Source organism: Candidatus Nitrosocosmicus sp. FF01, assembly GCF_047711275.1.
Lineage (GTDB): Archaea > Thermoproteota > Nitrososphaeria > Nitrososphaerales > Nitrososphaeraceae > Nitrosocosmicus.
This window is the reverse complement of sequence record NZ_JBLNIG010000003.1, coordinates 173014-384293: the sequence shown is the minus strand read 5'-3', so window position 1 is coordinate 384293 and position 211280 is coordinate 173014. Positions and strand designations below refer to the sequence as shown.

Here is a 211280-nt window from a genome sequence, read left to right as displayed (position 1 = left end):
ATAGGTTTAAGTCATTACCCATTCCAGAAGTGATGACCTATCGCGGTTTATCCTCAGTTTCCCGAGGTTATCCACGTCCCCTGGGCATGTTGACTACGTGTTACTGAGCCGTATGCCACATATTGCTATGTCGACTCGCATGGCTTAGTCCCACTCTGATAGCAGTCGGGTCCGGCAGGATCAACCGGAGTCAATGACAATAATTTAGTGATAAATTATTGCCTTTTATCCGTTGAATCACTACTTTGTTTGTTTGTTATCTATGTAATTGATATAACTACTAAGAAAATATCAATTAATAGATAACAGTCTTTGACTAGCAGCAGAAGACTCGTACATGTGTATATGTGTGTACATATATTTGTCTGTGCCACTAGTCTAGGACATTTATTGAGTTTCTTTCTTGACGACATTGCTCTGTTATTACTTCTAACAGAAACAAAATCAAGAAAGAGTAAAAGAGTACGATCGAAAAACTAGATTAAAGAATCTATATTGTGTTGATTATTCATTCTATTGGATCATCTTTAATGCAATCACAAGAGATAGCATCTCATCAAATGACTAGATTGTTATTCATCGAATCGTTTTATTATTATCATCTATCTGATCATTCCAATGTCAGATTCAATCTATCAGGTCAGCACTGATGTGTTGATTGAATCTCCCTTTATTACGTCTACTGATATTATTATGCTGTCAAGAGCGCACCTGGAGGTCTGTAAATCACATTATGGCATTAGCCAACTTCATTACCGACGCCGCCTTTTGTCTTGGATGCGTTCTATTTACAATCAAAAAATTATTAATATAAATCTTGTTTTTTTTTTAGAAAAATTTCTACTGATTGTAGGAAACCAATTTCACATCAGTAAGTATTGGGTTAACTAAAAATGTACACTGGATAGGATCCTTCACCAGATTGAATTCGACTTAAACCTATTCGAAAACAAATAAAAGATTCTATAAATTGAGAGTTAGTAAGTATGAAATATGATGATTATCTAGAGTTATACAAAACTAAAACATTTGAATCAATGAATTTATATTTTAGAGCTAGGGAAATTTTTCCTGGTGGAGTTAGTCATAATATAAGATTTTTCAAACCTTATCCGTTTTTTACACGAAAAGCTAGAGGAAAATTCCTGTATGACGTAGACGGAAATAAATACTTAGATTTTTGGAACGGTCACTGGGCCCTGATTCTTGGACATTCACCCTCAAAGGTAACACAAAAATTGCGTAAACAATTAAAATCCGGGACACTTTATGGAACAGCAAACGAGGTCAGTTTCAAGCTTGGTTGGGAAATAAATAAGGCGATTCCTTTGGCTGAAAATACTAGATTTTGTAGCACAGGTTCAGAAGCTACGATGTATGCTATCAGACTGGCCAGATCAGCTAGCGGTAAAAGAGTTATTGCCAAAGTTGAAGGTGGATGGCATGGGTTTAATACAAATCTTTTACAGTCTGTAAATTACCCATACGAGGTTGACGAAGGGTTGGGTTTGATTGAGGATGAAGGACATTTTGTAGAGTCCTTACAATTTAATGACTTGGAAAGGTCACTAAAGGTACTTGAATCAATAAAAGATGATTTAGCAGCTATCATTGTCGAACCCGTGCTAGGGGGAGCTGGCTGTATACTACCCAAAAATGGATATTTACATGGTTTACAAGAATTTGCACAGAAAAACGGAAGTTTATTTATTCTAGATGAAATAGTAACTGGATTTAGATTTTCATATGGAGCTGTAATGGATAACCTGAAGCTTGAACCTGACCTTTTTACTTTAGGCAAAATTATTGGTGGAGGATTACCGATTGGTGCAGTATGTGGTAAGAAAGAATTCATGAAGTTGGCAGATGCTACAGTAGAGGGAGATAAATCGACATATTGTTCTATAGGAGGAGGGACGTTTTCAGCTAATCCGCTAACAATGAAAGCAGGTTACCATACTCTAAAAACGTTGAAGAAAGATCCAACTATTTATGAAAATATAAATAATTTAGGTGAATTTACGAGGACTGGTTTAACCAAAATATTAAACGAGATGAAGATAAAGGCAGAGGTAACGGGAATCGGTTCTCTATTTATGATTCATTTCTTAAATGATAAAGTAAGAAGTATAAATAGCGCTTTGGATGCCGCGTTATCAAATAAGGAAATGTTAAACAATTACAATTTGGCATTGATGGCAAATCATGACATTTTCTTTTTGCCCGGCAAAATGGGTGCATTTTCAAATGCACATGACAAAAAGGATTCAATGAAGTTATTGAATGCTACCCGATCCATCTTTGAAAATCCTGGAAATGTAAAACCTAGTTAGCGAAACCAACTCAACTACCTGATTTGCTTAATTCTCTCGCCATAACGCCTTTTTCTTGGCAATTAGCATAAAAAATCCAAAATAAATTCCTTGTACTAATAGTCCTAGATATATAGACCAACCGTCTGGAACTGGAAAACCCATTGAATATTGGAGCATGAGTGAAGCATGAGTTGTGGGTACAAAATATGAAACCAATTGTAAAGGATCTGGCAGGGTGCTTATTGGATAAAATACAGGTGGAATTACGGCAATGATGACGTTCACAAAGGATATAAGCTGCGTTGCGTTTCGCATATGAAGCATATGTGAAGAAAGAAAAAATCCGATTGAAGACATCGTACCCCAAATCAAAATAACATTCAAAAGAAGCAATGGCAAAAAGGCTATCGAGATAGAAAAAAATACGGCCAAGGAAATTAGTACAATTAATGCGGGTAGTCCGTATAAGATTTCTGAAAGCGCTAAACCCAGCATGTAAACTATTGGTGAAACAGGAGAAGCTACGAAAACATCTTGCATTTTATACTCAATTTTGTATAGAGAAATATCCTGACCCAGTGCTAATCCATATCCTACCAAGGCCATCACCAGACTTCCTGCCACAGCAAATTGGACATATTGACCGTTGCTGACTACAAACAAAATAAACAATAAAGAAAATGGAGAAATCGCAGTAAACACTAGAGATAACGGGTTTCTTCGAAGCCACAGGAATCCTGTAACATAAGCGATTAGAAAGATTTGACTTGATACGGAGAAGATACTGCGTTTCAACCTAAATGACAAGTTACTTATCGGGTCACATTCATATATTTTAAACAAAGTTTGACTAAAACGGGCTCAAATAATTTATTTTTGATAGTTGAATCAATATTATATATACCGAGAATAATTGATACAAAGTGTAATTACTCATGCAATATACGAATAGATTATTTTCTTTCAAGCCTTCTCTAATTGAAAAAATTACTCTAATTGATAGTCATAAAACATCTCATCCAGCAAATTCAGGAAATATTGTTGATTCCGTTTCAAATAGATTACTAAAAAAGCATGGTAAGAATTTCAAGTTTTGGATAGAAGCTTATGGCTGTTCTGCAAACTTTTCTGATATGGAAATGATTGCTGGAATTTTGCAGCAAGATGGTTTTGATATGGCAGATCAGCCAGAGCTCGCAGATATTAATTTGATCGTCACATGTTCGGTCAAAAACTCAACTGAGCACAAAATGATTAACCGAATAAAAACATTGTCCAATTCCAATAGGCCACTTATAATTGCGGGTTGTCTGCCTGCAGCAGACGAAAGACTGGTGAAATCTCTTAGTCCGAAAGCTAGTTTGATTGGCCCTGACTCAGTTAAATCGATAACTGCTGTAGCACTTTACGCCTTACAACACAATCCGATAACCTATTTGGATTCTTTGAAGGATGAAAAGATAAATTTACCGAAAGTAAGGATAAACCCGATCATTAGTATCGTGCAGATAGCTACGGGTTGTCTTAGCGAGTGCACATTTTGTCAGACCAAACTAGCAAAAGGAAATTTGAAAAGTTTTCGAACTGGACACATCATTAAACAGATAAAATCCGATATTGAAACAGGGAGTAAGGAAATATGGTTGACCTCAACAGATAACGGCTGTTATGGATTAGATATAGGAACCAACATTGTAAACCTAATAAATGGATGTGAACAGATAGACAAGTATTTTAGAATCCGTTTGGGTATGCTAAACCCGATGTATTTAAAAAATTTTGGTAAAGAATTATCGATTACCTATTCAACTAGTAATAAACTTTTCAAATTTATTCACATACCAATTCAAAGCGGCAGCGAACCCATCCTGAAAAAAATGAAGAGGGGTCTGACCTTATCCTCTTTATTAGAGTTGGTCGATAGACTAAGAACGTCTATTCCAAACATAACAATTGCAACAGACATAATAACTGGCTTTCCATCCGAAACCGATGATGATTTTGATAAAACATTGAAACTGATAAGAGATATTGAACCTGATATAGTTAATTCCTCAAAATTTAGTTCAAGACCTGGAACTTTGGCCTCTAAGATGGTTAAAGTTAATGACGAAATAATCTCCATGAGGTCAGAAAAGCTTCATAAATTAATAAAGAAGATAGCCCTTGAAAAGAATTCCAAATGGCAAGGGTGGAAAGGAGAAATACTGATAGACGATATTGAAAATGGAATATTGAAGGGAAGAAATGACTATTATAAATCAATTTGTTTAGATCAAGATCCTAATCAGCTATTTACTTACTCAAACGATAAAGATCAAAAAAAATACAAGTCACTTGTTGAAAAAACTGAATTTCATAGTTTTTTTGCAAAAAATAGATCTCGATTTCAAAACCCGCATATGGGCAAAAGAGTAATTGTAAAGGTGATCTCAAATTCACATCATACTCTAAACGCAATCCCATTAGAAATAGTAAATTAATGAAAAATTAGAGACAACACTTTTATCTATCAATTGGGATTTGTTAATGACCATTGAGCAATACAAAGAAGTTTAGTAGTTGTATAGTCGGAGTTGGAGATGCAGGGAGTAGGATTACAATGGGCCTGATCAATCGAGTAAATTCCGATTATTTCTTGTTAACAAACAAATCCTTAAAATCAGTAAACTCAGACAAAGTGATACAAATAGATTCCGGAAATATCATCAATCCATCCCCCGAGGTAGTTAGAAAATCCTTTTTAGAAACAAGCGATGATATTTTTGGAAAAGTGTCTGAATTTCAGTCAATTATACTAATAGGCAACCTTGCTTCTAGGTTTGGATCGGCAATTTTACCAATGCTAGCTCAGTTGATTAGAAAAAAAACAGATATACAGATTGTATGCTTCGCAATTCTTCCCTTTGGTTTTGAAAAAGAAAAATTATTTCGATGCGGTGTATCGTTATCATTGTTAAGTAGCTATATAGAGAATATTTTGGTCATAGATAATGATGCAGTGATAAGAAACGATCTAGATTTGTCCTTAGATGAACATTTCAGCCTCACTAATCAAGCTATTTCCGATATAGTAATAGAATCCTTGAACAAAGCCTTTCCAAGTAAATTTAACTTTGTTACTACTAGTAGGCTTAATGCTCCCAAGATAAAAGATGCTTTTATAGACACGATGTCTGCTTTAACAGAGAAAATCAATCTCTCAGAAATTCAAAAGTATTCATTATATCTTTTCCAATCGTCTGAAAATGTATCAGTAATAAAGAACCTAGTTGAATCATCAAACAATTTGCTTCCTTCTGCTCAACAGGATATAAACTTGATATTAAAAGGTAACGGTCAAACTAGGTGTCACCTACTTGCAACAACAGATCATAAAATTGTTTCTCTGTACGACCCTCTGAATTTCTTGATACCAAAAGATAATGTTCTAGATTTTGAACCCGAAATTGCAATGCATGATGGAGTGAATTTGGATTACATAAGAGATTTAGAATCTACTCTATGGGTATAAAAAATTTTTAGGACATTTCAAATAACTAGAAATAATCTGGCTTTAATAATTTAAAAGAAAAATATTTTAAGGTTTTGAACCCGCTTCTTCGACAACATCATCTTTACTCTTGGTTGTTGTTTTGGTATCAGATCCAGATTCTTCTAGTTCAGTCTTGCTGGGTTCCTTCTCATCATCAGACACAGGCTTATCTCGTGATTCAGTATCGAGAATTACATCCTCGTATAATGATACTATGACTTGCTCATCGTCATCTTTGACGATCCTTACCCTTACTTTTCTTGGGGGATTGGTTTTTCCTTTTTCCCAAATATACCTGTTAAGTTCCTGATCTATCTTTACCTGGGAACTTTTCATATGTTTTGTTGCGAATTCTTTAATCATATTGATAACACGGTCGGTTCGCTTATGCTTTGGAGTTAACCATGCTTTGCTAAAATTTATCGTATATATTCTTGCTAATGTATCTTCAACATTTGACATTCTTATTACCTCCTAACCTTATCCGATATTCACATCTGACCTACGCCAAGACCTACGCTTTGGATTAGTTCTAACATGTCGATGTGTCCGAATAATGATCCAGGCTGGCACCGGTCTATTTTGTTTAATCTTCTTTAATAGTCTAATTTTTCTTGTGGTACTTTTGCGGGCAGCCATGCTAGATATCCTACATTGTATCCTATTTTTAAGTGTTAACCCGAAGGAATTGGTCATCCATAAATGATGATCTTATAAAATTGGACAAAACTTGAACGATAAGTCTAATAGACAGTACTGATCAATATCAATCTAATTTGTATGCTTGTGAAACATGTTTTAACTTTCTTCAATCAATACATAACAAGAAACAAATGAAGAGCATCAGTAAAATATCATCTGAAAACGACAGAAATATCCAATGTATGAGCAGTTATCACAAAAAATTGGTCGATAGTTTCAAGACATAACTTATGTTTTATCCATAGAAATAGAGTCGGACAGAATCTGATCGCCGATCTTTACATCGTATTTATTGGTGAAGTTTGAAACAACCTCAAGTACATACAGAGAATCACTTATGGGTGAATATGAAGTACAAGGTAATAGAAAGATACATGGTTGTAAGTTCTTTTCAATATGTACGATTTTACCTGCAGAATCTGCCCAAATTATGTCAATTGGAAACTTCATGTCTTTCATCCAGAAGGAATGCTTCTGAGGATTTTTGAAAACAAAAAGCATACCTTCATTTTCATTCATCGAGTCCTTAACGGCTAGCCCCTTCGATTGATCACTAGGTGTTGTTGCTAAAATTACGTCTACAGTCACGTTATTTACTTTGACAACAGATGTACTTTTGACATCTTCAATTAAATCATCAGGATCAACCAAAGCGAACGAAAATGCAACTTCACCCAGCATAAAGCCTGAAATTACCAGTAAAGTGAAGGAAAAAAACACTTTCAATGTTTCCAATGGGCAATCCCCAACATTTAAACATACAATTTTTATATCTTGTATGGAAAAAATTAGAAGTGGAATGTAACTGCAGATGTATTAGTTGTAAGAGTCAGATGCTGACTAGTAAAGAATTCATCGCTGAAGATGGTTATGAAGATTCACATCACACATGCCAAAACTGCGGAATACACTTCAACCACCTAGATGGAGAACGATTCACTAAATGTATTGTTTGTGATTTCGATTATGACAAGAATTTGACCCTCAAAAAAAACTAGATCAAGAAATTAGTTTTTCTCTTGACATAACCTCATCAAATTGTTCGGCAGTCATAAGTTCACGTTCTAGTACAATTTCACGGATATTTCGGTTGCTTGAAAGAGCTTCTTTATACACTTCAGCAGCCTTAAGATACCCAATAATAGGATTCAAAAGTGTTACAAGTACTGGACTTTTCTGAACATAAGATTGTAATTTGGCTTTGTTAGCTTGTATACCGTCAATCATATTTTTCGAGAAAATAGGCAGGAAATTGGTGAGCATATCTGTAGAGTCTAAAACTGATTTCACCATACCCCCCAACATAACATTTAGTTCAAACTGACCCGCTTGAGCTGCAAGACTGACTGATAGATCATTGCCTATGACTACGAAGCAAATCATATTCAGACTCTCAGATAGAGATGGGTTAACTTTGCCCGGCATTATCGATGATCCAGCATGAACTGCTGGAATTGTAATTTCAGCGAATCCCGCCATAGGTCCAGAGGCCATCAATCTTATATCATTCGATATCTTGGATAATTCTAGAGCCAGATTTTTTATTGCTGATGAACAGTTTGTAACTTCGAGTTTACTTTGCAAGGAAAAAAACAAATTTTTAGAAGGTTTCAAAGGAAATCCAGATATTTTTGCCAAATTAGACACTACCAAATCTTGGTATCCCTTTGGGGTATTTGCTCCCGTTCCAACAGCAGTACCTCCCAAGGCTACATAGTATAGCTCTTCAAGCGATTTATCTATCAAGTTTTTACATTTAGTTATAGCTAAAGCATATGCACTAAACTCATGTCCAAGGGTAACGGGAATTGCATCCATTAAGTGTGTCCTACCAATTTTGATATCTTCATTGAACTCTTTGGATTTTTTTTCAAGCGATTCAATAAGAACGTCTAAGGATTTTGATAACTCCATACAATTCATGATCGTTGCTAGGTGGATCGCAGTCGGAGATGTGTCGTTGCTAGATTGAGACATATTTACATGATCATTAGGACTGACCCGGTCATACTGACCCTTACTAAATCCCATAATTTCAAGCGACCTGTTTGCGATAACTTCGTTACAATTCATATTAAAAGCAGTGCTGGCTCCAGAATTCAGTGTTTCAATTACAAATTCCTGAGATAATTTCCCATCTAATATTTCATCACAACTCTGGATGATGGCATCTGCCACATCAGTAGGTAATACTCTTAGCTCTTTATTGGTGATAGCTGCCGCTTTTTTTATCATGACAAATGATTTAATAAAATTCCTATGGGGTGGCAATTTTGTAATTTGGTATTGCATTTTAGCCCGCATCGTAAATGGGCCATAGTAAGCATCAATTGGGACACGTATCTCTCCCAGAGAATCTTTGTCGATTCTAAAGTCTTGTGACATAAGTTTCAAATTTGGTAAGAGATATTAAAACTTGTTTCAAACAATTATCAAAAGTTTTTCAACCTAATCACATTAAACTAGAACGGAACAATATATTCGATCAAAATCAAAAATAGTTTAATCGAGGATTTTTTAAATGAAATATTTATACACAATTTAAATTATAACAAGAAAAATAGTATATTCTTGTGTTATAGTACAAATAAATTACGATTAATAGCGCGAATCATAAAATAAATTATTAAGTGTTTATGTAGGTTTGTTATTGATCAAATTTGACAATATCACATAAAGATATATTTATATCGAGTATTTATATACCCAAGGAAAAGAAATAATGCCCCAAACAAAGCCAATGGTAAGTATTGAAAACGTTGTTGCATCTGCAACGGTCAATCAAACTGTAAATTTAAATTTGATTACTCAAATATTTCCTGATGTAGAATATCATCCAGACCAATTCCCAGGATTAGTATTTAGGTTAAAAGCTCCCAAAACAGCTACATTAATCTTCAGTTCAGGAAAGATGGTTTGTACCGGAGCAAAGTCTGAAGAACAGGCAATTAAAGCTGTGAGAAACGTAGTCCAAAAATTGAGAAAGGGTGGAATACCTATTGAAAATGACCCAATCATCGAAATTCAAAATATTGTCGCATCTGCTAGCCTCGGCGGTAAAATACACTTAGAATTGGCAGCAAGAATCTTACCTAGGAGTATGTATGAACCCGAACAATTTCCAGGATTGATTCATAGAATGTTAGATCCTAAAACTGTGATTTTGCTGTTTGCAAGTGGGAAACTGGTTTGTACTGGCGCCAAAAAAGAAACTGAAGTCTACCGAGCAGTTACTAATTTGCACACCCTGTTAGAAGAAAAGAATTTAATGATCTATGAAAGCTAAGTTTCAACCATTTCATCTTTAATGGTACGATATTCAAAATCACTTATCCGCTTATTCTTTTTCAAGATTTCTATGGTTTGATTGATAGTAATCGCCCTATCAATTTTGATGTCATACACCCTAAATTTTTCTACTGCACCCTGATCTCTATCCATAATTACCACAACCCGATTGTTCTCAGTTTGATCGAATATTGTTTTTATTGCGTTTAAGAGAGAATTCCCAGTAGTAACTACATCTTCCACAAACAGCACTCTAGATCCAGATCTTAAATCACCTTCTATTTTTTTTTGAGTCCCGTAGCCTTTCATATCTTTTCTCACATAAATATGAGGTTTGAATAATTCGTAAGATAGTGCTGATCCAAAAATAGTTCCGGATGTAGGTATGGAACAAATATAATCAAACCCATCCCACCCGATGCGTTGAAAAACCAGCATTTTCAATAAAGATATGGCTTTCCTAAAATATACCGGATAACTTTGTAATATTCTCAAGTCGATGTAAAATCGACTAATGATCCCACTTGAAAGTGTAAAATTACCTAATTTTATAGCTTTGACGTCATATAAAAAAGTCACCAACTCGTCCCTCAAATCATCCATAGAATTGAATTCGTTCAAATTAGACAATGTAGTAATTGTTTGATTTAATAAGTTACTTGTTTTTCTACATTAACATATGCCAGAAATTTGGTTGGGGTATGGAGATTCGGAGATCATCTTGGACATCAAATATGAAAATATATTAAATATAATAAAACCTGAAATTAATCCATTAGATCAGGTAAAGATAAGTTCAAGCATCCGTAACAACTTGAATTTACAAAATTCTACTCTGATTCTAATTACTACTCCTTTTCCAAGAATGTGGGAGATAATCAAGATCATTCGAGATTTGGCCAATGAATCGAGAATTGAGTCGGTTGATATATTATTACTTTCAAAACCATTTAGCTTCAAACTGCGACAGGATATTTCCAAGGAAACGTTCGATATCGCTAGAATTGAGTCAGAAGAGGTATTGAAGAAGATTTCTCAATATAAGAACATAATACTAATGGATAAGATCGAATATGATCCTGTCTTTGGATTTAGTGGTAGTCCTGCGAAGCTAATTAAAAAATGCTATCCTCAAGTTATGAATCAAATCTATGCTTCAGTAATAGGTGAGCCACCAAAACCAGGTCTATGTGGAGAGGCATTGAAGATTTCTATAGAAGTCCTTTCAAAAATGGATTGTCAGTTAATTCATGTTCTTTCTGACAGGTATAGAATAGCCTCAATGTATTTTGGACATCACATCAGTTCTTTTATGACTGCAATTAGCAGTTTCCAAGAAGAGACTAGTATAACAAGTGATTATTCTAAATCAGCGTTCATTTCCGGAAACTCAACCTACTCATCTCAAATAACTTTAGGTAACAGTTTAAATCTATTGTGGAATAATTGTCATTCGGTGACAGATGGAGGAACAATTGTATTGTTGTCGGAGAACAGAGGCGGTATAAATGAAGGAGCCATATCAAAATATGTTGAAGGAAGACTAGATCTTAATGGATTAGATAAGTACCAATACATTTACGAGCTAGAACACATTAACTTCCTTCAAGTACTAAGGGAAAAATACGAAATAATTTTGATATCAACTTTACCTCAAGTCTACCTGAATAAACTGGGAATAAAGTCGATTTCCAAAATTAAGGACGGATTAGATTGGATTATCAAAAAAAATGGCAAGTTCTCAAAGACTAACATCATCCCAACATCAGAAATAACCAAGGTTACAAATACCGCTACATAGTACAAGGCGTCACCTGTATTGATTAACCATCAGCTTTTCGATACCTTAATAAAAATTATTTATTTGATATTTTATTAAGAATGCCTTGAATTTGTGATACATTAGCTTCGGATTTGAATCCTGTGGAAGAAAAAATAGTAGTGCTAGACTTGAAACCTTCTTCCTGGAGACTTTTGACAATTATGCTTACCGGTAAAGTACGATTGCGCAAGAGCTTGCCGAACTCATCACTTAGATAGTGATATGGCTGATAATCAGATTCAGCTTTAGCAATACTAAAAAATTTTTTGATTATTTTGTTCGGTACGTATGAATGCTTATTGTCACCAGTAAAGGTTTTTTCGGGTTCCACCAAATTTTGAATCAAAGTATCAATCATATTTTTATCAAAAATATTAGAAGACCATATTGGTCCTGCCAAACGTGTCTTCCTTTGACAAATTTGACATTTCAAATTTGGATCGTGAATTTTGATCGATGCTCTGTATCCACATTCAAAGCAGTGCTGAACGTAGCCGATATTTTCGGACACCCTATTAGCTAGTCGGTTACTCTTCGATACTTTACAGAATACTCGAATATAATTTCTATACGAATGAGCAAAAACAGGTATTATGATCATATCAAACCTAGATGCCACCATCGCAATGCAACCCAAAAGGATTCTGGTACCTATTTCTAAAGAATATTTTGTACGTAACGGAATTCCATAATATTTTCTAGAACATACCCTTGGGTAAACTCCTAATAGAACAGCTGTATCCGTTGCAGTAACAGAAAGCATACCATCATTCTCAATTGCCCGCAAGACGCAATCTATGTACTGTACTGGTGAGCCAAAAGGATCAAGATCAATAATTGTTCCTCTTTCTAAATAATCAAAATGATTCTGCAAAAAATGACAGACTTCATTATTGGAAAAGTTACATTTATGATATATATTGTTTAAGACTGAACTAGATTTTGCACTTTGAAGGGCAATGTAATTGTAATCATTAAAAATAACCTTCCGCACATTTGGAATCTCTTTCGCGACTCTCAGACCTCTCGCTCCCACCCCACATAGAGAATCGACAAAAGAAAGATTCTTTCTTGGAAATCGAAGAAAATTCTTGTAAATCAATATTGAAATTTCCCTGTTAAATCTTGCTGCAGGGTTAAAGAAAGCTGGGAATTTTGAAGGTTCTTTTTGAGTTAAAGAAGGAGAAGGGACCAATATTTGAGTAGAACCTTCTTTTGTCAAAGTCCAAGGCTGCGAAAGATACTTTTTTTCCAAAATTTTATGAGAGGCATACCCCTATTTATTTAAATTCATAGTCATATTTTTTAAGAATTGAAAATCTTAGACGATAACGATTTTGTGTATCAAACTTTTGAAATAGAGATTTGCGAAAAAGGCTTAGATATCTATGTGTTTATTCTTTATACGAAAATTCTCAAACCATTCTACAGTGATAGATCTCAGTAATCCTTAGATAAAAGAATGCTTTGATAGTAGCAATTCAACATTATATTATTTGTCTCACATCAAAAAGATTGAATCTAGTGTGTGAAGACAGTTCACTTGTAGAGTAATATGTCGGGTTGATTTTGGTTACTCTCTTTATTAAAACTTCGTTCTTATAATTAAATACATATAAGTTACAAATTCTCTCCTAAATTAGTTGATCTTAGGTGGAATCGATGAAGCTGGCCGTGGATCAGTTATGGGGCCATTGGTAATCGCTGGAATATCGCTTGATAGCGAAGGTATCAAATACTTGCAAAAAGAGGGTGTAATTGATTCAAAAAAAATGAATCCTTCTAAGAGAGAACTCCTTTATCCAAAGATTATTTCGTGTGCTAGATCGGTATACATCTGCAGAATTGACCCTAAAACCATAGATTTGTATGTAAATCAAAAAAAACTAAATATATTAGAATCAAAATTTATGACAATAGTCTCTGATAACCTGGATGCTGACAAGATAATAATTGATGCATGTGACATTAATTTGGTAAGATTTAAACAAAGTATTGTTCAGAATCTGATCAATACCTCCGTAAAGATTTACTGTTTTCATAAGGCAGATTCTGACAACATAGCAGTATCAGCTGCTTCAATCATAGCTAAGGTTACTAGAGACAGGGAAATTGTAAGGATTGAAAGAAAACTAAATAAACACATTGGGTCGGGCTATCCTTCAGATCCCGTTACTAAAATTTTTCTAAGAAACAATATAGAAAATGCTATGATCAAAGAATATGTTAGATTCTCTTGGAATCCAGTAAAGTGTATATTAGATGAGCTTACTCAAACAAGAATTCTTTAATAAAATAGGAGAAAATTTTTGTCAGCCCATATATTTGGCATGGATTAAAGAATGATCTTTATCAAACGGTTCCAAATCTACTATTTGAAGAATCTCAAAATTATTCTTTTCCAATTTTTTCGCCTCGTTTTTTGTTACAACCTTGGGGTCCATTAACACATCAATACTTCGAGTCTTGATAATGATAACAAGATGACCACCTCCTTTTAGATAGCTCTTACAATTATTGATAGCAATTTCAGTTTGGTCGGGCTGTGCAATATCTGAATACACTACATCCACTAATCCATAATAAGAATAATATTGTAAATAATTTCTTGCATCCATCAAGATCGGTATTATATTTTTTCTCCTTGAAGCCACATTTTCAAGAAATTCTCTGGCGACCCTGGCCGAAGGTTCTACTGCAAAAATTACGCCCTTACTACCAACTATGTCAGATACGTGACTGACAGTAGTACCTGTAGAAGCACCCAAATAAAGAACAGATGATGATTCTTTAATAGGATTTTCTTCCAAGTTTCTCAAGATCGCAGCGGCTAGTTTGCTTCTAAATGGTTCCCAAATCCTATATTCTACATCTTCTAATTTTATAATCTTCTCACCATAAACGCTTTTTTGTAAATCCAAGTTTTGTGTAGCCAAATAGCGTTCCTTTGAATTATCAATCAACATGATAAATGACCCATTGTCAAACTTTTTATAAATAGACAGGTGATTCATTCTCTAATTATTCCACCTACACTCTCAACTATCCTATTTTTTATTAGACTTGTGAAATCTTTTTTTGAATTTATTCTTCTTAAACTTAAAGTCACCATCCCTGTCTCTATCACCATCTCTATGTTTATCATGATTCCTTCCTTTATTCTTATTGAATCTATTACGATCTCCCCTTCTAAAGCCTTGAGGTTGTTCGTAATTTCTTTTCTTTTGAGGTTCAGAAGGCTCCTTGTATTTTTGTTGTATTTCCGTTATACGGTCGTTTAATTTGCTAGATAAAGCACTATTTGTAATATTATTTCGACCATAAAAATCAACTCTAGCCGCGATTGCAGCTTTTGCTGCAATAGCCCTGGCTAATTTACCCCTTTGCCATTTTGGAGCAGAATGAATGACTGGATGTTGAAATAATAATCCGTGTTTAGGTGGATTGGCACCAGTTTTTAAAGTTCTAAATAACGCCTTCTCAGCCCCTAGTATCTGAATAGTACCTGGAAGAGAGAGAAGCTAATCTTTTTAAACTCCCTGCCTTTGCTATTAACCTAGCGCCTACAGTTGCAGTAAGTAATTCCTTTAAGTTGGGAGAAATCTCGTCCATCGAAGCTTCAATATGTTCTTCCAAAGCTTTACGTATTAAGCTCATAGAAATCACTTGATTTGCAAGACTTTGTAGAATGGATAGATTTTCAGCTGTAATTTTTCCACCCTTACTTCTTTGCGCAGTTTCAATTATGATTTCGATTTTGTTATCCGGAATTTCTAGCGTTGAGAGAAAATCCTTGGTAATTTCACTTCGATCCCCAAACTTTGAAACTATATTTGCATAAGTTACTATATTTTGTAATAAATTATCGAGTTCAGGAAAATGTAACCCATACCATTCCCTCATTCGTGTTCCAACGGTATTGATGATCTTATCAATCTCATCTAATGCGTTGACAGATTGACTAACGTGTAAGTCGAGTTGTGCTGAAGCTTCTTGTACTATTAAAGAAGACCACTTAAGTGAAAAATCCCTTAAATTATCTTTTATAGTTCTTTCATTTAGTTCACTGGTGTCTTTCTCAATGGTTTCGGCACCAGTATAAATTTTTTTCTTGTAGATCTGAATACGTCTTTCGTCTTCTGACGAAATTCGTTCAACTCTCTCACTACTATTTCGAAGAAAGTCAATCATCGAAGGATAATTTGTTACAAGCACGCTAGGTTTGGATTTGAAAAATTCTAAATTCGCAGTAACTTCATCAAAATCATTCGATCGTAATTTCAGGTGAGATCCTATCGGATCACTAAATTTTTTAAAATGTAACAGGTTGTTCTCATAATCAAGTATGGCAATGCCTAATTCAAGAATCAAAAATCTATATTCATTGTGTGCCATTAATCCAAATTCAAGAGTAACTATAATGATTAAGAATAATAACCTTGTTATTCCTAATGTTTGAATATAAAACTAAAGTCTATATGAATTCCTCCGACTTTTGGTTTGAATGCTTTAGACAAAAAGCCTGAAATGATTCAGCTATCCAAACGGTAAAGGTATGTTAATTCCTTGTTCACTCAGTTGTTTCTGTACATCGTCGAAGATCTTATCTGCTAAATCCGCCTCATTATTGCTATTGGATTCATCATTACTTGTGGATGGCCTTGGTGTTGTTGGCGGAGTTTCAGTATTTATTGGAATTCCTTCAAATGAGGTGCTAGTCTTCTTCAGTTTGTATCCATCTTTAGTTACAGTTACCGATACGTTGATAGTATCGCCTGACTCCAACAAACTCGGGCTTATGTTAGTGCTGTATTTACCATCGATATTTGATGATCCCGAAAACCTTTGCTCATTAATAGTGCCCGTTATAGTCGCACTTTCCAAAGCATCTTTATTAATTGCATCGTTTGTCCCAATGATGATCCGTTGATTAAGACCTTCTCCAGCTTTGTCTATACTTACATCCATGGTCTTCAATTCAGCAGGCTTTGGTAAAATTGCATCTACATTTACATTTGCAAATTTAACAGAAGAAAAGGGAGAGTAACACTGCAATTTGGCTGTCAATGGTTGCGAGCCGTTCTTGAGGTTGGTACTACCCGGCTCCAGTACTATACTCCAACTCCTATAGTCCAAAGAACCATTTACACCTTTTGCCTGTGTTTTCTTAAAGTTGGAATTATTAGAACTGCTAGGTGCAATCGGGCCAGCAGAATTTCCTGCCGATAAAAGAACTTCACAGTCATAGTTTTGTGGATAGTTTGAACTACCATTTACTTCAATGGGGCTGTCAGTATGTACTGATTCGCCATTTGATGGAGAAAGGATTTCGACTGACAATGCCGAGAGATCCGGAGTGGGTAAAATTGCATCTACATTTACATTTGCAAATTTAACAGAAGAAAAGGGAGAGTAACACTGCAATTTGGCTGTCAATGGTTGCGAGCCGTTCTTGAGGTTGGTACTACCCGGCTCCAGTACTATACTCCAACTCCTATAGTCCAAAGAACCATTTACACCTTTTGCCTGTGTTTTCTTAAAGTTGGGATCATTAGAACTAGTGGGTGCTATTACACCATCAGAATTTCCTGCCGATAAAAGAACTTCACAGTCATAGTTTTGTGGATAGTTTGAACTACCATTTACTTCAATGGGGCTGTCAGTATATACTGATTCGCCATTTGATGGAGAAAGGATTTCGACTGACAATGCCGAGAGATCCGTATTTATGGTTTGCGATAATTCAGTGAAAGTTCCATTGGATTTGACACCAGTAACATTTACAGTATAGTAAGCCTTTGCATTACCACCTTCACAGGTCAATTTTGATGTAATCTTATTGGAGCCCTCGTGTAAGTTGGCATATTTAGTACCAAAAGTGTAACTCCACTTTGAAAAATCTTTAATTCCAAGTAATCCAGTACCATTCGCAGGCTGATAAGGAAAAACGTTATTTGTTACGACAGAAACGTCACAACCCGTCAAGTTACCACTATCAGCAACAGAAATTCCAGAAAGAGATAGTTTTTTACCTGAGCTGTAAAAATACTCTGTACCGTTAATATAAATGGTTTCCCCTTTAGAAGGTTCGTTTATTCTTATCCCATAAGGGTTATCGACTGGAGCAGGTGAAGAAGAACCAGTAGTGGTTGGGCTATTATTTTGCGGAAGTATCTGAGCACTTGCGACCATCAAACTCGCTCCTATAAATACAATAGTAGATAAAATTAATATAAGTAAAACCTTGTAAAGCAAACTAAAGCTAAATGCTATCCAAAAATATTAAAAGATTGTTATTTTATTAATAAGATGAAAAGTAAATAATATTAGACCATAGAATTTCTACTTAACAATAATAGGTAATAAAAAAGTTTAGATACAGAAAAATATGGATTTTTTATTAAAGGATGGTATAGATATTATATGGATTTTGGCTTTTTGAAAAGAAATAGGGACAACAGAAATTCAGACTCTAAAAATAATAAAGGAAAAATAGTAACAATTACAAACAATGTAATAAATGGAATAATATCATATTCAAAGATGCATCACCCTTATGAAGGAATATTAATTTTAGAAGGTGAAAGAAGAAGAACTGAAATTATTATAAACAATTTAGTTATCCCCCCTTTCTCCGTGCATGGTCCATTTTATTCAGGATTCCCGATTAACGAGCTTCCCTTCGATTTAAAGTATGTAGGAACTGCACACTCTCATCCCAGTGGATCTAGCCAGCCTTCGCTTGAGGATTTGAACCATTTTTATGGTTTAGTATCAATTATTATTTCACACCCTTACGAGGAACGAGATATTCGTGCATTTGATAGCCAGGGCAGAGAAATAGAGCTAGTCAAAAAAACATGATCCAAATCATCGCCTTTTATCAAATTTTGCTTTCGATTCTAGAGATCTACCTATTAGGATAAAAGCCATACTAGTAATAGATATCATTAGACCAGGTGGGATTATCCACCACCAATATCCGAGGATCTCAGCGGAAGAAAAATGAGCGTCCTGAAGCATTTGACCCCATGTAGGAAATGACGGATCACCAAACCCCAAGAAACTCAAAGCAGCTTCACCCAAGATAGCAGCTGGAACAGACAAGGCAAAATTAGCCAAAGTAAAAGGTATCAATTGTGGAACAATATGCCTTATGACAATCCTAAAATCGGATTCCCCCATCAATTTTGATGCTTCAACATAAGGATAGTTCTTTATTTGTACACTAAAAGTTCTATTAATTAAAGCTAAACCGGGCCATCCAAATAAAATAAAAAGTCCTATCAAGAAGAGAATACTCTTTCCATAGTTCAAAGATAGAATTATGAAAAGAACCATGGTTGGGACCGAAAGGAAGATATCAATAATGATCACCATAAACCCTCCTGTCCTACCCCCCTTATAACCACTAATTAATCCATAAAATAGACCGATGATCGTAGATGTTATTGCAACAGTTACACCAATTAGCAGAGCGACCGGAGTGCCAATCAGAATCCCAAAAGAAATATCCCTTCTAAAATCGTCAGTTCCCAATACCCCAAAAACTTTCCCTTCCACTATCCATTGTATATCCTTTAAGTCAGTGTTGCCATCAAAAGAATATAATGAAAATATAAATTCATATTTACCTTGTAAAGGTACATTACTTTTAGTATCTGAAAAAATTATTTTTTCTGCAGGTAGACCATTAGTCGAAAAATCGAATAAATTAGTATAGTCTGAAAGAGCTTCAGTTATTTCTCTAGACGAGGAAAACAATCTCTGTGAAACAACATTTGTAGAGACATCGTCTTTAACGGTAGGATTCTGACTCTCAATTAAAATTTCCCCATTGGATTGAATTTCGTCCTGTTCATTAGCACCATTTGTATCATCCAAACCATTAGACAACGATTCTAATGAATTATAGTATATAACAAACACTAAACCATCTGGTCTCTTAACAGAAATCTCCACAGCGGGAGGGATGTCACCTACTTGAATAGAATAAGGTATACTGAATGCAGGAGGAAATGTTTCAAAATCATAATCATAGATGAAGGTACTGTTTTCAATTTTATAATCTGTACCCTCAGAATAATTTCTTACAATTGCATCATTCATGGTAAATATTTTATGCTCTGGTAATTTCTGATTAAACAGTTCCATAAAATAATTGGTCCAATACGGGGCAGCATTTTTGGGATAATTGATCCAATATGATGGATTATTCCACTCTGATCGTTCTGAAGCCGGAATATTTATGATAGTATAAAAAGTAATTATGACCAAAAACAAAAGAAGAGATACACCTAGTATCCCTCCTTTGTAACTTTTTAAAATCAAGATTATTCTATTAACCATTTGTATCAATTCCAATTGCCTAATTATCTTCAGTCCTTATCCTAGGATCAAGTACAGAAAGAGCGAGGTCAAGGACGAAACGAGTTGCTAAATACAATAGGGTAAAAAAATATACCAATCCAATTATTAAGGGTGAGTCGTTTTGAAGGATCGCGTTGTAAAACAAATTGCCCATCCCAGGCCAATCAAAAATTTCCTCTATTAGTATAGATCCTCCAAGTGTTGAAATAAGTCCCACACCTAGCATAGTCGTTAGTTGAGGACTTGCATTTTTTAATGCATGTTTCAATAATATTTTTCGGGGCGGTATCCCTATTACCCCCAGTGTTTTTATATAGTCCTCTTCAATCACACGAAGAATTATGTATTTTACATAATAAATTGAAGATGCAAATCCGATTAGCACGATTGTTATAAATGGCAAAGCCATATGATATAAAAGAGAGGCAAAATATCCTGGAGAATCAGGTGGGATTACTGGCGTAGATCTTGCTGGAAATATCTGAAGAAAAAAGGAGAACACTACTATCATTATCATCGAAAACCACCAAGGAGGAACACTAAGGCTGAGTGAAGCAAGCCCCGCAATGAATTTGTCTGTTATTCTACCTTCCCTCCGAGCCAAGTAGGAACCAATCACGATACCCAATCCAACTACTGCCAAAGAAGAGGAAGTAAATAATAAAATTGTATTTGGAAGCTTTTCTTTTATTAATTCGTTAACACTGCTCGAACCATCATGAGTAGTAAAAAATCTTGAATTTCCAAGATTAAGAGTAAGTATTTGAAAAAGCGTATTCATTATTTTTTTTGGCGAATACCAAGGTTCATCCAGTCCTAAGCTCTTGATTTGGAGATCTATCTGTTGATCAATGAATTTTTGCCTTTGTTCCATGTTATCGAATTGATTTAATTTCTGGCTTTCAGACAGAGAATTAGAAAGGGAATTAACTACTTGCATGCGGATGTTATCAACCATAATCTTATCAATTGTAGAACCAAGGAGAAAAATTGTTAGTAACATAGTAATAAGCAAAACTATAATGAGAATGACGATCTTTTTTAGTATGTAAAGGATTATAGTCATAACCTAAGAACCATAGTGATCGCGCTTAAAAAGGTAGAGCAAGCTCATGGTCGAGCTATTAAAGTACTCTCATGAATTTTTGGCTTGGGTGAGTCTTGGGTGGCAATAATGAGTTTCAGTTTTGAAGGTCCGGGAGTGAGTTCAGAGGTTTGGGTGGAATTTAGATGGATATCTATAGTGGTTGTCGAGTTATGACCAACTTCTGAGTTGTTTGATGAGGAACTATGATTTTTGACATTATATATCTTTACGTCGTCGGCAATAACCAGCTTGTTGTTCCTATCTGTCACAAAATAATCAATAGATCCGCTAAAAGGATTAGAATCACTGGAAGAATTCTTGATACTTAACTCAAGGGCGACATCGAATTGCTGACCGATCCTTATAAATTTTGGTACATCAATCTTTTGAACTCTTAGCTCAGGAGGACTTGTAAATTTTGAGTATTGACCCGTCTTTATCGGATAAGTGTCATCCCTGAATGCCTTTAATGTTACTACTCCACCAGATGGATTAAACTCATCTAGGTAATATGGCCCATTACCAATTACAGCATGATGATGTTTATTTATCCATTGGATAGAAGCGTTATATCGATCAAGAACATAATCTAAAGGTACGATTCCTTTTAAGGAATTGGGAATGTATTTTTCATTTATCATCTTGGTTAATTCTGCACTTATTAACTCTGATTGGATTGGCAAGTTCAAAGATAACTGATCTATTCCTTTAATGTTTGCATCACTTTTAGAGTATGATAGTTTATTGTCAGTCACTAACCGTTCTGTAGCAGCAGTTATTTCCCAAGGTTCTGACGGCCAAAGGGTCCCGTAGGGAGGGATTTGTTTTTTGTCATAATGCCACAGGTCAACGTATGTATCGAGTGTACCATTCTCATGAAATTCGATCCCCTTTATCAGCGACAAAGTTGGAAAAACGAGACTAGCATACTCCGCGTCAAATGTCAAATCATCATCTTTTGTATCAGTTGACCATTCGTACGGAAAATAATAAGAATACAACATGTCATACTTATCGATTGGAACTCCGTTATGCCACTTAGAATATAGCGGTGTAATTGTTACTTTTGTAAGAGCGGTATTATTGAGACCCATATTTGTTTCCCAGCTTTGGTTCAAAGGATTCCAGCGAATAGATTTTTCAGAAACTGGGATAGTGTCATTGTAACCATTTGAAATTACGTTATTCCATTTGTTTCTCAACGGTTCAGGGTCACCAGAATATGGATTAGAAAATGTTGGAGAATCAGCTATTAGTGAATATATAATTCGGCAGTAAAAATCTGAACAGCCCTTGACATTATTCCATGCACCCTGGTAAATTTGTATCATACCTATATTCAAGGTCGAGTTATTTTCATTATTCTTCATAGCGTTTAGTAATGACAGCTTATTAGCAATACCAGCTGAATAGTCATTAATTAGACCACTAATATGTGAGGATGAAATATACGGATCATATGATCTTGCAAAGAATAATCTTACTGCTTCTTCAATCCCAACGGCTTCTGCCTCTTGTAAGAGTTCGTTTCTCTCGGACTCAGAAGTGAAATTATTGAATATTAATTTTTGAGTCAAATTGTCTATCGTGGAATTAGTGTATTGCCAAAAAACTGGGTTTTGAGACCCAGGCATGCTGCCAAACCAAGGTGCATACATTTGTGTGACGGTACCGGGGTTGTATCTCAGGAATGAATTTGAAATCAACGACTCTGTATACAAATTCCATTCTAAATTTGCGGGATCAGAGCCATATACAATTCGATTAGCCTTTGTCAAGTCACCATATTCTTTGTTGACGGTAAATCCTATATTGTCAAGTTCTGCAGCCACATAATCCCCAAAGGATTTTCGAAGGAGATCATCATTCCGTATCAAGATTTTAACGGTTACTGGTTTTCCTTCGATTGTATACTTTCCGTTTGAATCTAGAGTAACTCCGACCTTCGACATAGCATCGTTTATTATATTTTGTGCAAACTTAGCATCATATCTTATTTTTAGTGGATCTATGATGGGTAGTACGTTTTGATATTCTGGAGAAGTAGAACCATAGGGTTCTACTATAGGCTCACCGAACCCCTTTAGAATATTGTTGACTATGAAATTTCTATCGATTAGAAAGTTCAATGCAAATCTGACCTCTTTAATAGAAAATGGGTTAAACGAGTTTGAAGAGTTGTAAGGATTAATCAAGAGTCCATAAGAAAGCCCTTCCTTTTCGTAAACTTTGAGATTGGGGTTTTTTTTGGCAATTTCAACTAATTGCAAAGGGATTTGAAAAAAGTATGCATCGAGTTGACCATTACTAACCTGCTGATAGGCAACATTTTCATTTGAGAATTTAATGAACTTGATCTGGTCGGCATATCCGCCCGATTTGTTTTCGACTGAAAAGACACTCTTACTCGGTAATGATAGAAATATTATTCCAATTAACAAAAGAAAAGAAGCAGTAAAAAAAAATTTTTTCATTTATCACGAATAGTTGGATTCAAGTATTATAAATTTATTATTTTCTTTTATATTAATGATTTTCTGACAAATTTTTATCGAGTTCAAAAACCATAGTATATAAATAATAATCAATTACTCTAACCCATGACCAATAAGACAACTAAAAGAACCCATGCGTATAGTTCTCAACGCAGCGAAAGCAAGAAGTATGCTAAAGCTGAAAGGAGAAAAAGAACGAAGGCAAAATATTAAAATTCTATTTTGATAATTTCCGATATATTTATATGTAAGGAAAGGTATAAATACTTGTGGAATTAGTTTATAAGTTTTGTGGTGATATAATTTGGTAAAAGATATTTCTATGTTTGGTGATCGATGTCCACGATGTGGCAAAGGTCCTATGGTTACCGATAATTCTACCGGAGAAATGTTCTGCGGTAATTGCGGTTTTGTTGTGACTGAGAGAATAGAGGAAACGGGACCAGAATGGCGGGCATTCTCAAAGGAAGAACATGAGGATCGAAGCAGAGCAGGAGTTCCAACCTCCTTGGCAATGCACGACATGGGCCTAGCTACAATAATTGGACCAGTAGATAAAGATGCATCAGGTAAACCCCTCTCTGCTTCCATGAAAAGTACCATTGAAAGATTGAGAACATGGGATAGCAGAAGTCAAGTTCATGAACCAGTCGATAGAAACTTTAGACAAGCATTTAGTGAGCTTGATAGGTTAAAAGACAAACTGGCAGTGGGTGATGCAGTCATAGAGAAGGCCGCTTATGTTTATAGAAAAGCACTTGAGAAGGGTTTGGTTAGAGGCAGGTCCATTTCGGCTCTTGTAGCGGCCGCTCTTTATGCTGCTTGCAGAGACACAGAGACACCTAGAACTTTAAAGGACGTTGCGAATGCCAGTAACATAAAGAAGAAAGATGTGGCTAGATGTTATAGGCTATTGATAAGAGAATTGGATCTTAAAATGCCGGTAGTAGACCCAGTAAAATGTGTCGCCAGGATTGCTAGTAAGGCAGGTTTAACAGAAAAAACTAAGAGAAAGGCACTGGAAATATTAAAAAAGGCTGAAGAAGGTAAAATTTCAGCAGGAAAAGATCCTATGGGATTAGCGGCTGCGGCATTGTATGTAGCATGTGTTATGAACGGCGAAAACAAGACACAAAAAGATGTTGCTGAAGCAGCAGGTGTTACAGAAGTTACCATTAGAAATCGATACAAGGGTTTAAAAACTCATTTAAAACTTTAATCTGGGTAAATTCATTAAACCACATATTTCTTTAACATTCTGCAAGACAATTGATATAAAAACAATAACCCTAAAATAATAAAGCCTATTGATACCATTCCAAGTAATACATTATCAGATTCTGTATTCCATGGTGTCTGAAAAAGATAAAACCCAAGAATACTATATGCAAAAAATACATAGTTAGAAATCCAGTGAAAAGTAATAGCAGAGGATAACCCGTATCTGTAGTATACCCAGCCTATGATTAATCCGCCCAATGCAGCTTGTGTTATTTTGCCTATTTCATAACCTCCTCCAAAAATTACATGTGACAATCCAAAGACAAATGAGCTGAGAACTATTACAATAAATATACCGAAAGTTGTATGCTTTTTCTTGTAATGTTGAATACTCAAATATGGATGATTCAAAGTAGACAAAAATTGGCCTTTACCTAGTGGAACAAAGATGAGGAACAGGGGTAATCCCATCAGTATAACTCTAAAAAAAATCTCTTCATTTAGAGGAGCTGTTGACAGGTAAAAGAACGAGAGTAAAGGGTTATCTGTCAATGGATTACCCAACTTTACTCCAAAAATTTGCTGAACTATGTCTATCAATATCGATAATACAAAGTAAGCAGAAAACCAAGATAACGTAATCATAAGATAATTGACAGACGTACCATTACCATCCTTTTGTTTAATTTGGGTATTTACAAAATCTGAGTGAGTTCTAGCTCTTAAAAACGGTAACTCCCTGAGTGAAATAGGTTTGAGAAAGCAATAGACATAACAAGTCAAATAAACAAACCAGAATAGTAGGAACGTTAGTCCAAGATTGAAATAAATAGTTTGGAAACCAAAAATACCAAGTAGTAAAAAATCAAGAGGTACCTCGTCGGTCCAATTTATTTCACCTCCTAGATTTGTAAAGAAAACAAGATAAAGTCCAATTCCAAATGAAATCCCAGTTACAATAACCATGAAGAAAATAAGGGCAACTTTAGTTTTTTCAATAGTTCTATTCAGAGAATTTGTAATAGACAAAAGACCATACTCAATTTTCTACATTACTTCAATCGAAGATTCGTTAAATCCCTTAACAACTAAATAATTTTTTACAATATCACGATGATCTCCTTGCAAAAGGATAAAACCATCCTTAGCTGTTCCGCCGCAGGCCAGTCTGCTTTTTAATTCCTTTACCATTGTGTGAATATCATTAATCTTCGGATCTAATCCCTCGATCATAGTAGTTGTTTTTGAAAATCGTCGAGTTTCCAATCTTACAACAATTCGGGTATCTTCTTTATCTAACTCTCCGCATGCACACAAATCATCAGGTAGGCCACATTTTTTGCATATTACAGCCATCTATTATTCCTGAATATACCTAAATCCTATTATTAAGCCTTCCTTGAATATTCCACATAATCTGTAGTTTTAAATGTGCAAGAAACTATCTTCTAGTCACAAATCAAATATTCTGAAAGAAGAAATTCCAATAATTTCAAATTATTGGAATTTTTCACCAACTTCACATTTTATCCTAGAACTAAGTTAGTCAACAAAGCTGCTGTTGCGCTAAGGTGTCTTACAAAACCAATTGGTTAATTCGATTTATCTTCATAAAAGTGGCTAGAATAAAAGTCACTCTTGGAAATTGGCTGTGGAAAGATTATATAAAAATAACAACTTCAATTTCATATATGTCCTCTGCAATAGGCTCATTAAAATTTCCCTTTCCACTTAAGCCGGATCAATTGTCCGCTGTTGAATCGTGGATAAATAAAGGATGCAGGGGTTCAGTTATCTATTCTACTGGTACAGGAAAAACGGAAATAGCCTTTGAGAGTGCTAGGAGGGCATCCCTGCTTGATACAGTCAATAAGAATAATATTCCAGCCAATACGGAACCCTATAATATTTTATTTTTGGTTCCCAGGATTGTATTGATAGAGCAAAACATTATCAGACTTCAAAAGTATAATATCCCACCTGAATCGATAGGAGCCTTTTACGGGGAGAAGAAGAATCACAGGGAGATTACTATATCCACCTATCAAAGTACTGTAAATAACCATCAACTTATCGAAGATTCTAAGATGGTAATCCTAGATGAAGTTCATCTTTTAAGTAACACTGCATTTTCATTCAAGAACCTATTTAAAGTCATTACTTCAAATCCAAGTAGACGGATTCTAGGTTTGACAGCTACCATAAACGAACTTGATCCCAGATATAAAGAGATAATTGAGATAATCCCCCCTGTCAAGAAATACTTGATCAAGGAAGCCGTTGATGATGGCAGATTAGCGAAACCAGAGATTATTACTCTGGAAGTTACTCTAACTAGTGAAGAACGAGAAATTTATAGAAAAACAAGTGAAACGATTAGAAATATTTCATATAAACTTAATGCGTATGATCCAAGTGTCATATCAAAAATACTCTATCAAGGGGGAATGAGAGCAAAGTATGCCAAGGAATGGTTTAATCAAGTAAAAATCAGGAAGGATCTTCTTAACTCATCTAGGAGAAAATTGGACCGCGCCGTTACAATAATAGAAAAACACAGAGATGAAAAGCTAATGGTTTTTAGCGAAACCATAGAATCGATAACAAAATTAAGGGAAATACTAATAACCAAAAATATCAAGTCCGAAATAATTCATTCAAAAATAAAGACAAAAGAAAGAAAATTGATTTTAGAAAAATGGGGAACGGAATTTTTTCCATTACTTTCTGTACACACCCTAGAGATCGGATTTGATATTCCACAAGTTGGAATCGCAATAATACTGTCAAATACATCTAACATTAATCAGATTGCGCAACGCATAGGTAGAGTCATAAGAAAAACCGCTGAAAAGAAAAGTGCTTCAATTTACTTGGTTTATGCCAAAGAAACCAAAGACAACAACATTTTAAGAATGGTGGACAAGGCAGTGGGTACCAAAACCAATAAGGCTGCAAGAAAGGGTACAAAACAAACCAAGATTACAGATTCATTTAAGTGATGTAATCAGCGCTTTGTCAAAAACAAAAGGTATATTTTGATTCATACGTAACCCAGAGTATGACGATAAAAAATATTACAATATTAGGTTCAGGGATCATGGGACATGGAATAGCGCAAGTATCTGCCATGGCCGGTTACAAGGTTTTTCTTCGCGATATAGAACAAAAATTTTTGGACAAAGCGATGGAAAAGATAAAATGGTCTCTTCAGAAATTGTCTGAAAAGAACAAGATAACTGCCAACGAAGTAGATACCATATATAGTAGCATTACTCCAGTTGTAGACTTACGAGCTGCTACAAGCAATACTGATCTTGTCATTGAAGCAGTACCTGAGGATTTTAAATTAAAGGAAAAAGTGTATAATGAATTAAATGGCATGGTACAAGACGATGTCATATTTGCATCAAATACAAGTACATTGCCCATAACTGAATTAAGCAAGTTGACTACCCGTCCACAGAACTTTATTGGCGTCCACTTCTTCAATCCACCACAATTAATGAAATTAGTAGAAGTAATCCCCGGAACACAAACTAATCCAAAAGTTGTGGAAGAATTAACACATTATGTTCAGAGCCTAAATAAACACCCAGTCATTTGTCAGAAAGATGTCTCAGGATTTATTGTGAACAGAATATTCATACCACTCGTGCATGAGGCATTGTTTTCATTGGATAGAGATAGAGTTTCTATGGACGTAATAGACTCAGCCGTAAAGTTTAAACTAGATTTTCCTATGGGAATTTTTGAATTAGCAGATTATACTGGCTTAGATGTAGTTTACAAGGCATCTTACGAAATGAACTTGAGAGACAAGAATGTATTATTAATGCATCCCAAAATAAAAGAGCTGTATGATAACAATCAATTGGGTCAAAAAACCGGCAAAGGTTTTTACGAATATAAGGACAACAATTATGAAAGAGTAAATTTAACCCAAGAAAAGTCATCTCAGTATGATCCTTTATCAATATTAGGTGTAGCTGCAAATAATGCAGCTTGGCTAATAGAGAATAAAGTTTGTACTTTAGAAGACCTAAATACTGCCTTAAAGTTAGGAATGGGTTTAAAGACTGAAATTTTTGAATTAGTAAAGAACCTCAATACGTCCCAAGTTATAAATAGACTTAGAGAGATAGAAATGCAGCAGGGCAGTTTTTATCGCCCAAATAAATATTTGGAAAATATCAAATGAAAATAATGTGGACTTCTATTAGACCATCTAATGGGTACCTTATTTTTATTTCGCAACCTAAACTAAACAAGTAACTTTACTAAATCAATTAACATATTCCCTGTTATTTTCAAAATGATGACCTAGTGCGAGTCTTTGACAATATATACTCCACCGCACTGACGGGGTCTTTCCTAGTTTCAATCAGTATTCTATTTCGTTCATCCAAAAATTTGCCACCATATATATCGGATACCCCACCGCTATTCTTTATTGCAACCATCGGTTTTTTTGTCATGTATCCTACACATAATTCAATAAGAGTACCTACACCACCTCCAACTGAAATAATACCATCTGAGGAGTTGGCCACAATGAAATCTCTAGACATGCCTATTCCAGTACATATTACAGCATCACAATAATCGTTTGCTTGACTGAAATCCTCGTGAGGAATTATTCCAATTGTAAAACCACCTTGATCTTTAGCTCCTTTGCATGATGACTCCATAACACCCCCTAGTCCCCCGCTAATTAAAATCGCGTTCCTCTTAGCTATATTTTTTCCGACTTCGTAGGCCAAACTAAGAGTAGTCTGCCTTATTTGAATCGAGCTACTCTTATTGTAACCGATCACCCCAATTTGCAATTTTCTCAAGCTAAAATAGGAATCTAAAATTCTTTATTAATGGTTTTGGAATCAAAATGTAAACAGAAATTGTTTTAGGACAGTAATGTATTTATTTCCAATGTAAGGATTTTTAGATATGAGTAAGAAGGCGAAAAAGAACGCACCGCTTCCTGCTTCTAGTGCGGGTTTATTAAGGTTCTTTGAGGACGAGACTAAAGGAATTAAGGTAAAGCCAGAAATTATTTTAGGTATAGCAGGAGCATTAATTGCAATATCCATAGCAATAAAAATTTTGGTGCCAGTCTAATTTTTTTGACTATTAATGAGTAATTTTGAATCCGATAGCGTTTCCAGTCTTCATAAAAGATGGCTTTTTACAAACATTAACCCTTCTTCAGAAAAGTTTTCATATTTAATATCGATTTTAAGCCTAATCACTAATGTTGCTTTAATAAATTTCATTATAACACCCCATACGCTAACCGATTTCTTAGTAAGTTTTCCCATAATAGCGGCGGTATTCTCTGTTACGCTAATTTTTGATTATCTATCTCTCAGAGGCACTCCACTAAATAGATTTTCTAAAGTATTGCATGTGTCGGCATTTGCAAATCTGCTGTGGACATTAACAGTAATTGGCGGATTTATTTCAGAATTCATAATTAATACAAATAGTCTTAACATCAATTTCGTTTTGCAGGGTATGTTTATGGCAATAGGTCTTCGAATCGGTATCTTTGTATCCGTTTTTGGGGCTTCGTTAAAACGGACTATACCTATTTCGTTTATACAGCCATTAATTATCTTTATTTTATTTTCCTTTTTTTATTTTAATCATATTTTTTATACCAATTTTGCGGTTTACTTGTTTGGATCTGTAATCCTGTTTATAGGAGTAATGTGGACTGTTGTAGTTGATAGGATAGGAAGACCTAACTTTACTAGCGCGTTCAAAATCTTGCAAGCCTTCTTAATTGCCTGGACGGAAAACAAGTCTGATGAAATGGAAAAAATTGCTGAAGCCAAGGCAAGTCCGAAAGTGGTTAATACCCTAATAATAAAGTTTAAACCAGAGCATAAAAAGGAAGTTTCTTTAGTTTTACCTGAGTTACATCCAGGTCCGTTTAATCCAATTGGTGGAAGCAATTTACCATTTGATATATTCAAATTTTACTCAAATTCGGCTATGGTAATGCACAGTATTTCAGACCATTCACTTAATATACCCTCTAAAAAAGAGGTAGAAAAGTATCTAAAATCTTTAAACCAAGTCAAGCATCTTGAGACAGGAGCCAAGTGCTCAGTTCCAATTACAATTACTAGAAATGATTGTAATTGCAGTGGATTTGCTTTGGGGAAGAATGTCATAATTCTATTCTCAAAATCTCCATCTGGTATGGAAGACATACCCTTGGAAGTAAAAACAGAACTGGAGAAGTTTGCTCAAGAGATCGGATTTGACCAAATTATGATAATTGATGCTCATAATTCACTTGGAGTAAAAATAGAAGAAAAGGACATTAGGACATTGATTAACATAGGCAAAGAATGCCTCGGAAATTTAAAGGAAAGTGTTCAGTATGAATTTAAGATAGGATATGCCAATAGTTTTCAAATTAATGATCAACAAAGTAAAAATTTGTTTAATGTGCCAGATTTAGGCAAAGGGCAATTTGGAACACTTGTACTTTCTATAAAAAATGAAGACTACTTGCTTTGTTGGATCGATTCAAACAATATGAAAAATGGAATTCGTGAAAAAATCGCAATGTCTTTGGAAAGTCAAGGATTTAAAATTATAGAGATTTGTACATCTGATACTCATGCAACATCTGGAAAAAGAAATACAAAAGGCTACTACACTCTTGGGGATATCACATCTGAATCTCAAATCATTAATGTCTTTAACCAGTTGGCTGCATATGCTAAGAGTCATCTCAGTCAGGCAAAATTTGACATTCTCAAGACAGAAAGCCAAGTCATGGTAATGGGAACTGACCAATTTGATGACTATTCTAATGCTTTGGAGAAGTCATTTCAAGTTACAAAGATATTTCTTGCGATCACTTTTGTAGTATACATCCTAATGTTACTTTTTACTTGACAAAATTTTCTAATTACACCATTGGTTGATGGATGAGGAGAGATTCGAACTCTCGACCACCTGTGTGTGAGACAGGTATCCTAACCAGACTAGACTACCCATCCTTTATAGAATTCTCCTTAAGTGAGAACCTAAAAGATTAATTAACTTTTGGCCGTGAAATCCTATTCAGGAGATAAAACGATACAAAATGACTGAAAAAAAATAAATGTTTTTATTTGAAGTGAATCAGGTACCTTCTCCGTAATCATTAAGATATTTATTTTGACTTTCGGACAATTTGTCGATATCTATTCCCATAGATTCCAGCTTGAGACTGGCAATAAATAGGTCTTGGTCTCTGTCTATCTTGTATATTTTATTTTCAAGGTTTCCCTTGTTCTTTAAAATGTGCAATACTGACAAGAATTGATTTGCAAAACTCATGTCCATTACCTCAGAAGGATGACCTTCTGCAGCAACCAGATTAACCAATCTTCCTTCCCCTATCAAATTTACCTTGGTATTATTTTTCAATAGAAATTGCTCTACATTCTCATTTATCATCTTTGAATCCTGGGCAATTCCTTTAATATCATCAATTGAAATTTCTACATTAAAATGGCCAGCATTTGCAAGCAACACACCATCTTTCATTTTTTCGACATGTATTCCAGTTATAACATCTTTGCATCCAGTCGAAGTAATAAATATGTCGCCCATTGAAGCCGCCGCCTCCATTGGTTTTACAATGAATCCATCCATTCTTGCCTTTAGAGCATTTATGGGATCTATTTCTGTTATTACAACAGATGCACCATGGCCCCTTGCTCTACTTGCTATCCCTCGCCCTACATGACCGTAACCTGCTACTACAACAGTCTTTCCTGAAAGTAACACATTAGTTGCTCTAATTATTCCGTCCAATGCAGATTGGCCGGTACCGTAAACGTTGTCAAAATCATGTTTAGTTTCCGCGTCATTAACAGCGACTATAGGATACCCCAGCTTAGAATTAGTTTCTAGTGCCTTTAACCTTTGCACTCCGGTAGTTGTCTCTTCTGTACCACCGATGATATTTTTTCCGTACTTGTCTAGAGTTTTATGAAATTCGATAGTTAAATCAGCCCCATCATCGATAGTGATATCAGGATTGAACTTTAAAACAGAGTAAATATCATCATAATATTCTTTATTCGATACCCCACGACTTGCAAAAACAGATAAACCTTCGTCCTTCACTAATGATGCTGCAATGTCATCATTTGTGCTCAGAGGGTTGCACCCAGACCATGCCACAGTTGCGCCCGCTGCTGCAAGAGTTTTGGTTAAAACCGCAGTTTCTTTTGTTACGTGCAAGCAACCGCCAACCACGAGCCCTTTTAATGGCTTTGATTCTTCATATTTTTTCTTTAAAGACAATAACACAGGCATGTGTGATTCTGCCCAATCAATCTTTTTTTTACCTTTATCTGATAATGATATATCTTTTATTCTGTGTTCCATAGGTAAAAAAATATAGTAACCTTATATTACTTTAACACAATATTTGAGGCTCGAAAAATCATTTTTTGAGGATGAGACACACAGAGTAGCTCAATCATTGATTGGTAAAATGCTCGTTAGATATGTTTGTTTTTTTGGAAATTATTACAGATTAAGTGGGATAATTACCGAAACTGAAGCATATGGGTATAAAGACGATCCTGCTAGTCATGCATTCAAAGGGAAAACTGCCAGAAATCAAGCTATGTTTGGACAGGTAGGTATAGCTTATGTCTATTTTATTTATGGTAATCATTACTGTTTGAATGTTGTGGCCAAATGTCGAAACGAACCTGCCGGTGCAGTCCTCATCCGATCCGTTGAACCCATAGAAGGGATTGGTTTGATGAAAATTTTCAGAAGGACAAATAATGTTCTAGATTTAACTACAGGTCCTGGAAGACTGACACAAGCTCTGCGGATTACTAAAAAACACAATACTTTGGATCTCGTAGATAACAAGAATAACAAATTTCTTTACATTGAAGAAAATGCTTCGCCAAATAAAAAGTATAAATTCACAGTAAACAGAACCGCCAGAATTGGGATTTCAATAGCTATGGAAAGAGAGTGGAGATACATGATGATGGTCAGAACCTCTTTAAAAAGCCCATTTATTCCCAGTTCTTTTCTTTCACGGCGTAGCTAAAATTTAATTACTAAACAGGTTAAAAGCCTAAACCTGATTCAATATATAGTCAGAGCCACAGAACTTGTTAAATGCCATTAAGAGATTTCTTGGTACCAGAAGAACAAGTCAAATTCATTTGTCGCAGAGATATTGAGTATGCTAACAAGAAATATGATCTTTTTATTACAAATAAGAGAATTGTGTTATACAGGGAACGGGGAATAATTAACAAGTCTGAAGATGTAGTATGCGAAAAAATAGAGAGATTAGAAGGATTGGAGTATAAAGAAAGAGGAGGTTTGATAAACTTAGCAAAAATATCAATCAATGGCGGCATCAAATTAGATATTAAAGGCCCCTCAGAAGAAGTAAGAAATATGTTTAAAATTTTAGAATGTTTAATCAATTCAAAATAAGAATGATGAGCGCGTTGAATTAAGAGAATACATTACTTATCATCAATTGCAATTCTTCTAGTTTAGTATTGCTCTCATCGCTACTGCTCTCATCGCTACTGCTCTCATCGCTACTGCTCTCATCGCTACTGCTCTCATCGCTACTGCTCTCATCGCTACTGCTCTCATCGCTACTGCTCTCATCGCTACTGCTCTCATCGCTACTGCTCTCATCGCTACTGCTCTCATCGCTACTGCTCTCATCGCTACTGCTCTCATCGCTACTGCTCTCATCGCTAGTTGAATCCTTGGGATAGTCTGAATATAATAATTTATCGAGGTTATTTTTGATCATGTCCGAGAGATTTGACTCATTATCATTGTCACCTTCATTCAATTGTGGAGCAGGTCCAATAGGAAAAGAGTCTGATGAATTCTCTTTTCTCTCTCCGTCTAGTCTATTGGAAGGACTTGCTAGAGCAGAGGTTGAGGAATCGGGTGTGGAATCAAGTTCAGAAGAGGTAGCCGTATCAGAAGAGGTAGCCGTATCAGCATTTGCCACATCAATTTGCTTTTGAGGATTCTCTTCTTGAGTGCTGATCTTTTTCAATGGACTTGTTACAGAAGATGATGATGATGGGGCTTGAGGGGAGAAACTGTTTAAAGGAGTAATGATATTATTCTTATTGGTATCTATCTTTTTTGAAGGACTTGCCAGAGCAGAGGTTGAGGAATCGGGTGTGGAATCAAGTTCAGAAGAGGTAGCCGTATCAGCATTTGCCACATCAATTTGCTTTTGAGGATTCTCTTCTTGAGTGCTGATCTTTTTCAATGGACTTGTTACAGAAGATGATGATGATGGGGCTTGAGGGGAGAAACTGTTTAAAGGAGTAATGATATTATTCTTATTGGTATCTATCTTTTTTGAAGGACTTGCCAGAGCAGAGGTTGAGGAATCGGGTGTGGAATCAAGTTCAGAAGAGGTAGCCGTATCAGCATTTGCCACATCAATTTGCTTTTGAGGATTCTCTTCTTGAGTGCTGATCTTTTTCAATGGACTTGTTACAGAAGATGATGATGATGGGGCTTGAGGGGAGAAACTAGTTTCATTTTTGCAACAAATGCTGCTTGAAGGAGTGATTACGCTATCCATCCCCTCTGCTCCGAAAGATGCAGGAGAAGATATTGTTGTTGAAATAACAAGGAGTGGAAGTAATAGAACAAGTATAGTGAAATAATTAAAATAATTCATTAATATTAGAATTATGAAATAAAATATAGGAGTTTAATATAATTGAACAACAAAATCATTTTGTTAACAACTAAAGGAAAATTATAAAGTGATCTTTTAACAGTAAAAGCGAACCATTGATGAAGAATAGTACTTATATTTTTAAGTTTACCTCCAAGAAAAAAGTTTAAAGACAATTTTGCATGTCCAAATAATAAGATAGATTTATCTCCCCAGTGCTCAAGCCCTCATCTTTCATCCTATTGTATATAGTTTATCTGATTTAGGTTTATGATAGGAAAATTGACCTAACTTGCAGCCGTTTGTCATTATTAATGCAACGGCTAATTTGGACTCTATCCATCCCAAAATCAGATCAACACTATCTTCCAAACTAGCCTTGAAGATCATCAAATTGTCTTAATTTGTGGTAATAGATTTCTACTACAACAATTATTTAATAAATCAGGGATTCATTCTTCAAGAACGGTTATTTTACCATATCGGCCAATGTTAAGGCTATTCTCACCTCTAAATGCTTGAGTGTATCCATTATCTATAGAAATCCTATCACCCTCCTTTACCATCTTAATCTGATCATCCCATAAAGATAACTTTATGCTACCAGTCTCATCCGAAATCATGGCATCTGCAACTAGGGCAGAACCACCTGCTCGTAAATTGACTGTTCTTGGTTCACTAATTTTATCAATAGTGCCTTCAACTGTCACGTGTCTCATATCATTTGTTAGTTCACTAATCTTCATAGTCATTTTTTTATATCTTCAGTTCTAATTAATATAAAAATTTGTCATTTATTTGTTTGTTAATTATTTTGCTTTTATTTGTGATAAGATACATTGATCAAAAGATTATAATACAGAGTTTTGTTCAATATTTTGCAAAGGAGGAGTCGCGTAGCCTGGTCAAACGCGCAGGACTCAAGATTTGAGATAAGATATCCCGTCCTTTAGGGGTTCGTGGGTTCGAATCCCACCTCCTCCATCCATTCCTGGGCTTAAATATAATAGTAGTATGATTTCGTCAATAACATGACTATTCCAAGTGTTAGTTTTTAACTGATAAAGGATTACAAACCAGACATTACTTTTCAACTACGTAAAAATCGTAAGATTTAATCTTCTGATGTCGCATCAACTTATGGAAGTAAAATTCTATAACTGAAAAAAAAGCTGGAAATGACTCTAGCAGACCAAGAAACGGCGCAAGAATTAAAGTTTGAATATGCAGTATAATTCGCTTGAACAAACCGATCTTAGTATACTTTAGATTTAAAAATAATCCTACTTGGTATGATAGGAGCCAAACAGTGCTTGAGAATAACAAGATCAATGCTAGAGTACTATCGAATATTTGTATATCAGTTAGAGGTCTAAATATCTCATTATAACTACTATTAATGTGAGTAAGTCGGTCGAGCCATACAAAAAGATCAAAGGCGATGTTATTGTTCCAATCAAAACTTGCGTAAGAAAACACGCTCAATACTTTAGGTATGTTGATATACATCGCAAGACTTAGTGATATAACACCTGAAACAAAACCCAAAAAGAACGAAGTACATTTGTATATTAATCGAAACTTAAAGAATTTGGAAAAGTTTTCAATATTCTGCAAATTGCCTATAACCCATCTTCTTCTCTGCATGAAATGATCCTTTATATTTAAAGGGGGTTGTTCCAAGAGAATTCCACCATGCCAACCCATTGAGTTCCTTCCATATTTCTTGAATAATTCATATCCAAATCTCTGATCTTCTGCCAAAATTGGGCCAAATTCCCACCCTATCTTGTCTTCAACGTCTGATCTTACCAATAGATTGCTTCCATGCATATGGATTGGAGGAGGATTATGCATATGGGTTACGCATTCAAAACAACCAAATGCCCTCATGGATTCTGCTAGAGCAGTAATTCTATTGGCTTTTTCAAATTTCAGTGGATAAAATATAGGACCTTCACTCGCAATACCTTTTTTTTCCCTGATAAACTTTAGTATTGAAAGGACAGTTTGGGGTACCACGTAGCTTTCATCATCCATATGGAATATCCAATGATCCGAATTTTGCTTCTTCAATTTTCTTCTATGTAATATAGCGTACTGCAATGCTCGGGCCTTTTTTATTGCGTTGGGTGAAAAGGACCGATCGACACATAATACTTCACACGGCTTGGATTTCAGCGTCTTTTGATCATTTATGTCTTCGGTGACAATAAGAATTTCATATTTAGAATAATTTGTAGATTTACATGATTCTATGATAGACTGAATACCACGTTTTACTACGCTGGTTTTTGTGGCAGATTTGGTAGTAATTTGAAAGATAATTTTGGGATCGTTTGGGATACGCCTAAGATCTTTTTCTATAAATTGACGATTATTTCTTACAAATCTATAAAAAAGTTTAACCGCATTGGGGATAAAGAATATCCATAAAATAGTAGCTATCATTAAAGCAGGATTATCAATCAACTAAATATCTAATATTATTATTATTTAATAATTTAATCGTTTTTTTATATCAGTAGCTTGTATGAGATTAATAAAGAGTATAAAACATACTTCGATAGGATAGGTATACTTAAATTTTAGAAAAAGAATAAATAATAACTATTATAAGTAATAAGGGATTGATTATAATTTTATGCATCCAGAAGGCAAGGTAGAAAAAACAAAGCCGTTAGTATGTGAATTTTGTAAAAGTGATTCTGTAATTTTTGATAATGTTTCCTTTGAATATGTATGCTCAGCATGTGGGTGTGTTTCAAGCCAAGATCCAAACTCTGATTCCATGGCAAGTTTTAGAACCAACTCAGGGTACAATGATAGAACTAGGACGGGAATGCCAGAATCTTTAGCTATTCATAATAAGGGATTATCAACTTTGATAGGAATAGGGGATACTGATGCTAGGGGCAAAGCCCTAGAACCGTCACAAAAAAACAGTATCCAGCGTCTTAGGACATGGAATAATCGAGCCCAGCTTAACGATTCGGTATCAAGAAATTTAGAAAAAGCCCTTAAATTATTGAATAATTTTGGTGACAAATTATACCTGAGTCAAGCTGTAATTGAAGGAGCTGCTTACATTTATCGGAAAGCCGCGATTAAAAAACTGGCAAAGGGTCGTTCTACCTTAGGTTTGGTCGGAGCAGCATTATATGCCGCCTGTAGAGAAACTGCAACACCCAAAACTATAACTGACATTGCTACTGCTTGTAATATCACTACTAAAGACATTATGTCTCATTACAAGTTGATTTTAAAAGAACTTTCATTACAAATGCCCGTGCTACACGGCCCCGATTACGTTACACTTATCTGTAATCGATTGCAATTAAGTGAAAAGACAAAGAGAGAAGCATTACGAATTTTTTCAATGGTACAACAAAACAGAATCTCTATTGGCAAGAATCCTAGGGCACTGGCTGGATCAATAATCTATTTAGCTTCACAAAACTGTAACGAATTTTTGAGGCAAGTAGAGATTTGCCAAGTAGCCGAAATTTCAACTGTTTCGTTAAGAAAGAGATGTAAAGAAATAAAATCCAAAATAGAACTTTAGCCAGATTGGGGGCACCCAATCGGATTCGATTGTAGGCGGATCTTGCTAAATGATATTTATAAACTCATCGAGTTTTGGATTATCATCATCAGTTTTTTTTAGTATATCATTGCGAGACATTTTTAAAAATGCAGATTCAAATTTGGGATAAGGTTGTTTCGAAGAAAACAATGTAGTTACTTTTCCCTGATGGTTCGTTTTAAATCCCTCACAGGGTTCGTGTCCTCTTATAACACATTTACAACCAGTATGGTTCAACCAGAGATTAGTTATTTTTATGCCAAAGTACTTTCCTAAACCACGATTTGAATAATGCCAGTCAACTTCAACCAGTTCCCGGGGATCATTCCATAAAATTTGTTCCATTATATTCTTTTGAGAGGAAAGATCGGAGAGGTAAAATTTGTAATTTTCAAAAAATTTTAAATCGTCAACTATTGGTAACCCACCATGCAGCAGTATAGCAAATGAATCAATCTCACAGAAGCCAAACATAGAATCAAAAAACGGTATCAAGTTTTCTAGATAAAATTGTTCACTCTCCCCTCCAAATTTAGCTTGAAGTTCGTGGGGAAAACTGAAACTGGAGAAGGGAAAGTGGTGGTATGTTTCATGGTTACCTCTTAATAGAAAGACATTGTTGGGGAACAAACTTTTCAATTTGCAGAGTGACAACAATACTTCAAGAGAATATTGTCCTCTATCTATATAATCACCCAAAAATATTAGAATGTTTTCTTCCGACCCAAGATATGTTTCCCAATTAAATTCATTTAGTATTTTCTGCAAACTAACTAAATCGCCGTGGATATCCCCCACGATCACTAAATTATCTGGAATTTGAAAATGCAAGTAATCGCCAGACGTCATTCCGATATTTGAAAAAAAACCTTGCAATTTTTGGTCATTATGTAGTAGTGTTGTGTCTTGAACTAACTTCCTTGAGTCATCAAGTCTTATGTCATAAATACCAAATAAATCAATCATTCTGTATCATGATGAGAATATGGTTGGGATAAATTCCTATCTTTATCATCATAAAATTGGATGCCAGTTTACAAATGATCTATCCCTGTCTAGGACCATTTGATACCGATTTATGTCATGGTTATATAGTTCAAGGAAAAGATTCTTTCCAATGGTTTTTATTTCGCAACAAGTGACACTTTTACCATATTTTATTTGCAGGGGTGTGAAGGATCCCCTTTGAATTAGAATATTTGATGTAAAGGTTTCATTCAAGAGGTCTATGAAGGATTCTTCAGACAAGAGCGCATCCATCTTATCTGTATTAAGAACATTTAGTATTTTTGTATGAGGTGCATGATTAAAGAGGTGGTCAGAATTTTCGTGTAAATTGTATGGAATTTCTTTGCTTTGTGTAGATTTTTCCCTTGAAATTTTTTTTTCAAATATATTCGTAGAATCTTCGTTTTGTTTTGATAATCTTATTCCGTGTGGGTCTGTAAAATTGATCTCTTGTTCAATCACTTTGTGCTTAAACACCTCTTCAGACAAATGATATGTTAGAAATCTCATAAATGGAATTCGAATGAAATTGTCAAAGTTGTTAATCATTAATCTATGGTCATCCGACTGTTGTAGCCAACTGAGGAGAGGTTTTACCAGTACAGATAGTACAACTTGGTAGCTTATAGTCTCATCAATAGTAATGCTAGTCAACCTGTTTTTTGTAAAAAGACTTACGACATCATAGTAAGAAGATTCTTTCTGAGTGATTTTGGTTGATCTTCTTCTCGTAAAGGGAATGCCTCGTTTGTAATTAGGTTTGACTTCAGTATAAGAATCAAACAAATTTAATTGTGAAATAAGATCCGACGAGTGAAAAATACCCTTGTATAACGAATATGCATAAGTATTACAATGAATCGGTAGTCCTCTTAGTTTATCGATTTTCAATAATCTCCAATTATTCGCCTGCTGAAAGTTATTTTCAAGTGTTATTACCCCGTCAACGATTGAATCTAATATTCCCAGATCAAATGTTTCACTTAAAAAGATTAATTTAGCTCCCGCCCTCTCTCGCCATATTTGTAATACCCTTTCATTGTTTAGTCGGGATTCTCTGTCCATGAACGATGCTATAGTATCCCAAGTATCAATAATAATTACTGGAGATTTTACGTCCATCAATTGATTTGTAATCCTTTCGAACAAAGATTCAGGTTCATCTAGACGCGCATCTTCAAAGCGATACCCAGACTTGTTTTCATCCTTAGAAAAGAATTTTTCAATCCACGGAAAATAAAATGCCAACTGCTTTAGCGATAATCTTGTTGAAATATAGAAATAATTGCTATCATCATTTAAATTGTCTAGTAGTGTAAGGGCGAATGTAGTTTTGCCCGTGCCTGGTCTACCTTTAATTAATAAAGAATATGATTCGTTCTTGACAAATTTTAGAATTTCAGATGGCAGATTACCCATACTCCTGTTCCTTGTAGTTTTTTTTGGCCCATTAATAGCGGTATAGGTTTGATTATGGTCATCTTGATTAAATGATTCTGAGTTGCTATCTGACATTCCTCGATAATACTGGTAGGTTAAGATACACTATTAACAATTCTAAACTTTTAACTATAAAAAATTATTAAAAAACTTACCAAGGATTCATATTCTTCTGAAATCGAATTGAATCTATTAATCCCTCAGCATAACCTATACTTAAAATGGCAAGTTCGATTTTCCCTTGATCATAAAATGTCTGGGCATCGCTAAGGTAATTTTCTGCATTATCCAGCACAAGCCGATAATCCTTAGTTAACTCAGACATTTCGGATTTTATCATCGAATTTAAATTCGACAGTGCAATTTTTGCATTTGGGATATATTTATCCAGCATACGATTGGCGATTCGAGAAAGTTGTTTAGAATTATCATTTGGAGGATCTAGCATTCTTGTCAAAAATTGAATTGAATCTTCCTCTGTAAAGTGCAGTGCGGCAGGGATAATAACAGAATTAGGACCTTTTTGATAATCTAATTTGAGTAACGTTCCTAATGTACCGGAAGTAATCATGGAATTCTTACTTCCGATTTCACTTGCTACAATTGCATAAGTGCTGGACGACAAATTTATCAATTGCATTTCTTTCTCTCTTTCTAGTAAAAGTTCGATAACTCTTTTGGGTGATAAGAAGAATGGATCAGAACTAGAATTAAAGTCAGTTTTTCCGTCATCATTATTGTATTCGGTTAAAACAAGTGTGTGTAATCCATTACACATGTTTTCATAAATGGTATTATATACAGTGATGGAAGACATTGGATCATTCATCATTGTTACCATTTTGCCAAATTTGTATGGTTGTAAACCCGAATCACCAATCAAAGATAAAATTCCCGAGGAAGAATGAATCGTTCTAACGTCGATTTCTTGTCTTTTTGCCCTCACTAACAATTCATTATAGGTCGTGGCTACTAATGGGTCTCCGTATACTAGTATACAAACATCAAGTGAACGGGCCTTTTGAAGGATATCTCTTCCATCTTCAATATACCAGCGTTTTACAAATTTTACTTCATGATCGGTAGAGAAAGAGCGTATACCGGGATTGTTTAAAATCTCCTTTAACTTTTGATAGAACTCATCTGAAATAAAGCCAGTGAATCTTTCAAGGTATATGACATCACAATTCTTTATAATTTCTAGAGAAGATATAGATAGGGAATCGAATTCAGAGATTCCAATTCCTATAACGTAAAGCATTGTTGATAAGGTTTAATCTATTAATTATTTGAGTGTATAGCATGCTTGCAATCAACCCAGGAAGTTGACCTGTTTACGTGACTTTAGATTGGAGATTCTTGTGAAGTCGTACCATGTGAAGTAAGGCATTCTTATATACTTCAATACCTGCCAAATAGTCTGGAATGAACACCCTTTCATCAATCGTATGAGAGGAATGTGGATCTCCCGGTCCATATGTTACCACGGGAATATTAAGTACGTTTCCCAAAATATTCATGTCTCCTGTTCCCGTTTTCTTTAACAATAATGGTCTTTTCTTTCTATGATCTAAAACTGACAATACCAAAGCTCTGACAAGAGGGGAGGAAATATTAGCTTCAAAGGGCTCAGTCTTATCTTCTACACGATATTTGATTCTCACACCATTCAATTTACCCTGAATTTCTGAGATGCGAGTATCGATTACTTCCAATACGTTATCGCATGTTTTTCTATTAGGAATGCGAATGTCTATAGTCATTCTACACTTCTGAGGGGTAACATTGTGGCTAGATCCACCGCTTATTTCAGTGAGGCTATAGCTTACAAGATCAGCTTTGTTGGTCGAATTTTCCATGTCATTTTCTTCAAACACTTTTTTCAGAGCATTCCATACTTTGTAGGCCTCGTCGATCGCATTTAGTGCCAGCCATGGTGCACTTGCATGCGCACTATTGTCTACATCACACAACAGACGGATTTCAAGACGACCTTTATAAGATATAGTAATATTTTCAATACCACTTGGTTCTCCAAAAATGGCATAATGTGGTTTTAATGTAGCATCTTTAACTAGATTTTTGATACCCGTGGCATTTCCCTCCTCGTCTACTACTGCAGCAAAAACTATTGTACCAGCTTGTTTAGGTATGTCTGCTGCAGCCAATAGCATCGAAACTAAGGGGGCTTTAGCATCTGAGGCGCCGCGCCCATACATGTAATCACCCTCGTGTCTCACTGGAACAATCCCGGGAACAGTATCCATATGACCACACAAGAGAATAATTGGATCGCCATTCCCTCTGATTGCTACCATATTTCCAACGCTATCGATGTTCGCCTGTTCAAAACCAAGGTCCATGCAAATATCCTTCAAGTAGTTTGCAAGTTGAGATTCGGATCTTGAAGGCGTATAGATATCCAGAGTGCTTTTTAAAAGTTCAATGGCAAAGTTTGGTGAGACCATCTTTTACAGTTATTTTTTTAGTAAATTTTCCATATGGTTGATTATTAATTTTGGAATGTCTACACCAGTTACCTTTACAGTGTTCTTGAATTCTGTAGTGTTGTTCACCTCATGAACTACGAGGCCGTATTTTTCACTTTCCATAAGATCCACTCCGACTATATCACCCTTAAAAATCTTCGCAGATCTGATACAGATATCTTCGATATCCTTTGTAATTGGACATGGTAAAGCATGTCCACCCAAAGCCATATTGGTTTTCCATTCATTATCCCCAGAATATCTGTAAATTGCAGCGACAACTTCCTCTCCTATGACGATGGCCCGAATATCTCTTGGTGGACGTTTTACAAACTCCTCAAAGTAACTTATATGATATATAGGGAACATATGCTCTCTATCCTCCAAAACTGTCTTTGCCCCCTCCTTATCATTGATCAATCCTATTAATCTACCCCAACTCCCTACCGTTGGTTTAATTACTGCAGGGTAACCTAACTTATCTAATCCCCTCAATGAGGATTCAGGAGTAAACGCACAGATCGCTTTCGGTGTAAGAATTCCATTCTTGTGTAGTTCTATATGAGATATGAGTTTGTTTCCACACATGAATGCGGTGTACAAAGAGTTTATCATCCTCGCTCCCAATCCTTCTAAACCACCAGTAGAATGCAAGCTTCTAAAATAACTTACAGACCTTTGCAAAATAATTTTATCCTCAAATTCGTTTGAACTATCATTAAGAAATAAAACAAGATCCTTGCAATCAATAGCTTTTAATTCTCGTCCAATTTCCTTAGCCTTTTCAATTATAGATTTCTCCTCCCAACGGATATTATCAAAAAGGATATAGAGAGAAGAAGTATCTTTCCCTATATTTACTGTCCCCAATCTTCTCCAACTACTTGGGCTGGTTTAATGCTGAATTCGTCTCCGGATTTAACCAGTTCAAAACTTTCCCCACAATCCGGACAAGTGACGATTTCGCCTTGCATTGAGTCGGCTGGAATGGGAATCTCTGCGTCACATTCCTTACAATTAACTTTTGCCATTTTCTTGATCCTTGTTATTTTTCACATATTCCTCGTTAAGTATTTTTCTCTCTAATTTTTCGTCCAAAAACAATTCCAAAATGTCACCCATACGCAATTCCTTTAGCCCTCTAGCTAGAGATTCCGAATTCTCTTTAGTCGAGTCCAACCCCAATAAAGATAGTAAATATGCAGATCCATTTTTTCCCGACAACTCTCCAAACACTATCTTGCGCCTGTTTCCTACCAGTTTGGGTTCTATAATTTCGTAGGCTGATGGATTTCTCAATATCGCAGCAAGATGAGTACCTGCCTTGTGTTTATATGAACTATCACCTACCAACGGCTTGGATTCATGAATTGGAATATTTGTATAATCAGATATGGTTCGCGATAGGTCTTTTAACATATGTAATCGAAAATTATTGTTTGATTTGTATATCAAATTAAGAGCAACGGCCGTCTCTGCCAACGTTGGAATTCCTGTTCTTTCTCCTAACCCATCAATAGTGGTATGTATCTGGTCTGCACCCGCATCACAACCAGCCAGTGCATTAGAAAGGGCAAGACCAACATCATTATGACAGTGGACATCAAGTGCCGTTTTCGATGTATCAATATGATCGTATACAAGTTTGACTAAATTATACATTCCACGTGGCCTCATGATTCCAACTGTGTCTGGAATACTGATTCTTTCAATACCCTTTTGGTTCATTTCTTTGCACATATCTAATAGAAACTCGGGATCTGTTCTGCTCGCATCCTCCATAGTAAATCGTGATTTGAGGCCATGAGATTTTATATAATCAACAACCTCCAGCGCTCGTATTTTCGCTTCCTCCCTGGAAATTCGAAGTTTGGCTACTAAGTGGATATCAGATATCCCCATATATGTAGCGACCCATTCTGTGTCACAATCTAATGCCCGATCTACGTCAGACCTTATCGCTCTTACATGAGCTACAATATCGGCGGTCAATCCCTGTTTCATGATGACCTTGGTGGCTTCATGATGATCCTCTGAAACAATAGGGCTTATTTCTATCTGATCAACCCCAAACGAATCTAACATCCAAGCGATCTGGATTCGCTGTTTGTTTGAAAATGAAACTCCCGGATGCTGCTCGCCTTCCCTTAGAGTCGAGTCCAATATCCTAATTTTTTTTCTATCCCTATCTGAATCATTGTATTGATGCGCAAAATAGTTAGGGTCATCTGTTTTTAGTGACATTCTCTGTATAATCTTACTATAATCGGATATTTAAGGTATGTTTTCGCTAAAAAAGAAACCTGTCTCAACTTGGCATGAGTTACCACTAACTCAAGTAAACTATCTAAATCATCCAATCTATGAAATACATTACTTGGAATTTCCAAGTGTTCTTAAAATGATTACAGTATTGGTATCAGATACCCCATCAATTTTTCTTATTTCATCAATATAAGAATTTATTTCAAGAATAGTAGGTGCAGATATAACAGTAGCAATATCATATTGACCTGTAATTTCATACACTGTCTCGACACCAGCTAGTTTTAACAGTTGACTAGAGACAGCAGAGGTATCTGCTATCGAACTTACAGAAATCAGCGTGATGGCACTAGTTTTATTGGATGGTCCCATCTCAACAGTAAACTTAGTGATAACTCCAGACTCTTGTAAGTTCTTAACCCTGCGGCGTACGGCTGATTCAGACATTCCTATCAAAGTAGCAATTTCAACAAAAGGCTTTCTAGAATCATTTTTTAGAATACTTATAATCTTTGAGTCAATATTGTTCAAATTAGTTTCAACCAAATCGCCTCTTCTCCTCTTTTTGAATAAGAATCTCGATCAATTGCAATGACTTGTTCACTTCTTCTTCGTTCATAACTAAAGGTGGCAATAATCTTAAAATGTTTCTGCCAGAGTAAAGCAGAAGAATGCCGTGGTTAATACCATCAAGGAGGATATCTTTAACATCAAATCTCATTTCTACTCCTAACATCATTCCCAAGCCACGAACATCACGAATAATCTTATGATTCTCTTTTAATTTAATTAACCCGTCTTTAAAGATTTTGCCAACTTTTTCTGAATTTGTGACCAAACCATCCTCAACTAAAGCATCAATTGCTGCAGATCCAGCGGCACAAGCCAATGGGTTACCAGCAAATGTAGACGAATGTTCCCCAATTTTTAAGGAATTTAGTATCTCTGGCCTCATGGTTGCTAATCCCATTGGGACACCCCCTGCGACTCCTTTGGCTAAACACATTATGTCTGGTTCAACATCCCAGTGTTGCCCTGCCCACATTTTTCCGGTACGCCCTAGACCAGATTGAATTTCGTCGAATATAAGGACAAGACCTTTGGCAGTGCATATTTCTCGAATAGATTTCAAAAAATTCGGAGGAGGCATAATTATCCCAGTTTCTCCTTGAATTGGTTCTACGATAATAGTTCCAATATTACTTTCAGATCGGGTAACAATTTCAGAAATCGATTCAACTTCAGAGTAGGAAATAAATTTTACACCTTCGAGTAAAGGTAAAAATGACTTGCGATATTTTTCATTATAAGTAACAGATAATGATCCAAAAGTTTTCCCATGATAACCACCATTTAGCGCTATGATTCCACTTTTACCTGTAAACTTTCTTGAAAATTTTAGAGCGGCTTCAACCGCCTCGGTTCCACTATTAGTAAAAAAAGTGCTTTGCAAGTTTTTTGGCGCAATGCTATTGAATTTCTTTAGGAAACGCAAACGAACTTCGTTGTAAACAGACATGTGACAAGTAATCAGCTCATGGCATTGTTCTGTTATAGCTTGGACAACGCGGTCATTGCAATGACCCACAAGAGCCACCCCGTAACCACCCATGCAGTCAAGGTACTCGCGTCCATTGGTATCCCAAACTTTGCATCCTTTTCCTTTTATGATACTTACTGGAAATCTTTGATATAGATTACCTACATAAGACTCTTCAGATTCTAAACTCTGCATCATGATATCACTGTACAATTTTTATTTTCCAAAGCCATCTTTATAGGATTCTGTACGGAACCGGAGGCTATTATAGCTTTTTTCACTCCCATGGATAATGCCTCGGTACATGCAAGTACTTTTTTTCCATACCTGGACCAATCTTTGGGAGTAAAGTTTTTGCTTCGTCAATCGTCAGCTTTGTAACCAATCTATCACCCATTAGTAATCCATTTACATTGGTGATGAAAATTACAACCTCTGCATTTAGCGCGCCGGCTACGTTTGCAGCAGCCCTGTCTCCATCAATGTTTAAGAATTCATATTCCTCACTTAGAGCGATAGGGGAGATGATGGGGATGTAACCGTTGTCGAGTAGGGTATTAGCTAAATGGGGATTGACATTTGAAACTTTGCCAGTAAAACCACCTTCTATAATCATTTTTCTTCCCTTCTCATTTAGGATAAGTAGTTTCCTTTTTCTTTCCGCTCGAATCATTTCACCATCAATACCGGTTATGCCAACCGACATAATTCCTCGACTTTCCAGCATTGCTGTAATATTCTTACTAATTTTTCCCGACATTACCATAGTATAAATCATTGCCGTTTCCTTGTCAGTATATCTACTTCGTTTGCCATCTGGAGAAACGATAAACTTTTGTTCCTTACCCATTTTGTTTGCAATCTCTGTTACATCTTTACCTCCACCGTGAACGATAGCTATTCTATTATTCTTTACTAATTCTTGAAAATCATCAAGAATAGAAGGGTTTAAACCCTCTACAATACTACCTCCTATTTTTATTACAATCATACTGGTGTTACAGGAGTAAATCTTAAGCCAGTCATTTCATCAAATCCAGCCATCACATTAAGGTTTTGAATAGCAGACCCAGCCGCCCCTTTCATTAAGTTGTCTGATGCAGACATCGCTACGATTCTGTTATTATCCTCGTCTAAATCAAAACCCACGTCACAAAAGTTAGATGCAATTACAAATTTTGGGTCTGGAAATTTATATATTCCATTCTTGTCCCTGATAAGCCTAACAAATATTTCATTGCCGTAAGCATTTCGATATAACTTCCACAGTTCCAGTTCGTTAAGTTTCTTTTTCAAGAAAGCATGATTGGTTGTGAGAATGCCACGAACCATATTAACTGCGTGCGGGGTCATGCTAACATGTATTTTTTTGTTTCCTAACAAGTTTAATTCTTGTTCAATTTCTCCCGTGTGACGATGTTTAGCAGGCTTATAAGGACGTATAACACCATATCGCATGGCATGATGAGTAGCTGATCCAGCCTGTCCCCCTGCACCTGATGAGCCTATCTTGCTGTCTACGACTATATGATCGGTATCAAGAACATCATTTTCGATTAAAGGTTTCAAAGCTAAGAGGGAAGTAACTGCCATACAACCAGGGCAAGCGACCAGCTGTGCATTCTTAATTTCCTCACGATGAAACTCAGGGACACCGTATACAGATTTTGAAAGCATATCAGGATATGGATGTTCCCAGCCATACCACTTTACGTAATCTTCAGGATTTTTTAACCTAAAATCAGCAGAAAGATCTATTATCTTTATACCTCTTTTATACAAGTCATTGACTATTTTATTAGATTTACCGTGAGGCACGGATACAAAAACTATATCACAACTATCTGTTAACTTGTCTATATCGAGATCTGAGAATGTAAGGTTAATGAAACTCTTTAAACTAGGATGAATTCGGTGGACATATTCGCCGGCCTTTTGTCGCGAAGTAACCATTGATACCTCTACCTTTGGATGAGTAACTAACAATCGCAGCAATTCTCCGCCGACGAAACCAGAAGCCCCTATTACACCAACTTTCATTTAGAATACTCCAACTTGTCTGTATTTATCTTCCCTACAAATAAAAAGTATTTAGCGACAAATAATTTCATTAATAATAAATCGTTTGACAATACTCATTTAAATTTTTTTTTTATTTTAGGAATATTTTAAGTTGTGGTATGGCTTTTTGCATATTCAACAATCATATCAGCAATGTCAATTCCAGTCGCCAAGCTAGCTCCCCTGAATTCCACAGTGTTATTAATCTCGTGTACTAATAACCCTCTTTCTTCATCCTCCATCATATCTATTCCCAAAATTCCCGTTCCTACCACATTAGCAGCTTTTAAAGCCAAGTCTTCTAATTCCTTTGTTATCTCGAGATTCGCTGCCTTTCCCCCTTTAGCAACGTTTGTTCGCCATTCATCCTCAGAAGAATAACGATATACAGCTGCTACTAATTTATCTCCCACAACAATGCAACGAATATCTCTTGGAGGCCTATGAATCAGCTCCTGAAAGTAAAAGATATTTGAAAAGGGACTAGTACTTTCCTGTCTCATTTCGATTATTATTTTTCCAGTTTCCCTATTTCTAACAGGAAACACTCCACGCCCCCATGAACCAATTACTGGTTTGAATACTACAGGATTCTTTTCAAAATTCAAAGATTCTATAAATTTGAATGCAGAATCAGAATTAAATGAAAAATATGATTTAGGTGTCGGAATGTTATTTTTCTTAAGTATCATAGAAGTTAAAAGTTTGTTACCACATACTTCTCCTATTTTCGAATCATTAATTACATTATAACCACATAATTCTAAACAATATGTCAAAAACTGACCCCGAAAGTGGCTAATACTTCTTTGTAACAGAACATCCGCAAACTCTCGATGACGTAATTCTAGATAATCAGTATCCATAATGATATTTCGAGAGTCTATTAGTTGAACGTCAAGTCCTTTTTTGATGGCAGTATTGTATAATGCTTTTTCCTCAAAGCGCAACTTATCAAACAAAATGTCTAATTTGACCATTTTTATGCCTTGTTTTTAGAAATCATTTTGTTAGCTGCGGAAGATTGAAGTCCCCAAAGAGTCACAAAGCCTGATGCCAATCTCTGGTCAAAATTAGAGTTTGACATGTACGTAATGGCGTCATTGTCGTATAGTGAAAACGTTGATTTTCTCCCCACCACACGATAGGAGCCATTATGCATTTTAATCTTTATCTCCCCAGTAACCCGTTCTTGTGTCTTTGCAATAAACGCATTTAAATCAGTCAAGAGTGGGTCCAACCATAATCCAGAATAAGCCAACCAGGCCCATTGATCGTCAACACTGAATTTGAAACGAAGTTCATTGTGGGTCAGGACTAATTTTTCCAGATCTTTGTGAGCTTCTACCAAAACCAAGGCAGCAGGGGCCTCATATACTTCTCGGGATTTTATCCCCACAACTCGGTCCTCTATATGATCAATTATTCCTACTCCAAATGCACCCGCAACATCATTAAGTTTTTTGACAAGTAGACCAAGTTCCATCCTTGTTCCATCAATGGATATGGGCACTCCTCTCTCAAAACCAATAGAAACATACCCGGCAGAAGTATTATTCTGTTTTACAAATTTAAAAGCATCATCTGGTGGTTCGTTCTCCAAATTTTCTAAGCTACCACCTTCTATTGCTCTTCCCCAAAGGTTTTCGTCAATGCTGTACTTTTTTGCAACCGCTGATATCTTGATGTTATTTTCATTTGCATATTCTAATTCTTTATCTCTAGTCAGGTTCATATCCCTTATAGGAGCAATAATATTCAAATTAGGATTGAGGGAACGGATTGCGATATCAAACCTTACCTGATCGTTCCCTTTGCCCGTACAACCATGAGAGATAGCATTTGCATTATGTTCCCTTGCAACTTCAACAGCTTTCTTCGCAATTAGTGGTCTAGCAATCGCGGTTGCTAATGGATATTTTTGTTGATATAATGCATTCGCTTGTATAGCAGGAGTAACATAATCATTAAGAAATTCTTGTTTCGCATCTACATAAACATGCTCAACAGCCCCAAGGTCAGCTGAAACTTTATTAATGTCCTTAAAATCATCATTCTGTCCTACATCAACTGTAAGGGTAATAACATCAAGATTGTGCAAGGATTGAAGATATTTTACACATACGGATGTATCCAGACCACCCGAAAAAGCAAGGACTACCTTATTCATTAATACGCGTCGATAGTGATAATTAATAATTTAATTCTTGTGAATCAAAAATTTGTGATGATAATGAATTTGAAGTTAAAACAGTTAATAATTAGCAAAAAAAAATTTATTTAGGTTGTCTAAACTCCGATTTCCTTTGCCAGTCTTATGATTTTCTTTCCTTCTTTTGTCAACTTATTATAGGTCTTGTTCTTTACGTTACTTCTCTCTACTAGTCCCTTGTCTTCAGCTTTAATAAGCAATTTATGACCATACCCATAAGCGCCCAATTTCTTCAAAAGGTCTCTTGTAGAATATTCTTTCTCACCGATTGTCTTTATCAATTTTACTAATGCTCTTTCTTCAATCATTATTTTGATTAAATTTGCGTCACGCATGATAGTAAAGATGAACTAAGGCTATTTATTAGTTACTTTTTATGGCAACAAATATCGATATTGTTTAAAGAATATTGACACATTGTATGAAAGGGTAACAAAGAATTCTACAAAGATTTACAGAAAATTCCAGTAGACAAGAATTTTTGTGTTTATACAGATGTAAAATCTGTTAAATAGATTATGAAACAAAAATTTTTAAGCCTCTAGGAAGCCAAAAAACATATGAAGATCACTGTTTCAGCAATTAAGGCAGATATAGGAGGAATTGGGGGACACACGCGACCGAGCGATAAACTGGTGCAAACAGTAAGAGATTTTGTGAACCAGAATGGAAAAGGGATTTTGATTGACAGTTACATTGGATACACAGGTGACGACATTCACATCATAATGACCCATACCTTAGGAATAGACAATAAACAGATTCACAAGCTTGCATGGGATGCCTTTACTGAAGGGACCAAGATTGCTAAAGAGCAGGGATTATACGGCGCAGGTCAAGATTTACTTAAAGATTCATTTTCAGGAAACGTGAAGGGAATGGGACCGGGCGTCGCCGAGATAGAGATGGATGAAAGACCTAGTGAGGTTTTTTGTATTTTTGCTGCCGATAAGACTGAGCCAGGAGCCTATAATTTTCCTTTCTGGAGAATGTTCGTAGATGCTAGAAGCAATACAGGTTTAATTATTAATGAAGAATTGGCACGTGGTGTTATTTTTAGGATAATGGATGTGATGACTGGCAAGATAGCTGATTTAAAATTATGGAATGAGAAGGCTGAATTAGAAGCAGCTCTAATGTACCCAGGAAGATATGTAGTACATTCCGTTTTATCTCACCAAGGTGAACAGATTGTATCTTGTTCTACTGATAGACTCCATAATATAGCGGGAACCTATGTAGGTAAAGACGATCCAATTGCAATAGTAAGAACCCAAAAGAATTTTCCAGCAACGGAGGAGGCTGGAAGTGCATTTAACGATCCCCATATAGTTGCAGGAAATACGAGAGGTAGTCATCACATGCCTTTTATGCCAGTCATGTTGAATTCACCGGCCAGTTTGAATTACTCAATCCCAATAGTATCTTGTCTGCTGTTCAGCATGCATAATGGAAAGCTCACTGGTCCTCACGATGGGTTTGGAACTGCTGACTGGGATCATCAAAGAAGATTGGCTTCTGAACGAGCTATGGTTCTCAGGGTCCAAGGATTTATTCACCCAGCCACACTAGTTCCAGATGAATTAGAATACAATAAAGGATATGAGGCACGAATGTCTAAACTAAATGAGAAATTCAAATGATCAGGAACAAATCAGATGTTTGTGAATAAAGGGCCATTCATAATCAATTTAAAAAATTATTTGGAGATTTCGGGTGAAAAAGCCCTTCTTCTTACAAGGGAAGCTGAGAAGGTCAGTCATGATCTGGGAGTTAGAATAATAGTATCACCTCCACAAGTACTTCTTGGTTGGGTATCTAAAAGTACGACGCTTGAAGTTGTAGCTCAACATGTAGATGCTAATCAAATAGGAGCCAGTACAGGTTTTTCGATACCCGAAATGGTAAGAGATGCCGGAGCAATTGGTTCAATAATTAACCATAGCGAACATCCAGTTGAATTAACCATGATCGCAGACATATTAAAACGAATGAGGTCTTTAGACCTTGTTTCTATAGTTTGTGCAAAAAACTTTGTTGAATTAAAAGAAATAAGCAAATTGGAACCAGATTACGTTGCCATTGAACCCCCCGAATTGATCGGTACTAAAAGATCTATATCAACAGAAAAGCCCAAGCTGATAAGCGAATCATTCCAGTATTTACAATCCAGTGCTCTTAGAACAAAGTTGATTTGTGGAGCCGGAATTAATGCACCGGAGGACGTACGGATTGCATTAGATTTAGGATCTTCAGGGATACTTGCAGCTAGTAGCATTGTAAAATCAGATAAATGGTATGAAAAGATATATGAACTAGCAGTACAATTCAAAGATCCTAAATAAGTCCTTAAATCGGTATTAAGAATGAATATTATTCGGAATTGATGTAACCAATGTACAAGAAATACAACCTAGCAGATGTCCAACGCAATGTTATTGATCTACTTCAAAATAATAATCCAATGTCTACTTCCGAAATCGCAAAGTATCTGGGTACAAATCGAATCACCATCTCAAGATATCTTGATATTTTATACTTTCAAAAAATTATCAATAGAAAAAAAATTGGCTCTGTGAATTTTTGGTTTTTGCACCCTGGGATAGCCAACTTGGATTCTCAAGATGAAAATTTCTTAGATGTTCAACAAAAACTAATTGGAGCATTGCTGAACGGTAAAAAGGAAATTGCCGAAAATATTGTTTTAAGTTTAATCAATCGCAACATCAATTTGAGGAAGATAGTTTCCAATGTCTATTTGCCAGTGCTAAACACAATTCTAGAATTATATGACAGGGGAAAAATTGGCAAGACAGAAAAGATCCATCTGTGTAGTAATCTTTCCAATTCGGTAAGGATTCTTGGGAATGTTTTGAAGGTAAATAATACTAGATTCGGGGATTCTCAAATTATAATCATTTCAGGAGATGATGATTCACTTCCAATATGCATAATGTTAGAGATATTGACGAATAAAGAAGGTATCAATTCCATACTAATAGGGAATGTAGAAAACTATATCGATCCCTTTTTTGATATTGATTTACAACGTTATGTAAACAAGCTTTCCAAGAGAACGAGTGGAAAATCAGTTATAGTAGTGATTTCAAACAACGAAACATCCATTAGGTTCCTATATTCAACGCTCATTGAAGTTGAAACTCAAGTTAAGGATCAGATTTTTATCTTTTCTAACAAGTTATTGAAAGATAAACTAGAAAAGAATGTACTTGGAGCAAGGATGTACGCAGATTTTGAAAAGCTACTCAACGACCTAGAACAAAAAATAGCCAGATGAGTTCGAGTGTTGAATTATGCGTACTGAGCCTTTATTTTTTCTATCACTCTCTCATGCTCAGGGCTCTTCTTTCGTGCATATCGTTCCATTGCACTAAGCGGAACTCCTCCCAAAGTCCTGGCAAGAGTTGCAAAAAAGACTTTCTTTATTGGATCATTCTGACCAACCTTATGCATAAACTTGTGAATCGCATATTTGAAGTTGTGTTGCCAAGTTTTATACATGACCCCGAGTTTGGCGGGATCCATTGTGTTACCAATATCGAAAAAGTCAGATTTTTCCAACAAGCCGATCGGAACAAAGGTCAATGGAGTAACAGTAAATTTAGAATCTGGCTGTTCCTTTTCGAGTTGGTGAATGAGCTGGATTGTCTCCCAGCTATCATCTGCATTCTCGTTATTATCCAATCCCATGATAAGTGTAAAGGCCGGGACCCAATAATTCTCATTCAACGTCTTTACACCTTCCTTCACAACCCAATGCCATTCAGAAGGTCTAAATGGAGCAAGTTTTCGGTCCGCATACTTGCCTATCAATCTAATACTACCAGTCTCAAAACCACATTGGACTCCTATATGATTAGAGGGACCGGCTTTTATTATCTTTGAAACATTAGGAATTAGTTTCTCATCAGCAATGGCCCCTGCTAATGTTCCATGGGTAGGATTGGTATGCTCCACACCCGTTTCCATTATACCTTTGAATAATTCTTCAATGGCCTCACGGTTTGGTTGCATATTCTTTGTTGTTCTAGGGTTAAGTCCATATACAAAAATGTCATCGCTATGTATCCATGCGTTCTTCAATCCTCCATATTTCATATTGACTTGAATTTCACGTTGCACTTTTTCCACAGGATAGTAACGTAGCGGTCGAAGAGTTACATCACAAAATTTGCAACCTCTTCCGCATCCCCTCATCACTTCAACCATTCCGTGCATGCTTGGATTGACTATTTCAGGTATTTCGTCAACGCTAGGCTCTTTTGAATAATGAATGAATCGACCATGATATTTTCTACCATTTCTATCAAATTCTTTGATTTCTACTTTAAATTCAGATTTCTTAAAGGGATTCGCTGTTTCCAATTCATTATTAATTAAAGAATCAAAAAATCTACCTCCGGCGCCATCAATTTCGGGCCCAATACCCCCTAAATCTCCTTCTACAATAGCATAAAGGCCATATTCTTCTATTTTTGCCGGATCATAGTTGTACTGCCAAGTACCAGAGGCTCCAACGACAACCTTTGCCTTGCTACCATTTTTTTGTTTGGCTGAATTGATGCGATGATGTAAATCACGATTATAAAATTCTGCATATGACATTTGCTTTCTTCCATAAGTGAAAGTCATAGTAACTGGTCCCATGCCAAGTGGGTCCATTTCGTAAGTTCCTACAAATTCCGTTTGAGGTCCTATGAATTTATCAATGTGGTCAGGATGAGCAACCACAACATCTTCCTTGGCATAGCCATCCCGTAGCAAAGCGGCTTCAACTTTCCTCAATCCATATGGAGCGTAATCGGCCAAACCATTAGAATTGGCAATTGGATTACATATAAAATCAAAGAGTAACTTTGGAGTAACTTGATTACCTAATATTTTATACCATATTGAATCATGACTACGATTTGGATCCAGTGCAGGAGCACATCCAAAAAACGATGCTAGTGAAATTCCTCTGTAGGGAGACATTAATGTTCTATCGGCAGTAAGAACGACCTTTGGATACTTCATATTATATGTTATCTCAAAGTGTAGGAATCAAAAAAGATAATTAAAGTTTTCTTATTTATAACCCAAAAATATTATAAAAAGATTAAATTAGTACGAAATTATTTCTTGGCACCTAATGTCCTATTTTTTAATCTCATGTGACTTCCTCGGCATTTTCTGCATCGAGTACCACCAATAGGATTTTTTGCACCGCAATCGAAACAAATTCTAAAGAATAATCGTCGCTGCTGAGCTATTTGTTTTTTAGTTACATCGGTAATGGGCATTATAAACATTCTTTAGGGCATACCCATTTTTATCTTTCTATTTTATTTTTTTATGCTAAAAAATTTATTAGTAATCAAACTGCTTTAAAATGATGCCAGATTACTTTGAAGTAGATAGACTAGCAGAGGATATAGCAAAGATTTATGCATCCCAACTTGCAGTATCCTTGTTTAAGGTCAGAAACGAGAAGAATCCATCGAAAGAAGAATTTAGGGATACAGTTATAGATTTTATGAAAAATTTCGAGTATTCTATCGGAAAATTTCCAGACACAGAAGAAGGAATCAAATTTAAACAACATTGTAAAGATCTGCTTCAGAAGGAAATTGGTATTGTGAAAGAAGGAAAGAACAAAGAAGTAGAAAAAAGACACAAATATTATACAGAATACAATTGATTATGAGATCAGATATCGAAGGGAAACATTTTATATATAATGTTTCTTAATTATAACACTGAGAGATAGTGATAGGTAATAACAAACAATTCTTGTCTCAACAATTGTTGTGGATTGGTATATCATTAGGTATAAGTCTTGCAATCTCATTCTTGCTTCCGTTTCCGTTATCACTGCCGGTAATTATAGTAGTATTCATATTACTCAGTTATTACATTAGAAATCGAGCTATGAAGAAGATGGGAATGGCTGGTTCAGTCTTTGGTGGAAATGGTAGTTCAGTCAGCTACTATTGTATGAGTTGTGGTACGAAGCACAATCAATCATCATGTCCAAAATGCGGTTCCAAAATGAAGAGAGTAGGCTCCTAAAGCTGATAATCAAGTTTTTTTATAATAATGGATAGAAACGAAAAACTTAAAGTAATTAAAGAAATCAACGAATTCATAGATCAAATCAATAGTGAATCCACTCAAGAATCTCTGATTCTTGTTGAAGGAAAAAGAGATCTAGAGGCACTGTCGTATCTTGGTTGTAACGGAAACATAAAGATATACCATAATTTTAAGAACCACATAGATCTAGTGGATAAATTTCGTGACAATTACAAGAAATTGATCATATTGTTGGATTTGGATCGAACCGGAGAAATAATGACGAAGAAAATATGCAATATGCTCAGACAGAAGTATATTGATCAAAAATATAGAATGAGATTATTACGAATAACACAAGGAAAAGTTAAGAATATCGAAGAATTAAAGTCATTTTATGATAGCATGCTATTAGAATAAGTATATGTTATTAAATTGACTAAAAAACAAGTTAGGGGATAGATTTGTAAGTGGATAAAGGAAAGCGGCTTTTTTTTTAAAACAAAAAACTTAATCAAGGTATGCTATTATAGTTATGATAATCACCAAAATATGATAAACAAAATTAACAATGAGGTAGTAAAGATGCCAAATACTGGTATTGTAAAATACCATGTGAAACTGAAATTTGATGTTGATGGCTTGGTAGAAAAGGCAGATATAATTGGCGCTATTTTTGGTCAGACTGAAGGATTATTGGGACCTGAAATGAACTTAAATGAATTACAAAAAGTATCCAAGGTCGGAAGGATTGAGGTCAATGTAGACACAAAATCCAACTCAGCCCGAGGTGATGCGTTAATTCCAATGAGTACCGATATCTCGACTGCCGCCTTGATAGCCGCAGCCATAGAAAGTATTGATAAAGTGGGTCCTTTTCAAGCCAAATTTTTTCTGGTAGGAATAGATGACATCAGAGCAATTAAGAAAAAAATAATAGTCGATAGAGCAAAAAAAATTGTTCAAGAATGGGCGACTAAAACGATCAGTGAAGGAGAAGAGATGTTAAAGGATGTTTATGATGCAAGTAAGCCGGGAAGGTTAACTACATTTGGAAAGGCCCAGTTAGCATGCGGGGTTGGAGTATTTGACAGTGATTGGATAATACTGGTTGAGGGCCGCGCAGATGTCATAAACCTGCTCAGAGCGGGCTACGATAATTCGATAGCAATAGAGGGAGCAAAAATTGATGAAACCATTTTGAAATTGACCGATGGAAAAAAAACGGTTGCCTTTATCGACGGAGATCGTGCAGGTGATCTTATCTTAAAAGAGTTACAAGGTTTAGTCAACATAGATAAAGTATACCGAGCACCACCTGGTAGAGAGGTAGAAGAGTGTACCCCATTAGAGGTTTCCGAAATACTCAAAGATGTTGAACAATTTATTAAAGACCGATATAGTGAAAGTCACTCTCCAATCCCATCAAATGTTCAACAGATTAGGAATAGTCATCGAAGTGAACATGGGTTGAAACTCGTAAATGGACAGGAGCCAGGATTTGATTATCAAAAAGATAATGGTAATATAAATTCAATCAAGAACAGTCATCAAAGACAGGAATCGTCCAATTTGGAAGGCCTACGAACCACTCCTTCATCCACAGCTTTGTCATCATCGACAGGAAATCCAATCTCAAAGGAAGACGAAGAAGTTATCTCCACGGTAAAGAAAGTCTTTCAAGAGATCAACGAGACTTTAGAAGCAATGGTATTTGACAAATCCATGAAAAAGATTGTGAAAATTCCAATTCCCGAAATACTAAAAAAGATTTCAAATTTGAAAGATGGCAATTTGTTAGTACTGGATGGAATTGTAACTCCAAGGTTGGTTGAGGCTGCAAATAAATCGGGTATCAAATACATTATCGGCCATAGAACAAGTAACCTGAAGAAACCTAATCCCAGTGTTAGAGTTCAGACATTCTCTGACATCGGATTGATAAGTCAATCAATACGCAACAGTTAAATCCATATGCTAGTTAAAGATCGTAAAAACTTTAACTATTTCCATTTTTTAATTCTAACTCATTTATTGTCATTAGGTGGCAAGAACAATTATTTGGAGATTACAAGTGGCCAAATGAGTCGCATTATTAACCGCTCTCAACAGACCGCCTCCAAGGTATTGATAGATTTGGAAAGGGAGAACCTAATAGAAAGGATAAAGAATAACAAAAAATTTGGAATTAAGTTGACTGAAGAAGGATATGAGACTTTACAAGAAATTTACGAAGCGTTAAAGAAATCAATGGATAACTCCAATAATAAAAAGATATTGTTTAAGGGTAAGATAGTTACTGGAATGGGAGAAGGAGCTTATTATATGTCCCTAGAAGGATATAAAAAGCAATTTCGAGAGAAACTTGGCTATGAACCTTTTCCAGGAACCCTAAATGTTAGGTTAGAGGACAAGCATTATTTGATTTCTAGAAAGGATCTAATAAATCAACCATCAATTCATATTGAAGGTTTTAAGAACGCAGATAGGACTTTTGGGTGGGTCAAATGTTATTCTGCAACCATAATACAGGAGTTTGACAGAAGTAGTAATCCAGATTCTAATTTTGAAGAAATAAAGGAAAGGGAGGTTCATGTATTGTTGTTAGAAAGAACACATCACGACAATAGTTTGATTGAAGTAATTGGACCACACAGTATCAAAGAAATTTCGAATTTAAAAAATGGAGACAATGTCATCATAACCATAAAAAATTAGACACCTATATTCACTGTAAATCGTAGAATGAATTGCCCAGTTCACTTTTTATGACAGAGCTTTTCAGTTGGGGAATAGGCGAAGAAAGTCTAATAACATCAAGCTTTAAACCTCTATCTAAACAATTTTTTTTCAATAATTTTTCATCATGAATTTGATCATATCCTAATGCTATGATATCTGGTTTAACGAAATCGACTGTCTCATAAATTGAAGTCTTCCTGCCTATTATGGCCTTATCCACAAACCGAATAGATGAGACCAATTCTAGTCTACTATTTTCATCGTGAAATATCTTGCGATTCTTTTTTAAGCTGTTAACAGTGGTATCGGTTGCCACCACGATAATTAAAACATCACCAAGTGATTTTGCAGATTTTAATGTATGAATATGACCTGCATGAAGGAGATCAAATACCCCACCAACAAGCACTACTTTTATTTCAGCTCTACCCTTTTTGGTCAACGAGCACAATGGTTCCTTTCTGTCAAGAAATTTTCCTTCTTTTCCATCTCTATTAATTACAATTAATCCCGATCTCGAAAGCTTTAATAGATCATCTTCAAATAAAGTTGAGTCTACTTCCAGCTTCTGGGAAAGATAAGAAAAAAGCGGGACACCGTCATCAGCATCTGCCCGACTACTCTCACATAGACTATTACAATAAATTGAAGATAGCAAATACCGTTGTGTGGAATTCATTAATTTTGAATTAACTTAACTATTACGGTATATAATTTTAGAGTTGTAATTTGTACTGATATTGCGAGAACTGAATCTAAAAACCCCAAAGCAGTTAATCTTTAGGTATATTGTCTCTAGAAAAATCATGCATTCAACCAATATAATTTGTAAGCGAAATTATTGGTTTTTTCAAGTAATATTTGATGTCTCAGTACTCATAATCCTCATCACCATAAAAATATCAGACGGCTCTTCGTCGTCATCATCGACATCACGCTGTTTTCTACTGTAATTAATATATTCTTTATATTCACAATTCGCCAAGGTTAGCAAAGATAATTAAACATGTATACCATGAGTTTGATATGAAAGGGGCTCAAATAATTAAAACAAATCAACCACTAGAAATCGATGAGATCAAAATTCCCAAACCTGAAGGAAATCAAGTCTTGGTAAAGGTTATTGCTTCTGGAGTTTGTCATAGCGATCTCCATTTGTGGGAAGGCGGATATGCTGGACCCAAAGGTGTATTTATGAAAGTTGAAGATAGGGGTGTAAAATTTCCTCTTATCCCGGGACACGAAATAGCGGGCAAAATTGAAGAAACAGGGAATGCAGTTAATAACGTACAGGTGGGAGACAGTGTCCTAGTTTACCCATGGTTAGGCGAAGGATCGTGTCCAGCTTGTTTATCAGGAGAGCAAAACCTTTGTGACTCGCCTAAGACTTTGGGGATTTACCAAAATGGGGGATATGCACAATATGTTTTGGTTCCAGATTCGAGATACTTGATAAAACTAAACAATTTGGAATTCGATTCCGCATCATCACTCGCTTGTTCTGGGTTGACCGCATATAATGCTGTGAAGAAGGCTACACCTACAGTCGGATTAGAAAAAGACCACAGTATAGTTATTGTCGGTGCTGGTGGTTTAGGTCTAATGGGTGTACAAATTGCAAAGGCTATTCACAATTCAAGAATAACAGTCGTCGACGTCAACGATCAAAAGCTCGCAGAGGCAAAACGATTAGGTGCGGATAACGTCATTAACAGCAGAGAGAAATCAGATGTAGTAAAAGAAATTAAGGACCTTACTAATGGCTTTGGTACAGATGTAGTAATAGATTTTGTAAATAACAACATCACATCCATAAACTCATTTAACATGTTAAGAAAAAGAGGTAAAATGATTATGGTGGGTTTATTCGGTGGATCTATGGAGCTAAATTTGCCTATGATTCCCTTGAGAGGATACACATTAACTGGTGCATATACTGGTACATTTTCTGACTTAACAGAGCTAGTGAATTTGGCTTCTCAAGGAAAAGTTCAAACTGTTTTAGACAAGAGATATTCGTTGGACCAGGTTAACGAAGCATTAGAAGACCTGAAAAACGGGAAAATTATAGGAAGAGCAATCATAAATCCAAACTAACTATTGTAACAGGAAATGTTTGTATCCCGCGAGCAGGATTTACTCCAAAAAAAGATCTCTCTTTTGTTTGATTGAGCCTGCGACTCTTCGGTTACTGTTGAATGTAAGCCTGATAGGCTGATGTACGATTAGCAATTTGTTGCCAACAACTACAGCCGAAAGCTCTACCAGGCTGAGCTACCGCGGGATACTTAATTTTTAAAAGATTTGATATATAATCTAATCGTAACTTTACAATGAATAATTAAATAGTGTTCTTTTTCAATAGGTAATAATTGGGCAAGCTAGATGCACCGCGAAACAAAGTTATTTTCATTGTCCTGTTATCAATAGGCTTTACTTTAGCGATGTATTTTGTTGTAAATTATTCTTTAAGTCAGCAAAGCACGACGTTTGCAAGATTGATTCCTGAAGAGGCCTATATAATCATACTTCATGATATTTTTAACAAGACATTAAATGATCTTCGTAATATTACATTTGATGATCTACAGGGTAAATTTACCTCACAGTATGTAATGGTTGATGGAGATGGTAATATATATAAAGCAAACAAGGATAGCCACGAAACCTTCCAAGTAATCAATAAGACAAACGAACCAATTACTGGTGGAAGTCATTTTGGTTGGGAAATTGTATCAAATGGATCAAAGTATTACATAGACTCTACTAGCGGTCAAATTATTACAATTGTAAACGCATCAAATAGCCAAATAAATAAATAAATAAATAAATAAAGAACATTTCATATTGTTCTTTTACCCATACTGTTTTCATCTAACATGTCCAGCAGAAAGTAGGTAATTATTTTGTCGGCCCCTGCTCTCTTAAGTAACCTTATGAAGTTTAAAATAGGATCAGGATTGTAAAACCTATTCTCACCACTTGCAGTAGGACTCGACTTGGCATTAATACTAAGTCTAGCGCTAGCATCCAAGAAATCATTGTCCATCATTGGTTTTTTCAGATTGTTTGGTTTTTTTAATTGACTTCTTTCTCTAGATATTGATTCTATTTTTCTTTGGTTTAGTCCAAAAACTCCATTAACCAGATTAAGCTTATTCTCACCAATCCTATTGTCATCAACACGTGGTCCACTGACAGAGTCAGGATTCATTGTAGATCTTAATAGAGCATACTCTCCCGATACATTTTGAACAACAATTGGTACATTGACAAGTTCACGAGCTTGTCGGATAATATCCATGTACCAAAGTGATGGTTTAATCATTACCCAATCAGAACCTTCTTTAATATCAATCAACATTTCTCTCAGCGATTCACGTTTGTTATAGAAGGAACATTGGTAACTTGATTTGTCAATAAATCCAGACTCTAAATAGTTGTTTGCTCTAAATGGAGAATATAGACATGAATTATGCTTAGCCGAATAGCTTAATATCTTTACATGTTCAAATCCATTTGTATTTAATAATTTTCTTAGATAAAGAACTTGACCATCCATCATAGCCGAGGGGGCTATAAAGTCCGTTCCACTATCACACAAGCTCAATGAAATTCGTCCTAACGACTCTAGTGTCCTGTCATTGTCGATTTCAGCATTACGGTATAAATTTCTCTTGAAGGCATATTTATTGACTTTCTTTGTTAATATTCCACAGTGACCAGATGTATTATACTGGCATAAACAAACGTCAGAAAAAATTCTAAAACTGTATCCAAAATTTTCTCTTATTTTTCTTATGGAATTTTGAATCACACCATGTTTAGCAAATGACGAATCACCAGTTTCATTTCTTTTTTTGGGAACTCCGAACAAAAGTATTTGTGAAATACCCAAATTAGTCAAGTGATCTAAGAGAGATTCCAAATTTTTTGGACAAACCTTTGATTTATTCATGTGGCCTGACATCAAGCTCTGTTTGTATACGTTCTCACTTTCATAAACAAATAACGGAAAAATCAGATCATCTAATCTATAAGCAGAGCGATTCAACAGATCACGAACTGCAATATCGCAATAGGCATATTAAATTTAACTAAAATTAGGTACAGATAAAGACTAATCTGATATCACTTTTTGAATTAATATTCTTTTGTTGATTTATCTTTTTAGATAGAATTTTGTAAATCATCAATATAAAAACTTGTAGCATTGCATCAATTTACTGTATGTTTTGAATCAATTTGGTTTGACTCAAAAATTCAGGTAATGGTAATAATCATATTCTTCTCAGTGGGAAGCATGTATAGGAAAAAACAATTTTGTACTACGTCAGTTTTGTATTTTTTTTTCTATTTCATTACCTGAATTAGTGTTGTCATAGCGCTTTAGGATTTTTACAATCATATGCACATCATCTTTATTCTTACATATTCGGCCAATTTTTATGCAATCTCTTATATCTCTTGATTTTAGCTTACTCCATACCAAACTTGCAATCAATGTTGAGATTTCTGAGCTTAGGTTGCATTCTCTGCTTAGAATATGATTTGAAATTTTTTCAAATGTTGAATAATCATATTTCTTAAAATATAGAACAAAAAAACGCGATAGAAGCGGAGTTAATAATTTTTTTTCATTATTACATGAAGCAAATACCCAGGTTCGCATTACAGATTTACGCGTTTTTTCGTATTTGGTCTCACTTAGGATCCCTGTCTCCATAAGACTTAGCAGTGCCGCTTGATCTTTGATAGCCATGTATTCAATCTCGTCAATAATTAAATTTCTGGGTCTATTGTTAAACAGATAATCCAGCATTCCTGCTTTTGTACTATGGCTACCTAAAGTAAAGTACGATCGTGATAACTTCATACATTCCATTAAAAACAAAGTCTTTGCCGAACCTGGAGGCCCCACTAGTAGAATATGAACAGGTAAAGTAGAGTTTAGGGCATAAGTAAAAATTTTTTTAACATCATCGTAACCAACGATGTTTGCAAAGAGTTTTTCAGCAGATTCAAGTGAAGATGATTCAGAAGACTGTTGTTGGTTTGAAATAGAATTTGAATCAAAGTGTTCAAATTTATCCATATTTCTTGACTGTCTACTCTTTTTCTTTATTTCACTATGGCCTATTAAACCTAGGTCCCCGTCTGTATATTCACCATCGGGTGAAGTATGATAAGAAGAAGAAGAAGAAGAATATGATCTCTGCATTACATTTTGTTCTGCGATTATCTATAAAAATATACTTGAAGATTTAGAAATTTAATAAAAAATATAAACCGACATCCACCCTAAATTTTAAACTAACAAGACCAAAACAGTTTTCCAAAAAAATAGAGATAGATTTGACTCTAGGTTTAACTTCCTATGGAATATCTGAACAAATAATATGCACTATGACATTATTTTTTGAATGGCCAAAACAAATTCTTCAAGTTTGAAGGTGTTAATCACGAGACCTATCTCAGATGCTGGTCTATCGATATTAAATAAAGAAAGATATCAACTTATCACCAATTTATCAGAACGTCCGCTTAGACACAAAGAATTAAGCCGCAAGGTAAAAGATGTGGATGCAATTTTGTGTTTCTTAAATGATAACATAGATAAAGAGATTATGGATATAGCTGGACCTAACCTAAAAATAATTAGCACATTTAGCACTGGATATGAACATATCGATATGATAGAAGCAAGAAAAAGAAACATCAGGGTTGGGTATACAGGAAGTATTCTTACTGAAACAACGGCAGATTTAGCTTTTGGTCTGATGTTATGTATTGGTAGACGCATAGTGGAAGGCGACAAACTCGTCAGAGAGGGAGAGTGGAAATATGGATGGAGTCCTGATCTAATGATAGGTACCGATATCCACGGCAAAACATTAGGTATCATAGGAATGGGAAAAATAGGTACCGCTATCGCCACAAGAGCTCAAGGGTTTGGAATGAAGATACTATATACAAATAGGAAACCCGTAACCAAATCCAAAATGAAGAATCGCCGATTAAATTTTGAGAATATAAAATATAGAGATTTGAATGATTTAGCCAAAGAGTCAGATTACGTAATTATATGTTGTTCCCTTAACAGAGAAAGTTATCATTTAATAGACAATAATTTTTTGTCACAGATGAAAAAAAGTGCATTTTTAATAAATATTGCAAGAGGTAAAATAGTAAATCAAAAAGACCTAATTTCAGCCCTAAGAAGTAAGGTAATTGCGGGCGCCGCACTCGATGTTTATGAAGATGAACCTATAGAAAAAAATAACAAATTAGTAGGAATGGAGAATGTGGTCTTATTACCTCACATTGGTAGTGCGAGTCAAGATACAAGGAATAAGATGTCTGAACTAGCAGCATTAAATATTATACATGTTCTGCGAGGGCAATACGAAAATGCACTCTTGATAGAATAATATTGTATCTATTCCTTCATCCTCTTTAGTTTAACTTCATCCTCATCTTCCAATGTTCCCTTGACACAATCAGTATGGATTATCTTGACAGGTGTTAACACAATTTTACCTGCCGGAATAACGTTATTTCCCTGCAGTAAAAGAAATTTTTTTTCCAAAACTTCCTTATGGTCTGGACATGTCAATCCTATCATAAATTTGTTGCCGTTGTTGGATTCATCAAGAATTTCTATAATAAATTGAGGTGGAAGAGGACACTGGGTGCCATTATACGCAAAAGAACAGCTCTCTGGAATCACTAATAAAATATGGGTCTCATCCCATTTAATTACTTTGGTTTTGAACCCTTATTAACTAATTTTCCCAGGTTTTTAGAGATGGATTTATCCAAACTAGTAAACAGTTTTACAACCTACGTTTATCATTCATAAATACATGAGAAAGCGAGCAACCGATTTCAACAAATATTCAACTCGATGAACCAATGAGAGTTATACCTTATAACTTATGATGTATTCAATCAATTATAAGAAACATGAGCGAAATAAACAAAAGTATAGGTAGCATAACCAGCAAGATTACCGAGCACGGAGCACCGGTTATAGAGCAACTATTAGACAAGTTAACTGGAAAAGGCGCCCTTGTTAAGTATAATTTTGAGGATTTGAAAATAGAAATGCCTTCAGCTACTGATCCAAAAGGCAGAACAATAGGAGGAGGTAAAATGATAATTCATGGAACAATCACTGTTTCAGCCAGGGTACAAAAAATAAATAATGAAAGCGAAGGCAGTATCAGCAAATCAGGAAATGTTAATGATAGTTACGGAAGTATGAGAAAAAATAGTGATAATATTACAACAAATAATATAGAGAAAGAATCATTCAAGACTCTCGATGATGAACCTGCGCTAAAAGATTACGACAGTAGTAACGAAATTAATTCAACATAAGTTTCGCACAGTCTGAAGAGATTGAGAAAACTATAAGTGATAACTCGTGCTAGGTCTTTCACTAACAAAATGAAAACAGGGTAGACTAATATGACTACAAAAGAGTATCAGGATGATTTAAGAAAGCAACGACGCTCAGTATTTGATGCGGTAGTTGGATCAATCAAATCTTTAAAGGGTGGAAATATCCTGATTGAAGTTGAAAATAGACCGACCATTGATGTAAGAGCATCAACGTCAAATGAGATAAATAAGATAGACATTGATATCCTAGATCCCGAGGTTTTTGGAATATTTAGAAGCCTCGAGGTTGAAAAAGATAACCAAACGCCTGATTTTGAACAAAAGAAACAGCCTGATGAATCAAAGGACCAATCAGTGGAAAAGATTAAAGACAAATTAGAAATGGCCAAAGAATTTTTTCATCTCCTTACAGACGATGAAGCAAGTATTTTTGATCAATTGAAAATAGTAAAGGATCTGGCTGTAAAGCTCTCAGAAAATAATATCACTATAGTTTTGCTCAGAAAAGGAAAGGAAGCTATTATCATGGGAAAAGATGCTAGTCCAAGTTTATCGAAAATTATTTCTGGTAGCGATGATTTACAAATTAAAAGCATAACTGAATCCTCCAAGCTGATAAGTGAGATTGGTACAACTCTTTCTAGTGATGATGAGGAGTCAGAAAATAAAAAAGATATGGGTAAATAGTAGGCAAAATTCCATAATTCAGGGATATAGTTTCGGTCGTCTAGGCTTTTATAAAAATAAATAGAATACTATACGTAGTTTATTTATATACGTCGTCAGCTCTGGTTAAATTTAGTTATAATCAATGACAGTCAAATCAATTGCAATAGTTAACCCTAATTCCAAAGGTGGACAAACGAAAAAAAACTGGGATTCCATAAAGGATACCTTACAAAAGTATTTTGGCACCAATTTAGAATTTGCTTTCACCGAAAAATCTGGTGACGGTACGATTATGACAAGAAAATACTTGGAAAAAGGTTATGAAAATATCATTCCTATTGGAGGCGATGGCATAATAAATGAAGTTGGTAACGGATTTTTTAAAAAGGTTAGTAACGATAAATTCGATAATATTGATTTGATGACCGTCGAGTATAATAAAATATTGGCATTAACTGAATTAGAGCAAATTGATAGTGAATGCACCTTGACTATCCTTCCTGGTGGAACACGAAACGTACTTGTAAGGTCCTTGGGATTGCCGCAGGATTTTGAACAATGTTGTAAATACGTGAGCGAATCGAGTATTACTCAAAAGGTTGACATCATTAGTTGTGTTGCAAAAATGGGTTCCGAGGATTCTTCAGGAAATCGGTTCAGGGTTTTCTTAAATGCTGCAGAGATAGGATTGGGAGCTGAAATTATTGAAAAAGGAAAAATGGTACGTGATCAAATTAGTAGTCGAATCCTCTCAACTATCACAAGCATTGTTGCTACTCTTCCAGTGTACAAGAGCAATGTTTGTCAAATAATAGAGGGTTCTACTACAACTCACAAGATTGTAAATAGTCTTACCACGAAAATGACTATGGGTATGGTTTCAAATGGAAGTTTTTTGGGTGGAGGTTTTCAAGTTGCCACCAGGGCCGATGTTGCAGATGGATTGTTAGATACCATCCTTATAAAAGATTCCGACAGTTTTAAGATATTGCAAAAGCTTGTAAACATAAAAAGAGGAGAGGAGGCGATTGAAAATGAAGACGATATTTACTATGGACAATCCCAAACAGTTAGCTGGCTGACGGATTTTCAAAATAACATTACCGTGAGTCTTGATGGTGAACCTGTAGGCATTCTCCCTGCTTTTTTTAGAGTCCATCCTAGATGCTTAAAAATAAAGTTGTAGTCATGTTCTTCTTACTGATCTTCTACAAATCTAATTTCTAGAGTTTCAAAATCCATCCAAATGTTGGGCCCCGTGAAAATAAATACTTGGAAATGCAAATGAGGTACAAAAGTAAAACCTGTCAAACCTATACGGCCAATCTGCTGCCCACATTTTACTTTTTGTTTTACACTCACTAGCGAGCTTTCAAAATCAAGATGATCGTATCTAGTATACTCTCCATTAGAATGATTTACCACGATAAAATTTGAAAAATCCCAATATGAATAATCAGGGCCCCCAATATTGGATCTATCTTCAACATAAGTAACAACTCCATCAGCCGATGCAAGGACCGGAGTTCTCATTAGCGCTACGAAATCTACTGCATTTCTGAGTTTACCTACATGCGCAGGCGACGAAGTCCTATCGATTCTTGCAATATAGTGCTTCAAAATTGGTAAAGAGTACTTGTTTTTTGATAGGTGCATTATAAAATATCCAATTAATAAATCTCAATCGAACCGATAAATAGATGGACTCAGGGATTCCACTGAATGTTGATTTTTTTTAAGCCTAAGGGATCTTTGTAATTGATAATCGCAAATATTTCTAATGATAACAAACATTTTCCAATCAACTTTCCTATCCACATCTAATTGTTGAAATACACTATATTATTCGCAATACTAGCACACCCGAATTTAGTCACCTTAAAGCTAACTACCGTAAGGGGGATCTTGTAATTTTCATTTTCAATATGAATAAAGCTTAAAATATGATTTTCCATGAATCTACCGTGATCTCATTGGTTTGCATTATATATATACAAGGATTAAACTATTTATCTTTCAGCACTGGTTATCATCGGTAGTTAGACATGATATTAAATATAATTTGAATCAAGATTATGGTTAATCAAGCCACCAAGTACATCTATTCAACATATATGCCAAAAAGCAATTAAATAATCAATTTTTAAACCACTCGTCACAAATTTGAATGATAGCGGCAACTAAATTAAAAAAGACAAGGAATATTATCATGCTCTAAAAGTCGTTGATTTTTGATTTAGAATACAAAATGGATTATCAAATTATACAAAATATTAATAACTCCTATGTTTACTTTGGTATACGCTTTATTTATTACGTGCAGATTCAAACACAGTTTTTGTCTTCATCAAACTAACTAGAAGTATATTATTAATCCCAAATAGACAACAATGTGAGGTAAAACCTAGAGATATTTTATCGTCCTGTACTAAATCTGCGCCTTCGTGAAGTAAAGATGGATCCATCTTACAAGAATGATTGCAAAAACCATCATTCACTCATTAAATATGTTTAATAGCCTCGAAATTATATAAACAGGTGAGTCTCGTGCCAAGAAAATCTCGCATTGACGAATCAAATGGTACTGGGGGAACCTATGGTAAAGAAGCCTCCAAAAACAGTGAATTGCCTTTCAAGAGCAACAACAAAAGTAAAAGTCAAAGGATTGTAAATAGAAAGCCAAGTAATAGGTTAACTAATAACATAAAGCGCGAAATAAACTCTAGAGATTTTAATTATAAAAACGAAACGGATCAATTTACATTGGATAGAATAAATCTCAAGATAGTCGAAGAGTTGATAACTAACGGAGACATAAAGAGCTCGGAAATCGCAGCAAAGTTAAAGATCCCGTTATCTACAATCCAGAGAAGAAGAACCCGTATCGAAAAATCACTTTTAAGGAAAAAATATCATATGGACTTGACACTATTAGGATACAGGACCGCTCAGATATTTGTGGATGTTCAGGGAGGAAGAGCCAGAGAAACTGGAGAAGAACTTTTAAAAAAATACGATAGGAATGTGGTCAATGCGTCAACAAGAATAAACTCTGGTAATAATTTATGTCTTGAAGTAGTTTACAATGGGTCTGATGAACTGCATTTTTTGCTAGAAGAGATAAAATCCCTACCATTAGCTACGAATGTTGACTGGTCAGAACAGGTCATGGTCATAGGCGATAATTTGTCAGGTATTATTAGGAATAGTTTAACTGATAAACTGAATCATATTCATGCAACCAAAATATCGGTTTGACGCAAGTTTCTTAAAGTCTTCTTTATCCTAACTTCTAATAGCATCCGGATAAGCCAAATTAGCATAACAATGAAGGGCATAATCAGTTTATTTTGATAATACGCACATCAAATGATGAATTATTTAGGATTCTCAAACACATAACTGGATTTTTTTAAGGTTATTGACCAACAGCAATAGTATTTTTGTGAGGCAAAAACTCATCTAAATAACACCAATACCTATTTTTTAAAATCATGAATTGCATTACATCACCAGTATGAATGAGTTGATAATATCAAGTAATTTTTTGATGCAAAAAGTCACAAAATGTCTAAAAGATATACTTAAATCTCATTATATTTAAAAATAAGATGCGAATTGCCAAGGCGACTAAATGCATCAGCGAACGGAAAAAAATCAAAGTTCATACAGCAATCAAATGGCGATTATGATGAAGAATCTCAAATAAATTCTGAGAGACGGAAAAGAAAGGGTCAGAAATTCGAAGAAAAGAAGGGATCAACCCCGATACTAGATAGCATTAATTTGGGTATAGTGGAAGCCTTAGTCAATAATGGAGACATAAAGAGCTCAGAAATCGCAGCAAAACTAAAGATCCCGTTATCTACAATCCAGAGAAGAAGAAGCAATTTAGAAAAAAATTCTATACTAAAAAAGAATTATACTTTGGACTTTAAAAAATTAGGACTTAGGATATCTGAAATCTCGGTTGCAACAAGAAATGGAGAAAGTCAAAATGTAATGAATGTTTTTTACAATAAACATAAAAAAAATATAGTTAATATGGCTTTGAGGATTGGAAATCCAGATACGAACATTTCTTTTCGAGTAGCCTATTCAGATTCAATCGAATTATTTAGTTTGCTTGAAGAAATCAAGGAAATGGAAATGGTTAGCATGGTAGAATGGTCAGAGTACATAACGGAAAAAAATAATAAGGAAATATCTTTTTCCGATCTAGTTTAATCTTTGGTAAATAATCAAATAAAAAAAACGAGTACATTTTAGAATGTCTCCTCCCTGCAGATGTCATTTTACTGGGGTTATAGTGAAATTTTAATTTTAAATTTAAATGACTTATTGTTATTTTCCGAATTGTAATATTTATCGATTCAAACTCATTGTATTATCCGCGGTAAACAAATATTGCATGGATATGGTTAAAAATGACTAACACTCATAATTATATGAGTTGATAAATCAGAACACCGGCTCTAATTACAGTCCAGTTATGAATGTTGATAAAATAGATAGTGAAATAATAGGACTTTTGTTAAATGGAAAAAATAATAAGGAAATATCAACTAAAATAAGAATTCCTTTGAGCACAGTACAGAGAAGGGTTAGAAATTTAATTGCCAAGAATTTGGTTACTTTTAATTCACAAATAAATTATCCTAAATTTGGCTTTAAGGTTGGGATGCTGCATATATATTTAGAAGATGGGGATTTTGAAAGAATAGCTAATAAAATAATGGAATTAGACGGTGTTACATCTGTTGAAGTCCATATAGGTAACTCAGATTTAATAGCAAACGTAGTTTACAGACGCAGTATTGAGTTACTTGAGCTAATTGCAAAGGTAAAATCCTTTGAGAAAATTGATAAGATTGTATGGTCTGAAACGGTATACAAAATAAGCTCAAGTAAAGTCCCTATAGTACTTAATTTATTAAGATAACAAGTGAAGAGCCTGACTTGACCAATTCCTATTTTAGAAAAGTATTTTGAAAAAAATCAAGTTGGATCTGCTTTAAGGTCATGTCATATTTACATCCAAAAGCATAATAGTTTAAACTGTACAATTACAGCTAATCAGAACCCATGTATTGTTTGTTTTTTCCTACCAAGATTCAGAAGGAGAATACATTCTCCGGTAATTGAATATGGCCACCACGGAAAGGTCGAATTCAACTCCAAAGATACAATCAATGGGTCTAAAGTCTGTGCCATCCATATTTTTCCTCAAATTCCCTTTTACTTTAAAAAAGGATCAACTTGCAGCAATAGACTCATGGGTAGAAAATGGTTTTCGTGGAACTATACTGTATAGTACAGGAACTGGAAAGACTGAGATTGCATTTGAATGTGCCAAAAGGTTAATGTTTGCATATTCACGTTTTCCCAGGTCAGATAAGGAAGCAAAGTATGATTCACTTGATGAAACTAGTCACAAAGTAAAAAGTAGCGAGATTGACGAACACAGAAAATGCGATTCCGCTGAGACTTTAGGATCTGCAAGAGAAATTGGTACGCATTACTCATTTTTCAATATTTTGATACTGGTACCAAGAATTTCATTGATTGATCAAACAATTAAAAGACTGATATCTTATGGAGTTCCCGAAGACAAAGTCGGGTCATTTTATGGGGAACGCAAAGAAAAAAGAGAAATAATAATAAGTACATACAACAGCGTTGTTAGAAATCCGATTTTAATTAGGCGATCTACTATGGTTATTTTGGATGAGGTACATCTAATAAAAGACACATCGAAATCTTTTGTGAAATTATTCGACTATTTAATAGAAGATCCAAAAAAAGGTGTGCTGGGATTAACTGCGACCTTGGACGAAAAGGATCAGAAAAATAGTACAATTATGGCAGTAATACCTCCGATAATTAAATATCCCATCAAAATGGCCGTTAGGGACAATAGATTGGCCAAGCCAATTATTATCCCGGTGAAAGTTTCTCTATCGGAAGAAGAAAGAACAGAATATGAAATGTATACTACAAAGATAAAGAATATTTCGAATCGCTTTAAGCGGTATGATGTCGAATCCATGACCAGATTGTTAAGAAGGGGTGGATTTGCAAGCGGGATGGCAAAAGCATGGTTTTCGAATGTGAGAAAAAGGAAACTTCTGTTGAGTTATGCCAATAACAAGTTATTAACAGCATGTCACATCGTCGAGAATAAGTTTCCTGATGAAAAAATAATGGTGTTTAGCGAAACAATAGAATCTATTCAAAAGTTAAAACAGATCCTCTTAGAAAGGGGAATTGAATCACAGATTATAGACGCAAAAGTGCGTACTCCAGAAAGGCAAAGAATTCTAAACAATTGGGGAATTACATTTAATGTATTACTTTCAGTGCACACTTTGGAAATAGGATATGATGTACCCCAAGTCAGGATAGAAATAATACTTGCTACCACTTCTAACATAAACCAAATAGTCCAGAGAATAGGAAGGGTGTTAAGAAAATATGAAGGCAAAAGTATTGCATTGATTTATGTTGTGTACATTCCAGATACAAAGGATGACAATGTAATTGATATTGTTGCCAAGGCTGTTTCTCCAAATACGGATTTGAGCATCGGTACAACACCGCGATTAAAACAGAAAGAAAAATTAGCAGAGAAAAACAGATGTGAAATCTCCATAGATAGGGACAAAATTGAAAATGAAGATGCACCTCAAACGGAGAAAAGGAAAAACAGTTCTCCTTTGACAAAAAAGAAATATAGCAGTGATATCTTACATAGGAAAGTCATAAAATTAATAAAGCAAAAGGGAAATGAAGATTATCGAGTAAGAAGAATCAACAGGGCTTTTCAAATAGTAGAAAATAGTCTTAAAGAAAAATCTCTAATAACAGAACAAGTTGAAAACGACACACGATCCGCAGACATTAACCATGACTATCGTCATTCAGAACTGAATTCAGAGAATGAGGCAAGAATTTATAAAGTCAAAAGTACATCGGACAAAAATAAAACATACATTGTTGACCTTGATAAATTAAGTTGTACATGCGCAGATTATCTATTTCGAAATTTAAAGTGCAAACATATATTCGCTACTGAATTTACGCGCGTAAACTAACAAAATTTGAGTTGAACAACTCTTGACAAGTATCATGTCTTGTTACCTAAATATTTTTTACAAAGAGTATCTCATCAATGAATAAGGCTGGATCAGTCTTTATATAAAATGTTAATTTATTTCATTTACATAAGATGAACTTTCAAAAAACTTACCTTTCTAGTGCAAGGTCTTATAAGACTTGCGAAGGTAGGTCTAGAACTGATTCATGTTTTGGTGAAATCAAATTGGTAGCAGTTAAATGGAGATGGACACAATAGCAGTTCCTTTTATTGCTGTGGCCTCTCGAAAGTTAGGAAAAGGTAACGTATAGGAATCGAAAGTATATGAAAGTTGCAACTAGTGATAATAAAAACGGGAAGAAAATTATAATGAAAGCTGTAATCCTCCAACCGATACTCATGTCTTGTTTTGAAGGCGTTACTATTTCCAATCTATGCTCTACTATATCAAGTATAATGCCCATTGACAAAGACTCGATCAAGAAATATTTATTTTATATGATTGAATTCAATTTAATAACCTATCAGGGAAAAATCAAATCATTTTTTATTGCAAATGACGGTATTGAGTTATTACTTCAAATTGAATCAATGAAGTCGAGAGAAAATTTGAACACTAATCAAATCTTTCTTCAAATAAATGAATTTAAATGACAAAAAAATAAACCTTTCAAAATTACTTTTGATTATCAATAGTTTCTTTACTTGCGGAGCAACTTCATTTGAAAGTCCACCCTTATCGACTTTGACAGAATTAATTATCAAAACTAAATCATGAACAAGCAAGTCATTTCAAATAATGTACGTATATCCAATCTAAAAATTGGGAAAATTAACATGAGATGAAAAAATTTGTCAACAAATCTGAAAAGATTATGAATTCATTTGAAATACCAATTCAAGAAAGGATTTTGAATGTTGTCATAATTATAGGTTAACTAATAGTCCGAATAGTTACTGCTCAATTAATAATGATTTTTTGCATCACCACAATGGTTAAATATGTTAAAGAAAGATTGATAATGAATAGTAATGTCGTCAATTTCAGTACTAGTCGTGGATGATGAAATTGAATTGGCAAACCTTTTTAGGACTTGTCTTCAAAAAGTTGGTTTTGAGACTATATCTTTTACCGATCCTAGAACAGCATTGGAGTATATTAAAGATAATTTCAATACATTTTCATTGATATTAACCGATCTCCGTATGCCCCACATGTCTGGTTTAGATTTGGCAGTGGAGATAAGAAAACTTGACGAAAAAATCAAAATTGTTTTAATAACTGCATTTATGACAGAGGACCTGATCGACGATTTTAAGTTCAAGAATGCAAAAATAGATAGGGTAGTGCAAAAACCAGTCAAATTAGCGGAATTAAGAAATTCAGTAGCACAAGATATTGAAGCAGACATTGGATGCTTAATTTTGTATTGACATTGGTACTGTATCATCGTAGTTGTACCAATTTTGAATAGTATGAAGACATAGAAAAAAAGATGGGATTTGATTAAGATTTTAGATAGCGTTTGAACCGATTCAAGTAATAACTTATATTCCTTCTATCCTTTTTGTGGGGTTCTAAATTTTCGTTCATGAATTTATTCCTTCATATAGAACAAAATAGATTAGGATATCAAAGTAATTGCAATAATCTCTAACTTTGGAATTGGTTACTATTTAGTATGTTCAAATCAAATACACATCAGAAAGTTGACTTTATTCTAACAATCGTTAAGGTAATAGAATGTTGACAAATCACACATATTCAATTTTATTTCTCTTCTCAAAAACGATATTGCAAAGAATCACTAAAAAGATCGTTTCAATAGATGATGAAATGCACTTTCACAGTAAAAAGTACTATCTAAAAAAATTGATTTTCTACAGACAGATTGACTAGAGTGTCAGTTCCCATAAACGCTTATAAGAACGGAGTATGTGCTTTTGTTATGTAGATAAGTTCTCTTCTTTTGCCTCTTTTTCAAGACAATCTCTCAATTTCGTTAGGTGTTTTTCCTTGTCTTGTTTAATTTTCCTTCAGATTTCTGCCAAGTTGTCTTTACCGTCGTTTTGAGCATCCTCAATGTATCTGTCAACTGTACTATACAAGAAATCTGCATCTTTACCCAATGCTGACAAGATGTTGTAAATCGAATTTGACAATTTAGTAGACACTCTCGATTGGGACTGCTGTGGTGAAGTCATTAACAAAATCTAGGTGACAAAGTTTATAATGATAAAGCATTTCATTTCCAGAACCCAAAATGATTTCCTTAAACAATTTTTTGATGTGAAAACCAATCCTAATGAAAAGGCTGGTTATTCTTATAGTATCAGAAGATTAAATAAAAAAGTTATTATTTTGAACTACCTTCGTTTTCCTCAAAACATTTTTTGTATTCATAATTTGCTGATCTTGCATTAAATATTTAGTATTATTTGGTTTACTACGCCACGATAAGTTACAATCATAAGTTTGGAAATACAAATCAGTTGCATAACAGAAAAGTATTAGTGTTGTTATTACATAATAGTAAGTCGACAACATTTTCTTGCGTATTTACTAAATTTTTGAAACCAAATCTTGTTACCATTTTGAAATCCGCCAATATTGTTGTTAATCTATAATATTTAACATATACTGAACAATTTAGATTAGATTGAAAGGAATTTTGTTTGATATGGATGGAGTATTGCTGAACGCAATGCCCTTTCATGCAGATGCATTTCAAATTGCATTCAGAGAGTTAGCTGGACTCGACATTGACAAGAGAGATGTATACCTGCTTGAAGGTATGCCAGGTCCAGATTTAATAAAAGAGATTCTGAAAAAAAATGGTAGCAGTAGTTTTTCTGATGAAAATTTTATCAAGAAAATAAGCGAACGCAAAAAGGAGCTATTTAAGAAGAACGAAAATTCAAAACCTTTTGAAGGTGTAAGAGAATTATTAAGTTCTCTAAAAGGTACCAACTGTATTAAGGCTGTCGTAAGTGGTGCATCTGAAAATGAGGTAAAATCGTTATTAAAGAAAAATCACCTGTTAGAAAGTTTTGACCTTGTGATATCAGGTGAGAACTTGGAAGAAGGGAAGCCAAGTCCCGAACCTTTTGTAACTGCTCTTAGGAAGTTGGATCTCAATACTGATGAAGCACTGGTGGTAGAAAATTCCCCTTTGGGAGTTAAGGCAGCGGTCAACGCAGGTATTAGATTCATTATAACCCTCAATAATTCCCCATTAAACCTTGAGGATTTTCAAAATTTGCCTAAAGACATGAGAAACCTAGATAAAATAGTATTTAAGGATACAAAGTCTGCCGCAGATTTTTTAATTAAATGGAGTGAGGGTATCTCTGATGGTGGTGCTGATAGTGTTACTAATAGTAAGAGTGGCTGAGTTGCTTAGGCGGTGCTGATGCCAGAAGTAATGGTTTGGATAGTCCTTAAACTAGAAATGATGTAGTATTTTTATTATTAGGAAACTGCCTCTCTTGCCATATCTAGGCATATAGTTAGATGACCCCTTTCCTGCCTTAATATTGACCTTACCGTATTACGAAGTTTTCTGTTATTGAACTTTTTTGAAATGACCTCTAAAACCTCATAGTGAGCCACTTCACCACCTTCTGCCAAACAAAGAAATTCTAATCCTTCAGACTTGTCAGGATTTTCTCCCAAATATGTTTTCATTATTTTGGTGGCTTTCTTTTCGGTCTCCTTTGCGGTATCGTTCACAGTTTCTATATTTATTTTGATCTCTTCATCATTGGCTAGTTGATTTACAACTTCCAAAAGTTTTTCTTCGTGGGAATTTGCTTCATCCTGTATTTCTTTTGTCTCATCCTTGTCACCCGAGTCGAGTAATTTCATAGCTACCAATTCATCTACTGCTTTTTGAGCAGCTCTTTCTAGTCCTAATACCTCTCCCAATTTTTTTTCCAAATTCTTTATATCCGCTTTTGTTGATCCAGACTTTTTTGAGTTAGACATTCATTTGGTTTTAAATATAATAATTTAAATAATTCATATCATAATTAGAGCAAGGTTCTTCAATTAGGATCTCCAATACCTTCAAGTTTTGTTGTAATATCGAGTTTCAGGGGCGATAGTCTAAGCATATTCTAAATTTGCTAATCTTATAATAGTTGTTGCAAAATTAACCCGAATAAACTCGTTTCCATAGCGGCTATTTCCACTACTGTGACAACAGGGATAAAAACAGAATAAAAATACCAATCTATCTGTTCAAGGTAAGCGCTAATTGAGAATAATTGAATTTAATAATGTAGCATTAATGATAGGACATATGAATTGAATTTTCTAGTCAATAGATATTTTTGATATAGTTTATTTGAACCACATACAATAGGTAGTCAATAAGAGAGTTGAAACGAACAGTGGATTATGATAAAGTGTTTAATAAGATTTCTGAATTCATGCGCACGGAATATGATTCCAGAAATGCAAACTGCGTAGTAATCGGAATAAGTGGTGGCATAGATTCAACTGTTACTGCATATGTGGCTGCTAGATCTCTTGGTCCTAAAAGGGTTTTAGGACTTTCACTTCCTGATTACTCAGTCACCCCTAAAATTGATATAAAGCATGGAATAGAGATATCCAAGATTCTTGGAATAAACTATAAAATAATTGAGGTTGGAAGAGGGAAAAAAATGATAACAAAAGGATTCCCCAATGACAAACTGGCAAGAGGCAACTTCCTCGTTAGGCTCAGAATGGCAATCTTGTATTATTTTGCAGCTGTAAAGGGTGGATTGGTGGTTGGTACGGCAGACAAAAGTGAGTTACAATTGGGTTATTTTACCAAGTATGGGGATGGTGGAGCAGATATTTTTCCTATTGCAGATTTATACAAAACGGAAGTTAGGGAATTCGCAAAATATCTAGGTGTACCTGACTCCATAATAAGAAAGAAAAGTAGTGCTAGAATTTGGAGAGGTCAAACCGCGGAGGGAGAAATAGGTGTCCAGTATGAAAAAATAGACATGATCTTGAAAAAAATTAAGTATGACAAGATTTCTAGCGAGTCAAAACTTCCTAATATTCGCGGAGTTACCAAAAAAGATATTAAAGCTGTTATCGATTGGATTCAAAGTAATCGCCATAAGCATGAAATCCCAATACCCATATGTAAGTTAGAATAACATAATTATTGAATTTCAAATAATTTAGGAGTGAAATGTCTACAAGTCTTTATACTTTTCTTATTAAGACACACCAAGCAAAAGAATAGTCAATGTAACTATTCTACTAAAATCCAAGCCGAGTCTCGATAACACCTATATAGATTTTTCTCATTGAAACTTTCTTCATAAGATAAATTTCAATAATTTTATCGATAGGAAATAGATTGGGACAACTATATTGTGTGAATAATTTTTAAATTTAGATAGATTTCTAACTCCTTAATTGGAATTTATCTTACTTGCAACATGATGTAGTAGAATTTTTGCTTAGTCTATGAGAACTAGAAGGCAGAGTCAATACATTGGATTTGTAAATTAAAACATTATTATGCTAATTATAAAAAAAAGCGCTTTCAAAAGGTATCTATTTATGAATTTAAAATTGTAAAATATCAATAATGATTTAACATGATCACCAAAATCTTCAATTTTTAGATATGTAATTTAAGCGATTTCAATTAATACGAGTAGTACTATTCATATACCTGTCGCTATAAACAGTTAGATTTATATCAAAACCGTCTTTGTTGTTCTATATTATCTGATGCTTGATTGTCGAAGACCCAATATCTTTACTTTGGCCCAGAGGGCATAGGTTATTTAGGAGAAAATGCTCAATCAAAAAATATAGGTGATAAGGTGTGGATAGATTTACAGGACCCATCTCCAGAGGATTTGCAGTTTATTAAAGATAAATATAATTTAGATGAAGATAGCATAAAAATTACAGAACAACAAGCTAAAAGACCCCAAGTAAGAATATTGGACGATTGTATCTTTAGCATACTTTTGGATATTAGGTACAAGACGCTCAGAAAACTCATGATTTATGGAATCTATATCTATATGGGTAAAGATTGGCTAGTCACAATACATACGTCTGAAGTTGACATCCTTAGTCCTATAAAACACGTGATGGAGAAGAAAAACAAAAGACTTTTAGAATCGAACATACAGGCTGTTTACTATACTATAATAGATGAAATCATAGGTAGATATGAACAACTTTTAACCTCGGTTGAACTTACAATTACTGATTTTGAACAAAAATCTTTGATAAAAAGGACTTCAAAGGGAATGCTCGAATACTTAGATATTGTTACCAGGCAACTTATCATAATAAGAAGACATTTTTGGTATACTCGAGATATGATTAATTTTCTCTTGCATTTGCAGGAAGATGTAAGTAAAGAACTAAGATATTTGAAGATTGCATATGACGATATTACTCAAATAATAGATTTGATAGAGTCCTATGGAGACACAATAAACTCTACCAGAGATTTGTATCTAGCAAACGTCTCACTACAACTCAATGATACAATGCGAATACTAACTATTTTTAGTGTGATCCTTTTGCCCTTGTCATTGATTGCGGGGGTGTATGGAATGAATGGATTGGATCTTACAAAGTTAGGTGAAATCCCTTCAGGCTTTACAACAGTATTGGTAACTATGGTAATTATAACATCATTATTATTACTATTCTTCAAACAAAAACGATGGATATTTGACAATAAAAAAGATGAAGCCTTTGAAAAAGGAGATATTTAAACCAGAAGAGATAAATTGTATTTTTTTAGTTTGATATCGACCTTTGTTATACACTGTCTTCATTCACAACGAAGGATCTTTACTATTTCCTATACTCTATTGGATAATACATGCTACTTGTTCAAATGTAAAGATATTATAAGGACTGAGCACTTTTTCACTGATCAAACCTACTCCACCAAAATAAATTCCCCATTTATTTCGACAGCAAGACTTTTCTGTTTTAGCCTATCACGAATTTTTTTTGCATAATTAATTACTTTTTTTTCATTTAACTTGCTGGTATGTACCTCCGCTCTCACATACTTTGCTGGTTCGACTTTTTTTTCAAAATATCCGTCAAATTCAATTAATGACATCCCGTCAAATTCTTTTGATAAACCAGTGATAACTTCAAGATACCCTTCTACCCTAGGTAGATAGAATTTTATGGAATTTCTTAGCCTTGTAATTTTGATTTTTTTTGACTTTGATTTAGACACTACCACTCTAATTTGTTATTGTACAATTTATCCAGTATACATCCAAAACTGTGTGTGAAGAGCGAGAGGGACTTAAAGTTTGAGATGTCCAAATAATCAAGATATTATTAGGGTGGATTTATATTTGAAACTATTATAAACATTAATTTACTTTATATCTAAGTTAATTTGCTCACAACTTCAAGAAAGCCAAGAGAAGCATCTAAATTGGTTGAATTTTCTTCATGATAAAAAATTTTTTTTTGCTTTATAGGGCGTTAAAAGATTTTGGCTTAATACATGTCAATCCTGTGGCCATTACAAGGTGTTAGTCATTGCTGCAGAAAATTACAAAAACGGCAAAAGTTGTACTCAAAAGTAAAAAGCATATACAATAAATTATGCATTCATCCACCACTGGATAGCAGCATGTCTCTTAAAGACAAGGTAGTTATCGTTACAGGTTCGAGTAAGGGCATAGGTTTTGAAATTGCAAAAGAATTTTCAGAAAACAAGGATGCCCACGTTGTAGTTTGTTCGAGATCCTTAGAACAATCAGTGACTGCGGCTAAAAAGATAAAAGGATCTACTTTGGCGCTAGAAGTTGACGTAACAGATCAATCAAGCGTCAATAGGTTCATTGAAAAGGTAATAGAGAAATTTAATAAAATTAATGTCCTGGTAAATAATTCAGGTTATCCATATAATGAAACCATCTGGAACAAGCCGTTTCACGAGGGAACTATTGATGAACTCTTGAAAATAATTGACGTTGACTTAGTTGGAGCAGTTAGACTCTCGAGAGCTGTAATACCACATATGTTAAAGTATAAGGTTAGCCATTCAAAACAGAATAACTTTGGAAATGAAAAGAGATTGTCAAGTGATGAACAAGGTAATGACATTTATGAATCAGGAATGTTTAGCCTAGACAATTCAGAAGAAATTGATCGAATAAACAGCGGAGGAGTAATTATTACAATTTCCTCAACACCTGCAATTTCGGGGCGCACTGGTGGATTTCCATATACCATTGCTAAGGCTGGAAACATTTCATTAACCAAATGTATTGCAAAAGAGTATGGTAACAGTAATATTCGTGCCTACAGTTTAGCTCTAGGAAATATAGCAACTAAAGCCACTTATGAAGCCATATCGCAAGAAGTCAGAATCGAGGCAGCCCAAGAGGCACCCATGAAACGATGGGGTAAACCCGAGGAGGTGGCTAAAGTTGCCGCATGCTTGGCGGATGATAATTTCTCTTTCGCAACGGGTAATACTATTGTCATAGATGGGGGCACAGTTCTCCTTTAGGAGATTCGTCTATTTTAATATACTAAATATAATTTTCTCCTTTTTAAATAAATCAATTAATGTTTTTGATTTTTCACGATTCTCAAGCTCGAGGCTCAGGTAAACACCTGCAGTTCCCGCAGGAACATTGGAACTTAATCGATCATGCTCAACTTCTACAATGTTAATATTGGCTTTTGTTATTTCATCTACTATTTTTTTTAAGGCGCCAGGCTTATCGGGTAAATCAACAAAAATCTTTAACAACCTACCCGTTTGCATAAGACCTTTAGAAACTATTTGTCCAAGCAAATACATGTCGACATTTCCTCCAGAGATTACTGAAACAACTTTCTTACCTCTTCTCTGCGGTTTTGGCAACGAGAGTAGGTATGCAAGCGAAGCAGCTCCTGCTGCTTCTGCAACTATCTTTGATCTTTCCATAAGTAGAAACATGGTTTTGACAATGGATGGGTCATCGACTACTACGATCTCATCGACGTACTTTTTTACAATATCGAACGTTAAGTCACTTGGGGTTTTGATCGAAATACCATCTGCTATTGTATGCCCAGTGGCAAGTTTCGTTATTTTCTTTTTCTTAATTGATTCTCTCATAGTAGGAAATGCGGAGGATTCAACACCAATTATCTTGACTTTTGGATGAGAAGATTTCACTGCCATTGCAATACCAGAGATAAGGCCGCCGCCGCCAATAGGCACGTAAATCTCCTCAACATCATCTAATTGTTGGAGTATTTCCAGGCCTATTGTTCCTTGACCAGCAATTACTTCAGGATCATCAAAAGCCGGAATAATAGTCCTGTTTTCCCTTTTAGCATAATCTTTAACATATTCTGCCGACTCATCATAATCGTTTCCCTCAAGTATCACCTTGGCCCCGTAGGATCTAGTAGCAAGTATCTTGCTTGGCGAAGCGTTTTTGGGCATAACAATCACACTTGATATACTTTGAATTGAAGAGGCAAAGGCTACAGCCTGAGCATGATTTCCGGCCGAAGCGGCAATTACGCCCCCTTTTTTTTGGTCATCTGGAAGGTTACTTATCTTGAGCATGGCTCCTCTAACTTTAAAGGATCCAGTTTTTTGTAGACATTCAAGTTTTAGATGAATATTGTTTTTTGTAATGTGAGAAAATGTAGCAGATCTGATGAGATCTGTTTTTCGAATGTGTAATTTAGTTAATTGTTTCTGAGCGTCGATTATTCTTGAGATGTCTAATGAAGGAGAAATTTCTTATCTAAGATCTAAAGTGATTAGAATTATATAAGGATGTCTAATTATTGTAATTTTTTTTCTAGACGACTATTTTTATCATCGAATAGAAAAAAAGGATGGATTATGGTCCCGCTGAAGACGGGGTTTTACTGTTTCCAGTAAGGTTTTGATATGTTGATGTTTGCATTATCATCTCTTTGGCTTGTTTTATCAACTCGTTCCCATCACCAGTTACTGACCAGTGGAGGAATAGTATCTTCGGTGTTTCACCTAAGAGGTGATGATGTAAAGATGTCTCTGTCCAATCATATTTCTGCATTACTTCTCTCACGGGGATAACCTCAGAGTCAAGTAAGGCAAACTCTCCAAAGGCTGCCTTTAAGTTTCCGGTGTTGTTGCCCGTACCGTTACCACCACTGCTTCCATTTCCCATAAATATATTAGTATTATTCAAGACTGCTGGAACCATTTCAATATAATGACCAATACCTGAAAAATTATTCATTACTAATCCATCATTTCTTGTGATCTCAGGAGCTTGTCTATACACCACAACATCGCATAAATTGTAGTCTGGTATTGCTTTTCCTTTTAATTCGCTAACGAAGGTTGCACACTTTTTAGGATCATTTACAGGTTTACTTTTTTCATTAAACGTAAATACTTGTCCTACTTGTGTGTTGTTAGCGCTATCGGCCGGCGGTTGGGACTCTTTTTGAGATGTAGCAGATTGTGACTGTGCTAATATGTTTGGTACCTTGCCACTATTTGTAATGGGTATAATCATCATTGCAATGGCTAAAACACTAACAACTGACAATTTTGTGAGTTTATTCATTACAAACAGCCTATAAAACAAAGAATTTATAGTAAATATAATATGTTGTTTAATCCGTCATACAATATGACTCCTTAATTACGACTACCAATACTATATAGTTTTGACAAATTACGTTCTAGGTTCTCACAGATCAAAAGTTTTGGATGGTCAGTCCCTAAAAGGGAAAATACCAATAGCATAAATATTTTGCTATACACCACTATATATGTGGGGTATTACCATTCTATTGATGCATCTTTCAGACTTTCTTCATTCACGAAAAGACAATAAATCTTGCAAAATTTGCAGTTACAAAGCAAGAGATGAGACAGAACTTGAAAATCATTATAGACAAAAACATCCTCTCTGAGACAAATATATTAACAAGGAAATAATTGGTCAATAAATGATTTTGAGATTAATGAATATACTCTAGATATTTAGTCTTAGATTATTACTTCATGAGCTAAAATTCCACTACTCTCGTTATTTCTTTTGAAAACATATGTAATTCAATATATCATGACTCCTCAAAAAAGTAAAAAGAAATCTCAATTATTGAAATTTATTTGATCCGGAATAATCACATTATTAATTATTGGCGGTTGCAAATTAAATCCAAACAATGTCTCTAATAAACTCTAATCTAGCCCCTATAAGGTCTTTGATCTTTGTTTGTCCTAATCAATAACGAAGAAAAATATGATACTGGGATTTATTAGAGATTACTTTAAGAAATATCAAAATATTACAGTTCTCTTATCCAGTCTCTTGGTTGTGGCGGTCATCATTCGGTTGATATCTAATAATTCATTTGCCTTGATTAATGCTCAAAATCAAACTATTCAAATTACAAAAATCAATCATCCTCTACCCGTTGAGGGATATGACCAGTCACCTCCATGTTCCCTAACTGCGGTTATACACGCTTTTGATGATCCTAATCTAAGAGTATATCATTTTTCGCAAGCCATATTGATAAAATAATTATGGTATGCCAGTTGTATGATATTGGCTATCCAAATGCAACGTTGATTGGAGTAGAATACATGATTGATGCAAAAACTTTTGACTCAATACCAGATAGAGATAAACCTAATTGGCAGTATCACAAAGAAGAAATTTCTCCGATGAGAGCTAATCCTATATTTCCATTGCTTAACGATACTCAACAAGAGGGATGGCTTATCAAAATATCGAATTCTTATGGGAAAGTGATTCTGAACTGGAATCCAGTAGATAAACTTCCCGTATTTCCATCACAAATTCAGCAGGTACAGCATCCTTTCATGACAAACAAGATGGTAGAAAATAGTACAGAAAAACATGTAGGCTCCTTTAATCAGACATTGGATTACTAGGTGATATGATAGTTCTGTAAGAAAAAACTATAATTTTGCCATGTTTTTTATTAATTTTTCTTTTATGACTAACAATGGACTATTAGCGTCTTCAGAATCATATAGAATTATGCCCTTGTCTCTCATCCATTGAACCGCCATCATAAAGTTTTCCAAAATCTCTGTTTTTAATTTGCTTGAGTTGTTATCTGTTTTTATCAATTTTTGGAGACGAGAGTCTAACTTTTCATGCAATTCTTGCAATGAACTAAAAGAACCTTCTCGCTGCGATTCTTCTATTAAAATAAAATACATATGTGTCATAATTTTTTTTGTTGCTTCGATTTCTTTCACTTAATTCACTGCCTTTTTTCGAGATTATTCATGTCTGTAATTTGTATATGGTTTTTGATTTGGTAAAAGGTTTCAACGATATCCTTTGTAGAAGCACTCGATATGTCATGTGTAAATCTAGTATGATGTTTGAATTTGCTACTAGAATGAAATAATAGATAGACTTCCAAGAATCCAAATAAACTTGAAATATTTCTGATAATTTCATAAATATAATGGGTCATAATCTATTCAATTCCACGTCGTTACTTGTATGAGGTAAAATAATGTTACATCTTTTCAACTCAGCCAATAACTTTTTAAATTCTAAAAAAATAAAAATAGAGTTATAGGTAGCAATTCCCCCTTTATATTCAAGATTTTTCATTTTAGACTCAATGCTAATTGTTTAAGGTCTGCATCCAAGCCCGGTGAAAATTCTTGCGGAGCTTCTGGCATATATGGTATTTCACTTCCTTCAGGAAAGCCATCAATTACTTCAAGTTTACCTCCATCATCAAATGGTGAGTCGCCCTTGAAAATTGTGCTTAATAATGATGTTTCCCCTTTATTTGAAAACGTCCACATCTGATTGTGCAAATTTTTACTTTCCAAGTCTCGTACTTCAGGCATACCAGAAGTATCTATTCGAGGAACAGGTAGAGATTTGCCCCAATTTACTCCAAGAGTTTCCAAGGCCTTTGCAAATACCTTTTCATGCACTAAATCTCTCACTATCAAGTACGACACCGTAGATCTAAAGGCCTTATTATCACACATTTCATATAATCTACATTTTTGTAGTCTTCCTGTCGCTTCTAGCATCAAATTATACAACATGTTTAATACCAAATTACCACTATCATAGACGTAGGAAGCCGTCCAAGGATTACCTGCTGCATCTACAGGACGCGCACTCTGTGCTGCAACCAAGAAATGGTGAATATTCGGAGATTCTAAAGCAATTGACAAAGGTAGGTCATTAGGCTGTTCTGAATTGATCGATGCACCTTCTAGCAGAACATTTATCGTATTGGTAATTTGTTCAACATGGCCCATTTCTTCCGTTGCCATACTTCGAAGTAAATCCTGATACGGTTTTGCATCTCCTCTAAAATTCATGTTTTGGAAAAAATATTGCATCATGGTACGCATTTCTCCGAACTGACCTCCTAGACCTTCCTGTAAAGCTTGAGCAGCTTTAGGATCGGGTTTGTCTGCTGGAGGGATTGGATGAGGTATCCTTTTTATTGATAAGAACATAAATACCTTAGACCATCAAATTATATATTCATCTATCATTTTCAGATTGTTAAAATTAAACAATACTAGTAATTAGGAAGGAATTTTAGGAAAATCTTCACTTTTTTGCATTCATAATATCCGTCAGTTTTTGTCCTAATTCATATATTATTTTGCACAAAACTATCGCCAGAGTGATTTCCGATTCCAGTGAATCAAATAAAAATGAGTGAATTGTTATGGATATATATAAGAAACTAAATAACCTTGTTCATTCCCCTTTTTAAAAGGGACAAAAAGAATCAGACGATTTGAGTTTATGCTTTCAAATATACCATTTCAAATTGTATTATGTTATATAATATGTTAAACAATTCTAATTATGTCAAATCAAAATGATAAGGAATATGAAGAAGGCGCAGCAGGGACTAATAAAGATAGAAAAAGTGATCCACTAAAAGAATATTCGGATAAAGAGCCTATGACTCCTGCAAAAATTAACGCAGGCGAACCAACTGCAGTAAAAAGAGACTCTGGTGATCAGAATATAACATCCGAAGGCCAAACCGGAACCAACACTTCAGAAGCGCAAGAAGAATATAGAAAAAGAGGAATGACGAAGATTGAAAATGATTCCTAATTTTTTTTACGAATTTTAACTGATTGATATTTTTACATGGTCGAGTATAACCAAATATTGTTACTAAAATATCTTGTCATTAATGGCACAGTTTGATCCGGATCTATTAAAATTCTGAAACATATTAAATGATTTATTGGACGGTCAAAATTTTTTTATATCAAGAAACTAAGAGAGCATAAGGATTTCTTCCTTCTACTGTTATTTGTTGAATCAAATAAAAACCCCTCCTATAAGCCAAGCACATCAGATTTAATTAGATGAATTACCTCAACAATTTCAACACAATAACGAGGAAAAAATGTTCCAAATAGTTGTACAGAGAATTAATTACCTTTAAAAAGACTTTATAATAACTTCTTACACAAGACATCAAAAAAATAAGATGGTTCTTTGGATAAAAACACAACATGGATGTTATTTTTAACCTTTGTTAATTAATATATAATAATGAGCGATAATAGTTCAGAGGAATCAAACAGTTCTCAAAAAGATTTAGAATCTTCTCAAGAGAATCAACAAGAAGTTGGGGATGCAGAATCAAACCCAGAAACATCTGGTCCCACAGACAAAGTTAGAGAAGAAGCATTTGAGGATGCAGATAGTGAAGACAAATCGAATGAACCAGCATAAAAATTAATGATTTACCCTTTTTTATTGATTTGTATATCAAGCTTCTGACTGATTCTAAAGTAAGAAATGGTAAACTAATTATCGTTATTAGTGATTAGATAATAATATAATAATTCAAAGATGTTAAATGCTCAGAAAATACATTTGTTAGAATTTTGAAATAAATCTAAGAAGGAAATGAGACTTATCCCCTAAGACATTCTTATCATTAAAGCTAAGGGAAATTTTATTACTACTCCTTTTTTATAAAGATGTAATTATCTTTACATGAAAGAATTCAAGAAACGCGGATATCTTTATGTAACAATTACTTTTTTTGCAATTACTTGGCTAATACACGGAATAACAGCTTACAATCAATTTATTCAAGAGCAACAAGATCATCAACAACCTGTAACAACTAATCTCTTTTGGAACGAATTCATTAGACAGACAACAGAAAATTGGCAATCCGAATTTTTGCAACTGTCATGGCAGATAGGTGGTCTGATGATATTATTTGCAGTTGCCTCACCCCAGGACAAGGTAGGCGATCAACGAAAGGAAAGGATATTGGAAAAGATATTGGAAATGGAAATGGAAAAAAAAGAGTATGATCAATTTATGAGAAATCTAAAGGAAGAGTATCCAGACAAATAGGTTGAATTTATTTGCTCATAATTTTAAATCGAACTTGCAAAACTTTATCATGATTTACAAATCATTAGTCAGTTCAATGACTTTAAATGAACTATTTAAATGATTGTCATAAATTTACTACCGTTAAATACGATGCTCCCAATTAATTTGCATGAGTAATCAAACCAGGGATGAAAATAGTATTGATTGGAAAGATAATCGAATAAAATGGAATGATATATTAAAAAAGGAAGCGAGAGGTTACGAAAAAGGTGACGATTTAGGAGAGGTACAAGAAATAGGACAAGAGTTCGTGGTAACGGAGAGAGGCAGACTCAAAAAGAGCAAATTTTATCTCCCCAAGGCATTAGTGGCAGGATTTGATGGAGACGTGTTGTGGTTTAACATCACTGAAGACGAAGCAGAGGACAATTTTAAGAAAGATAACCCACCTAAGATGGGAGAATATTCACGCTATAAATCGGCTGCTGTAACTGAGCAACCTGATGTGCAGTCACAAGAGAAGACAGATTCATTACGTGATTTACAAGAATACATACCGCTAATTGAGAAAAGACAGATCGATAAGGTTGGAACAGATTCTTCATATACCCACCCTACAGCAGGAATTGTGGACTGGGATACGATCCTCAAGAAAGGAGTACGTACGGTCGACGAAATTTCAATAGGTGTGGTAACAGCGGTGAATGAAAATGGCGTAATAGTTACAACCGAAGGAGCAAAGGAAGAATTTAATTTCCCCAAGGACGAAGTTAGATCTTTTAATGGTCAAGAAGTCATTCTTAATGTGAACGATGAAAGATTGGACCAGTTCAAGGTGAAAGTTCCCCGATAGTAGATAATCTTGTCTATTATAATTGAAGGTTCAAGAATAATTAATGAAAAGTTAATTAGTATAATTTAACTGATCTGATTCGGGAGAAGACTGACAGTCACCAATAAAAGACAAGCTGTTTTATTCTCTGAATTACAGGTCATACTAACCTAAATTATACATGCATATTAATAAATAATAAAAGATTGATATATACCATAGATTAAGATCTTTGGTATATTCAGATACCTAAAATTAGTAAATTTTTTAATAACCCGATAATTATTACTATATATAACTAGAAGCTAGATAGACCAAAAAATAAAAAAATAGATTCTGCTACTTTCTCTATTTTCTGACGATAAGTTCAGGGAGATCCAGTATTAAATCTAAATCATGTCGTAATGTTACTTCTGTGACTCCAGCTACTTCTGCAATCTTAGCTTGGGTAAGCTCTTCATCATTTTCTTTACATGCCAAATATAGTGCTGCTCCTGCCAGACCCAAGGGATTCTTTCCCGCTGCCGACTCTGTCTTCATGATATTAGTTAAGGTTCTAATGGCTGCTCGCTTTGATTTCTCCGAAACAGAACATACATTACCAATCTTTATTATTTCCTTTACAGCATCCACCTGAGGTATCTTGAGATCAAGTTCAACCATTACTTTTCTATATATTCTTGCAACTTCTTTTTCCTTTAGATTAGTAATTTTTGAAATTTCCTTCAATGTTCTTGGAATTCCCATTTCTCGACAAGCAATATACGAAGCTACGGCTAAAGCACCTTTTATGGTTCTACCTTTGATCAACCTCCTTTCTTGAATTTTTCTATACAAGTAGGCTACCTTCTCAATCGCGTGCTCAGGAAGGCCCAATGCATCCTTCATAGTGTATAAATGCACAAAGGCCGCTTGCAGGTTTCTTTTTGATGAATCATTCGTTTGGGTACGTGTATCCCATGTTCTCCATCGTCCGATTCTGCTTCGCATCGAGATATCTATCTGTCGACCTGAGGCATCTCTATTAATTTTACCTATAACTGTTGATAAACCCCTATCGTACTTCGCCAATGATGTTGGAGCCCCGGTCCTAGATCTGAAATTAATTTCTTCGGGATCGGAGCTAATCCAACCAGAGTTTTCTTGTTGATGCTGGTCAATTATGACAGTGCCACATGCAGTACAAATTAACTCACCTGATTCTTGATCGGTAATTATATTAGTGGGTTTACTACATAAAGGACATAAGATAGATGAATACGAATTTATTAACTTTTGACTCATTTTGATATTTTCCTCCACATTTCGAGTCCTTTATATAAGGTGAAACCGTCATTTTATCGTTTCTATGTTAAAAATCATTAATTAAGGGCTGTGCTTATAGTTTATTTTCATTTTACTATACTGAATGGGATAGAAATTTAAATATCCCGTTCATTATTAATAAAAAATTTCAACTTTTTTCAACTATGTCTATAATGTATACGCTAATAATAACTGCGTATAATAAGTAAAACTATCAGTTCGCGTTTTTTTCATGATATTACATCATATTCACATCATTATAGAAAAATTGACCAATCAATAGTTTTTATTTTCCATCTAATGTGCAAGTAACTATTCATGTAATTTTCGGAAATAAAAGCAAATACCCGATCATTCTAGACGATCCTTATTTACCAGAATAATACTTTGACGCCTAACACCTTTCAAAAATAGGGAAAAAGCAATTGGGTATGACAGAAGAATTTATCCTCAAATAGAAGAAAAAGGGAATGACCCCACGATTGGATGTGGATAGGGTCACCAAAGCAAAGCTTATGACTTGTTTGATAGGAATTTTGAAACGAGTCAGACAATAGGAGCCAAGAGCAAGGATACAGGATAGATAATTTTACAGGAATTATTTTTAGAATATGGTCAAGCCTATCTATTTGCAGTAATAATTTATCTCAATATTGCTCGATTGGTTCATTAACAAAATGAAAAAAAACCGATTTAAATTTATCTAGGGTCATATTCTGATAAGATTATCTATAATTCTTATTACAGTAGTGCGATGAATGCCCTTTATAAAAGTGAAAAATGTTTTTAAATTAATTAATTTTCATATCAAGAATATAAGATTTTATGTATATGTAAAGCTATGACGAAGAATGCAACAAATAATGATAACGCAAAGGTTATTTTTTTTCACAAATTGATGAACTGGCAAAATATAATGCACACCCCATTTATTTGAAAGACTATGTATCTGCTCATAAGAATCCCCGTCCCGCTGGATTTTAGATCCTGACAAAATGAATCAGACATGTTTTGCAGATTATAACTATTGCACATGTTGAATAAACGAAGTAGAAGGAGAGATGTGAATGAAAGTAAATTTTGTATATTCAGATCTTAATCCTTGTGGAGGAGCGGAAAAATTCTCACTTGTTACGATGAGAGCATTTCTGAAGATGGGCTTTGAAATTGATTTAACCTCCCTAGAATTTCCAGATAGGAAAAGATTGGAAATGGCCTTTGGATATGAACTAGTTTCCGTCATGGACAAGGTTAAGAAAATAAATATTTTAGACATATTTGATTCCGAAAATATTAGTAGAAATGTAGAAAACGGATATGATTTAACAATCAATACACATGGTGACCTGGACCCTTACTATCATACAGCTTGCACAAAAAAAAATACGATGACGTATTGCCACTTTCCCTCTGCAAAACGTCTCATTGAGTCCGAAAATGAAGAATATTTTGGCAGGTATCTTAGAGTAGATCGAATGGAAAATGCTATCAATTCCTATTTAATTAATCAACAAAACCTCTATCACAATAATCAAGTCAGTATGAATTCATTCAATCTAAAAAGTTATGTTGAATGGCTCAGATTTGCATATGAAGCTATGATTAGAAACAGTACATTGATCACAAATTCTAAATATAGTCAACGTGCGATTCATGAGAGCTTTGGAATTAATGGTAGTTTGGTGATTTTTCCACCTGTTGACGTAAATACATTCAGGGAAGAATCACTCATACCCTCTATTAAGAACAAATGTAGAACAGACTCGATCATTGTGGTTTGTAGAATCGATCCTTCCAAAAAAATCGAGAGAGCGTTGCAATTAGCAAAAGTACTAAAGGGTAATAATATTGCGTCAGAAATGATAATAATTGGAAACCTCGATCCTTTTTTTTATAATTATTATTCTAGCCTTCGGGAAATGGTAATCGATTATGATTTGACTGACTATGTAAAGTTTGAAATAAACATCACCTTATCCGGTTTGATTGAACACCTCAAAACAGGTAATATCTTGTTTCACCCTAAAGATGGTGAGCATTTTGGCATGTCGATCGTTGAAGGAATAAGTGCGGGCTTGATCCCTATAGTTCCCTCTATTGGAGGTCAAACTGAATATGTTCCACACAAGTATCAGTACAGTACTCTAAACGAAGCGGCTATTATGGTATCAAAATTCATTTCGACTGCAGATTCTGAAAGACTTAAGTTAAGTGATTCGATGAACCAATTTTCAACAGAAATATATGATAAAAAAATCCAATTAGTTACAAAAGGCTTACTAACAAATGCCTGAACAGAAGGACTGTATATATCCGGAGGTTTATCGACCGAATCGGTAAATGAATCAATATAATAATTCTTTTAATTCCTATCCAAAGTTCAACTATTTATTGTTACCATTATGTTGTTAATTAATGGTAGATCATACTCAGTTTATACTTTTCACATTTAGAAAACTTTATCAAAATAGCCTCACAAGAAAAAATAGTTGAATCATCGTGAGCTGACTCTTGAGATACTAAAGGATCAAGTAGAAAGATGTGTACTATGTGATTTGTCAAAAAGTAGGATAAATGCTGTTCCTGGAAACGGCAATACCACAGATAAGGTAATGATAATAGGTGAGGCACCAGGGAAAAATGAAGATAAAAATGGAGTTCCTTTTATAGGAAGCGCTGGAAAAATACTTGATAAGGCGTTACAGGAAGGTGGTCTAGCTAGGAACGATGTTTATATTACGAATGTTGTTAAATGTCGTCCTCCTCATAACAGAGTTCCCACCGACAATGAAATTCAGATATGCACAAGTTCATATCTCAAAAATGAAATTAACCTCATTGCTCCAAAAATCATTTGTATTTTAGGAGCGACAGCATTAAAATCATTATTGGGATATGATCACATGGGTAAATACAGAGGTAAGATTATCGATATTGTCCCCCATAGATACTTTATTACTTATCACCCGGCTGCAACCATATATAATGCCAAATTGAAGCAGGTTTTTTTTGAGGATATGAGCAAGTTGGCTCGTATTGTAAAAGGGAATAAAAATACGATGGATAGATATTTCTGAAAATTTTCATAACCGGGTCAATCATCAAACCATAGTTGAAGAAAGAGACTGCAACAAATTAGATTCTCTGATTAATATCCAGAATAACTCAAACCACGTGGTATTTGTCAACAGATATTTGATTTCTTTACTTCTCAAATCTTATTTATGAATATAATTATTCTGATATACTACCAAAAAATTTTGAGGTAATTAGGTTCATGAGCCTGTTAAAAAGATTCCCGACAATATCGTAGTTGTCAATATCACAAGTAGAGTTTAGTGTAGCAATTCACTACTAAATAGTAATATTGCATTGTTTGACAACATTAAATACAAAATAAAAATGAATCAACATTAGAAGTGACTTCAGCACTCACTAACAAAAATGCTAATTCAGTTTACCTCAGAGTAGCCATTACTGAGCCGATTTTGTTAACCTGCATCGATGGAGCACCATTCTCTGATATATGTTTGTGTGTAAGAAAATCAATACCAGCTACTGAGCTTGCTGTTAAGAATTACTTGTATCATTTAATAAACAGTTTTTTGATATCGTATAAGGGAATGATGAAAATGTTTTTCATTACTCCAAGAGGATTAGACATGTTAGAAATAATATATTACCAACGTCGGAGAGGAGTAATGAATTATTCCGCACTTACTATTAAACTGGAGTAAATAATTGCCTGATTGATCCAAAAAGTCAATAAATTTCAATGTTAACATCACTATCAGCAGGATTACGATCTAGCTCTATTTTGGTATATTAGATGATAAGATGTTTATATTTTCAAATAATCTCGTAACAGATGCTTTACTACGATTTCTAATTGTCCAAGAAAATAGTTAAAAAAAGATTAAAAATCTATATAAGAACAAAAAAAATTATTAGCTCAGTGCGTCTTTTACCTTTTCCTTTGCTTTATTTAGCGTTTCGGAACTGGGTTTTCCTTCTGCATGATCTTTTGCAGTTTCGGCCTCTGCTCTTGCGTCTTGTTGTGAATTTTTCAATTTCTTTGCGGCATCATCAACAAAATTGTCTGTCATTCCTTAATCATGATTAACATTGTTTATAACCACTCAATGACATCCAAACAAGTATGAATTCATCAACCGCTTTTGATCAGTTTCTACATCACTACAAGGATACATAAAATATTTCTATCTTTCTGAAAAGTATTCAATAATACACAATCACCTAAGATTTTTCGTAACCATAGCCATTGTTGATTCAATATGTACTGGCAATAAGATAATGATGCGGTTTGAAGGTTTTAGGTTTGACAATTAAACTAGGTCAGGATTAAACTATCATGCCGTGTCTTTTGTAAATAGAACAAAGTCGGTGTGGAACTCATTGGTTAAATAGTAAGTTAGAGAGAGCCTTAAAACAAAAAATTTATTATTCCATTATGGTTGGTAAGTAGAACATGATCTTGAAAATAGACGCGGTTAAATAACCAAATAATAGTAGAAAATCCAAATACCTTGTAAGACTAATACTGAAATTACCGGTCTATACGCGTTTACCTCATAAAAGGCACCAATGATTAGGTAATTTATCAGAATAATACAGGATCACTGTTTTTATAGTATAGTAGATATTTCTTATCACCTAATCTAGATGGAGTCATTCTGCAAGTCTTAGAAAAGAGTCTCTAGCCCACTTTATTTTCTAAGGCTTGTTATTTTCCTGGCTGTTCTCAACAAATAGTAGATGATGTACAAACGATGGCAGTTATTGATTTCTAGAATCATTGCCAGTGTATATAATACCGGTGTTGAAAACAGGGGATCAATATGTCGATCTAAATATATATGCTAAATTATTTATTGTTACCATTACTAATTTGTGTGTCAACTTGTCTTAACCAACTTGAATGTATAAACCTCTGAAAACTCGAAATAATTCAATGAAAAACTCTGAAGTGTGACAAAAGGTTCAGCATTGTGAAATACAATTAGATCAAAATAAAATCGAAATTATGGAGGACAAGTCATTAGGGGTATCGTGACCGTCAGTGCTATTCCAAGTTTTGTTTGGCGATATTCGGGATAACTTGAATTAGAAATTTACAGGATTAAATTTGATATGGCGGGTTGGTCTTTCTTCTAATATTTGAGATTGTGCTATTTGACGGCTATTTGACGGCTATTTGACGGCTATTTGACGGCTATTTGACGGCTATTTGACGGCTATTTGACGGCTATTTGACGGCTATTTGACGGCTATTTGACGGCTATTTGACGGCTATTTGACACTAACCAAATTCGCTATATCATTTGGTACGGCCATCGAAGCCAAATCTAGTAATGGTCCATACCAAATACCGAATATGATCATAAATCCCAGTGCAAATAATAACACCGCTACCACGGGCCGGGGTTCCTTTTGTCTCACCCGATTCTCTCCTTCCTCCAGGTACATTTTTCTAATAATCCATGCATAGTATCCCAATGATAGTGCACTGTTAAGTACTCCCGCTATCGCCAGATATGGTCCCCACCATACCTGCTCTCCACTGTCAATTGCTGCTCCAAAAATCAGATATTTACCCCAAAAACCGTTAAGCGGAGGTACACCTGCCAGTGCCAATAATGCAATAGCTAGCACAAGGGCGGTAATTGGCATTCTGTAGCCTAGTCCCTTGTACTTGTCTAATGTATACCCTGCTAAAGTAATAATAACTCCAGCCGCTGCAATAAATGCTGCCGACTTCATTACTGCATGATTCATTATTTGAAGCAAAGATGCATCCAATCCGAAGTTAGAATATGGGGCTACTGCAAGTCCTATCAAAATATAGCCCGCCTGAGCAATACTGGAATAGGCTAAGATCCTGGGGATAGACTTCTGAGTTAATGCCCCAAGATTACCCAAAGTCATTGTAAATATCGCTATGATGGCAAGGGTAAATGTCCAATGCACGTTTAGTGCAATTAATCCGATAACAATAACTCTGATGGCCGCAGCAAATCCAGCTTTTTTGGTTCCAGCTGCAAGCAAAGTGGCTATTGTAGTAGGTGCTCCAGAATAAGTATCTGGTAGCCACATGTGAAACGGAACTAATCCCATCTTAAACCCAAATCCAGCAATAAATAATCCTACTGCCAATAGTGCGAAGGGCATCAATTGGGGATTCAGTTCGGTCATTGCAACAATTGAATCGTAAATATTAGTAGTACCTGTCAAACCATACACGATTCCCATGGCTAGAATAATTATAGCAGATGAAAGGGCACCAAACAAAAAGTACTTGATGGATGCTTCATTTGATACCGGGTCCCTCTTATTAAAAGCAGCAAGAGCATATGTCGGAATAGACATCAATTCCCAAGCTACTAGTAACATCACGAAATCTGTAGAGTATCCTATAAGTATCATACCGATACTAGATAGCAATATTAATGAATAATAAGCCGCATGGTTACTTTTCTTCTTCATATAACTCCAGGAAGAAACAGTCACCATTATGGAAACTATCAGAAAAGCTATCGAAAAGAATGCACCAAAAATATCATCTGCAATTACACCGCTATTCGTAAGTGAAAGTGCCGGAAGATTCTCACCAGAGAAGATTCTATAGATTACAACAGCCAGTGCTAATGCAAGCGCCCCAAAAGCAATGGCACTGTAAACCTTATTTTTAGAACCTCTCTCCTTATTGAGAGCATCTAAGACTGGTATTAATAGAGCTACACTCCCCAAAATTATGGTTACTAAAGCAGGTGTTGAAAAGATATCAATCATTGTAACTCACTCATTCTCCTTTTAACTCAATAATAACATGGTAATTAGTATTATGCCCGCGGAGAATACATATAGATATGTTTGTACGTTACCAGATTGTGCTGCCTTAGCCACTTTAGACATGAAAACCATTGAATGCTGTACAGATGGATTGATTCCATACATTAGTATATTTTCAAAGTATTTGTTGACTCGCCTATAAAAACCTAGGGGAATTACTACGCCTAACCAATACAAAAGCGAGTTAAGATACCACCTATTGTAGAGGAATTTCCACAAAGCCTTTGATACGACGTTTTCGTTGATTTTGTGTGGATCTGCAGCTCTTTTGATATAGAAAAGATATCCCAGAAATCCACCTATACCAAACGCAGAAACAGAAGCAATGACGGCTAGGGGGTTTAATTCCAAAGCATCTTGTGCTTCAGCATGGCCTTCAGCTTGTTGCTGTTGTTGTACAGCAACATCCTCATTTTCTGATACCACCGCCAAAGGTTCAATTCCACCCCCTTCAACAATACCAAAAGAAGTAGCAAGGTAGATTGAAAAGAGATGGTGAAGTTGTCCTTCAAAAGCAAATCCTACTAAACCTATTGCTATAGAAGCAATCGCCAATACTGCAAATGGCATCCACATCAATTGGTTTACTTCCCTTATATGATGCCCTTTGTTTTCGATATTTGTTACATTTTGGCTGGGTTTACCAAAGAATACTAGTCCGACCATTCTGAATGTATAGAAGGCAGTCATTACCGCTACAGTAATCGCTATGAAAAACAAGTATGAAGAAAATTCATAATTAGATTCTAAAATAGAAGCAAAAATTGCATCTTTGCTCCAGAATCCGGACGTAATCAGCGGTGCACCAGCTAAAGACAAACTTGCCAGCAACATGAAGATATATGTTTTTCTCATGTTCTTCCGCAAGCCACCCATATCATTCATGAATCTCGAATGTACCGTATGAAGAATAGCACCAGCGGCCATGAAAAGAGAGGCCTTGAATAAAGCATGGCTAATTAAATGGAAAAAGCCTGCAGTATACCCATCTACAAAATTTGTGCTTAAACCAGCTATACCCAAAGCTAGCATCATATAACCTATTTGGGAGCCAGTAGAGTATGCAAGTACTTTTTTTATTTCAGGATTTACCAACGCTTGTGTTGCTAGTAACATAGCAGTAATCGCTCCAACCCAAGCGACTATTTCAAAGAATTGTTGCATATTGAATACAGACAGTGCAAAGAACAAAGGTCCTATGCGTGCAACCAAGAAGACACCTGCCTTTACCATTGTTGCCGCATGGATTAATGCTGAAACAGAAGTTGGGCCAGTCATGGCTTCTAATAACCATTCATTTAATGGAAATTGAGCAGACTTGCCTATGGCGCCTCCAAATATTAGAACAGCGGCGGGCACCAGCAAATTCTGTTGCATCATCTCATGAGCCCAAGTTTGGTCTGCAAGCAGTTCTCTAAATCCAAACGTTCCTGCATACATGAATATCATAAACATGCCCGACAACATCATTATGTCACCAGCGCGATTAAGCAAAAAGGCCTTTATGCCTGCATGTGTTGGAGAGGTCCATTGAGGTATCCCCCATACAGTGTGTCCCTCCTTACCCACATAGTCTTTCTTTCTGTCCTGATACCAAAATCCAATCAGAGCATAAGATGCTAAACCTACACCTTCCCATCCAAAGAAAACCATCAAGAGATTATCAGACAACACAATTAACTGCATTGATCCAATAAAGAATAACATAAAGAACCAATATCGAATAAGTGACTTTTCTTTGTGCATGTACGAGACTGAATACACAAAAATGGCAGCAGAGATCCAAGCCACAAGATTACTCATTATAATGGCCAAAGGATCGGCTAATACCCCAGCTTCGAGGTTAAGCGCTGAAAACCAAGGAATTTGACTATGAATCTCACCATTTGACAATCCAACAGGAAGAATACTAAGAGCCAAAAATGCGCTTATTAAGGAGAAAGCTACCGCTACATAACTCTTCATTTTCTCGCTTTTTTTCCTTAAAAGTGGAATAAGTGCAGCTCCAATAAACGGGGTCATCCAAACAAGCCATGCATTAACCCCCAAGCCCTCAAATCCAATTGCGTCTACCATTTCAATCTACCTATATTGTAACATAGGAAACCAAATGGTTACCCGAAATTAAATGTGTCTTTTGCGTCTGCGGAGTTCCTAATGTATTAGTAACATTATTAACCCCGCCACTTTGCTCTTCACTTGCACCATTGCCCAACGTAGTATTCGTTTGGTTATTATTTTGAGATGAAGCAGCTCCGATCTTTACCGGTTTCAATTCATTAGGAGATTCATCATACAGATTCTCAACATATGCAATTATTGGCTTGTAAAGCAAATCTGGATACAAACCAAGAATCAAAGTAAGAGAAGCCAGTATTCCCATTGTAATTAAAACATACTTACTCGATTCTCGAACATTTTTTAATGTTTCTGGCACTACACCATAGAATATCCTCTTATACATCCACAAGATATATGCAGATGTTAATATTGTAGCAGAAATGGCCAAAGCAAAGGAGACAGCTTTCAAAGAGCTCCAGTCAACAACGGCATTCTGCAATGCTCCATTAAATAAAACCCATTCTGACATGAATCCGCTTGTAATGGGTACACCGATAATTGTTAGTCCGCCGATCATGGCAAAAACAGCAGTATAGGGCATTTTGCCTCCTAATCCACCTAATTTATCCATGTTACGTGTTCCAGTTTGTAAAATTACAGCGCCTACCATCATAAACAACAATCCCTTTCCCAAAGCATGAGTCACATACATGAATATTGCGCCACTTATTCCAAGAACGCTTTCAGAACCAATTCCAAACAGAAGATAGCCCATGGAACTGATACTTGAATAAGCCAATACTCGTTTGATATCCTTTTGCATCAATGCCATGGCTCCACCGTATATCATCGTGATCAATCCCCAAATATTGATGTAAATTGCATAGTCTGAATAGTTTCCAGGTCCAGAAAGAAGATCTATCCAAATTCTGATAAGACCATAAGCTCCGATTCCCGTCATCGCAGAAGAAATTAAAACTGTTATCGGGGTGGGAGCATCTGTATAAGTATCTGGTAGCCAAATATGCACCAAAAAAGCACCAAGTTTGACAGCGAACCCAATAATTAAGGCAGCAACAATTACTGCAATCCATGCCGAGGGGATCTGGGAAACATTAGCTTTTACGACATCATAGTCAAAGCCGCCAGATAAAAAACCCATAGCCATCAAACCTAGTAACATGATGACGGCTCCTACATGGGCCCAAAAGAAAAACATTAATGAAGTTCTTCTTCTCTTACCATATCCAAAAAAAGCTATTAAAAAGAAAGAAGGAACGAGCATTAATTCAAAAAATACATAAAATTCAAATAGATTAGTTGCTAAAACTGTGCCCAACATTCCCATTGCAAATACAAGATAAAGTGAATAATACAATCCCAGTTGTTCATTAAGATATGATTTTTGATCGGTTGTCGGTACTAAACTTGACATAGACTTGCCATCCTTTGCGGAATATAGTTCACTTTCCGCATCATCATAATAAGAACTATCGGTGGTGGATTTTGAATGTTTAAGCTGGTCAAATTGTATCAAAATTTTTCTCACCATATAAGGCTTTGAATAAATTACAATTACTGTAGATAAGAGATAAATTGTGATTGCAAATGGAATACTTAATCCATCTAGCTTTAATCCGAAATGGCCTAATTGACTCCAATCAAATATTTCTTGATAAGAACCCCCAGAACCTAGGTCAATACACGGAATAATTACTAATGTAGTGGATATAGCTAAAATTCCAAAAGTTAACCACGTTGTAATATTAATTCCCTTACGTCTACCTAAAAAATATACTACCGGAGATAATATCAAGGGCATAAATGTTGCCACCATAAGATAATAGGAAGAATCCACCATCTACATTCTCTTGCTCCGAATACCCCTACCTCAACGACATTAACTCCTTTTATATATTATACGGTTGAATAAAGAGAAAAAAGAAATATTTATTTGAAAAAATATATTAATTTTTGAGATTCTTGTACTCTGTAATATCTATATCTTTATAGAATCGGTAGGCTACAATGATAATTCCTAATCCCACTGCGACCTCTGCTGCAGATATAGCTATTGAAAACAATACAAAGATCTGACCCTCAGGACTAGGCAGCATCCTTGAAAATGCAATGAGCGCGAGATTAACTGCATTCGCTATCAATTCGATTGAAAAAATTAATCGAAGTGCATTTCTTTTTACAACTAAACCGTAGATCCCTATCGATATCAGGATTATTGCAATATAAAGAAAATCAGTTGGTTGGTTCATTTCGCTCCTCAATATCCTCCCTTCTAGCCAATGCCAATGCCCCGATCACGGCACTCGCTAATGTTAAAGCCAAAACAATCAGTACGGGAGAGTAATATGTTAATAACCCTTTCCCTATCGCCTGGACATCAAATACAGGGGCATTCTCGTTGAATTTAAGCTGTGTGACGGTCGAGTTCCCAAGAATGGAACCAGCCATTACTAAAAAGCCTAATCCCAACAAAATTCCTGCAATTTTTCTTTTCCTAGTCTCTTTTTTTGTAACAGTATTTGGTGCCCGAACTAGCATTACAGTAAAAATAATGAGTACCGCTACAGCTCCCACGTAAACTGCAATCTGAAACATGGCAACAAACGGTGCATCCAAAATAATAAAGTAACCGGCTATTCCCAACATCGATATTGCTAGTGCGATTCCACCGTACAGTAACTCTCTGCTCTCAAGAGATAGGATAGCTGAACCAACAGTAATAATTGATAATCCAATGAAAACACTATCGACCATGATAAGCACCACGTTTACCTATTTTTATCTCTACTTCCCCATCGTATTTTGGCTTAACTGCTAATTGTGCTGGAGTATAAATCAAATGAGATTTTGTATAGGATGATAGCTCAAAGTCATCAGTCATATATAAGGCATAGAATGGACAAGCATCAACACATAAACCACAGAAAACACACTTGCCATAATCTATTTGAGGCATTATAGATTTTTTATTTTGCTTCCATTGTTCATCTACTTTAACCATAGTTATGGCCTCAGCAATACCCTCACAAGCTATAGCACACAATTGACATCCGGTACATTTGTCGTGAAATAGGATATGTCTACCTCGAATCCCAGCGATTCCAACTCCTTTTTTTGGATCAAACTGGTAACCGTCACCAACAAATTTTAATTTTTCTTGTGGATAACGGAAGGTAAATCTTTTCATAACAACATGTTTTGTACCCGACTGTAGTGCTTTAATATAACCTGTAGCAGTGTTCATCTTATTGAAATCAATCCTCCCGGTCCAATAACTCCACCGTAAATCAACATCAATACGATGAACAGATTTATGAATGTTAAAACAATCAACTTGTACCATCCAGTATGCAAAAGAATATCGATTCTAATTCTTGGATTGATACCTCTTATGATCAGCATCAATAATATTACGATAATAGTTTTTATCATAAACCAAAATATACTATTTACTGTCACTGGATTGTAAAGCCCATCTAGTGCGAGCATTTGTAGAAGAGGCAGATTAGAGTCATGTGCTCCGGGTATTAATTCAGGTGGGAAAATTTGTGGGCCACTCCAACCACCTAGGAAAAGAACTACAAATAATCCCGCTAAGGCATATAATTTAAGATAACTTCCTAGCTGGATTAAACCATATAGCATTCCAGTGGTCTCAGTTAACCAACCTGCAACAATTTCACTCTCTGCTTCCGGTAAATCAAATGGAATTCTTTCAAGTTCAGCCAATGAGGATATAAAGAACACAAACGCATTGATTGGAAGTATAAATATATTCATAAAAAGATTTTGTGATCTTGCGATTTCTGTAAGATTGAGCGAGGAGGAGAGTATGACAACAGGTAATGCAGACAGGAAAAATGGAATTTCAAAGGCGATCATTTGATGTAATGCCCTCAATCCACCAATGAAGGGGTACTTGCTGTTACTTGCCCATGAGAACAAGAGTGCAATCAAAGGGAAGAATCCTAAAATGGCAAAGGCAGCAATCAAGCCTACGCTCACATCTGCCACTACCCATCCATCAGCAACCGGAATTAATGCTACAACTGCTGCAGCAGTTGATACGAACATTATAGGTGCAAGCCAAAATATCGGTTTATCGGATCCTGAAGGAACAATGATTTCCTTTGTGAGTAGTTTTAATCCATCCGCTAACAACTGGAATATACCCTCAACTTTTCCTGCATAAAGGGGTCCAACACGTAGTTGCATTTTAGCCAAAAGTTTACGTTCAATAAATATGGTAGCTGCTGCTATTAATGCTGCAAATCCAAATCCAGGGAAGATAGCCGCTCTGAACAAATCAGTATGGATGAAGAATTGTACTACGGGTAATGTTCTAGAGGGATCGACCATCATAGAAAAAAAGAGATATGGAGTTAATACCTCTCCATCAACTTCAGGTAATGGCACATAGAATAAGACAAAAAATATAATTGGAAGTATAAGTAACGTTACTAACGCAAGGATTACAAAAACAAGCCATACTATACTGCCAACAAAGTTTCCAAATCTGAAATCTGGAGTTAGAGAACCCATTATCTGTCAGCCTCCACAGGCCAATAATTCAAAGACCAATATATAGCAGGCATATCCCCAAGTTTTGAACCAGTAAGCAAGAATGGCAGTGCAAGCAAATTTCTAAATGAACCTACAGATGCTTTCACCCTATATGGTTTAGGCGAACCATCACTAACTACATGGTATCCCAATGCACCTCTTCCAGATTCCACCCGCTTGTAGGTTTCGCCCGGAGAGCTCTTTATATTAAACTGCAATTTCTCCCGAACGTCTCCTGATTCAGGCATCTTGTCAATAAGCTGTCTGATAATGTGACAAGATTCTCGCATGTCAAGTAGTGGTACATATGCCCTTGCAAACGAATCACAGGTTTTCATATACTGTACTTGAAAATCAATCTCGTTGTAAACGTCATACGGTTCTACTTTTCGCACATCGAAAGGTACTCCAGAAGCCCTCAATACAGACCCAGTTACCCCCAGTTTTATTGCATCTTCTTTTGTTAATATTCCAACTCCTTCTGTTCTCTGCCTTAATAATGGGTTATTAAAAAAGATGTCTTCATATTCCTTTAATCTTTTTTCAAAATAATTAACCTGTGCCAAGCATTTTTCTTTAAAATTATTGGGAATATCACACCTAACTCCACCAGGAATACTAAAAGCATTAGTAATTCTTGCACCAGTCAAACGCTCAAGTAAATCAATCAGCAATTCCCTATCACCGGCCGGCCACATAAACATTGTAGAATGTCCCAGAAAAATACCATAAATAGCCAACCAGTAAAGAGTGTACGATAATCTGCTTAACTCAGATGCCAAAGCACGTATGAACTGTCCTCGTCGAGGAACAGTAATTCCCACAAGATCTTCAACCGCTAAACTATATGAATAAGTAATATTACAAGAATCATGTATTACGGGACGTTCCAAGTGAGGAATGTTCTGAAAATGATTTCGGTATTCACACATTTTTTCATGTCCCCTATGCACGTAACCAGGATCTGGATCGACGTATACAATATAGTCACCATCCACTTTGATAACGAACCTAAAATGTCCTGAGCCTGGATGTTGTGGCCCAACACTTAAAGTCATTAATCGATCTTCTTCTGTTTCCCTTGTTATCTGAAGCGCCAATTTTTTTGCTTCACTTATTTTCTCTTCTATATTACTCATTTCATTTATCTCCCCTTGATTCTAAAGTCCTTTCGAAGTGGGGGTATATCTGCCCAATCTTCAGGTAGGATAAACCGTTCATTTCGTGGATGACCCAGAAAGTAAACACCCAACATTTCATAAGTCTCACGCTCATGGTATTCCACACTAGGGAATATATTTATCAAACTATTAGATTTTGGATCGTCCCTGTTAACGCGGGTTGACAAAATAACAATGTATGGGTAGTAATCGATATTACTGTAAGAACCCAAATGATAGTTGAGTTCAATTTCATTGTCAGCAGGATAATCTGTTCCTGAAGCAGATTCGGCATGATCAAAACCATGATTGTTTCTTAAGAAAAGGGCAGTCTCAACCAAATTTTCTGGTTTCACCATTATTTTTGAGCGATATTCCTTTTTGTAAACTATTTTTGCGTTATCACCAAAGTTACTAATTATCGACGTAAGTAAAGTATTAGATAGCGGGTAATTCGAGTCTTCTTCTTTAAGTGATATCTCATTTTCCTGTGTGGTTTTTGTAGAGTTTTTATCCATTACTTTATTTTCGACCTTTTAATTTTTTCTTGCAATAGCATAGTTCCCTGTATCAACGTCTCTGGTCTTGGTGGACATCCAGGAACATACACATCTACAGGTATGATGCTATCACAACCCGGCAAGACATTATAAGAATCCAAATATAGTCCCCCAGTAATTGCGCAAGCACCCATGGCTATCACATACTTTGGTTCAGGCATCTGATCGTAAACCATTCTCAATCGGGGTGCCATTTTTCTAGTTACCGTTCCTTGGACCACTATAAGGTCGCATTGACGCAAGGATCCAAAAGCTTCAAGAATACCAAATCTCTCAGCATCATATCTTGGACTTGATACTGCTCCAAATTCAACACTACAACAAGCAGTTTCTAAATGAACCGGCCATAATGACCAAACACGACCCCAATTTATAGCATATCCGAGGGGTTCATCCAAAGCTTTTACAAGCACATCACCTAGCTTTGATACTAAAACATTAAAATTGGTAGGGTTAACGAGATCTTTTATCATACCTCTACACTTGATAGTATTTAGAATTCAAGTTATTAATACCTATTGGGGTTCTATGATTTACCATATACCTTTCCTCCCAGCCAAGAACAGGGCATAACCCATCGCAGCGAACATGATTCCAAGGAAACCGATCATTGGCAACGTTGCCTCTTTAGGTATAGAAAAGAAGGTAGTTCCCCATGCATATAGAAATATCGACATTACATCAAAAACAACAAACATAAGGATATACGAATAATACTGCATCATAAAATGTGATCGTCCTTCTCCCGAAGGAACTTGACCACATTCCATAGGCAGAAATTTTACTGGATTATGCCTCCTTCTTGTCATTAGTAGTCTAGATAAGACTATCGAAGGGACTCCAGCTAAAATTCCAAACCCAAATAAATATAAGATTGGAAGAAATTGAGTCGCGGTTTCTCCTGCCAAATTAAAATTGGCTGAGAATAGAAGATATAAATATCTTTATATTAATTCATTTCCCCATTGAAAATTCATCATGTAATTGGACAATTTTTACTAACGGGGCAGTCCCTTGATTAGAGAAATATGAGGTGTATTTACGGTATTTTATAGACGTGTGATTTTAAAAGTCACTAAACATGTGGGATACCATTCTACCACTAGAGTTGTGGGAAAAGCTCAACCATGCACCGCATAGAATTCTTCATGTTCAATTCTCTTTTATATTAGATATTTAAGGGTAATTCATTAGAAATTGGTGTCACTGGGGTCACTTTGCACCATGAAGTGCTAATTTTTCATAAGACGTATATGGTATCTAATTAATTATGTACATAATTTTTAAAAGGCATTCGAGGGAAGTCGAATAGTCCATAGTTCTAAGGATCCCAAACTGAGGGTCCCCTCGTGGATGGTTTAAGGCTTCCATACTGTGTCATATTCTAATCTTAAAGAGATTGACTAAAACCATCTATGGCTGAACCAGTTCGAAATACAGGTTAGTACTCAATGATAAGACTCTTTACAACGAAAATACTTGATTCAATACTAATGTCAGGCACAGGTTTATTACTTGAGAACGAGATTGAATAATTGTTTTGCCAGTAATTTCGGATGGTTTAAAGCAACTTTAAGCATTTTGGACGTGGTGAAGTCTGATTTTATGAAATCGAGAAACTCATCAATGGTTAATCCTTTTATGATTTCGATTTCTTTGTCCCATTCAGAATCCGATAGACCAAGCCATCGTGCCTGGACTTTGAGTGCGGAATTTATTTTTTTCTCTAGTGATTTCTTATTAGCCATTTCATACTGTTTTAAAGATTCCAAGCTCGAGTTGTATGAGAGAGAATCTACCCCAACTTTTCCGGCCAATCTGCCAAATTCAATAGCGTATCGGATCCCTTCCAAAACTAGTGGATTTGCTTGGCCAACTGTATCACCCACCAAAATCATACCGTCGTATGTGCTTTTAGTCCTAAGCCCCTGATTAGGTATTAGACCAAAGTGAAATTCCAAAGGTTGAATTTTACCCAAACGATCAAGAGGAGTTACCTTTGCGGAAAGAAGTCCATTCAGTTTCTTTATAGGATCCACTTGAGAGTTAGGTTTGCCAATGCCTACTCCTATCCTCACTCTGTTTTCTGATAAGGGAAAAACCCATGCATAACCTGCTTCTGAATACTTACTCCCGACCATTAGTGTAAGTGTTGATTTATCAACTTTATCACAGTAACATTCGTACTCTGCTCCCGCCCCGTATCTTCTCCATTCGGTTACATAACCCAATTTTCTGGCAGCAAAACAGCCAAATCCGGAAGCATCTATTACCAAAAGTGATTCAACGGATTCCCGACCGGATGTCGTAGTGATTTTTAAAGTACTTACTTTAGAAATCGGATCCCTTGAAATATCAGTAACTTGGCTTTTTACATACAAATCAGCGCCTGTCGCCGCAGCTTTGCTTGCTAATAACTGGTAAGTTTTTCTCACATCCAGAACACAAGCCGTATCCTCTTTGCCATCTATGGCAATGTCATTATTAGGTGATATAAATTCAAAATTTCTTATAGGATTGTAATATTCATTTGAGACTTCATACTTTTCCATTTCTTTGATCCAACTTACACCGCTTGTCCTTATATTATGACCAAATGATGGATCCTTTTCAAAAAGGGCAACTTTAGCACCCTGTTTTGAAGCAGAATACGCCGCAGAGAGTCCCGCTGGACCACCTCCCACTATAGCAATATCATATCTCAAAGAATTTCCTTCAGATTTTATTCACAGCATTATAGTTTTATAGTTTTGCGAACAACGATGGCGGTTGATAAATAGAATCTTGTATCCTGTCATGCTTTCAATTTTAAATTGCATAGTTTCTGAATCGCAATTCTTGCAGCTAGTCATTCCCTATTCTCAGAAAAATATGATCACAAAAAAATCAGGACAAAACGATGACACAGATCAATTAACAAGATAACACTAGCGTTGACACGTACCAAGTCATAAGTCTATTTCAGGAGTATAAGTTTAAAAATTGTGACTCTATGATCTATAGCTCTAACAGTTAAATAAAAACGGGCGCTAATTACTAGCATAGTGATATTCTCACGAGGACGAAGCCAAGACGAGCCGATCAGAGAGACGAAAATTCTAAATGAAAATTTACAACATATAATAAAATCAATAGAAGAACTTAGTGACGAACAGAGAGAAATCGTGAAAAGGTTTAAGGTTGAGATGGAAAATTTTGTGACAGAAAGAACGCTCGATAGCTGTGTTAGAACATTGAACTCATCAATGCAGCTGGCCAATGTTAGGGAACAATTATTGGCTATTTATAAAGAATATATCTCCATCCTTGAAAGCGAATTAAGAATAGCACTCAAAGAAAAGCAGAACTAAATTGTATTAAAAGTCAATGACGATTTGGCAGTTTAAGATCTATTGACTGTATAACTATATTGCTCTATCGAAAATCTATCCTTAATTAAATAAAATCCTATTTTGTATAGTTCCCAATCCTTCTATAGAAATTTCTACAATGTCGTCGTGTTTGAGGTAACGAGGCTCTTTCATTGACATTGCAACTCCGGCGGGGGTACCGGTAGATATGATATCTCCGGGTTCAATTGTTATCAGATTACTTAAAGATGATATTATTTTTCGAATTGGTATAACCATATTACTACTAGATGAATTCTGTCGCGTTTCGCCGTTTACTTTGGTTGTTATTCGTAAATTTTGTGGATCGCTTATCTCATCCTTCGTAGTTATCCATGGACCACAAGGGGCAAAAGTATCAATGCTTTTACCCCGCGTAAATTGCTTATCTCTGAATTGTATATCACGAGCAGATACATCGTGAAATATCATATACCCGAAAACAGCATCTAGTGAATTCTCTTCAGTTACCTTTTTAATTCGTGAGCCAATTATGACCGCAATTTCAGCTTCATAGTCAAGTCTCTTTACGTAAGAAGGCGAAATAACATCGCCACAAGGCGAGTTGAGTGCAGTTCTTGGTTTTAAAAAGATAACTGGCTCTTCAGATGGCGTTAAACCAGCGTCTCGAGCATGATCATAATAATTAAACGCAAGACAAATAATTTTTGGAGGATTAGGAAGTGGGGCTAGCAATTCTACCTCTGAGAGTGGAAGTTCGAATTTTAGATCTTTTCCTGTTTCTTTGACCTCTGGTATCCAGCCTCCAAATAAGAATTCTTTTATCCTCGGAGGGATTGGAATTCCAGTTTCCTCCTGGATTTGTTCTTTTGTAATTATCTTTTTCCCATCGTCGGAAACTATACCGTATGTTTCCATTGAATTTTTGAATCTAACTCTTGCTATTTTCATGAATTTTATCACCTATGAGTAAAAATCGCAGTTGACTTGTCATCAACTTTACAAAATCCATATCTTACAAACTGAAATTGAGTGCCTAAAGGTAAATTTGATACATAAGACTCTGCATATCCTTTGTCTATAACTAGATTATTTTCATTGTAGCTTTCTCCAGTATACAAAGGTAAGGGTTTTAAAATGGTGTATTCAATCATATCCTTATCGGAAACCCACTGAATTTTGGGAATTTTATGACTGACCTCATTTCCCTTGTTAATAGCATGAATGACACACTCATTTGAATCGCCACCGATGCTGTCATTCTTTAATGCATCATTACTTAGAATTTCTATATTACATAAGTCCATTAATCTTAATGTATCTCCGGTTTTAATTCTAATTGCATCATCGTTAGATATATAAATTATATTTTCAACAGCGACCCTACGTTTACCCATATCTACTGTTGGATGGTTCTTAATTTCGACAGTTTCAACACCCAATGAATCAATACATATTCTAATAGGCTTTTTGACGAAAAACAATCTTGGAGATATCGGATCAATTAATTTCCTATTAAAGGATTCTAGAATTTCAATTGAAGGCTTGGTTTCAGATAATGTAATACTAAGAGACATTACAAATTTTCGTATTGCCTCAGGCAGGATTCCTCTTCTCTTCAGCCCCATTAACGTTGGTAGTCTAGGATCATCCCATCTCTGAATTATACCCTTTTCAATTAGCGGAGTAATCTTTCTTTTTGATACAGGTATCCCTTCAAATTCAAGGCGAGAAAATTCGATCAATCTTGGCTTCGGCAAGTCTAAATTATCCAAGATCGCATAATACAGCTCATTTCTGAGTTCATATTCTTTGGTTCTCATTGCATGGGTGACGCCGTCAAGGCTATCTTCGACTGGAGCCGCAAAATCATAAGTAGGCCAGAGAGAATATTTGGATCCTGTCCTTGGGTGATCACCATCTTTGATTATTCTAAAGAGAGTGGGGTCCCGCATAGCGGTATTTAAACTGGAAATGTTGCCTCTATATCGAAGTATAGCAGTGGAGCTGGTGGCACTACCTGTATCGTTACTTCTATCACCGACATAATTTCCATTTACCATTTCATTAAAATGTTGGAGGTTCTTTTCAACTGAATTTGAGACACAATTGCACGCAATAGAATTTATGCGATTTCTCTTTATCACTTCTGGAGCACAGGTGCAAACATATGCAAAATTTTTCTGAATCAATTTTCGTGCATATTCATACAACTTTTCTATATCATCGGATGTATTCTTGATAATTTGTGGTTTTACTCCTAGCCAGTCTAGTCCATCCTTGATAGCATCATAATATTCAACTTTTTCTTTTAATGGATTCGTATCATCATATCTAAGTATCAATTTTCCGTCGTACTTTTTGGCGTATTCTTCGTCTATTATGGCAGCTTTAGCGTGACCAATATGAGGATATCCATTAGGTTCTGGTGGAAATCGTGTTACAACGTTACCTTTTACGGCATCACTCAAATCTGGCAGTTGGAAATCCAAAATATTCTCTTTTGATTTAGATTCCCTTGAAGCATCACTATTTTCATGGTTTGTTACATGAGTTTGAGATCGATCCCGATCTTTACCATACTTATCGTTCTCTCTCATATAATCATTCTCCTTAGATAACAATTCGGAATACAAAGTTTTCTTGTTCTCTAAAGAAAGAGGCTCTAGTTCAGATACAATTGTCTTAATATCAGGGATATAATCTTTTAAATTGCCATTTGGAGTGGCCAAGAATTTAGAATAGGAAAACGTCTTTGAAATAACAACGTCTAACTTTATCTTATTGTCGAATTCTATCGCATTTTTCAATGCGATCAATTTGATAGTATTTACAAATTTTTCATCAGATATCAATGTTAATTAAAGACTCCGTTCGACAATATATCGCGCTGAAGTTTCCAACCATGTTCTGGCTCTTGAACTGTCATATGTTTGAAGATGTTCAAACGCTTCTTGAGTATAAGCGTTGGCAATATTTCGTATCTCTTTATCAATTTTCAATTGAGCAATGTTATCAACAATTTGTTTTATTTCTAATTCTGAAGCATCCTTCTTCCCAAATACTTGTCGCAATAAATCTTTACCCTTGGAATCAAGACGTTCGAATGCTATCAATATTGGTAAAGTCTTTTTCCCTTCTCTAATATCATTTCCTACAAATTTCCCGGTTACGTTTGAATCACCGTGTATTCCAATGAGATCATCAACAAGTTGAAATGAAATCCCTATTTTTTCTCCAAATCTTGACAAGTTTTCTAGATCTTTATGTGTAAAATTTTGTGACGAAAGAGTCCCTAGCTCACAGGAAACACGAAACAATGCAGCGGTCTTTTTTTTGATCATATTTATGTAATAATCCTTCGATGAGAAATCGCTATCTTGTGCCATTTGAATATCCATCGATTGACCTTCGCATACATCGATGCAGGACGAAGACAACAATCCTATCATTTTAACTAAAGTCGAATCATCAATTCCAGATTTTTTTCCAAGAAACGAAATAATATGAAATGCTTTTGAAAATAAAACATCGCCTGATAGAATAGCCAGAGGTATACCAAATTCTTTATGAACGGTGGGCACGTTGTGTCGCAGATTATCATTATCCATGATATCATCATGAACCAGAGTAAAGTTATGGATCAATTCTACTGCCGATGCAGCAGGTAATGATTGTTCTAATGTTCCCCCAAATAACTGACTAGATTTGATAGTCATAAAGGGCCTAAGTCTTTTGCCCCCGCTTTTAATGTAATGAAGTGAAGATTGATACAAGTCAGTAGGCTCACCGGAAACGTTTTCCAGAATAAATTTATTTAATTCAGAAGCGACACGGTTTATTTCGCTAATTACGTCTACTGAGCTCATAACTATTCAACATACTTGCTAATTTGTCTTTCAATATATATCTTGTATTTCTAAGTTCATCTAGATTTAAAGCACCTACCAAAAACATTGCACTTTTCAATTGAGCTAGAACAAGTTGGGTGAAATCATCCAAACTAGATTCAGATTCTGACGCTTTCTTAAGAAAAGGATATGCCATTGCACACATCCGAGCACCGAGGACTAGTGATTTGGCGATCTCCAATCCATTTCTCAACCCACCAGAAGATATAATAGGAATCTCTACGGTCCTTGAAACCAATATAATACTTAGTGCAGTAGGAATTCCCCAATCCCAATATAGCTCTCCTAGTTTGGACTTTATGTAGTTATTGACATTGTCAGCCCTTATTTTTTCAATTCCTGCCCAACTCGTACCACCAGATCCGGCGACGTTTATAGAACTTGTCCCTGTTCGCTGTAGTCTTGTTGCCACATTAGGTGAAATGCCAGATCCCACCTCTTTCACTATAACCGGAACCTCGATTTCCTGAATTATTTCAGAGATTTTATTCAATATCCCCGAAAACTTGGGCTCACCCTCAGGTTGTATCAGTTCCTGTAGGGGATTCAAATGTATAGCCAAGGCATTGGCATCTATCATTTTTATAATGCGTAAAACGTCGACTTTAGAGAGTCCTTCCGCCAATTGTGCACCACCTATGTTTGCTATCAAGAATGCATTCGGAGCCACAGTACGAGCAACTGAGTAGCTTTCGACCAGCTTGTCACTACGGAGGCCTGCTCTTTGACTGCCTAAACCCATTCCGATTCCATAAGTTTCGGCAATTTTTCCCAATCTTTTATTGATAACGAAAGCCTCATCAGTTCCCCCTGTCATGGAATCAATAATCAAGGGAGCAGAAAATTTTTTGTTCAAGAATATTGTTGACAAGTCTATTTGATCATAGTTAATTTCAGGCAATGCATTGTGCATAAGCAATACATCTTCAAAGAGAGTAGAGTTTTCTTTGCCTTGAACTTTTTCATTAAGGGGGATATCAATTCCTTCTTTCTTTCTCCTTCTTATCTGTTCAATTTGCTCTTCATTCGATAGCTTATGATTATTGTTATTATCCAATTTCTTTCATTGTCCCCGATTCGATAGCAAAAGATTCAGCGAGCTAATTGGCTTGTCGATTTCAAGCTGATGCATGTGCCAACATAATCACGATTATTAACTATATCTAATATCCTTTCTGGCCTAAAACCACTAATCAAGTGTACCTGGCATCCAGATATAGCAATAGGGATCGCTTCGGATATTTTTCGCTTCATCCCGCCAGTTACGTCATACGATGAGGAAGATGATTCTATTTTGCTATTCGCTTCGGTTTCAGTAGCAATTATTTCACCTGAATTGTTCAAATAAATTTTCGGTACCAAATCTTTATTATCAAGATTTCCGTATAGCCCATCCACATTTGTAGTAAAGATACAATATCGAGGATGCAGAGTCGTACCTAATAATGACATTATCGTATCTCCAGACAGAATCGAAAAGTTGTTTTCCGTGGTATATATTACATCCCCAAATGTAACCGGTATCAAATCGTTCCCAGCACCCATTTCTGCAAGCTCTTTTATCTTATTTACATCACCTTGGCCTTTATACATAAATGAAGAAGGTAAAACAGTATAAGGTCTTAAATGAAGTTTAATGAATTTTTCAATAATAATATGATTTAGTTTAATCATCGATTCATGAACAACTGCTATGCCTTCATCAGAGTAAGGAAGGGGTTTGGTATGCATGTCATACTTGACTGACCAATAATGCCCAAACGACCCTCCACCGTGGACAAGAATAATCCTAAAATTCTTTCTTAGCTCGACAAGGACTTTCGCAATACCCTCTATTCCTTCCATATTTGGCATCAATGGCTCATCTTTAAAAGTAACAACTGATCCACCCATCTTTATTATTACCAGATTAGAGTCAATCATAACGTATTACTCTAGTAAAATCCAAGACGTTATTAATTGTGTGTTATATTTTTAAACGTCTCATAAAAGCTCAAAAAACATGGAGGAACATGCATCTTGTTTATGACTGCGCTGGCATAATTAAATAACATTTTCCATTGGGTTGGCTAGTTGATAAAGAGCAAGTCAGATTAAATTAGCCTTAGGCCCAACTTATCGACTCTTGTAAAGAAATAACGCAGTCCCAACTCGTTCAATCGTTCTAACAGTATTTTTTCAGACATCTTGTCTTTTCTATCTATTAATGAAAGCACACAGCCTCCATCCCCCGCACCAGTGATTTTTGTTCCTAATGCACCATGGTAATTACAGGTTTCTATTATTTTATCTATTAAGGGATTTGATATAGACAATGTTGAAAGTAACTTGTGATTTTGATTGAGAAGATAACCTAGATCTTGCAAATTTTGCTTTTGAATAGCTGTAATCCCTTTTTCATATATCTGTAGATAAGATTCGCACAAATCTTTAAACAAATTAGTGTTATTTTTTCTAAATTTCGAAACCCTTTCCACGATAGAATAAGTATCGTGCGCTTTACCAGTATCCACTACTAAAAATTCAAAGTCATCCAGATTCACTGAAATTCTTTTGAATCCATTTACCTTATCAAAAGTACCTAACCCCCCAAAGGAGCAGATATTACAATCAGCCCCAGAAGTATCAACATTGATAACTTTTTCAGCATTAATGGATTGGATACAGATCGTATTTTTGTCAAGATAAGCATGACCCAAATAATACAATGATGTTGATAATGCTACACAGAATGCAGAAGAAGATCCCAATCCACCTCCTAATGGCAATTCTGACTCTAGTTTGATAATTAGATCATTATTGTTAGATGACTTGCCCAAACTGTAATTACCAAGAATTACTTTACTATTAGTAAGATAATCTACGATCTTGTATAATTTTGATACAACATCACCAAATTTAGGGCCAAGTGATTGAGGTTTGATATGAATCTCCGACCCTTGTCTAACTGAGGTAAACCCTAAATTAGACTCTATTTTTATTGTACTATTACTTGAGTTTGGTATCTGAATTGTTACCTTAAAGAATTTTTCGATAGATGCTATTAACGAAGGAAAGCCGTAAACAACAAAATGTTCACCAAACAAAATAACCTTGCCTGGAGCCATTGCCTTGACGGTAAAAGAATATCTATCGGAAGTCGTTGTTTCTGTATCTTTTGACTTTATCAAATTCATTCTCACACCATAACCATGGAAGCATATCCTACGACTGAGGATTTGTTCCCATCACTGTCCCCACTTGTCATGTGCTTTAAGATTATTGCATCTGAGTTTCCAACCATTTTTGAAAATTCTATAGTCGAAGCGATACATCCGTACCCACAGATGATATGAACATACTTTTCCACTTTTTGGTAAAACGAATCAATATTCATGCGTACCGCTTCTGTTAAAACCTGGTTGTCGACCTTACAACATTCATCGTGGCTCAAATAATGTGTAAGATTAGAGGTAGAAATCAATATCACTTTTTCATCCGACGGAATTATTGACGATAATAACCTTCCTAATCTCATGGAGGTTGCCTTGTCCTGATTTTTCTGTATGATGGGAAGAAACTTTAAATTTTTTTTCCGAAGGGATTGAATAAACGGAATCTGAGTCTCAATAATATGATCAATTTCAAACGAAAAGGAATCCAGACTAACAAATCCTTTCGTACTTTTTCTAATTAGCTCATTTGTCATTGAATTATTTATCTTTACGTTCCCTAACGGTGTACTCCAATACTCATCGTCAGTAACGGAAATGCCGGGGCTGGTTCCCCTATGATCAGAAGAAAGTATAATAAAATTACTGCAATCAATATCCTTAATGAGTGTGTATGCATATGCAGAAGCATTGCCTGAATATTTATAAGACCCGTGTGGGACAATGAAGCTAAGAATTTTTTTCTTGCGGATGTAACCTTCAACCATCCTTAAGAATTGACTATATTCTGCGGATGAATATACAATATTAAATAATTTTTCAATTTGCCTTATCAGGCTATCATATTCTTTGGGATAAAAAATGCCGCCATAACGATGTTCGCGAATCAAAAGTTAAGTTAAATTAATTCTTCAACTAACTTTGCTTCGAAATCATCAATTGTCATAGGCATTTCGGAATCTGATTTAATCTTGCCCTGCTTTTTTAAAACTTCCTTAGTCAACAACCAGTAAACAGTGGCTAATGCTTTCCTACCTCTATTATTTGAAGGTATAACCAAATCAACTTTTGACGTAATATTATCGCTATTGGATAAGGCGATAACAGGTACTCCTGCTCTAGTGGCTTCTAACACAGCTTGCTCATCAGCTTGTGGGTCGGTGACAATTACAATTTCAGGCTCCAAATATTTTGGCAATGATGGATTTGTAAAAGTACCAGGCATAAATCTACCAAATATTCCTCTTGCTCCCGTTAATTCACAAAACTTTTCAATTGGAGTCTTACCATATTCTCTGGCAGAGGTTACCGCCACATTAGCGATATTTGTTCTTCCTATGAATTTAGCGGCAACGTCTATTCTTGCTAAAGTCTTGCTAATATCAAGAATATACAATCCTTCCGGATTTGCACGAGTAATAAAGGAGCTCATGAATTTGGTCTTGATCGGAGTTCCTACCCTTATACCCGTAGATAAAATCATTTTTTCAAGATTGTTAGGATCTTCCAAAGAATCAGAAGTTTCGTCAGGGTTTGCAGAACTAGCATAACTGGTATTTTCACCACCCTGGTCCTCAGAGTTAGATGTAGTTGTCTCCGTATTTGTTGTCGATTCGTCAAGTTCGACATTCTTTTCTAATTCTGATGCCTGAGAGCCAACATCTTGATTTTCTTTTTCACTAGAATCTTCTTTTGTGGATTGCTCGTTACCTAGTGATGTATTTTGTATTTCTTCTTTTTCGACATCAGGATCTGAATAATTATTATTATTATTGAGATTAGAATCGTGAGTGGAATCCAATTCTTCAGATTTCATGTTCATTATACATTGCTCAATTTAGCCATTCCTTCTATTAAACCATACTCTGAAATCCTCAGCAATTCATTCAGCTTGGAAACTCTTTCTCCTCCAACCACACCTGTCTTGATCATCACCGAATTTGTTGCAATAGCAATATGAGATATGTGATTGTCAACGGATTCTCCCGATCTGTGTGATGTAATTATCTTTATATTATTAGAGTTGCACTCTTTTGCAAATTCCATAGCGTCATAAAGTGTCCCCGCCTGATTGACTTTAAGTATTGCACCCGAGCAAGCATGTTTTGGGGCAGCAATATTAACCCTTTTCTTATTTGTTACAAGTAGATCGTCACCAGTTACCAGGCAATTTGGATTCTCTTTAGTCAGCATAGCCATGCTGTCAAAGTCCTCCTCATGAAGGGGATCCTCAGCGTATATCAGATGATAGTTACGGATTAAACCGCTGGCATATTTTAGTTGTTCCTCACTGGTTCTTGCAACACCTTCTCTTGCATACTCATATAGTCCTTTTTTCTGATTCCATAAGGATGAGCTAGCAAAGTCTATGCCCATTCTAATTTCACTTTTTGGATCATAACCACATTCAATAATTGCGCTTTCAACTAGTTCAATTGCCTTGTCATTAAATACATTAGGGGCCCAACCACCTTCGTCACCTTTACCATAAGTAAACTTGTGATCAATTTTTTCAATACTCTTCTTTAACTCCTTGTGTATTTTCGAATTCAAAGTAATAGCTTCTTCAATGTTTTTTGATACGACTGGACATATTAAAAATTCTTGCAGATCAGGTGTGCCGGGGCCAGCATGTGCACCTCCACCAAGAACATTTCCTAGGGGATAAGGCAAATTAACAGAATCATTTTTAGGATTCAAGACTTTGTAAAATGGAATTTCCAATGATTTGGAGGCTGAGTCAATACTTGCAATGGTGAGTGCGTAAGCAACCGATCCTCCAATGTTTGAATAATTCTCAGAGGTATCAATTTCTTTTATCTTTTCATGTAAACCTTTTAAATCCGAAGAATCCAGGCCTAGAAATTTTCTATTTATGTTTTTAAAATTTGAGAGGGTCGCAACCGGATCATTGTTAATAAAACTCTGTGCCTCATACTTCCCCACACTTGCTCCCGAGGGGGCACAGGCCCTCCCTGTAAATTTGTGGTCAGAAGTTACATCTATCTCGATGGTTTTATCGCCGCGGCTATTAAAGACTAGTCTTTCTCTTATGGATGTGATTTCAGGCAAATGATATCATTCCATCTCAGATTGTATCTCCGCGCGTCTTTTTCTAAGAGCTTCATAATAAGGTATAACTTGATAAATGGTTTCGACACTTGAAACGAACATTCTTCTGCAGCAATATCTGGTGATCTTTAAAGAATCCATCACTTTGTTGGGTTCTTCGCCTTGCTTTACCTGGGCCAGAAATTCATTATAAATATTAGCTATTAGCTTTCCACATGTAAAGCATCTAACCGGAACAAGCACATTATAAAAAAACGAACCCCATAATAAAAATCATTCAACCACATTATGGTCAATTGAGTGGGAATATTCAAATTATAGCTGTGATAATAAATCTCTAAAGCGGGAGTCGCCCAGCTTGGCCAAAGGCGTAAGGTTGAGGGCCTTATCCCTTAGGGGTTCGTGGGTTCAAATCCCATCTCCCGCATACAAGTTTCAATATTGTATAATCTAGTCAAGAAAGTAAGAATAAATTACAAAGAAGTGAATAGTTTTTAGATCATGAATATTATTCCGGCTACTCCCGCCCCAGAATATAAAGATATACTAAAATGGAACGACAATAAAGTCCGCTCCATAAAAGACCTAAAGGGTAAGGTCATATTATTAGATTTTTGGACATATACATGTATATTTTGCTTAAGAACAATCCCTACAATAGAACTTTTAAAAAAAAAATATGAAAATTATGGTTTAGAAGTTATAGGGATACATTCTGCGGAATATGATTTTGCAAAGAAAGAAGAGAATATAGTTAGGGCTCTAAAAATGTATGGCCTAGAGAACACCATTACTGGTTTGGATGTAAACAATAAGACTTGGGAACTATATGGAAATTCTTATTGGCCAAAACACATTCTTATCGACAAGGATGGATTTGTTAGATATGAGCACCCCGGGTATGGCCTTGCCGAAGATTTTGATGATGCGCTATCAGATTTACTCGATATCTCAGGTTCTGACACTTCTGTAAAAGAAACTGAATTTAAGGATCAGTCTGATATTGGAGATTTGACCTCCCAGAATGACGACGCCATCATACCTAATTCCCAAAGTAGTAACGAACTAACTAACATTACAAAAATGTACGGTATACACTTTCCAGGGATGGCACCGGAGATCTGTGTTGGTTATACTAGACTTAGGCGCTTTGGGAACAATCAAAAGGTAAGAGTTGAAGAACATAATATTTTTAACGAAGTACCTCAAGCATTGGACAATGTGGTCTATTTGAAAGGAAAATGGTTTTGGGGAAAGGAAGGAGTAGGCGCTTCTCTGGACCATAAGGATAAGAATCCATCTATCATTTTTAAGTATAATTCTGCATCAAACGTCAACATAATAACCGGTTCTACTGATGGTAAACCAGCTAATGCAGAGATCATGCTTGATGGCAAGTATTTAAGTGAAAATCAGCTAGGATACCATTCAAAACTGGTAGATGGAGTCAGTTCAGCAGACATTACATGGCCTTTTCTGATGAATATAGTAAAAACAAAAAATCATGAAATACACAAGCTAGAAATACTTCCGAGGACCGACAATTTCTTTTTTTATACTTTTGTTTTTGGGTAGCACTACTCATTGACAGGATTGGCTTTAATAAGTAAATAGACACGATAATAAGAGATCAAGGCTAACTCGATGTTATAATGGAAGAAGAAAATAAGTTACGAACAGACGGTAGAAACGTCAAGGAAGGAGATAAGCCCTTTGATTTTGAATTCCAGGATATACAAGGAAAAACATCTAAACTCTCGGATCTTATAGGAGAGAAAAAAATTATAGTATACTTTTACCCGAAGGATTTTACACCCGGATGTACAATTGAAGCTGAAGAATTTAGCCGGGACTATGATCAATTTAGAACAGACAATATTGAAATCATTGGCATCAGTCCAGATACGGAGGAATCACACGTCAAATTCCGCGAAAAAATGAAAATCCCTTATATGCTTGCGTCAGACATACATAATAATATCTCAAAAAATTTCGGCGTATTTGGTCTAAAAAAATTTATGGGAAAGGAATACTACGGAGTCAACCGATCTACGTTTCTGATCGATACGAGTGGCAAAATAGTAAAGATTTATGACAAAGTAAAGCCAAAGGGACATTCAAAAGAGGTTTTAGAATACTTTAAGTCTGTTAACAATTAGATGAGTCGTTTCTATACTAGCTATCACTTTCTTCATCATCAATTTCATTATCATGATAATCTTCAGCATTTTTGGATGATTTATCTTCCATATTGATACCATATATAGAAAACAAGATTTTATTGACTTTGCTTTCATCAAGATCAAAATTAACAAAGTAATCTTTTTGAAGGTTTATTTGATTCTCAAGATTCTTGGTTCGATCAATGTTGAATCCTTCACTTGTCGCAGTGCCCCTAAAAAGCTGAAGCAGTTCAGAAGCTTCTTTTAGAATATTGTTTCCTGCTTTATTTAGATCATTTAACTTATTAGATAATAGATCGCTGTTTTCAAGTAAGTTAATAGTAAACTTATCAATAAATAAAAAAATCAATAATCGTATTTTTTGAAATTTAAATTTAAAAATATTTTGATCACTCAAATTGGGTATATACTTGCATATCAAAAACTGATATTCATCCAAATTCTTAATTATGGTAATAGAAACCCCCAATCCACTAATTTTTTCCTTAAGTGCAGGGACGTTTTTGCAATTTAGCATTAATTTTCCAGATTGCTCCCGTATTACTAGTCTATTTGATCCAATTCCGTCATACTCTAATACCTTTTTACAAGGTTTTGATGACATAATTATTTTGGAGACTAAAAGTTGAAATGTTTGCGACAATTTGATAAATAAGTGGGCATTATTCTACAATATATACAATACTGGTTCAGTATCTATCACGATACTAGAGTCAAATTATAAACCTTACATTTTACGATATTTTGCCAAGACTTGAATAGTTCTAATAGATTTGACTATCTACTTTGAATTTCAGTCTGTAAATAATAATAATTTATATGGTTCGGATTTGGGTACTACAATAATATTTGGGTTCTAATATTAGTTCTATATGCGATTGTCCCTGCCATAGGAAATACGGGGATAAATCAATCTGTCAGAAATGCATAGAAAGGCATAAGGGCTCTCCTTATTACAATATATTAAAAAAATATAACTAATATTAGCGGAATTGTTGATTTGATCACTCCAACTCCGAAGCATAATATCTCTTGAATTGTAGAATAAAACAAAATATTTAACTAACTTGGCTTAAAACAGAGATTATTATGGTAGTTGACAATAAGGCGACGATTTCTTATATAAGAGTTCTAAAGGAGGATCTTGCAATTTTTCACATAAAACCAAACGAGGGTCAAGTTCCTGACTTTAAACCTGGGCAATTTGTGACTTTAGGTTTGAACGTACCCAAGGAAGGTAAAATTATTCGAAGAGCATATTCGATAGCTTCGCCCCCAGAACAAAAAAAACACTTTGAACTCGTTGTCCGCTGGGTCAAAAAACCCTTACCGGGTAGACTTACAACGGAGCTGTTCAATAAGAAAGAGGGAGATGAAATTAGCTGGGTAAAGCCCACAGGCATATTTACCATAAATGAAAAAATGCCCGATGGCAGTCCGGATAATAGGAGGCTAGTCCTTATAGGGGGAGGAACAGGTCTGGCCCCGTTTATCTCATATTCATTGCACTTAAAATCCAAGGGCAGCAAGAGACAAATAATTGTTTTACATGGAGCCAGTTATGTTGATGAGCTCAGCTATAGGGAATTACTCACAGAGTTAGAAGCAGAAAGCTTAGACAGCAATAGTAGTGGTTGGAATTTTAGATATCGAGCGAGCATAAGTAGACCTCAAGAATGGTTTAATAGATCTTGGAATGGTCACAAGGGAAGGGTTGAAACATTTTTGAGACCAAAACCAGGTAAAGATAAATCACCATTAGAGGAACTTGTTGGCGAAAAGATAACTCCAGAAAACACTTCCTTTTACGTATGCGGGTGGCAAGGTACTGTCGACGGTGTATTAGATTCTCTTGTACCCAAGGGATTTGTAACCGAGAGAAACAAAAGAAAAGATGGAACTTTTGATGTGAAATTCGAATCTTACGGCTAAATTTTTTTTTACTTTTTTAAAGTTTATTTAACCTCAACCCAAATACACTACATAAATGAAGTTTGAATTTGAAGAGTTTGAAACCATAGAAGATGTATTAGTTTATCTGGTTTCAGTAGCTCCTTATATGAAACAAATACTTCCAATCAGCTCATACAAAGGCTATGTTTTTTCCATGGTGCCAATTACTCCGTTATCCGGAGAAACGTTACTGATGATTTATACAAAAGGGAGTTTGGATCAAGGAATGTACGAATTTGATATTTCTGCAAAGAAACACAAATTGGTAAGTGTTATGGAGAGAGCAGACAAGAACTATTTTATCGTTATTTCTCCTAGGCGCGACACAATAGCAGATGCTGCTTTAAGTCAAATTAGCTCATCGTAGAGAGCAAATTTATTATTATTTATATTGCAATAATCAGATTGATATTTTCAAATTTTGGAAGCGTATTTCTTCCTCACAAAAAAATAATCGGAAAGAAACTCTAGAGTTTAGGTGGCATAGGAGCTGTCACCGAGCGTGGGTGTATATATTTGGCAACAATATCTTCAGCGGGTTTCCCATCAAACAAACCTTTGGATAAACCCCGTAAATACCTCATAATGGCCCAAGTTCCAAATTTGATCAAAAAGGCCATGAATACCTTCATTGCGGGTCCATAGGATTTGTTTCGAATAATTATGGGAATTATGTCACTAATAACCCGAAGGTTATGTTGCCAACAGGTCCAAAACAATGCAAATTGAGATTCATTAAGGTTCCCAAAGTGCATTGAATTCTTTTCTGAGAAGTCCTGATATAACAATGGTGCGACTAGTCCTCTCATATTCATCTGCTTAAAATCTTGGATCAAGTCAATAGTATACTGAGTTTCATCAGGTGTCTCATCCGGCCAACCAATAATAAGTGTCAATGCAGGGAACCAATGATTTTGATTAAGAATTTTGCAACCTTCTCTTACTACTGCCCCCCATTCTTCTGGTTGATAAGGTCTAGTTTTTACTCCCAGGTGTTTTTTCACCATTCTGGGTGCCACAGTTTCCACACCCAAATTAGTTGCAAGCCATCGACCATTATTTTCCATATTATTAATTTGAGATATTCGTTTGATAAGGTCAGGAGACGATGCAACTGCAGACAATGTCATGTGTGTAGTCCCTATAAAATTAGCACCAACTGACTTTAGTCCCTGCCATACCCCTAAAATGGCATCCTGGTTTGGTATGAAATCCTTGTTATCACATCCATAAAGTAACATTTCATCAGATTGTAGCCAAATCGAATCAAACCCATATTTTATATTAATTTTTGCTTCCTCCTGTAATCTATTTAGTGGTATATCCTTTTTGGAACGCTTATTCACGTCACAAAAGTCGCATCCTCGTCCACAGCCTCGCATAGCTTCAATCAACGAGTTAATTGTTGGTCCCTTAATGACTGGTATATTTTCAATATTTCGAACGAACGTATGCAATAGTTCTGGAGCATCCCCCGCTTCTAGATCATGGAACAAATCAAGAGCTAATTCATCAGCTTCGCCTATAACTACGGTGTCGATTCCATGAATTTTCATTCTCTCTGGTTTTGCCAACTCCCATGAGCCGTTACCACCTACTACTACTTTGAAATCATATTTTTTCTTTAACTGGATTATTGAAGCACACATTTTTTTGAATTTCATAGCAACGTAAGACAGTTTCTCTGGCGACATTGTAGTAGTTACTGGTGCCATTCCTAATGGATCCATCACATTTATTCCAACAACTTTGGTTTGAGGACCAATACATTTATCCAACATTTCAGGATGAGCCAAAAAGACTTCATTCTTATCGTACTCTCTGGTCAAGGCACTTTCTATTCTTCGTAACCCACATTGAGCAACTTTGATTTCACCAGTATTTTTGTCTGTTTCTACGCTAGGACAGAATAATTTATCGAAAACAAATTCAGGAACTAGTTCATAAGGGCCACATGCAATAAACCCGTAGAGAAAATTACCTCGATAATTAGTCATCAAGCTACGATCGGCGGTTAGAACAATTCTTTTACCAGAAACCATCTTCTAATCTATATCCTCTTGTAATTATAATACGTGGGTATAAAATTATTTTCATAGCATTTAGAGTATGCGACGTAGGACTCCAAAAATATGCTAAACTCTAGTAAAGCCCTCTTCTTCGTCCTTTTAAGATAATGGATTTTAATTGACGATGATCAAGCATAGAGAGTGCTTCCTGATAGGTGGTCCACTTAAAACCCTCATGTTCATTTGAGATCACAACTTCTCTTACGGGTGTTGTGGCAAAGTAAAATTTTACTTCTTTCTCAGATCTAATTCCGTCTGCTCTAAAGTACTTGTACTGAATCTTACCAATATACTGATGGATATCTAAGTCAATAATTCCTGTTTCTTCCTGAACTTCCCTTTGCAATGTTTGGATTTCATTTTCACCTCTCTCTTTATGGCCCTGGGGAAATCCCCAAAATCCCCGTTTATTTCTCAAAAGGAGAAATTCGGAATGATCTTTATTGAATTCCGTTGATTGATATCTTATTATTCCACCAACTGAAAGCTCTATCGTCACTCTTCTCTATCCCAATTACGTATTTTGTAAGTTAATAAATATAATATTGTTTCTATGCTTATTGTCCATTTTAGCCATTTATTCTAATTCCACCCTCAGTTCTTAAACGATCCGCTAAACTTTTCATCTGACGGATTCTCTACGTGGTCAATATTTAGGTCAATTCTGCGGAGCTTTGATGCTCATAAATTGATGGCATGGTAGAAGGAAAACCTAATTTGGTTCGTAATGTATCTAATTATTTCGCAATTGAAAATATTTCCCTGCATGTAAATTTGCATGGGGTTTGAAATTCACAAATCAATGTAATACTCCAAGCAAAATCCCTAATTTTTTCATACATGTATTAACCAGGACGAGAAAGTTACGGTGAATACTGATTTTAATAGGGCAGTGTAGATATATTATCATGTCAAACTCATTGCCCTTTTTGAGAGAAGTGATAATGGATTACGATAATTATTTATCATTTTGCGAATACACGAGGTCAGAACTTGAAAGATTTGATAAAGAATTTGTACGAGAATCTGTCAACTTCTTTGAGAAACATAAAAATGATGCCGATTCCAGAGTTTGACCCAGATAACCTAAAGTTTGTCCCATATGATGCACAAAAGCATGTGTTACCAAATCTAAACTTTGCACAATCAAATGGCGATGACCCGTTGGATGTTCAAAATTACTATGATAATATCATGACCGGAAAATATCACCCAAGTGGATTGACTTATGTTCTAAAATATGAAAAGAAACATATAGGTTTCTTTGTAGTTGGGTTAACTACTATAAGGCAAGAGCATAATCCTGGGATTCCAAGACTGGAAGGAAAGGATACGAATGACTTTACAAAAGGATTATTGATAGATAAAATAGGGATAGATCAAAATTATCGATGTTTCAGAATTGGCAAATACATTTTGCAGTTTTGTATAGGTCTTGTCAAGTCTATCAACACTAGTAGTCAAATCAGAGTCATCATATTTGAGACTACAAATTCGCTTGCTGAAAAAATCTATCATCCCAAATATAGATTCAACTATGTCAAAAAAAATGAAAATATTGTATGGGCATACAAGACAATTTGTTAATTTTTTGCTAAACAGGACCAGATTAAAAATATACCACCCGATTAAAATGGAGTAGAATATTCCATATCCGAATACTCGCACAGGTTTATGCAATCGTAATTAGTATTGATTCCTTGGATTTGACTGAAATTTCTTGAGAAATTAATTTTCCATGAAATAATTATTTTCATTTTGTTTAATTTGGAAACGAATCATTTGAGTTTTCGAAATTAACTCTGTTAAGTTCACATGTGTAATTATTCTGAACCTCGAGCTAAACAAAAAACCCAAGTACTGTTTAAGAAGACTTCGATTTATATTACCAGTCATACCAGATTAGATTGTTTGCATTATGATCCCAACAAGATAGCAAATTACTCGTGTTCCCGTGTAAAATCTATTCAAGTTGGACTGCTGTCATAATGCAAATATACTTCTTAAAATGAGGGCAATAGATCCGTTGAACTTACCATTTTTAGTTTATTACAAATCCAAATGATAATTCTAGACCAAACAAAAATACGCACTAACCATGTACTGGTAACCAGTATATAATCCCATTACATGAGAAGTTCAAATAATAAAACTCATGCTAACCGGACCTTTTGATTATGTGATAACCAAATTGCGTTTTAACCGGTTCGGGAGTTACCTCGCCTTTTTTTAGCTTGAAAGCGGCATCCTCGAATGGTTTTACCATCATACCTCGTCCAAAGAATCCCAAATCACCCCCTTTTTTTCCGCTTCCCTTGTCTATAGAAAATTCTTTAGCCAAATTTGCGAATCCTTCTCCTTTTTTTAATTTCTCCAAGATCTCCAATGCTTCGCTCTGTTTTTTTACCAATATATGATAACACTTTATTTTATCACCCAAATTAAATTCTTTTATTAAATTAGAAATTCACATATAATAAATTTTGGAGACTGTATTGCTTTCTTGACTGAAGTAAGTCAAGTTTAACAAGATAATGCGGGCCCCGGAAGCAGTACAAATGGATTCAGATTTCGTACTAAATGGTATAAAACACATTTACTCATCGAATCGAGTCAATATTTTATAATTGTTTACTAGTACTAATATTTTAAGATTGAGAGATTTCTTTCGAAATGAATTCGAAGGGTATTAAAATCTAATCAACTTGTCGTTAATATTCTATATTTCAGACCGGTTTACATATTACTATGGGGAGGACTTTACTCTGCTATCCTTACAATAAACCGGTTCTAAAACATTAGAGGTCAAGTACAATAAAGCAAAGACACTCGATACAAACCGTTGCCTATAATGCAATCTAAAAATTATCAGGATTTTGCCAATCAATTGAATAACTTATTAATTTGTTCATATAATGAGTAATTCATGGACGGGCAGAAAGTTGCTATTGTTACAGGAAGTTCTAGCGGAATTGGTTTTGAAACTTCTTTATTATTGGCCAGGTCAGGATACGTAACTTTTGCAACCATGAGAGACTTACGAAAAGGTGGTTTACTTAAGAAAATTGTGATAAAAGAAGAGATACCCCTAACGGTTAGCCCACTAGATGTTACAGATCAGTACTCTGTTTCAAAAGGTATCGGATCTATATTTAGGAAAGCAGGCAGAATTGATATACTAATAAATAACGCCGGATATGGACTAACAGGAGCGTTTGAGGATCTTTCTATCGAAGAAATTAGATCACAATATGAAACAAATTTTTTTGGTTTAATTAGAACTACTCAAGCTGTATTACCGATCATGAGAGATCAAAAATCGGGTATCATAATTAACATAAGTTCAGGCCTCGGTAGATTTGGAATTGCAACAAATTCTGCTTATGTCAGTTCAAAGTTTGCCGTTGAAGGTTTAACCGAATCTATTTCCTATGAGTTGGAACCATTTGGTATTCGAACAATCATCATAGAACCAGGAATAATTAAGACCAATTTTCTAAATTCATCTAAATTGGCCCGTAAAGCAAGGGATCCAAACTCACCCTATAAGAATTTCATGCAGAATTCAGAGAAAGGAATAAACAAATTGAACGAGAGCGGACAGGACCCAGGAATTGTAGCAAACATCATAAAGGAATCTATAGAAGATACTAATCCTAGGTTACGCTATTTGGCAGGTAAGGATGTTGAACAAATAATGGAAATTAAAAACAAGTTATCAGATGAGGATTTTCATAGTATGTTAAAAAAAATGGGAGATTAGACTAAAATACTTCTGGGGTGGATCTGATAGAAAATCCTAATTCATTAGACTGCATCACATAAGCTAGATTAAGTAAATAAAGCAAACTATTTTTTGAATACATACATAAATTGAAAACCAAATATTCGGATCATTTGCTGCTACTAGCGCTTTAAGCTTCGATACGCCGAACTTGTCAAAATAGTGATTTGCAAATACTGTTTGATTGGGCTATTATAGTATTCTTTTTTTGTCAGGAGGGGCGTATGATCATAGTGGTTGTTTCTGAAAAAAATAAAATCATTGGAATAACGACGACCAGAATATTTTTTATGCTGTGTTGATGACGACCCGATTTACTCCCACATTCATATTATATGATTTATCGTTAAACAATATACAAACTGATTACGCTATCAGAGGGGATTACCCCATGTACTACATTGTTTATTCTAGTAGAGTTAAATATCTCAATAGTACATTTAGTATTATACATATGCCGAGATCAAACGCAGCGGAGTTGATAACTCTTCGAGTAAATATCGTTAAAGAACTTAGGAATAAATGGAAAAAGGAGAGAGAGAGAAATCCATACGTTAATGAACATTTTGGAGGTTTTGTAAATGAATTACTTCATGATATTTTAGAAAAGGATGAATTTTTAAGACATTATGCACCGTTCCTCTCTGAAGAAGGATGTACAAGAGACACTTTGTATATCAAGGATTTCAAAGAAAACAAGATAACTGAAATTCACCTCAGTGAAAATAAACTGCATTGTTCACTCTGCAATTCGTTTGCATGCTTTCATATACAATTTGCAATGGCTACCCCTAGGGTTGCGAAATTAAACCTCGAACTAGAAACAATTGATGCCGATATCGAAGAAGCTGGACAGCAGGTGAAAAAGATAACAAGTAGTAGAAGGAGAAGAAATACAATCTCTAGGAACTAGTTATAATATCTTATCTGCCTAATGGTTGGATGTCGATAATACGAGTAAATAATAAATCATCCAATTCTACTGAAGTAATAAGTCATTGGATCATTGCCAATATTTTTGACCTTCTTAGGTGAGATTTGCTGGATGAGGCATAAGCAAGATCTCTTTTTCAATCCTTTTACCATATCTATTGATCCTAATGACTATTTTATCGCGTATGGATAATTTTTTGATGTGATTAGAAATTTGATATGGATCAACTATTGTAATTCCATCAATAGATTCAACAATATCACCCTTCCGCAGATCTGCTTTGTGGGCTGGACTGTTATCTTGTATTTGAGCAATGAGAGCGCCTTGAATGCTTGGCAGTCTATATGAATTGGCCAATTCTCTATTGATTTTGATAGCAGAAATTCCGATCCATGGTCTGTTGGTTACGCGTCCATTTGTAATCAAGTCATTAATTATCATTTTTGCTACATTGATTGGAACCGCAAATCCAATTCCCTGAGCATATGGTATTTTAGCAGTATTTATCCCGATAACCTCTCCATTCGTGTTAACCAAAGGGCCGCCAGAATTACCAGGGTTTATGGAGGCATCTGTCTGAATCAATTCCATAACTCCATTTTCGAAACGCAATCTCCTAGTTAAAGAACTGATTATACCTGCCGTAACAGAGGGTCCGCCATCTAGACCAAACGGGTTTCCAATCGCAATGACTATTTGGCCAATTTTAAGCATATCGGAATTGCCCAACACAGCAGAAGAGAGGGCATCCTTTGAGTCAATTTTTATTATAGCCAAATCGGTTTGCTTGTCGGCCCCGACGACGTTTCCCTCATACATATTTCCGTCGGTGGTAGTCACCTTTAGTTTGTTGGCCTTTTCAATTACATGATTATTTGTGAGGATATATCCCTTTTTATCGATGATCACGCCCGATCCAACGCCTTCCACTGGAAATACCCTTAATAATTGATCTTTAACCATTCTTACACAAGCTATATTGACAACGTCTTTGCTTACTTTCTCTACCGCGTTTATTACTATGTTTTCCTTATCGTTATCTATAGGTATTATTTAGATTACTCCCCTTGTAGTTATATTACGTAATGAAGTATTATAGATAATATAATCAAGTTTGAATTGTAGTCTTTGTTTAATCTTGATAGGTGGTGAAGAAATCTCTTTCACTGCTGATATTAGAGCTGTAGGGTAATATAAATAGTATAGTTACTTTGATACAAGGTTTTAATTAGTTATGCGAGATAGCCTTATGGTATCGTCTGTTGCAAAATATGGTGAATGGTACCTGTCATTTTAACTTGTATTGAATAACTACTGAAGTGATCATCAAAAACGCAGAAATAAGAAATATGTATCTGAGGGACATCAAAAAGTTATCTAATATTACCTGTTTAGAGATACTAGTATTTGTCGAAGTATCATCAAATGTTCCCGCAAAGATGTTGTTTGCCTGTTCTGGTGGTAACGTGACTGAGAATATCAGAAAAACCATCGCAACACTAAATGCACTCCCAGTCATAACTAACGTTGTACTTGTTCCAGCTGCGATACCGCGTCTATTCTGAGGAACTGAATTCATTATCGCGGTACGATTTGGAGATGTGAATATCCCCATACCAGCGCCGATTAGGATTAGTGGTAATAAGATCTCCATGAAAGATATCTGCTCACCAATTCCTACAAGCATCAAGAATCCTGCTGCAGAGAGCATGAGCCCCAATTGTGAGAAGGAAGGTGACTTGTATTTATCATACATCCATCCTGCTATCGGTGCAAGAATCGCCAGGGCCAGTGATACAGGTATTAAATATATCCCTGCTTCTAGTGGCGATAATGACATGCTTGGGCCTTGTAGATAAAACACAATAACAAAAGAAAATGCGCCTCGAGCCAATGAGTTAAGAAAAATAGCAATATTGCTGCTAGTAAAAATTCTTGATTGAAAAATAGTTAAATCTATCATCGGATACATCGTTCTTTTTTCTTTCATATAGAACAAAACCAAAAACAATATACCTGATATAATGAAGAAAATTGTCCACATAGTATTGATAATTTGGAAGGAGCCAAATGTGATACCAAATAGAAGCATAAGAAGAGATAAAGTCATGAGTATATTGCCATACCAGTCAATTTTCTCTATCTTTGTATGTCCCAATTCCTTTAATTTTGATAGTGCCCAGACTGTAGCGAAAATCCCGATTGGAATATTTATCCAAAAGATAGATCTCCATCCCAGGTAAGAAGTTAGAACCCCGCCTACTACGAGTCCTATTACTGAACCAATTACTATAGATATTTGGTTTATTCCTAAAGCCTTTCCACGCTCAGTTTCTGGAAACGAATCTGAAATTATGGCAGCACTATTTGAAAAGATAAAAGCAGCACCAATCCCTTGTATTATTCGAAAAATAATAAGCTGTTCACCAGTTTGAGATATACAGCATAATGTAGAGCCTACCGTGAAGAGGGCAAATCCAACATTATACAATTTTACTCTACCAAACATATCAGCTAACCTACCAAATGTTAGCAGAGCAGAAGCAGTAACAACCCAATAACCGATGGTTATCCAAACAAGGGTAATTAATGAAACATTTAAATCTAAAGCGATGGTTGGAAGTGCAATTATTATTATATTTCTATCCAACGACGCCATAAGTGATCCAATGGTCGTATTACTGAGGGCTACCCATTTGTAGTTCAAATTCGGTTTATTAATGAATCTAAGATCATCATCATATACAAACGCTTCAAATGCCACCACTTAATTTAGTAAAAATCCTGGACTGATTATAATCTCACGTCTTAATCAATAAGAAATCTTTATGCTCAGTTGATCCGAAATGGATACAAGAATGGTAAAGGATAATTTATGGTATCTCAATAATAAAAAAAATTAGGCTTTAGGAGATTCTACTCCCCTAATCAAATTACTCTTGTGCTGCTGCGTTGCTACCTTCGTTATTTTGAGCCTGAACGTTTACGTTGTTACCAGACCCAACTGAATCGTCGCCTGAAGAAACTTGACTATCCTGCTCAGAATCTTGTTCTTGTTCTATACTTTGGTCAGATTCGTTATCACCACTGTCATGGTCATCACCGCCAGAGCTTTGTGCTGCTGCGTTGCTACCTTCGTTATTTTGAGCCTGAACGTTTACGTTATTGCCGGATAATACTGAATCGTCGCCTGAAGAAACTTGACTACTTTGTTCAGATGATTGCTCCTGTTCTATCTCTTGCTCAGCTTCGTTGTCACCACCTTTATATCCACCTGAACTTTGTGCCAAGGCATTACTACCTTCGTTGTTTTGAAGTTGAACATTGACATTATTACATGAAACAAATGTACCACTTCCTGATACACAAGCTGCGCTCTGCTCGGATGATTGCTCTTGTTCTATCTCTTGCTCAGCTTCGTTGTCACCACCGTCGTCATCTGAGCTTTGTGCTGCTGCGTTATCACCTTCGTTATTTTGAGCTTGAACGTTCAAATTATTACATGATATGAAGGTATCTTCTCCAGAAACACAAAATCCTAGTTGTGTTGAGTATTGAGATTGTTCAATTTCTTGCTCCAATTCGTTGGCTGTGGCAAAGACATTAAATGTCATGGCTGCTGGACCCATGACCATTACAAATGCAAAAGCCATCACTACAGATGTTGCTATTATTCTCTTTTGAGATAATATATTATACATTTATTAAGTATAGTGAAAAAAGTATATATAGACATTTCTGATAAATTATTAACTAAGATAATTATAGAAAATTATACCTATTTGTACGGACCTGAAATTTCGTTTTGTGTTGCCATCTACTCGCCGTAATTCAATTAGGGTGGCTAAAAAAATCATTATAATTTAAAAAATATTCAATTTTAACAGGAAAATGAGCAAAATCAGACAAGATAAGATCTAATAAATTATCAAATTACGTTATTTTTATTAGAATAAACATTATTTTAGCAGTAAATTTCCATCTAACGAAGATAATACAGATAATTTAGGCTCTAAATCTAAACCGAATTGTAGTATTACTTACAGTCACATTAACTGTCTTGTTAAAAATTTCATTAAACAGTAATTCTATAACAATCTTGTGATACAAAGACCAATTCTCACCAAGCTCGTGTTTTAAGACATATACATGATAGCCATCCTGAACAGTATGGTTGGTTTCAGTTAATGAACTTGTCATCCTTGTCTCAAACCATGATAAAAATGAATCAAGGTCCATCTTATTTTTCATAAATAAAGCTATATCATGGACTACGTCTTTTCCTATTTTCTTTGCCATATTTGATATATCTTCCTTAGACATTTTGCTAAACAATTCGACGACAATAGGTTTTGCTATTGGTATCAGCCCTACCTTTGGTTCATACATATCCCATTCCACATAACGTTTAAGCAATTGATTTACTAAGCTATTGAGTGTAACTTGATTTCTCTCGGACTCTGATCTCAGAATATTAAGCACATTTTCATCAATCCTAAAAGTCATTGTAGAAGTTTTCTTTGACTCTCCATAGCTTGAATTGTCCCTTTCATGCATTCAACAATATTGGAGATTTATATAATAATATCCTTTGTTTACCCATACTATTTGCATTTCAATTTCTTTTTTTTGTCCTTAAGGGAAAGTTGCAACAGGGGCAGCGAATTCCATTGTACTTGATATATAGGCTACAGCCTGTACATCTTTTATATCCCTGAGCATATGCTGAATTTTTACCCCCACCAACTTTATCATATCTCAAACATATCCCTTTACAAGTCAATATTTTTTCTGCATTACAAGTAAAATTAAATTTTAAGTTTCGATTGCAAGCGTTTGCAAACACGCTCAGCCTTTTAAAAGATAGATATTTGCGTCTAATTAATTCTAATCATATTTAGATAATGGTACTGCCTCAAAAATAAACCGATTGTCAGGATTTAACTGAAATTAGAGATGCCAGCTGGCAAGAAAATCACAATCCCTTAAATATTATTATAATTAAAGTTGAACATGAAAAACAGCTTTTTAGCATTAATGGGATTGGCCGTTGCCATTTTACTAATTGGTAGTAATTCACTAGCACTTGCCCAATCTAATAAAATTAACCAAACTTTGGAACTATTAAATTCATCAGATGCACAAGGTCAAGCGAATTTGTCGACATCTAATATGTCTAATATAACCACACCTGAAGGGGATGTAAATACATATAGATAATTAGTTACAATTCTAAAAATTTTGTTATTTTATATTGGTTTCAATAATTTTTACAATCAATATAACGTTGTAGATCTATCAATTACTTTTAGAGTAGCCAAAAGATATAATGAAAATTAAATCTGAGATTATGTTTATGTTACAAAGCTATTAGATTCTTCTAAGTTATAGCTGTAAATTTCCATTATGTTACTAGACGGATCTCTACAAAATTCCATCTTGTACACTTTGTTTGGAACTAACATCTAGATCCCACTTTGCTTTCCTCTCTGAGAATAACCTAACTTCTAGCTTGTTTCGACTGATCTAATTGATACGTACGAGATTTTAATCCACATGCTCTTCCTTTTACAACTAAAGGAATTTCGTTACCTTTTAATGATACACTTGACTGGGATATGGACGCTGAAATCCACTTAATAAAGTTGGGGTCCTGTTTGCTATAGTCGAGTGGATTTCAGATACATCTTTGGTAATTCCTACCTGATCATGTGTTGAAGCTATTCTCGCAATCATTAAGGACATTAACAAGTAAGATACAATGTGTCTGCTACGCAAACTGAAAGTTATAATACACAGTTTCATAAAATCATCGCGCTCACTCAGAGGATACTTTTAGATTCTTTTCATGATAAATAGCTATGACAAAACTACTAATACTTTATAAAAGACTGTTACATTGTTACAGTTTATTCATATTGATGTGTGATAATACGGTTATCTGATCTTTGGCAACGGGACTTTAGATGTAAGCATTCCTATGAGTATGAAATGTTTGCCCACCATCTCAAACTATATCTAGGCAGACAAATTATAAGGCCAATCTATTACTTTTCTGTTGACAAAAAATCTGATACGATACTAGAAATAAATTCCATGTCAATGAAAACAAGTTTTTACTCCATTATTCTTACAGTTTTTTTGATTCATGAAGTTTTATTTGTTCCATTGGCTTTTTGAGCATTATTGGCGCGATTATGGATTAATATCATCACTTTCAAGGAAGCGAAAACCGTTGATACTCAGATAAGATTTCGTTTTGATGGCGCCTCCATGTATGTTAGTTTTGAAAATCCTGCCTCAAGTTCCTCCATTTAGACTTAAGGATTAATATAGTTAATTAATAAAAAATATGATATTTGAATGATATTGTGGTTCAATCCACTCCTTTGTTGTTGTTCTGTAGTTATACCAAGTCCTTGATTATCAATTATCACTTATTCAGGTACTGTTACTAGCATTGATAGCAGATGCGCTTTCTGATGCGGTTTCATTATCTACTGCAATTTCTGGTTGGCCTTGAGGTTGAACTAATGGTGTATTCGATAATGCTGGCGTATTTACAGCAATTGCTACGAGAATGAAAAAAGCGATTAGAGCCACAGCTAATACTCATTGCTGTTTGTAGTTCATTTTTTTACATGATAAGATATTCTTTTTAGGTTTTTTGAATTCTATGTATTCTTTGTTATTTAAATGGGGATTTTGAATAATTTTTACAATTTCTTTTGGTTGAATATCAAAGATTTCTATTTAATATTTCCTAAAGTATCAAATTTAAGCTAATTATTTGTCCAGTTATACTGTAGGTAGTTATTTCATCTTTCATAATAATAACAATAAAATCGCAAAAACAAGATGGCTACATTTACTAACAAAATTATTGAAAATATAAACTTCCCGTTAGATTCATATAAATTGTTAGTAAACTCTGATCCCCAAATGCTTCAAGTGCTGTAGTTGAAATTATTAATATGGGATAACTAAATCTACGTTACTACTTATCAGACGTCCTTTCACTCATTATTCTCATGCACGCTGACGAACCTAACTTTTTTCCTATTGCAACTCTTGAAAAATAATTTACAGTATTCTTTTGGACTTTTCTAGTATTTGAATAAAATCTAAAATGAGCTAAAACGGTTAAAGTAATTCTGTCAAATTAAGATCAATTGGAATTAACAAGCAAATTATACAAGCCCAAATCCGACGTGAGTTATACATAATCACCTAATCCATTGTTTCTACATTTCAATGTAATTGTGACATCCAGTTTTTAGCAAATTATGAATATGGACCGAGTGGGATTCGAACCCACGACCTCGGCAATGCCAATGCCGTATCCTACCAGGCTAGACGATCGGCCCCGTTAGATAGGGTTATTTATATCCACATAAATATTTGTTGATAAGACTATTAACGAGTTTATAGCATCTTTTAGAATTTAACCTTGAACAAGTTTTTCTCTATCTATTTTAGGCAATATTTGCTGGTGTGACGTCAAATAACTACTATCCAATCAGTTTTTAATTTCACTAGTTCAATAATAAAGGATGAGTGAAGGTGATTTATACCAAACAAGTACTAATCCATACATTGCCATTATTATTCCGAACAAGATAGATGGAAAAAAGTTTAAACCTATTCCGATAGAGTATATCAGTGGAGACAACAAAGAAGAGATTTGTATAATTAATGAGAGTCTCAAAATAGACTCTACTGGATTAACCAACAGAGAGGTTGTCGATGATTTTATCAGAAAATTTCTGTCAAATTGGAAAAGACTGAAAAACCACGAGAAGGCTAATAACTACATGTATCTAAACGCTCCTGAAATTCATCCTGATGAATATGAAAGTCTTAGGAAGAAATACTTGGACTTGGAGGATAATTATTTAAAAAAATGATAATTTATTGAATTCTTCCTCTTAACAATCAAATTAATCGAAACCAATTTAAGAAAAATTGTTGATGAATTTTTCAAATCTACAAAATCTCATCAGATTACCTTTCACATAGAGATAAAGTAAAGGTAATATTGATATAATATACTTCTTGTAGATTTGTATCGATGAAGAAGGCAGAGTGGTATGACTCGAAAAATATTCGGATAATGAAATTTTCAATTATTTTTATATTATTTTCAATTGTAATACAATTACCACTTTTTGAATGGAATTTAGCTTCAAGCTCTACAGGTAATGACCCTATATTACCTCAATCTAATCAGCTTGACCCCCAAAAAAATATCATTACTAGTCAGAATACAGGTAATTCTAATAGTAATGATGATGCAGGTGACCGAATCGCCAGTATACAAGAACAAACTAGTGATCCGAATGTGGATGACAGTCAAATAGAAGATGAAGGAAATAACACAGATGTAGTTAATCCCACACCATCAGTTTCTTTGAATAATGGTCAAGGTTCATCAAGTGGCCAAAAAAGTGTATCTGCAGAGATAATTCCTGCTTGTGGCCAAATAGTACAAGGGAGTGTAAAATTGGGGTCCAACCTTATTTGTGATAACGATGGACTTATTGTTGGAGGAAACGACACCACCATAGATATGAACGGATTCTCGCTCAAAGGACCGGGTATAGATAGCAATAAAGTTGGAATAATGATCGGAGGGCAAAATAATGTAACTATAACAGGTAATGGAATTATTTCCGGATTTCAATCAGGAATATATATTTCTGGAGGAACAGACGTTTACGCAAATGAAATAAACATAAATAATAACAAAGTTGCATTTTATCTTACTGGTGCGCAAAATGCACAAATTTCAAATAATATGGTAAGTGAAAATACAATTGGAGTTGCGTTACATTCTTCTAAAGATGCTCAAGTTAATTTTAACCAATTAAGTAACAATCGTCTTTCAGGGGTCACACTGATCAATACTGCAAATACTACGCTTCATGGAAACAACATATTAAATACAAGTAACGGCATATTTCTTGATACTCAAAGTTCCTTAAACAATGTGGATTTTAATAATGTATTTAACAACATATTAGACATCAATAATGCGAACAATCTGCCTATTAACATAAACAATAATCATTATTCAAATAATAACTGCCAAACTAGCTTACCTTCAGGACTATGTATAGGCAGATAATGTGATGCTTTATTTGCAGACTGGTATGTGACTGGTATTTTTAGATCAAGAACAAATCTCGTATAAATAAATAAATGAAGGAATCGGAATTTTCCGATTACTGGATAGGTAGGAGTGTACCGTTATTTGAAACGGGGGACTCGTTCATAGACATATTCATTGGTGGCATAGAAGTGGAATTACCAGCGCCCAGTTGAAGGTTGCTCATAACATTTTGCATCATCAACGGGATCCATTCATCCATAAATTTCGTATCCTCCATCATCGACGTCATAGTTTTCATCTCCTTTTCAGGGGTTAAAGCAAGCCCATAGATTGGTGTTTCACCAAAGTGATTATTGATTAATGATGGATCAATTTCAATAGCGAGTGTATTATTATTGTACGTCGTCCATGTGGTAGGTACATTCGACACTGGGCCGTCCTTCATTGAAATAGTTATGGTTCCTTGAATTATCTCATCAGTTCCATTCATTTTTACGTCACTAATCGTAGTGTTGGTAATCTGATGCATGTGAGGAGCAGATCCATTTTTCATCACCATATCAAATGTGGCGTGAAAACCAGAATCGGTGAGGTTTTCGGGGTCATAATAACCCATCCAGTGTCCTGCCAATACCCAGTCGTTATTTATGCTGGCTATAGGCCCATATCCGTAGTCATATTCAGAGAAAGTTGCTAATGTTGCGTAAGAATTTGTTGTACTAAGAGACAGCAAAATTCCTCCAATCAAAAATGTACTTAAAATTTTGAAAGTCGTAGCGTATTTAAACACAGAAATATCTTATAATTATTCATCTATAAAGCTTTTTGCATACAATAATACTGCAAAAAATTTTAATTCCCTCTTTAAAGTGAAGAGAACCATTGAAATATTTTTAGATTTTCAAAAGGGCAATCGCAAAATAATTAAAAGTATTTAATAGATTGCATCTAGTATAGAGAACATTCTTGCATTTTGTAAATTGGCAAAGAGACATTATGATTTCCAATATTGAAGGTCAGAAAGTAGTGATTAAAAGAAACAAGACGGTAAAGAATATCCACGAACATTTGCTAGTTTTCATGTTTACATTCATGTCTTTCATTCTGCTGCACCCATGCTCTCCGCTCAAGACAGGCAAATTCATCTTGCTCAACGAAGGTTTTTCTTCGAGAAGTGAATTGGAAAAAATCGGTATTCCGACCCCAAAACTGATAAAAATTGACCAGGAAACCATAGTGGAAGAATATGTGGAAGGTGGTGACTTGTATGCCTACCTCAAGAATAGCGATGACTTTGGCATAGTACAGCAAGTTGGCTCGATCACTAGAACCTTACATGATAGCGGAGCGTGTTTTATCGACAATAAAGCTCAGAACTATTTGGTAAGAAATTCAGAAATTTATCGTACAGATTTGGGACTGATACAGAACAAAGCCACGGAATTCATGAAAAGTTTGGACATTGGTATTTTTTTAGCCAGTTTGCTCGACTTGGAGAGTACAAAATACAAGAAAATTGAAGAAGAATTCCTAGAGGGGTACACAAGGAAAATAAAATCCAGTCGAAGTATACCTTATCTGTCAATAATAATAAGAAATATTGCTTCACTAGTGTTGGCAGCTAATCATAAAAATTTGGCAAAGAACCTACTCTCAAAGTCAGATATTCAATAAACCTAGATAGGAGGAAGCTCCACCTTTTTATCAAATCCACCTGAACCGAATTTACAGTAAAAACATTTGTCCGACATCATATATGGAATTTGTTGGATCACCACGGCTCCTAATTTTAATGCAATTTTGGTAATAATTCTATATTTTAAGGGCATAGCTGGAATCACCTCATTAAAATATACGTTGTAGTGATCAGGACAAAACTTTAAAGTTACATTAGAAGATGGCTTCTTATCAGCATCTATATTTTTACTATTGGTATTTAGAGTCTTGGCAACATTAATTTGCTCTCGTATATATTCGTGTTTGGGACAAGGACAATCCTTTCCTCCTGGATGTTTATAAGCTGGAGTATTTTTCCAATCAAAGTCTGGAAAATCTTTATCAAAATCATCCATCGGTAATCACATAATTAACTACAAGATAGAATATAAATATATGTTTAAAAAATTGCTCAATAGATTTCAAAATAACGTTTTATAAGTATAGTCTGTTAATCGTGGAATGACTTTCTGGCGAGTCCCAATTATGCTTCATAGTTTAGTCACTTGGCCTCTGAGAGTCTGTTGAAAGGCTGTGCAATTACAAGTACTGCATGGTGGTTGCTTTCATCACAAGTACAAAATGAGAAAAAATATATTTTTCCATATCTTAAGAGGTTATAAGCGGCGTGGTTCAAGAACAGAATAGTGGAAATTCAGCTACGGCTACTTCAGCTGCAGCTTCAGCTTCTACGACAAAAAAGGACAATAGATCAGAAAATACTATAGATTCAAATCAAAAAACCCTATTGGAATTCAAAAAATCTCTAATAGAGGAACAAAAAATAGGAGAAAGTCAAATCGAGAAAATCAATGAGAAAATTGAGCAAACAAAGAAAATCATTGATGAAGAACGGGTAAAATTGGAAGCCGAACGGCTCAAACTTAAACAAATCAATGAATTAAAGGACGCAGATTATGCAAAATTTACAGAATTGAAAACCAATCTAATTGAAGAAAGAAAAAGGATGAAGACCCTAGATTCGAAAGCTTCAAGTGGAGGTTCCAGGTCAAGGAGAGACCGGTTTAATATCACAAATCTGACCAAAGCTTTAGAGCAAATTGAAAAAGACATACAAACCAAAAAGTTATCGAAGGACGAAGAGAGACGCCTAGTTTTAAAGTCCAAGGAAATCGCGACAAGATTGCACGCACTAAAAGTGATCCATAAAAAAGAAGATACATACAAATCTTTGGCAACAAAGTTCGAAGACATAAAAGGCAAAATGAATCAAATTTTTGATCAAAAGGCAGACGTAGGTAAAGTAATCGGCAAGATAAAAGCAAATCTAGATGAATTACTAAACAAAAGAGAAGAACTGTACGAAGAAAGGAGAGGCGTAATTCACAAAGTGAGAGAAGCAGGAGCAAAAATTGAAATGGTAGATACTCAATTAAATGCGATCGAGTTTAAAAGGAACAGATTACAACATTCATCCGACAGACAGAGAAGATATAGTTCAGAGAGAAAAAGTAAGCACGAGATACCCCAAGATAAAATGCGTAAGAATAAGGAAAACCAGGAATTATGGAATTCATTAAAAGAAGTCGCTTTAAAGAAAATGTCCAGCGGAGAAAAGCTCACTTTTGATGAAATGAAATTAATTTACGCAGAAGAATCCGATTAATCCTCAAATGAAAGACCCCTTAAATTTTTTATTAGTTTTGAAATAAATTTTTATTTAATTACAAGTATTAAATAACGAGAAATTTACCTTACTTTAATCCTAACTGTTTAATTCGATTTATTATCAAATTTATATTCTTGACTTAATAATTTCAAAACAGGCTAGCGATAATACCAAGCAGGTATAGTAATAATTTGCAGAATAAGGTATATAGAAATAGTGAATAATTCTTGACGATTACTTTAAGAGGGATTGTAATTGATAAGCTACTCTCATATGCATTGATCCTTAACTTCAGATTCAAAAGCACGCTTACCTTCTTCGGACAGAAAGCTACGGATAGGCCAAATGGCCAATCATGATGCCAGTAATTCTCGGAACAGAGGATTGTAATTTTCTTTACGAAATGGGTCGATTTAAGCAATACTTTACCTTTGTATTTAGGGTGCAAATAATTTCTAACTTTTATTTTTATGCGGCATGCGATTTTATTTAACATATTACAACATGTTAATACACACAATAGTATTTAAGTGTATGTAGATGCTAACTAATGATAAAAGGATATTAAATAGCATAACATGTTAGAAAATGTATGCCTGTGAAGCGTGGTGGTAGAAGCGTGGTCACCGTTGAGATATTCTTAGAAAATTATGAAAAGATGAAAAAAAGAGCAATTCAAAAGAGGCTCAATATTAAAGAATATATCAATGATTTCTTGCAAGTATATCTTGAAAAAGAAGAATTTCTAGCCAGAGTTGCACCATCTTTGTCAGTTGATTCATACGAAGGAAACAGAATAACTCTAAAAGATGTAAAGAAGAAGATATTGGTCGATGTATTTTATGTTAATGGCGAACTGCAATGTGAAAGTGACCAGACTAATAATTGTATTCATACTAAATTTATTTGGATGATCCCTGAAATTTCAAGAATAAAGACAAACGGCAATAAGATTAAAGAGTAGGCTTAGGGTTTGATTCTAATTCAGAATCAGTAGGCCATGCCAATAAAGTAAAAAATATTCACAGTAGTCGCACAAATAGATTAAAGGTAAGGTTAGTTTATGCTGCCATGACTATCCAATAACTGTGTTGCTTAACACTTTTTAATCGCATTGAAATTCGTGATATTAGTGCAGAGGGTCTATTTAGCACCATATGGAGTTGGCTTAGGTCATGCAAGCAGGCTGATACTGCTAGCAGAGACATTGAATAAACCCGGCATTCAATTACTATTCTCATCCTTTGGCGAAGCATCGTTTTACATTAGAGGTCAAGGTTATACATGCAATGTTGTTCCCCCTGTCGAATTTCACTGGGGCAAAAATGGAGAATTTTCTGTAAAAAACAATATTGGTAAAATACCACAATGGCTAGTTAACTTGCCATGGCAGGTAAATCAAGAATTAAAATATCTGAAAAAATTTGATCCACATGTTGTGGTTTCAGATTCCAGACTCTCGCCGCTGGTTGCATCAAACATACTTAAAATCCCTCGAATATTAGTCATAAATCAAATTAAACTATTGCTTACCCCAAGATTAAGAGAATTTAAAGCGGCCAAAATCTTTGAAACATGCAATGCGGAGCTAATGGGGGGAATGTGGAATATCGCAGACAAAATATTGATTCCTGATCTTCCGCCACCTTATACGATATCTGAGGAGACAATTAATACGGTCAAATCAATAAAAAGTAAGATGAACTATGTTGGATTTGCAACCCCTCGCTTTGATTTAAATCAATCAAGTATTTTAAAAGTCAGAGAACAACTTAAGATTGATAATACAAAACCAGTTGTTTTTATCCACATTAGCGGACCCAAAGATACGAGACTGCCGATTATTACTGTTCTTATCGAAATACTCAAGAATCAATCCGCTTTTCAGATTATTATTTCCGAAGGAAAGGCTAATGGTAACATGGAACCCAGGAAAATAAATGACAACATCTGGTATTACGAATGGTGTCCCTACAGAGATGAGATCCTTTTTATCTCAGATATTTTAGTCATCAGAGGCGGACACACAGCAATTTCTCAAGCGATTCGTTTTGGTAAACCGTTTGTTTCTATACCTATAGACAATCACGGCGAACAATTATCTAATGCAGAGAAAATAGAAAAACTAGGTATTGGTATAAAGATTAGTTCTAAATCAATTGATCCTGACGCATTTATCAATACTTTAACTGAATTAATTCATGAAGCAAGTTATAAGAAAGAAATGAACAAACTCTCTGAAATTAGTAGCAAATTAAATGGAATCGAAAATATCAAAAAGATAATCCTCGCCTACTCTTAAAGTGTACTTTTTAAGATACTTCGACGAGAGTGGATGAAGATGGTCAATTGCAATTTCTTTTATCAAGATTTCCAAATCTTCATTGTATAATTCATCTTCTATCTGCTTCAGATTGTCAACCCCTAGCTCTGGTACCATACCCAGTTTTGCTAATCGGGAGATTTGTATTTCGAATTCGTGATTAGAATAATTAAATAATAGCGGTGTCAATGTGATCTTTTTAGATCGCTCAAAAATTGTAATCAACTCCTTTATGAACCATGGAGGATGAGCATAAGGAGTTAGTGGCAGGCTTACTTTACTAAAGTGAAGAATTGTTTCATCAAGGTTCTTTATTATGGTCTTTAAAAAAATTAGCCAGAGGTACCGCTTAGATTTTTCAATTATTTTTTCTCTATTATCATCACCACCATCTGAATGTTGGACTAATTTTGAAATATATTCCTCTAATGATAGTATATAGATATCAATCGAGGTAATAGAAGAGTCTGAAATGAGAGTTTCAAAAACTTTTAGCATCCTTTTCATACTTCGCTTTTCCAAGTAGAAAAAAAATGGAACTGGATTGTAACCAGATTTCAAAACGCTAAGGAATGAAATCAAAGAAATGCTATCAAATATAGGACACAATACATTGTCTTTAAGGAAATCAAGTGGAATGAGGTCTTTACCCTTAAAAGCTAATTTACTTATATAACATCGGTTATTTCCGAGAAGTATATAGATAATAACATCCGCTTCTCTATCATTTTCTGAGCGTTTGAATCTACCCGACTTTGCAGAAAGTTCACTATGAATATGAAATTCCATATCAAATTTCTTGACGGTACTTTCTCCATCTTCACAGGTTAGGGCAGTTGATCTTACTAATAGATAATACGTTTCACCATTAAGTAGCACATTGGAATAAGTGGAAATTACGGTATCTACAATAGTATTATAATCTAATTCAACAGAATTACCAACAAAAATGAATGTGACCCCTGAGAGCTTTTTTAAAATATTAATTGCATTCACCGACTGCGAAGTATCACTCAATCTCAATATAACGAAATAACCTTCTGTTCTTACAGATTGTAGCTTGAGGTCATTTGACTCTAATAAGATTGTTGCAGATTCCTTTATCAAATCCCTGGATTCTGTAGATTTAATAACTGGTTCTATTACAATAATTTTGTCCTTATCCAAATGCATTTCATATATTCCTTTATGAGGGATTCAAACCTCGCTGACAAAATAGGAAAAGGAATTAGGAATTAATAAATTCGAGAATACTGTTACGATCTTTCGCCTCTGGTACTTGATCAATATATTGTTTAAATGCTTCTTTCGCAGAGAGATTATCTCCCAAGTGCATATATGTTAACCCGAGGTTTTTATATATCGGTCCGTATCTGGTTGGGCTAATCTTTACAGCCTCAAGATAATATTTGTTTGAGGTACTGTAATTTCCCTTCTTTAAATAATAATTTCCCAGTCCCCTATACGCTAGATAGTATTTTGGATTTGAGTCAATAATTTTTTCGTAGTATTCTGTACATTTAGGATCGTTCTTTTCATTGAGAATACCTGCTAACATTAGTAATAAGTGGGGATTTTTACCTGCATCGTTGAATCGATCTAACGTTTCTTGGATTAAATCCATTGCCTCGTCTGTCCTGCCCATGATTTTTAACCTTTCAGCTTCCAAAGCCGCTCTATTTGATTGGTAAAATGAAAATACATCGTTCTTTAATATTTCTTTGACTTCTTCAGGATAGATAAGTATGGTTAAAAAGTCGTCTTGTTTCCATTCTTCTATAAATTTATCCTCTGGAATTGCACCAAACGAATCCGGTTCAGGAATGTAAGTAATAATTCTTTTCTCCACCTCATCGTAGCCACAAACAATTGTTGCAAATTGAATTGTGTCCAATATTCCTGGGAGAATGACAATAACAGGTAAACCCTGATCCAATCTTTTTTTCAAATCACTTATGGATCCTCGATAAATCACAGAAGACAGTTTCAGTCTTTTTTCAATTATTTCTAATCCTTCAACTAGAATACTTCCTTTATAACCCCCATAATTTTTTGCTCTAGTATCAATTTCTAAATTAGGGGGCTCCTCACCCCAAAATCTGGATATTACGTTAATAACTAGTGGGAAGACTGTTTTGTCTTCATTCTTATTTACAAGAGGTAATGATATTTGGTGAATACTACCATCTTCGCTTTTGAACACCTTTAATTTTGATAGAATTGCAAATAAAAATCATAATGCTTGAAAAACTGAATTAATTGGTAATTATCCACTACCTCAATCTTAAGAAATTATATAACAAATCCTTACCTTGTTTTCCGCTTTTTTCAGGATGAAACTGAGTTCCGAAAAGCGGTTTATTATTAAGGCAAAACAATTCATTTGTACAAGATTCTGATGATCCCAGCAATTTGAATTCATCTGAGAGAGTAGACAAACAAAAATTGTGGCTACCGTACATCTGCACTGATTTGTACCCTTCCAAGATGGGTGTAGGTTCTATAAGATCAATGTCAATAACGTTTTTTACCTTTTGAATTTTCTTTAATGTACATCCAAGGGTAAGGCCTAGTATTTGCCCCCCATAACATATCCCAAGCAACGGTTTATCCAATATTAAACATGCTTTTACTATCCTAGAATTAATCTTGTTAATTATGTTAGAGTTTTTTTGTCTTCCAGATAAAACGACGTTATCAAAATTTTGCAAGAAATCCAAATGAGTATCTATCGTATGAATCTGATTACAATCATAACACTCAAACTTGTTCTCAAATTCATTAAAGATGCTTACTATGTCGTTAATAAATGGAGAAAAATTATTTACCAGTAGAGTTTTCAATTGCTGTTTAAAATTAAATAATCATTCAAATTATTTTTAGTTTACGGTGGATTCAAACTAAATTTTAGGTTAGATGCAGGCAATCCCTCCAGCTTCTCTAACTCCGCATTTAACAAACTTGTGAAAAAATTTTAAGATAGGATGGTCTTGATTATATGTGATAGGTATTTGAGGGCAAGAAAACCAATATTATTGGTGGATGATTCACCTGCTTCAGAGAGAGTCATAAAGCTGTTTTTGGATGGCGACGTGGATTTTGTAAAATACCATATTAAAAATTTTGAAGAAAGCTGTTGCGCGGAACTACCCACTACTAAAGCCCCTTCAGTAATTGCGGTTGAGGGCATATTTCGAGATGAATCAGTAATCGCTAGTTATGTTGAATTTGTAAAGCAAAAGAAATCCCAAGTACAAGAAAAGGTTAATACAGATAGTTCATTTTGGTGATTCTATTATTTCATTGCATTTTTTCGTATGAATAAATGTTTGCGAACAGAAACGAACTGGCATCTTCTATTCTTATCCTTTCTTGTTTCATTGAATCTCGATATCTGACAGTTATGGAGTCATCTTCTAATGTTTGATGATCAATAGTAAAAGCAAATGGGGTTCCTATTTCTTCCAGCCGTCTGTAACGACGACCAATTGATCCTGCTTCATCATAAAATATGTCAAAGTCCTTTTGGATAAGTGTCAACAGTTTGTTTGACTTTTCTTTGAATTCAGGTTTTTTTAAAAGGGGAAGAACCCCCGCGTGAATTGGAGATAAATATGGTCTCAGTTTTAGTACGGCCCTGTCTTCGTTTTCACGGTCCACAAAATAAGAGTGTTCAATGATTGAGTAGATACACCTGTCTACACCAAGAGAAAGTTCGAATACGTGAGGAAGAACCTTTACTTCCTCATCCATCACCTCAAGATTAGTTTTGCTGGTAACTGAATGAGATTTAAGATCATAGTCGGATCGATAGTTACATGCTACCAACTCGAGCCATCCGATAGAAGTATCTACTTCAAAATCAAATGCAACCGTTGAATAGAAGGCTTTTTCGTCATCTGAAAGCCGTCTAAGCCTAGTTCTTTTCTTATCTATACCGGTTTTTTCAAAAAATTCAACTAATAAAGCCAAATAATATCCCACCAATTTATTGGGAAGAATATTTCTGTCTAGTGCTTCCTGGACAGATAACTCCAGATAATGACCATCATAAAATCTCAACAAAGTGTCCTTTACATCGTCGAATTTGCTTAGGTCATTGAGTTTAGATGGATTACAAAATACTTCTATTTCGGCTTGATAAAATTCTCGAAGTCTTAGCAACCCTTGCCGTGGGGAGATCTCGTTTCTAAAACTTTTTCCAATTTGGGCGATACCTAGGGGCAACTTTCCTCTACTGACCTTATAAATCCTTGAAAAATCTACAAAGATAGATTGACAAGTCTCCGGTCTCAAATAGGCCTCATCATGATTGGGGCCAATCTCGATCTTAAACATCATGTTGAATCTTTCCGCGTTTGATAATTCCCCCTTACATAAAGGACATGTGACATTATTTTCTTTGATCAAATTGTCAACAAATTCATTGGCCAATCTTTCTGGCACCTCGACGTTAGCAACTTCCTGAATCAACTTATCGGCTCTAAAAGAGCTAGAACACTTTTTGCACTTTACGACAGGATCTGTAAAATTGCTTAAATGTCCTGAAGCGGTAAATACACTTTTGCTCATAATCTGTGATCCGTCAATTTCCAGCATATTATCACGTCGTACTAATTCTCTACGCCATAAATCTAGAAACTTGTTCTTCATCCTGACGCCATTTGGTCCGTATTCCCAGAATCCTGCGCTAGCGTCAGCATAAAGTTCACTGCTAGGAAAGTAAAATCCCCTCTCTAAAGCAAGTTGTATAATTAGATCGTATGTATTCATTGATTAATAATCTTATTAGAAAATTCAGATCCTTAAATCTATTTGTAAAAAATAAATACCAACTTTTATTTCTAAACTTGTAATTTTTAGAATAGCTGGTGATAAAAGTACATGTTAATACTTTATCATTCTTGGTATTTGCTAACTTTGTATATGTCAGGCAGGAGATTTGTTAGACACTATTTCAGAAATTTATGAGAATGTAAAGCAAATTATGAATTCAAAGAACTTTTTTCTAAATGTACTTCCAGCATTTTAACGCTCTTTCACCTATTACGCAGTCATTCTTTCAACCAACTATATATCTCACATTTTATTGTCAGATTCATCTTCGTTGTAACTAACTCTTTCATTTGTTATATCAGTGGTTATGATTCTTGTTTCCTTAACTGGTCTCTTTTTGATTACTACTTCTTCGCGTATATAGGGACTTTTGATTACTACTGGAACTTCTCTTTTTAATGGGATTGAGATCTGTGTTTTTGCGGATACTGGTCTTTCAATTTCTGGCTTGTATTCTACATTGGACGATTCTGAAGAGTCTTTAGTATCCTTGATCTTATTGTCAAATGGTATGCGTTCAATACTTACTTTTTCATAAGTGAGCTCAATTTCGACGGTTTTGGTTTCTTTGACCGGATCTTTAATGATGTCGACTTTATCCTCTACAATCTTTTTTGCAATCTCCAAATTTTCGCCTATTACTGGTATCGTGGTTTCAATTTCTCCGGACATGTCAGACGATTTGAATGTTGAATAATCTTTAAATTGTGGATCAATTGGTTCCTCGTACTCGAGCAAATCATTCTCGTTAACCTTTACTCTTAAAATATCTCCATCAAAATTTTCTACAGTAGAAATTGGTATAATGTATCTCTTTTTATTGAGTAAACCCTTTTGTATAATGACAAAATTATTACCTACTTCGGCCACTTCACCTAAATCTAGCCCGTCTGTACCAATTACCTCCTTTTTGAGAACATTATCCCAGTTTATTTTTGCCTTATTGTTACTAACAGACACATTTCATATTGATAGCAAGATATATAAAATAATATGGATTTGGTTTTTTTAAATCTGCATTTTATAGTATCTATTTTTATGAAATCTCTTCTCTGTGATTTCCGGGAAACTTTAAGATAAGTTTCTCTCTTTTAACTTCTACATCGATTTTGCGATTTTCAAGTACTTCATACTTTCTCAAATGTATTTCGCCTAACTTGACCATTCGCTTATTGACAATAACTTCTTCGCCCCACAGTTCAATCTTATATGGGTCTGTTGACGTGCTACCTGAAGAATCAGATATTGGAACGGTTTTTTCAGTAATAATATCTTGTTTTGTTATGTGTGACGCATGCTTTGCATTGACAATGTTTATCTTGCCCTCATTCGCATTCCTTTTTGCTTCTTTCTCTAATTCGGTTTTTTCATTAATGAATACTTCTGAAAGTTTTCCTTTTATTCGAGAGAGAATCTCAACTACTTCCTTTTCGTCAAAGGAATCTAAATCTTTACCATTGATAAATAACTCTTCATGTTGGACTGGAATCTCAATTTTTTTCTTTGAAGTAATCCATTTTTTTTCGATATACAAGTGTCCATTTTCCTCTTTTTTAGTAACATCAAAATTCTCATTATAAAGTGGAATCCTGCTCACTAATTCCTCCGATTTGATAAGTTCATTATCGTTAATCTTATCTAATTCGCTAATACCTCCAAAGGTACTATTATTTGCCAAATTTATTCCGAAAACATCCTTATCGTTAGATTGTGATTTCAAAATTCTATCCCTTAATAAAGTGTATGAAATAGTATATACATCTTTTATTTTGTTCAAAAAAGGTGTGTAATATTAGATTTATTATTTTTTTTCTAGGATAGAAGCATGGAATTCTGAATGTACTAGATTCCTGGGTCTAATAACTATGGGATAAGAATTTTGAATGAGTTCAAATTTATTTTCAACATTGAGGTAAATCTTTGGCACGGTGTCATCTTTTGGCATTTCTTCTTTTATTCTGATCACACTAATCCTTGTGTGAAAGAAAGTTAATAAACCTAATTAGATTGAGGCTTTATCTTTTAAAGGCAAGTAATTGCGTACTGTTAGACTTGCTCACAAGTAACCTAACTTGTGTGAGAGAGATTACATCCAGAATTGACCATATCTAGAGGACAAAATAAAGATAAAACAAGCGGTACCTTAATCTCGTTAGTTCTAATCACATGAGCAACAGAGGGTTCAGTGCAATGCCACTTGCATTCATTTAGTTTACTAACTGCTTAACGTAATCTAAATTTTCCTTGTCCCCTCTTAAAGAATCGATTGGTGTTTCCAATATGAAAGGCAAGTCTGTTAATCGCTTGTCATTGACCAGTTTCTTAAAGCCGCTTTCGCCTATTTTTCCCAGGCCAATATGATAGTGCCTATCGAGCTTGGATCCAAGATCACCCTTAGAATCATTAAGATGAATTAATTTCAAATGCTTAAATCCTATACATTTTTCCACCAAGTCAAGCAAATGATCGATTCCCTTATCTGTTGACAAATCATACCCTGCTGCAAACAGGTGACAGGTATCTAGACAGATACCATATTGAGATGTGCCTAGTGCCTCAAGTATGAGTTGAATTTCTTCCACCTTGCTACCAATACTATTTTTTTGGCCAGCACTATTTTCTAGTAATATTTTTACATTATTCTTCGACAATCCCTTATCTACATGATCTTGAACAGCTCTCTGACAGGCATCGACTAATTGGGATATTCCATTCTTCTCGCCCTTTCCCAAATGACTTCCTAGGTGAATGACTAGATATGGTATGCTTAAGGAATTACAACGAGTTATTTCATCTGTAAGCGCAGTGACGGATTTTTCATACATTTCACTGGTAGGTGCGGATAAATTAGGTAAGTAAGGCATATGTACTACTACAGAATTGGGATTGATAGAGCTCTTTTGCAAGCTTTCCTTAAATTGAAGTACCTCGTCTTCTCCTAAAACCTTGGCATTCCATTGTCTTGGATTCCTACTAAAGATCTGAAAGGATGTACATCCGATACTAGTAGCATTCGCTACCGAATTAGAAATTCCACCTCCTATAGAGACGTGGACACCAAGTTTTAATGCCAATACATCTGAAATTACGTCTTACACACATAAAGTTTAATGGTAAAAGATTTTGTAAAATATACTATTTTGCGTAAGTCGCTTCTTGAGAATCTAGGGATACCATACGAATCTATGTTGATACGAATTTAACACGTCTTAACTTTATTGTTAGATAGCTTTTCCACATAGGATTGAACAATAACGTTCTATGAGGTAAATTGACCGTTATTATTATAAATCATGTGTAAATTATTTTACACACTTTATTACAAGATTATTTGAAGATATTTTTACTATAGATTAATCAAAATAAATTAACATTATTTGTTTTCAAACTGCTTATATCGTTTGTTTGATTGCTATGGTTAGACGAGATGAATGATAAAGATCTAAATATAGTTTGGGTATGTACTCAATGTAATCAAAATTTCTTATTTTATTCAGATATTCAGGATCACAAGGCAACGACGGGTCATTCCAGAATATATAAATTTGATTTATTATCCGGGCGCATGATAGATAAGATCGAAATGAGCTGATTAGATATACATAAAAAGAGGTCAATTCAATCAATATCAAAAGCCGGGGTCGCCTAGCCTGGAAGGGCGCAAGCCTGGAAATCTGGTACTATAGAGCTTGTGGCCCGTGAGGGCCTCGAGGGTTCAAATCCCTCTCCCGGCGCCTTACTCGAGGAGACTATCATCTATCAACAGAATATGGTGGTCCAAACTTTCAATATTAATTAACAGTTATCTAGGTAACAGTGTTTTTTCTAGCGATATTTGCTGTTTATTTTATTCCTTGTTTTGCTTTTCAGATGAAACCCTCTCAGCGTTGGCTATCTCAAAGGCAGCTCTGATAATAGCATTAGTCGTCATAGATTCAACGAACAATGTATACGTAGTCTCGTCAGCAGCGTTTTCTATTCTCTTATCTGGTCTTACAATTTCTCTTTTTTCAAGTCGGTCGATTGCTTCTGAGACAATCTCCTTGGATAATACCAAATCTTTAGCTACTTGATCTGCCGAATAAGAATGAAACCTGTGAGATATAAAATAGTCCAAAATTCTTGCAGTAGCATGTCCTGTAAAAAGCCTTCCAAATACTCCAATTGGTTCCTTTGATTTTTCTTCCTCGTGCAGTTGTTCCATGTTATATCAAAAGCATATTTATCGTAATGTTTTTCAAGGTTATGGTTTAACCTATCTTCGTTCCTGCAACTAGGGCTTATATTATAAAACACCGTTTAACTGTCAAAGCTAACGCAAGGCGCTGATACTATTATAATTTGCATAATATTTTTAATAATAATTTTTTCATTCTAATTTCATAGGTTTTTTAGTCGAATGTAAAAAATACCTAATTTTTGCTATAACAATGAATTTGACAAATTACAGCATAAAGTTATCGGTATTAATATTATTTGCTTTTGTATTAGTAGGGGTTACGAGCGAATTTGTTCCCAAAGTGTCAGCAACTATATCAATGGATTTTGACCTTGATGAATTTACTGACTTTCCAGGGTTAGATTTGCTAAGGGGACCACCTGGACCACAGGGTGAACAGGGAGAGCAGGGACCAAAAGGTGATACTGGAGCACAAGGACCACAGGGAGAGCAGGGACCAAAAGGTGATACTGGAGCACAAGGACCACAGGGAGAGCAGGGACCAAAAGGTGATACTGGAGCACAAGGACCACAAGGACCACAGGGTGTGCAAGGGCCTAAAGGTGATACTGGAGCACAAGGACCACAAGGACCACAGGGTGTGCAAGGGCCTAAAGGTGATACTGGAGCTGAAGGACCACAAGGTGATACTGGAGCTGAAGGACCACAAGGACCCCCAGGGCCAGAAAAAGATCTTAGCATTAGGACTGTTGAAGGTGATATAGTACAAAATGGTGTTTCTAATGGACAGCCTAGAAAAAGTGTTGCATCCTGTGATTCCGATGAAGTCTTGACAGGAGGAGGCTTTGAAAAATCTGGAGCTACAACAACAATGTATAGTAAACCGGTCGATAATTCATGGGAAGCTGCCGGACACGCCGCCCCCGGAGGACCTTCCTATACTCAAGCCTATGCTCAATGCCAAAAATTAACTCCTTCTTCCTAGAACCCATTGACCATGTTTTTTAATATTTTTTTATGTTCTTAAACGAAAGATACTAATTGTTACTATCTATTTCACTAATCTATTTGCGATCGTAAGACGGCTATAGTTAAAGTGGTGTTTAAAAGAGAGAGGTCATCAGGTTATACAAGAAAGTATTGATAGAGCCACGTTAGATTTGACTTTATTCGTTCCATTATTTTGAGTTTTACCAAATTAAATCCGTGCTTAGACATTTTTCCAAAAATTTCGATGGTATCAATGGATTCAAGGGTATTATTTTAACAAATATGATAATTACTAGGAATTTGTCTTTTATACATTTTTTGAGCATGGTAGTATAATGGAACTAACCAGAAAACAAAAAAAAGAATTAGTAATAAAGATGCATGAAGATGGTAAGACCTATCGAGATATGACGAAAGCAGCAAGACTCTCTCCAAGAGACATTAGTATTATACTAAGAGAACATTACAAAGAACCAGAGCCAGAAAAACCTAAATCAAATAGAGCAAAGGCTTTTCTAATGTTCACAGAAGGAAAGGACACCATTGAGGTTCTGCAAACTCTAGATTTGGATTATAATGAGGTTAGAGGTTACTATGGAGAATACCTGACCTTAAAGAACATGACTGAATTTATTGATTTCTACAGAAAAAATCAACGATTCATACCATTTCTGCTTGAGGTTGTAGAGAAACTAAAGCATAGGGAATTATTTGATACTGAGGTGGATATACTAATCGGCTATCTGAGTCAGCTTCATTATTTCGATAGTATGAAAGACCAGCTACAACATGAGATAAATTGTTTGCTACTTGATAAAAAAGTATTAGAAGATGAAATAAAAACACTAGAAGACATTAAAGCAAAACTTTCGTATCGTCCAAACAGATTTACATCTCTATCAGAAGATTCATAAATAATTGATGGAACTTGGTTCACTGTTCCTCTAAAATTTCCTAAAATCAATTCTTATTAATATTTGATTGGACTCTAACTGAAAGCTTTTCTATTATTTGATCTAATCTAAGTCAATCTTGATACTAAATATTGGTTGTTCTGTCTGTTGTTCTGAAACACCATTCCCATTCTGAGATAGAGCCGATTTTTGAGCATTAACCTCCAGAGGGAAATGGATTGAAACCATTCCTATGGATAAAGTAAGGAAAATAAAAAACAAGGTTAAACCTAATCTTTTAGTGTTCAATATTAATTAGAATTGAATTATATTAATATTAGCTATTGTTCTTCATAGTCTTAGAAACTAGCAGAAATATTTTACTATCGGTTTTCACTCTGACCATTTATAGATAGAATTGATAGTCACCAAGGAAATCAAAGAGCGAAGGGATCATAAAGGTCGTCTTATTGACTTTACAGTGTGTATGAAATGCTATCACTTTATCCATTTTGAAGATGAACCCATCGGAGCTGATATTAAATGTCATTATTGTGATACTGACCAATACATTACTTTGTAGCATTATTACATTCTTGATTATAAAGCACCGTCCTCTAAAGAGAGCGGCGCTATGGTGTATATTCCCATTAATGGTAGCTTATAAGGCTTGTTCTACAGCTAGGATCTAGGAAATCTAGTTGAGGGTAGAAGTATCCAAGCTACCACCTTTTGTTGGGATTCTGTTACTAGTGTCCTCATTATTCCCATTCCCACCATTATCATTCGGTGTATGATCTTCAACTCCTTCGGTTGATGAAGTAGCCGGGCTTCGATTGTCTTCTGCTTGAGTGTCATCAAAAATTTGGCCATTGTTTAGGGTATCTGATATAGGTGGTCTTGGTTTATCGTCACTGCCACCATCTCGATATTGAAGCTCGGGCTCAGTGCAATTGATATAACCTCTTGTCCCACCATCCTCACATTCCATACAATATTCTTCCTTGTCGAGATTCTCGCCTACGCCTCCTGTTCCCGGTGGAACGGATTCATGCCAGCAACAATTGAATACTGCAGCACCATTAGGACCCTGTTTTTTTCCAGTATCAATGCAAATACCCGGATCACCTGGATCCATCTTTGGAAGTGCGTATACTATTGGTGGACTAGCCACCATTGCTAGTGCTAGATATATTACGACAGTGACTATAGAGATTAAATTGTAGTTTGCTCTCATAATTTTTGTCATAGGTATCTCGTAAAAAAAGTTGCTGTTATCAATAATTCTAACAACATTGAAGAGTGTGATTTTAATATTCTTTCTTCGATAATAAAGTCCAAATACCTATTTCACCGATACCCCAAGACAAAACAAACCGTTATTTTGTCACGGTATTCTTTTGGGTAGTGGCAACAGATACGGCTTTTTCTATCATCTGTTGTGCATTCTCAAGTATAGGAGTTGACTGATGAGCTAACAACAATTTATCAACCTTGAGATTCAAAATGTTCTTTGCCGATACGATAGAAGTTTGCCAATCCTTTGTTACTACCGGTGGGGGAACAAAAAGCCCGTCAGTATTCAAAATAGAATTAAAAAGGATATCTCCACCAATGAGAATACGGCGCTCTTTGTCATAGAGGGATATATGGCCGGGTGTATGTCCAGGTGTATGAATAACTTGCAGGGTGTTTCCAATTTTATCCCCGTCTTTCAATAGCCCATCAATGACAATTGGGCCAACTTTTAAGTTCCCGAATTTTTCTGTTACTATGTCAATACTAGTCCCCATTAACTTTAAAACATGTTCAAGGGCATCTCTATCTGGTGGACCGTTATACTGTAATTCGTGTGACAGGTATGCAGCCTCTATCCAATGTGAATAAATTTTGGCGGCCGTTTTCTTCTTTAATGCGTTGACAGCCTCAACATGGTCTGGATGCAAATGTGTAAGAACAATTCGGTTTATGTCTTTGATATCAATACTCGCTTCTGACAAATATGATTCAAACGTCGGAATACTGCAAGCAAAACAAGTGTCTACAAGAGTATAGTCTCCTGGTTTTTCTTCAATGAGATAGGACACCATTCCTACTGTTGGTATTGGATGATCCAACCCATCTATGGAGTGTACCCCAGGAACAATTTGTGCCATATATATTATAGATTCTCCTTGGCAATAAGGCTTTTGTTATAAAAAGCAAAGATCCTGCAAATACGTTATTCTTGATCCAAATTTATCAAGTTTCATCAGGATCTGGCCCTATGGGCGGCTCTGTTTATATCTTATGAAATTATTTTCCGATTATGTATCGCTATATTGACTCTGCTGAACATTCTTTTCTTCAAAATGATAAGACATATCAAAGGATATTAGAACAACTAAACATATTCGTTTCTAATCTGGAATCTGAAGAAGAAGATAAACGTCTAATTTTAAGAATAATTTCAAACTGTTATCATAAACATCACAATTCAATAAAGTAAATCACAAAGCGACACAGAACTAATACTTTCAACTATACTCGCGCTACTACTAGATCAGACAAAAGAAATTGAATCATTAGAAAAAGCTAAGGATCAATAATTGATATATGCACAATTAACAATTTGTTTAGATCTAAAGTTATTGGAGCCCTGAAGGATTAATGATTACAATCAGATATTCGACCGACAGATTATAATACCAGACAAGCGTGGACAAGAATTAGAAAACATATCAAAAACAAGCCGAAGACAAACAATTGAGCAGATTCAAAAACAAATTTTAGTATTGTTAGTCTGTTTTACAGATTCGCAAGACGATAATACCTGCTTTAGAATAAGGTTGAAAGGCTTTTAGATTTTGAGTGAATTTGCATGCTAAAAAAGAGATACAGCTATTCTAATTCAGTATCATCATCCTCTATTTTTATGACTAATTTTCCATTGGTTAGCTATTTTTTTAATTTTTCATACTCGTCGTATTCCCACAATTCTGGGAACAAATCTTCTGTAAATGAGTATAATTCCCGGTTCTGTCTCATCATCGGGTGTTGAAAAAGGGTGTTTAGTTTTGGGTGGTGAAATCGGTGAAATTCTATATAATATACCATCTTTAGATTCCACAATAATTACTTCTCCAAAATTATCAGTATCACTTTTAACAAACCATTTATATTTTAAATCCTTTATAACAATTTGACAAGAATGAGAAAGAAATTTTAATTCCGCAGGATGATCGGCCCTAAATTGGGAAAATATTTGTTAGGACAGTGAATTTCTATTCAAACCTTAAGAACCTTTTTATGAATATGCTAATGGAACTCAATTAATAGAAAAAGGAAAAACTACTTTGGTATGTTTAGTTGGCGGTGCTGCAACAATTCTCGACACCTTTAATCCAAAGATGAAAACAGCGGTATTAGAGACAAGTCAAATGTATTGTCCGCAATTACAATATGCCTAAACAAGCATCCGTTTTCTTTAATTTCTTTTTAATTTACCTGGGCTTGAATTGCTTTATTGGAGCAGTGTGCCATTAATAATAATCCTTAGGGTAAAGCTATAATCTTGTACCGTTTTGGTACATTTATTAAGCGTTCAAGATAATCTTTGAAATAAAAAAATCGATGATCGAATTTAGTTGGTATCTATATACGGTAACTTATTCTTAAAAAATTGCGCGAAATTTTATAGTCATCCCTTCTCCACTATCCCAATTTAGGTCGTGAATTTCTGATTGACTATATTTCTATGAGCTATACAACATAAATCTTTTTTAAAATTAATTAGTACCTTATAATTTAGAAAATATCCAATTATCTGGATTTTGAATAAAACTTTAAATCGTTGGCAAAATCACAACTTAATTAATAAATATAACCTGCAATATCTAGAATTTGATGCTTATACATAAATCAATTGTTTTTAGTTTATTACTGTGTTTTTCCTTGTTGTCCGGAATGTCAGTCACTTTCGGACAGGTATCCAATTTTTCTAATCAATCATCATTTAATTTCTCAGATTCGACTGATACTATGGTTACTAGTTCAAATGAAGTTACAGGAAAGAATGTGAGCAATGCTTTGCCTACGCTGACTAATTCAATGAATCAAATAACATCTGATGTACAATCCTTAAAGAATACATCAAGCACTTTAGAATCTGATGTACAATCCTTAAAGAATACATCAAGCACTTTAGAATCTGATGTACAATCCTTAAAGAATACATCAAGCACTTTAGAATCTGATGTACAATCCTTAAAGAATACATCAAGCACTTTAGAATCTGATGTACAATCCTTAAAGAATACATCAAGCACTTTAGAATCTGATGTACAATCCTTAAAGAATACATCAAGCACTTTAGAATCTGATGTACAATCCTTAAAGAATACATCAAGCACTTTAGAATCTGATGTACAATACAAAGATACTATTACAAAGATATATAATTCAACCATAAACTCCTTAGCGAAAATCGATTCTTATGGAGATAATAATCAATCCGATTACAGATCGGGCTCGGGTTTTATTATTAATGTGAATGATACTGTCTCTTTGTTGACCTCGGGCAATCTAGTATCTGATACGGACAGCGTAGTCATAACTTTAGGTGATGGTAATAAATATAGAAGCGACCTATTAGGGTTCGATCCTGTAACTACTCTTGCATTACTTTCATTAACAGAAGTACCTAGAGATAAGATTATTCCTTTGGAGTTGGCTAATTCTACTGGTGTAAATGTGGGTCAAGAAGTTGTCGCTATAGATACTTTTCTAGATTTCTCAAATTTGATCACCAGTGGTATAATCAGTGGTATCGAGAAGTCTATTCCAATATTCAGTCCTATATTAACAAACCCTCCAACCAAATACCCAAATGGAATTATAACTGACTTGAATCCTCGTTCAATGGGTTATGGAGGTGGACCATTACTGAATGTTAATGGACAAGTAATAGGTATGAACATACAAAGTTACTCTGATTTGAGTAATTCTCAAGTTACATTTGCTATTCCTTCAAATTCAATCGAAAAAATAATCCCAAAACTCAATTCTCAAGGACATTATTTACATCCATGGCTTGGGATTACGGGAATAGATGTAACACCAGATATAGCTGAGACTTTAAATTTGGAAGAGGCTAGAGGTTTCTTAGTCACTTCGGTTTCGAACCAAAGTCCATCTAAATTGGCTGGAATTTTAGGCGGGGATAATGTGACATCTATTAATGGACGTCCAATTACATTAGGAGGAGACGTAATTCTCAAAGTTGATAACAAAGATATCAACAGCATCGAGGAGATTTTATTATATATAGAAAATGAAAAAAATGTGGGAGACAATGTTTCACTGACAGTATTTCGAAATGGAATATTACAAACAATAAATGTTCTCTTGCATGCTAATCCCGATGTTATGCACCCCTTACCTGATGTTATGCGCCCCTTACCTGATGTTATGCGGCAAATAAGTTAAGTTTCTTAAAGCCATATATTGTATTTGATATGGCAGTCATCTTCCCAATATGGGACAAAGACTGAAACCACTAATATAACTAGTGTCAAAGGATTAGTTGATCTTAGTACTTTATATTATAAGCCCATAATTGAAAGAAAATGCAAATCAACCTACAGTAAATTCCAACTATTGATTCACTAGAGTTGATTAATCCCTTCTTATCATAAAGAGTTGTAATAATTAGTAATATCTTTGGTTATCTTTGTTTAAAGCAAAGCTTCATTGACTACATCTTTATCAATTCTCATGATTGATCCAAAAGTTAAGATTTTCATACTGTCAATAAGGTGTCTCATCAATGCTTAAATATACAGAAATTAATCTAGTGTCATGAATTTTAGATCTATTATATTTGCTTTGACTTTATCTATCACATTTACAATCCCATTTTTCGGTCAATCGCATGCACAAGTTACATGGGAAACCTTTGAGGAAAAGAATGGAGTATTTTCAATTCAAATTCCATCCAATTGGAATTTCGAGGAAATACCAGATGCTGAAAAGCTAGCCTCCATTGACTATATGTTTGTTTATGAGAGTGGAAGAGATTCATTTGCATGGGTTGAACTCATGATTAACAAGACAACTAATTTGAATACTAGCTCCATTGCAGAATCTTATTTGTCACAGTATCAACAATTTGATGACTTCAATCTATTAGAGCCAATAGAATGTGATACCTATACCTTAAACGAGGTTCCTGCTTGTTCCTTTTTATCTAGTATACAATTAGAAGGCGAACAAAGAAGAAATGTTCTAAACGTGGTGTCTGTAACTCCAGATGGTATCCAAACCGAAGTTGTCTTCATAACATCAAGTAATATATATGAATCATTTTTGCCCGTAGGCGAATACATCATAAACTCACTTACTATAAACCCAACAACTGTTGAAAGTATATTAGAAGACCAACCAGTAGAGCATATGCAGTCAGAAATTCCGGTCATCCCCGCACAAAATGACACTACACTACAGTCAGAAATTCCGGTCATCCCCGCACAAAATGACACTACACTACAGTCAGAAATTCCGGTCATCCCCGCACAAAATGACACTACACTACAGCCTGACACTCCATCTATTCCGTCACAAACCGAAACCCAAACTCAAATATTTAGTTCTGCATTAGACACATTTGTAAGCTCAGACCCTCAAGGCTTCGGTGTTTATGAAGAAAGAGATTCAAGTATATTTAGTCCAGGCGAAGATATGATTCTGTATATAGAACCCGTAGGATTTGAATATGGGACTACCGAGGAAGGTGATAAATCTCTTTATACAATTAACTTCTCCGCAGATTTTGCAATCTCTGATACTGAGGGAAACATCCTGACCGGCGATAAGGACCTTCCAGTTAGTGAAATCGTCTCACATCATCAGAATAAGGAAGTTTTTATCCCTTTTACAATATCTCAAACATCCCCATTTCCTGAAGGTGACTATGTAATAACATATACCATTCATGATAGTAATTCGGGGAATAGCTTTGATCTAATCAAAGAAATTACTATTTCAGAAGACTAACCCCTCTACTTTATTTCATCTACCGTTACGAAAAACTCCATCATGCTAGGTGCTAATATCAGTACATATTCTATGCATGATCTCAACTCTGTAAGAAGTTTTGATATTGTAAATGAGACAGTTCATAACTCAAATGCGATTTTTCACTCTCATTATTTCTGAAATAAAATGGAGATGAGTCTTACAATTATTAATCTATACTTGAGTTTTACGGTTAGTTAGATCATAAGAAATTTGTTATAATGAACTATCACATAATTTGACTGTGCTAAGATATTAAATATAATAGTAATTTTTAGAATTGGAATAAAATCCTTCCAGAGATTCAGAAAAAATGATTCCATATAGTGAACCTATATACTATTTTTTACAAAACCTGATTATTTCATTCTATTAAATTCATATGTTTTAGCATAAGGAGTATATAGTATCATAAAGTTTCTTTGGAGATACGTTAACAAATCAACTTATGGACTTGTCTAAGAATGGTTATTCCTATGTCCAAAATGGAGGTTTATATATACAAGATAGTAATTTACCCGAAAATTAAATACAATTACTAAAATTATATGTTTTAATAATAATTTTTAATCTTTAGATCTTTTCTTCGGAATTTCCTACTACACACCTCTTTCGTAAATTTCTAGAATGCTGATCGATACGTAGAATTTTTGATTTTACTTTCTATAAATTAAAAAAAGTGAATAGGAAAATCATTCTCAGAAGAGAGTTAGATAGATTTTTAATATATTAGATTATACAAAATGCATGTATAGGTTTTCGGTTCTAATTTCAATTTTAGTAACCAGTCTCATAGTATTTGGGAATGCGTTTGGGCAGACCAACAATATCAGCAATATAACATCAGAATCAAATAATAATGCTGCAAGAGAAAGTGATGATGAAATACCTATCCCGAATTTGGTTATCGTAACAGGACTTTCTGAAGATCCAGATGCATTTTCATACCAAAATGGCAAAGTGTACAAAGTTGATGCTCCTTTCGGTATTTATGTTGATATGAACGGAGGAAATGAAAGTGATGCTAAGTTCTTTCCAATTCTAAATGATCCAAACAGGATAGATTTCTCCGAAAATTCTATATCTGTTAACTTTGCATTCAAAGTACCTATAAATAATATAACTTCAACTATAGAAAGGATAGATTCTAGATTTACAGTATTGTCCATAAGTAATTACCCTAATCAAACAGATTATGCTTCATTTGCAGATTATCCAATATTCATTAATGACACTGAATATCGTCCCATGCTGTTCTTTTCTATTCCGAATGAGGGCGCACCGTTTATGAATATCGAAAACTACCCTCCCTAAAATTTTCTTGACCTAAATTAATCATGTCAAAAGTATTAGATAGGAAGTTATTTTTCACCAGCCAGATCTATAGGATACAGGTATGCGTGGTTATTAGTCCGAAGAAGAATTTGTTTATGGCTAGGCTAAAAGTCATGGATTCATCGAAAAAATCATTGTTATTTGGGAGAGAGTAGGTTACTTTTGTTTCTAGATGTTAGAAATTTGAATAGATTGTCGAGCATTAATATCAATACGATATGAAGGATTTAACAGGTCAATTGGCTATAACTTAGCCTCTGCTCCAACGTAAATTACGTATCTAATATATTAGCATTGACATGAAATGACGATCGTCTTTAAACCGTCCAGGGATCGTCCATTGATGAATCCTAATTATAAGACATCAATATGCTTATTTCGTTTCACTGTCAGGTATATTGGACGATAGGACGATTCGGACGATACTTCACCAATATTTTTAGAAATTCAAGATAAGATGAGAGTACTTAACGTAAAATCCTATTTAATAAGATCTAATATAGTTTGATTCCTCAAATATTAAGAGAATATCAAAAACAACCGTCAGGACCGTCCAATCGTCCATGTTTCAGTATCTAACAAAATAGACTAATTTTGTGTTTGAAAAGACAGGATATTTAACTACTATTACAATAACGTTGGACGATTGTTTGGACGGTTATCTACTAAGCACCGTCAAATTCTTCGTACAAAAATGAACTTTCATGAAATGTATATCACCAGTCAAGGGGCATCTTTCACACTCAAATGTGTCTGAACTGCCTCTTCTATGAATATATGGATTAATATAATTTGATAAAGGTTCGATAAAACTATCTGACAATTTGTTTGAATCAGAGTCTTTCCTACTTGAGGTTTGGTTTGAGTCTAACCTTCTTATGGTTATAACTCTTTGACCGTTAATTTTATCGCCAGTGACAATTTCGATATTCCTTTTTAATAAATTAGGAATTATTTCATTTATCTTGTAGGTGAGTCGATTCGGTCCTTTAGGCCAGAAAGCGCTTCTTTTAAGGTTTGAATCCACTTGAGATATAATATCGCCTAAGTATTGGTATAATTGAGTAGGTGTTCCTACCCACTGTTTTTTATTTTCCATAAAGATAATTATGGATTCTGCAATTGGACTTGCCTCTATTATCTCGTCATTTTGATTATCAATATTTTCGCGATACGCATTTATGAATGCGTTTTCAGAATAGCCTAAGCATCTCGATATTATTTCACAACTTTCAGCAAAGTCGGCCATCCTTGGAAGATTTTTAAAAATAACTTCTCCTTTGTATTTCTCCTTGTAACGAAGATACTTTACTAATACATCAAAGATATATCCTAATACATACGGTTTTAATCTTTCAAATTCTTTTTTTATTTCTTCTTCCTTTCTTCTCTTTGCTTCTGGAATTCGCTCAACCTTCAGAATTAAAGACCTGTCTATGAAATCTGGCTTAGTGTTCACAACGTTAATACCGTTTATTCCTATACATCGCTTGAATTTGTAGACAAAAACACCATCCGTTGTGTAAAGCTCTCTTTTTGAGTCACCCGATCCCGTTACTGCTCTACAAATAGTGTCAGAAACCTCCTGTGAAATGTATGACACATTATCAAAATAGTTAACATAACTATGTTCTAAGGCTTGTATCAAGTCATTTTTATTGGAACTAAATGATAAGGTATCAATTGTGCCCGGGTCAACTATGTTTTTTATCAATGAAAAAGTAGTTGTCTTTGCCCCACCTCCATTTCCCTTCATAACAAGAATAGCCTTTTGAATCCCAGGAATAAATAATGAAATTAGATAAATTTCCAACAGTAAGCGGTCCTTTTGTGATCTTAAATTAAAGAGATTGAGAAATTCCTTAAAATATTTAGAATTATCAATATCTTTCTTTGGGTATACTTGAGGCTTTGAATTCTTCTCGTATCTTTTGAATAATGGAATTGTGATATCCTTAACTATTTCCCAACCATCATGGGCAATCTTGATTATCTCCCATTTCAGATTAGTAAGATCATAATAAAAAATATCACCATTGCTCGCTACTCGCAAATTCAATTCCTTATGTTCAATCGTTTCATCAAAAACCATTTCGGCTTGGATGGATTTGATTATTCTATCCAATTTATCATCATTTAGTGTCTTGCTTTCGTTTTCCAGTATCTCTTTTCTGATCAAAAATTTGAATCTATTACTGTCGATAGGAATGCATTCTATATGATTATTGATCTTTATTGTCACATATAGTCTGTTTAGTTGATCAAAGAATATAGAGACGTATCTCTGTTTAATATCTTGCAAGTACTCTATTTCTTCATTGTCTATCCGGAGTTTTTCCTCGACACTGGATCCATTTTTAACTATGAATCTTTTTGCGTCATTCCATTGCCTATCAAATTCTTTATCATCTAGAGGAGGTTCAAAGTGATTTAGATTATATTGCCAGGCTAAATCCTTTATCTTCTCTTCTGGATAAATATTACTCAATCTTTTAATCAGTGATTCCATTACTCTAAGTAATGCTTCATGCCGGTTGTTACCTTCCTTGACCTTAAAATCAGCCTTGAAAAGGTCTTTAATTGGTATCAATCCGTTACTATTTCTTTGGCCCCCACCATAAGTTTGATAAATTTGATTAATACAGTTCTCTAACGCTTCAGATTGCTCCACATTCAAAACAGTTGGTACTTTAGTTCCCAGCGTTTCATAGGCAAATCCATTCATATGGATTGACGGTGCGACAATCATGATACCGTGATGACCTTCTGATTTTACTTCTATGGCAGGAATCTCACCTTTATTCGAGATGTTATCTTTCTTATAAACACTTATCCCGCTCTTTTTAGTTAATGGCTTATCAACTACGAAATAAATATGGACTTTGAACGGATTATCTTTATGCCATTCTACTATAGTCTTTGCAGCTAATTTATCTATTGTATCTACTTTCCCAAAATGTGAAAGAAATTCCTCGATCCCCTTTTTATTATCGATATCTATACATGCAAGGTGTTTTCCCTTATACTTTCCACGCCAAATCTTTCCTGCAATGATAGCAATACCCTGATTAAAAGCTTCTTCGGTTTTCCATCTAATGTATTGTTCCTCTGAAATTGGACCGTCTTGAAACTCCGACCATTTTACATAAGTTGTTTTTTCTTTCGAATCAATGGAGATTACGTTTACTCCTATCTGATAAAACCAAAAGTCAGCTGCATCATTAAAATTCAATAACATCACTCCTATTATTTAGAACACCAGTGTAGAAGGTGGTTGTTAGAAGAACGTAAAGTTTATTGTTAACATCTGATAATGTAAAATTATACATGTATTAAATCGTCTCCCGATTTTGTACTGTGTTGATTGATTTCTGAAAATAATGCTGGAAAAGAGCCCGTCAAAGTTTCCTTTCCATCATTATTTACTTGTGACAAATTTTTAAAACCCAGCGTCTTATCATAATCCCCATTTTGAAGTCTTTTGTACAAAACCTTCGGGAGTCGGACGTTACCAACTGAATTGTGAATCAAAGTTCTATCATTCATTGTTATAGAACACTCCGGTTTGATGACGAGTTACCTTCTTGGAAAACCTTTACACACTTACTGCACAGATTTAAAGTAATAGTTCCAAAGGTTCCGGCACTAACATTGAATTTTTCTGAAGGTAGATTATAGCATCCAAATCTATCACATGTAGTGTCCTGATGAAGATTATTAACTAGTTCGTTTTCTGTAGATAACAATGTTGACATTCTTATCTTCCCACCTCAGTATTTCTATCTGTTTCAATCGAGTTTTTTGATTTTTCCAGCAGCTCATTAATTATATCGTCGTAGGTCTGCTGTTTTCTTCCTACCCTTCGTAGTAGGTCTCTTGTTTTATTTTGAATAATGATTGTAGTCATATTCAATACATATACCTAAATCGTATTAGTTATGTATATAAAACTATACATATATATCAATATATATAAATGACTAATATCGCGGTAAGTATGGATACCGAACTCACTTCGAGAGAAATAGAAATCTTAAAATTTATTGAAAGAAATCCTGGCAAGGATAAGGAATTTGTGATAGATTATTGTAATAAAGAAGGTATAGGCAGTAGAGTTGTTATAAGCAGACTTATCAATGACCTAATAGAGAAAAATATCATAAATGATGGCAAGACTAAGAAGAACCAAAAATCTTACAAACTAAACGTAAATTCTAAAAACCTATTGCTAATTATTCCAAAAGATTTGGATGAAATTTTTGAGCAATTCAAGTTATTTATGGGCAAAATAGGAGAAATTATAGAAGAGGAAAAATCTAAAGATAACAGTCATATTCATGCTATAAAAAAAAATGATGACACACCCCCAAAAAATGTTTTATCAATATTAGAATTCTCTATTGTAGAAATTATCAATGATGTATACATGTTCTATTTTGTAAATGTCTTACCACATAAGTTAGACAATAAAGAGCAAATCAATAGATTATATTCAGTTTACTTTGGAAAGGTTAGTGAAATGTATTCATATTTAGCATCTGATTCATTTGCCATCGGTCAACCCTTTACACTAGATGATATTCGGGAATCAACACTTTGCAAAAATTATGTATTATCCAAAGGTCTAAGTACCTATGAAAGAGTATTAGCTGTTAAAAAAATTTGTAAAGGAAATAATTTAGAGTATCACTTAAACAATTTACTGGATTTACTTTGGACAAAGAACATTGAGTCCGTCATTTTACTATATCACCTACAATATGGATCGATTGTTAAATCTCAATCAGTGAAAAAGGATCCGAGTCTCCAAGGCGATGCCATGTTTGATGCAATCGAAGTATTAGAAAAAATTCACTACCATTTTGATGAACTTATAAAAATCGGGGGTATGTCTAAGATAGAATCATTGATTTAATAATTCCTTTTTACTATTTTATATGGAATGACCAATGTAAGGTCACAATCTATTTAACCCATTTATCTAAAATCTCTGGCTTTACATTTATCAACATATTATTTTGTTGAATAACTGCAAAAATTTTATTCATACCTTCTTGCAGCGATTTCATCTGATTTTCTAATCTGTCAATCTTTTGCTTATCTTCATTACGAACTTCATTATAGGAGTCATATGATAGGACCATTTTGCATTTTAAACAAAATTTAGAATCCTTTTTGCAAGATTCGCCACAATTTGGACATGGTTTTGGTAGATTCAAAGTTACTTGGTTGAAGGTATTATCTTCCTTTTCAATTCCATATGCCTTAAGTAAAGAATTTGAGGATTCTGTTCCGAAATAATGAATGTATACTTGAGGCATTTTACTTGTCATCGACCATCCAGCGTGATCTCTCAAAACGTGTTCCTTTAAAATGGTGCTTTTCATGGTCAAGGCGGAATGACGCAGGACATATAATGTAAATGGCTTTGTAAGCAAGTTTCTAATGAATGCTTTGTCTGCTTCAGAAATATTCTCATCTCCTAATAATTTAGGAAAATATCTATCCCGATACTGGTCCTTATAATGTCTTAACAACCCGTCGAGAGAAATCTTGGAACCAAAATTATTCTTGCTAAGTGCTATAAATAGCCAGGAATTAGGATTATCTCCAATAGGATGATCCTGGATCCACTCTTTAATATAAGGAAGAGATGATAGTAGAGGAACTGTCCTCGATTTGGTTTTTCCAGATACCAGTACTTCAGCATACTGTCTTCCATTAGACGATACTTTAAATTGGATGTCTTTTATTCTTAACCCTAGTAATTCATGTGGTCTACAAGAAGTGTCGATTGCCATTGCATGAAAGGCTCGGTCTCTTTTAGAAGGGCAGTATTTTATGAATATATCATTATCTCTCTGTGTCCAGAGATCTGACGGTTTATACGGTGATAATTCTTTTCTTGGTAAAACTTTAACTCCATTCATGCATGATGGAGTTGGCCTATTCCTGTGATCTGTTTCAGGATTGTGTAGCCACTTAAAGAATTTTAATAATACTCTTTGCTTATTATTTCTATTTCCTATGCTTTTGTTTGTTGGATCTTCCTCACTAGGTTTTCTTAAACTGTTAAGAAAGTTCAAAATGTCTTCCCTAGTCATATCTTTAAATTCCTCAAAATTGTGGAATCTTTGTATCTGACCTAATACCTTTACATGCCATTCTATTGTTGACTCCTTAATGTTAATCTCGTTGCGTTCTGCAATAATAAAGTCACAAATGTCTTCAGCATTTTTAGATGAATAGTTTAAGATATTTAGAATAATCCTTTTGAGGTAAGGCTTTTGTCCCTTTGTTATTTGATTTATTTTATCTAGTACTAACTTAAGATTTCTTCTATTTGTTATCTCGTCAAGATCAAAATTTGTATGTTCTATATTCATATTGGTAATCTGGTCTAATACTTGAGAGTCTTTAGACGATGAATGACTTGTAATCTTTAGATTTTGACTCAAATAACTACAAAGGTATTGATATATTTTGCATATTTAAGGAAGATGCTTGTCTCCTCGAGTATAACTCCGGAGTTCAAATCCCATCCCTGTCCCGAGATTAAAAAGTTTTGTTATCTATGACTTCACGCGTATACGGTATGGTTTCGAGTCCCAAACTTCGTCTGTTATAGTTTTATAATTTTTAACGACCATGTTTTGAAAAAGCAATTGCATAAGGTTATCAATAATGTTGATACCACTTTACAATCAAGACAGTAAATGAGATTCATGCTATTACAAAACCAAAATTTTAATTTTACGATACAGAATATCAACTTTGTATATCAAAAATTGTAAATATGAATTTTGCACTATAGTATGATAGGTGATGATGTGTAATGGATCATTCCAACACAATAAATCACGAATAAAAACCATTCTTTCAGAGACATGTTTCGTGGGATCCAAGCCTCCAATGTACCTCCACATGGATTCTGCTGGGAGAACAAGAAGGTCATTTGGACAAATAGAACAAACAGCATTTGAATGACCTTCTTGTTTGTCTCATTCATGAATCAAATTATCAGAGGCAGAAACTATAGTAAAAATTAATTTGTTATTCAAGATGGTATACATACATAAAATTGATTTAATATTTTAGAATTGATATGTTTTTCTACTAACAATGCTAATATCTTTTTATTCTTTTTTCTCGATATTTTTTCCGTATTCCAAACCCACGAAAAGATCTTGTTCTAAGTTTATAATTACAACACGGACAATACTGATTTTCATTCCACTTTATAAACATCTCACAGACACTGCATCTTTTAAGTAATTGAGCATACCACGAAGAATTATTTGAATTCTTTTTTGCTTTAAATCTTTCACATTTTCCCTTGCAACTCATAATGATTCACCCATCTGCCTAAATCTCAAAATAATGAATTTTTTTCATGTCCTTTTAATTAGAAGGAGCAAGGTGACCACATGTTGATATATCTTTTGAAGAGGACCTTTTGTATTCTTTGTTGATATCAATGGATATGATATGTTTGAAAGTTCTAAACTGAACTGTGTATTACTATCATTAAGTGTCAATTTAACTCGAGAAAATAAAGAAATGGTATTTGACACAAGCCTAGACTATTTTGTTTAATAGAGGTATTTTACCAATCTTTTGCTTATTCACAAGATTAGGTAACGTCCTGACAGCCATAAATACTGCTATAGATGCTAATACAGCGATCCCAAATGCCATTAAGATATCGTTTGTAGTTAAATTATGTAATCCAGGGACACCATGTCCATATGCTCCAGGCGATATGGCTGCTTCTACTTTGGCACGTGCTATCTCTAATGATTGGTACCATGGATCAGTAGGTTGCTGTTGTTCTAACGGGCTTTGTCCCTGTGATTGCTGTGCATAAGTTGCAATTCCTCTATTAGGTATTGATGATAGAGGAAGCAATCCTAGCACAGAGATCAACCCTACCGAAAATAGTTTAGGCATTGTTTTAACTTTTTGTATTATCTTATTTCGGCTTTGTTTTTCGATGATTTTAGTTATAAACTCTTTCGCGTTCATAATGAAATCACCGACATTAATATTTCATTCTAGAAATATAAATTTTACTTTATGTAATAGACATAACAGTATGTTAGAAAAAAATATATTTCTTGCTTTATAATATATAACAGGTGTTCAAAAAAAATGAGCATTATACCATACAATAACTTTGAATGGTTTAGGAGATTTTTTGATCCCAACTACAACTTGATGAGAAGAGGGAGACCTTCGAATTTCTTTGACATCGACCCGTTGAGAGAATTTGAAGAGGGCATAGATAGAGAGATGAATGAAATGTTTGATCAGTTCGAGCACATATCAAAGAATTCTCCAAAAGAATTGATAAGAGAGTATGAAACACCTGAAGGAGAAAAGGTAAGAGAGGTTGGACCATTAGTATACGGCTATTCAATGACTATTGGACCTGATGGAAAGCCTAAGGTGACGGAATTTGGAAATATAAAGCACCTATCAAGAAGAGGAGTGCGAAATATCAGGGGGACCAATACGGGTTATAACACGGGTCCTCAAATAAGAGCCGAAAGAGAACCCCTGGCAGATGTAAGTGTTATGGATAATGAGATAAAAGTAGTTATAGAGATGCCTGGAGTAAAGAAGGAGAACATAAAGATAAACGCTCGTGATGGAGAAGTAGAAGTATTAACAAATGACGCACAAAGAAAATACCATAGAACTTTAGAATTACCCAAAGAAACAGATATTGATACAGCAAAGTCTACCTATAACAACGGAATACTAGAGGTAAGGTTTAACAAAAAGAAAAAAGAAGCCAAGCCCAAAGGAAAAGAGATCAAAATAGACTAGTTGATTTAAGAAAAGATATGATGATGAAAACTTTTATTTACCTTTTTTGATTTGAAAAATACTACTAGGTTGATTTTCTCTGTCAAGCAATATTATTACCAAAACCAAGTTTATTTTTGAAGTATATCTGGATTTATTTTAGACATCTGATGATGTAGTTTAGGCAATTGGGGTGATTACTATAATATTGGCTGTACGGATGTCAACGATACTTCAGTACTTCTTTAGAATAATCATACGTTTATAATTCATCATATTATCAAAATTGATACTAAAAGACGATATTCGATGTATTATGTTATTATATATAGTCTAACTTCATCATCACAATAGAAGTAAAATTTATTTAATTGTTTTGGAATATTAATTATCAATCATTCATCTGATGTAAAGGGGTGTATGAGATGGCAAAGATAAAAGACTACAAAAATTTCAATGGCCTAGATAAAAATTACTTTACATGGTTTGCAATATATATTACAATAGGACTGATACTGTCTTTTACAGTACCTTTTCCAATATCATTACTAATGTATATAGGAATAATACTAATATTGCAGACCCTTAGAATAAGGAAAATACAGAATTATAATCAAAACAGCATGTACGAGCATTCCACAAAGAATACCAAAAACAAAGGATTTAGGGGGTTCATCGATTCCCTTTCAAATCCTTTGTTTAACAATCTCTATAGTTCACTGGCAGCAGAACCTCTAAGATTTGTTTGTATGAATTGCAAAAAAGAACACAAAGAGAGAAAATGTCCTAACTGTGGATCTGGGGCTGTAAGGGTAGAATAAGATATTTTTATTTTCCTTTTTTTAGAATAACAGATGCACATTATCGCTCATTAAAACTTTTTAGACCTGCCAAGACCTCGTTTCATTATCTTTTTCCTTGATGTCTATTTAAATCAATAAAAGAATATATGATTCTTGAGACCAAATATATTATGACAAAGGTAAAAATATATGACAATCAACAACTTTCCGAACTTGAAAAAAATATTAATGAATTTCTCAAAAAGGAAGAAGTAAAACAATTGATTGATGTCAAGTTTACTTCCTTTAGTAAAGACGGGCTTGACAAATTTACTGCGCTAATTATCTACCAGGAAGATATAAGACCGGTGAAGGAAGATCCCCAAATGTATGAATAAAAACCTTTTTAAATTTACATATTAACGCTTCGAGTTAATATGATATATTTTTAGTTTAAATCTTGTGCTACAAGTAATAGGAGATTCATCAAGTATTCATGTTTTATAATTTACTTTTTCCTTAGAATTTGTTTATCACTTTATGAAGCCAACGATTGTTTTCGCGCATCGAAATAATAAAAAAACCGTATATTAGATCACGTCTACCATTAAGATGGTCATAAATAAAAAAATTGAAACTAAAAATCTGAATTCGTTTTTTTTCTTTATATTCTTCTAAGAGTGCAGATTGTAACTCTAAGTCGCCATATAATTAATGTTGCACGTTATCTAATCGTAATATGGATATGATCAAATAGTCTCTAGGGGAGAAATAACGATTATCGTCGACTCATGAACATTCAATCATTATAATCGATGGCGAGGTTGAACTTACAACTTTATTCAAAGAATTTTTGTCAAAGTCTATTTGTATATTATCTAATTCTAATTGTAACCGCCATAGGTGTTTCTTTTATTGGAATGATGATATTTAATAAGCCCAGTCGACCAATGCTATTTCTCTGACTTTTGGATGTCATAATATTAGCCAGAATAAACTTTATTGTATTACGATTATAACTATTTTTTAAGTCTATTACAAGACAGGTCGAGCGATTTAATTAGAACACTAAGAATAAATTAAATTTCCACTTATTATTAAACTACAAATCATGTGAGAACAGACTTGAGGCGTTATGTTGACCCCCAATTAGGTATAGCATTTGAGTATCCTCCTGAGTGGGTTTTGGTAGAAAACTGCAAAATACGATTTGGAGTAGATGTCCTTTTCTCTAACAAGTCGTCTAATTTTGGAATAATCAAAATATCTGAACAACTCAGAGAGAATTGCCCTATACTAAATTACAAGAACTTGGATATGTATGCACAACTGACGCTTATATTGAAATCTTCGATTCAGAAAAATGAGATCATAGTTGAAGATGTAAGATTCAACAAATATAAAATTAAGGATTCAAATTCAGTAACCATATTACTCACTAGATGGGACAAACGAGCAGGAGCGAATATGGTTATTGAAAGAACTTTGCTGGTACATAATAGTAATTACAAAACTGAATATTTTACAGTTGCTTTTGAAATTCTTTCAGAAGACTATGCTTCGTTAAGTTGTCAAAATCAAATCAGAAAAATAGTAGAGTCATTTATGATAATTTAGAAAAGCAATTCATCAGAAAAGATAGAAAATAGAGGAAAGAATCCAGAAAAAGTCAAGGTTAGTATGATAGTAGATCTCTTCAAAATAATATAGTCAGTTTAAAAAACATAAACTTAACTATACCTTAGTTAAAAAGTAATAAATCATCAATATTCTTGAACAGTCAACTTGGTTTCAAATCCTAATTCTTTTGTAACTTGTCAATATATTAACAACAAAGTATTTAATGTTTCCATACCGACTTTATTAATACTTATCACATAAATAAAACCTCGATTACTATTTCTCGAGGTCAACCATGATCAGGAACTCATACTAATATACCATGATACTATTTTATCTTGACCAAGTTCATACAGAGTATGTAGCCGGCGAGATAGGTGAAACTTAATAACCGTATTCACTTGATTACCTTTAAAATTACAATTAAACAACCCGATATCCAACTTCAAACAATTAATTAAGTCAGTGAGAGACATTCGATCGAGATTTCTGATTTAATTACTATTCATTGCCTCAAGACACTTTACTTCATTCCAATATTTCTCAAACATTAATTCTTGAACCATAACTGTGTGTTCTTCATTTGAAAAGGTTGCAGTCAGTAAATTATCCTGGTTATAGTTAAGACGAAGTAAATGTTTGCCATCAAATATCATCACCATTTCGTCTAGGTCTCCAACCTTGTTTGCAAATCCTATTTGAATTTGTTTTGTTAAAAGGAATGATTCATTTATAGAGGCAATTTGTTTTATCAAATATTCATCTACGTTTACTGTAAGAATCTTAATTGAGATACCTCTTTGTAAAACAGAAAGTAACAAGGTATGAAAATCATATTTATTCAAAAGAAGACATAGAATACAGTTAGAAGAAAATATTGTCATGTCTCTTTTACAGGTGAGGGTCAAGGCCTCTATTTCCTTTTGAATGTTTTCAAAACCTGTTATGGTTCTTTGAGTATCTTTTTTATCTTCATATTCTAGTTCCTTCTTTCTCGTAGCAAACGGAATGGCCATTTCCCACAATTCTTCAAATAATTGCATCTGTTCTTCTGCAAGAGTTTTGGAAGTGCTAAAGTATGTTTGTAAGGACTCGTTATTCTCTTTATGCAAAATAAATGCCATGTACCCTCTTTCATCGTAAATCCCGAAATTACCTCGCAAGCCTTCTAAATGTCTGATTTCCAAGAAATTCGACAATGGATTAAGAAAATTAATATTTTCTAAATTTACTTGAGTTATTAATCTACATTTTATCCCCTTTTCTCTGACCCTTTGTCTTACTAATTCTAATCCTTCTACAAAATATTTAGACGCCCATTTACACATTTCAGCGTCCCAAACGGTATAATAACCTATTTCACATTTGTTTAATCCGTCCATGGTAATTTCAAGCATTATTTTGTAATCGTTAATAACATCTGTTATTATTGGATGATGATAATTGGAGTCTTTTAACTGCTTGAGTGTTTTTTCATCCACTATATTATATTAAAATCCCGTTTTATTAAATAGTTACATCGATTAGGCGTAGTTGACTTTCATGAATATTCATAAATGTGGTAGATTAAACTAATGGATTTATTCCTAACATATCAATTGCAATTGTCTTTAGAATGTATTTAATCTTGAACCGTATCCCATGAGCCCCAACCACATATTAGTAATTCTGTCTCAGGGAAAATTTTTTATCAACATGATATAGATTTATTCTCCATTATTAGAACCCTCATCCTAAACCCAAAGGTTCAAATCCCATTCGGTAGCCAGCAAAAGTCTCTAACAACATTCATAGATCATAAACATTACTTGTTAACTAACCAGTCAAACAGTAATTGCGTATTAACATGGTAAATAAAACTACGAATCGGGAGTATTTGAAATTTAATTAGTGGCTTACCTAAAGCAAATATTGATCTAGATTAATGGTGTTTTACGGTTTTGATCTCATATGTTGATTTCAATATTAAAATATTCAGAGATCTTTAAATTGGGTAAATACAGCAATACCAATGAATTGTATAATAGCATTAGCGAAGATATAAAACACTCTATTATCTTGGTTGATGATGACATTGATGTGACTAATATATTGGCAGGCCACTTCGCACTCGCAAATTTTAAAGTTTATAAAGTAATTTCAGCAGAAGAATGCTTGGCAAAATTAAAGGAATTGGAGAGCAAAGTTGATGTCGTATTAGTAAACGGAAATATTGCTGCTGATAGAGGTCCTATGCTAATTGTTAATATCAAAAAATTAAATTTGAAAATAAAGATTTTAGCGCTGGCTGATAACGAAAACAACAAGACTAGAGTTTTAGATTACGGCGCAGATGAATTTGCAATAAAACCAATTAGCCCTACCACTATTGTTGAGAAGGTAAGCGGCTTGTTAATGAAAAAACCTGCGGAGTTGCAACCTTAAATTATATCGAATATGATTATTAATCTGATTACCCAAGGGTTTCCTTCAGTGTATTAAATTACATCCAATAGTCTGATTCATATATTATTGATTTTTGACTTTTCTCAGCCGCTAAAACACGTCAATATCATTTTACCATATTATGATCCTGGACTTTTATTAGTTGAATATATAAAACTTGTTAAACTATGAAATAAGGAATAGGGGCTCCGGATATGACAGGACGAAATGACGATGACAGCGTAGACGGTCAGAGCGATATACGTAAAGGGGGTGCAACTAAGGATGACATTTCACGTCTTGCTAGTAGATCTCGAGAAATTCGTTCTGAAATTCATAACTTGGTAACTGAAAGTTCTTTGTTACTACAACAAAACAAGCAATTACAAAAAACATCAATAGAACAGGATCAAAAACAAGTAAATGCGAACGGTAAGACAGGAACCGAACCTTTTGAACTTGATACAACCATTAACAATAATGGCAATATTTCAAAACTTAAAATATTGGACATTAATCGTAGATTAGTAGAGTTAAATGAAGAACTTGCTAATATCAATAATGAAATTATCGCTTCAAATGAGAACATTAGAGAGAGATATGAAAAACAACAAGATTTTATCAATATTGCTGCACACGAAATCCGAAGCCCTTGCCAGGCTATAATTGGCTATGTAGAATTGCTTAGTCTAGAACCAGTAAACAGTAAAAAACACTTGGATTTAATTGAAAAAAATGCTGAGAGGCTCAGTCTCCTGATTTCCAATATACTTGATGCTTCAAGAATCGACCATAAGACATTCGAGATCGAAAAGGTGAAATTTAGTTTAGTAGAATTGATAGAACAAATAATTGATGACTTGAATAGTCGTATAACTGACGACCGTAACCAAAATACACAGATCGTATTTGAAAATATTCAAACTGATAATCAAAATTTACCTGACGCTAGAAAAAAAATGATCATATATGCTGATAAAGGAAGAATCACTCAAGTTATTTTCAATTTGCTTGATAACGCCATTCGATATGGTAAAGGAAACAAAATTATTGTGACTCTAAAAAAAGGTATACCTATCCAATATGGTGATGATGCTAAGAATAAATCCAATATTGAAAGTGAAGAACTTGTTCATTTACCAGAACAGAAGCAACAACCAGATCAGGGAGAAATCATTGTCCAAGTTAGAGATAGTGGTAAGGGAATCAATTCAAAGGTTTTGGACAATTTATTTTCAAAGTTTACCTCTGATTCAACAACAGGGGGGACGGGACTAGGATTGTATATTTCCAAAAATATTATTCAAGCCCATGGTGGTCGAATATGGGCTGAAAACAATAAGGATAAAAAGGGAGCAACACTTTCTTTTAGTTTGCCTTTATCTTCATTCTAACCGACTTTTTATCAATAATAAAATGTTAGACAGAATTTAATATTTAGATAAAGGTCAGAAAAGGTATATTGACTAGATAACGAAGACGTACTTTGATCCATATTAACCAAAATTTATAAAAGTATAACCGAACTTGACACCACCATCTTATTTGGTTATATCTAATTAAATGATTCTGTAAATGATTTTCAAATAATATTCAGATTTTTCATTTCCTCTGTATAATATCATATATCAAAAATTTGGTAATACTCTAAAGTTGTGTAATATATTAAATATTAGATTCTTAATGTGTTACATACATTAAATGCAAAACACTTTGTAGAATAAAATGAGAGTACTATTCGGTATCTGGTATCTAATCTTTTGATCATTTTTTAATTTAGCAACAATAGATCTGTTTGCTCTTGTACTTCTTTTTCGGAGCCTACCGCTACAACAGTAGCATCTATATTTATCTGTATTAAATGCAATCTCACATGAAGTACACTTTGAGTTTAGTTCTAAAATAAAAGCAGCATTAATGTTCTTTTCCTTATAGCATAACCCATTACAATGAACCATGCAGGATAATAACCGCCTTTTAAGAATTTCATTACTTAGTTCGTTTGATTGTGAATAAAATTTTTATATCAAGGTAACCTGGAAAAATCGATGAGTTCGTTGTACAAACTATTCGGGATATTTGCAATTCATAGTCCAGAATCATGTCCTCTCAATAATAACGAAAGCAAAGAGATCTTTAAGGAGATATATAATAAACTGAAATCAAACTCTGCTAAATAGAGTCCAAGAAATTAACGGATTTTACATGTCGGTATTAGAACATGAATGGATCATATTAATAAATGCAAATAGCGCTCATGATATAGAACAATTATGTATTGAATCTGGAATATCTTCTTATAATACCGTAAAGATTGTTCCATTAACAGATTATCAAGATGTTCTGAACAGGATCAACAATCAGAACCAATAAAAAGATTTAACTTTTCTTTTTTTTCACTTTGCTACTGCTGCCACTGCCATTACGTATATAACAGTATCATCATATAGTGTTGATATCCATATTTCATAATTTGGATTGTAATGGATTCTATAATTATATCTGATTCCTTTAATTCATTCGTAAATTCCACTAACAAATAATAATCCAGATATACAGATCATATAGCGAATGTTTTCCAAAATATTGGTACCTGTAGATGGATCTGAGAATTCGAAAAGAGCATTTAAACAAGCATTATATTTATCAAAAAATCTTAGAGGAGAGATAACAATATTGCATGTTGCTGACGCTCCGCCCACAGTATATTTACAATCTCAGAAAGTTTTAGACGAGTTGCTTGAAAAATATTCTAAAGCAAGAGAAAAAATCTTTAAGGATTATCAAGAATTGGCTGAAAGAGAAACCATACAAATAAAACCTATACTAGTTTTTGGAGACCCTGCAAAAGAGATAGCGAAATTCTCTTTAAAAGACGAATCTGATTTAATTGTAATTGGAAATAGGGGAATGGGGCATTTAAAAGAGATGATTATTGGTAGCGTCTCTACCTCGGTTATACATGACGCTAAATGTCCGGTATTGCTAGTAAAGTAGGAAATCAATTTCGAAAAGTGATAGAATAGTTTAGAATATACTTATCCATTAGAAAAGATAGAAATTTGGAAGAAGAACCCAGATAAAAGAAAATGAATGAGAAATTTATTACATGCATACAGAATTCTGGCAAGTAAAACAATAACATAATAAATCTAACTTACTACTAGTTGGTAATTATTTATAGTGTCAATCTAAAAATGATACTCGAAGATTACGAATTTATCAAAGTAGGTAGGTAAATTGATACAATTAATTAGAGAATCAGGTATAGAGAATATCGTATTAGCACACATAGTTCTTCAGTCAATATTAATTAGATAAATTAACCACCAATCATACTAACAATTTTTTTAAGTTGGTACAAGTTATTACCAAAAGTAAAGTTAAAGACAATAACTTCCCCATACTCGCAAAACAAAATATTACTCAAAGTTAAATAGAAATCATCCGAAATACCTTTTTGATGGGAAACAATTTAAAAATTAATGGGAATTGAGATCGTTGAGTATTACGGGGATGGACAACGTCAAAGAAAAGTTATGGAAGATAAGAATACATCTATACATTATGTTCAACTTGGAACGTATAGCCTAGGACATCACGACCTTTCTTGGGAGTTGGATTTCATTGATGAGAAAATAAAAGTCACCCTGAAACTTTATAGTACATCTTTACAAACAAAAATTCTAGATAGAAATAATGCATCTGGAGTTTTTAAGAGCGCTTGGGGTTATGGTCAATTAGACATTGAATTACGAGCATCATTTGATAATAAAGAACTTGTAATAAATGGAAGCATCTACCAAGGCAAAGGCTTTGGCCCTGAAAAACAGATAAAGTATGACAATGTAATCGTAATGAGTTGGTAAAACCTACTTATTTTGGTATAGCATATTTTTGGAAAAATTTGAACTTACTTGGTACTGATAGATTAAGTAGAACCCTCATCTATAACCCAAAGGTTCAAATCCCTCTCCCGGCGCCTTACTCAAGGAGACATACCAATGAAATGATACAATATGAGCCTAGCTCTGTTTAATGCCATTTAATACATGAATTTGTCAAAACTTAAGATTAAAGCGGTAGAATAGAAACAATATTCTGTAAACGATCTTGTATATATAAAATTTGTCGATTAATCAATTAGAAGTCTTGACGTCATGAGACTTTCATTGGGAAACCAGACGAATGATGACAATAGGACAGTGCCAGTCGCACAAGAAGTAATTATGAAATATTGCTAAGAATTCAATATATATTGATGAAGTAATAGTATGGAAAGTTGTCGGGTTGACTTTAGGTATGTATCTACCATAATTTATATAGTTTCCAGAGTTACGGACCGAGTGGGATTCGCGGCAAAAATGACATGGACCTGATCGATTTGACGTGCATGTTAAGACAAATATGATATGTCTTAACACTGTCATAACAAAAGGCTAAATCAAGTTTGAATCGCTTTGATTGGTTTCCATCAGGCCCACAGTTATTCTTCACCCTTCGTAATAATGATAGACCATCAGGGGCAACGCAAGCAACGATACCAATTCAGTTTCTCATGAGAAGTGATTTTGTCGCTGGATTCGACGACGCATTAGAGACGATCCATGCCACTGGGTGCCAATTGCCGATTCTTAGTCTAGCACATTATCTTCCTCCAGTAACTTCAGGTAACCAACATGACATTGACATGTTATACTTTATAGGTAGAACGATAGATCTTGTCCCATCTTTAGCATTAAACGATCCAGACATGGATCCGATTGCAGTCAGCTCGCTTAACACCTTCTACACAATTGTAGACGGTTGCTCGACAGCTTGATACAACGGCCCCAGAAGCATCAAGTATTCCTACCGCAGAATGGAGTGCTTGGAAATGTGACGTTACTGCATGTCAGGAAATAACCGCTATGAGGTCTTACCTTCCACTTAATTCTATCTTAAATGCCGCAGGATGATACCAAGATTCACCAACTGTTCCGCAATCCCTTAGTCAATCTGGAGAGTGGTTTCATTGGAAAAACATTACAGGGCTAGTAGCAGGAGTAACTCGATATCGGGACGAGATTAGTTTGTTATATTCTCAACAAGAGATCATGAATTCATCACTGAGAGACCGACTGGATTGGATATGGAATGGTTCCGATTTTGCCATTCATTAAATTGTACTCTTACAGGATCAAAATGGAGAACATATAACTGATTAAAAATATTAATTAACACTATCATCTATAGGAGACATGTTTGACATTGCATCGTAAATTTATTTACACATGCCTCGATTAATTAGTAACATATACTAAGAATAGGTTCGACATATATAACAATCGTCAAGTATGGCTACTTGAACTTGGTAAAGTTAAGAGAAATGAATTAACCGGAGTTTAATATCAACTCTCATCACCTAAATTTTCGATTATGCTCAAATAAGGAAATTGATGAATACGGTAAGTTTCTCCCAAACTGGCACTTAGAATCATTATTCTGTAAATGATCTTGTATATATAAATTCTTGTAAGATTGATAATTTTATCTTACTATGGGAGAAGTTAAGAAAGTCTTTTTACAGTTCTAGGGTTCTGGTCCAAGGTATTTAGTAATAGATACATTACGAGTCCAAATTTCCAAATTGGTATCTGAAATGAATTAATTGTTGGTACGGCCTCGTAGGGCTACGTGCTGATATCGGTATTTTAAATGGGATTCTAATAAAAGAAAGCATAAACTTTTTTAAAAACTTTTGAAGTTGCAATTTAATTTGTATACTATTTATTGTCGAATGAAATGGCAAAGAGCACCTTTAAATATACTCATTATAATATTTTAACATTCTATTAGATATTTTTAGATAAAGTTCATACTAAAGAAATTCGCATTTGTTTTTAGAAATTCAAATATTAAAAAAAATTATTACTGGATTGTGAATAATGGAAATAATCACCCAAAATTGATAATGTCGATGATATTGGCCGTAGCAATATTTGCTGGATTATATGCGACTATATCGCTCCAGTTATCATATGCAAGTTTATTACAAGCAGAAGACTCGGAATGTGTAATATTTTGTCCAAGAATTGAAGATAGCATGAATTATGATTACAATTTTAACCAGCATAACGAGTGTGGCAATAGTCAAGTTAATCCCTATGGTGGCGGAGGTATTGTATTGCCAGAACAATTTGGCAATGGTACCGAGTCAACAAAAAATACAGAGTGCAATAATTCCGCATCAATTCCTTCAGGTAATCGCTAAACACTATTTTATTTTTTATTTTCAGCAAATAGGAATACATCTTGTTGGATTGTTGAGGATTTTAGGATATACAAAAAAATGAATGAATTATAGCAAAACAGCAAATGATCGTTTTTCTCTTCAAACTTGACTTTGTGTCATCATTTTCCATTCATATACAGATTCCGGCATTCTCTATAACATTATAATGAACTTGAGGGAATAAGAGAATCAATGGCTATGTGGGTTCATGATTCACAGGGTGGCAACGAGATATCAAATAACACTATTGGATAGATGGGATTAAAATGTGGTAAATATCAAAATGAATCGAGAGGCACCAATAATATAATACTAATACGATTTTTCTCAAGTAGCTATTATGGAGTATAGACAAAAGCGAAAGTTCTTTATTTAAGGAGTCTAGTCTTTTTCTAATTAAGCACCTTATCCTTCTATCATAGGATTTTGATACTTCTTTGTGCCCTTGAACGTATTGAATTTCGGCCTTCGAAAAAATGATAAATATTATTCGACAAAGTCATGAATCAAGCTTTTTCTACTTGCCCGTAGGGGGACTTTTCTACTCAGATCATTCAAAAGTCCGCACTATCTGTTAATACAGATTCCCTTTTTGGAATTATATCTCCAAAGATAAACTTAAAACTGAATTCATGAATGATCTCCAAATATGTCAGCTGATGTTATGATTGACTAATGCTCAACAGCCACTATTTAATGTCTTTATTGAGTGTTATATAGACACTCTGTTGCACTCATACCGTGGAGGAGGACTTTAAGAATCCGTACCACTTAATATTTTGGAAACATTATTATAAGTTATAGTACATTTTACCGCAACTTTATATACTAAGTGTGGCAATTGACGATGATGTTGGAGAAAAAACCCAATTTAGATAAGCAAATTATATGTTCATGTATAGTTGCAATCTTTCTTATAACAGTACCTTTGACAGGATCAGGAATTTATGTTTTAGGACAGAATACGACTGAAGCAGATATGATGCAAAATACGACTGAAGCAGATATGATGCAAAATGCAACATTACCGAACGTTGTTAATGAGACGGTGGTTGATGAATATGATTACTATGGTCAGCCTATTTACTACACAGAAGATGATGACGATGACGATACTGATAATGATGATAGCGACAGCTCTAATGGGGAAAACAACTACTACTATACTGACAATAGTGGTAATGCTTACTACAAGGATGAGAATGGTAATGCTTACTACAAGGATGAGAATGGTAATGCTTACTACAAGGATGAGAATAACAATTCGTATTATACGGACGTTCAAGGTCATCACTATTGGTATGATAACGATGGTCACAAGTACTATTACGTAGATGACAACCATAATCAGAAATTTCATTATGATGATAATGGTAACAAGGTAGTTCATGACGACAGAGGAGATAGTAGGACTGCTTACGATAGTCATTCTAGTGGAACTCACACTCACTATTCGCTCTTTAGTAATGGTAACCATGTACAACAAAGCGGCGGTGGTTCGTTTGTCCATCATAATGGTGTTAATCATCAACACACTGGCGGTGGCTTTTCACCTCAAGGGGGCTTTTCACCTCAAGGGGGTGGTGATTTCGGCGGCCACGGGCGTAGATGAGTTAATCATCCATGGTTCAATTAGATCGAGGTAGACAACTAACTCACACCCGATGGTTTGACAAATTATGAAAGTAGTGGGATGATTTCACATGCTATCAAAATATATCATATGAAGAATATTACCAAACTTGCTTGACAATATTAGTGATTAAAGGATGGAGACACGATAGCCATTCTCGACTAAACGTATAAAGTATAACATTGACGGACTAAACCATTGTGAAGCACGTGGAGGTATTTTTTTGCAATGACCGTAGTAATTATTGTGAAAGAAATAACTAGGTCAATGCGGATCAAAAGTGTTTATACTGTTATGAAACATCCTTCACAGGTAACAATAGTTTATCTTAGTTGTGGTAGTGGGGCGGCTAACCTTATAATATCAAAAGGTTTAGTATTTATTTTCTGTTCTATTCTTTTTCAGACTTGCATTATAGATTCAATAACTTCTAGAGAGAATTAAGAATTCTGTTAAGAACAAATAGAATTTTGAGATTGACTTTACTCTGTTTAACTTTATAGACTGATTAAAAATGTTGGAACCTAAACGTAGCTCGGCCGCCAAACATTCAATCTAATATCCAGGATAGAATCTGACCGTCGCCAAAACCATAGGATCATATACCATCACAAGCCAGCGGAAGTCATCTAAAAAATTTTATCTAGGTTAACCAACTATAACTTATCATCAAGGATTTATTGATCATTGCATTCTCGCATCAATACACAGATCTAAATCCATCGTCTCAAAAATATTCGGGTATGCATAATATAGTCGATTTAACCGATATTACATCTCTGAAATGTCATATTAAAAACTATAGTTTTGAGAAATAAGGAATATATGTGTTCACTTGTAGTAACTATAATTCGGTAGAGAACCTTAATGTGATATCAAATATCATAATTGTTTGAAATATTAACTGCTAAAGCATGTGTTACTATTGAATCAATCGCAATTGAAATCATTACGAATTCCCAACGTCACTGCTTTGATTCACATGAACAATTCAATAATCTATTGTTCGAAGGAAACAATCTATATCAAAGTTTTGTATGGAGTTATAAGAGATCCAACGAAAGCATTAAAACAAATGTTTCCTGGCTATGTCAGAATAATATCTAAAAAAAATATAAAAAATGGTAATCAAAATGTAGAAAAAAAGAAGAGTGGTTATTTAATAGTGTTTCTTTATTGCTGACCTAATCCGTTGTTGCCGTCATCTAAGTTAATTTTAAAGTCCAGGTTATTGCATGAGGCTATAGTATCATCTTCGGTTTCACAAATTGATTGTTCAGTTGTATTTGAAAATTGATCTATAAGTTGTATAGCTTCATTAGATTTTTTGTTTTTTCCACCAGCATATGCCAAGTTTTCACCATAGGCTACAACTGAGCCTAAGAGTGCTGCTGCGAGAAATATTGACAATACCGATAGTTTGACTTTTTTAACCATGATAATAAGTATGGAATTCAATATAACTGAGTTGGGGAACCTGTTCCTGAAAATATCTTCTTTAAAGATCATTCCAAAGAATATTCTGCAATAATAGCACAGTTATATTAATTTGAATAACTTGACATAGTGTGCAATTTGGAATCACGAAAAAATTTTAGAAATTGTTGGCGTGCAACAGTTCTTGGACCATGATGTCGATAAAAACTTAACCAATCTCATAGACAGTGGAAAATTGCTTTTCAAAAATGTGGACATTTGCAAAGGGTGTATTTAGAACCGACTGTCCCAAAAAAACTTGGGAAATCACAGAATGTGGAACAAATATCGATGACCTTGTCATCCTTTTTGATATCTGTTTAATTCATATAATCGTAATTTGATTTGTCAATTTAACAATGACAATTAATCATAAATTTACATATTACTGTACAAATATCTCAAAGAGTAGTCTTTTGTCTTAAATCTAAGAGTTTTGCAGCATTCATTTCCCTTCCCTAAGCTCACAATACTCAAAAATTGGTTGTTCCAATGGCTTACCCCTTTTTAAGCAGTAAAGTTCTAAAAAATTGTTAAGACAAGATTGCCTAAGAATCCATGAGAACAGATATGATATGAGGGCCCCCTGTTAAACTACCATTTATAATGTGCTGTAACTGTGAGTAAAATCAAAGACTTGTTAGAGTCTTGTTTTACTAAAACATTCGATATCACTTATACTCTAGCAAACTAAATTTTTTTACCCATGAACATAGCCATAGAAGGAAATGGTATGTAAAACCACAATACCCTTGTATGGCTAGTAAAGTGGATCTGGTACTGTCGAGAAGCGTACAGACAAGATTTTATACACTTAATCTATGGGATTATGTACTGGACTATTTATGCTCTATTGACAAGACTTTTCTCACTAAAGATAGGATGTTTGAGATATCTACTGCATTAATAATATTATTCGCACTGGTTAAAGACATCTCCACTTTGCACTTTATACTGAGGAATGTTTGTCATTTAATCCGAATCGGGTGCGCAATCTATTCTTCGCATAAACTTGAACTTGTCCATACATCAGAACTGATATTAATCCGACTATTGCTCCAATCGCCAGAGATAATGGAAACACAATAGCAAAGGAATTAACGAAAATTGGGAGGACATCAACCAGTGTTGTAAATTCCATGTCGGAAAGACTCAACGGCATAAGGTAATTGCCTAGTGCTAGAGGTAATAACGGATATCCAATTATATAAAATAATGACCCGGCTATTGCACCAGCCAATATCGATCTAAACTTCACAGTAGATGTCTTTCTCATGAAAGGTAATTTTCCATGTATCATGAGATCAATAATGATAAAGGGCACAGCAGATAATAAATAATAAGGTAAAAAGAGCGAGAGTTCTTGTGAAGGCAGAATTGTCGAAACGGAATTTAGGATGATTACACCAATACCTACCAAGCTAATATAACCGAATTTCTTGAAAGTACTAATCGTTAATAAAATAATAAATGAATTAACCAATGGTAAAAAGACCAAAGCTAATAAAGATTCCAGGAGAGGAGAGAGATTAAAATTGAATAATTCGCCATTGGAGATTGGTAACGAGAAAATGTAAACATATGTGATTAGGTTGACCCATAAAGCAATCAATCCAACTACAAGGAAGATGCGATTAACATTCTTAGAAACCGATTCCTTTAGACGAGAACTTAATAGAATTAGTCCCATTACTGTCCCAATTGAATTAACAAGCATTCCTGTTATTAACAATAGATGAGTAGGACTAAGAAATCCATCAACTCCAAAAACTTCATGCCAAATAAAATCACTTGGTCCCGAAACTATAGAGACTGCTGATCCTATTATTAAGAATTTAAAAGAAAGAGAGAGAGGATCTTTTCTGATTACTGCATTCGTTATCAGCAAATAAGCTGCAATTATGGCAGAAATGGACAGAAGCAATATCCCACTATACAAGAGAGTATGCGAGGGAGTAAAGAAGGTTTCTGGCTGTAGTAACAAATGAGAAGTCACATCCCAACTACCTCCACTAATTTGAAGAATTGAACCCGTAGAAGCAATACAGAATAAGAAGATACATTTATGTAACTTTTGTTCGCTCAAAAAGGGCCTCGAAAACATAGACTTTATGTCAATATTAGACATATAAATATTACTGACCAGTCAGTCATAATACAGGGTATAAACATCTAGTGAGATTAGAAAAACAAAAATCATGAGACTCAAGGCCTTTCTAACATACTCTTTTTGATATTCATTAAAATGTGGAGGCAGATCGAAAGAGGGTTATATACATCTTTAATGCAGCATGAGAACAACAAAACTTGGATTGTAAATTCGGCTAACTTTATGCTTAGCTATGTTCATGCACGCGGCAATATGTTAAATACGTATTATACCCTAAATTTCGTAATCTCGTTTGAAAGAGGGGACAAAATCAATTATATTATCATACTTTCTCACAAAATCATTACCTTTAGGAGTTGCCAAAAACCTTTGTTGTTTTTCATCGAACGTCAATAAATCAAGCCTTATCAAGTCAGCAAGATATTGATTAAGGCGTCTATAGGAACTATAATAACTTAATTTATTTTTGGTTTGGTACTTGCCAATGCAGCTTTTGACAATCAAGTAAAAAATCTGACACTTGTCACGATACTTTGTTTTACCTCTATCTTTTCCTTCGACCAACAACCGAATTTCGTTCACAATTTAAATGTAAGCAAATTAACCAATGGATAAAAAAAATTGTACTTTTAGGTAAAAATTATTCTTTACGATGCATTGCTTCGAACTGAGCGAAAGAAAACATTCAAGGGTAATTAAATCATGATTTAACATATTCTTGTAAACAGAGATTGCCTACCGATAAAAATTCGCTTGATAAAGTCGTATGGGTTTTTGACTCGTTGCTCAAAATCTCGATTCTTTGTTCAAATTAACAATAAAACTCTATTTGGGAAAGTACTTTAGCAATTAAGACTTGTAAAACTGATATTCATTTTTTCAAATAGAAACAGAGTAAAATAAAAGGGACGATGTGCATTTAGACTAACTCTAATGTCCCAGGGATCGTAAGTGATATTTGTCATCACATTTTACCAATAACTTTTTTCTTCCGCCTATCCTTAATCAACCAATACGTAATTAGTATAATTCCAAAAATGGGAAACGAAGAAATAAACAAGTAAGGAAATATCGCTAGTAGTGTTGATGGTTCAAAAACATTCAATAATGTATTTACAAAATCCCGGTATTTATTTTATGGTTTGATATGGTATCAATCGAATTTCATGATATTTCAAGTGCCATCAGATTCGCATCCTCGCCATCCCGATAATAAGACTTTAAAATTGATTTTGTTTGAAAACCAAGTTTTTGATAGAGAGAAATAGCTGATATATTGCTAGTTCTAACCTCCAAGTATATCTCATCACCTTTTCGGGAAGAAATTCCATTAATTCCCTCTATCATTAGGGCTTCGCCAATCTTTTTACCTCTATGTTCTTGAAGTAGTGCTATTGACACTACGTGTCCCTTTTTAACGAACCCTAATTTTCTAAAGTTTGAAAAACCAAATTCCAATTTGCACATTATATATCCTACTATCAGGTTGTTGATTTCAGCAACAATGAATGCTTCTGGAATTTCTCGCAAAAGAGATTCGAAAAAATATTCGGTATAATGCTCAGGCAAAGTTTTCAGATTTATATCAATGACTGCATTTAGATCCTCATAGGTGCATCTACGTATATTGTATCCGTTAACTCTCCTTAATGCTAGCTGCAAACAATCTATATTATTTGAAACAAAATATTTAAATTTATCAAGGTACTGATCCGGCTGTATTGAATTTATTGAGTGCGAATTTTCATGAGTAACGGGAATCGAGTTTAGTTATTATGACCTTTACAAAACGAGAGGAATGGAAAAAGACTATTCTAATTGCTTACCCATCTAAGTTCGCAGTCTCAGAGGCTTTGAGTCTTGCGGAATCAGCTGGTTACAATGTTATAAGAACTGTCTCGCAGAAGAACATCACAAGATCCAAGTTTGGAATTGGAAAAGGAAAAGCAGAAGAAGTGAAGGAAATTGTTTCAAATTTGGAAATTGATACAATAATTTTTGATGAAATGTTAAAACCTAGTCAGCAATACAACTTAGCAAGGCTCTGCAAGGTAGAGATAATAGACAGAGAGAAATTAATTTTAGAGATATTTTTAGAGCGGGCCACAACAAATGAATCCAAGATACAAGTAAAATTGGCGCAGTTAAAATACGATATTGTCCGAGTAAAAGAAAAAACTAGGTTAGCTAAATTAGGAGAGCAACCTGGTTTTTATGGGCTTGGAAAATACGATGCAGATATTCATCTACTTGACATAAAGCGACGTACTACATTGTTAAAGAAAAAGCTAAAATCAGAGGAGAGAAAAAGGGCACTTCACAGAGTGCAGAGACTAAATAACAAATTACCATTGATAGCCCTTGCTGGTTATACGTCCGCCGGGAAAACTACGTTATTTAATTTGTTATCAGAGGAGAAAAAGGATACCAGCAAGAGTGTCTTTACTACTTTAACTACCTACACTCGTTCGTTCCTCATTAAAGATAGAAAAGTTTTGATATCTGATACCATAGGGTTTATTAGTAGACTTCCTCCCTATATGATAGAAGCATTCAAATCCACATTGTCAGAGTTGAATTACGCTGATATAATCCTTCTAGTTATTGATGTTAGCGAGGACTCCCTCGTCATACGAAAAAAATTGAAAAGCTCCTTAGAAATACTGTCAAGATTAGAACTTCCCCTTGACAAATGCATACTAGTCTTAAACAAAATAGACAGAGTAAAGAGTAACGAGATAAAAGATAAGTTAAATGATTTAGTAATTACAAGGGGCATGAGTCAAGTTGTTTCCATCTCCGCGGAATTAGGATACAACATACCTAGGCTAATGGAGATAATTGAGAATAGGATAAACGATCCCCAAATTTATTGAGATCTCCATTTTGTTTTTATACAACAAAACGTCATCGAAAAGATTAAAGGGAATCCAGCATGAATTATAGAAAACATTTGAGTAGCAACAGGCAGTTCTTTGAATTTGAATGGTACCTAAGAGATTTTCTTTTTAGAGCTAACAATAACAAAACAGGGGAATTTTACAAGTTATTTGAGACCAAAGATATAGTGAGCAACTTCCAAGAAAAATATTTTAGATACAGGACATGGAATGTTGACCAGATAAGTTCGGCCTTGTCGAATGTTTTACCAGCACTACAGGCTAAAGGTGCAATTACCTACGACCCCACTCGTGGAATTGTGCAACTAAATTCAAAACTTGACCGCAAGCAATGTTCTTTATGCTATTATATTAATTGCCTCGGAGAAGAGGAAATAAAATTGTGTTTAAGATGCGGATCTGAAAAATTAGTTGAATTCCCCAATCCTAAGAAACTTTAACTATTTATTTTGGATATTTATCCGCACCTAATAGATTAATTAGTAGGAGAGTCTGAATTAATTGAAGTATACGGGGCCATAATATGTCTTTATCAAATCGAATGCATGGGCTAAACCCATTAGTAAACAAGGGTCTGGAATGGATGTACATTGATCAACCCACTAGGGAGAAATTGGACAATTTGGCAAAGAAATATCCATTGCATGAACTAAATATAGAGGACTGTTTATCCAAAAATCAGCTACCCAAGATTGATCGATATGATGACCATGTATTCATAATCCTGCAATTTCCTACCACACAGAAAGAAAAAACATCTCCCAGGTTTAGTCAACTCTCGTTATTCATAGGTCGGGATTTTCTAATTTCTATACATCAAGGAGATCTTAAACCATTGTCTGAACTGTTTCAAGCTTGTAGTATAGACAAAGGAAAGAATAAACAAAATATTATGGGTAGTTCCCCAGGATATTTGCTGCACTCAATCCTGGATGTTTTAGTTGACGACTTGCTTCACATCTTGATGAAGGTAATAGGAAATATAGACGATATTGAAGACGCAGTTTTTGATGATAAGCTTGCAATTGCAAAAGAAATCTCAATTTTGAGAAGAGAGGTTACAACTCTGCGCAGGATTGTTGTACCTTTAAAAAGGATCATGTTAGAAATAATTTCTAGAGATGTAAAGAGATTTTCTGAAGGTGTTGAAGGAGAAGATTTGATTGAATACTTTGATGATATCAATGATCATGTTTCCAAAGTACTTGAAGCACTTGAGGAATCAAAAGAAACAATTGAAATTTACAAAGATACTGACCACATGTTAAGTAGCGAGAAGACAAACAAGATACTTAGTTTCCTGACAATATTATTCACTTTATCAATTCCAGTAACGGTAGTTGGTACTTTTTTTGGAATGAATATCATCATTCCAGGTAGCGTCAACTTCAGTTACAATATTTTTGACTTTATACCGTTGATAATCACGATGTGTTTTTCTGTCGGCGCGGTCATAATAATGCTTTATTACTTTAGGAAATTAGGATGGATGAATAACCTTACTAAATAAATTAGTAACAACACAATGTATTTGACCTTATACGGAGAGTCACCATCTATAATTTAGTATATTTTCACTATAACTTTTGAAATAACATTATTGGTCAATTTATTGAGGAAAAAGGCAATCATCGCATCATTTTTTACGTTTGTAGCAATCCTTACTAGTTTTAGTTTTGGAAATACAATAGGACTAATTCAATTCTAATTTATCCCATTCATATTGATGAATCCATCTAAGAATTTGGACATATTGAGGTTAATAATACTCAGATTTTCGCCAATATTACTAGTATCACTCATCTTACAAGTGATCAGGAAGACGGCTTACCTACTCGTGAGAAAAATAGTAGTTGAAATCGCCTATTTTCATATTGGAGAATAGTCTCGATCTAAACTTCAGATATCCAAGCCAAAATATTTTCATTTACTTTATTAGATATCTTATTCAATTGATCCAATACTATCGATGATTCCTTTGTATCTAACAACTCTTGGATTATTTCTAGAGCCCAAATTGTTTGAGATCGCCTAGAAATCAAATGATTGCCTTCAATACTCTGATTAAACATTTTCCTTATCGAAATGTGTGAAAAATTTTGGCCTGGGATCGCCCCATGAAAATGCAAAACATGAGGATGAACCATGACGATTTCACCGACCTTCAAAGGTTTGATGCTAAAATCCTCCCAACAAAGATCTACTAATCTTGTGGACGATTTGAGATTAAATTCACCTACGATTCCATTTCCTGAAACAGGTATCAATATTTGCTCTGTTTCATGATAATGTACTGTGGTTACTGACCCGTCAATAAATTCAACGAAATATGTCTCTTGATCTTGACTATTAGATTCGTTAAATACCTGTCTCATAATTACCTTTCCATCAAAGTATAAACGGTTGACTTCCCTAATAGGGGAGTCATAGAGATTTTTTTGGATCATATGCTTGATCAACCCTTCAAGAATTTAATCTAATAGGATAGCAAGAGAGTAGGAGAGCAAAACATGGATAAAAATAAAGTTGATTCAGGTATCGATTATTACATTTAAAGATGATTTGTCAACATTTTGATGACTATTGATATGTCTTTTGAGGTAAGAATTTGAAAAGGTCCGCTGGAAATAAAAACAAATATCTATATTATGAGAAGTGATCATAAATTTTTGAAATCGAAGCGAGGTCACCAAAAATTACCCTTATCTGAGCAATCTAGTTCTGCACCACATTTTGGGCATCTAAGATGGCAGGTAGATAACTCACCCATTATTGTTCCACATCTAATACATTCTACTTTGTGCTTTTGATTTTTCGTCCTGTCTTTGACTCCGTAGCTTTCATTAACCATCTCCCATTTGTTTAAAGGACTTTCTGACTAATATCTTGTTCTCAATTCTATTATCCATAGATACTTTGGCGTTTTTTAGAAGTTAAATTGGCTCTACATTTACTAATAGAAATCCAATATCAAACCATACTCAAAAGTCGAACGAAAGTTGACGCTGCAGTTATATGTAAAGACTTGATCCGTTGAGGGCAGTTTAAACAAGTATTAGATCATGATCCTAAATATTATTCTCACAATATTTATCTCATTGAAGTTAACTTTGGTACACTATCATAAAATCAACAAAAAGCGTTCTGTCATTTCAAACTAACTCGATAGCTGCATTCGGTACATACATCAACGGATATTAAAACTACATGGGGTTTTTCATAATAGTATTTTATTTTTCTTTCGATTATTTTGCTGCATAAATCACACTTGACATTTCGATAGAAATCATCAATTTCTATTGTCATATCACTCAATGGGAATATCTAATACTTGAAATTTCTGATCGAAAACAAGGCTTTCAAGGTTCAAGATGATTGGCTCTGGAGTTGAAAGGGGTCTTTCTCCTTATCAAAAGGGGGGGATTTCCATCGAGGGTGTCGGTGCGATATTCATTATTTCAAAATATATCCCATAGGCGTCGAAATATTAAGTTGATAAACGGATTTTACGATCAAAGTCACAAAGTGCAAAGAATTTAAAAATCTCTTCGTTAAGAATTCTTGCTTCAAACTTCATACATTGTATACTGAGTTATTTGTATTTTCGTAATTTAACAACATAGCTTTAATTATCCTTCCTTGTAGGTAAGTACAGGAAAAGATGAGCCTGTCAAAAACAGATTATGACATCATTGTTGCTGGCGGTGGGCTAGCAGGACTAATAGTAGCTTCTTCCGCAGCCTACTATTCTAACCAAAGATTAAAAATTTTAGTGATAGATAGGAACTCGATAGACATCCAAGGTAGAAAAACCATATCTGGTTGGATTTGCGGAGACGCCGTTGGAAAAAATACGGTAGACTATATGACTAACAGAATTAAGATTTCATGGGGTTTTCCTGAAATAGAACACCCAGTAAAAGGTGTAGTTGCATTTTCACCTGATCATGAAACCAAAGTGTCTTTTGATGGAGAAGGATATATTCTTAATAGAAAACAACTTCCGCAAAAGCAAATATCAGAGGCTTCTAAATTAGGAGTTGAAACAAAGAGTAACATAATAATTCGCAAATTAATTACTAATGAAAATTACGTAGTCGGTGTAGAAGGAGAAGATTCCAAGACCAGAGAGATTTTTAAGAAAACTGCAAAGGTTGTAGTCGACTGCACAGGCGTAACTTCTGTTTTGAGGACCAACCTTCCCATAAAATCACACATTCAAAAAAAGATTGATAGAAATGACTTAGAATCCACGGGGCGTTATATTTATGACTTTGATACAGAAGGTAAAGAAGACAAAACGTATTTTGATCCAGACTATTGTATAATTCATTTAGATCAAAAACTGGCCCCCGGTGGATATGGTTGGGTATTTCCAAAAGGAAAATCCAAAGTAAATATTGGATTGGGAGTCCAACAAAAATTGTTTGAAAAGGCAAATAAGGAATTGGGTAAAAAAAGAGATTTAAAAAAATTGATTGACGATTATGTTGGTGCAAATCCGGTAATAAATAATCCGAGATTATCAAATGGGATTGAAGACCAAGGCAACGAATGGGGAACATGGCAAGTTTCAGTAAGAAGACAGAATGATTGCATGGTTGCAAATGGTTATATAATGGTCGGTGATTCAGCATGGATGCCCAAACCTCTTGATGCTGGTGGGATAGGGCCTGCTATTATTGCTGCCACCATCGCAGGAAAAGATGTAGTACATGCAATTGAGGCAAATGACGTTTCAGAGAATGGTCTCTGGCAATATAACAAGAATTTTATCAATGAATATGGTTATAAGACAGCCGGGCTGGAGGTATTTAGAAGAATGTTACAACAATTAAGTAATGATCAAATAAATTATGGAATGAAACATTTTCTATCAAAAATGGATATCGATAAGATCACCAACGGGGAACATCCAGAATTCAGCTCCCTAAGCAAGTTAGGTATGATGATAAGAGGTGCATTGAATAAAAAATTAGCAGAAGATTTAAGATTTACTTCCAAAATGAATGAACATTTAGTGGTACATTATAGAAATTATCCCGAGACGCCTGCCGGTTTCCCTGATTGGTCAGCGAAATTGAATTCTTATTTGACCGAGGCTTTTTCAAGATTTTCCTAATCTTGAAAAACGTTGGTCATTTTCAATGAGATTGAATTTTTTATTTTTTGCTGTCTCAAATATCAGATTTATTTTCAAATCTATTTAGAAAATCAGTTCTTCTTTGTTCTTCAGTCATAGTAATTCTCACATCTTCAATGATCCTTTTTCCAACATCAAGTTTTTTTCTAACTCCAGGGACTATATTATCATAAAATGAAAAAGGATAAATTTGATCATAAAAAGATTGTATTATTGCAAATAAGGACAAAGAAGTCTCAATATCATTTCTCCGAAGATTATCATAAATCATTCTCTTGATCTCCCCAATGCAATCCAAAAGACCTGTCAGGTAGGCACCATGAGAGACCTCTAAATCTAGATGGCTACTAATCTTTGGTTTTTTTTCGACAATTTCCTTTAGAATACAAGCTTCAACATACTCTTGTTCTGCGGGCCAAAGATAACGATCTAAATCAGAAATTACAAATTTCTTCAGATCCCTGATTAGATTGAGTGCCTTATCAATCAAATCAGTTGCCTCTTGAATTTTGTTACTATGTAATAAAATAATAGCCTTACTACAAGAAGAAATTATTTCTCTATTTTCTTTGATTAGTTTTTCTCTACTTGATTCTACTTGCTTCAAATGGCTTGAAAATTCATTTAAAGAAGACTCCATCGATGAATAATCTATTTCCAAGATCATATAGAATCTTGAGACACAGATTATAAATACTAGCTTTCGTATGAGAACCAATTTATTGCATTAGTATTGAAACCTGAAATACATGACCAATATTCGGCGAAGCAGGGGATACAACTTTGAACATAAATTGGTAAAAAAGCTGAATAGCGGAGATTGGATTGCAAGAAGGTTAGGAGGATCCAGTACTGGTTTACCAGATATTGTGGCAGTAAACAACAGATTGTCAATTTTACTAGCCATCGAAGCAAAATCAGCTACTGGTAATAGTATTTATGTACCGCCCGATCAGATAGTGAGATGCCACATGATTACTAAAATGTTTGAGGCATACAATGAGAAGCACATAATTTTAGCTTTTAAATTTATGAGAATCAAGAGACAAATAATAGCTGGAAAAACTAACTATGTTCCTAGAAAAACAAAAGAGTATTACAAAATATTAAAGTTCAAGAAGACACCCAAAACATATCCAATCATAAAGTGCAATTATGAAGGGGATACTTTTGCAATTCATAATGCTAAGATTCGAAAAGTAAATTTGAAAAATTTTCAAATCCCGTGAATATGGATAATTCTTAAAAGATATGACTGATTGATAAAGATTGTTGACAGATGTTCTTTGGAGAGAAGGGTGGCTAAAACCGTTATCTATTGAATCACTACCAAACGATTCTTGCTCGGTTTGTAAGAAGGATTTTGAGAATTTAGACTTTATAACTTCATGCGAGTTCTGCGACATAGGATTGTCCCATGACAGTTGTTGCAATAGTCATCTAATTAAATCTCATATCGACCAAATAGAGGCAAAGATCGAGAAGCATAAGGAAAAAAAATTACATTCCTTTCAATAAACACAAAAGAATCCAAGTCGTTTTTTAATACTGGAGGGCCATAAATAAAATAATGGAGACAAAAGAAAATCTTGATAGTATTAAAGGGTTTGAACCTATATCATCGGATCAAATGTATCAGATAGAGAACAATGGCGAAAATGAATTTTCTATGAAAAAGATTTTGATGATGGAAAACGCTGGCTCTAGAATAGCTGATTTTGTAATTAGCGAGTTTGGTGATACTATTTTAAATAAATCGATTATAGCAGTTTGTGGTAAGGGTAACAACGGAGGGGATGCACTTGTTGCCATGCGTCACTTGTCTGGATACATTTTAGCTAAAAATTTATCAGAGAAACCACCACAATTGGCTGTAATCCTATTGTGTAGTCCAAACGACTTGAAGACTAGCGAGGCCATCTCCAATTGGAAAATTATTGAAAAAATTGACTCTATTAAGACATACACCATGAAATCATGCACCTTAGAGGATATCAAGGAAAGAATAAAAACCTCAGACATAATTTTGGATGGGATTTTTGGTACTGGTATAAAAGGAGATATTAATGAACCCTATTCTAGTATTATTAGTTTCATCAATACTAGAAAAGGTAATTCATATGTTCTCTCAGTAGATATACCTTCTGGTTTGAATCCAGACACTGGAGAAATAAAGGACAAAACAATAATTGCTGATACCACTATAACTTTTCACAGACCTAAACATGGACACTTTAATAATGGTGCATCTGTAATAGGCAAGTTGATCGTAAAAAAAATAGGCATCCCATTTGAAACTGAAAGAGGAGTCGTTAATAAAAATTGAAGGTGGAGCAATTCTTAGTTGGTGAAATGGCAAACTTTACATATCTACTGATTGATGAAAAAAATAATTCATGCATTATAGTAGATCCTTCTTGGGATTTGGAGGTAATCTTTGAATACATAAAGAAGAATGCTCTTAAAATTAATTTCATTATTAACACTCATTCTCATTTTGATCATACAATTGGTAACGAACAAGTTGCAAAGCTAACAGGAGCCAAGATTATGCAACATACTTCCTCTCCCCTTCACAAGGATAGTGCATTAGAAGATGGAGATCGGATTACTTTTGGGAATTCCACCATAGATATTATCCATACACCCGGACATTCTAAGGACAGCATTTGTCTGATTTTGGACAACAAAATGATACTTACAGGCGATACTATATTTGTGGGCAGTTGTGGTCGTCTGGACTTACCTGGTGGAAGTGCAAGCGAGATGTTTGATTCGATTTATGGCAAATTAATCAATCTGGATAGCGAGTTAGTTGTATTACCAGGTCATCATTATGGATCCAAGAAGACTTCGTCGATCAGAGAAGAAAAAGAGAATAATTTTGTATTCAAGTTCAAGAATAAGAATGAATTTCTTAGTTTCATGAGTAAATAGTTTGTTAAACTATCCCTATTTCTATTCATGTGTAGAAGACTAGCCAATTATGATTTTTGACTAAATTTTTGAATTATTGACTATCATTTTGACTATTTTGACCAAGGTTTTGAACAACTCATAAAAACGTGTTTTGTTAATTTACTCGTAACTACATTATAATGACTAAGATTACAGAAGAAGGAAAAAGAATAATCATTAAGAAATTTCTAAAATCCAAAACTCTTGACCAGATCAATGAAGAAACAGGACGGTCAAAAGGCTCAATTTTCAATACAGTCCATGCATGGAAAAAAGATATTGGAGAGGACAATGTGGAGGAAATCAGAAGATTCATAAAGATTTTGAATCATTCGGATATCTCAATCAATGAATGCATAACAGGATTTCGAATTACCAATATGTTAAAACAATTTAACGTAAATGACGAATTTGAACTTGATTATTTTGACCCGGCGAATGACAATCAACTATCAGGATCTACTTCACAATTGCACCTCAATACCCAGTCAGATTTGACTGATCAAATTAAGGAGAACCGATCATCACTGTCAAATGATAATAATGAATTATATGAATTCATTAGCAAGATATACGAAGGCTGTAAGGACAATAACATACGTCCCGAAGATTTAGTAGAATGGGCTAAAAACTTGATTGAATTTGCACCAACGCTTGATGACATGTCTGATAAAATCGACCTTCATAAAGAACCCCTCAATCAATTTAGAGAACAGTACACTATCCCAAAGGTTTCAGAATTGTCAACGTACATCGAAGGCAAGAAAATACATATTTTCAATCTCGAAAAACAATTAAAAGTACTAACTAATCGCATCCAAGATTTTGAAAGCAAGTTAAATAATAAAACAGAACAATTGGATAATTTATACCAAAAAGAAAACTCCATCCTTCAGTATCTAAAATGGTATTCAGATTTGCAAGACGTTTTAAAAAATAATTATAATATAGATATCAAAAAAATTTACAGAAATTTTGCCAAGGCGATTAATGATTTTGAAAAGTATGATTTTGATCCAAGCAAAATAATAAAAGATTACGAGAGTATGGATACCCTTAGAGAAGAATTTCATGCATATAAGAGAAATATCGATACCCAGATCCAACTCAGAAATGATCTATCGTGACAAGTTACATCACTGGAATATCGAGTTTCCTGTTTTGAGGAAACAATCAATAATCTCAACGAATTGCAGAGCATGGGTTTTGGAATGAAAGAGTTTGAGCAATTATCCAACCTTATTTCGGGGATAGCATTGGCTAATAATATTGACCTTTCTTTATCAATAAAAAAATTCCTCAAAGATGTCAGAAGCCAGTATAACAACAAGCTTGGATTCGAAGCAACAATAAATCAGCTAAATGAGGAAAAAAGAAACATAGAAAATGAAATTCCAGCTTATAGAGAGTACATACATACAAAAGTTTCCGCAATACGGAATTTGGATTATTTACAAGACAAGGGTGTAACCACAATTGACGTTATTGGAATAAGTCTATTAATGAAGGCCTTCTTAAGCGGTAATTTTGTATTATTCCCTGCTAATACAGATGCAAATAACAAACCTGATAATAGAGCGAGAAACTACAGTATTCAGGACTGGCAAATATTTATTGACGACTTAAAGAAGTTAAAGGATTTGAAGGATGAGATAAACGATAAAAAAACTGAATGAAAAGAAATTAAGACACGAATTGATAGCAAGCTTGTCGAAAAGCAACAAGTAGACAGTCAAATAAGAGGATCAACATCTGAACTTAATAGTTTGACCTTGCAGGGCATTTACATTATGAACACTCTAAATCAATATAATGTTAAGATGTATACCGATATGACTTTAGATAAGATACTCCCGATGGTATTTGTCAATATCTTCTGCGTAATTGATTCACAAGTGTCTGGACCCATTGGCAATGATGAATCAGAGGAGCATTTAGAGGAGAAATAACATTTATAGAAAAAATATAATGAATTGAATCGAATTGATATTCTGATCCTCACTAAAAATATTAAACTTTTTGATTAGTCAAAACTTTGTGAGAAATGACCTAATCATTCAATCTTTGTAAAAGATTCCGGAGAAAGTAAAACAATGTAGTATGCGATCTATACTCTTTTTAGATGCATGAATCTGCATTGATACCCAATCAAAATTATTACAACAATTGGCACTTCCCCTCGTAATGTGCGCAGTTTTTTCGGTTTTTCTTACTGAACAGATAATCCAAATGACCTATCAACCAAAGTAAGATTTTATATTTAATATTAGTTAATGTTTTGGTGCCCAGTAGTTTTATCAACTGTATTAGTTCTAGAAATGATATACATGAACTTCAAGCATTCAAGTCAGACAAATCTGCTTTTATTTTTCTAATTTCGTACACCGCCACATCTACTATACCGGGTTTAACAGTGGCAGGGGCCAACCCAGATTTGATAAAGTATACTCCTCCTGCAGACGCAGAGTATATTCATTATGGGGAATGTAAATCGGTTAGAGTTATTCCAGCAACTCCTGACGGAAAACCTACACCGGCCATCATCACAAAGACTGCACTCGATATTTCCAGTATCCCTATCTACGTAGTTGATTCAGGATCAGAAATAAAACCAAAATTGCCCTATGTTAGCATTAACTCTCCTGCAGGAAAAAATATTCTTGACGAACCAGGGTTGGATTATCATAAAACAGTGGAAAATTATGAAATGGGTAAGATGCTGGGCAAACAAATGTCCAAGGTAAATGATACTATTATCTTAGGCGAAAGCGTACCGGGAGGTACGACGACCGCTCTTGGAGTGATGCAGGCAATGGGTGTTAATGCGTTTAACAAAGTTGGTAGCAGTATGCCCGATAATCCACATCTTCTGAAAAATAAATTAATAGAATTGGCTTTGGTTAGATCCGGTTTAAAGACTGGTGATTGTTCGAATGATCCGTTCAAGGCTATATCCAACCTCGGGGACCCAATGATGCCAACTGCCGCAGGAATTGCCGATGGGGTTATATCAAACGGCAAGAAAGTTATCCTCGCAGGCGGAACTCAAATGTGCTGCATCATGAAAATAATGAAATCACTAGATATTGATTTGAAACACAATGTCTGCTTAGGAACGACATCATACTTGTATAACGATGAAAAGTCGGATCTAATTGGCTTATTGGATCAGATTGATCAAGATGTAGCAGTCTTTCATATCGATTTGGCATTGCATAAATCAACAAAAATGGGCCTTAGAGCATATGCCGAGGGATTTGTAAAGGAAGGTGCAGGGGCAGGTGGTACAGCGATTGCTGCTTTCTTAAATAACGAAGATCTTACGCAAGATTATTTCTTAAAAAATTTAGAGGATAACTATCTTAGAACGATTGAAGAGCCGAGACCAATTTCGTTGAACAAAAAGAGTGAATAATTCGATACTTTAAATACCAGAGCTTTGGAATGACAAAATTATGAAAGGAGTAGAAAAGATGAAGGGAATTGGTTTGTTATTGATTGCAATTGTATTTTTTTCAGTTTATGTCTACATTTTGTTTGCTACAGATTATGGTATACTACTTGTAAAGATTACTGTTGCAGTTATAGTCGGAGTAATTTGCTTCATACTAGGATGGATAGGAATCACACTAACCATCAATGAAAAGGAACAATAAATGAATGGAAGAATTATTTTCGACGAACAAAAAGATCCGTAACTGTTTGATATATTCTAGGCGCCACATCTCTCACAATCTGCGTATGGTCAATTTGGTAACTACAATCAAATTTTGAAAGTAATCTAGTAACGTGTGTTTCGGAATCTGAGACGGCGTTTTTCTTGGTTTCACTCTTAACGTGAGAAAAAAAATGCAAAGTACCCCCTGATGGCTTTAAAGATGACAATGCAACATCCAAGAATTCATGTGCCCTTTCAGGTAACGGTAATAAGATTCTATCAAAACTATTTAGGTAATTAGGGGATTGAAGTATCTTCCTTGCATCACCATGAAGAGATACAATACGCTGACCAGCCCTATTAATATTAGAATTTATCACGCTCAGGATATACGCATCTAGATTAGAATCAATATTAAGAACTCTGATAGGTTTTTTTTTCACCATAACAACTGAGAATGTACCAACGCCTGCGAACATATTCAAAACTGATTCACCCGATCTTACCAACTCTGAAATCCGAAGTCTCTCCGTGGACAATCTTGGCGAAAAATACGACGTAGCCACGTTAACCAAAAATTTACAACCAAATTCCTTGTAAATTGTAAGGTATTTTTCTTGACCAGCAATAAAATCAACGCCACGCAATCTATATTCTCCTGAAACAGAATTACTCTGATTTAGAACTGTTTTGATATTCTTCATATTTTCGATCAACATCTTTCCTATTACATGCTTATTATGCATAATCGATTCAGGGATCTTAATTATAGCGATATCACCTATAATATCATATGATGAGTAAAGTACTTTCAGTTCATCTTCTGGTAACGTTCCTCGCAGTAACATTTTTAAATGTTTACTCATGATGTTGTTTTCATAGTATCTGTTAATTTTTTAAATAATAGTAATTTCCTTCTGTTTTCTGCTGCCTATCTAGTCTACTATTTTCTTTGTTTACTCTGGGCCTGCCGGAAGTTTCGTCTCTTCTAAATGAAATCGAAAGAGATTTAAGAAATTCATTCATTCCCGTCTCTTTGGAAATTGGAGCTGTACCCGAACCTTCTACTCCTGGTGTTCCATCGAATATGATAAGTCTATCTGAAACAAGATCTATTAGCTGGATATCATGGTCGATAATTAATGCAGATTTTCCTTTGGATTTAATAAATCGTTGTATAAACTTGGCTATAATTATCCTATCCTCAATGTCCAAAAATGCAGAAGGTTCATCTAGAGCGTATATGTCTGCCTCTCTTATCAAAGACAATGAAACTGCCACCTTCTGGAGCTCCCCACCACTTAAACCTTTTACTGATTTGTCATAAAGTTTCTTCAAACCTAATGGGGAAAATACATGTTCTTCAGCTAAGGTTCCCTCAAATGGACCATTATTGACTGAGTAAATCAGTGATCGAACATCTCCCTCTATTTCTTGGTTCAGGTATTGTGGTTTGTAAGATATCTTTGCATTCGTTTCCAGACTTCCGTTATCTAATTTATCTACACCGGCCAGTATCTTCATGAAGGTTGTTTTACCTAATGCATTTGCCCCCACTATTCCTATAACTTCGCCTTGTTGGATACTTCCTCCTTCTATTTTTACTCTAAACTGTCCAAGGGTTTTTTCAAGAGCGGGGTATTGTATAATTGATGACATTGAGAGGACGGATTCGATGACGCTTGAAATATCAAATTTATAAGCCTTGTCCCTAAACCTGATATTTTCTGTTGGGATATAACCTTCCAAGAAATTATTAATTCCAACCTTGGTACTCTGTAAAGACGAAACAATCCCATAAGCACCTGGCTCACCATATGTTATGTAAATATTGTCGGATAAATAGTCCAGTAATGACATATCGTGTTCTACAATCATTACACTTTTTCCCTCTTTTGCTAGATTACTTATCACCCTACCTACTGCCAATCTTTGGAAGATATCGTTAAAAGATGAAGGTTCGTCAAAAAAATAGTAGTCTGCATCTTTAGCAGCAGCTACAGCAACAGCAACACGTTGTAACTCTCCTCCACTCAGTGTATTCAATTGTTTATTCAATGAATTACTCAGGCCCAAGTCCGAGACAAGAGTTTGAGTCACATTCCTTTCATCATATTTTTTCATTAATTCAGCAACAGTTCCCTTAAATACTTTGGGTATTAGGTAAACGAGCTGAGGTTTTATAGAAGTTCTCAACGTTTTGTTTTGAATTTTTTCAAAATGTTTTCGTAACTCTATATTGGTTGTTCTTTTCAATATTTCATCCCAAGAAGGAGCTTTTTCAAATTCTCCAAAATTAGGCCTCAGGTTTCCTGACAGGAGGTTTATAATGGTAGATTTTCCCATTCCATTTCTACCCACCAATCCGGTCACAGTTCCCTCTTTAGGTATTGGTATCTTGTATAATCTAAAACTGTTTATTCCATACTGATGAATCTTATCAACGCCTATTTCTTGGGCTAGATTGACAATTACTATCGCATCAAATGGACATTTCTTAATGCATATAGTACAACCTGTGCATAAATCTTCGGAAATTACTGCCTTCCCATCATCTGGTCTCTGGATAATACACTCACCACCGGTTTTGTTTACAGGGCAATATATTATGCATTCAAGTCCACATTTTCTTGGCTGACACAAGTCCTGATCAAGCACAGCAACCCTATGAATCAAATTACTGCGTTTATCCAATCTTTACATAATATTCGTCGATCTTTTATATAAATCCTGGATTCGGACAATATATTAGTAGACATACAAACAACTAAAAAGAAATTTGAATATTGCCTTGTGGTTAATCTACGGTTCAGCAGAAGCATAATTGCACAAAATGAGATTGTATATTATCAAATAACAAAAATTGACTTATTGTAATACAGCTACATACTGATATAAGCACTATTATATAGCGCTTTTCTTATCAAGGCTAGCTCTTAGATGAATTGCCTAAGTAGTGAATGGAGTTTATACTCAGAGTTAATCTATAATATCAATTTGGCATGTTATCTTGCTCACATAGTAAGGATTAAATTAACGAAAACTACATGTTTAGGTTAGCCGGCCATAGCGTTAGGGCCCGACCCGGTCCCATTCCGAACCCGGAAGTCAAACCTAATGTCGCTGCTGGATACTGACGTGCGAGAGCCGTTGGGAAACAGCAGTGCTGGCGCCTTTCTTTTAGAACAAAAAGTTTTTGGTAAATTAGACAAAATTTCTATTGTTTTCCAAAAAATTTAGTATTAACCTTATTCCAAATCCGGTAGCTCCTTTTGGGTTATAGCTTTTCTCGGCCGTACCATCTTGGGTCCAAGCAGTTCCAGCAATGTCAAAATGAGCCCAAGGTATATTTTCGACAAAATTAGATAAGAATGCAGCAGCTGTTATCGTTCCCCCTGTTCGACCCCCAATGTTCTTCATAGATGCGACATTACTTTTTATGAGATCAAAGAATTCTTCATACAATGGCAGTTGCCAAATTTTTTCTCCAGTGGAACCGGCAGAGACCTTTAATTGCTGAATTAATTTATCATTATTACCAATAACCCCTGCCACGTTAGTTCCCAACGCGATAATACAAGCCCCGGTCAAGGTAGCAAAATCAATAACGTATTTTGGAGAATATTTTGAAATCCCATAAGATAGAGCATCGGCCAAAATCATCCTTCCTTCAGCGTCAGTATTTAGTACTTCCACAGTTTTACCATTGTACATATGAACAATATCCCCCGGTCTGTAAGATGATCCAGAGGGCATATTCTCAACTGCGGGAATAATTGCTACAACATTTATTGGAAGTGCAAGGTTTCCTACAGCTTTCATTATTCCCAAGACTGTGCATCCCCCACTCTTGTCAAACTTCATTTCATCCATCCGATCACTTGGTTTAATAGAAATACCGCCAGTATCAAAGGTGACTGCTTTACCAACTAAAAGAATTGGTTTTTCATTTTTTTCTGAATTATTATAATTCACAATGATAACTTTAGGTTCATTTTGACTCCCTTTGCCGACTGAAATGATTCCATTCAAACCCATTTCCTTGATTTGAGATTGATCTAATATTTGGACAGTAATATTATTTGTAGACTCTAATGATTTTGCTGCATGAGCCAATGTA

206 protein-coding genes, 6 tRNA genes, 2 rRNA genes and 2 pseudogenes (1 of these 216 running past the window's edge) are annotated in these 211280 nt (G+C 34.7%); 98 read left to right on the top strand and 118 right to left on the bottom strand.

All coding sequences use genetic code 11. The annotated features are described in order from the left end of the window. A 16S ribosomal RNA gene (locus ACMT7R_RS12055) occupies positions 1 to 191 on the bottom strand; the annotation flags it as partial. Positions 192 to 986: 795 nt separating this feature from the next. Between ACMT7R_RS12055 and ACMT7R_RS12050 the strand changes: the two genes are divergently transcribed. Further along, on the top strand, positions 987 to 2333 hold the full coding sequence (locus tag ACMT7R_RS12050) for an aspartate aminotransferase family protein (protein ID WP_415312194.1): 1347 nt from the start codon (positions 987 to 989) through the stop codon (positions 2331 to 2333). 27 nt (positions 2334 to 2360) lie between these two features. Here ACMT7R_RS12050 and ACMT7R_RS12045 read toward each other — a convergent pair whose 3' ends face one another. Beyond that, on the bottom strand, positions 2361 to 3158 hold the full coding sequence (locus tag ACMT7R_RS12045; protein ID WP_415312193.1) for an ABC transporter permease: 798 nt from the start codon (positions 3156 to 3158) through the stop codon (positions 2361 to 2363). Between the two features lie 92 nt (positions 3159 to 3250). Between ACMT7R_RS12045 and ACMT7R_RS12040 the strand changes: the two genes are divergently transcribed. Both ACMT7R_RS12040 and ACMT7R_RS12035 read left to right on the top strand, forming a co-directional pair. Next, the gene (locus ACMT7R_RS12040) at positions 3251 to 4798 is read left to right on the top strand and encodes a tRNA (N(6)-L-threonylcarbamoyladenosine(37)-C(2))-methylthiotransferase (RefSeq protein WP_415312192.1); all 1548 of its coding nucleotides are present in this window, start codon (positions 3251 to 3253) and stop codon (positions 4796 to 4798) included. Between the two features lie 119 nt (positions 4799 to 4917). Then, positions 4918 to 5829 (top strand): hypothetical protein, encoded by a 912-nt coding sequence (locus tag ACMT7R_RS12035; protein ID WP_415312191.1) that lies wholly within the window; start codon positions 4918 to 4920, stop codon positions 5827 to 5829. A 66-nt stretch (positions 5830 to 5895) separates the two neighbouring features. Here the strand turns inward: ACMT7R_RS12035 and ACMT7R_RS12030 are convergent, their stop codons facing one another. From ACMT7R_RS12030 to ACMT7R_RS12015, 4 genes are all read right to left on the bottom strand, one after another. Next, the gene (locus tag ACMT7R_RS12030) at positions 5896 to 6312 is read right to left on the bottom strand and encodes a 50S ribosomal protein L31e (protein WP_415312190.1); all 417 of its coding nucleotides are present in this window, start codon (positions 6310 to 6312) and stop codon (positions 5896 to 5898) included. 18 nt (positions 6313 to 6330) lie between these two features. Further along, complete coding sequence (locus ACMT7R_RS12025; RefSeq protein ID WP_144734863.1) at positions 6331 to 6489, bottom strand: 50S ribosomal protein L39e; 159 nt, start codon at positions 6487 to 6489, stop codon at positions 6331 to 6333. Between the two features lie 291 nt (positions 6490 to 6780). Continuing rightward, positions 6781 to 7272, bottom strand: coding sequence for a DUF192 domain-containing protein (locus tag ACMT7R_RS12020; protein WP_415312205.1), 492 nt, complete (start codon positions 7270 to 7272; stop codon positions 6781 to 6783). Positions 7273 to 7551: 279 nt separating this feature from the next. Then, positions 7552 to 8937, bottom strand: a complete 1386-nt coding sequence (locus ACMT7R_RS12015) for an aspartate ammonia-lyase (RefSeq protein WP_415312189.1) — start codon at positions 8935 to 8937, stop codon at positions 7552 to 7554. A 337-nt stretch (positions 8938 to 9274) separates the two neighbouring features. On the opposite strand from ACMT7R_RS12015, the gene ACMT7R_RS12010 reads away from it, so the two are divergent. After that, the gene (locus ACMT7R_RS12010; RefSeq protein ID WP_134485301.1) at positions 9275 to 9838 is read left to right on the top strand and encodes a TATA-box-binding protein; all 564 of its coding nucleotides are present in this window, start codon (positions 9275 to 9277) and stop codon (positions 9836 to 9838) included. On the opposite strand, the gene ACMT7R_RS12005 is transcribed toward ACMT7R_RS12010, so the two are convergent. Beyond that, positions 9835 to 10461 carry an orotate phosphoribosyltransferase gene (locus tag ACMT7R_RS12005; protein WP_415312188.1) on the bottom strand — a complete coding sequence of 209 codons (627 nt, stop codon included), beginning with the start codon at positions 10459 to 10461 and terminating at the stop codon, positions 9835 to 9837. The genes ACMT7R_RS12010 and ACMT7R_RS12005 overlap by 4 nt on opposite strands. A 58-nt stretch (positions 10462 to 10519) precedes the next feature. Here ACMT7R_RS12005 and ACMT7R_RS12000 point away from each other — a divergent pair, with 58 nt between their 5' ends. Continuing rightward, positions 10520 to 11641, top strand: coding sequence for a hypothetical protein (locus ACMT7R_RS12000; protein ID WP_415312187.1), 1122 nt, complete (start codon positions 10520 to 10522; stop codon positions 11639 to 11641). A 55-nt stretch (positions 11642 to 11696) separates the two neighbouring features. On the opposite strand, the gene ACMT7R_RS11995 is transcribed toward ACMT7R_RS12000, so the two are convergent. Further along, positions 11697 to 12917, bottom strand: coding sequence for a hypothetical protein (locus tag ACMT7R_RS11995; protein WP_415312186.1), 1221 nt, complete (start codon positions 12915 to 12917; stop codon positions 11697 to 11699). Between the two features lie 388 nt (positions 12918 to 13305). On the opposite strand from ACMT7R_RS11995, the gene rnhB reads away from it, so the two are divergent. Further along, complete coding sequence (gene rnhB, locus ACMT7R_RS11990) at positions 13306 to 13953, top strand: ribonuclease HII (protein WP_415312185.1); 648 nt, start codon at positions 13306 to 13308, stop codon at positions 13951 to 13953. 21 nt (positions 13954 to 13974) lie between these two features. Here rnhB and ACMT7R_RS11985 read toward each other — a convergent pair whose 3' ends face one another. The 5 genes and pseudogenes from ACMT7R_RS11985 to ACMT7R_RS11965 form a co-directional block, all read right to left on the bottom strand. Further along, positions 13975 to 14676 (bottom strand): fibrillarin-like rRNA/tRNA 2'-O-methyltransferase, encoded by a 702-nt coding sequence (locus tag ACMT7R_RS11985; protein ID WP_415312184.1) that lies wholly within the window; start codon positions 14674 to 14676, stop codon positions 13975 to 13977. Then, the gene (locus ACMT7R_RS11980) at positions 14673 to 14807 is read right to left on the bottom strand and encodes a hypothetical protein (protein WP_415312183.1); all 135 of its coding nucleotides are present in this window, start codon (positions 14805 to 14807) and stop codon (positions 14673 to 14675) included. Before ACMT7R_RS11980 ends, ACMT7R_RS11985 begins: the two co-directional genes overlap by 4 nt. Positions 14808 to 14985: 178 nt before the next feature. Next, positions 14986 to 15156 (bottom strand): annotated as a pseudogene (locus ACMT7R_RS11975) (ribonucleotide-diphosphate reductase subunit beta); the annotation flags it as partial. Then, positions 15143 to 16057, bottom strand: coding sequence for a hypothetical protein (locus ACMT7R_RS11970; protein WP_415312182.1), 915 nt, complete (start codon positions 16055 to 16057; stop codon positions 15143 to 15145). The pseudogene ACMT7R_RS11975 and the gene ACMT7R_RS11970, both read right to left, overlap by 14 nt. Before the next feature lie 141 nt (positions 16058 to 16198). Continuing rightward, a complete protein-coding gene (locus ACMT7R_RS11965; protein WP_415312181.1) occupies positions 16199 to 17854 on the bottom strand; it encodes a hypothetical protein in 1656 nt (551 codons plus the stop codon). Between the two features lie 231 nt (positions 17855 to 18085). Between ACMT7R_RS11965 and ACMT7R_RS11960 the strand changes: the two genes are divergently transcribed. After that, positions 18086 to 18526, top strand: a complete 441-nt coding sequence (locus ACMT7R_RS11960; protein ID WP_415312179.1) for a Mov34/MPN/PAD-1 family protein — start codon at positions 18086 to 18088, stop codon at positions 18524 to 18526. 6 nt (positions 18527 to 18532) lie between these two features. On the opposite strand, the gene ACMT7R_RS11955 is transcribed toward ACMT7R_RS11960, so the two are convergent. The 3 genes from ACMT7R_RS11955 to ACMT7R_RS11945 form a co-directional block, all read right to left on the bottom strand. Next, positions 18533 to 20011, bottom strand: a complete 1479-nt coding sequence (locus ACMT7R_RS11955; protein WP_415312178.1) for an ABC transporter permease — start codon at positions 20009 to 20011, stop codon at positions 18533 to 18535. A 19-nt stretch (positions 20012 to 20030) separates the two neighbouring features. Continuing rightward, positions 20031 to 20972 carry an ABC transporter permease gene (locus tag ACMT7R_RS11950; RefSeq protein WP_415312177.1) on the bottom strand — a complete coding sequence of 314 codons (942 nt, stop codon included), beginning with the start codon at positions 20970 to 20972 and terminating at the stop codon, positions 20031 to 20033. A gap of 170 nt (positions 20973 to 21142) precedes the next feature. After that, positions 21143 to 23593, bottom strand: coding sequence for an ABC transporter substrate-binding protein (locus ACMT7R_RS11945; protein WP_415312176.1), 2451 nt, complete (start codon positions 23591 to 23593; stop codon positions 21143 to 21145). A gap of 343 nt (positions 23594 to 23936) precedes the next feature. On the opposite strand from ACMT7R_RS11945, the gene ACMT7R_RS11940 reads away from it, so the two are divergent. Beyond that, a complete protein-coding gene (locus tag ACMT7R_RS11940) occupies positions 23937 to 24833 on the top strand; it encodes a transcription initiation factor IIB (protein WP_134485877.1) in 897 nt (298 codons plus the stop codon). Between the two features lie 14 nt (positions 24834 to 24847). On the opposite strand, the gene ACMT7R_RS11935 is transcribed toward ACMT7R_RS11940, so the two are convergent. Next, entirely contained in the window at positions 24848 to 25864 is a 1017-nt protein-coding gene (locus ACMT7R_RS11935; protein ID WP_415312175.1) for a CPBP family intramembrane glutamic endopeptidase, read from the bottom strand. 18 nt (positions 25865 to 25882) lie between these two features. Further along, complete coding sequence (gene yciH / locus ACMT7R_RS11930; RefSeq protein ID WP_415312173.1) at positions 25883 to 26191, bottom strand: stress response translation initiation inhibitor YciH; 309 nt, start codon at positions 26189 to 26191, stop codon at positions 25883 to 25885. A 335-nt stretch (positions 26192 to 26526) separates the two neighbouring features. Here yciH and ACMT7R_RS11925 point away from each other — a divergent pair, with 335 nt between their 5' ends. Beyond that, positions 26527 to 27837 carry a DEAD/DEAH box helicase gene (locus ACMT7R_RS11925; RefSeq protein ID WP_415312171.1) on the top strand — a complete coding sequence of 437 codons (1311 nt, stop codon included), beginning with the start codon at positions 26527 to 26529 and terminating at the stop codon, positions 27835 to 27837. Between the two features lie 59 nt (positions 27838 to 27896). After that, positions 27897 to 29036 (top strand): 3-hydroxyacyl-CoA dehydrogenase family protein, encoded by a 1140-nt coding sequence (locus tag ACMT7R_RS11920; RefSeq protein WP_415312169.1) that lies wholly within the window; start codon positions 27897 to 27899, stop codon positions 29034 to 29036. A gap of 109 nt (positions 29037 to 29145) precedes the next feature. Here ACMT7R_RS11920 and ACMT7R_RS11915 read toward each other — a convergent pair whose 3' ends face one another. Next, complete coding sequence (locus ACMT7R_RS11915) at positions 29146 to 29664, bottom strand: TIGR00725 family protein (protein ID WP_415312167.1); 519 nt, start codon at positions 29662 to 29664, stop codon at positions 29146 to 29148. A 118-nt stretch (positions 29665 to 29782) separates the two neighbouring features. Here ACMT7R_RS11915 and ACMT7R_RS11910 point away from each other — a divergent pair, with 118 nt between their 5' ends. Further along, positions 29783 to 29953, top strand: coding sequence for a preprotein translocase subunit Sec61beta (locus ACMT7R_RS11910; RefSeq protein WP_148686949.1), 171 nt, complete (start codon positions 29783 to 29785; stop codon positions 29951 to 29953). A gap of 15 nt (positions 29954 to 29968) precedes the next feature. Further along, on the top strand, positions 29969 to 31750 hold the full coding sequence (locus tag ACMT7R_RS11905) for a DUF2070 family protein (protein WP_415312165.1): 1782 nt from the start codon (positions 29969 to 29971) through the stop codon (positions 31748 to 31750). Positions 31751 to 31779: 29 nt separating this feature from the next. Here ACMT7R_RS11905 and ACMT7R_RS11900 read toward each other — a convergent pair. After that, positions 31780 to 31854, bottom strand: a tRNA-Val gene (locus tag ACMT7R_RS11900). Positions 31855 to 31978: 124 nt separating this feature from the next. Next, positions 31979 to 33235, bottom strand: coding sequence for an adenosylhomocysteinase (locus ACMT7R_RS11895; RefSeq protein WP_415312163.1), 1257 nt, complete (start codon positions 33233 to 33235; stop codon positions 31979 to 31981). A gap of 43 nt (positions 33236 to 33278) precedes the next feature. Between ACMT7R_RS11895 and ACMT7R_RS11890 the strand changes: the two genes are divergently transcribed. Then, positions 33279 to 33923, top strand: a complete 645-nt coding sequence (locus ACMT7R_RS11890; protein ID WP_415312162.1) for a DNA-3-methyladenine glycosylase — start codon at positions 33279 to 33281, stop codon at positions 33921 to 33923. Positions 33924 to 33994: 71 nt separating this feature from the next. Continuing rightward, a complete protein-coding gene (locus ACMT7R_RS11885) occupies positions 33995 to 34321 on the top strand; it encodes a hypothetical protein (protein WP_415312161.1) in 327 nt (108 codons plus the stop codon). Positions 34322 to 34340: 19 nt separating this feature from the next. Here the strand turns inward: ACMT7R_RS11885 and ACMT7R_RS11880 are convergent, their stop codons facing one another. Together ACMT7R_RS11880 and ACMT7R_RS11875 are read right to left on the bottom strand one after the other, a co-directional pair. Beyond that, positions 34341 to 35552, bottom strand: coding sequence for a hypothetical protein (locus tag ACMT7R_RS11880; protein WP_415312160.1), 1212 nt, complete (start codon positions 35550 to 35552; stop codon positions 34341 to 34343). A 452-nt stretch (positions 35553 to 36004) separates the two neighbouring features. Beyond that, a complete protein-coding gene (locus tag ACMT7R_RS11875) occupies positions 36005 to 36304 on the bottom strand; it encodes a DNA-binding protein (protein ID WP_415312159.1) in 300 nt (99 codons plus the stop codon). 133 nt (positions 36305 to 36437) lie between these two features. Here ACMT7R_RS11875 and ACMT7R_RS11870 point away from each other — a divergent pair. Next, positions 36438 to 36536, top strand: a tRNA-Leu gene (locus tag ACMT7R_RS11870). A 99-nt stretch (positions 36537 to 36635) separates the two neighbouring features. Here the strand turns inward: ACMT7R_RS11870 and ACMT7R_RS11865 are convergent. After that, positions 36636 to 38024, bottom strand: coding sequence for a glycosyltransferase family 2 protein (locus tag ACMT7R_RS11865; protein WP_415312157.1), 1389 nt, complete (start codon positions 38022 to 38024; stop codon positions 36636 to 36638). Positions 38025 to 38196: 172 nt separating this feature from the next. Here ACMT7R_RS11865 and ACMT7R_RS11860 point away from each other — a divergent pair, with 172 nt between their 5' ends. Next, positions 38197 to 39117 (top strand): transcription initiation factor IIB, encoded by a 921-nt coding sequence (locus ACMT7R_RS11860; protein WP_148686956.1) that lies wholly within the window; start codon positions 38197 to 38199, stop codon positions 39115 to 39117. Between the two features lie 45 nt (positions 39118 to 39162). On the opposite strand, the gene ACMT7R_RS11855 is transcribed toward ACMT7R_RS11860, so the two are convergent. From ACMT7R_RS11855 to ACMT7R_RS11790, 14 genes and pseudogenes are all read right to left on the bottom strand, one after another. Continuing rightward, positions 39163 to 39987, bottom strand: coding sequence for a metallophosphoesterase family protein (locus tag ACMT7R_RS11855; protein WP_415312154.1), 825 nt, complete (start codon positions 39985 to 39987; stop codon positions 39163 to 39165). Between the two features lie 165 nt (positions 39988 to 40152). After that, positions 40153 to 41661 (bottom strand): RAD55 family ATPase, encoded by a 1509-nt coding sequence (locus tag ACMT7R_RS11850; protein WP_415312152.1) that lies wholly within the window; start codon positions 41659 to 41661, stop codon positions 40153 to 40155. A gap of 76 nt (positions 41662 to 41737) precedes the next feature. Next, positions 41738 to 42847 (bottom strand): diphthine synthase, encoded by a 1110-nt coding sequence (dph5, locus tag ACMT7R_RS11845; protein WP_415312150.1) that lies wholly within the window; start codon positions 42845 to 42847, stop codon positions 41738 to 41740. Positions 42848 to 42920: 73 nt separating this feature from the next. After that, positions 42921 to 44054, bottom strand: coding sequence for a M20/M25/M40 family metallo-hydrolase (locus ACMT7R_RS11840; RefSeq protein ID WP_415312148.1), 1134 nt, complete (start codon positions 44052 to 44054; stop codon positions 42921 to 42923). 9 nt (positions 44055 to 44063) lie between these two features. After that, positions 44064 to 44945 carry a lysine biosynthesis protein LysX gene (lysX, locus tag ACMT7R_RS11835; protein ID WP_415312146.1) on the bottom strand — a complete coding sequence of 294 codons (882 nt, stop codon included), beginning with the start codon at positions 44943 to 44945 and terminating at the stop codon, positions 44064 to 44066. Further along, complete coding sequence (lysW/argW, locus tag ACMT7R_RS11830; RefSeq protein ID WP_144730454.1) at positions 44933 to 45106, bottom strand: alpha-aminoadipate/glutamate carrier protein LysW; 174 nt, start codon at positions 45104 to 45106, stop codon at positions 44933 to 44935. The genes lysX (ACMT7R_RS11835) and lysW/argW overlap by 13 nt, the downstream gene beginning before the upstream one ends. Continuing rightward, positions 45093 to 46319 (bottom strand): LeuA family protein, encoded by a 1227-nt coding sequence (locus ACMT7R_RS11825; protein WP_415312143.1) that lies wholly within the window; start codon positions 46317 to 46319, stop codon positions 45093 to 45095. The genes lysW/argW and ACMT7R_RS11825 overlap by 14 nt, the downstream gene beginning before the upstream one ends. A gap of 129 nt (positions 46320 to 46448) precedes the next feature. Next, entirely contained in the window at positions 46449 to 46886 is a 438-nt protein-coding gene (locus ACMT7R_RS11820) for an AsnC family transcriptional regulator (protein ID WP_415312141.1), read from the bottom strand. Beyond that, a complete protein-coding gene (locus ACMT7R_RS11815; RefSeq protein ID WP_415312204.1) occupies positions 46879 to 48075 on the bottom strand; it encodes an aspartate aminotransferase family protein in 1197 nt (398 codons plus the stop codon). Before ACMT7R_RS11815 ends, ACMT7R_RS11820 begins: the two co-directional genes overlap by 8 nt. Then, positions 48075 to 48871, bottom strand: a pseudogene (locus ACMT7R_RS11810) ([LysW]-aminoadipate/[LysW]-glutamate kinase). Before ACMT7R_RS11810 ends, ACMT7R_RS11815 begins: the two are co-directional and overlap by 1 nt. Beyond that, positions 48868 to 49920 carry an N-acetyl-gamma-glutamyl-phosphate reductase gene (argC, locus tag ACMT7R_RS11805; RefSeq protein WP_415312139.1) on the bottom strand — a complete coding sequence of 351 codons (1053 nt, stop codon included), beginning with the start codon at positions 49918 to 49920 and terminating at the stop codon, positions 48868 to 48870. The pseudogene ACMT7R_RS11810 and the gene argC overlap by 4 nt, the downstream one beginning before the upstream one ends. A gap of 128 nt (positions 49921 to 50048) precedes the next feature. After that, positions 50049 to 50921 carry a lysine biosynthesis protein LysX gene (lysX, locus tag ACMT7R_RS11800; protein WP_415312137.1) on the bottom strand — a complete coding sequence of 291 codons (873 nt, stop codon included), beginning with the start codon at positions 50919 to 50921 and terminating at the stop codon, positions 50049 to 50051. Positions 50922 to 50923: 2 nt separating this feature from the next. Further along, positions 50924 to 52111 (bottom strand): argininosuccinate synthase, encoded by a 1188-nt coding sequence (locus ACMT7R_RS11795; RefSeq protein ID WP_415312136.1) that lies wholly within the window; start codon positions 52109 to 52111, stop codon positions 50924 to 50926. A 119-nt stretch (positions 52112 to 52230) separates the two neighbouring features. Continuing rightward, positions 52231 to 52488, bottom strand: a complete 258-nt coding sequence (locus tag ACMT7R_RS11790) for a hypothetical protein (RefSeq protein ID WP_134485267.1) — start codon at positions 52486 to 52488, stop codon at positions 52231 to 52233. Between the two features lie 225 nt (positions 52489 to 52713). Here ACMT7R_RS11790 and ACMT7R_RS11785 point away from each other — a divergent pair, with 225 nt between their 5' ends. From ACMT7R_RS11785 to ACMT7R_RS11775, 3 genes are read left to right on the top strand one after another with little or no spacing between them, the layout of a single operon-like run. Further along, positions 52714 to 53796: a fructose-1,6-bisphosphatase gene (locus ACMT7R_RS11785; RefSeq protein ID WP_415312135.1), complete on the top strand. Its 1083-nt coding sequence runs from the start codon at positions 52714 to 52716 to the stop codon at positions 53794 to 53796. Between the two features lie 15 nt (positions 53797 to 53811). Next, positions 53812 to 54498: a triose-phosphate isomerase gene (gene tpiA, locus ACMT7R_RS11780; protein WP_415312133.1), complete on the top strand. Its 687-nt coding sequence runs from the start codon at positions 53812 to 53814 to the stop codon at positions 54496 to 54498. Between the two features lie 50 nt (positions 54499 to 54548). Next, positions 54549 to 55451, top strand: a complete 903-nt coding sequence (locus tag ACMT7R_RS11775) for a B12-binding domain-containing protein (RefSeq protein ID WP_415312132.1) — start codon at positions 54549 to 54551, stop codon at positions 55449 to 55451. A gap of 14 nt (positions 55452 to 55465) precedes the next feature. On the opposite strand, the gene ACMT7R_RS11770 is transcribed toward ACMT7R_RS11775, so the two are convergent. Then, on the bottom strand, positions 55466 to 57190 hold the full coding sequence (locus ACMT7R_RS11770; RefSeq protein ID WP_415312130.1) for a B12-binding domain-containing radical SAM protein: 1725 nt from the start codon (positions 57188 to 57190) through the stop codon (positions 55466 to 55468). Positions 57191 to 57288: 98 nt separating this feature from the next. Then, positions 57289 to 57456, bottom strand: coding sequence for a 50S ribosomal protein L40e (locus ACMT7R_RS11765; protein ID WP_415312129.1), 168 nt, complete (start codon positions 57454 to 57456; stop codon positions 57289 to 57291). An 89-nt stretch (positions 57457 to 57545) separates the two neighbouring features. On the opposite strand from ACMT7R_RS11765, the gene ACMT7R_RS11760 reads away from it, so the two are divergent. From ACMT7R_RS11760 to ACMT7R_RS11740, 5 genes are all read left to right on the top strand, one after another. Further along, positions 57546 to 57854 (top strand): hypothetical protein, encoded by a 309-nt coding sequence (locus tag ACMT7R_RS11760; RefSeq protein ID WP_281722410.1) that lies wholly within the window; start codon positions 57546 to 57548, stop codon positions 57852 to 57854. 68 nt (positions 57855 to 57922) lie between these two features. Next, positions 57923 to 58225: a hypothetical protein gene (locus ACMT7R_RS11755; RefSeq protein WP_415312128.1), complete on the top strand. Its 303-nt coding sequence runs from the start codon at positions 57923 to 57925 to the stop codon at positions 58223 to 58225. 27 nt (positions 58226 to 58252) lie between these two features. Further along, positions 58253 to 58648, top strand: a complete 396-nt coding sequence (locus ACMT7R_RS11750) for a toprim domain-containing protein (protein ID WP_415312127.1) — start codon at positions 58253 to 58255, stop codon at positions 58646 to 58648. 165 nt (positions 58649 to 58813) lie between these two features. Beyond that, entirely contained in the window at positions 58814 to 60196 is a 1383-nt protein-coding gene (dnaG, locus tag ACMT7R_RS11745) for a DNA primase DnaG (protein WP_281722409.1), read from the top strand. Between the two features lie 66 nt (positions 60197 to 60262). Then, on the top strand, positions 60263 to 60946 hold the full coding sequence (locus ACMT7R_RS11740; RefSeq protein ID WP_415312125.1) for a DUF120 domain-containing protein: 684 nt from the start codon (positions 60263 to 60265) through the stop codon (positions 60944 to 60946). A gap of 10 nt (positions 60947 to 60956) precedes the next feature. Here ACMT7R_RS11740 and ACMT7R_RS11735 read toward each other — a convergent pair whose 3' ends face one another. Next, complete coding sequence (locus ACMT7R_RS11735; RefSeq protein WP_415312124.1) at positions 60957 to 61649, bottom strand: adenylyltransferase/cytidyltransferase family protein; 693 nt, start codon at positions 61647 to 61649, stop codon at positions 60957 to 60959. A 347-nt stretch (positions 61650 to 61996) separates the two neighbouring features. On the opposite strand from ACMT7R_RS11735, the gene ACMT7R_RS11730 reads away from it, so the two are divergent. Continuing rightward, a complete protein-coding gene (locus tag ACMT7R_RS11730) occupies positions 61997 to 63067 on the top strand; it encodes an alcohol dehydrogenase (protein ID WP_415312123.1) in 1071 nt (356 codons plus the stop codon). Positions 63068 to 63091: 24 nt separating this feature from the next. Here the strand turns inward: ACMT7R_RS11730 and ACMT7R_RS11725 are convergent. Next, positions 63092 to 63254 (bottom strand) — tRNA-Tyr (locus ACMT7R_RS11725). 88 nt (positions 63255 to 63342) lie between these two features. On the opposite strand from ACMT7R_RS11725, the gene ACMT7R_RS11720 reads away from it, so the two are divergent. Next, positions 63343 to 63792: a hypothetical protein gene (locus ACMT7R_RS11720; protein ID WP_415312122.1), complete on the top strand. Its 450-nt coding sequence runs from the start codon at positions 63343 to 63345 to the stop codon at positions 63790 to 63792. A gap of 20 nt (positions 63793 to 63812) precedes the next feature. Here ACMT7R_RS11720 and ACMT7R_RS11715 read toward each other — a convergent pair whose 3' ends face one another. Together ACMT7R_RS11715 and ACMT7R_RS11710 are read right to left on the bottom strand one after the other, a co-directional pair. Continuing rightward, on the bottom strand, positions 63813 to 65027 hold the full coding sequence (locus ACMT7R_RS11715) for a hypothetical protein (RefSeq protein WP_281722411.1): 1215 nt from the start codon (positions 65025 to 65027) through the stop codon (positions 63813 to 63815). Positions 65028 to 65303: 276 nt separating this feature from the next. Next, positions 65304 to 66191, bottom strand: a complete 888-nt coding sequence (locus tag ACMT7R_RS11710) for an AAA family ATPase (RefSeq protein ID WP_281722404.1) — start codon at positions 66189 to 66191, stop codon at positions 65304 to 65306. Between the two features lie 202 nt (positions 66192 to 66393). Here ACMT7R_RS11710 and ACMT7R_RS11705 point away from each other — a divergent pair, with 202 nt between their 5' ends. Continuing rightward, positions 66394 to 67401: a 2-hydroxyacid dehydrogenase gene (locus ACMT7R_RS11705; RefSeq protein WP_415312121.1), complete on the top strand. Its 1008-nt coding sequence runs from the start codon at positions 66394 to 66396 to the stop codon at positions 67399 to 67401. An 8-nt stretch (positions 67402 to 67409) separates the two neighbouring features. Here ACMT7R_RS11705 and ACMT7R_RS11700 read toward each other — a convergent pair whose 3' ends face one another. Beyond that, a complete protein-coding gene (locus ACMT7R_RS11700) occupies positions 67410 to 67700 on the bottom strand; it encodes a hypothetical protein (protein ID WP_281722402.1) in 291 nt (96 codons plus the stop codon). Positions 67701 to 67936: 236 nt separating this feature from the next. Between ACMT7R_RS11700 and ACMT7R_RS11695 the strand changes: the two genes are divergently transcribed. From ACMT7R_RS11695 to ACMT7R_RS11685, 3 genes are all read left to right on the top strand, one after another. Next, complete coding sequence (locus ACMT7R_RS11695; RefSeq protein ID WP_415312119.1) at positions 67937 to 68353, top strand: hypothetical protein; 417 nt, start codon at positions 67937 to 67939, stop codon at positions 68351 to 68353. A 90-nt stretch (positions 68354 to 68443) separates the two neighbouring features. Further along, entirely contained in the window at positions 68444 to 69064 is a 621-nt protein-coding gene (locus tag ACMT7R_RS11690; RefSeq protein ID WP_415312118.1) for a hypothetical protein, read from the top strand. Between the two features lie 124 nt (positions 69065 to 69188). After that, complete coding sequence (locus ACMT7R_RS11685; protein ID WP_281722399.1) at positions 69189 to 70232, top strand: diacylglycerol/lipid kinase family protein; 1044 nt, start codon at positions 69189 to 69191, stop codon at positions 70230 to 70232. An 11-nt stretch (positions 70233 to 70243) separates the two neighbouring features. Here the strand turns inward: ACMT7R_RS11685 and ACMT7R_RS11680 are convergent, their stop codons facing one another. Continuing rightward, positions 70244 to 70702 carry a M23 family metallopeptidase gene (locus ACMT7R_RS11680; protein ID WP_415312117.1) on the bottom strand — a complete coding sequence of 153 codons (459 nt, stop codon included), beginning with the start codon at positions 70700 to 70702 and terminating at the stop codon, positions 70244 to 70246. An 891-nt stretch (positions 70703 to 71593) separates the two neighbouring features. Here ACMT7R_RS11680 and ACMT7R_RS11675 point away from each other — a divergent pair. The 6 genes from ACMT7R_RS11675 (at position 71594) to ACMT7R_RS11650 (ending at position 77576) form a co-directional block, all read left to right on the top strand. Continuing rightward, positions 71594 to 72304, top strand: a complete 711-nt coding sequence (locus ACMT7R_RS11675) for an Lrp/AsnC family transcriptional regulator (RefSeq protein WP_415312116.1) — start codon at positions 71594 to 71596, stop codon at positions 72302 to 72304. A 360-nt stretch (positions 72305 to 72664) separates the two neighbouring features. After that, positions 72665 to 73273, top strand: coding sequence for a winged helix-turn-helix transcriptional regulator (locus ACMT7R_RS11670; protein WP_415312115.1), 609 nt, complete (start codon positions 72665 to 72667; stop codon positions 73271 to 73273). 265 nt (positions 73274 to 73538) lie between these two features. Next, positions 73539 to 73988, top strand: a complete 450-nt coding sequence (locus ACMT7R_RS11665) for an Lrp/AsnC family transcriptional regulator (protein WP_415312113.1) — start codon at positions 73539 to 73541, stop codon at positions 73986 to 73988. Between the two features lie 205 nt (positions 73989 to 74193). Further along, a complete protein-coding gene (locus tag ACMT7R_RS11660; RefSeq protein ID WP_415312111.1) occupies positions 74194 to 76140 on the top strand; it encodes a DEAD/DEAH box helicase in 1947 nt (648 codons plus the stop codon). 326 nt (positions 76141 to 76466) lie between these two features. Then, complete coding sequence (locus ACMT7R_RS11655) at positions 76467 to 76796, top strand: hypothetical protein (RefSeq protein ID WP_415312109.1); 330 nt, start codon at positions 76467 to 76469, stop codon at positions 76794 to 76796. Positions 76797 to 77174: 378 nt separating this feature from the next. Continuing rightward, entirely contained in the window at positions 77175 to 77576 is a 402-nt protein-coding gene (locus ACMT7R_RS11650; protein WP_415312108.1) for a response regulator, read from the top strand. Positions 77577 to 78179: 603 nt separating this feature from the next. Here the strand turns inward: ACMT7R_RS11650 and ACMT7R_RS11645 are convergent. Beyond that, on the bottom strand, positions 78180 to 78347 hold the full coding sequence (locus ACMT7R_RS11645) for a hypothetical protein (protein WP_415312107.1): 168 nt from the start codon (positions 78345 to 78347) through the stop codon (positions 78180 to 78182). Between the two features lie 455 nt (positions 78348 to 78802). On the opposite strand from ACMT7R_RS11645, the gene ACMT7R_RS11640 reads away from it, so the two are divergent. Then, positions 78803 to 79537, top strand: a complete 735-nt coding sequence (locus ACMT7R_RS11640; RefSeq protein WP_415312105.1) for an HAD family hydrolase — start codon at positions 78803 to 78805, stop codon at positions 79535 to 79537. A 77-nt stretch (positions 79538 to 79614) separates the two neighbouring features. Here ACMT7R_RS11640 and ACMT7R_RS11635 read toward each other — a convergent pair whose 3' ends face one another. Continuing rightward, on the bottom strand, positions 79615 to 80130 hold the full coding sequence (locus tag ACMT7R_RS11635; protein ID WP_415312104.1) for a hypothetical protein: 516 nt from the start codon (positions 80128 to 80130) through the stop codon (positions 79615 to 79617). Positions 80131 to 80537: 407 nt separating this feature from the next. Between ACMT7R_RS11635 and ACMT7R_RS11630 the strand changes: the two genes are divergently transcribed. Together ACMT7R_RS11630 and ACMT7R_RS11625 are read left to right on the top strand one after the other, a co-directional pair. Next, positions 80538 to 81305: an NAD+ synthase gene (locus ACMT7R_RS11630; protein ID WP_415312103.1), complete on the top strand. Its 768-nt coding sequence runs from the start codon at positions 80538 to 80540 to the stop codon at positions 81303 to 81305. Between the two features lie 594 nt (positions 81306 to 81899). Further along, on the top strand, positions 81900 to 82901 hold the full coding sequence (locus tag ACMT7R_RS11625) for a magnesium transporter CorA family protein (RefSeq protein WP_415312102.1): 1002 nt from the start codon (positions 81900 to 81902) through the stop codon (positions 82899 to 82901). Positions 82902 to 83071: 170 nt separating this feature from the next. Here the strand turns inward: ACMT7R_RS11625 and ACMT7R_RS11620 are convergent, their stop codons facing one another. Continuing rightward, complete coding sequence (locus ACMT7R_RS11620) at positions 83072 to 83383, bottom strand: hypothetical protein (RefSeq protein ID WP_415312101.1); 312 nt, start codon at positions 83381 to 83383, stop codon at positions 83072 to 83074. Positions 83384 to 83662: 279 nt separating this feature from the next. Between ACMT7R_RS11620 and ACMT7R_RS11615 the strand changes: the two genes are divergently transcribed. Further along, a complete protein-coding gene (locus ACMT7R_RS11615; RefSeq protein WP_415312099.1) occupies positions 83663 to 84676 on the top strand; it encodes an SDR family NAD(P)-dependent oxidoreductase in 1014 nt (337 codons plus the stop codon). A 9-nt stretch (positions 84677 to 84685) separates the two neighbouring features. Here the strand turns inward: ACMT7R_RS11615 and ilvA are convergent, their stop codons facing one another. After that, entirely contained in the window at positions 84686 to 85846 is a 1161-nt protein-coding gene (gene ilvA / locus ACMT7R_RS11610) for a threonine ammonia-lyase (protein ID WP_415312203.1), read from the bottom strand. 169 nt (positions 85847 to 86015) lie between these two features. After that, complete coding sequence (locus ACMT7R_RS11605; RefSeq protein WP_415312098.1) at positions 86016 to 86732, bottom strand: DUF1259 domain-containing protein; 717 nt, start codon at positions 86730 to 86732, stop codon at positions 86016 to 86018. Positions 86733 to 87416: 684 nt separating this feature from the next. Here ACMT7R_RS11605 and ACMT7R_RS11600 point away from each other — a divergent pair. Next, a complete protein-coding gene (locus ACMT7R_RS11600; RefSeq protein WP_415312096.1) occupies positions 87417 to 87701 on the top strand; it encodes a hypothetical protein in 285 nt (94 codons plus the stop codon). 2 nt (positions 87702 to 87703) lie between these two features. Further along, complete coding sequence (locus ACMT7R_RS11595) at positions 87704 to 88075, top strand: DUF1264 domain-containing protein (RefSeq protein ID WP_415312095.1); 372 nt, start codon at positions 87704 to 87706, stop codon at positions 88073 to 88075. Between the two features lie 27 nt (positions 88076 to 88102). On the opposite strand, the gene ACMT7R_RS11590 is transcribed toward ACMT7R_RS11595, so the two are convergent. Further along, positions 88103 to 88408, bottom strand: a complete 306-nt coding sequence (locus ACMT7R_RS11590; protein ID WP_415312093.1) for a hypothetical protein — start codon at positions 88406 to 88408, stop codon at positions 88103 to 88105. Between the two features lie 363 nt (positions 88409 to 88771). Continuing rightward, entirely contained in the window at positions 88772 to 89650 is an 879-nt protein-coding gene (locus ACMT7R_RS11585) for a manganese catalase family protein (RefSeq protein WP_415312091.1), read from the bottom strand. 361 nt (positions 89651 to 90011) lie between these two features. Here ACMT7R_RS11585 and ACMT7R_RS11580 point away from each other — a divergent pair, with 361 nt between their 5' ends. The 4 genes from ACMT7R_RS11580 (at position 90012) to ACMT7R_RS11565 (ending at position 92376) form a co-directional block, all read left to right on the top strand. Then, the gene (locus tag ACMT7R_RS11580; protein WP_415312089.1) at positions 90012 to 90269 is read left to right on the top strand and encodes a hypothetical protein; all 258 of its coding nucleotides are present in this window, start codon (positions 90012 to 90014) and stop codon (positions 90267 to 90269) included. Positions 90270 to 90719: 450 nt separating this feature from the next. Next, positions 90720 to 90902: a hypothetical protein gene (locus ACMT7R_RS11575; RefSeq protein ID WP_415312087.1), complete on the top strand. Its 183-nt coding sequence runs from the start codon at positions 90720 to 90722 to the stop codon at positions 90900 to 90902. A 267-nt stretch (positions 90903 to 91169) separates the two neighbouring features. Beyond that, on the top strand, positions 91170 to 91541 hold the full coding sequence (locus ACMT7R_RS11570) for a DUF6766 family protein (RefSeq protein ID WP_415312085.1): 372 nt from the start codon (positions 91170 to 91172) through the stop codon (positions 91539 to 91541). A 151-nt stretch (positions 91542 to 91692) separates the two neighbouring features. Beyond that, a complete protein-coding gene (locus tag ACMT7R_RS11565; RefSeq protein ID WP_415312083.1) occupies positions 91693 to 92376 on the top strand; it encodes a hypothetical protein in 684 nt (227 codons plus the stop codon). 327 nt (positions 92377 to 92703) lie between these two features. Here ACMT7R_RS11565 and ACMT7R_RS11560 read toward each other — a convergent pair whose 3' ends face one another. Beyond that, positions 92704 to 93639, bottom strand: coding sequence for a transcription initiation factor IIB (locus ACMT7R_RS11560; protein WP_415312082.1), 936 nt, complete (start codon positions 93637 to 93639; stop codon positions 92704 to 92706). A 1088-nt stretch (positions 93640 to 94727) separates the two neighbouring features. On the opposite strand from ACMT7R_RS11560, the gene ACMT7R_RS11555 reads away from it, so the two are divergent. The 3 genes from ACMT7R_RS11555 to ACMT7R_RS11545 all read left to right on the top strand — a co-directional run bounded on the left by ACMT7R_RS11555 (position 94728) and on the right by ACMT7R_RS11545 (position 97397). Next, entirely contained in the window at positions 94728 to 95954 is a 1227-nt protein-coding gene (locus ACMT7R_RS11555) for a glycosyltransferase (RefSeq protein ID WP_415312080.1), read from the top strand. A gap of 195 nt (positions 95955 to 96149) precedes the next feature. Then, positions 96150 to 96737 (top strand): uracil-DNA glycosylase, encoded by a 588-nt coding sequence (locus tag ACMT7R_RS11550; protein WP_415312079.1) that lies wholly within the window; start codon positions 96150 to 96152, stop codon positions 96735 to 96737. A gap of 342 nt (positions 96738 to 97079) precedes the next feature. Then, complete coding sequence (locus ACMT7R_RS11545; RefSeq protein WP_415312078.1) at positions 97080 to 97397, top strand: hypothetical protein; 318 nt, start codon at positions 97080 to 97082, stop codon at positions 97395 to 97397. Positions 97398 to 97607: 210 nt separating this feature from the next. Here ACMT7R_RS11545 and ACMT7R_RS11540 read toward each other — a convergent pair whose 3' ends face one another. The 13 genes from ACMT7R_RS11540 to ACMT7R_RS11480 all read right to left on the bottom strand — a co-directional run bounded on the left by ACMT7R_RS11540 (position 97608) and on the right by ACMT7R_RS11480 (position 111600). Then, a complete protein-coding gene (locus ACMT7R_RS11540; protein ID WP_415312076.1) occupies positions 97608 to 97766 on the bottom strand; it encodes a hypothetical protein in 159 nt (52 codons plus the stop codon). 1204 nt (positions 97767 to 98970) lie between these two features. After that, positions 98971 to 100470, bottom strand: a complete 1500-nt coding sequence (locus tag ACMT7R_RS11535; RefSeq protein ID WP_415312075.1) for an NADH-quinone oxidoreductase subunit N — start codon at positions 100468 to 100470, stop codon at positions 98971 to 98973. Between the two features lie 21 nt (positions 100471 to 100491). Continuing rightward, positions 100492 to 102606 carry an NADH-quinone oxidoreductase subunit L gene (locus ACMT7R_RS11530; protein WP_415312074.1) on the bottom strand — a complete coding sequence of 705 codons (2115 nt, stop codon included), beginning with the start codon at positions 102604 to 102606 and terminating at the stop codon, positions 100492 to 100494. A gap of 10 nt (positions 102607 to 102616) precedes the next feature. Beyond that, the gene (locus ACMT7R_RS11525; RefSeq protein ID WP_415312073.1) at positions 102617 to 104452 is read right to left on the bottom strand and encodes a complex I subunit 4 family protein; all 1836 of its coding nucleotides are present in this window, start codon (positions 104450 to 104452) and stop codon (positions 102617 to 102619) included. Positions 104453 to 104558: 106 nt separating this feature from the next. Next, positions 104559 to 104861 (bottom strand): NADH-quinone oxidoreductase subunit NuoK, encoded by a 303-nt coding sequence (gene nuoK / locus ACMT7R_RS11520; RefSeq protein ID WP_415312071.1) that lies wholly within the window; start codon positions 104859 to 104861, stop codon positions 104559 to 104561. Continuing rightward, positions 104845 to 105366 carry an NADH-quinone oxidoreductase subunit J gene (locus ACMT7R_RS11515; protein WP_415312069.1) on the bottom strand — a complete coding sequence of 174 codons (522 nt, stop codon included), beginning with the start codon at positions 105364 to 105366 and terminating at the stop codon, positions 104845 to 104847. The genes nuoK and ACMT7R_RS11515 overlap by 17 nt, the downstream gene beginning before the upstream one ends. Next, a complete protein-coding gene (locus ACMT7R_RS11510) occupies positions 105356 to 105856 on the bottom strand; it encodes a 4Fe-4S binding protein (RefSeq protein WP_415312068.1) in 501 nt (166 codons plus the stop codon). The genes ACMT7R_RS11515 and ACMT7R_RS11510 overlap by 11 nt, the downstream gene beginning before the upstream one ends. Beyond that, complete coding sequence (locus ACMT7R_RS11505) at positions 105853 to 107154, bottom strand: complex I subunit 1/NuoH family protein (protein ID WP_415312067.1); 1302 nt, start codon at positions 107152 to 107154, stop codon at positions 105853 to 105855. The genes ACMT7R_RS11510 and ACMT7R_RS11505 overlap by 4 nt, the downstream gene beginning before the upstream one ends. Beyond that, positions 107154 to 108233: an NADH-quinone oxidoreductase subunit D gene (locus tag ACMT7R_RS11500; protein ID WP_415312202.1), complete on the bottom strand. Its 1080-nt coding sequence runs from the start codon at positions 108231 to 108233 to the stop codon at positions 107154 to 107156. Before ACMT7R_RS11500 ends, ACMT7R_RS11505 begins: the two co-directional genes overlap by 1 nt. Positions 108234 to 108319: 86 nt before the next feature. Next, the gene (locus ACMT7R_RS11495) at positions 108320 to 108853 is read right to left on the bottom strand and encodes an NADH-quinone oxidoreductase subunit C (protein WP_415312064.1); all 534 of its coding nucleotides are present in this window, start codon (positions 108851 to 108853) and stop codon (positions 108320 to 108322) included. Continuing rightward, a complete protein-coding gene (locus ACMT7R_RS11490) occupies positions 108853 to 109368 on the bottom strand; it encodes an NADH-quinone oxidoreductase subunit B (RefSeq protein WP_415312063.1) in 516 nt (171 codons plus the stop codon). Before ACMT7R_RS11490 ends, ACMT7R_RS11495 begins: the two co-directional genes overlap by 1 nt. 60 nt (positions 109369 to 109428) lie before the next feature. Beyond that, entirely contained in the window at positions 109429 to 109803 is a 375-nt protein-coding gene (locus tag ACMT7R_RS11485; RefSeq protein WP_148687015.1) for an NADH-quinone oxidoreductase subunit A, read from the bottom strand. A 603-nt stretch (positions 109804 to 110406) separates the two neighbouring features. After that, positions 110407 to 111600 (bottom strand): NAD(P)/FAD-dependent oxidoreductase, encoded by a 1194-nt coding sequence (locus ACMT7R_RS11480; RefSeq protein ID WP_415312061.1) that lies wholly within the window; start codon positions 111598 to 111600, stop codon positions 110407 to 110409. A gap of 339 nt (positions 111601 to 111939) precedes the next feature. On the opposite strand from ACMT7R_RS11480, the gene ACMT7R_RS11475 reads away from it, so the two are divergent. Continuing rightward, positions 111940 to 112245: a hypothetical protein gene (locus ACMT7R_RS11475; RefSeq protein ID WP_415312060.1), complete on the top strand. Its 306-nt coding sequence runs from the start codon at positions 111940 to 111942 to the stop codon at positions 112243 to 112245. A gap of 81 nt (positions 112246 to 112326) precedes the next feature. Here ACMT7R_RS11475 and ACMT7R_RS11470 read toward each other — a convergent pair whose 3' ends face one another. From ACMT7R_RS11470 to ACMT7R_RS11425, 10 genes are all read right to left on the bottom strand, one after another. Next, complete coding sequence (locus ACMT7R_RS11470; protein WP_415312058.1) at positions 112327 to 113196, bottom strand: fumarylacetoacetate hydrolase family protein; 870 nt, start codon at positions 113194 to 113196, stop codon at positions 112327 to 112329. Positions 113197 to 113204: 8 nt separating this feature from the next. Continuing rightward, on the bottom strand, positions 113205 to 115100 hold the full coding sequence (gltX, locus tag ACMT7R_RS11465; protein WP_415312056.1) for a glutamate--tRNA ligase: 1896 nt from the start codon (positions 115098 to 115100) through the stop codon (positions 113205 to 113207). Positions 115101 to 115106: 6 nt separating this feature from the next. Next, on the bottom strand, positions 115107 to 116114 hold the full coding sequence (locus ACMT7R_RS11460; RefSeq protein WP_415312054.1) for a polyprenyl synthetase family protein: 1008 nt from the start codon (positions 116112 to 116114) through the stop codon (positions 115107 to 115109). Next, a complete protein-coding gene (gene fni, locus ACMT7R_RS11455; RefSeq protein ID WP_415312052.1) occupies positions 116092 to 117213 on the bottom strand; it encodes a type 2 isopentenyl-diphosphate Delta-isomerase in 1122 nt (373 codons plus the stop codon). Before fni ends, ACMT7R_RS11460 begins: the two co-directional genes overlap by 23 nt. A gap of 35 nt (positions 117214 to 117248) precedes the next feature. Beyond that, entirely contained in the window at positions 117249 to 118079 is an 831-nt protein-coding gene (locus tag ACMT7R_RS11450) for an isopentenyl phosphate kinase (RefSeq protein ID WP_415312051.1), read from the bottom strand. Between the two features lie 170 nt (positions 118080 to 118249). Then, a complete protein-coding gene (gene mvk, locus ACMT7R_RS11445; RefSeq protein WP_415312050.1) occupies positions 118250 to 119326 on the bottom strand; it encodes a mevalonate kinase in 1077 nt (358 codons plus the stop codon). An 8-nt stretch (positions 119327 to 119334) separates the two neighbouring features. After that, entirely contained in the window at positions 119335 to 120198 is an 864-nt protein-coding gene (gene amrB / locus ACMT7R_RS11440; RefSeq protein WP_415312049.1) for an AmmeMemoRadiSam system protein B, read from the bottom strand. A gap of 8 nt (positions 120199 to 120206) precedes the next feature. Next, positions 120207 to 120791 (bottom strand): 30S ribosomal protein S2, encoded by a 585-nt coding sequence (rpsB, locus tag ACMT7R_RS11435; RefSeq protein ID WP_148687986.1) that lies wholly within the window; start codon positions 120789 to 120791, stop codon positions 120207 to 120209. 338 nt (positions 120792 to 121129) lie between these two features. After that, on the bottom strand, positions 121130 to 122380 hold the full coding sequence (eno, locus tag ACMT7R_RS11430) for a phosphopyruvate hydratase (RefSeq protein ID WP_415312048.1): 1251 nt from the start codon (positions 122378 to 122380) through the stop codon (positions 121130 to 121132). Positions 122381 to 122386: 6 nt separating this feature from the next. Then, on the bottom strand, positions 122387 to 122623 hold the full coding sequence (locus tag ACMT7R_RS11425; protein WP_148687024.1) for a DNA-directed RNA polymerase subunit N: 237 nt from the start codon (positions 122621 to 122623) through the stop codon (positions 122387 to 122389). 99 nt (positions 122624 to 122722) lie between these two features. Here ACMT7R_RS11425 and ACMT7R_RS11420 point away from each other — a divergent pair. The 3 genes from ACMT7R_RS11420 to bcp all read left to right on the top strand — a co-directional run bounded on the left by ACMT7R_RS11420 (position 122723) and on the right by bcp (position 124539). Next, a tRNA-Leu gene (locus ACMT7R_RS11420) sits at positions 122723 to 122807 on the top strand. A gap of 74 nt (positions 122808 to 122881) precedes the next feature. After that, on the top strand, positions 122882 to 123955 hold the full coding sequence (locus ACMT7R_RS11415; RefSeq protein ID WP_415312046.1) for a redoxin family protein: 1074 nt from the start codon (positions 122882 to 122884) through the stop codon (positions 123953 to 123955). Positions 123956 to 124032: 77 nt separating this feature from the next. Further along, complete coding sequence (bcp, locus tag ACMT7R_RS11410; protein WP_415312044.1) at positions 124033 to 124539, top strand: thioredoxin-dependent thiol peroxidase; 507 nt, start codon at positions 124033 to 124035, stop codon at positions 124537 to 124539. A gap of 16 nt (positions 124540 to 124555) precedes the next feature. On the opposite strand, the gene ACMT7R_RS11405 is transcribed toward bcp, so the two are convergent. Next, positions 124556 to 125167 (bottom strand): hypothetical protein, encoded by a 612-nt coding sequence (locus ACMT7R_RS11405; protein WP_415312042.1) that lies wholly within the window; start codon positions 125165 to 125167, stop codon positions 124556 to 124558. 485 nt (positions 125168 to 125652) lie between these two features. Between ACMT7R_RS11405 and ACMT7R_RS11400 the strand changes: the two genes are divergently transcribed. Continuing rightward, positions 125653 to 126495 carry a ferredoxin--NADP reductase gene (locus ACMT7R_RS11400; RefSeq protein WP_415312041.1) on the top strand — a complete coding sequence of 281 codons (843 nt, stop codon included), beginning with the start codon at positions 125653 to 125655 and terminating at the stop codon, positions 126493 to 126495. Between the two features lie 55 nt (positions 126496 to 126550). Beyond that, positions 126551 to 126883, top strand: a complete 333-nt coding sequence (locus ACMT7R_RS11395; RefSeq protein WP_415312040.1) for a hypothetical protein — start codon at positions 126551 to 126553, stop codon at positions 126881 to 126883. A gap of 100 nt (positions 126884 to 126983) precedes the next feature. On the opposite strand, the gene ACMT7R_RS11390 is transcribed toward ACMT7R_RS11395, so the two are convergent. Together ACMT7R_RS11390 and ACMT7R_RS11385 are read right to left on the bottom strand one after the other, a co-directional pair. Next, positions 126984 to 128513, bottom strand: a complete 1530-nt coding sequence (locus ACMT7R_RS11390) for a B12-binding domain-containing radical SAM protein (protein WP_415312201.1) — start codon at positions 128511 to 128513, stop codon at positions 126984 to 126986. 145 nt (positions 128514 to 128658) lie between these two features. Then, a complete protein-coding gene (locus ACMT7R_RS11385) occupies positions 128659 to 129084 on the bottom strand; it encodes an NUDIX domain-containing protein (RefSeq protein ID WP_148687030.1) in 426 nt (141 codons plus the stop codon). A gap of 409 nt (positions 129085 to 129493) precedes the next feature. Here ACMT7R_RS11385 and ACMT7R_RS11380 point away from each other — a divergent pair, with 409 nt between their 5' ends. Further along, a complete protein-coding gene (locus tag ACMT7R_RS11380; protein ID WP_415312038.1) occupies positions 129494 to 129661 on the top strand; it encodes a hypothetical protein in 168 nt (55 codons plus the stop codon). After that, entirely contained in the window at positions 129639 to 130172 is a 534-nt protein-coding gene (locus ACMT7R_RS11375) for a hypothetical protein (RefSeq protein ID WP_415312036.1), read from the top strand. Before ACMT7R_RS11380 ends, ACMT7R_RS11375 begins: the two co-directional genes overlap by 23 nt. A gap of 571 nt (positions 130173 to 130743) precedes the next feature. On the opposite strand, the gene ACMT7R_RS11370 is transcribed toward ACMT7R_RS11375, so the two are convergent. Further along, complete coding sequence (locus tag ACMT7R_RS11370; RefSeq protein WP_415312034.1) at positions 130744 to 131025, bottom strand: peptidylprolyl isomerase; 282 nt, start codon at positions 131023 to 131025, stop codon at positions 130744 to 130746. Positions 131026 to 131511: 486 nt separating this feature from the next. On the opposite strand from ACMT7R_RS11370, the gene ACMT7R_RS11365 reads away from it, so the two are divergent. Both ACMT7R_RS11365 and ACMT7R_RS11360 read left to right on the top strand, forming a co-directional pair. Continuing rightward, positions 131512 to 132348 (top strand): SDR family oxidoreductase, encoded by an 837-nt coding sequence (locus ACMT7R_RS11365; protein ID WP_415312032.1) that lies wholly within the window; start codon positions 131512 to 131514, stop codon positions 132346 to 132348. Positions 132349 to 132823: 475 nt separating this feature from the next. Further along, positions 132824 to 133282: a hypothetical protein gene (locus ACMT7R_RS11360; RefSeq protein ID WP_415312030.1), complete on the top strand. Its 459-nt coding sequence runs from the start codon at positions 132824 to 132826 to the stop codon at positions 133280 to 133282. A gap of 114 nt (positions 133283 to 133396) precedes the next feature. Here the strand turns inward: ACMT7R_RS11360 and ACMT7R_RS11355 are convergent, their stop codons facing one another. The 4 genes from ACMT7R_RS11355 to ACMT7R_RS11340 all read right to left on the bottom strand — a co-directional run bounded on the left by ACMT7R_RS11355 (position 133397) and on the right by ACMT7R_RS11340 (position 137860). Then, positions 133397 to 134266: a S1C family serine protease gene (locus ACMT7R_RS11355; protein WP_415312028.1), complete on the bottom strand. Its 870-nt coding sequence runs from the start codon at positions 134264 to 134266 to the stop codon at positions 133397 to 133399. Between the two features lie 325 nt (positions 134267 to 134591). Beyond that, positions 134592 to 136070 carry an MFS transporter gene (locus tag ACMT7R_RS11350; protein WP_415312027.1) on the bottom strand — a complete coding sequence of 493 codons (1479 nt, stop codon included), beginning with the start codon at positions 136068 to 136070 and terminating at the stop codon, positions 134592 to 134594. A gap of 166 nt (positions 136071 to 136236) precedes the next feature. Next, entirely contained in the window at positions 136237 to 137004 is a 768-nt protein-coding gene (locus ACMT7R_RS11345) for a hypothetical protein (protein WP_415312026.1), read from the bottom strand. Between the two features lie 304 nt (positions 137005 to 137308). Continuing rightward, positions 137309 to 137860, bottom strand: a complete 552-nt coding sequence (locus ACMT7R_RS11340; protein WP_415312024.1) for a hypothetical protein — start codon at positions 137858 to 137860, stop codon at positions 137309 to 137311. Between the two features lie 456 nt (positions 137861 to 138316). Between ACMT7R_RS11340 and ACMT7R_RS11335 the strand changes: the two genes are divergently transcribed. Next, complete coding sequence (locus ACMT7R_RS11335; protein WP_415312022.1) at positions 138317 to 138523, top strand: hypothetical protein; 207 nt, start codon at positions 138317 to 138319, stop codon at positions 138521 to 138523. Positions 138524 to 138898: 375 nt separating this feature from the next. On the opposite strand, the gene ACMT7R_RS11330 is transcribed toward ACMT7R_RS11335, so the two are convergent. From ACMT7R_RS11330 to ACMT7R_RS11320, 3 genes are all read right to left on the bottom strand, one after another. Beyond that, positions 138899 to 139081 carry a hypothetical protein gene (locus ACMT7R_RS11330; protein WP_415312021.1) on the bottom strand — a complete coding sequence of 61 codons (183 nt, stop codon included), beginning with the start codon at positions 139079 to 139081 and terminating at the stop codon, positions 138899 to 138901. A 663-nt stretch (positions 139082 to 139744) separates the two neighbouring features. After that, positions 139745 to 139906, bottom strand: coding sequence for a hypothetical protein (locus ACMT7R_RS11325; RefSeq protein ID WP_415312020.1), 162 nt, complete (start codon positions 139904 to 139906; stop codon positions 139745 to 139747). 690 nt (positions 139907 to 140596) lie between these two features. Then, a tRNA-Ala gene (locus tag ACMT7R_RS11320) sits at positions 140597 to 140670 on the bottom strand. A gap of 186 nt (positions 140671 to 140856) precedes the next feature. Here ACMT7R_RS11320 and ACMT7R_RS11315 point away from each other — a divergent pair. Beyond that, on the top strand, positions 140857 to 141210 hold the full coding sequence (locus tag ACMT7R_RS11315; protein ID WP_415312019.1) for a hypothetical protein: 354 nt from the start codon (positions 140857 to 140859) through the stop codon (positions 141208 to 141210). 164 nt (positions 141211 to 141374) lie between these two features. Then, positions 141375 to 142430, top strand: coding sequence for a right-handed parallel beta-helix repeat-containing protein (locus ACMT7R_RS11310; protein ID WP_415312018.1), 1056 nt, complete (start codon positions 141375 to 141377; stop codon positions 142428 to 142430). Between the two features lie 97 nt (positions 142431 to 142527). Here the strand turns inward: ACMT7R_RS11310 and ACMT7R_RS11305 are convergent, their stop codons facing one another. Next, complete coding sequence (locus ACMT7R_RS11305; protein WP_415312017.1) at positions 142528 to 143205, bottom strand: hypothetical protein; 678 nt, start codon at positions 143203 to 143205, stop codon at positions 142528 to 142530. A 176-nt stretch (positions 143206 to 143381) separates the two neighbouring features. Between ACMT7R_RS11305 and ACMT7R_RS11300 the strand changes: the two genes are divergently transcribed. Next, complete coding sequence (locus tag ACMT7R_RS11300) at positions 143382 to 144089, top strand: hypothetical protein (RefSeq protein WP_415312015.1); 708 nt, start codon at positions 143382 to 143384, stop codon at positions 144087 to 144089. Positions 144090 to 144091: 2 nt separating this feature from the next. On the opposite strand, the gene ACMT7R_RS11295 is transcribed toward ACMT7R_RS11300, so the two are convergent. Continuing rightward, positions 144092 to 144487, bottom strand: a complete 396-nt coding sequence (locus tag ACMT7R_RS11295) for a hypothetical protein (protein ID WP_415312014.1) — start codon at positions 144485 to 144487, stop codon at positions 144092 to 144094. Positions 144488 to 144759: 272 nt separating this feature from the next. Here ACMT7R_RS11295 and ACMT7R_RS11290 point away from each other — a divergent pair, with 272 nt between their 5' ends. The 3 genes from ACMT7R_RS11290 (at position 144760) to ACMT7R_RS11280 (ending at position 148063) form a co-directional block, all read left to right on the top strand. Continuing rightward, the gene (locus tag ACMT7R_RS11290) at positions 144760 to 145758 is read left to right on the top strand and encodes a coiled-coil protein (RefSeq protein ID WP_415312013.1); all 999 of its coding nucleotides are present in this window, start codon (positions 144760 to 144762) and stop codon (positions 145756 to 145758) included. 595 nt (positions 145759 to 146353) lie between these two features. Further along, positions 146354 to 146725 carry a hypothetical protein gene (locus ACMT7R_RS11285; RefSeq protein WP_415312011.1) on the top strand — a complete coding sequence of 124 codons (372 nt, stop codon included), beginning with the start codon at positions 146354 to 146356 and terminating at the stop codon, positions 146723 to 146725. Between the two features lie 159 nt (positions 146726 to 146884). Further along, the gene (locus ACMT7R_RS11280; RefSeq protein ID WP_415312010.1) at positions 146885 to 148063 is read left to right on the top strand and encodes a glycosyltransferase; all 1179 of its coding nucleotides are present in this window, start codon (positions 146885 to 146887) and stop codon (positions 148061 to 148063) included. Here ACMT7R_RS11280 and ACMT7R_RS11275 read toward each other — a convergent pair. The 3 genes from ACMT7R_RS11275 to ACMT7R_RS11265 all read right to left on the bottom strand — a co-directional run bounded on the left by ACMT7R_RS11275 (position 148016) and on the right by ACMT7R_RS11265 (position 150927). Next, entirely contained in the window at positions 148016 to 149251 is a 1236-nt protein-coding gene (locus ACMT7R_RS11275) for a hypothetical protein (protein ID WP_415312009.1), read from the bottom strand. The two genes, ACMT7R_RS11280 and ACMT7R_RS11275, sit on opposite strands and share 48 nt — an antisense overlap. A gap of 61 nt (positions 149252 to 149312) precedes the next feature. Continuing rightward, positions 149313 to 150287 carry a tetratricopeptide repeat protein gene (locus tag ACMT7R_RS11270; protein WP_415312008.1) on the bottom strand — a complete coding sequence of 325 codons (975 nt, stop codon included), beginning with the start codon at positions 150285 to 150287 and terminating at the stop codon, positions 149313 to 149315. Positions 150288 to 150357: 70 nt separating this feature from the next. After that, complete coding sequence (locus tag ACMT7R_RS11265; protein WP_415312007.1) at positions 150358 to 150927, bottom strand: glutamine amidotransferase-related protein; 570 nt, start codon at positions 150925 to 150927, stop codon at positions 150358 to 150360. Positions 150928 to 151074: 147 nt separating this feature from the next. Between ACMT7R_RS11265 and ACMT7R_RS11260 the strand changes: the two genes are divergently transcribed. Next, the gene (locus tag ACMT7R_RS11260) at positions 151075 to 151374 is read left to right on the top strand and encodes a hypothetical protein (RefSeq protein ID WP_415312005.1); all 300 of its coding nucleotides are present in this window, start codon (positions 151075 to 151077) and stop codon (positions 151372 to 151374) included. A gap of 10 nt (positions 151375 to 151384) precedes the next feature. Here the strand turns inward: ACMT7R_RS11260 and glyS are convergent, their stop codons facing one another. The 4 genes from glyS to ACMT7R_RS11240 all read right to left on the bottom strand — a co-directional run bounded on the left by glyS (position 151385) and on the right by ACMT7R_RS11240 (position 155994). Next, positions 151385 to 152857 carry a glycine--tRNA ligase gene (glyS, locus tag ACMT7R_RS11255; protein ID WP_415312004.1) on the bottom strand — a complete coding sequence of 491 codons (1473 nt, stop codon included), beginning with the start codon at positions 152855 to 152857 and terminating at the stop codon, positions 151385 to 151387. 306 nt (positions 152858 to 153163) lie between these two features. After that, positions 153164 to 153880, bottom strand: a complete 717-nt coding sequence (locus ACMT7R_RS11250; RefSeq protein ID WP_415312003.1) for a YsnF/AvaK domain-containing protein — start codon at positions 153878 to 153880, stop codon at positions 153164 to 153166. A 76-nt stretch (positions 153881 to 153956) separates the two neighbouring features. Further along, a complete protein-coding gene (locus ACMT7R_RS11245; protein WP_415312002.1) occupies positions 153957 to 154640 on the bottom strand; it encodes a DUF2382 domain-containing protein in 684 nt (227 codons plus the stop codon). A 487-nt stretch (positions 154641 to 155127) separates the two neighbouring features. Further along, the gene (locus ACMT7R_RS11240) at positions 155128 to 155994 is read right to left on the bottom strand and encodes a deoxyribonuclease IV (RefSeq protein WP_415312000.1); all 867 of its coding nucleotides are present in this window, start codon (positions 155992 to 155994) and stop codon (positions 155128 to 155130) included. A 560-nt stretch (positions 155995 to 156554) separates the two neighbouring features. Here ACMT7R_RS11240 and ACMT7R_RS11235 point away from each other — a divergent pair. Next, positions 156555 to 156654, top strand: a tRNA-Ser gene (locus ACMT7R_RS11235). Between the two features lie 113 nt (positions 156655 to 156767). Here ACMT7R_RS11235 and ACMT7R_RS11230 read toward each other — a convergent pair. Further along, positions 156768 to 157124 carry a hypothetical protein gene (locus tag ACMT7R_RS11230; RefSeq protein ID WP_415311999.1) on the bottom strand — a complete coding sequence of 119 codons (357 nt, stop codon included), beginning with the start codon at positions 157122 to 157124 and terminating at the stop codon, positions 156768 to 156770. Positions 157125 to 157350: 226 nt separating this feature from the next. Here ACMT7R_RS11230 and ACMT7R_RS11225 point away from each other — a divergent pair, with 226 nt between their 5' ends. Next, positions 157351 to 158085 carry a hypothetical protein gene (locus ACMT7R_RS11225; RefSeq protein ID WP_415311998.1) on the top strand — a complete coding sequence of 245 codons (735 nt, stop codon included), beginning with the start codon at positions 157351 to 157353 and terminating at the stop codon, positions 158083 to 158085. Positions 158086 to 158425: 340 nt separating this feature from the next. Further along, a complete protein-coding gene (locus tag ACMT7R_RS11220) occupies positions 158426 to 159004 on the top strand; it encodes a hypothetical protein (protein WP_415311997.1) in 579 nt (192 codons plus the stop codon). A 102-nt stretch (positions 159005 to 159106) separates the two neighbouring features. Here ACMT7R_RS11220 and ACMT7R_RS11215 read toward each other — a convergent pair whose 3' ends face one another. From ACMT7R_RS11215 to ACMT7R_RS11200, 4 genes are all read right to left on the bottom strand, one after another. After that, a complete protein-coding gene (locus ACMT7R_RS11215; protein ID WP_415311995.1) occupies positions 159107 to 159292 on the bottom strand; it encodes a hypothetical protein in 186 nt (61 codons plus the stop codon). A gap of 388 nt (positions 159293 to 159680) precedes the next feature. Beyond that, positions 159681 to 160232 (bottom strand): hypothetical protein, encoded by a 552-nt coding sequence (locus ACMT7R_RS11210; RefSeq protein ID WP_415311994.1) that lies wholly within the window; start codon positions 160230 to 160232, stop codon positions 159681 to 159683. 130 nt (positions 160233 to 160362) lie between these two features. Continuing rightward, positions 160363 to 161139: an MBL fold metallo-hydrolase gene (locus ACMT7R_RS11205; RefSeq protein WP_415311992.1), complete on the bottom strand. Its 777-nt coding sequence runs from the start codon at positions 161137 to 161139 to the stop codon at positions 160363 to 160365. A 797-nt stretch (positions 161140 to 161936) separates the two neighbouring features. Beyond that, on the bottom strand, positions 161937 to 162092 hold the full coding sequence (locus tag ACMT7R_RS11200) for a hypothetical protein (protein WP_415311991.1): 156 nt from the start codon (positions 162090 to 162092) through the stop codon (positions 161937 to 161939). A gap of 836 nt (positions 162093 to 162928) precedes the next feature. Between ACMT7R_RS11200 and ACMT7R_RS11195 the strand changes: the two genes are divergently transcribed. From ACMT7R_RS11195 to ACMT7R_RS11185, 3 genes are all read left to right on the top strand, one after another. Further along, entirely contained in the window at positions 162929 to 164449 is a 1521-nt protein-coding gene (locus ACMT7R_RS11195; RefSeq protein WP_415311990.1) for a trypsin-like peptidase domain-containing protein, read from the top strand. A 372-nt stretch (positions 164450 to 164821) separates the two neighbouring features. Further along, the gene (locus ACMT7R_RS11190) at positions 164822 to 166015 is read left to right on the top strand and encodes a hypothetical protein (protein WP_415311988.1); all 1194 of its coding nucleotides are present in this window, start codon (positions 164822 to 164824) and stop codon (positions 166013 to 166015) included. Positions 166016 to 166783: 768 nt separating this feature from the next. Further along, positions 166784 to 167350, top strand: coding sequence for a hypothetical protein (locus ACMT7R_RS11185; protein WP_415311987.1), 567 nt, complete (start codon positions 166784 to 166786; stop codon positions 167348 to 167350). A gap of 679 nt (positions 167351 to 168029) precedes the next feature. Here ACMT7R_RS11185 and ACMT7R_RS11180 read toward each other — a convergent pair. The 4 genes from ACMT7R_RS11180 to ACMT7R_RS11165 all read right to left on the bottom strand — a co-directional run bounded on the left by ACMT7R_RS11180 (position 168030) and on the right by ACMT7R_RS11165 (position 171278). Beyond that, positions 168030 to 170603, bottom strand: a complete 2574-nt coding sequence (locus tag ACMT7R_RS11180; RefSeq protein ID WP_415311986.1) for a bifunctional DNA primase/polymerase — start codon at positions 170601 to 170603, stop codon at positions 168030 to 168032. An 89-nt stretch (positions 170604 to 170692) separates the two neighbouring features. Next, positions 170693 to 170917 (bottom strand): hypothetical protein, encoded by a 225-nt coding sequence (locus ACMT7R_RS11175; RefSeq protein WP_415311984.1) that lies wholly within the window; start codon positions 170915 to 170917, stop codon positions 170693 to 170695. A 2-nt stretch (positions 170918 to 170919) separates the two neighbouring features. Then, positions 170920 to 171126 carry a hypothetical protein gene (locus tag ACMT7R_RS11170; protein WP_415311983.1) on the bottom strand — a complete coding sequence of 69 codons (207 nt, stop codon included), beginning with the start codon at positions 171124 to 171126 and terminating at the stop codon, positions 170920 to 170922. A gap of 2 nt (positions 171127 to 171128) precedes the next feature. Then, a complete protein-coding gene (locus tag ACMT7R_RS11165) occupies positions 171129 to 171278 on the bottom strand; it encodes a hypothetical protein (protein WP_415311981.1) in 150 nt (49 codons plus the stop codon). A gap of 90 nt (positions 171279 to 171368) precedes the next feature. On the opposite strand from ACMT7R_RS11165, the gene ACMT7R_RS11160 reads away from it, so the two are divergent. After that, the gene (locus ACMT7R_RS11160) at positions 171369 to 172286 is read left to right on the top strand and encodes a hypothetical protein (RefSeq protein ID WP_415311980.1); all 918 of its coding nucleotides are present in this window, start codon (positions 171369 to 171371) and stop codon (positions 172284 to 172286) included. A gap of 49 nt (positions 172287 to 172335) precedes the next feature. Here the strand turns inward: ACMT7R_RS11160 and ACMT7R_RS11155 are convergent, their stop codons facing one another. After that, positions 172336 to 173829, bottom strand: coding sequence for a tyrosine-type recombinase/integrase (locus ACMT7R_RS11155; RefSeq protein ID WP_415311979.1), 1494 nt, complete (start codon positions 173827 to 173829; stop codon positions 172336 to 172338). A gap of 1120 nt (positions 173830 to 174949) precedes the next feature. Next, positions 174950 to 175396 carry a hypothetical protein gene (locus tag ACMT7R_RS11150; RefSeq protein WP_415311977.1) on the bottom strand — a complete coding sequence of 149 codons (447 nt, stop codon included), beginning with the start codon at positions 175394 to 175396 and terminating at the stop codon, positions 174950 to 174952. Between the two features lie 126 nt (positions 175397 to 175522). On the opposite strand from ACMT7R_RS11150, the gene hsp20 reads away from it, so the two are divergent. The 4 genes from hsp20 (at position 175523) to ACMT7R_RS11130 (ending at position 178581) form a co-directional block, all read left to right on the top strand. Further along, entirely contained in the window at positions 175523 to 176203 is a 681-nt protein-coding gene (gene hsp20, locus ACMT7R_RS11145; protein WP_415311975.1) for an archaeal heat shock protein Hsp20, read from the top strand. Positions 176204 to 176607: 404 nt separating this feature from the next. Then, a complete protein-coding gene (locus tag ACMT7R_RS11140; protein ID WP_415311973.1) occupies positions 176608 to 177003 on the top strand; it encodes a hypothetical protein in 396 nt (131 codons plus the stop codon). Positions 177004 to 177155: 152 nt separating this feature from the next. Further along, positions 177156 to 177362 (top strand): sporulation protein Cse60, encoded by a 207-nt coding sequence (locus ACMT7R_RS11135; protein ID WP_415311972.1) that lies wholly within the window; start codon positions 177156 to 177158, stop codon positions 177360 to 177362. A 727-nt stretch (positions 177363 to 178089) separates the two neighbouring features. Next, complete coding sequence (locus ACMT7R_RS11130) at positions 178090 to 178581, top strand: hypothetical protein (protein WP_415311970.1); 492 nt, start codon at positions 178090 to 178092, stop codon at positions 178579 to 178581. 497 nt (positions 178582 to 179078) lie between these two features. Here ACMT7R_RS11130 and ACMT7R_RS11125 read toward each other — a convergent pair whose 3' ends face one another. Next, positions 179079 to 180065 (bottom strand): hypothetical protein, encoded by a 987-nt coding sequence (locus ACMT7R_RS11125; protein ID WP_415311969.1) that lies wholly within the window; start codon positions 180063 to 180065, stop codon positions 179079 to 179081. Between the two features lie 469 nt (positions 180066 to 180534). Between ACMT7R_RS11125 and ACMT7R_RS11120 the strand changes: the two genes are divergently transcribed. From ACMT7R_RS11120 to ACMT7R_RS11090, 7 genes are all read left to right on the top strand, one after another. Continuing rightward, positions 180535 to 181008 carry a response regulator gene (locus ACMT7R_RS11120; protein WP_415311967.1) on the top strand — a complete coding sequence of 158 codons (474 nt, stop codon included), beginning with the start codon at positions 180535 to 180537 and terminating at the stop codon, positions 181006 to 181008. Between the two features lie 215 nt (positions 181009 to 181223). After that, the gene (locus tag ACMT7R_RS11115; protein WP_415311965.1) at positions 181224 to 182402 is read left to right on the top strand and encodes a sensor histidine kinase; all 1179 of its coding nucleotides are present in this window, start codon (positions 181224 to 181226) and stop codon (positions 182400 to 182402) included. A 1177-nt stretch (positions 182403 to 183579) separates the two neighbouring features. Beyond that, positions 183580 to 184005 (top strand): universal stress protein, encoded by a 426-nt coding sequence (locus ACMT7R_RS11110; RefSeq protein ID WP_415311963.1) that lies wholly within the window; start codon positions 183580 to 183582, stop codon positions 184003 to 184005. A gap of 488 nt (positions 184006 to 184493) precedes the next feature. Beyond that, positions 184494 to 184877 (top strand): hypothetical protein, encoded by a 384-nt coding sequence (locus ACMT7R_RS11105; RefSeq protein ID WP_415311961.1) that lies wholly within the window; start codon positions 184494 to 184496, stop codon positions 184875 to 184877. A 581-nt stretch (positions 184878 to 185458) separates the two neighbouring features. After that, the gene (locus ACMT7R_RS11100) at positions 185459 to 185830 is read left to right on the top strand and encodes a hypothetical protein (protein WP_415311960.1); all 372 of its coding nucleotides are present in this window, start codon (positions 185459 to 185461) and stop codon (positions 185828 to 185830) included. 1098 nt (positions 185831 to 186928) lie between these two features. Continuing rightward, complete coding sequence (locus ACMT7R_RS11095; protein WP_415311959.1) at positions 186929 to 187261, top strand: hypothetical protein; 333 nt, start codon at positions 186929 to 186931, stop codon at positions 187259 to 187261. An 868-nt stretch (positions 187262 to 188129) separates the two neighbouring features. Then, entirely contained in the window at positions 188130 to 188894 is a 765-nt protein-coding gene (locus tag ACMT7R_RS11090) for a hypothetical protein (RefSeq protein WP_415311958.1), read from the top strand. Positions 188895 to 190088: 1194 nt separating this feature from the next. On the opposite strand, the gene ACMT7R_RS11085 is transcribed toward ACMT7R_RS11090, so the two are convergent. From ACMT7R_RS11085 to ACMT7R_RS11070, 4 genes are all read right to left on the bottom strand, one after another. Continuing rightward, positions 190089 to 190352, bottom strand: coding sequence for a hypothetical protein (locus ACMT7R_RS11085; protein ID WP_415311957.1), 264 nt, complete (start codon positions 190350 to 190352; stop codon positions 190089 to 190091). 988 nt (positions 190353 to 191340) lie between these two features. Then, positions 191341 to 192519 (bottom strand): hypothetical protein, encoded by a 1179-nt coding sequence (locus tag ACMT7R_RS11080; RefSeq protein WP_415311955.1) that lies wholly within the window; start codon positions 192517 to 192519, stop codon positions 191341 to 191343. A 255-nt stretch (positions 192520 to 192774) separates the two neighbouring features. Beyond that, a complete protein-coding gene (locus tag ACMT7R_RS11075) occupies positions 192775 to 193083 on the bottom strand; it encodes a winged helix-turn-helix domain-containing protein (protein ID WP_415311953.1) in 309 nt (102 codons plus the stop codon). A 582-nt stretch (positions 193084 to 193665) separates the two neighbouring features. Beyond that, positions 193666 to 194163, bottom strand: a complete 498-nt coding sequence (locus tag ACMT7R_RS11070) for a GNAT family N-acetyltransferase (protein ID WP_415311952.1) — start codon at positions 194161 to 194163, stop codon at positions 193666 to 193668. A 113-nt stretch (positions 194164 to 194276) separates the two neighbouring features. Between ACMT7R_RS11070 and hflX the strand changes: the two genes are divergently transcribed. The 3 genes from hflX to ACMT7R_RS11055 all read left to right on the top strand — a co-directional run bounded on the left by hflX (position 194277) and on the right by ACMT7R_RS11055 (position 196911). Continuing rightward, positions 194277 to 195377, top strand: coding sequence for a GTPase HflX (gene hflX / locus ACMT7R_RS11065; protein WP_415311951.1), 1101 nt, complete (start codon positions 194277 to 194279; stop codon positions 195375 to 195377). 59 nt (positions 195378 to 195436) lie between these two features. After that, positions 195437 to 195841 (top strand): hypothetical protein, encoded by a 405-nt coding sequence (locus ACMT7R_RS11060; RefSeq protein ID WP_415311950.1) that lies wholly within the window; start codon positions 195437 to 195439, stop codon positions 195839 to 195841. Between the two features lie 83 nt (positions 195842 to 195924). Beyond that, complete coding sequence (locus ACMT7R_RS11055) at positions 195925 to 196911, top strand: magnesium transporter CorA family protein (RefSeq protein WP_415311949.1); 987 nt, start codon at positions 195925 to 195927, stop codon at positions 196909 to 196911. 382 nt (positions 196912 to 197293) lie between these two features. On the opposite strand, the gene ACMT7R_RS11050 is transcribed toward ACMT7R_RS11055, so the two are convergent. Then, a complete protein-coding gene (locus ACMT7R_RS11050; RefSeq protein WP_415311947.1) occupies positions 197294 to 197848 on the bottom strand; it encodes a hypothetical protein in 555 nt (184 codons plus the stop codon). Between the two features lie 1214 nt (positions 197849 to 199062). Between ACMT7R_RS11050 and ACMT7R_RS11045 the strand changes: the two genes are divergently transcribed. Beyond that, positions 199063 to 200523 carry an NAD(P)/FAD-dependent oxidoreductase gene (locus ACMT7R_RS11045; protein WP_415311945.1) on the top strand — a complete coding sequence of 487 codons (1461 nt, stop codon included), beginning with the start codon at positions 199063 to 199065 and terminating at the stop codon, positions 200521 to 200523. A gap of 55 nt (positions 200524 to 200578) precedes the next feature. On the opposite strand, the gene ACMT7R_RS11040 is transcribed toward ACMT7R_RS11045, so the two are convergent. Beyond that, the gene (locus ACMT7R_RS11040) at positions 200579 to 201205 is read right to left on the bottom strand and encodes an RNA-binding protein (RefSeq protein ID WP_415311944.1); all 627 of its coding nucleotides are present in this window, start codon (positions 201203 to 201205) and stop codon (positions 200579 to 200581) included. Between the two features lie 88 nt (positions 201206 to 201293). Between ACMT7R_RS11040 and ACMT7R_RS11035 the strand changes: the two genes are divergently transcribed. From ACMT7R_RS11035 to ACMT7R_RS11000, 8 genes are all read left to right on the top strand, one after another. Further along, the gene (locus ACMT7R_RS11035; protein ID WP_415311942.1) at positions 201294 to 201773 is read left to right on the top strand and encodes a resolvase; all 480 of its coding nucleotides are present in this window, start codon (positions 201294 to 201296) and stop codon (positions 201771 to 201773) included. A 341-nt stretch (positions 201774 to 202114) separates the two neighbouring features. After that, entirely contained in the window at positions 202115 to 202870 is a 756-nt protein-coding gene (locus tag ACMT7R_RS11030; protein ID WP_415311941.1) for an NAD(P)H-hydrate epimerase, read from the top strand. 2 nt (positions 202871 to 202872) lie between these two features. Next, positions 202873 to 203481, top strand: coding sequence for an MBL fold metallo-hydrolase (locus ACMT7R_RS11025; RefSeq protein WP_415312200.1), 609 nt, complete (start codon positions 202873 to 202875; stop codon positions 203479 to 203481). 161 nt (positions 203482 to 203642) lie between these two features. Next, complete coding sequence (locus tag ACMT7R_RS11020) at positions 203643 to 204629, top strand: hypothetical protein (RefSeq protein WP_415311940.1); 987 nt, start codon at positions 203643 to 203645, stop codon at positions 204627 to 204629. 84 nt (positions 204630 to 204713) lie between these two features. Further along, the gene (locus tag ACMT7R_RS11015; RefSeq protein ID WP_415311939.1) at positions 204714 to 205178 is read left to right on the top strand and encodes a hypothetical protein; all 465 of its coding nucleotides are present in this window, start codon (positions 204714 to 204716) and stop codon (positions 205176 to 205178) included. A gap of 114 nt (positions 205179 to 205292) precedes the next feature. Next, the gene (locus tag ACMT7R_RS11010) at positions 205293 to 205451 is read left to right on the top strand and encodes a hypothetical protein (protein WP_415311937.1); all 159 of its coding nucleotides are present in this window, start codon (positions 205293 to 205295) and stop codon (positions 205449 to 205451) included. A gap of 332 nt (positions 205452 to 205783) precedes the next feature. Next, the gene (gene cobT, locus ACMT7R_RS11005) at positions 205784 to 206917 is read left to right on the top strand and encodes a nicotinate mononucleotide-dependent phosphoribosyltransferase CobT (RefSeq protein ID WP_415311935.1); all 1134 of its coding nucleotides are present in this window, start codon (positions 205784 to 205786) and stop codon (positions 206915 to 206917) included. A gap of 40 nt (positions 206918 to 206957) precedes the next feature. Continuing rightward, complete coding sequence (locus ACMT7R_RS11000; RefSeq protein ID WP_415311933.1) at positions 206958 to 207158, top strand: hypothetical protein; 201 nt, start codon at positions 206958 to 206960, stop codon at positions 207156 to 207158. Positions 207159 to 207171: 13 nt separating this feature from the next. Here ACMT7R_RS11000 and ACMT7R_RS10995 read toward each other — a convergent pair whose 3' ends face one another. Further along, positions 207172 to 208026, bottom strand: coding sequence for a class I SAM-dependent methyltransferase (locus ACMT7R_RS10995; RefSeq protein ID WP_415311932.1), 855 nt, complete (start codon positions 208024 to 208026; stop codon positions 207172 to 207174). 22 nt (positions 208027 to 208048) lie between these two features. Further along, positions 208049 to 209836, bottom strand: coding sequence for a ribosome biogenesis/translation initiation ATPase RLI (locus ACMT7R_RS10990; protein WP_415312199.1), 1788 nt, complete (start codon positions 209834 to 209836; stop codon positions 208049 to 208051). A gap of 380 nt (positions 209837 to 210216) precedes the next feature. On the opposite strand from ACMT7R_RS10990, the gene rrf reads away from it, so the two are divergent. After that, a 5S ribosomal RNA gene (gene rrf, locus ACMT7R_RS10985) occupies positions 210217 to 210335 on the top strand. Between the two features lie 29 nt (positions 210336 to 210364). On the opposite strand, the gene ACMT7R_RS10980 is transcribed toward rrf, so the two are convergent. Then, positions 210365 to 211280: the 3' portion of a leucyl aminopeptidase gene (locus tag ACMT7R_RS10980; RefSeq protein ID WP_415311930.1), read on the bottom strand. It continues 608 nt past the right edge of the window; only the last 916 of its 1524 coding nucleotides appear in the window; its start codon lies beyond the right edge, outside the window; its stop codon occupies positions 210365 to 210367.

Excerpts from the sequence above, each read along its gene's own strand:
- ACMT7R_RS12050 (WP_415312194.1), top strand. The coding sequence starts at position 987 with ATGAAATATGATGATTATCTAGAGTTATACAAAACTAAAACATTTGAA.
- ACMT7R_RS12040 (WP_415312192.1), top strand. The coding sequence starts at position 3,251 with ATGCAATATACGAATAGATTATTTTCTTTCAAGCCTTCTCTAATTGAA.
- ACMT7R_RS12035 (WP_415312191.1), top strand. The coding sequence starts at position 4,918 with ATGGGCCTGATCAATCGAGTAAATTCCGATTATTTCTTGTTAACAAAC.
- ACMT7R_RS12030 (WP_415312190.1), bottom strand. The coding sequence starts at position 6,312 with ATGTCAAATGTTGAAGATACATTAGCAAGAATATATACGATAAATTTT.
- ACMT7R_RS12025 (WP_144734863.1), bottom strand. The coding sequence starts at position 6,489 with ATGGCTGCCCGCAAAAGTACCACAAGAAAAATTAGACTATTAAAGAAG.
- ACMT7R_RS12015 (WP_415312189.1), bottom strand. The coding sequence starts at position 8,937 with ATGTCACAAGACTTTAGAATCGACAAAGATTCTCTGGGAGAGATACGT.
- ACMT7R_RS12010 (WP_134485301.1), top strand. The coding sequence starts at position 9,275 with ATGCCCCAAACAAAGCCAATGGTAAGTATTGAAAACGTTGTTGCATCT.
- ACMT7R_RS12000 (WP_415312187.1), top strand. The coding sequence starts at position 10,520 with ATGCCAGAAATTTGGTTGGGGTATGGAGATTCGGAGATCATCTTGGAC.
- ACMT7R_RS11985 (WP_415312184.1), bottom strand. The coding sequence starts at position 14,676 with ATGAATCACCTGTCTATTTATAAAAAGTTTGACAATGGGTCATTTATC.
- ACMT7R_RS11980 (WP_415312183.1), bottom strand. The coding sequence starts at position 14,807 with ATGATAAACATAGAGATGGTGATAGAGACAGGGATGGTGACTTTAAGT.
- ACMT7R_RS11970 (WP_415312182.1), bottom strand. The coding sequence starts at position 16,057 with ATGGCACACAATGAATATAGATTTTTGATTCTTGAATTAGGCATTGCC.
- ACMT7R_RS11965 (WP_415312181.1), bottom strand. The coding sequence starts at position 17,854 with ATGGTCGCAAGTGCTCAGATACTTCCGCAAAATAATAGCCCAACCACT.
- ACMT7R_RS11960 (WP_415312179.1), top strand. The coding sequence starts at position 18,086 with ATGGATTTTGGCTTTTTGAAAAGAAATAGGGACAACAGAAATTCAGAC.
- ACMT7R_RS11955 (WP_415312178.1), bottom strand. The coding sequence starts at position 20,011 with ATGGTTAATAGAATAATCTTGATTTTAAAAAGTTACAAAGGAGGGATA.
- ACMT7R_RS11950 (WP_415312177.1), bottom strand. The coding sequence starts at position 20,972 with ATGCAAGTAGTTAATTCCCTTTCTAATTCTCTGTCTGAAAGCCAGAAA.
- ACMT7R_RS11945 (WP_415312176.1), bottom strand. The coding sequence starts at position 23,593 with ATGAAAAAATTTTTTTTTACTGCTTCTTTTCTTTTGTTAATTGGAATA.
- ACMT7R_RS11940 (WP_134485877.1), top strand. The coding sequence starts at position 23,937 with ATGTTTGGTGATCGATGTCCACGATGTGGCAAAGGTCCTATGGTTACC.
- yciH (WP_415312173.1), bottom strand. The coding sequence starts at position 26,191 with ATGGCTGTAATATGCAAAAAATGTGGCCTACCTGATGATTTGTGTGCA.
- ACMT7R_RS11925 (WP_415312171.1), top strand. The coding sequence starts at position 26,527 with ATGTCCTCTGCAATAGGCTCATTAAAATTTCCCTTTCCACTTAAGCCG.
- ACMT7R_RS11920 (WP_415312169.1), top strand. The coding sequence starts at position 27,897 with ATGACGATAAAAAATATTACAATATTAGGTTCAGGGATCATGGGACAT.
- ACMT7R_RS11910 (WP_148686949.1), top strand. The coding sequence starts at position 29,783 with ATGAGTAAGAAGGCGAAAAAGAACGCACCGCTTCCTGCTTCTAGTGCG.
- ACMT7R_RS11905 (WP_415312165.1), top strand. The coding sequence starts at position 29,969 with ATGAGTAATTTTGAATCCGATAGCGTTTCCAGTCTTCATAAAAGATGG.
- ACMT7R_RS11895 (WP_415312163.1), bottom strand. The coding sequence starts at position 33,235 with ATGGAACACAGAATAAAAGATATATCATTATCAGATAAAGGTAAAAAA.
- ACMT7R_RS11885 (WP_415312161.1), top strand. The coding sequence starts at position 33,995 with ATGCCATTAAGAGATTTCTTGGTACCAGAAGAACAAGTCAAATTCATT.
- ACMT7R_RS11880 (WP_415312160.1), bottom strand. The coding sequence starts at position 35,552 with ATGAATTATTTTAATTATTTCACTATACTTGTTCTATTACTTCCACTC.
- ACMT7R_RS11875 (WP_415312159.1), bottom strand. The coding sequence starts at position 36,304 with ATGACTATGAAGATTAGTGAACTAACAAATGATATGAGACACGTGACA.
- ACMT7R_RS11860 (WP_148686956.1), top strand. The coding sequence starts at position 38,197 with ATGCATCCAGAAGGCAAGGTAGAAAAAACAAAGCCGTTAGTATGTGAA.
- ACMT7R_RS11855 (WP_415312154.1), bottom strand. The coding sequence starts at position 39,987 with ATGACGTCTGGCGATTACTTGCATTTTCAAATTCCAGATAATTTAGTG.
- ACMT7R_RS11850 (WP_415312152.1), bottom strand. The coding sequence starts at position 41,661 with ATGTCAGATAGCAACTCAGAATCATTTAATCAAGATGACCATAATCAA.
- dph5 (WP_415312150.1), bottom strand. The coding sequence starts at position 42,847 with ATGCTTTACGTTATAGGAATTGGAATCTCTGAATTCGATTCCCTATCT.
- ACMT7R_RS11840 (WP_415312148.1), bottom strand. The coding sequence starts at position 44,054 with ATGGTCTCACCAAACTTTGCCATTGAACTTTTAAAAAGCACTCTGGAT.
- lysW/argW (WP_144730454.1), bottom strand. The coding sequence starts at position 45,106 with ATGGCAAAAGTTAATTGTAAGGAATGTGACGCAGAGATTCCCATTCCA.
- ACMT7R_RS11825 (WP_415312143.1), bottom strand. The coding sequence starts at position 46,319 with ATGTCACTAAAAACAGATGACCCTAACTATTTTGCGCATCAATACAAT.
- ACMT7R_RS11815 (WP_415312204.1), bottom strand. The coding sequence starts at position 48,075 with ATGCAGAGTTTAGAATCTGAAGAGTCTTATGTAGGTAATCTATATCAA.
- argC (WP_415312139.1), bottom strand. The coding sequence starts at position 49,920 with ATGAAAGTTGGTGTAATAGGGGCTTCTGGTTTCGTCGGCGGAGAATTG.
- lysX (WP_415312137.1), bottom strand. The coding sequence starts at position 50,921 with ATGGTCAAATTAGACATTTTGTTTGATAAGTTGCGCTTTGAGGAAAAA.
- ACMT7R_RS11795 (WP_415312136.1), bottom strand. The coding sequence starts at position 52,111 with ATGAATAAGGTAGTCCTTGCTTTTTCGGGTGGTCTGGATACATCCGTA.
- ACMT7R_RS11790 (WP_134485267.1), bottom strand. The coding sequence starts at position 52,488 with ATGCGTGACGCAAATTTAATCAAAATAATGATTGAAGAAAGAGCATTA.
- ACMT7R_RS11785 (WP_415312135.1), top strand. The coding sequence starts at position 52,714 with ATGAAGATCACTGTTTCAGCAATTAAGGCAGATATAGGAGGAATTGGG.
- tpiA (WP_415312133.1), top strand. The coding sequence starts at position 53,812 with ATGTTTGTGAATAAAGGGCCATTCATAATCAATTTAAAAAATTATTTG.
- ACMT7R_RS11775 (WP_415312132.1), top strand. The coding sequence starts at position 54,549 with ATGTACAAGAAATACAACCTAGCAGATGTCCAACGCAATGTTATTGAT.
- ACMT7R_RS11770 (WP_415312130.1), bottom strand. The coding sequence starts at position 57,190 with ATGAAGTATCCAAAGGTCGTTCTTACTGCCGATAGAACATTAATGTCT.
- ACMT7R_RS11765 (WP_415312129.1), bottom strand. The coding sequence starts at position 57,456 with ATGCCCATTACCGATGTAACTAAAAAACAAATAGCTCAGCAGCGACGA.
- ACMT7R_RS11760 (WP_281722410.1), top strand. The coding sequence starts at position 57,546 with ATGATGCCAGATTACTTTGAAGTAGATAGACTAGCAGAGGATATAGCA.
- ACMT7R_RS11750 (WP_415312127.1), top strand. The coding sequence starts at position 58,253 with ATGGATAGAAACGAAAAACTTAAAGTAATTAAAGAAATCAACGAATTC.
- dnaG (WP_281722409.1), top strand. The coding sequence starts at position 58,814 with ATGCCAAATACTGGTATTGTAAAATACCATGTGAAACTGAAATTTGAT.
- ACMT7R_RS11735 (WP_415312124.1), bottom strand. The coding sequence starts at position 61,649 with ATGAATTCCACACAACGGTATTTGCTATCTTCAATTTATTGTAATAGT.
- ACMT7R_RS11730 (WP_415312123.1), top strand. The coding sequence starts at position 61,997 with ATGAAAGGGGCTCAAATAATTAAAACAAATCAACCACTAGAAATCGAT.
- ACMT7R_RS11710 (WP_281722404.1), bottom strand. The coding sequence starts at position 66,191 with ATGCAGAGATCATATTCTTCTTCTTCTTCTTCTTATCATACTTCACCC.
- ACMT7R_RS11705 (WP_415312121.1), top strand. The coding sequence starts at position 66,394 with ATGGCCAAAACAAATTCTTCAAGTTTGAAGGTGTTAATCACGAGACCT.
- ACMT7R_RS11695 (WP_415312119.1), top strand. The coding sequence starts at position 67,937 with ATGAGCGAAATAAACAAAAGTATAGGTAGCATAACCAGCAAGATTACC.
- ACMT7R_RS11690 (WP_415312118.1), top strand. The coding sequence starts at position 68,444 with ATGACTACAAAAGAGTATCAGGATGATTTAAGAAAGCAACGACGCTCA.
- ACMT7R_RS11685 (WP_281722399.1), top strand. The coding sequence starts at position 69,189 with ATGACAGTCAAATCAATTGCAATAGTTAACCCTAATTCCAAAGGTGGA.
- ACMT7R_RS11680 (WP_415312117.1), bottom strand. The coding sequence starts at position 70,702 with ATGCACCTATCAAAAAACAAGTACTCTTTACCAATTTTGAAGCACTAT.
- ACMT7R_RS11665 (WP_415312113.1), top strand. The coding sequence starts at position 73,539 with ATGAATGTTGATAAAATAGATAGTGAAATAATAGGACTTTTGTTAAAT.
- ACMT7R_RS11660 (WP_415312111.1), top strand. The coding sequence starts at position 74,194 with ATGGCCACCACGGAAAGGTCGAATTCAACTCCAAAGATACAATCAATG.
- ACMT7R_RS11655 (WP_415312109.1), top strand. The coding sequence starts at position 76,467 with ATGAAAGTTGCAACTAGTGATAATAAAAACGGGAAGAAAATTATAATG.
- ACMT7R_RS11650 (WP_415312108.1), top strand. The coding sequence starts at position 77,175 with ATGTCGTCAATTTCAGTACTAGTCGTGGATGATGAAATTGAATTGGCA.
- ACMT7R_RS11645 (WP_415312107.1), bottom strand. The coding sequence starts at position 78,347 with ATGACTTCACCACAGCAGTCCCAATCGAGAGTGTCTACTAAATTGTCA.
- ACMT7R_RS11635 (WP_415312104.1), bottom strand. The coding sequence starts at position 80,130 with ATGTCTAACTCAAAAAAGTCTGGATCAACAAAAGCGGATATAAAGAAT.
- ACMT7R_RS11615 (WP_415312099.1), top strand. The coding sequence starts at position 83,663 with ATGTCAATCCTGTGGCCATTACAAGGTGTTAGTCATTGCTGCAGAAAA.
- ACMT7R_RS11605 (WP_415312098.1), bottom strand. The coding sequence starts at position 86,732 with ATGAATAAACTCACAAAATTGTCAGTTGTTAGTGTTTTAGCCATTGCA.
- ACMT7R_RS11600 (WP_415312096.1), top strand. The coding sequence starts at position 87,417 with ATGATACTGGGATTTATTAGAGATTACTTTAAGAAATATCAAAATATT.
- ACMT7R_RS11595 (WP_415312095.1), top strand. The coding sequence starts at position 87,704 with ATGGTATGCCAGTTGTATGATATTGGCTATCCAAATGCAACGTTGATT.
- ACMT7R_RS11585 (WP_415312091.1), bottom strand. The coding sequence starts at position 89,650 with ATGTTCTTATCAATAAAAAGGATACCTCATCCAATCCCTCCAGCAGAC.
- ACMT7R_RS11580 (WP_415312089.1), top strand. The coding sequence starts at position 90,012 with ATGTCAAATCAAAATGATAAGGAATATGAAGAAGGCGCAGCAGGGACT.
- ACMT7R_RS11575 (WP_415312087.1), top strand. The coding sequence starts at position 90,720 with ATGAGCGATAATAGTTCAGAGGAATCAAACAGTTCTCAAAAAGATTTA.
- ACMT7R_RS11570 (WP_415312085.1), top strand. The coding sequence starts at position 91,170 with ATGAAAGAATTCAAGAAACGCGGATATCTTTATGTAACAATTACTTTT.
- ACMT7R_RS11565 (WP_415312083.1), top strand. The coding sequence starts at position 91,693 with ATGAGTAATCAAACCAGGGATGAAAATAGTATTGATTGGAAAGATAAT.
- ACMT7R_RS11560 (WP_415312082.1), bottom strand. The coding sequence starts at position 93,639 with ATGAGTCAAAAGTTAATAAATTCGTATTCATCTATCTTATGTCCTTTA.
- ACMT7R_RS11555 (WP_415312080.1), top strand. The coding sequence starts at position 94,728 with ATGAAAGTAAATTTTGTATATTCAGATCTTAATCCTTGTGGAGGAGCG.
- ACMT7R_RS11540 (WP_415312076.1), bottom strand. The coding sequence starts at position 97,766 with ATGACAGACAATTTTGTTGATGATGCCGCAAAGAAATTGAAAAATTCA.
- ACMT7R_RS11535 (WP_415312075.1), bottom strand. The coding sequence starts at position 100,470 with ATGATTGATATCTTTTCAACACCTGCTTTAGTAACCATAATTTTGGGG.
- ACMT7R_RS11530 (WP_415312074.1), bottom strand. The coding sequence starts at position 102,606 with ATGGTAGACGCAATTGGATTTGAGGGCTTGGGGGTTAATGCATGGCTT.
- ACMT7R_RS11525 (WP_415312073.1), bottom strand. The coding sequence starts at position 104,452 with ATGGTGGATTCTTCCTATTATCTTATGGTGGCAACATTTATGCCCTTG.
- nuoK (WP_415312071.1), bottom strand. The coding sequence starts at position 104,861 with ATGAACCAACCAACTGATTTTCTTTATATTGCAATAATCCTGATATCG.
- ACMT7R_RS11515 (WP_415312069.1), bottom strand. The coding sequence starts at position 105,366 with ATGGTCGATAGTGTTTTCATTGGATTATCAATTATTACTGTTGGTTCA.
- ACMT7R_RS11510 (WP_415312068.1), bottom strand. The coding sequence starts at position 105,856 with ATGAACACTGCTACAGGTTATATTAAAGCACTACAGTCGGGTACAAAA.
- ACMT7R_RS11505 (WP_415312067.1), bottom strand. The coding sequence starts at position 107,154 with ATGGGTTCTCTAACTCCAGATTTCAGATTTGGAAACTTTGTTGGCAGT.
- ACMT7R_RS11500 (WP_415312202.1), bottom strand. The coding sequence starts at position 108,233 with ATGACTTTAAGTGTTGGGCCACAACATCCAGGCTCAGGACATTTTAGG.
- ACMT7R_RS11495 (WP_415312064.1), bottom strand. The coding sequence starts at position 108,853 with ATGGATAAAAACTCTACAAAAACCACACAGGAAAATGAGATATCACTT.
- ACMT7R_RS11490 (WP_415312063.1), bottom strand. The coding sequence starts at position 109,368 with ATGATAAAAGATCTCGTTAACCCTACCAATTTTAATGTTTTAGTATCA.
- ACMT7R_RS11470 (WP_415312058.1), bottom strand. The coding sequence starts at position 113,196 with ATGAAAATAGCAAGAGTTAGATTCAAAAATTCAATGGAAACATACGGT.
- ACMT7R_RS11460 (WP_415312054.1), bottom strand. The coding sequence starts at position 116,114 with ATGAGCTCAGTAGACGTAATTAGCGAAATAAACCGTGTCGCTTCTGAA.
- ACMT7R_RS11450 (WP_415312051.1), bottom strand. The coding sequence starts at position 118,079 with ATGATTGACTCTAATCTGGTAATAATAAAGATGGGTGGATCAGTTGTT.
- rpsB (WP_148687986.1), bottom strand. The coding sequence starts at position 120,791 with ATGATTTTATCTACGGGTATAAGGGTAGGAACTCCGATCAAGACCAAA.
- ACMT7R_RS11415 (WP_415312046.1), top strand. The coding sequence starts at position 122,882 with ATGAATATTATTCCGGCTACTCCCGCCCCAGAATATAAAGATATACTA.
- bcp (WP_415312044.1), top strand. The coding sequence starts at position 124,033 with ATGGAAGAAGAAAATAAGTTACGAACAGACGGTAGAAACGTCAAGGAA.
- ACMT7R_RS11405 (WP_415312042.1), bottom strand. The coding sequence starts at position 125,167 with ATGTCATCAAAACCTTGTAAAAAGGTATTAGAGTATGACGGAATTGGA.
- ACMT7R_RS11400 (WP_415312041.1), top strand. The coding sequence starts at position 125,653 with ATGGTAGTTGACAATAAGGCGACGATTTCTTATATAAGAGTTCTAAAG.
- ACMT7R_RS11395 (WP_415312040.1), top strand. The coding sequence starts at position 126,551 with ATGAAGTTTGAATTTGAAGAGTTTGAAACCATAGAAGATGTATTAGTT.
- ACMT7R_RS11390 (WP_415312201.1), bottom strand. The coding sequence starts at position 128,513 with ATGACTAATTATCGAGGTAATTTTCTCTACGGGTTTATTGCATGTGGC.
- ACMT7R_RS11380 (WP_415312038.1), top strand. The coding sequence starts at position 129,494 with ATGTCAAACTCATTGCCCTTTTTGAGAGAAGTGATAATGGATTACGAT.
- ACMT7R_RS11375 (WP_415312036.1), top strand. The coding sequence starts at position 129,639 with ATGATGCCGATTCCAGAGTTTGACCCAGATAACCTAAAGTTTGTCCCA.
- ACMT7R_RS11365 (WP_415312032.1), top strand. The coding sequence starts at position 131,512 with ATGGACGGGCAGAAAGTTGCTATTGTTACAGGAAGTTCTAGCGGAATT.
- ACMT7R_RS11360 (WP_415312030.1), top strand. The coding sequence starts at position 132,824 with ATGCCGAGATCAAACGCAGCGGAGTTGATAACTCTTCGAGTAAATATC.
- ACMT7R_RS11355 (WP_415312028.1), bottom strand. The coding sequence starts at position 134,266 with ATGGTTAAAGATCAATTATTAAGGGTATTTCCAGTGGAAGGCGTTGGA.
- ACMT7R_RS11345 (WP_415312026.1), bottom strand. The coding sequence starts at position 137,004 with ATGTATAATATATTATCTCAAAAGAGAATAATAGCAACATCTGTAGTG.
- ACMT7R_RS11340 (WP_415312024.1), bottom strand. The coding sequence starts at position 137,860 with ATGCATGAAAGGGACAATTCAAGCTATGGAGAGTCAAAGAAAACTTCT.
- ACMT7R_RS11335 (WP_415312022.1), top strand. The coding sequence starts at position 138,317 with ATGAAAAACAGCTTTTTAGCATTAATGGGATTGGCCGTTGCCATTTTA.
- ACMT7R_RS11315 (WP_415312019.1), top strand. The coding sequence starts at position 140,857 with ATGAGTGAAGGTGATTTATACCAAACAAGTACTAATCCATACATTGCC.
- ACMT7R_RS11310 (WP_415312018.1), top strand. The coding sequence starts at position 141,375 with ATGAAGAAGGCAGAGTGGTATGACTCGAAAAATATTCGGATAATGAAA.
- ACMT7R_RS11295 (WP_415312014.1), bottom strand. The coding sequence starts at position 144,487 with ATGGATGATTTTGATAAAGATTTTCCAGACTTTGATTGGAAAAATACT.
- ACMT7R_RS11285 (WP_415312011.1), top strand. The coding sequence starts at position 146,354 with ATGCCTGTGAAGCGTGGTGGTAGAAGCGTGGTCACCGTTGAGATATTC.
- glyS (WP_415312004.1), bottom strand. The coding sequence starts at position 152,857 with ATGAATACATACGATCTAATTATACAACTTGCTTTAGAGAGGGGATTT.
- ACMT7R_RS11230 (WP_415311999.1), bottom strand. The coding sequence starts at position 157,124 with ATGGAACAACTGCACGAGGAAGAAAAATCAAAGGAACCAATTGGAGTA.
- ACMT7R_RS11225 (WP_415311998.1), top strand. The coding sequence starts at position 157,351 with ATGAATTTGACAAATTACAGCATAAAGTTATCGGTATTAATATTATTT.
- ACMT7R_RS11220 (WP_415311997.1), top strand. The coding sequence starts at position 158,426 with ATGGAACTAACCAGAAAACAAAAAAAAGAATTAGTAATAAAGATGCAT.
- ACMT7R_RS11210 (WP_415311994.1), bottom strand. The coding sequence starts at position 160,232 with ATGACAAAAATTATGAGAGCAAACTACAATTTAATCTCTATAGTCACT.
- ACMT7R_RS11205 (WP_415311992.1), bottom strand. The coding sequence starts at position 161,139 with ATGGCACAAATTGTTCCTGGGGTACACTCCATAGATGGGTTGGATCAT.
- ACMT7R_RS11195 (WP_415311990.1), top strand. The coding sequence starts at position 162,929 with ATGTCAGTCACTTTCGGACAGGTATCCAATTTTTCTAATCAATCATCA.
- ACMT7R_RS11190 (WP_415311988.1), top strand. The coding sequence starts at position 164,822 with ATGAATTTTAGATCTATTATATTTGCTTTGACTTTATCTATCACATTT.
- ACMT7R_RS11185 (WP_415311987.1), top strand. The coding sequence starts at position 166,784 with ATGTATAGGTTTTCGGTTCTAATTTCAATTTTAGTAACCAGTCTCATA.
- ACMT7R_RS11175 (WP_415311984.1), bottom strand. The coding sequence starts at position 170,917 with ATGAATGATAGAACTTTGATTCACAATTCAGTTGGTAACGTCCGACTC.
- ACMT7R_RS11170 (WP_415311983.1), bottom strand. The coding sequence starts at position 171,126 with ATGTCAACATTGTTATCTACAGAAAACGAACTAGTTAATAATCTTCAT.
- ACMT7R_RS11165 (WP_415311981.1), bottom strand. The coding sequence starts at position 171,278 with ATGACTACAATCATTATTCAAAATAAAACAAGAGACCTACTACGAAGG.
- ACMT7R_RS11160 (WP_415311980.1), top strand. The coding sequence starts at position 171,369 with ATGGATACCGAACTCACTTCGAGAGAAATAGAAATCTTAAAATTTATT.
- ACMT7R_RS11150 (WP_415311977.1), bottom strand. The coding sequence starts at position 175,396 with ATGAACGCGAAAGAGTTTATAACTAAAATCATCGAAAAACAAAGCCGA.
- hsp20 (WP_415311975.1), top strand. The coding sequence starts at position 175,523 with ATGAGCATTATACCATACAATAACTTTGAATGGTTTAGGAGATTTTTT.
- ACMT7R_RS11140 (WP_415311973.1), top strand. The coding sequence starts at position 176,608 with ATGGCAAAGATAAAAGACTACAAAAATTTCAATGGCCTAGATAAAAAT.
- ACMT7R_RS11135 (WP_415311972.1), top strand. The coding sequence starts at position 177,156 with ATGACAAAGGTAAAAATATATGACAATCAACAACTTTCCGAACTTGAA.
- ACMT7R_RS11120 (WP_415311967.1), top strand. The coding sequence starts at position 180,535 with ATGTTGATTTCAATATTAAAATATTCAGAGATCTTTAAATTGGGTAAA.
- ACMT7R_RS11115 (WP_415311965.1), top strand. The coding sequence starts at position 181,224 with ATGACAGGACGAAATGACGATGACAGCGTAGACGGTCAGAGCGATATA.
- ACMT7R_RS11110 (WP_415311963.1), top strand. The coding sequence starts at position 183,580 with ATGTTTTCCAAAATATTGGTACCTGTAGATGGATCTGAGAATTCGAAA.
- ACMT7R_RS11105 (WP_415311961.1), top strand. The coding sequence starts at position 184,494 with ATGGGAATTGAGATCGTTGAGTATTACGGGGATGGACAACGTCAAAGA.
- ACMT7R_RS11090 (WP_415311958.1), top strand. The coding sequence starts at position 188,130 with ATGATGTTGGAGAAAAAACCCAATTTAGATAAGCAAATTATATGTTCA.
- ACMT7R_RS11085 (WP_415311957.1), bottom strand. The coding sequence starts at position 190,352 with ATGGTTAAAAAAGTCAAACTATCGGTATTGTCAATATTTCTCGCAGCA.
- ACMT7R_RS11080 (WP_415311955.1), bottom strand. The coding sequence starts at position 192,519 with ATGTCTAATATTGACATAAAGTCTATGTTTTCGAGGCCCTTTTTGAGC.
- hflX (WP_415311951.1), top strand. The coding sequence starts at position 194,277 with ATGACCTTTACAAAACGAGAGGAATGGAAAAAGACTATTCTAATTGCT.
- ACMT7R_RS11060 (WP_415311950.1), top strand. The coding sequence starts at position 195,437 with ATGAATTATAGAAAACATTTGAGTAGCAACAGGCAGTTCTTTGAATTT.
- ACMT7R_RS11055 (WP_415311949.1), top strand. The coding sequence starts at position 195,925 with ATGTCTTTATCAAATCGAATGCATGGGCTAAACCCATTAGTAAACAAG.
- ACMT7R_RS11050 (WP_415311947.1), bottom strand. The coding sequence starts at position 197,848 with ATGATCCAAAAAAATCTCTATGACTCCCCTATTAGGGAAGTCAACCGT.
- ACMT7R_RS11045 (WP_415311945.1), top strand. The coding sequence starts at position 199,063 with ATGAGCCTGTCAAAAACAGATTATGACATCATTGTTGCTGGCGGTGGG.
- ACMT7R_RS11035 (WP_415311942.1), top strand. The coding sequence starts at position 201,294 with ATGACCAATATTCGGCGAAGCAGGGGATACAACTTTGAACATAAATTG.
- ACMT7R_RS11030 (WP_415311941.1), top strand. The coding sequence starts at position 202,115 with ATGGAGACAAAAGAAAATCTTGATAGTATTAAAGGGTTTGAACCTATA.
- ACMT7R_RS11020 (WP_415311940.1), top strand. The coding sequence starts at position 203,643 with ATGACTAAGATTACAGAAGAAGGAAAAAGAATAATCATTAAGAAATTT.
- ACMT7R_RS11015 (WP_415311939.1), top strand. The coding sequence starts at position 204,714 with ATGAAAGAGTTTGAGCAATTATCCAACCTTATTTCGGGGATAGCATTG.
- ACMT7R_RS11010 (WP_415311937.1), top strand. The coding sequence starts at position 205,293 with ATGAACACTCTAAATCAATATAATGTTAAGATGTATACCGATATGACT.
- ACMT7R_RS11000 (WP_415311933.1), top strand. The coding sequence starts at position 206,958 with ATGAAAGGAGTAGAAAAGATGAAGGGAATTGGTTTGTTATTGATTGCA.
- ACMT7R_RS10995 (WP_415311932.1), bottom strand. The coding sequence starts at position 208,026 with ATGAGTAAACATTTAAAAATGTTACTGCGAGGAACGTTACCAGAAGAT.